Genomic DNA, 228,827 nt, shown 5'->3' on the forward strand with positions numbered 1-228,827 from the left:
CTTATTCTGCATAACTCTTTGTTTACCAAGGAGTTTTGCGTTTCGACTGCGCCGGAAGTGGGGCGAATTATAGACTTCCAGGATCTGCCGTCAACCTTCTTTTTCATCTTTCTGTCATATAAGTCAAAAACGCCCAAAAACGCAAAAGCCGGCCCCAAGGGGCCGGCTTTCTGCTTGCTGAGCCTTATAGGCTAGGGAACGCGAATTGCGACGCTTCATGGCTGGCCCGCTGCGGCCAACGCTGGGTGATCGCCTTGCGGCGGGTGTAGAAACGCACCCCATCCGGCCCATAGGCGTGCAAGTCGCCAAACAACGAACGCTTCCAGCCACCAAAGCTGTGATACGCCACCGGTACTGGCAATGGAACATTCACACCGACCATACCCACTTCAATTTCGTCACAGAACAGACGCGCCGCTTCCCCGTCACGGGTGAAGATACACGTACCGTTGCCATACTCGTGATCGTTGATCAGTTGCATCGCCGCTTCCAGGCTGCTCACCCGGACCACGCACAATACCGGCCCGAAGATCTCTTCCTTATAGATGCGCATCTCAGGCGTCACACGGTCAAACAGACTGCCCCCCAGGAAGAAGCCGTCTTCATTCCCGGCAATACTCAGTCCACGACCATCAACCACCAACTCCGCACCAGACGCAACACCGTCCTCTATATAGCCGCTGACCTTATCCCGCGCCTGGCCCGTCACCAGTGGCCCCATATCCAGCCCACAGGTAGTGCCCGCACCGATCTTCAGCGCCTTGATCTGCGGCACCAGCTTGGCGATCAACGCATCCGCCACCTGGTCACCGACACACACCGCCACCGAGATCGCCATGCAGCGTTCGCCGCAGGAACCATAGGCCGCGCCCATCAAAGCACTGACCGCGTTATCCAGGTCAGCATCCGGCATCAGCACCGCATGGTTCTTCGCCCCACCGAGCGCCTGTACGCGCTTACCGCGCTTGGTCGCTTCGGAATAGATGTACTCGGCAATCGGCGTCGACCCCACAAAACTCAACGCCTTGACTTCCGGCGCTTCGATCAACGCATCCACCGCGCCCTTGTCGCCGTGCACAACACTGAGCACACCTTTAGGAAGGCCGGCTTCCTGCAGCAGTTGCGCGATCAACAGCGTCGAACTCGGATCACGCTCCGAAGGCTTGAGGATGAAGCAGTTACCGCAAACAATCGCCAGCGGATACATCCACAGCGGCACCATCGCCGGGAAGTTGAACGGGGTAATACCCGCCACCACACCCAACGGCTGGAAATCAGACCAGGCATCGATATTCGGCCCAACATTACGGCTGTACTCGCCCTTGAGAATCTCCGGCGCCGAACACGCGTACTCCACGTTCTCGATCCCGCGCTTGAGTTCGCCAGCGGCATCTTCCAGCGTCTTGCCATGCTCCTCACTGATCAGTTGCGAGATGCGCGCTTCGTTCTGCTCCAGCAATTGCTTGAACCGGAACATGACCTGGGCGCGCTTGGCCGCCGGTGTGTTACGCCAAGCCGGAAAGGCCGCCTTGGCCGAGTCGATAGCACGTTGAATGGTTTCGCGGCTGGCCAGTGGCACCTGGTGAATCACCAGGCCGGTGGACGGGTTATACACATCGGCAGTACGGCCGGATTCACTGACCAACTCACCGTTGATCAAATGCTGGATAAGGCTCATGCAGGGCTCCTGAAAAGTTGTTCTATATAGAAGGAGAAATCAGTCGATCTTGCTCAGCACTTCGCCGACCGCATCGAACAGACGATCCAGGTCCTGCGGTTTGCTGTTGAAGGTTGGCCCGAACTGCAGCGTGTCACCACCAAAGCGCACATAGAAGCCGGCTTTCCACAGAGCCATGCCGGCCTCGAATGGACGCACGATGGCATCACCGTCACGCGGCGCAATCTGAATCGCACCGGCCAGGCCGTAGTTACGGATGTCGATCACGTTCTTGCTGCCCTTCAGGCCGTGCAGCGCATTCTCAAAGTGCGGGGCGACTTCGGCCACGCTCTGCACCAGGTTTTCCTTCTGCAGCAGGTCCAACGCCGCCAGGCCGGCCGCGCAGGCAACCGGGTGCGCCGAGTAGGTGTAGCCGTGGGGGAATTCCACAGCGTACTCAGGCGTCGCCTGGTTCATGAAGGTCTGATAGATCTCGCTGCTGGCAATCACCGCGCCCATGGGGATCGCGCCGTTGGTGACTTGCTTGGCGATGCACATCAGGTCCGGGGTCACGCCAAAGCTGTCAGCGCCAAACATCGAACCGGTACGACCAAAGCCCGTGATCACTTCGTCGAATACCAACAGAATGTTGTGCTGGTCGCAGATCTCACGCAGGCGCTTGAGGTAACCCTGTGGCGGCACCAGCACGCCAGCGGAGCCGGCCATTGGCTCGACAAACACCGCGGCAATGTTCGACGCGTCGTGCAGCTCGATCAGTTTGAGCAACTCATCGGCCAAGGCGATACCGCCCTGCTCCGGCATGCCCCGGGAGAACGCATTGCTCGCCAGCAGGGTATGCGGAAGATGATCAACATCCATCATCGCCTGACCAAACATCTTGCGGTTGCCGTTGACGCCGCCCAGGCTGGTACCGGCGATGTTCACACCGTGATAACCACGGGCGCGACCGATCATCTTGGTCTTGGTGGCCTGGCCCTTCAGACGCCAGTAGGCACGCACCATCTTCACCGCGGTATCGGCGCACTCGGAACCGGAGTCGGTGAAGAACACGTGATTCAGGTTGCCTGGGGTCAAATCGGTAATTTTTTCCGCCAGCTGGAAGGACAGTGGATGGCCGTACTGGAAGCCTGGGGAGTAGTCCAGCGTGCCCAGTTGCTTGGCGACCGCCTCCTGGATTTCCTTGCGCGTATGCCCGGCGCCACAGGTCCACAGGCCCGACAACGAGTCGTACACCTTGCGCCCCTTGTCATCGGTCAACCAACTGCCTTCGGCGGCCACGATCAGGCGCGGGTCACGCTGAAAGTTACGGTTGGCGGTGTAAGGCATCCAGTGAGCGTCCAACTTCAATTGGCTGGCCAGGGACGATGGGGCGTTTTCGGGCATGTTCATCAGCAAAACCTCGCAGGGCAAAAGGCAGCGTCGGGATTGAAAAAGCGTTGTTGCAGCTAAATTGCCACGGGGATAAAGTCGGTGAAATCCAACTCTTCTAACCTTCAGTCAGGCCTTCACTAAACTATGAGCAGCCGTCGACCCGATCCCCTGGCCCAAGTCAGCGACTTCGATATTCGTCTGTTGCGCATCTTTCGCAGCGTCGTGGAGTGCGGCGGCTTCTCGGCAGCGGAAACCGTGCTCGGCATCGGCCGTTCCGCCATCAGCCAGCAAATGAGCGACCTTGAGCAGCGGCTCGGATTAAGACTTTGCCAACGCGGCCGTGCCGGTTTCTCGCTGACCGAAGAAGGCCGCGAGGTCTACCAATCGGCCCTGCAACTATTAAGCGCCCTGGAAAGTTTCCGCACCGAGGTCAACGGCCTGCACCAGCACTTGCGCGGCGAGTTGATCATCGGCCTCACCGACAACCTGGTGACCCTGCCCCACATGCGCATCACCCACGCCCTGGCACAGTTGAAGGAGCGTGGACCGGACGTACAGATCCAGATCCGCATGATCGCCCCCAACGAAGTCGAACAAGGCGTACTCGACGGCCGCCTGCATGTCGGTGTGGTGCCCCAGGCCAGCGCCCTGTCCGGCCTGGAGTACCAGGCGCTGTACAGCGAACGCTCACTGCTTTACTGCGCGGTTGGCCACCCCCTGTTTTATGCCGACGACAAGCAACTGGGCGACGAGCGCATCGACGCCCAGGACGCCATCGCCCCCACCTTCCGCCTGCCCGCCGAGATCCAGGCCCACTACCAGGCGCTCAACTGCACCGCCAGCGCCTCGGACCGCGAAGGCATGGCATTCCTGATTCTCACCGGTCGCTACATCGGTTACCTGCCCGACCACTACGCCAGCCTATGGGTACAACAAGGCCGACTGCGCGCGCTGAAACCGGCTACGCGCTTTTACGATTTAAGCCTCGCATCGGTCACGCGCAAAGGCCGTCGCCCTCATTTGGTGCTGGAAAGCTTCCTGGAAAGCCTGGCAGCAACGCGCTAACTCGGGCTTCGCGCAAAAAGCTGAGCACCTGGACAGCTTTTTGCAAGGACACAGGGACCTAGAACCGTCCGCCTCGAGTTTGCTTGCCATGCCACCAGAATCCTCCAGCCCCAGCGACCTGATCTACGGTCTCAATGCCCGCCCCAAACCCGCCCCTGCATTGCTGGCCGCACTGCAACATGTGCTGGCCGCCTTTGTCGGCATCATCACGCCACCGCTGATCATCGGCTCCACATTGGGCCTGACCGCACACTTGCCCTACCTGATCAGCATGGCGTTGATGGTGTCCGGTGTCGGCACATTTATTCAAGCGCGCAGGCCATTCGGGATCGGCGCCGGAATGATCTGCCTGCAAGGCACCAGCTTTGCGTTTCTCGGCGCGGTGCTGTCGGCCGGGTTTCTGGTCAAGCAACGCGGCGGCAGCCCGGAAGACATCATGGCAATGATCTTCGGCGTGTGCTTTTTCGGCGCTGCCGTGCAGATCATTCTCAGCCGCTTTATTGGTCAACTGCGCCGAGTGATCACCCCGCTGGTGACCGGGATTGTCATTACCCTGATCGGCATCAGCCTGATCAAGGTCGGTATCACCGACCTGGGCGGCGGTTTCAACGCACCGGACTTCGGCGCACCGGCCAACCTTGCGTTGGGCCTGTTCGTGGTGCTGACCATCATCTTGCTCAACCGCTCCAACACACCCTGGGTGCGCCTCTCGGCGATCATCATCGGCCTGGCCCTCGGCAGCCTCGCCGCCTGGTTCAGCGGCAAGCTGGTGCCCCAGGCCCTGGGCGACTTGCCTTTGGTCAGCCTGCCGATCCCGTTTCGATTCGGCTTCAACTTCGACTGGAGCGCCTTCCTGCCGATCGCGCTGATTTATCTGATCAGCAGCATCGAAACCGTCGGCGACCTCACCGCCAACTGCATGATCGCGCGCCAGCCCATCAGCGGCCCTTCTTATATAAGCCGGCTCAAAGGCGGCGTCCTCGGCGATGGCGTCAGTTGCATGATCGCCGCCACGTTCAGCGCCTTTCCCAACACCACTTTTGCCCAGAACAACGGCGTGATCCAACTGACCGGCGTGGCCAGCCGCTACGTCGGCCTGTACATCGGCGTGGTGCTGTTCTGCCTGGGTTTGTTCCCGCTGATCGGTGCCGTGCTGCAACAAATCCCCAAGCCCGTATTGGGCGGCGCAACCCTGGTGATGTTCGGCAGTGTGGCCGCCGCCGGCGTACGCATCCTCGCCCAGGCACCACTGGACCGTCGCAGCATGCTGATCATCGCCACCTCGTTCGGCGTCGGCCTGGGCATCGCCGCCCAACCGAACCTGCTGCACCTGATGCCAACCCTGGTGCAGAACCTGTTCGACTCAGCCATCACCAGCGGCGGCCTGACCGCCATCGTGTTGTGCCTGTTACTGCCGGAATCCAAGGTGCCCGCTCCTGACGCAAACCACGCGCAGGAAAGCGACACCCTGGAACCGCTTTGACGGTTTTATTGCATCGGGACTTGTCTGAGGCTTGAGGGTGGGTTATCTGTGCACACGTCGTCTCTATCGATCAGCACGGAAACCTCCATGAGCCTCGAAGTTCCTGCCCACAGCAACCACGCCGGTAAGCCCGCCAGCCGCATTCGGCAAAAGAACGAACAAGCGATTCTCCAGGCTGCTGAAGATGAGTTCGCGCGCCATGGCTACAAGGGCACCAGCATGAACACCATTGCTGCCAGCGCCGGGCTGCCCAAGGCCAACTTGCACTACTACTTCACTAACAAGCTGGGCCTGTATATCGCAGTGCTCAGCAATATCCTCGAACTGTGGGACAGCACCTTCAACACGCTGACCGCCGAGGACGACCCGGCCGTAGCCCTCTCCCGCTACATCCGCACCAAGATGGAGTTTTCGCGGCGCCAGCCCCAGGCCTCGCGGATCTTCGCCATGGAGATCATCAGCGGCGGCGAATGCCTGACCGAATACTTCAGCCAGGACTATCGCGCCTGGTTCAGTGGTCGGGCGGCGGTGTTCCAGGCCTGGATCGACGCCGGCAAGATGGACCCCATCGACCCCGTGCACCTGATCTTCCTGTTGTGGGGCAGCACTCAGCACTATGCCGACTTCGCCACCCAGATCTGCCGCGTCACCGGTCGCACCAAGCTGACCAAGCAGGATATGGAAGACGCCGGCACCAACCTGATCCACATCATTCTCAAGGGCTGCGGCATCAAGCCGGCCCTCTAGACGAAGCCACTTATGTCTTTCACGCTCACCGGCCTTTGCGAGTTCCGCGAAGAAATTCGCAAAAGCCGCTTCATCACCCTGGCCGCACCGATCACCAGCCCGCAAGAAGCCCAGGCATTTTTCGAGCAGCACAGCGACCTTAACGCCACGCACAACTGCTGGGCCTGGAAGCTGGCCGATCAATACCGCAGCAGTGACGACGGCGAACCCGGCGGCACCGCAGGACGGCCCATCCTGGCGGCCATCGAGGCCCAAGGCTTCGATCAGGTCGCGGTGCTGGTGATTCGCTGGTATGGCGGCATACAACTCGGTACCGGCGGCCTGGCCCGCGCCTATGGCGGCGGTGCGAACAAGTGCCTGCAAAATGCCGAGCGCATCGAACTGATCAGCCGCGTGCCGCTGAGTTGCGCCTGCGGATTCTCCGAGCTGAACCTGGTCAAATTGCGCGTCGCCGAGTTGGGCGGGCTGGTGCTGGAAGAAACCTTCACCGCCAATGGCGTGGAGTTACAACTGGCCCTGGGCGAAGCCCACATCGACACCCTGCAAACCCAGCTCGCCGACCTGAGCCGTGGGCGCATCCTGCTGCAACGCTGAAACTGCTAATGTTGTTCGCTGAACACCCTGAACCGCGACTTTTAAAGGAAGCCTTCATGTCTACGCCAAAAACCGCACTGATCATCGGCGCCTCACGCGGGCTGGGCCTCGGCCTGGTCAAGCAATTGCTCCAGGACGGCTGGGACGTGACCGCCACCGTGCGTGACCCGAACAAGGCCGATGCCCTGAAAGCCGTGGGCCCGGTGCAGATCGAGAAACTCGACATGGACGATCAGCAAGCCGTGATCGCCCTGAACCAACGCCTCAAGGACCGCACCTTCGACCTGTTGTTCGTCAACGCAGGCGTCAAGGGCCCCGCCAATCAAGAACCTGGCCATGCCACCCTGGCGGAAGTCGGCCAGCTGTTCTTCACCAACGCCGTGGCGCCGATCAACCTGGCCCAGCGCTTCGTCGGGCAGATCCGCAAGGACAGCGGCGTGCTGGCGTTCATGAGTTCAGTACTGGGCAGCGTGACCATCCCCGACGGCTCGGACCTGGCGCTGTACAAGGCCAGCAAGGCCGCACTCAACTCCATGACCAACAGCTTCATTACCCAACTGGGCGATCACAAACTTACCGTGCTGTCGCTGCACCCGGGCTGGGTGAAGACCGACATGGGCGGCGAAAATGCGCACATCGATGTCGACACCAGCGTGCGCGGCCTGGTAGACCAAGTGAACGCCTACACCGGCAAGGGCGGCCATCACTTCGTGGACTACAAAGGCGACACCATCGCCTGGTAAGCCGCACAGGGTCGTTATCGAGCGATTGCCGTCGATAACGATCCGCGCGTAGACTGCCCACCTCGCCCTCACCGGCGACCCTGGATCAGCAGACAGGGCATCACTGAGCTGGCAAACCTGAACCCATCATTCAGAGGAGCCGGCCAATGCCTGCGACCCGTATCTGGTTAAAAACCCCCCTCGCGATTTTCACCGCCAACGGCCTCGACGCCCGTGGCGGCCTGGTGCTGCAAGACGGTGTGATCGCCGAAGTGCTGGCACAGGGTCAGGAACCCGCACAGCCCTGCGCCCAAGTGTTCGATGCGCGTGAGCATGTGGTCCTGCCCGGGCTGATCAACACCCACCATCACTTCTATCAAACCCTGACCCGCGCCTGGGCGCCGGTGGTCAATCAGCCCTTGTTTCCCTGGTTGAAAACCCTGTACCCGGTCTGGGCACGACTGACTCCGGAAAAACTCGCCCTGGCATCGAAGGTGGCGCTCGCGGAGTTGCTGCTCTCGGGCTGCACCACGGCGGCAGACCACCACTATCTGTTCCCCGATGGCCTGGAAAACGCCATCGATGTACAAGTCGACAGCGTGCGCGAACTGGGTATGCGCGCCATGCTCACCCGCGGTTCCATGAGCCTGGGTGAAGCCGACGGCGGCCTGCCACCGCAACAGACTGTGCAACAGGGCCAGGTCATCCTCGACGACAGCCAGCGCCTGATCCGCGAATATCATCAGCGCGGCGACGGCGCGTACATCCAGATTGCCCTGGCGCCCTGCTCACCGTTTTCCGTCACCCCGCAAATCATGCAAGCCAGCGCCGAACTGGCCAACAGCCTGGATGTGCGCCTGCACACCCACCTGGCCGAAACCCTCGACGAAGAAGATTTCTGCCTGCAGCGCTTCGGACTGCGCACGGTGGATTACCTGGACAGCGTCGGCTGGCTCGGCCCGCGTACCTGGCTGGCCCATGGCATTCACTTCAACCCGGATGAAATTGCGCGCCTGGGCGCCGCCGGTACGGGCATCTGTCATTGCCCAAGCTCAAATATGCGCCTGGCCTCCGGCATCTGCCCAACCCTGGACCTGATCGCTGCCGGCGCGCCCATCGGACTGGGTGTGGACGGTTCTGCCTCCAACGATGCGTCAAATATGATCCTTGAAGCCCGCCAGGCCCTGTACATCCAGCGCCTGCGTTACGGCGCCGAAAAAATCACCCCCGAAGGTGTGCTGGGTTGGGCGACCAAAGGATCGGCGCAGCTACTGGGGCGTACGGATATTGGTGAATTGGCCGTAGGCAAACAGGCCGACCTGGCGCTGTTCAAACTGGATGAGCTGCGTTTCTCCGGCAGCCATGATCCGATCTCCGCACTGCTGCTGTGCGGCGCGGATCGGGCGGACCGGGTGATGATCGGCGGCAAATGGCGGGTTATCGACGGACAGGTGGAAGGCCTGGACCTGAAAGGCTTGATCGCCGATCACAGCCAGGCGGCGCGTAACCTGATCCATCCCCTGTAGGAGCGAGGGGGACGCCTAGTTCTTGCTCGTGAAAAACGTCAACGATAACGCGGGTTTTCTGGTTTAACGCGGCGCTCTCAGGTTCTTCGCGAGCAAGCTCGCTCCTACAGGCCCAACAGCGACAACATGATAAAGGTCGCAAACAACACAAAATGGGTCATCCCTTCGATGGCATTGGTTTCGCCATCGTTGAGGTTGATCGCACTGACGATCAGCGTGATCAACACCATCACCGTTTGCACCGGCGTCATCGCCATCTGGAACGGCTGGCCGGTATAGAGCGCCATGGCTTCCATCACCGGCACCGTCAGGATCACCGTCGACAACGACGCACCCAGCGCGATGTTCACCACCGACTGCATGCGGTTGGCCAGCGCAGCGCGCAAGGCCGTCAGAATCTCCGGTGCCGCCGAAATAGCCGCCACCACAATCGCCGTGATCACCGGCGGTGCACCCGTACCTTCCAGGCCCAGGTCGAGGGTCTTGGACATCACCTCGGCCAGCGCGCCAATCACAATTACGCCAAACACCAGGGTACCGATGGAGAACGCCAGGTTCACCGGCGGCGACTCTTGTTCCTCCGGCAGCTTCTTGCGACGCTTTTCCGGGTAACTGTAGCTGAAGAAATAACTGTGGGGCCCTACCTGCATGCGCAGGAACAAGGTGTAGAGCACCACCATCGCGCCGATGGTGAAGGCCGAGTAAATTTTCCAGTCGGCTTCTGGGATAAATTCCGGCACCACCATCGACACGCCCATGGCGGTCAGGATCATTACGCTGTAGGTCCGCGCCGAATCATCATTGTAGGACTGTTCGCCATGCTTGATGCCGCCCATCAACGCTGCCAAACCGAGGATGCCGTTGATATCGAGCATCACCGCCGAATAGATGGTGTCGCGCACCAGAGTGGGTGACGGCTCATTGCTCATCATGATCGCCAGGATCACCACCTCCACCAGCACCGCGGCAAGGGTCAGGATCATGGTGCCGTAGGGATCGCCGACTTTTTCTGCCAGTTGCTCGGCGTGGTGGGCCACGCGCATCGACGCCACGACGATAAAACCGATCAACACCACGCCGGCCAACAGTGCCACCATTTGCCCGCTGTGCAGCATCCAGTGCTCCAGCGGGTAGGCGGCGATGGCGGCAATCAGCGCCAGCAGCATGAATTTTTCTTGCTTGAGGGATGTGAGCATTCCGGGCCTTTTAGTACGGCAAATCAGTCATTGATGGGGTACAGACTGCGCCAAGCCGCTAACGTTTCGTTACACCTTAGTTCACACAGCCCTTGCGTGAATAAATCGAATACTCTCCTGCTGGTCAGGTTTTGCCGATTATTTAAGCCACGGCCTGTAGAATGCCGCCATTGCACCTGATGAGAATTTAGAAAATGTACGATTGGCTCAACGCCCTGCCCAAGGCTGAATTGCACCTGCACCTGGAGGGCTCGCTGGAGCCTGAGCTGCTGTTCGCCCTGGCCGAGCGCAACAAGATCGCGCTGCCGTGGAACGACGTCGAAACCCTGCGCAAGGCCTATGCCTTCAACAACCTGCAAGAGTTTCTCGACCTGTATTACAAGGGCGCCGATGTGCTGCGCACCTCCCAGGATTTCTACGACCTGACCTGGGCTTACCTGCTGCGCTGCAAAGCCCAGAACGTGATCCACACCGAGCCCTTCTTCGACCCCCAAACCCACACCGACCGTGGCGTACCGTTCGAAGTGGTGCTCAACGGCATCGCCGCTGCGCTCAAAGATGGCGAACAGCAACTGGGCATCACCAGCGGTTTGATCCTCAGTTTCCTGCGCCACCTGAGCGAAGCCGAAGCCGAGAAAACCCTCGACCAGGCACTGCCGTTCCGTGACGCGTTCGTGGCCGTGGGCCTGGACAGTTCAGAAATGGGTCACCCGCCGAGCAAGTTCCAGCGTGTGTTCGACCGTGCCCGTCACGAAGGCTTCCTCACCGTCGCCCACGCCGGCGAAGAAGGCCCGCCCGAGTACATCTGGGAAGCCATCGACCTGCTGAAAATCCAGCGTATCGACCATGGCGTACGTGCCATCGAAGACGAGCGCCTGATGCAGCGCATCATCGATGAGCAGATCCCGTTGACCGTCTGCCCGCTGTCCAACACCAAGCTCTGTGTGTTCGACGACATGGCCCAGCACAACATCCTCGACATGCTCGAGCGTGGCGTGAAGGTCACGGTGAACTCCGATGACCCGGCGTACTTCGGCGGCTATGTCACCGAGAACTTCCACGCGCTGTACACCTCGCTGGGCATGACCCAGGACCAGGCCAAACGCCTGGCGCAGAACAGCCTGGATGCGCGCCTGGTAAAACCCTGACCGGACGCAAAGCCATCATCGCCAGGTCCATGGAATCGAAAAGGCCAGGGCGATGATGGCAAACCCTCAAGGCTAAGGTTGTTCGGACATGGCCAATCGGGCGATTTCTGCCAGCCCGTTGTCGTTGAGCTGCACCGCCTGGGACTCATTGACCAGGCTGATCCAGTTCGATTGCAGGAACAACTGCAACAGCCCCGCACCCAGCGCGCCGCCCAGGTGCGGTTGCCGCTGGCTCCAATCGAAGCAGTCGCACACCAGTGGCGACGCCAGCGCCTGGGTGTAAATACCCAGGCCCGCCAGGTGCTGTGCGCCCTTGATCGTCACCTCAATGCGTTGCTCATGACTCTCGATCCACCCCGCCACCAACATCCGCTCACGCAGCTGCGCCGCCACTTCGCCGCCGAGGTGGCCCTGGCACAGCCGCGCATGTCGCAACAATGGCGGCGCCACCAACACCGGCGGTGAAGCATGCGGCGCACTACGTGCGGCGCTGGCCAGGGTCGTACTGGCCAAGGCATCGATGGCGACGCTGACATCGGCCGCCGCCACGCGGAACAGTCGCTTGCCACGCCGGCCCTCGGTACGCAGCAAGCCACTCCCCGTCAGCCGTGCCAGATGCGCATTCGCCGAGGCCGGTGACAGCCCGGCAAGCAGCGCCAATTCCTCCGAGGACTTGGCCGAGCCGTCCATCAGGGACCAGAGCATGGCGGTGCGTTTGGGTTCGGCGAGCAAGCTGGCGATCTGACTGATGCATGGTGCCTGTTCCATCGATTCACTCCCGGTCGAATTACTTTTCTGCTGCGGTGGGCGCCAAAGTATAGGTGCGTAAACCAGCGGTTCCGCGGCGTCTGACAGCATGAATAGGGACAGGAGCTGAGTGAAATTTCCTTGTGTGATGGAGGCTAATACGTCGTACCCAATCGCTCCGGCAATTGAGCGGTCAATGTCGCACAGCGCGACACGAGCATTTCCCGCAGCAGGTTGATGGGTTTGCTTAACTGGGCCCGATGGGCGCACAACAAATTGAGCGGTGTGCGCTCGCCACGCAATTCAGGCAAGACCAGGCGCAAGCGCCCGGCCAGTACATCGGTGCTCACATCCAGCCAGGATTTGTAGGCAATGCCCACGCCCGCCACCGCCCAGCGGCGCACCACATCGGCATCGTCGCTGAAGCGATCACCACCGACCGTGAGGCTGACTTCGCGTTTGCCATCGTGGAAGCTCCAGTGGTCATGCACTCGGCTGCCAAGCATGTAAAGCAAGCAATTGTGCTGAGCCAATTGCTCCAGCTGTCGCGGCTCGCCATAACGCGCGAGATAGCTGGGGGCTGCGCACAACACGCGAACGTTGTGCGGCGCGACGGGCAGGGCGACCAGGCTGGAGTCTTCGGGCTCGCCATAGCGCAGGGCAATGTCCACCGGCTGGCGGAACAGGTCGGCAATCCGATCGCCCAGCAGCAGGCGCACGGTGAGTTGCGGGTACTCGTGCTGAAATTCGTCCAGCCAGGGCAGTAGTTGGTTGCGGCCGAAATCCGAGGGGGCCGAGAGTTGCAACACCCCACTGACATGGTCCTGGCCACTGGCCAACAATCGCCGTCCTTCGTCCAGGGCGCTCAACGCAGTCCGGGCATATTCCAGGAAGCCTTCACCTTCGGCGGTCAGGCGCAGGCTGCGGGTGGAGCGCGCCAGCAAACGCGTGCCTAGTTGCTGTTCGATACGCTTGAGCGCCGCGCTGGCCACGGCGGGCGAAAGGTCCATCACCCGCGCCGCCGCCGACAAACTGCCCAGGTCCGCGGCGCGTACAAACAACTGCAAATCATCAAAACGCAGCATTCAACCACCCATTATCAAAATATTATTGAAACAGAGTGCTGTTTTAGCCGCTTTTATCTTGCAGGGAAATGGCCAATCATCTGCCCATCCCGTTATCACGTATCTGGAGTTGAATATGTCCACAGCCTTTAACGTCATCGCCACGCTGATCGCCAAACCTGGCCAACAGGCCACCCTGGAGCCGCTGCTGCGCGACCTGCTGGAACCCACCCGTCTTGAAGCCGGCTGCGAGCAATACGACCTGCACCAGGACCTGCAACACCCTGAGACCTTCTACATGCTCGAACGCTGGAGCGATGACGCCGCACTGGCCGACCACGACCAGAGTGCGCATATCCAACATTTTCGCGCCAAAGCCGCTGATGTCATCGAACATTTCGAACTCAAGCGCCTGAAGTTTCTCGCCTGATCACCGCCTTTTTCCGGAGCCCCCATGAAAGCCATTGCCTACTACGCATCACTGCCGATCAACGATGAAAAATCCCTGCAAGACATCCAGCTGCCGGAGCCCGTCGCCGGCCCCCGTGACCTGCTGGTAGAAGTCAAAGCCATCTCGGTCAACCCGGTGGACACCAAGGTGCGCCAGAACGTCGCCCCTGAGAACGGCGCGGCCAAAGTGCTGGGCTGGGACGTGGCCGGTGTGGTCAAGGCCGTCGGCAGTGAAGTGAGCCTGTTCAAAGTCGGCGACAAGGTGTTCTACGCCGGTTCCCTGGTCCGCCCGGGCGCTAACAGCGAACTGCACACCGTCGATGAGCGCATCGTCGGCCATATGCCCAAGAGCCTGGGCTTTGCCGAAGCCGCCGCGCTGCCGCTGACCGCCATCACCGCCTGGGAGCTGCTATTCGAACGCCTGCAAGTGCGTGAAGGTAAAGAGGCGCAAGGCCAGAGCCTGCTCATCGTCGGTGCCGCCGGTGGCGTGGGTTCGATCCTGACCCAACTGGCCAGCCAGCTCACCGCCTTGACGGTGATCGGCACCGCGTCGCGCCCGGAAACCCAGGAATGGACCAAGGCACTCGGCGCCGACCTGGTGATCGACCACAGCCAACCGCTGAGCGAAGCGCTGAAACAAGCCGGCCACCCGCAGGTGACCCACGTCGCCAGCCTGACCCAGACCGAGCATCACCTGGACCAACTGGTCGAAGCGCTGCAACCCCAAGGCAAGCTGGCGCTGATCGACGACCCCAAGGCGCTGGACGTGAGCAAACTCAAGCGCAAGAGCCTGTCGCTGCATTGGGAGTTCATGTACACGCGCTCGATGTTCGAGACCCCGGACATGATCGAGCAGCACAACCTGCTTAATCGCGTGGCCGAACTGATCGACGCCGGCACCTTGAAAACGACGGTGGGCGAGCACTTCGGCGTGATCAATGCGGCGAACCTGCGCCGTGCCCATGCCCTGCTGGAAAGCGGCAAGGCCAAGGGCAAGATCGTGCTGGAAGGGTTCTGAAGATAACGTCTATCAGTGTCGTCCGTTATTCGTGTAAGTGAGGGACGACACCGCTAGTCAGAGAGTTGATCTTTGTCATATTTGTGAGCGTATTCGGGTTTATATTGGCCGCCTTTGCCACGATTCTTTTACGTGAGGAAGTCAGCAATGAAAATCCTGATAAAAGCGTTAGCAAAATCCCCAGGCAATAAATGGCAGGTTCGTCTCGACGGCGACGCGTTCACCTTCCGCAGCGAGGCCGAGGCCCGCGCCTTCGCCGATACCCTGCAAGCCCGCATCCAGGCTCCCCACCGCTTCCCGCTCAGCCAGCAACGCTCCGCCGCTGGCTGACCTGCATTTCAGCCCTGCGCCTGCGCGGCCCTTGCCCGTTGCAGGCGCTGGGTCGACATCGCAATCGTCACCGCCAACACACCGCACAAGCTGATGACCATCGCCATCGGCATCGCCGTGCCGTCGTGCAGCACGCCCACCAACGAAGCCGCCCCTGCCGCCACGCCAAACTGAATGCAACCGAGCAAGGCCGACGCGCTGCCGGCCCGGGCGCCCTGCCCGCTCATGGCACAGGCCGAGGTGTTGGGCAGGATGCAGCCCAGGCTGGCGATACAGATGAACAGCGGTACCAGCAACGGCCATAACGCTTCGGTGCGCAAGGCCGCGATGCCCAACAGTGACAGCGCCGCCAGCAGATAGACCCACACCGTGCGCGACAGCAGAAACGCCGGGCCACGCTTGGCCAGCAGCCGCGCGTTAACCTGTGCAACCAGGATGAACCCCGCGGCGTTGGAACCGAACAGCCAGCCGTAATGCTCGGCGGGCACGCCATAGAGTTTGATAAATACGAACGGGGAGCCGGCGATGTAGGCAAACATCCCGGCAATCGAAATGCCCCCGGTCAGGGCGTAACCGAGGTAGACCCGGTCTGACAACAGCGCGCCATAGCGGCGCAGCGATCCGGACAAGGGTTGACGCGGCTGATGGGCCGGAAAGGTTTCCGGCAAACCGACCGCCACGGCGATCGCCGCCATCACGCTGAAGATCGACAGTGCGAGGAAAATCGACTGCCAGCCCCACAACCCGACCATCACACCACCCGCCAATGGCGCAAGGATCGGCGCCAGGCCGGTCACCAGCATCAGTTGCGAATACACCTTGGCCGAGCCCACCGCATCACATTTGTCACTGACCACGGCGCGGGAAATCACCATGCCCGCGCAACCGCCGAGGGCCTGCACGAAACGTGCGCCAATCAGCCATTCCAGGGACGGCGCGTACGCGCAGGCAAAGGACGCCAGGGTAAACAGGGTTACGCCGCTGAGCAGCGGGCCGCGTCGACCAAAGCGGTCTGCCAGTGGGCCGTAGATCAGTTGGCCGATGGCCAGGCCGGCGAAATACACCGCCAGGGTCAACTGGATATGTTTTTCGTCGGTCCCGAAGGCCGTCGCCATGGCAGGAAAGCCAGGCAGGTAGAAATCGATCGCCAGCGGCGCGAAGGCGCTCAAGGCGCCCAGAATCAGGATTATGCGGAGGTTCATCAGGCACCCAAGTGTGTCGGCAGCCCGACAGTTTAGCCGCGCTTGGGTGCATTGAATACGATAGCTCGCTAACTATTTGAATGGGTCAGGCGAGCTTGGCGCTGTAGCCCTCTTCGCTGATCAGGCTGATCACTTCCTCGGCAGACAGGCGGCTTTCGACGCCCACCTCTTTCGCCGCCAGGTCGACCTTCACGCTGGCCGCCGGATCCTGGCTCTGCACCGCCTGGGTCACGGCCCGAACGCAGTGGCCGCAGGTCATTCCTTCAACGCTGAATATTTGCATGACATGACTCCTTTGATGAGGTTGAACCCAGTCTTGACCTTGCCACGATGGCAAGGTCAAGTTCTGAAACTTTCGGCCGGGCTGGTATTACACCGCGGCGTCGGCCAAGCTTCACCCATCTTCGATTCAAACCACGGAGCATTCGCCATGCGCTGGTCGTTTTTTGGCCTTGTCGGCCTGATGAGCTTGTCTGCCGCTGCGCCCCAGGCCCTCGCCGCAGAAGACTATGCGGTGCTGATCATTTCCCGCGAACGCCTGGAAGTACCGACCAATTGCGAGATCGGCCTGTACATCCAGGACCAGTTGGCCGGGCGCCTGTTCCAGGAACAGTCCACCTCGTTCAACCTGCCCGCCGGCAATGTGTCGCTGCGCCTGAAACTGCTGCCGGGCCAGTCACCGGGTTGCTTGCCGGGCCTGCTCGCGCCGCCGGCGCAGAACATCACGCTCAAGGCCGGTGACGTACGCAAGTTGCGCATTGCCCAGGGCCCGGAAGGCATGTACCTCAAGCCTGCCGCACTGGAATACTGAAGACGCTTGACCTTCCCCACAGGTCAAGGTTGATCCTAGGGGCAACTTCTCTGGAGGACTGCCCCATGAATGGATCCACCACCTTTGACCTGCCCATCGGCGGCATGACCTGCGCCAGTTGCGCCGGGCGTGTCGAGCGCGCGCTGGGCAAAGTCCCGGGGGTGCAAAGCGTCAGCGTCAACCTGGCCAACGAGCGCGCCCACGTCGAAGTGCTGGGCCAGATCGACCCGGCCGTGCTGATCGCCGCCGTCGACAAAGCCGGCTACACCGCCAGCCTGCCGCAAAGCGAAACCAGGACCGAGGCCGATCAGGCCCAACGCCTGCACCGCGAGCGCTGGTCGCTGCTGCTGGCGATTGTGCTGGCATTGCCCCTGGTGCTGCCGATGCTGGTGCAACCCTTCGGCCTGCACTGGATGCTGCCGGCCTGGGTGCAGTTCCTCCTGGCGACCCCGGTGCAATTCATCTTCGGTGCACGCTTCTATATCGCAGCCTGGAAGGCCGTGCGGGCCGGCGCCGGCAATATGGACCTGCTGGTGGCCATCGGCACCAGCGCCGGTTACGGCCTGAGCCTCTATGAATGGCTGACCGCCCCCTCGGGCACCATGCCCCATCTGTACTTCGAAGCGTCGGCCGTGGTGATCGCCCTGGTGCTGCTCGGTAAATACCTGGAGAGCCGCGCCAAACGCCAGACCGCCAGCGCCATCCGCGCCCTGGAAGCCCTGCGCCCTGAACGCGCCATGCGTATACAGGCTGGCCGCGAGGAGGATGTGGCCATCAGCGCGCTCAAGCTTAATGACCTGGTGCTGGTCAAACCCGGCGAGCGCTTCCCGGTGGACGGTGAAGTGGTAGAAGGCCAGAGCCATGCCGATGAGGCACTGATCAGCGGCGAAAGCCTGCCGGTGCCGAAACAGCCCGGCGACGCCGTCACCGGCGGTGCCATCAATGGCGAAGGTCGCCTGCTGGTGCGCACCACCGCGCTCGGTGCCGAAAGCGTACTGGCGCGCATCATCCGCCTGGTGGAAGACGCCCAGGCCGCCAAGGCACCGATCCAGAAGCTGGTGGATAAGGTCAGCCAGGTATTCGTGCCGACCGTGCTGGTGCTGGCGTTGATCACACTGGTGGGGTGGTGGCTGTACGGTGCGCCGCTGGAGACCGCGATCATCAACGCCGTGGCGGTGCTGGTGATCGCCTGCCCGTGCGCACTCGGGCTGGCTACACCGACCGCCATCATGGCCGGCACCGGCGTCGCCGCACGCTATGGCATCCTGATCAAGGACGCCGAAGCGCTGGAGCGCGCCCATGAAGTGAGCACCGTGGTGTTCGACAAAACCGGCACTCTAACTTCCGGCACCCCAAAAATTGCCCATTTGGCGGCAGTGGATGGCGATGAAGCCACATTGCTGCAACAGGCCGGTGCGCTGCAACGCGGCAGCGAACACCCGTTGGCAAAGGCCGTGCTGGATGCGTGCAGCGAGCAAGGCCTGACGGTGGCGGACGTAAGCACCAGCCAATCCCTGACCGGACGTGGCATTGCCGGCACCCTCGGCGGGCGCCAACTGGCCCTGGGAAATCGGCGCCTGCTGGAAGAAAGCGGCCTGGACGCGGGTGGGCTGGCCGACTCTGCCACGGCCTGGGAGGCCGAGGGCCGTACCTTGTCCTGGCTGATCGAGCAAGGCGCACAACCCCGTGTACTCGGGCTGTTTGCCTTTGGTGACACGCTCAAGCCTGGCGCGCTGGAAGCGGTGGCACAACTCAAGGCCCGGCACATCAGCAGCCACTTGCTCACCGGCGACAATCGCGGCAGCGCCCGCGTCGTTGCCCAAGCGCTGGGCATCGATGACGTACACGCCGAAGTCCTGCCCGCCGATAAAGCCGCCACCGTCGCCGAACTGAAAAAAACCGGCGTAGTGGCCATGGTCGGCGACGGCATCAACGACGCCCCGGCCCTGGCCGCCGCCGACATCGGCATCGCCATGGGCGGCGGCACCGACGTGGCCATGCATGCCGCCGGCATCACCTTGATGCGCGGCGACCCACGCCTGGTCCCGGCCGCCCTGGAGATCAGCCGCAAGACCTACGCCAAGATCCGCCAGAACCTGTTCTGGGCCTTTGTGTATAACTTGATCGGCATTCCCCTGGCCGCATTCGGCCTGCTCAACCCGGTGCTCGCGGGCGCGGCCATGGCCTTGTCCAGCGTCAGTGTCGTGAGCAATGCCTTGCTGTTGAAAACTTGGAAACCAAGCACTTGGAAACAGTCGCACTTGGAGGATCAACGCCCATGAACATCGGCCAAGCCGCCCGGCAAAGCGGGCTGAGCGCGAAGATGATTCGCTACTACGAATCCATCGGCCTGCTCAAGGCGGCCCATCGCACCGACAGCGGCTACCGCATCTACGGCACCGACGACCTGCACACCCTGGTGTTTATCAAACGCTCGCGGGACCTGGGGTTTTCATTGGAAGAGGTGGGCAAACTGCTGACCCTTTGGCAGGACCGGCAACGGGCCAGCGCCGATGTGAAAGCCCTGGCGCGCCAACATATCGATGAGTTGAACCAGAAGATCCTGGAGTTGGGGCAATTGCGCGATACGTTGCAGGACCTGGTGGAGCACTGCCAGGGCGATCACCGGCCGGATTGTCCGATTCTCAAGGAACTGGCATCGGGAAGCTGCTGCGCGTGACGGAATCTATCTGAATGCATGCAAAACCAAATGTGGGAGGGGCGGTGCGACGATTCGACTTGCCCCTCCCACATTTTGATCCTCATCCAGCCAGGGATCACTGCATCCAGGGCGGCGGCGGTGGCTCTTCCGACGCTTTGCTCGGCGGCGCATCATCCGCCGCCCGAATGGCCTGGCGCCGTTCTTCGTCCAGCCTTGCCGCTTCGATCTCGCGGATCACACCGCCCACGTCCGCCAGTTCTTCCGGCTCGTCGAACTCGCCGGTCAAGACACTGGCCGGGTGCAAGGTGCCGGCTTCGTAGAGTGCCCACATTTCCTTGGCGTACTTGGTCTTCTTCAACTCCGGGGCAAAACGCCCGAAATAGGAAGCCATGTTGCCCACATCCCGCTCCAGCATGTTGAACGCGTGGTTGTTGCCCGCCGCATCCACCGCCTGGGGCAGGTCGATGATGACCGGACCGGTCGGCGTGAGCAGTACGTTGAACTCGGACAGGTCACCGTGCACCAGGCCGGTACACAGCATCAGCACGATCTGGGAAATCAGGAAGGCGTGGTATTCACGCGCCTGATCCGGCTCCAACGTCACGTCATTCAGACGTGGCGCGGCATCACCGTACTCGTCGGCCACCAGCTCCATCAACAACACGCCTTCGAGGAAGTCGTACGGCTTGGGCACGCGAACGCCCGCACCGGCCAGGCGGAACAACGCCGCTACTTCGGCGTTCTGCCAGGCATCTTCGGTTTCTTTCTTGCCGAATTTCGAGCCCTTGGCCATGGCCCGGGCCTGCCGGCTGTTACGGACCTTACGGCCTTCCTGGTATTCGGACGCTTGACGAAAACTTCGTTTGTTCGCCTCCTTGTAAACCTTGGCGCAACGCAATTCATTGCCGCAGCGCACCACATAAACAGCTGCTTCTTTACCACTCATGAGTGGGCGCAGCACTTCGTCGACCAGACCGTCTTCGATCAGGGGTTCAATGCGTTTAGGAGTCTTCATCAGCTTTTATTGTGGGTCCTTTATTACCAAATACGCGTATGGCACTCGTTATACGGCAATCGGCTCGCCGGTGGGAGGGGCTACCGACCTCTGACCACTCAAGAATGCATCCAATATGCCAATTTCGACGAATTCAACGTTCGATGATCGCCGTCACGCCCTGGCCGCCGGCGGCGCAGATCGAAATCAGCCCGCGCCCCTTGCCCGCCGCGTCGAGCAACTTGGCCAGGTTGGCGACGATGCGCCCACCGGTGGCGGCAAACGGGTGCCCGGCCGCCAGGGAACTGCCCTTGACGTTCAGGCGGCTGCGATCAATGGCCCCTAACGGTGCGTCCAGCCCGAGGCGCGTCTTGCAGTAATCCGCATCCTCCCAGGCCTTGAGCGTGCACAACACCTGGGCCGCGAAGGCTTCGTGGATCTCGTAGTAATCAAAGTCCTGCAGCGTCAGGCCATTCCTCGCCAGCAAGCGCGGCACCGCATACACCGGCGCCATCAGCAGGCCTTCGGCGCCGTTGACGAAATCCACTGCCGCCGCTTCGCCATCGCGCAGGTAGGCCAGGATCGGCAAACCACGCGCCTGGGCCCACGCCTCGCTGCCCAACAACACCAGGGATGCGCCATCGGTGAGCGGTGTGGAATTGCCGGCCGTCAGCGTGCCTTTTTCGCTGCGCTCAAACGCAGGCTTGAGCGCGGCAAGTTTCTCCAGGCTCAGGTCGGGGCGCAGGTTGTTGTCGCGGGTCAGGCCCAAAAACGGCGTGAGCAGATCGTTATGCCAGCCTTCGGCATAGGCAGCGGCCATTTTCTGATGGCTCTCGAGGGCGAGTTGATCCTGCTCGGCACGGGGAATCTGCCAGGTCTGTGCCATCAATTCGCAATGCTGGCCCATGGACAAACCGGTGCGCGGCTCGCCGTTACGCGGCAGCTCAGGCTTGAGGTGCTGGGGACGAAGTTGTAACAGGACTTTTAATTTATCCGCCATGGACTTGCTGCGATTGGCTTGCAGCAGGATCTTTCGCAGCCCTTCATTCACGCCGATAGGTGCGTCGGAGGTGGTATCCACCCCACCGGCAATCCCGCATTCAATCTGGCCCAGGGCGATCTTGTTGGCCACCAGCAACGCCGCCTCGAGCCCCGTGCCGCACGCCTGCTGAATGTCATAGGCCGGGGTTTGCGGCGACAGGCGTGAACCCAGCACGCATTCACGGGTGAGGTTGAAGTCGCGGGAATGCTTGAGCACCGCGCCGGCGGCCACCTCGCCCATGCGCAGACCGTGCAGGTTGTAGCGTTCGATCAGGCCCTCCAGGGCCGCGGTCAGCATCGCCTGGTTGCTCGCCGTGGCGTAGGGGCCATTGGAGCGGGCGAAAGGAATGCGGTTACCGCCAATGATCGCTACACGGCGCAATTGAGTCATGGAAAGCTCCCTGTCGGTTGTGGTCTGGATAACTGAGCCTAGTCGAACGACTGCTACCCTGGGATGGTCAACCCTTTGAACCCCAGCCTTCGGAGAGCGTTCCATGTCTGACCGTTATATCGACTTCGCCAACTCAAGCCTCGGCCATCGCCTGGTCGCCGCCCTTGGCCTGCCGTCACCGGTACGCCTGGAACGCTGGCAAGCCGGGCGCCTGCGCCCGGTGGAAGGTGCGCTGTTACTGGGTGGTGGCGCGCTGGCAACGAACGTGAAAGCGTTTGCCAACCGGCTCACCGACGCCATTTACACCTACGGCGCCGACACTTCGACCTGGATTCCCGGCCACGGCCCCAAGCTCAAGGCCGTGGTATTCGATGCCAGCGACCTGCAACACACCGACCAGCTCAAGCAACTGCGTGAGTTTTTCCAACCGTTGCTGAAAAACCTGGATCACAGTGCACACCTGGTGATCCTCGGCCGCGCGCCGGAAAGCCTCAGCGACCCGTTCGCCGCCAGCGCCCAGCGCGCCCTCGAAGGTTTCAGCCGGTCACTGGCCAAGGAACTGCGCAACGGCGGCGTGCTGCAATTGCTCTACGTCGGCGACGGTGCCGAAGACCAACTGGAAGGCGCGCTGCGCTTCTTCCTCTCACCGAAAAGCGCCTATATCTCCGGCCAGGTGATTCGCCTCAAGGCCTGTGCCACGCCCGTCGAAGACTGGACTCGCCCCCTCGCCGGGCGCAAGGCATTGGTCACCGGCGCAGCCCGTGGCATTGGCGCGTCCATCGCCGAAACCCTGGCCCGCGACGGCGCCGAAGTGATCCTGCTCGACGTGCCCCAGGCCAAGGCCGACCTCGAGGCCCTGGCCGCACGCCTGGGTGCGCGCACCGTGGTGCTGGATATCTGCGCCGAAGACGCCGCCGGCCAGTTGATCGAACACCTGCCCGACGGCCTCGACATCCTGGTGCACAACGCCGGGATTACCCGTGACAAGACCCTGGCCAACATGACCCCGGAATACTGGGACGCGGTGCTGGCGGTCAACCTCAATGCCCCGCAAGTGCTGACCAAGGCACTGCTGGACAGCGGCACCCTGCACGACAACGCCCGCGTGGTGGTGCTGGCCTCCATCAGCGGCATCGCCGGCAACCGTGGGCAGACCAACTATGCCGCGAGCAAGGCCGGCTTGATCGGCCTGGTACAAGCATGGGCGCCGTTATTGGAAGAACGCGGGATCAGTATCAACGCTGTAGCCCCAGGCTTTATCGAAACCCAGATGACTGCGCATATTCCCTTTGCCCTGCGTGAAGCCGGGCGGCGCATGAGTTCCCTGGGCCAGGGCGGTTTGCCGCAGGACGTCGCCGAAGCAGTGGCCTGGCTGAGCCAGCCGGGTTCCGGTGCGGTCAGCGGGCAAGCGCTGCGGGTGTGTGGGCAAAGTCTATTGGGAGCGTAAGCATGGATTGGCAAACCTTAGGCAGTACGCCGTTTCTGCCACCGTTGTATTGGCGGGCAGCGCTCAAGCGCAAGATCACCGGCAACACGCTGCCCGAGCAAGGGTTGCGCTGCCGGGTAAGCATCGACCCCAGGCATGTGGCGGTGTACCGCAAGGTCTGCGGGTTTTCCGAGGGCCCCATGCTGCCGGCGACTTATCCGCACATCCTCGCGTTCGGTCTGCAAATGCAGCTGCTCACCGACAAAAAGTTTCCCTTCCCGCTGCTGGGGCTGATTCACCTGAGCAACCGCATCCGCATCCATCGCCCGCTGGGCGGTGTCAGTGACCTGACCATTGGCGTGCACGCGCAGAACCTCAAACCCCACCCCAAGGGCGCGACTTTTGAAGTGGTCACCACGGTTGAGGATTCCCTTGGCCTGCTGTGGGAAGCCGAGAGCCGGATGCTCTGCCGGGGCGTAAAGCTCGAAGGCGAAGCGACCGAGGATGCCCGGCCTAGCGCCACTCAGGTCAGCGAACTGACTCGCTGGAAGGCCCCGGCCGATATCGGCCGCCGCTACGCGAGGGTGTCCGGCGACTACAACCCGATCCACCTCAGTGCCCTGACCGCCAAACTGTTCGGTTTCCCCCAGGCCATCGCCCATGGGCTGTGGAACAAGGCGCACACCCTCGCCGCCTTGGGCGAACACTTGCCGGCCGCCAATATCGAAATAGACGTCGAATTCAGGAAACCGGTACGCCTGCCCAGTGAAGTCAGGCTACTGGCCAGCGCCGCCGGTTCCAGCGGCGAATTCTTATTGAAAGGCGCGGGTGACATCGAGCATATGCTGGGCAAATGGCAGCCCATTGCATAAAAGCGACTGATAAATTGTATATATACACCCTAAGTGATAGCGGGCCTTTTCAGGCTCGCTTTTTATATGCAGGTTTTTGATTTTAAACATATATACATCCAGAAACATCATGCCCTATACCTTTGGCATTAGTCGCTTAAACGGTACAACCCAGCCGTATATAAATCATTAATACCAAGTTGAGCATTGAGAGAAAGAGCGTCCGGGCCTGTTATAGCCACACGGACAAACGCATCGCTATCCGCAGAAATAGCCAGCGTTTGAGACAACTCAGGTTGTACAGGTGCAAGGAACTCAATCATGAAGACTCAAGTCATGTTCTGGAAAGCAAGTACCACGCTGGCACTGGCAATCGCACTCACACTCGGCGGTTGCAGCAGCGGTGGCGGCGGACATCACAGTGGGGGCTCTGCTTCCTCGGATACTGCTGCTGGCGGTGGCGGCAGCGGTGGCGGCGGTACAGACGGTGGCGGTACCGGCACAACCAGCACCCTGGTAACGGCCAGCGTGGCCGACACCCTCGGCGATACCGTGACCGACCTCGGCGGCACCGTCAGCAGCCTGGGCACTACCCTGGGCAGCCTGCCTATCGTGGGTGCAACTACGCGCAGCCTGGTGCGTGCTACCGGCAACGCCGTCAGCAGCATCGGCGAAGGCCTGTCGGATGGCCTCGGTTCACTGGGTACCGACAGCAATGCACTGGGCAACACCGTCGCGGGCGTGGCCGACGGTGTCTCCGACCTCGGTGCAGGCGTGACCGCCACCGGCCAGAACGTCGCCACCTTGCTGGGGCACGTGCCGGTGGTCAGCGGCGCGGCACCGGTGGCAGGCAACGTCGTCGGCAAGCTCGGCAATGCCGTGACCATGCTCGGCGACACCCTCAGCACCGCCAGTACCACCGGCCCGCTGGGCTCGGCCACCCATACGCTTGGCGCAAAGGTATTGGTCCCGGTGGTGTCGCTGGTGGAAAGCACCACCGCTAAAGTCGGCAGCACGACCGGCCTGGACAGCCCCGTGGGCGGCCTGCTGCAAAAGCTCGGCGATACCGTCGATAGCCTGGGCAATCAAGTCGCCGACACCGGTGGCAGCGGCAACCCGGCGACCGGCGCCGTGGGCGGCGTGCTCAATGGCGTGGGTACCGTGGTCGGCAAGGCCAGCGGCTATGTCGACGCCACGGGTAACAGTGGCGGCAGCAACCGCAGACCGGGCCTGGCGGAACTCATCGGCGGCGTGATAGCGGGCGCCGGCAGCGGCCTCAATGCCGGCAGTAGCAACGGTCTGGTCAGCGCCACCGGCGTCACCGGTGTGAAGGCGGGCACTACCGTGGCATCCCTGGGCACCCTTCTGGGCGGCAGTGGCGTCCCCAACACCGCCGCAGGCACCCCCATTGCCACGTTGACCAGCCAGGTCGGCGGCGCGTTGAACCCCGTCACCAGTGGCGTCACCCGCCTCACTCAAAACGTCGGCAATGCCACCGGCCTGGGCACTCCAATCAACGGCCTGGCCACCAACGCCGGCGGCGCCGTCAGCAGGCTGGGCAGCCAAATCACCAGCACCAACGCCAACCCGGTCATCAACGCCTTGGGGGGTACCGTCAACGCAGTGGGTGGCACCGTGGCCTCGGTCGGAGGATTGGTCAGCGGCGGCCCCAACACCGGTGGTGGTTTGCTCGGCGGCGGCCTGGCCGTGACGACCTCCGCGGGTGCCAGCACCAGTACGAATGGCGGTGCCCTGGGCGGGCTGCTGGGTGGCCTGACCGGCAGGAAATGATTGCACCTGGCCGATTAGACGGCCTCACCTGCAGCGCCTACGCTTGGTTGAGACGAGAGACCAGCTAAGTCTCTCGTCTTTTTTTCATGGGTCAATGATCGACCCCTGAAAACACCCAGACCGCGCTCCCCGAGCCCGACGGGAACCTGCAAAACGCTGCAGCAGTTCTGACCATGGAGTGTCCTATGCGCGCTTTGACACCGTTGTTACTGCTCACCCTCAGTGCTTCCGTCCACGCCGACCCCCTGCCCAGTTTCCTGAATAGCAACGACACCGTCCGCAACCTGCCCGTGCCTAACCTGCCCGCCGACGCGTATCGACCGGCGCCCCAGCAGACCCGACTGCCCGCCCCTGCTGCCAGCGCGGAGCAGCCGTTGCTGATGGACACCAAGGTGACCATTCGAAAGCTGCAGATCGACGGCGGCACGGTCTACCCGCTCAAGGACGTCGCCCAGGCATTCGAACCGCTGATCGGCCATGAAACCAACCTGGCGCAATTGATCGAAGCCACCCGCAGCATCACCCGCCGCTACCAGGAAGATGGCTACCTGCTGTCCTACGCCTTCCTGCCGGAACAGCGCTTCGACGGCGGCCTGGTGCATGTGGTGCTGGTCGAAGGCTATATCCGCGATTACCAGCTGCAAGGCGACATCGGCCCGGTTTCGTCCTACGTCGACAAACTCGGCGAAAAACTCAAGGCCGAACGTCCACTCACCCGTAAGACGTTCGAGCGTTACACGACACTGATGAGCGCCATCCCGGGCGTAACCTTGCAGGCCCAGGTACCGCCGCCCGCCACCACCGACGGCGGCACGCCGATGCACATCACCGCCAGCCGCAAACCCTTCACCACCAGCATGAGCCTCAACGAGGCCAGCCGAGGCGGCACGCAGGCGCTGCTCACCGGCACCGGCAACTCCTGGACCTCCATGGGCGAACAACTGAGCCTCAGCGGCCTGTTCCCGCCCGGCGACGACAAAGAACATTACTACCGCGCAGCCTACAGCCAATTCATCAATGCCGAGGGCACCCAGCTCACGCTGTCGGGTGAACGCTACCGCGCCGATCCACGCACCAGCCTGCAACTGGGCGAAGGCCTGGAGCTCAAGCCACACCAGGAAATCGACCGCTACGCCATCGGCTTCAGCCACCCGCTGATCGCGTCGCCCAACGAGTCATTGAACCTCGGCGCCCGCTACTATGCCGTCGACCAGACTACGCGCTACAAGCTCGAAGGTTTCCCGCAACGCCTGGCGCTGCAAACAGACCTGCGCGCACTGGCGTTCGAAGGCGATTGGCGCAAGGCCGACACGACCCAGTTGCGCATCCTCAGCGCCGGTGTGTACCAAGGCATCAACGGCATGGGCGCCAAGACCCGCACAGACTTCGGCGGGCTCAAGCCGGACCTCGACTTCTTCCGCCTGCGCCTCTCCGGCGTGCAGAGCAACAGGCTCTTCGATAACTGGCAAGGTGTACTCTCCGGCGCACTCTACTGGAGCCACCACGACCTGCCCGACAGCGAGCGTGCCACCTTCGGCGGGCAGAATTTCGGCCGTGGCTACCCCGATGACCAGGGCTCCGGCGACAAAGGCTGGGGCGTGGCGTATGAGATCAACTACAGCTACAACCGTGCTGGCGAGTGGGTGCGGATCCTGCAGCCCTATATGGTGCTCGACCGCGCCAGGGCCTGGTTCAACGACCTGCCGGTCAAGGGCAGCGATATGTCATCGGCGGCCCTGGGCCTGCGTTTTGGCGACGCCAGGTACTACAACATTTCCGTGGAAGCGGCCAAGCCGATGGCAGATGTGGCGCGGGATAACTTCGACCGACGGCCGCGGTATACGCTGAGCTTCACTTATCAGCTGTGAATGAGCGCTTAATACCTGGAGTGAGAGAGAGGAAACAGGTTGTTGAGCGTATCGATCAGGCGCACCAGATAGATCGGCTTGCGGAACAGGTCCAGCACCTGCAGGCGCAGCATGTCGCTGACGTCATCCATCTCGGCATGGCCGGACATCACGATCACCGGCAGGTGCGAGCGCGAGGTGTGTTCGCGCAGGCGCTTGATCAAGGAAATGCCGCTTTCCTCAGGCATGCGCAGGTCGGTAATGACCAGGGCGATATCCGGATGCAGTGTCAATTCTTGCAAGGCGAAGGTCACGGAGGTGGCGGTAAAACAGACAAAGCCCTCGTGTTCGAGGGATTCGGCCAGCTCAACCAGAGCATCCTCTTCGTCGTCCACCAATAGTATTTGTTGGCGAGACAAAGAAGATGTGCTCATGGCCGTACCTGGAAGAATGGGGTAATTGAAGAATAGCTGCTGCAACTTGGCAGTCAGGTCGCCGTTGGCAGCTTGGTAGCGATCGACGTGAAAATTCCACTTATCTTGGTGCCCAGGCCGGTTCCGGCACCCACAATGACGAGGGCCACCAGCGCCACGATAATGGCGTATTCAATACCTGAGGCAGCCTCTTTGCGTTTGAAGAACAGTTGTATCTGAACATATAACTTCAACATCAGGTCAAGGAACATACGACTTCTCCCTAATACGCCACTAAAAGCCAGTACGGCTCTAGCACGATGTTTGCGACGTGCAATTAGAGCATTGCCAACAAACCTCAGCCTCACAACTGTAAGAACTCATTAATCACAAAGTATTAGTCGTCGGTGCATGCCTGACTACCCGGCTGCAAATAGCGTTCAAATAAAATTTTATCCGTGACAAATGGCGTTTCGTCCTGGCTGAGCTACCTTCAAATAGCCAAATCGTTAGATGTTCATCACAGCCAGGTTGCGAATTAGTTCGTTTGGATTGACGAACAGGTAGTGCAACGGGAAAGGGAGAGCCGTCATGAACAGTCGCATCAGCATGGCCCTGGCCGCTGTGCTGCTAATCGGGGCATTGATTGCAGGGTACTGGGGGCTGGTGTTGAGCCGCCAAACGGAGCCCGTCGCAACACCTGTCATTTCTGCCGAAAAGCCCACTGCTGTCGTCGAAGACCAGACCCGCCAACCAGTGGTCGTACTGGCGCATGACGTCCCTGCCTTCGTTGCACTTACCGCTGCCGACCTGGTCGTGGAAAAACTCCGCACGGTGCCCGCCGGCAGCCTGACGCGGCTGGACCAGGCCATCGGCCGCCAACCACTGCGCGCACTGGGAGCAGGTACCTGGCTCAGCGAGGAAAGCTTCAGCGCCGGCGGCCCGCTTGCCCGCATGATTCATCCCGATGAGCGCGCATTGGCCGTGGCCGTCGACGAGGTGATCGGCGCGGCAGGCCAACTGAGCCCCGGCGACTATGTGGATGTGCTGCTGTTCCTGCGCCAGGATGCTGGCAACGCGGAGCAGTCGGCACAAATCGTCCTTCCAGCCCTGCGCCTGCTCAGCGTCGGTGACCAATTGGGCCTGGCCAACGATGGCTTGCCGGCCGTGCCGCCCGCCGCCACGCCCGAGGAGCGCGCCCAGGCTGCCCAGCGTCGCGCTGCTGCACGCACCGTGGTGTTGGCCGTGCCGGAGCCTCTATTGAGCCGCCTGATGCTGGCGTCGCAAGCCGGTACCTTGCGCCTGGCCGTGCGCAGTGCCGAGGAGCAACTGCTCAGCCAGTACTGGGCCGGGGAAAACGACGCTTCGGACAAACTGGCCAATGCCAATCGTGACCTCTACCAATTCACCCAGCTTGCCCTTGTGGGACCGCCCAAAAGCGTCGCGCAAATCAGCGGCGCACCCGCTGTACGCCGGGGCGTCGAGGTGATTCGCGGCGCGCAGGCCACTGAACAAACCCCGTGATTGAGCAAGGATGCCTTGAATGAGCCATCGCTACGCCCTCATGTTCACGCCAATTGCCTGGGCCTTGATGCTGACAAGCCTGCCAGCCGCCATGACCCTGGCGGCACCCGGCAATTGCAGCGCCCTGGGCCAGTTGCCTGCCGTGGTCGAGGTGGGCGAAGGCTTGCAACAGGAACTGCAATCGCCGGTGCCAATCACCCGCCTGGCGATTGGCGACCCGAAGATCGCGGATGTGCGCGTCAATGGTGACCGTCATTTCCTGCTGACCGGCGTCGCCAGCGGCGCTACCAGCCTGATGGTGTGGACTGCCTGTACCAAGGCGCCGCGCCAGAGCATGGTGTTCGTCAAGGGCAAGGCCACGTCGGCACTGACCAGTTTGTCGCGGCCACCCTCCGAAGACCCATTGCTGCCCAGCCAGGTGCAGACGGATATACGCTTTGTAGAAGTCAGCCGCACCAAGCTCAAGGAAGCCAGCACCCAGTTCCTGGGGCTGGGCAACAATTTTTTCCTCGGTAGCCCCAACCTTCTCTCCCCGGCAGAAGGTGTGTTCAAACTGCCGGTGAGTGCCGAGTCTTTCAATGTCGGTTTTGGCGGCGGTCGTGTCAAAGCGATGATCAACGCCCTCGAGAGCAGCGGTTTTGCCTACACCCTGGCGCGTCCCAGCCTGGTAGCGCTGAGCGGCCAGAGCGCAACCTTCCTGGCCGGCGGTGAAGTACCTATACCCGTACCCAGCGCCGGCAGTGACACCATCTCCATCGAATACAAGGAATTCGGCATTCGCCTGACCCTCACGCCGACGGTGATTGATCGCAACCGCATCACCCTCAAGGTAGCGCCGGAGGTCAGCGAGCTGGACTACAGCAACGCCGTACAGATCCAGGGCATCCAGGTGCCGGCCCTGACCGTACGCCGCACCGACACCAGCGTGTCCCTGGCCGATGGCGAAAGCTTTGTGATCAGCGGCCTGATCAGCACCAACAACCGCTCCAGCATCAGCAAGTTTCCGGGGTTGGGCGATATCCCGGTCCTGGGTGCGTTTTTCCGCGACACCAATATCCGCCGCGAAGAAAAGGAGCTGCTGATGATCGTCACGCCGCACCTGGTGCAACCGCTGGCGGCCAACGCTCAGTTGCCTTCCTTGCCCGGCGAAAAACTGCGCAACTATGACCCCAACTGGTACCGCCTGTTTTTCCTCGAAAACGGTAATTTCGACCGCCGCAGTGGACTTTCCCAATGAGCGATAGCTTGAGCCAGACGTTCCTCGCCATCACTCGCAACACCATCGACCTGGAGTGGCTGCAGGGTGCCCTGGCGCCCCTTGGCCAAGTCGTGAGCGCTGGCACCGGCAGCCTGGACGAGCTGCTGGCGCTGGTCGACGTGACCTTTGCCAACCTGGTCTTCATCGGCCTGGACCGTGAAAACCTGGTGGCCCAGAGTGCGCTGATCGAAGGCGCCCTGGAGGCCAAGCCGATGCTCGCCGTGGTCGCCCTGGGCGACGGCATGGACAACCAGTTGGTACTCAACGCCATGCGGGCGGGCGCCCGGGATTTCGTCGCCTACGGCTCACGCTCCAGCGAAGTGGCCGGCCTGGTGCGCCGCTTGAGCAAGCGCCTGCCGACCATCACCCCCAGTGCACACTTGGGCGGCCTGACCGTTCTGTTTGGCACCCAAAGCAACGCGGACGGCGCGATGCTGGCGACTCACCTGGCCCTGGTGGTGCAAAAAAGCGGCCAGCAGACCCTGCTGCTGGATCTGGGCCTGCCACGCAGCGACAGCCTGGCGCTGCTGGGGCTGGAGAGCACCTTCAACTTCGGTGACGCGTTGCGGCATTTGCGCCGCCTCGATACCACGCTGATCAACAGCGCCTTTACCACAACCGTGGATGGCCTGCGCATCCTGGCGTATGCCACCGGCGACGAACCGCTGAAACTGACCAGCGCCGCCGAGCTGTACATGCTGCTCAGCGCACTGCGCCAGCACTTCCAGCACATCGTCGTGAACCTTACCGGGCAACCGGACAGCGACGCACTGCGCACCTTTGTCGGCCACTGCGACAAACTGCTGTGGTGCACCGACCAGAACGTACTGGACTGTCGCCGCAACCTCGCGGTGCTCAATCGCTGGCGCGACAAAGGCATGAAACTCGACCACGCCAGGCTGGTGGTCGACCGTTATATCAAGTCCTGCGTACCAGACACCGACACCCTGGAAAAAAGCTACGGCCTTGAGTGCATCGCCGTGCTGCCGCTGAGCGCCGAACTGCGCCTGAACGTAAAGAACCAGGGCCAGACCCTGTTTGCCCTGGCCCCACGTGAAGCGTTGAGCCAGGCCGTGCGCACCTTGGGCGAACGCCTGGCGAAACGCTCCAAGGGCTTGGAAAAACCATCAATGCGTTGGTTCGAACGCATCCTGGGGACGGTGCGATGAACGGCGAGAAACTCTTCGGCGGCCCGGCCCGCAGCGGCGGCAACACGGATCACGATGGCTTGAAGCTGGTGCTGCATCGCTACATCATCGACGCTATCGAGGAGTCGGGTAAGAACCTGCTTGAAGACACGCGCCAATCCCTGGCGCAATTTGTCGTCGACAAGGTGTCCGAGTACATCACGCGCATGCGCCTGGCGATCTCGCGCTATGAGATGGAACGCCTGGCCGAAGAGATCGTCGACGAACTTACCGGTTTCGGCCCGCTGGAGGTGCTGCTGCGCGACCCTTCAGTCACCGAAATCCTGGTCAATGGGCCGCACCGGGTGTTTATCGAACGTGAGGGCCTGCTGCATCAGAGTGACCTGCGTTTTATCGACGACCACCACGTGGAGCGCGTGATGCAACGCATCCTCGCGCCGTTGGGCCGGCGCCTGGACGAATCCTCGCCGATGGTCGATGCACGCCTGCCTGACGGTAGCCGGGTCAACGCGATCATCCCGCCGATTGCCCTGGATGGGCCATGCCTGTCAATCCGCAAGTTCCGCAAGGACATGCTCAAGAGCAGCGACCTGGTTGCCATGCAGACCATCGACCAGAGCATCTTCGAGTTTTTCCAGGAAGCCGTCGGCAGGCGCTGCAATATCCTCATCAGCGGCGGCACCGGCACCGGCAAGACTACGTTGCTCAATATTCTCAGCCAGTTGATCAATCCCCACGAGCGTCTGGTGACCATCGAAGACGTTGCCGAATTGCAACTGGGGCATCCCCATGTGGTGCGCCTGGAAACCCGCCCGCCCAATGCCGAGGGCCACGGTGAGGTCAGGTCCAGCGACCTGATTCGCAACGCCCTGCGGATGCGCCCGGACCGCATCATCCTGGGGGAAATCCGTGGCGTGGAAGTGCTCGACGTAATGACGGCCATGAACACCGGCCACGACGGTTCCATGAGCACCGTGCACGCCAACAATGCCCAGGATGCGTTGCTGCGCCTGGAAACCCTGGTGGGCCTGACCGGCCGCGTGATCGCGGAAAAAACCCTGCGCCAGATGATCTGCGCCGCGCTGGATGTGGTGATCCAGCTGACGCGCATGCCCGATGGCCGTCGTTGCGTGAGCGAGGTGGTGGAAGTGGTCGGTGTGCGCGATGACGTGTATGTCACCAATACCCTGTTCCGGCTGGACCGGCGCACCGGCGTCGGTTTCCTGCGCGAAGCCATCAACCCGGCCGGCGATAAGTTGCGCCGCGCCACAGCCATGCCGCTGTAGGGAGCGCCTGATGACAGGACCTGTATTGCTGCTGGTTTGCCTATTGCTGATCGGTCTGTCGTTCTGGCTGTTTCAGCATGGCCTGCGCAAGGCCCGGACCAGTCGCGTGCTGGAGCGCCTCGGCGATGGCCAACCCGAGGCACAGGAGCAGCCCGGCACCTGGACCGGCCTTGAGCGCATGTTTCTGCGCGCCGGGCTGGGCAAACCCAAGGAACGCCTCGGCCTGTGGCTGAGCGCGTGGGTGGTCGGCGCCCTGCTGGGCTACTTGGTCGCCGACGGGCTGGGCCTGGTGTTGATGGCCCTGGGCCCGCCCCTGGCATTGCGTGCCTATATCGCCTGGCGTTACCAGCAGCGGGTGCAACGTATGGTCGAGCAACTGCCGCAGTTGTTGGACCATAGCGTACGCAGCCTCAAATCCGGCCGCACCCTGGCCGACGCGGTATTGGGCGGTATCGAGAGCGTGGAAAACCCGCTCAAGCACGCCATGGGGCGCATGCAGCGCAACGTGCGCCTGGGGGTGAGCCTGCCGGATTCGGCCAGCGACTTCGCCGAATTCTACGAACAGGACGAGTTCCGCCTGTTCGCCCTTGGCCTGAAGGTCAACCACCGCTACGGCGGCAACGCCAGCGAACTGCTGGAAAACCTGATCAAGATGATCCGCGAGCGGGACCAGGGCGCCCGGCAACTCAAGGCGATGACGGGCGAGACCCGCATGACGGCCTACGTGCTGGGCGGTTTGCCGATCCTGATCGTGGGCTACTTCATCATGGTCAACCCTGGCTACTTGATGACCATGTGGAACGACGACACGGGGCGCTCCCTGCTGTTCGGCGCACTGGCGATGGACCTGACGGGCACCTTTGCCATGTGGCGCATGCTGAGGAGTGTGTGAGATGGCCCTGATGGTCAGCCTGTTGCTGGCACTCGCCGCCATGGTACTGGTGGGCGGGCAATGGCTCGAACATCGCCGTCGTGATCGCCGGGTCGTTGAGCGCTTGCAAGGGCGCAGCGCCAGCGATGACAAATTTGGCACGTTCATGCGCCAACTGGGCGCAAGCACGCTGGCCCAGCGCTCAGTCAGCCTGGATAACGAGACCCAGGTCCTGCTCAACCGGGTCGGTTGGCGCAAGGCCAGCCAGCGCTCGCTGTTTGCCGCCTTCCAGATCGGCGTGCCTGTCGCGGCGATGGGCCTGACCCTGCTCGGCCAGCAACTACTTTTCCCTCACGCCAGTCCCGCCTGGATTGCCCCGGCGGTCGCCCTGGGCATCGGCTACCTGTTGCCAAAACGCGTGCTCGCCGCTGCCGCCAAATTCCGCCAGCAGCGCATCGCCAAGGAAATCTCAACCTTCATTCCGCTGCTGCGCATCCTGTTCGAGTCGGGCATGGCGATTGAACAATCCCTGCGCGTGATGGCCAACGAAGCCCAGCGCTTGCTTCCAGACCTGACCCACGAATTGCGCCTGATCCTGGCACGCGTCGACTCCGGCCTGGAACTGAGCGAAGAACTGGGCAAGACCGCGCGCATATTGGAGGTGGATGAGTTCACCGACACCTGCATCATCCTCCAGCAATTGATCCAGCAGGGGGGTGGCGCGATGAAATCCCTGCTGACGCTCAAGCAATTGCTCGACGACCGGCGCCTGACCCGCATGCAGGAATACATCTCGAAAATGTCGGCCAAAATGTCGGTGGTGATGATGGTGTTCCTGTTTCCCGCCTTGCTGATCGTGCTCGGCGGCCCCGCCTTTATCGGCATCGCCCGCGCCTTGAGCCAATTCTGAGGACCACCTTGATGAAACCACTGATTGCCGGCCTGACCCTGCTGATGCTCGGCGGATGCGCCACCAACGGCCACACCCCATGGGCCGCGTTGACCGCGCCGGGCAGTTGCGCCAAACCCAGTGCGGAGCAGGAACTGACGCTGAACCTGTCCGATGACCTGGCCAACGAGGGCAAGCTGCACGCCAGCCTGGCCAACCTGCAGAACCTGCCCGACAGCTTGCCCCAGGTGCGCCAGCGCCAGGCCCGTAGCTTCCGTTTGCTGGGCCGCAGTGAGGCCGAACCCTTGTATCGCAGCCTGCTGGGTACTTGCATGACCGCCGAAGGCGAACATGGGCTGGGGCAACTGGCAGCGGCCAAGGGCGACCACCCACAGGCGATGGCTCACCTGCAAAGGGCCGCGCGCCTGGCGCCCACCGATGAAAAAATCCGCAATGATCTGGGCGTGGTGTACCTCAACCAATTGCGCCTGGAAGACGCGCGCTTTGAGTTCATGACGGCTATCGAGCTCAAACAGGGCGACACGCTGGCTGCGGTCAACCTGGTGACCTTGCTGATTTATCAGGATGACTGGGGGCAAGCGGCCAGAGTGGTCAGCCAGCTGGGCTTGAACCCCGGCCAGGTCACCGAGGCACAGGCCCGCGCGGCCCGGCTCAAGCGCTCAGCCAGGACCGCGCGCAACGTCGCAACGGCCGCCGATGCCCTGCCGGTGAGTATCAAGTAAGGAGTCGATGATGAAAGCCCATTACGTTGTGTGTCTGGCGCTGCTGCCATTGAGCGCCTCGGCTATTCCACCGGGGCCTTCGTCCCCGCAGCAGGCCGAAACGGAAAACTGGATGGCGTTGCAGGTCGATGGGCGGGCAGCCTCGCCGACACCGCAGAGCACCACCCCGGCAGAAAAGGAGCAGGCATTGCAGCGTTGGCTGGACAGTCACAAGCACCCGATTCCGGAGTTCTTTGAAACCAAGTCGGAGGCGGGCGTCAAGAGCCAGTGAACCCCGTGCGTCAGTGCGCACTCACCTGCTGGCGCATCGGCGAGTGGCTTGGCGACAACGCCAGCGCCAACTGGGTGCGGTTGTGCATATGGGTCAGGCGCAACACCTGGGACACATACAGTTTGACGGTGTTTTCGGTGATGCCCAATTCGCAGGCGATCTGGTAATTGGTCTGGCCCTTGCCTACCAGCCACGCCACCTCCATCTGACGGGGTGACAGCTGGTTGAAGATGGATGGAACCTGCGCCGCTCCGGCGTCTTGCCGCCCCTCGCCGTCAGCCACCTGCAGCGGGCCGCGCCGTACCTTGTCGAGGTCCTGGTACAAGTCATTGATGGATTCGGAAAGGTACTGCAGTTTCTGGTTCAAGTGCCCCAGTTGCAGCTCCTTTTGCCGCTCTTCCAGCGCCGCTTCCTGGCGCTGCAGGCCCTCGAGCAACTCATCTAGGTTGATCGGCTTCTGGTAGTAATCCGAAATGCCCGCGCGCAGGGCCTTGATCACGTCCTGTTTGTCAGCACGCCCGGTGAGCATGATGGCCTCGAACGCACGCTGCTTGCCGGCGATCTTCTGCATCGACTGCACCAGCTCGATCCCATCCATGTCCGGCATGTGCAGGTCGCACAGCACCAGGCCGACCTCGGCGTCCTCGCTGAAACGCTGCAAGGCCTGGCGGCTGGATTCGCACGGGACGCAGTGGTAGCCACTGCTTTCGAGGAACTCGCAAAGCTCCTCAACGATCAGCGGTTGGTCATCGACCACCAGCACTTTTACAGCCGATTTCAGCTTGTTCACACGCGACTCCATGCCTGGCAAGCCAAAAGACTGACCTATCCGTTTGGACGAAGAATCCTATACATCCGTTCCATAAACGTAGACCTACTTTCCGACTCTGTACATAGCAATAGAGGCATTGTGCGACTAAAGGGTCCATACCCCATACAGCACAAAACCCGCGAATAAAAACGCGGCGAAAGGCTGCTTGGCAGGCGGGCCTTGCACCCGATCAGCAGCGCGCGGACCGAGCTGTTGACGAACGACCAACCAGCCGACCAGGGTGATGGCGGCACCGATCAGCGACCACAACACATGATCCACCGTGGTGGCCAGGCCCAGCGCCGCGAGCAGCTTCACGTCGCCCGCACCGAAGCGGTCCAGCGCATAGCCCGGCAGGGTCAACAGCAGCGCCAGGGCAAACGCCAAGAGACCGGCGCTCGCCGGCGCGCCCAGCCAGGTGGCACCTGTGCACAACAGGTATAACAGCGCCAGCAACGCCACGCCCAGGGTCAAGCCATTGGCGATCTGTCGCCGGCGAATATCCTGCACCGCACAGACTCCCAGCCAGATCACTATCACTACGCCATGAATCACGTAAAAAACGTTCCTTTTCGCTGAATGATTCTATGCTGATATCGAGTCGTAGACGTCAGGGTAGACGCAGTCATGAAAACAGGCCTGCCGGCAAAGCAAAAAGGGGCTGCGGCGATCGAGTTCGCCTTGGTCTTCGGGATCTTTTTTGCGGTGTTCTATGGCTTGATCAGCTTCAGCCTGCCGCTGCTGTTGATGCAGTCGTTCAACCAGGCGGCGGCCGAGGCCGTGCGCCAGGCCATGGCGGTAGACCCGGTAGCGGCAGGATCGGCCTACCCTACCCTTGTCACCCAGCGGGCGAAAGATGCGGTAGCGGCGCAATTGAGCTGGATCCCCGCCAACTTCCAGTTCCAGCCGTCCTTCATCAGCGCCACCTACACCGGCACCACGCTGACTGTCACGATCAAATACCCCTCCTCCAACCTCTACTCCGTATTCCCGGCGCTGGTGGTGCCAGGCATTGGCACTGTACCGAACCTGCCGACCAACCTTTCGGCCAGCTCGAGTCTTCAGTTTTGACTGCGGGGAATAATTTCTTCGAGCGCCTGCGGGGCCGTGTCGGCACCCAGGCCTTCGAGGCGCCCACTGTCCCTGCGGCAGGGCTGCGCGTGTTATTGGATCATCAAGGCCATGTGGTGGACATCAGCGGCACACTGCGTTCGCAACTCGCCATGCCCGTCGCGGGTGAAGCACGGCCGCTGCTGCGGGAGTTGCTGTGCGCCAGCAGCGCCTTGAGTATCGAAGGCAGCCCTGCCGACTGGCAACGCCATACCCTGGACCTGGACTTCCAGGGCTCTGCCGGCCAGGTCCTGCCCACCCGTGGCTGGGTCGAGCCGGAGGGCGACCGCTGGGTGCTGCACCTGCTGGACATCGGCGACTTGCTCGCCGGCCGCCACCTGGCTGAACAGCGCGAGCAGAACCACCAACTCGCCTGCAGGATGAGCGAACAGTTGCGAGTGTGCAGCCTGAGTCGCCTGCCCGAGACGTTCAACGAGCAACTGCGCAGCCTGGCCCAACGCTGGCGTATCCCCTGTGTGGCCCTGGCATTGCTCGATGAAGCCAACCAGGGTTGGCGGATCTACAGCCAATACACCGCTCACGACGCCCCGGGCTTGTGGCAAACCGGCCAACATCTGGGGGCCAGCCTGGACAGTGTCAACGGCAACGCGCTCCTGAGCCTGGCCCACGGGCGCATTGACAACCCCCGCCTGCAGAGCATTTTCGGCGATATCGACGGTTTGCTGGTGCCCTACCGTGACAGCCAGGGCGTGGCAGCCTGGTTGCTCTGCGGTTTCTACGGCGGCGAACCGCACACCCGCGAACGTGACTGGCTGGACCTCACCGCCGCACTCGCCGCCCCGCTGCTGAGCCGCCTGCGCGAACAACGCAGCCATCAGCAACTGGAGCGCATGGAGGCCCTGCAAGAACTGCTCGGCACCGGCTGGTGGGAACTGCTGCCCGCCACCCAGGAGATCCAGCTCGCCCCCCAGTTGTTGCATAGCCTGGGCCAGAAACACGGCGCCACGCGCCAGGCACTGGCCCTCTGGCTGGAGCTGATCCACCCCGCTGATCGCCAGGAACTGCTCAGCCACCTGCAAGACCTGCAGGCACTGGACAAACCCCTGCTGACCAGCGTGCGCCTGCCAGGCAGTGACGCGGACCACACGCCCATCTGGTATCGCGTGCAGGGCCAGGTACTGGGCGTGGGCGACAACCGGCGCTGGGTCGGTTTCATGCTCAACATCAGCGACATCAAGAACCAGCAACTGCAAGCCGCCGCCGCCCATGCACGCCTGGATAACCTGATCGCCAGTTCACCGGCGGTGATCTACGTGCAGCGCTATGTCGGCGGCGCGCTGCACCCGGCGTTTTTCAGCGACAGCCTGTTGCCGCTGCTGGGCTGGAGCCTGGCCGATTGCAGCCACGACGGCCTGGCCTCGTTGATCCATCCCGAAGACCGTGAGTTGTACTTCCAACGCACCCGTCAATTACTACGCGAAGGGAATGTACGCAGCCGCTACCGGGTGCGCGACACCCGCGGCGACTACCATTGGCTGCTCGACGAGGCCAAGCTGCTGCGCGATGACCTGGGCCTGCCGGTGGAGGCCGTGGGGCTATGGCTCGATGTGACCGACGCGACCCTGGCCGCCGAACAGGTCAGGCAGAGCGAAGAGCGCTACCGCATCCTGGTGGAAGACTCGCCGGCAATGATCTGCCGTTATCGCCCGGACCTGACCCTGACGTTTGGCAACACGCCGCTGGCCAACTACCTGGAGTGCTTGCCCGCGCAACTGCCGGGGCGGCAATTGGACGCGTGGTTGTCGGATGAACAGCGCCAGGCATTTATCCAACGCATCCGCCGACTGACCCCCGAGTTTCCGGTGAGCACCGCCGAAATCAGCCTGCAGCTGCCCGGGCGCGAACATGCCTGGTGGGTATGGTCCGACCGTGGTGTGTTTGATGAACAAGGTCAACTGGTGGAAGTGCAGGCCGTGGGCCGCGACAACACCGAAGTGCGTCGCTCCCAGCAGCAACTGACCCAGAGCGCCAAGATGGCGACCCTCGGCGAAATGGCCACGGGCCTGGCCCATGAGATCAACCAGCCGCTGAACGTGATGCGCATGGCGATCGTCAATGTGCTCAAGCGCCTGGCCAACGGCGACGCGCAGATCGACTACCTCACCGAAAAACTCAAGCGCATCGACACCCAAGTGCAACGCGCGGCGAGGGTGGTGGACCATATGCGCGTGTTTGGCCGCCGTTCGGAAATCGAACAGCAACCGTTCGACCCAGCGCAAGCCGTGGAAGGGACCATATCGCTGCTGAGTGAGGGCCTGCGCAGCAAAGGCGTGGACCTGCGCATCACACCTGCAGACTTCAGGGTGCAGGTCAAAGGTCATGTCGACCAGCTTGAGCAGGTGTTGATCAACCTGATGGTCAACGCCCGCGATGCGCTATTGAGCCAGCGCGAAACAGCCGCGCAATTGCGCCCCTGGATTGCACTGCACTGCGAGCACGACAGCCGGAATGTGCGCATCTGGGTCGAGGACAACGGTGGCGGCATCGACCCACGATTATTGGAGAGGATTTTCGAGCCGTTTTTTACCACCAAGCCGATTGGGGTGGGGACCGGCCTGGGGCTGTCGGTAAGCTACGGGATCGTGGAAAACATGGGTGGGCGCTTGAGCGTGATCAATGGCGAGGAAGGCGCACGGTTTTGTGTGGAACTGCCGGTGGTTCAGATCACCAGGTAGGCGCGGCCCATCTGACACGTCAGGTTGGCGCCGACTTCGGCGTTGCCCAGGTTGATGCCCAGGGCCGGGAGCAGCGTGTTGACAATGGGGTCGAGCAGCGGTGACAGGACGTCCTGGACAAGGGTGACCACCGCGCTGGTGATGGTAGCCAGGGCCGTCGTAACAGTGCCGTTCGCGGCACCGGGTGTGCTGCCGCTGGGCGGTACGTAGGTAACCTGCAGGCCGCTCAGGGTTGCTCCCAGGCTATTGACGATATTGGCGGTGCCGGTTGGACTTTTGTAGGTCGGCGCGGCATTCATATCGGCGACCGGTAAAAACAGCAACGAGCTGGTCTGCGCTGCCACGGTAGACAACGCCTTCACATTCAAACCACCGCCTACACCCGCTGTACGCGTGCCGCATATCAGCGACAGCACAATGCAGTAGCGCTGGCCAAAATCGATCAGCCTGACCGGCTGCACGGTGACTGGCGCCGATGATGAAAACGCGGTGGCAGGGTCGACATAGCCCACGCCCAAGGTAGCCATGGCGGTGGTGGCCTGCACCGTTAGCGACTTTGTGGCCGGCGTGGCACAGCTGTAGTCCGTCACTTGGCTCTGCGCACTGGCCGCTTCGATGTAGATGGACAGTGATTGCGTGATATCCACGTCGGTGACGTTACACGCCACCAGGCACAACACGCCGCCCACCACTGCCGGGATGTTCAGGTTCAACAGGCCGCCGACCACCTTCGACACCGGTGTCGCCAACCCGGTCAGGATTGATGAAACCCCCGACACCAGCTTGATGATCGGCGCATCCACCGTAACCAATGTGCGCACTTGCGCGGTTCGGACAACAATCTGATCCGTCTGCGGGTTATTCAGAAGCCCCGCCTTGGCCTTCGCCGGATTACCGATCGCCGACAATTGCGGCGGCTCGATGACTTTGGTCTGGATCGAGACATTGCCCACCAGGGGAATATTCACCTGAGCGGCCGCACTCACCGCACTCTTGCTATTGGACAGCTGTGCAACGGCCTCCAGCAATTGAAACAACTGCACATTGGTATTCAACGCCGCGGCCGGTGTTCCGCTGGCAACCTTCAGCAGGTCTGCGACTTTCAGCAGCTGGGTATTGGGCGCGATGGCTTTCAATGAAATCACATCGTTGATGACCGCCGTCGCCACCGCGCCGTTTTTTTGCAGCACCTTTACCGCGGCATCGATCAACTGGTTGGCGGATACGGCGGTGTTGAGCAGCGCATCGTAGTCACCCGCCGTCACGTTCAGCTCAATCGCCAACTGATCCAGGTAGCCGAGCAGGTTGACGTTCGTCGCCAGCAAGCCATTCCAGCCCGCCGCCGTCAGCGACAGGCTGCCGCCCAACAGGTTGCCAATGACCATGTTCAATAGCGGGGACTTCGCCGAATCCACCGTCGCCAGGTTGCTGCGAATCGTCAGTTGCGCCACTGGCGGCGCGTACGCGGCCACGGCGGTGGCACCCAGGGTCATCTGGGTGGACGCCGGCGTACCGCTGAACATATTCCAGATACCGGTGGCGACGCTGGTTACTACGCTGCGCGTCGCCACTACCCGAATGGCCTCGTTTTTGCTGGCGTCGGCGCTGAATACGCGGATGTTGCCGGCATTGGTCGTCAATGTGCCGCAGGTCACGGCCAGGCCACGACTGCTGTCGCCGGCAACCACGGTGAAGCCATTGCGCGCAGCGTTCTGCACGGCATAGTCGTTGGCGCTGGTGGTCGGGCTGCACAGGCCACCACGCCCGGCGGCCTCCAGGGCGGCGGTGTCGGCAATGGACTGCAGCTTGCGCTTTTCCAGGTAGAGGCGGCCGCTGTCCACCGCCAGCAGCAGGAACACCAGCGCTAACGCCAGGGTGCCCGCTGCCATCAAGCCAATCGCACCACGCTGCCTGCAACCGAGTCGGGGAGACATCAGGCACTCCTTAGCGCTTACTCTCCGTGTTGCCGTGGAGTGTAGACAAGGCTTGGCAGGTGCGCCGGCCGGTCGCTACAAACGGTCAGTGCGGTGGGTAGCTGGAGAGGATGCGGGTCACCGTCGTGCGAATCGCGTTATTACGATCCTGGGGGTTGGGCGTGCTGCTCATCATCTGTTCATCACTGCCGCGCCACACCAGCTTGCCGTCCTTGCCGTCGAGCAGGTCGATCTGGATGGTCGCCACCTTGTAGGTGATGTTGCGTGTTTCGTTGTACATCGGCCCGCCCCAATAGCCGTTCCACGGGCCACCCCAGGCGCCGCCATAGTTGGTGGTGACTTGTTGCTGGCGGTCTTCGACGATCAGGTAGGCCTGCACGTTCAGGTCAGCCCGGGTGCCTGCGGCTGCCGGGCGCAGGCCGCGCTGGTCAAGCTGTTCACCCACGGCCTGGCGGATGCGTTGTTCGGTGAGGTCGCTCTTGATCCGCGGATCATCGGGGCGGTATTGCAGCGCCGGGTCTTTCCAGGCCCAGTTGCGGTAGGCGCCGAAGTCGCGGCTGGCATCAAAATCGTGGTTGACCTGGCTGGTCTGGCAACCGCCCAGCAGCACAACAAAAGCTAGCGTAGCGATACGACGAAACATGGTTGATCTCCAAAGAGCGACCCGGGCTTTAGATGAGAATAGCTGTTAACTCGGAGGATACGCCGTCATCGCCTTTTGCACGGCCTGGCGCAACGCATCCGCACGCTCGCTGAGGCTGCCCTGGCTGCCGGTTTCCGCACTGGCACTCCACACCGGCTGGCCGCTGCGGGCGTCGAACAGGTTGACGCGCACCACCACCACTTGAACCTCATAGGTGCGCACAATCGGCACCGAGTTGTACATGCCGTAGCCCGGGCCGTAGCGGTTATAGCCGCCGTATCCGTAGCCGTAATCGTCCCGGACCTGCTTGAGACGCTTCTCCAGGCGCACATCGGCGCTCACCAGCAGGTCCGCCGGGCGGTTGTCGTGCAAGGGCCGCAGGCCGCGCTGGTCGAGGGCACCGCTGACCGCTTCGGCGACCTGCGCCGAGTCCGCCCAGGCCGTGCCGGCCGGGAGCTGGCCGTTGCGCCAGGCCCAATTACGGTAGGCGCCATAGTCGCGCACCGGTGCCGGGTAGGCGCTGGCGTCGAAGGTAGTGGCCGCCTGCGCGGGCGCCGGTGGCATGGGCGCAGAAGCCGCCACATAAGGGTTAGGGCTGGAGCAGGCGCCCAGCCCGAGGGATAACAGGATCAAACAGAGACGACGCATTTCGACCTCCGCAGACTGGGCCGCTTATACCGGACGGCAGATCCAGTGCAAATAACGCCCAAGTCCGGCAAAGCTTGGGTGACGACGGTGAGCGAGCTCCATCTCTACAAGGTCCTTCAAGTCGGCGCGGGCCTGGAATTCCACCGGCATATAGTCGTGGAATACCCGCACGCCACTTTGGCTTTCGACCTGCCAAAGCCCTTCGAGTTGCGCCGCCAATTCCCGCGGGTCGAGGGGCTGTTGTGGGGTCAGGCTCTGCTTTTCGCCGGCCATGTCGTTCTTGCGCATCTTGCGGAAATGGCCTTTGAGCAGGTTGCGATAAATCAGTGCATCGCGGTTGTAGAAAGCCAGCGACAACCAGCCGCCGGGCAGCGTCAGCTGGTGCAGCACCGGCAGGATACCGTGGGGTTCGGCCAGCCATTCCAGCACGGCATGGCACAGCACCAGGTCGTAGGGCTCGGTGAGCTGGCCGAGCAAGTCTTGCCACGGCGCGTGGATAAAGGTGGCGTCCTGCCCGGCTTCGGCGAAGCGCTGGCGCGCGCCTTCGAGCATCGGCTCGGCGGGTTCGGCCAGGGTCACCTGATGGCCGCGCTCGGCCAGCCACAGCGACATATGCCCCAGGCCCGCGCCGATATCCAGCACGCGCAACGGACGCTCCGGCAGGGCCTCAGCCAGGTCGGCCTGGAGCACAGCCAGGCGAATCGCGCCTTTTGCGCCACCGTAGATTTTCTCGGCGAAGCGCGTGGCCAATTGGTCGAAATGCCGGTCACTCATGGGCAAACCGCCGCTCGCTGTCGGCCAGTTTGGCGCGCACCACCTCGTTCATGTCCAGGCCCAGCTCGCTGCACAGCAACAGCAGGTACAGCACGATATCGCCCACTTCCTGGCCGGCGTGGGCAAGTTTGTCGGCGGGTAACTGGCGGGACTGGTCTTCGGTGAGCCACTGGAAGATTTCCACCAGTTCGGCCATTTCCACGCTGGCGGCCATGGCCAGGTTCTTCGGGCTGTGGAATGGCTTCCAGTCGTTGGTATCGCGGATGCGGTGCAGACGTTCGGTGAGGTGTTCAAGGTTCATGGGGGGCTCCTGAATGGGTATAGCTTCAGGGGGATGGAGAGTGAAGGCAAGTGAATAGCGGCGGTGCGACGATTCGACTTGCCCCCGATGAGGCCCTAATCCACCACGCTGAATTCGAGCCGGGCGGTCTGGCCGGCTTCGTCGAGGACGCTGAGTTGGTAGCGGCCCAAGCGCTCGAAACTGGCATTGATGCTGTCCTGGTTGGCGCTGTCGCCCAGGGGGGCGCCGTTGAGGAACCACCAGCGCCGGCCGCTGCCGCCCAGGGCGGAAAGCTTGAGGCGCAGGGTTTGCTGACTGGCGGCGGGCAGGCGCAGTTGGTCGCCTTCGCGCACGCCGACAATCGACAGCGGCGAAGACGCCGCCAGCGCCGGTGGCGGGCAGTCGGGGTCGGCGGCGGGAATCCGCGCTTCACGGCGCTCGATCCTGGGCAACCATGGCTCCAGGGGCGCGGGCCACAGGGCGATATTTTTAGACACCGCGCCAGGGCAATGGGCATCCACCCTCAAGCCCTTGGCGTTGACCCAGACGCTTTCCATCAAGCCGACGCTCAACGGCTGATCCAGCGCCTGCAAGGTCGGCGGCGTGGTGTTGTCCAGGGTCCAGGCAAAGCGCTGGCGGCGGCAATTCGGATCGCTGCGGTTCATGGGCTGGCCCAGCGGCCAACAGATCGCCGCCACGCCGACATTGGTCGGCACCGCCACCACCTGCGCGCTGATGCCGCGCTGGCTGTCGCGATTGGTCAGCACGTCATGCACCTGCAACATCAGCGGCGCCGCCGAGGCCAAACCGAACTGCCCCGGCACCGGCGTGCCGTCCGGGCGACCGATCCACACACCGATCAAATAGCGCGGCCCCACGCCAATCGCCCAGGCATCGCGAAAACCGTAGCTGGTCCCGGTTTTCCAGGCCAGGACCGGGCGCTGCACCAGCTCGGCACGCGGGTCGCGATCAGGCCGCGCCTGGCCACTGAGGATGCGCCGAATAATCCAGGCGGCCCCTGGCGACAGCAAGGGCCGCTCTCTCAGCGTATCGTCCGGCTGTAATCGAAGGGTGGCGCTCCTGCCGTCGCGGGCAAAGGCGCTGTAGCCGCTGACCAGATCCTCCAGGCGGCTGCCCGCGCCGCCGAGGATCAGCGCCAGGTTGGGCTCGGCCAACGCCGGCAGGGCCAATGGCACGCCGCCGATGCGCATCTGCGCGGCAAACCGCTTGGGCCCGTAGGCTTCCAGCAACTGCACCGCCGGCAGGTTCAGCGAACTGGACAGCGCCGTGCTCGCCGGCACTGCGCCGGTAAAGCCCATGGAAAAGTTGCCCGGCCGATAATCGCCATAACGCCGGGGCACGTCCTGCAACAGCGATTCGGAGTGAATCAGGCCCTCGTCCAGGGCCATGCCATACAGGAACGGCTTCAAGGTAGAGCCCGGCGAACGCAGCGCGCTGATCATGTCCACGTGGCCAAAGCGCTTGGCGTCGTTGATGTCCACTGACCCCAGGTAAGCGCGCACGGCCATGTTTTCTTCTTCCACCACCAGGATCGCGGCCGAGGTGTATTCCGGCAACCGCGCACGCCAGCCCAACAACAGGTCTTCAAGACGGCGTTGCAGGGTGGCATCCAGCGTGGTGCGAATCAGCGGCGGGCTGTCCGGACGGTTAAGGCGGCGGGCAAGCAGCGGTGCCAGGCTCGGCTCCAGGCGCGGGGCGAGCAGCAACGGCTCCTCCAGCGCTTCGTCGACGGCCGCTTGTGGCCACACCTGGAACTCGGCGAGGCGGCGCAGTACTTTGTCGCGGGCCTCCTGGGCGCGCTGCGGGTGGCGATCCGGGCGCAGGCGGCTCGGCGCCTGGGGCAATACCGCGAGCAAAGCGGCTTCGGCGTGGGTCAGTTGCGCCGGGGACTTGCCCAGGTACGCCCAACTGGCGGCCGCCACGCCCTGCAACGTGCCGCCGAACGGTGCGCGGTTCAGGTACAGGTTGAGAATCTGTTCCTTGGACAGGTGCCACTCCAACTGCGCCGTGCGCCACAGTTGGCGCAACTTGCCGTGGAAGGTCCGCGAGTGAGGATCCAGCAGACGCGCCACCTGCATCGACAACGTACTGCCACCCGACACCACCCGCGCGCCCGTCAGGTTCTGCCACGTCGCCCGCACCAGCGCCAACGGGTTAACACCGGGATGCTGATAGAACCAGCGGTCTTCGTAGGTGAGCAGTGCATCGAGGTAATACGGCGACACTTCGCTGGTTTGCACCGGGTAACGCCACACACCGTTGGCATCGGCAAACCGCCACAACGGCGTGCCATCCTCGGCCAGCACTACCCGCGCCAGGTCGTCCCTGGGCAACGGCAACGGCCAGATACGATCGGCCAGCCACAGCAGGGCAATCATCAAGACCAGGCTCGCCAGGGTCCAGCGGACAAGTAAACGCAAATTCAAGCGGGCAAACCTCTATGCTTGTAGGGAACTAGCCTGTTGCAATAACAACCAAAGGCACAGATACGCCCACCTTCTTATCAGGACACACATATGCAGGTAGAAAGCTTTTTCGAATGGTTGGGCCAGGCGCTCGGTTCCGTCATCCGCTTTATCGTCGACGGGCTCAGCGGATTGTTCGGAGCCTTGACCCACGCCGGCGGCAACTTTGTCGAAGGCCTGTCACGCACATTGGGCATGGACACCTCGATCATCAGCATCCTCACCCTGATCGTCGGCCTGCTGTTTCTGTACTCAGCCGTACGCGCCTTCATGCGCGCTTCGATCATCTTCGGGGTGATCTGGCTGATACTTGGCCTGTGGCTGCTCAGCTGGGTCGTCCACTGAACCCAAAAACACCCAGCCACTGTAGGAGCGAGCTTGCTCGCGAAGGACGTCAACGATAACGCTGACATCCGGAATAAACGCGGTGCCCTTGCGTTCTTCGCGGGCAAGCCCGCTCCTACAGTGATCAACCGTCAAATTTCAGCGTCCCTTGATCACCAGATCCGCCGGCGTCTCCCCCACCGCCTGCCAGTTCGGCCGATACATCGACTCCACCTGCGGCGGTGGCACGCGGTAAGTGCCCGGTGTCACGGCACGGGCCAGGTACAGCAAGTGCGTGGTGCCATCGCCGTCAAGGTTGATGGCCGCCACGTAACGGTCATCACGAAACTCCTGATGCTTGAGCGCCGCGTTCTGCATCGACTCACGCCACTCCTTCACCTGGCTGCTGGCGTTTTCCAGGCTGGCGGCACTTTGTGCCAGGTTCTGGTTTTCCAGCTCCAAGCCCGCAGGCAACAGATCGACCACCAAGGCATCCGGCACGCGCTGCCTGGCGCTCACGGCCAGGTGCACCAGCACCAGGTCGCCGCTATTGAGGTTGCGCAGGTTCAGCGGTTGGCCATTCATGCCCAGGTATTCCCGGCGGATGCTCAGGTTGTCGCCACCCGGTGCCGGTGGCACCTGGGGATAACCCGAGATCGTCAATTGCTGGTAGACCGGCACATCGCCCTGATTGGTCAGGTTCAGATCGCCAGAAAGCAGCTTGCCTTCCAGGTCCAGCGTCGACTGTTGATTGTTCAGCTCATGTTCCCCACCGCTGCCATTGAGCAGGACCTTCCAGGCCGACTCGGGCTGGGCGAACCCCAGGCGCCCGGCCAGGAACAGCGAATTGCGCTCCTGGGTCGACAGGTACGGGCTGGCCGCCAACTGATCGGACAGGCTAAACAAGCGCTCCTCACGCTTGCCCTTGGCCAAGTCGTTTTCTTCCAGCAATGCCAGGATCATCGCCTGGTCGCGCAGCGGGCTGCCGTAGTCGGCCAGCCATTCCTTGGCGCTGCGTTGCGCCGCCAGGCCGGCCAGCAAGGCTTGATCCGCACGGGGCTGGTCACCCATCTTCCGTAATGCGATGGACAACTGCACCAACGGCAACCCGGAACGCGCGTCGCTGCGCCGCTCGAAAATACTGCGCAGCGCCCCCAACGGCGCCTGCTGACTGCGCGCCAGTACCATGCCGGCGTAGGCCTGCACGGCAAAGCGCGTGTGGTCAGCGTTGTCGCTGTAGTCGACTTCGATCAGGTTGCGCTCCTGCACATAGCGCAGCAGGCGCTCGCTGGCTTTTTTCAGCGCTTCGGGTGGTACAGCGAAGCCCTGGTCACGGGCACGCAACAGGAAGTCGGTGACATAAGCCGTCAGCCAATATTCCTCTTCGCCATCGGCGCCCCACAAACCGAAGCTGCCGTTGTAGCGCTGCATGCCCAGCAGGCGTTCGATGCCCAGCTCGATCTTGCGTTTGCGCTCGGCATCCGGCTCGCCCTTGATGCTCAAACGCTTGAGCAGCGCGTCGTCGGCGTACAGCGACGGGTACAGACCACTGGCGGTCTGCTCCAGGCACCCATACGGGTAGGCCTTGAGCGCCGAGATCTGCGCACCCAGGTTCAGCGGCGGCCGGCTCGACAGGCTCAGCAGCGCCTCACGCCCAGAGGCATCGAATTGATCCAATGCGCCGGCGGGCAAGCTCCACGGCTCGCCCTTGAGCACCGCGCGGTAATGCTTGAGCAACGCCGGGTAGGCCGGGCGCACGCCCAGGGTCCATTCGCGGCTGAACGGCGGCAGGTTCTCACCGGGCAGGTCCAGGCCATTGACCGTGACCTTCACCTTGCCTTGACCCAAGCCACCCCAGGCTTTCACCGGGATACGCAGGGTGGTGCGCTGGCCTTGCTTGAGCTCGACGCTTTGCGCGCCGCTGTTGACCAGCTCCAATTGCCCTTCGGCACTCAGTTGCAGATCGAGTTTCTGCGCCTTGCCCGACAGGTTGGACAGGTCCAGGGCCAACGTCGTCTGGTCACCGCCGGCGAGGAAGCGCGGTGCCGACAGCTCGGCCACCAGCGGCGCGGCGATCAAGGTCTTGCCTTCGGCCATGCCGTAGCGGTCATCGCTCCAGGCCTGGGCCATCAGGCGCAATTCGCCGTTGAAGTCGGGGATGTTGACGCTGACTTCACCCTCGCCCTGCTCATTCAAGGTCACCGGTGCGCTTTGCAGGGCGACGATGGTCACACTGGTGTCCGGACGCTTGCCGCCCTTGGCCAGCGCGGCGTCGCCCCCAAAGGCCAGGCTGGCCAGGCGGCCCTGCCCGGCTTCGATCAACTGGCCGTAGATATCGAACTGGTCCACGCCATAGGCCTTGCGGCCGAACAGGCTGGAGTACGGGTCCGGCGTCGGATATTCGGTGATATTGAGGATGCCCACGTCCACCGCCGCCACCAGCACGTGCACCTGTTTCGGCACGCTGCCATCGGCGTTTTTGGCGGCGACCTTCACCGTCAGCGGTTGTTTGGGGCGCATTTTTTCCGGCGCGGCCAGGGTCACGCCAAGCTTGCGCTGGGTGCGATCCAGCGGCAGATGCAGCAGGCCTACCGCGCGCTTGGGGGTGATATTGGCTTTGCGCTCGCCGGGACGAACCACCAGGGCGCTGACGTACAGGTCATGGCGCGACCATTTCGGATCAAGCTTCACGGCAAAGCTTTTACCTTCGGCCGGCACGTCGATTTCCTGCCACCACAGCGGCCCTTCGGCGGATTCCACCAGCAGGTAGCCTTTACCGGCAGCCGGCGGCGTGACCGTGACGTTGGCGGTGTCGCCGTCGCCATAGGCGGGTTTATCCAGCGCCAGCTTGACCTGATCGGGCCGCACGGCGCCGCCTTCGGTGTTGTCCTGGGCCTGGTAGCCGGCCCAGAAGCGCAGGCTGCTGACCAGGCCGGTCTGCGGGTCTTCGACCTCGACGCGGTACGGGCCCCACTCCACCTGGAAGCTGACCTTGGCAGTATCGCCGGCCTTGATGCTCAGGGTCTGTTCATCGAGGTTTAGGAATTTCTCGTTGTAGTGATAGCTCCAGCCATCGCTGTCGGAGTAGTTCCAGTAGTAGTCACGGCGCTCGCGTACCAGGCGGACCTTGAGGTTTTGCGCGGCGAGTTTCTGCCCGTCCTGGTTGGCCAGCAGCACTTCGAATTCCGCCGGGCCGTCGCCATTGGTTTCCTTGCCGTCAAACAGGCCACGCAGGCCCGGCAGTTGCTCGGCCGGCCAGATCGGCTGCACCAGGCGCCGGGTGATCGGCCGTCCGCCCGACTCGTGCAGGCTGGCTTGCACGATCAGTTGCAGGGGAGATTTGGCCTCCGCCCATTTGCTTTCCAGGGTCAGTTCTTCCTGGCCCTTGGCGTCGAGCACGCTTTCGTCGAGCTCGAAGTCCTGGCTCAGTTCTTCTTCGGTGACGGAGCCGAATTGATAGCCCGGCAGCGACTTGACCGCTTCGCGCAGGGGGCGCACATAGACTTGCCCGCTGACGCGGTTGCCCGACGCCGGCGCACCGTAGAGGTAGCGACCGTTGACCTTGATCACCGGGTTATCCGCCGGGCTCAATGCCGTGTCGCTGCCCTTGAGTTCCAGCGCCAGGCGCTCGGGCAGGAAGTCTTCGACGAGGAACTCATACAGCTGCGGCTTGCCATCGCCCAGGTCGAACACCAACTGCCAGCGGCCGGTCGGTGCTTCGCCGGCCAGTTGCAGTTGATATTGGTAGAGGCCCGAGGCATCGGCATCCCAGACAAACTTGCGGCTCACCTGTTCGTCCGGGCGACGCACTTCGACGCTCACCGGTTGCGGCTTGACCGCGTTGCCGTCCTTGTCCCGCAGCAGGGCGTTGAGCAGCACGGTTTCGCCGGGGCGATACAGGTCGCGCGGGCCGAACACAAAGAATTGCAACGGATGGGAAGGTTGGCCGCCGATATCGAACTCGGCCAGATCCAGCGCCGCACTGTCCAGGCGCAGCAGACTGGTCTGCTCACCCTGTTTGGCCAGCAGCACCTGGGCCTTTTTCGGCAACGGCAACTCAGCGTGGCCGCCCTTCTCGGTCTTGCCCTGGCCCAGCACACGGCCGTCGGCATCGAGCACTTCAAGGTCGACGCCATCCAACGCCTTGCCACCTTCCAGCGCCTGGGTAAACACATCCAGGCGATTGGCGTAGCGGTGCACCGACAGGCCGATATCGCTCAAGGTAAACAGCGTGGCCGGTTGCGAATAGTTGTAGGTGCCCGAAGCGCGCATCACCGCCAGGTACACGCCCGGTTGCTGCAATTGCTTGAGGCCGGCGATCGGCAGCAGCAGGGTTTCACGGGTATTGCGCGCCGGGTTCAGGTCGAAACGGCCGCCGTAGACCAGGTCGGCCAGCGGCAGCAGTTCGCGGGATTCATAACTTTGCAGGCTGGTATTGCGCCCCCACTGTGCCAGGAACGACGGCAGGGATTCGGGCTTGATCCGGAAGAATTCAACGTCGATCTTGTCGACGTTCAGCGCGATCACTGGCAGGCCTTCGGCCAGGCGCGTCGGCAACAATGTGCCACGGCTGGCGAAGCCGACGGTGGCTTGCAGGTCACGGGTTTCCAGGCGCGCGATGTACTCGGCGGCGAGCGTGTTGGCGTTGACCGCCTTCACCCCGGCATCCACCGTCAGCACCAGTTTGCGCTGGGGCTCCAGGTGGCGCAGGCGCAGTTCCATCAGGTTATCGGACAGCTCCCAGGCGCCATCGACCTTGCCGGACTTGCTGTCGACCAGATGGAGTTTGTCGGCAAACTTCTGCTCCGGATCCAACGGAATGGAAAAACTCACCGACAAGGTGCTGGCCCCGTCCAACTGCACCTCGGACACGTCCACCACACTCAACTCACGCCCGGCATAGCGCTGCTTCAGCGCCGCCACATCCACCGCCGCCTTGGCCGGTTTCGGCGCTGCCGCCACGGTGGGCGCAGGCGGTGCTGCCGGTTTATCGGAAGAATCGCAGGCGCTCAGCAGGGCCAGCGCGCAGGCCAGGAACAATCCTTTGTTAAGCATGGGGCACTCGTAGTCAGAGGGAACCGAGGGGTGAACTATATATCAGCGCCGGCCAAGCCGATGTGGCGCTGGTCACATTGACCGACGGAGGGTGAGTTGGTTCTCAACGGTCTCAAGTCCCAGCCAAATCCCACGGACATTGGGCCCCATGCCACATTGACCCTGTTGCGTTGCCAATGGCCGGTTACAATGCCGCTCCCCCAAGGAGCCTGCATGTCCACCTTACTCACCGACTGGCGCGACCGCCCTACCCATCGCCGCGTATGGGCTTTGGCTGCGCCGATGATCCTGTCGAACATTTCGGTGCCGCTGGTGGCGTTGGTCGACAGCATGGTCATCGGCCACCTGCCCCACGCCCACCAACTGGGCGCCGTGGCCGTCGGTGCCAGCTTGTATACCTTCCTCGCCTGGGCCATGGGTTTTCTGCGCATGGGTTCCACCGGTTTCGCCGCCCAGGCCGCCGGGCGCAAGGATGGTGCGGCACTGCGACAGATCCTGCTGCAAGGCTTGCTGCTGGCGCTGGGGCTGGCGATGTTGCTGGGCACCGTCGGCATCCCCCTTAGCCATCTGGCCCTGGAATGGATGCAACCGTCCCCCGAACTCAACCAATTGACCCGTGAATTCTTCCACACCCGCCTGTTCGGCCTGCCCGCCGCGCTGGCCAGCTACGCACTGGTGGGCTGGTTCCTCGGCACGCAAAACGCCCGGGCGCCATTGGCAATCCTGTTGACCACCAACCTGGTCAACATCGCCCTGAACCTGTGGTTTGTACTGGGCCTGGACTGGGGCGTGGTCGGCTCGGCCCGCGCATCGGTGATCGCCGAATGGACCGGCGCCCTGCTTGGCCTTGCCCTCACGCAAAAAGCCCTGCGCGCCTACCCCGGGCATATCGCCTGGGCCGCGTTGAAACGGTGGCAAAGCTGGCGCCCGTTGCTGGCGGTGAACCGCGACATTTTTATCCGCAGCCTGGCGCTGCAGTCGGTGTTTTTCATGATCACGGTGCAAGGCGCACGCCTGGGCGATGCCACCGTGGCAGCCAATGCTCTATTGCTCAATGGCTTGTTGCTGACCGCTCACGCGCTGGACGGCCTGGCCCACGCGGTCGAAGCCTTGTGCGGACACGCCATCGGCGCCCATGACCGCGCCGCGCTGCGCCGTTCGCTGGTGGTCGCCGGCGGTTGGTCGCTGATCGCCAGTCTGGGGTTTGCCCTGCTGTTCACCTTCGCCGGCCACCTGTTTATTGCCATGCAGACCGATATCCCCAGCGTGCGCGAAACCGCCGATCTCTACCTGCCGTACCTGGCGGTACTGCCGTTGATTGCGGTGTGGAGTTATCTGTTGGATGGGTTGTTTATCGGCGCTACGCGCGCCAAGGAAATGCGCAATGGCATGTTGCTGACGGTGCTGATGGTGCTGCCCTTTGCCTGGGCACTGCAAGGCCTGGGCAACCATGGGCTGTGGATGACGTTCCTGCTGTTCATGGCCTTGCGCAGCCTGACCCTGGGGGTCATTGCCTGGCGGCTCAAGCAGCGGGGGGAGTGGTTCGGTACCCGTACTGACTGAACCTACCTGTTAATTCTGACAGGTTACAGACCGACATTCCGGGCGTTGAATGGCCATGGGTAAAACCCATCCCATAGATTCAAGGAGAGTCGGATATGAACATCACGAAAGCGCTGTGGATCGCTACGGCTTGCACACTGGCAAACATGGCGGGATGCACCAATGGGCAAGGGCCGAACACTATCGAGGACAGACTGCGTGTTACAAACAGTAGCCGGTCCAATCTGACGCTCTTCCAAGGAACCGAGCGACACGCCCTCGCTCCAGGTGCAAATATTGAACTGCCCTTTAATAGCCAAAATGTCACGGTGGCGCCCACCACCACCGGTGCCGACAGACTTGACCGGGTTGTCCTTCAATTCAACCCAGGCCAATGCCCGCTCAAGCTCTGCCTGGTCGCGTACTGAACCGCCCACCGATACGACCCGCGAGAAACCCCGCGCGTCGTTCAACCCAGCATCAGGACGACAGGTATGACGAACGCGTCAGGCCCAGACGCAAGGCGTCGAGGAACTGCGTACGCTCACTGGCACTGATCTTCGCGCTGGCGCACTTGTCACGGTAGTGAGTCATCAACTCCTCCGGCGACAAGTGCACATAGCGCAGCATGTCTTCGATGGTGTCGTGGGTCTCGATACCGGCGCTGTACACCGAACCGTCTTCGCGCTGGTAGATGTTCACCGAGTCGGTGTCACCGAACAGGTTGTGCATGTCGCCAAGGATTTCCTGGTAGGCGCCGACCAGGAAGATGCCCAGCAGGTAGTCTTCGCCTTCGTTCAAGGCGTGCACCGGCAGGCTGGTCTCGATGCTCTGCTCGTCGACGTATTGCTTGATCTTGCCGTCGGAGTCGCAGGTCAGGTCTTGCAGCACGGCGCGGCGCAGCGGCTCTTCGTCGAGGCGGTGCAGCGGCAGGATCGGCAATACCTGGCCGATGGCCCAGGTGTCCGGCAGGCTCTGGAACACCGAGAAGTTGCAGATGTACTTGTCGGCCAGCTTGTCGTTGAGTTCGTCCAGCACCTGGCGGTGCGAGCGCTGGCGGGCTTTCAGCGAGTTGTGCAGGCGGCGGCACACGGCGAAGTAGCACTGTTCGGCCAGGGCTTTTTCGGCCAGGGTCAGTTTGCCGTCGGCGTACTGGGTGGCCACGTCGCTCATGTAGTGGGTGGCGCGCCAGTAGGTTTCGGTGACCATCTCGATGTCGGTCGGGCCCAGCAGGTCTACCAGCCACTGCACGGTTTCCGGCAGGCTTTCCTTGTTTTCGATCAGCGGGATTTCGTCGTTGTGTTTCTCGACGTCGGTCACCTGCACCACCAGCATGGCGTGGTGCGCGGTCAGGGAGCGGCCGCTTTCAGAGAAGATATTCGGGTGCGGCAGGCTCTGCGCGTCGCAGAATTCCTTGAGCATGCCCACGACCACACCGGCGTAGTCGTCCATGTCGTAGTTGATCGAGCTGGCGTTACGCGAGTGAGTACCGTCGTAGTCCACGCCCAGGCCACCGCCGACGTCGATGTGATCCACCGGCAGGCCGAGGTTGCGCAGTTCGCCGTAGTAACGAATGGCTTCCTTGAACCCGTGCTGGTAGTCGGCCAAGTTGGCGATCTGCGAACCCATGTGGAAGTGCAGCAGGCGGATGCCCTGGTCCAGGCCCGCCGCGCGGAAGCGCTCGACCACCGACAGCAGTTGCGCCGCCGACAACCCGAACTTGGACTTCTCGCCACCGGTGTCCGCCCACTTGCTCGACGCCAGGGAAGACAGGCGCACGCGCAGGCCCACCTGTGGCTTGACCTTGAGGCTGGCGGCCTCTTCGATCACCAGTTCAACCTCGGATTCTTTCTCGATCACGATAAATACGTTGTGGCCGAGCTTCTGGCCCATCAGCGCCAGGCGGATGAACTCGCGGTCCTTGTAACCGTTGCAGACGATGGTGCCGCCCTTCGGCGCCAGGGCCAGCACGGCCAGCAGCTCAGGCTTGGAGCCGGCTTCGAGGCCGATGGAAACATTCTGGGTGGCGATGATGTTCTCGATCACCGCTTCCTGCTGGTTCACCTTGATCGGGTACAGTGCGGTGTACTTGCTCTGGTACTCCAGGCGCTCGATGTTGGCATCGAAAGCGCCGGTCAGCTGGCGTACACGGTCTTGCAGGATATCGGGAAAACGCACCAGCAGCGGCAGGGAAAGGCCGCTCTTGCGCAGCTCGTCCACTTGCTCGTAGAGGTCGACGGGTGTGCTGTTCGGGCCGTTCGGACGGACTTCAACGCGACCGGCATCATTGATCGCGAAATACCCGGCCCCCCAATGGCGAATCCCGTAAACACTGCGGCTGTCCGCAACTGTCCATTGGCTGCCATCGTCTTTGCGTGTGCGTCGTACGGACATCGAAGTCCCCTATAAATGAAGGCGAAGGCGCCACCTCTCGTTCGAGGCTGGCGCAGTCTAAAGAATGAAAATGACGATTTGCCTGTAAGCAAGGTAGACCCCACTCGCAGGACAGAGTTTAGACACAGGTTGGGAAGAGGCTTTCAGCCGCCGGACTTCTTGGCCTTGTAACCCAGCCTGATCAGCTCGGCCAACAGCAGTTCGACGTGATCGCCCTGGATCTCGATGACACCGTCTTTCAACGCGCCACCGGTGCCACAGCGCTTTTTCAGCGTGGTGGCCAGTGCCTTGAGCGGCTCTTCGGCCAACGGCACGCCGGTGATGGTGGTCACCGTCTTGCCGCCACGGCCTTTGCTTTCGCGGCGCACGCGGGCAATACCGTCGCCTTCGGGGATCAGGGTCTGTTTGCAGGTACACGAATCCACGGGCTGACGACAGTCCGGGCAGTGTCGACCTGCGTCGGTGGAAAATACCAGGCCGCCGAGGGCGGCGAAGGATGCGGCTTTTTTGGCCACCGGCAATCCTCTCGGGAGGACAAAGACTGATCGGCCTCCGCTAAGGGACGACCGACCGCGAAGCCCCACTCAGGCAGGGGCAGCGCTACCGAGCCGCCAAGGCTAATCCCCACCTGTAGGAGCGAGCTTGCTCGCGAAAATCGTCAACGATGAAGCGTGCATTCCGAATGCACGCGGCGTTCTTGAGTTTTTCGCGAGCAAGCTCGCTCCTACAGTGATCCCAGGGTGAAACAATGGCGGTTCGGGTGAAAAGTCGCGCAGTGTAACGGCAAAAAGCCCACTTGCTAAGAGCCAAATGGCGCCAATTTATGCAGCTTTAGCGACGCGAGGCCAGATAGCGCCGCAAGCCCTCCTGGGCGTCCGGGCAGTAAGGCTTGTGCTCGGCTTCCTGCAGGACCGTTTCTACGGGCAAAAAGCGCGCCTCCATGACTTCTTCAGGCTGCAGGCGCAATGGCCCATCCCAGATCGCCGAGTAGGATTTGCACCAGAGCCGACTCTCGCCATCCTCAAAGTAGAAATGGTCATGCTCGGTCAGTTCCACCCCGCCAACACCCAGTTCCTCTTCCAGCTCGCGGGCCGCAGATAACGCGTAGGACTCTCCCGCCGCGACCATCCCGCCCGCCGCCGTATCCCAGAACCCCGGGTACAGGGCCTTGCTCAGGGTGCGCCGATGCACGCACAGCTCACCCTTGGAATTGAACAGGAAGATAAAGGTGCAACGGCCGATCAGGCCGCGCTGGCGCAAATCGGACCTGATGAGGTGGCCGAGCAGGTTGTCCCGCTCGTCGACCCAGCAGATCAGTTCGGCATCAGAGGCCGCACGGTGCGCGGCCTCGTTTTGAGCTGCGTCCATCATCAACCCTGGTTGAGCAGTTGACGCAAATCGATCACCGCCGCGTTGGCCCGGGAAATGTAATTGGCCATGACCAGCGAATGGTTAGCCAGCACGCCGAAACCGCTGCCGTTGAGGATCATCGGGCTCCAGACCGGCTCTTGCGAAGCCTCCAGCTCACGAATGATCTGACGCACGCTGACGGTGGCGTTTTTCTTGGCCAGCACGTCGGCAAAGTCGACTTCGATGGCACGCAACAGGTGGGACAGCGCCCAGGCCTGGCCACGGGCCTCGTAGAACACGTTATCGATCTGCATCCAAGGGGTTTCCACCACTTCTTCGTCGACCTGCGGCACTTCACCCGGCGCCAGGGCTTCGGTTTTCAGTGCGGTGTTCAATTTAACCCGGCCCACGCTGGCCGACAGGCGTTGCGACAGCGAGCCCAGGCGGGTGGCCACATCGCCCAGCCAGTTGTTCAGGTTGTCGGCGCGGGCATAGAACAAGGCGCCACGCTGATTCGGGTCGGACAGGCGTGCTTCATAGCGGTTCAGGGAGTTGATACCTTCCTGGTACTCCGACTCACTGGACGGCAGCACCCAGCTCTTGTTGTCGAAGTTGAACCGCGGCTCGGCCTTGGCCAGATCGGCGTCTTCGGCCGACTGCGACTGGGAGCGGGCGAAGTCTTTACGCAAGGCGCGGGTCAGGTCGCGCACCTGCACCAGCACGCCGTATTCCCAGCTGGGCATGTTGTCCATCCACAGGCCCGGCGGGAAACGGTCGTTGGAAATATAGCCACCGGGCTTGTTCAACAACGTGCCAACCACAGTCTTGAGGGTTTCGACGGTGGTATAGCCCACCACCATCTGCTTGCCTTCCTTCTCGGCGGCAAGCTGCGCATTCTGCTGGACCGGGAACAGCGCCGGCTCTTCGCTCCAGTACCAGCCCAGGGCGCCGGTGACCAACAGATACAGGCCGAGCACGCTGAGCACGGCTCGGCTCATCAGCAGGGTACGAAAATAGCTGCGGTTGGCCGACTTGGGCTCAGGGGCAGGGCCTTTGGCACTGCCCGCACGGTTTTTCCAGTCCAGCATGGCGATATCCTTTCAATCACTTGAGTTCATGCACTTGAATTGAGGGCGTGCGTTCAAACACTCCGACCACAACCCTACCCCATCGTGCCCGCCCATGCGGGGCTTTTCACCAAACGTGCATACGGCAAGCATTCGACTATAAAGGATGCACGCTTTTTAAGCTGCGCGACCGTCAGGTCACCAACTGAATATCAGGGACACGCAGTTAATTGACATATGACACTCATCCCATTGGAAAGAGGTGCTAGCATAGAGCCATCAGTTCGACCTCAGCATGCACCCTCACTAGTAGTCAGGATATGACCGAGCCAGAAGACCCCAGCCGTGAGCGTCTCAAGCAGCATTTTGCCCAGCGGGTAATTCATCAGGCACGTCAAATTCTTGAGATCTGGCAGCGCCTGCAACGCAGCGAATGGTCAGGCGCCGACCTCTCCGAACTCAGCGAGGCCAACCTGCGCCTGCAACGCTTCGCCGAGCGCTTCGAACAACCCGAACACGGCCAACTGGCCCGGCACATCGGCGAATCGCTCAAGGCCGTCGACGAAAACCGCGGACGCCTGAGCAGCCACCTGATCACCGAACTCAACCGCTTGATGCAGCGCCTGTCCCGCACCGGCCTGCGCCAGGGCGACCAGCTGGAACAAACCTTCCTGCCGCCGATGCGCAAGCCGATCTACGTGATGCTGGCCGATCACGACCGCGCCGAGCGCCTGGCCAAGCAGCTGGAATTCTTTGGCATGAGCGCCCAATCCCTGGACAGCGTCGCGGCGTTTCGCGCGTCCCTGGCCGAGCGCCTGCCGTCGGCGATCGTGATGGACGTGGATTTCTGCGGCGCCGGCCTGGGGCTCAAGCTCGCCGCCGAAGCCCAGGAAGGCCTGGAGCATAAACTGCCGCTGTTGTTTTTCAGCCTGCACGAAACCGACACCCCTACTCGCCTCGCCGCCGTGCGCGCCGGCGGCCAGGAATTCCTCACCGGCACGCTGGAAGCCTCCAGCCTGCTGGAAAAGATCGAAGTACTGACCTGCGTCGCCCAGTACGAACCGTACAAAGTGCTGATCATCGATGACTCGCGGGCCCAGGCGCTGCACACCGAGCGCTTGCTCAACAGTGCCGGCATCGTCACCCGCACCTTGATCGAGCCGATCCAGGCCATGGCCGAGCTGGCAGACTTCCAGCCCGACCTGATCATCCTCGACATGTACATGCCGGCCTGTACCGGCACCGAACTGGCCAAGGTCATTCGCCACAATGACCGTTACGTCAGTGTGCCGATCATCTACCTGTCGGCCGAAGACGACCTGGACAAGCAGCTGGACGCCATGAGCGAAGGCGGCGACGACTTCCTCACCAAACCGATCAAGCCGCGCCACCTGATCACCACGGTGCGCAACCGCGCCGCCCGTGCGCGCAACCTCAAGGCGCGGATGGTGCGCGACAGCCTGACCGGGTTGTACAACCACACCCATATCCTGCAATTGCTTGAAGACTGCAGTTTCCGCGCGCGCCGCGAGAACAAGCCGTTGAGCTTTGCCATGCTCGACATCGATCACTTCAAGCGGGTCAATGACAGCCACGGCCACCCCATGGGCGACCGCGTGATCAAGAGCCTGGCGCTGTTTCTCAAGCAACGCCTGCGCAAGACCGACTACATCGGCCGCTACGGCGGTGAAGAATTCGCCATCGTGATGCCCGACACCGACCTGGAATCGGCCTGCAAGGTACTGGATGAAATTCGTGGGCGCTTTGCCGAGATTCACTACCCGGCGCAGCCGCAGGATTTGTGGTGCACCTTCAGCGCCGGGGTGGTGGAGCTGTGTGACGGCTCCGACAGCCTGATGATGGCCGCCCAGGCCGACGAGGCGCTGTACCGCGCCAAGGATGCCGGGCGTAACCGCGTGCAAGCGGCGCGCACGTCAAAGCAAAGTGCCACCTTTTCACCAGAATCCACTGATTCCGTCATAACCCTGTAATGAAAACGCAATAACTTCAGGCACTTACCTTTTGCTGTCGGTTGATACCCCGCATGCGCCTGAAGCTGCTGACCAATCTCAATACCCTCCTGCTGGTGGCCGTGTGCCTGGCACTTGGAGCGACGCTGTGGTGGTCGCAACGGGCGCTGGAACGGCCTTATTTGCTGATGGAGCGCTACCTCGGCCTGTCACAGACCTTCCAGAACCAGGCCGCACGCAATATCGACGACTATCTGGGCAGCGGTGATGCATTGCGCTTGAGCAGCGCCAGCCAGAGCCTGGAAAGCCTGTTGCAGCACCTGGATGAACTGCCCGCCGACCTCGCGCAGAACCTGCGCCCCAGCCTTGCGGACCTGAATGCCTTCAGCAAGACCGACCTGCTGGCGGCCGGTAAGTTGGCAGGTGACCCACAAGCCCTGTTGCTGCAGGCCGAGCGGGAGCTGGGCGCCAACCTGGAGCAGTTGAGCCAGTACGCCAAGGGCGTCAACAGCGCCGAGGCCGCGCGCTACCTGCCGCCGCTGCTGGCGGCCTCACAGCACCTGGGCAAGCTGTCCCTGGCTCGCGACAAACTGGTGAGCAGCGGCCGCGCGGAACTGGCGGACGATGTGGAACGCGAAGTCAGCAATATGCGCAGCCAGGCCGACCTGCTGGAGCAACTGCCATTACTCGGGGTAAAGGCCAGCGCAGAATCCAACACCGATGACTTTTCGGCCTTGATGGGCCTGGAAAACAGCGCAAAAACCGAAGCCCAGGACACCGGCGTCGACCTCAAGCGCGAACTCAACGGCCTGCTGGCCCGCTACCCCGCCGAACTCCAGCGCACCCGCACGCAGATCCAGCAGCGTGCCGACCTGGCCGCCGCCGCCCACTTGAAAATCGCGGCCGTTCAGCAGGCCATCGCCGGCCTCGAGCCGGCGGTGCGCGCGCAACACGGTAAGATCCAGGGCGAAGTGCGCCTGATGCAAGGGGTGATGATCGGCCTGATTCTGCTGATCGCCCTGTTGATCGACACCCTGCAGCGGCGCCTGGCGCGGGTGCTGACCAACCTGGCCCCCGCCTTGTCGACCTGGGGCGAGGGCAACTTCAGCCAACCGATCACCTTGGGCAAGACCAACCGCGAACTGCGCGACATCGAAGCGTCCCTCAACCGTTTACGCGCCTATCTGGTGGATCTGGTGGGTACCATCCGTGGCAATGCCGAAGAAGTGGCCGGCAGCAGCCGCGCCCTGGCCGAACTGAGCAGTGGCCTGCACGACGGCGCCGAGCGCCAGGCCGGGGATACTGCGCAGATTCGTGACTCCCTGGGCGAACTGGAAGCCACCATCCAGCAAGTCGCCGGTGATGCCAGCCAGGCGGCCGGCGCCAGTCGCAGCGCGGGCCAGGCGGTCGAGCAAGGCCAGCGCGTGATCGGCCTGAGCCTGACCGGCCTGCACGCGCTGGTGGGTGAAGTGCAGCAAAATGCGCAGATGATCGAGAAACTTGCCGAGGAGTCCGCCACCATTGGCGGCGTATTGACCGTGATTCGCTCGATTGCCGACCAGACCAACCTGCTGGCGCTCAACGCCGCCATCGAAGCCGCACGCGCCGGTGAGGCCGGGCGCGGCTTTGCCGTAGTCGCTGACGAAGTGCGCACCCTGGCCCAACGCACCGCTGGCGCCACCGCCGAAATCCAGGGCTTGATCACTGGCCTGCAAACCGCCGCGCACCAATCGGTGCAGGGAATGCGCGCCCAGGTTGAACACGCCGAGGCTACCGCCCAGCAAGCCCAGGCTGCGGATGGCGCGCTGGATGAAATCGTCGGCGCGATCCAGACCATTTCCGACACCGCCGTGCGGATTGCCGATGTAACGGCGCAGCAAAGTGGCGCCGTGAGTGAGATTCGCGACAACAGCGAGCGGATTCATCAGCTCGGCGAGGATAATTTGCTGCGCATCGGCCAGGGCCGCAGCCAGGGTGAGCATTTGCTGGTGCTGGGTGGGCAGCTCAATACGGCTGTGCAGGCGTTCCGTGTCTGACCGGCCCCATGAAGATCCAAAATCAAATGAAGATCAACATGTGGGGGGGCTTGCCCCCGATAGCGGTGGATCAGTTACAGATGCGAGACTGACACACTGCAATCGGGAGCAAGTCGAATCGTCGCACCGCCCCTCCCACATTTGATCTCCACGGGATTCAAGGGCGTATTACCCATGACCGGATCCCGACCCCCAGTCACAAATTTTGCGCAATCCTCGCTAATCGTGCCGCCTACTGCGTAGAACTGGACAGTCACAAAGGCTTTGCGGCATAGTCGCCGGGTTCTGCCTTGCCCACATCAATAACAAGGAACAGCCGATGGCGACCTTACTGGTTCTTCACGGACCCAACCTGAACCTGCTCGGCACCCGTGAACCGGGCGTCTACGGGGCAGTGACCCTCGATCAGATCAACCTTGACCTGGAACGACGGGCACGTGAAGCCGGCCACCATTTGCTCTACCTGCAAAGCAATGCCGAGTATGAATTGATTGATCGCATCCATGCCGCCCGTGGCGAAGGCGTGGACTTTATCCTGATCAATCCCGCCGCTTTTACGCACACAAGCGTTGCATTACGTGACGCGCTGCTGGCGGTGAGCATCCCATTCATCGAAGTGCATTTATCGAACGTGCACAAACGCGAACCTTTCCGCCATCACTCCTACTTCTCCGACGTTGCGGTAGGAGTGATCTGCGGCCTTGGCGCCAGCGGTTACCGACTGGCCCTGGAGGCCGCCCTGGAACAGCTTGAACAACCGGCCAAGCGCCCCTGACCGACCCTTGGGAGTTGATGATTCATGGATATCCGTAAAGTTAAGAAACTGATCGAACTGCTGGAAGAATCCGGTATCGACGAGCTGGAAATCAAGGAAGGCGAAGAGTCCGTACGGATCAGCCGCCACAGCAAGACCCCGGCCCAACAGTTCTACGCACCACAGATGCAAGCACCGGCACCGGCTGCTGCTCCGGCCGCCGCGCCTGCTGCCGCCGCCGCACCTGCCGCACCGGCAGCCCCTGCGCTGAACGGTTTCGTGGTCAAGTCGCCAATGGTCGGTACGTTCTACCGCACCCCGGCACCGACCTCGCCAGCCTTCGTTGAAGTAGGCAAGACCGTGAAAGTGGGCGACACCATCTGCATCGTTGAAGCGATGAAGATGATGAACCACATCACGGCCGAAAAAGCCGGCGTCATCGAATCCATCCTGGTAGAAAACGGTCAGCCGGTTGAGTACGACCAGCCGCTGTTCACCATCGTTTGAACCGCGGAGCGCCTTCGATGTTGAAACCTGCGAAGAAACTGCAAAAAGTCCTGATCGCCAACCGCGGCGAGATCGCGCTGCGTATCCTGCGCGCCTGTAAGGAAGAGGGCATCAAGACCGTCGCTGTTTACTCGACGGCCGATACCGAATTGATGCACGTGAAACTGGCGGACGAGAGCATCTGCATCGGCCCGCCACTGGCCACGAACTCGTACCTGAAAGTCTCGAACATCATCGCCGCCGCTGAAGTGACCGGCGCTGATGGCATCCACCCGGGCTACGGCTTCCTCGCGGAAAACGCCGATTTCGCCGAACAGGTGGAAAAATCCGGGTTTGCCTTCATCGGCCCGAAAGCCGAAACCATTCGCCTGATGGGCGACAAGGTCTCGGCCAAGGACGCCATGATCGCCGCCGGCGTGCCAACCGTTCCTGGCTCCGACGGCCCACTGCCTGAAGACGAGGAAACCGCACTGCGCATTGGTCGCGAAGTCGGCTACCCGGTGATCATCAAGGCCGCCGGTGGCGGTGGTGGTCGCGGCATGCGCGTGGTGCATAAGGAAGAAGAGCTGATCGAAGCGGCCAAGCAGACTCGCTCCGAAGCGGCTGCCTGGTTCGGCAACCCGATGGTCTACCTGGAGAAGTACCTGACCAACCCACGTCACGTGGAAGTGCAGGTACTGTCCGACGGCCAGGGCCACGCCATCCACCTGGGCGATCGCGATTGCTCGCTGCAACGTCGTCACCAGAAGGTGTTGGAAGAAGCCCCGGCACCGGGCCTGGATGAAAAAGCGCGTCAGGAAGTCCTGGCTCGCTGCGTCAAGGCGTGCATCGACATCAACTACCGTGGCGCCGGTACCTTTGAGTTCCTCTACGAGAACGGCCGTTTCTACTTCATCGAGATGAACACTCGCGTGCAGGTAGAGCACCCGGTGTCGGAGATGGTCACCGGTATCGACATCGTCAAGGAGATGCTCAGCATCGCCGCCGGCAACGTGCTGTCCTTCACCCAGGACGACGTGAAGATCCACGGTCACTCCCTGGAGTGCCGGATCAACGCCGAAGACCCGAAGACCTTTATCCCAAGCCCTGGCCTGGTCAAGCATTTCCACGCGCCCGGCGGCAACGGCGTACGTGTGGATTCGCACCTGTACAGCGGCTACAAGGTTCCGTCCAACTACGACTCGCTGATCGGCAAGCTGATCACCTGGGGCGCGACCCGCGACGAGGCCATGGCCCGTATGCGCAATGCCCTGGACGAAATCGTGGTCGACGGCATCAAGACCAACATCCCGCTGCACCGGGACCTGGTTCGTGATGAAGGCTTCTGCGAAGGTGGTGTGAACATTCACTACCTGGAACACAAGCTGGCCAACCAGTAAGTGTTCCACCCAACAAAGCCGCCTTCGGGCGGCTTTGTTGTTTCTGCACACCTGTTTTCCAGGATGCACACCGCCCCTCCCACATTTGGTCCGCATTCACTCAGTAATGTCGTCTTATGCTGTTCGCTCGCGTAAACTTGCGCGCTTTCGCAGCCTACCCCGCTGCACACTCATTTTTTTCAAAGGTGCCCGCCATGCCTTGGCTGCAAGTCCGTCTCGCCATCAGCCCAGAACAAGCCGAAACCTACGAAGACGCGTTCCTCGAAGTGGGCGCCGTCTCGGTGACCTTCATGGACGCCGAAGACCAGCCGATCTTCGAACCCGAGCTGAATACCACCCCGCTGTGGTCCCACACCCATCTGCTGGCCCTGTTCGAAGACGGCACCGATGCCCCCGCCGTACTGGCCCATATGGAATTGCTCACCGGCAGCCCGTTGCCCGAGCATCACAGCGAAATCATCGAAGACCAGGACTGGGAACGCAGCTGGATGGACAACTTCCAGCCGATGCGCTTCGGCCAACGCCTGTGGATCGTGCCGAGCTGGCATGCCGCCCCGGAGCCGAACGCGGTCAACCTGCTGCTGGATCCGGGCCTCGCATTCGGCACTGGCACCCACCCCACCACCGCGCTGTGCCTGGAGTGGCTGGACGGCCAGGACCTGACGGACAGCCACGTGCTGGATTTCGGCTGCGGCTCGGGGATCCTGGCGATTGCCGCCCTGTTGCTGGGCGCCAAGGAAGCCGTGGGCACCGACATCGACGTGCAGGCCCTGGAAGCGTCCCGGGATAACGCCGGGCGCAACAACATTCCTGAAGGCAAATTCCCGCTCTACCTGCCGCAGGATTTGCCCCAGGTGCAGGCCGACGTGCTGGTCGCCAATATCCTCGCCGGCCCGCTGGTGTCCCTGGCGCCACAACTGTCGAGCCTGGTCAAGCCGGGCGGGCGCCTGGCGCTGTCGGGCATCCTCGCCGAGCAGGGCGAAGATGTCGCCGCCGCCTACGCCAAGGATTTCGAGCTGGATCCGATCGCTAACCGTGATGGCTGGGTACGCATCAGCGGGCGTCGGCGCTAGAATGAGCGCTTGCCTGAATCGGATGGCCGCATGACCGACAGTTTCGTCACCCAGTGCCCGCATTGCCAAACCCGCTTTCGCGTCAACCACGCCCAATTGAGCGTGGCTCGCGGCGTGGTTCGCTGCGGCTCGTGCCTGCAAGTCTTCAACGCTGCCCGCCAGCTGCTGGAGCAGCGCGCCCAGGCGCCTGCGCCGGAGCAGCCGGCCACGATCGAGCCCGTGCGCGAAGCCGCGCCTGAGCCACAGCGGGCAATCAGCCAGAAGCAGTGGAGTGCCGAAGAGCTGGACCTGGACAACCTGGACCTGGACCAGGAACTGGCCAAGCTTGAACGCCGCGAGATTCAGCACACGCTGCCCGTGGGCGCGGAACGCCGCCAGCCCGGTGCCGACCGTCGGCAGAAAGAAGACGCTCTCAGCGCCAGCCGCGAAACCGTCAAGGCCGAAGAAGAAAAATGGGCCGCCAGCCTGTTCAGCGAACCGCCTGGAGAACGCGCCAACGCTTCCGAAGACGAACCTGAACCGGCCAAAGCCCCTGCGACCAGGCAGCGCACCGAGCCCTCCATGTCGTTGCACCTCGACGATGAGCCTGCGCTGCGCTCAACCCCGGAAGATGAACACTCCGACCCGCCGTTCACGCCCCTGACAGCGGCAGCGGATGAAGCGGAGCCCGAAGAGCGTGTGCAATCCCATCGCAAGCGCCCACGCCCCGAGGCCGGCGTCCATGACGACCTGCTCCAGGACCTGGAAGACGACCCTCTGCACCTGTACGCGCAAAAACGCCCGCAGGGCCTGGGCCGTCGCCTGATCTGGATACTGCTGGTACTGATCGCCGCCGCCGGCCTGGCTGCGCAGTACATTGCCTATCAGTTCGACGATCTGGCCCGCCAGGACGCTTACCGCCCATGGTTCCAGCAACTGTGCCCCACACTGGGCTGCACGGTGCCGTCGCGGGTCGATATCGCCCATATCAAGAGCAGTAACCTGGTGGTACGCAGCCACCCGGAGTTCGCCGGGGCGCTGGTGGTGGATGCGATCATCTATAACCGCGCGACGTTCTCCCAGCCCTTTCCGCTGCTGGAACTGCGTTTCGCCGACCTCAACGGCAACCTGATTGCCAGTCGTCGCTTCAAGCCCGCCGAATACCTGAGCGGCGAGTTGGCCGGGGTGAGCGAAATGCCATCACAAACCCCGATCCATATCTCCCTGGATATCCTCGATCCGGGCAATAAAGCCGTGAATTACAGCCTGAGCTTCCACTCGCCCGAGTGAATCGGCCTACGCACCGTCGCTTGACGGTGGAGTATTGACTGGGCCCCGCCCATCCAAACCGGCGGCGATAAAGAAATAACTGTTCAGATTTTATCCAATTCAGCCTTTATCCAGTCATCGAGAGCGGGTATCATGCCAACCCTTTTTCGAACTCTAATGATCCGGCCCCACAACAGGGAAGTCCTATGTCGGCGGTACGCATCGGCCCATATACATTGCAGAATGGCTTGATTCTCGCCCCGATGGCGGGCGTCACCGACCAGCCCTTTCGTCAGCTGTGCAAGCGTTTGGGCGCGGGTCTAGTAGTCTCGGAAATGGTCACCAGCGACATGAGCTTGTGGAACACCCGCAAATCGCGGATGCGCATGATCCACGAAGGTGATCCCGAGCCCCGCTCGGTCCAGATCGCCGGGGGTGATGCGCAGATGCTGGCGGATGCGGCCCGGGCCAACGTGGAGTTGGGCGCACAGATCATCGATATCAACATGGGCTGCCCGGCCAAGAAGGTCTGCAACAAGGCCGCCGGTTCCGCGCTGTTGAAAGATGAGCAGTTGGTTGCCGAGATCCTGCAGGCCGTTGTTGCCGCAGTGGATGTGCCGGTGACCCTGAAGATTCGTACCGGTTGGGACCGGGACAACAAGAACGGCCTGACGGTGGCGAAGATCGCCGAACAGGCAGGCATTACAGCGCTGGCGGTGCATGGTCGCACCCGCGCCGACCTTTACACCGGTGAAGCCGAGTACGACACCATCGCCGCGATCAAGCAGGCGGTGTCGATGCCGGTATTTGCCAATGGCGACATCGACTCGGCCGAAAAAGCCCGGCGCGTGCTGCACGCCACCGGTGCCGATGGTGTGTTGATTGGCCGGGCCGCCCAGGGGCGGCCGTGGATTTTTCGTGAGGTCGAGCATTTCCTGCGTACAGGTGAAGTCCTGCCGGCGCCGGAACTGGTCGAGGTGGAACGTATTCTGCTAGAGCATCTGGCTGCACTTCACACCTTCTATGGAGAGGTGATGGGCGTGCGTATTGCTCGCAAGCATGTGGGTTGGTATCTCGCAACCCTGCCGGGCGCCAGGGAGTTTCGCGCCGGCTTCAATCGTTTGGATGAAACGCAAGCACAGGTCACCGCCGTTCGTGAGTTTTTTGCCGAACGAGACAAGAGCCTGAGAGCAGGGGACGGAGAATGGGTGGCCGCATGACGATGATGACCGAGACTTTAGTGAGTGGAACAACACCCGTGAGCGACAACGTCAATTTGAAACAGCACCTCAACACGCCGAGCGAAGAAGGCCAGACCCTTCGCGGGAGTGTCGAGAAGGCGCTGCATAATTATTTCGCCCACCTTGAGGGCGCTTCCGTCACGGACGTGTACAACCTGGTGCTCTCCGAAGTCGAGGCGCCCCTGCTCGAAAGCGTGATGAACTACGTCAAGGGCAACCAGACCAAAGCCAGTGAGCTGCTGGGCCTCAACCGTGGCACCTTGCGCAAAAAGCTCAAGCAATACGATTTGCTGTAAGCATTCAATCAAACCAGAAAGGCGCCCGCGTAAAACCGGTCGCCTTTTTTGCTGACTCCTTTGCTTTTGATGGAAATTGAAATGACCGACCAGACTACCCGCCTGCCGATCCGCCGCGCCTTGATCAGTGTCTCCGACAAGACCGGGATCCTCGAATTTGCCCGGGAGCTGGAAGCCCTGGGCGTGGAAATCCTCTCCACGGGCGGGACCTTCAAACTGCTGCAGGACAACGGCGTGGCCGCAGTGGAAGTGGCGGACTACACCGGCTTCGCAGAAATGATGGACGGTCGCGTCAAGACCCTGCACCCGAAAATCCACGGCGGCATCCTCGGCCGTCGCGGCATCGACGACGCCATCATGACCGAGCACGGCATCAAGCCGATCGACCTGGTGGCCGTCAACCTCTACCCGTTCGAAGCCACCATCAACAAGCCGGGCTGCGACCTGCCGACCGCCATCGAAAACATCGATATCGGCGGCCCGACCATGGTTCGCTCGGCGGCCAAGAACCACAAAGACGTGGCCATCGTGGTCAACGCCGGCGACTACGCCCAGGTGCTGGAAAGCCTGAAAGCCGGCGGCCTGACCTACGCCCAGCGTTTCGACCTGATGCTCAAGGCGTTCGAACACACCGCCGCCTACGACGGCATGATCGCCAACTACATGGGCACCGTGAACCAGGCCGCCGAAACCCTGAGCACAGAAGGCCGCAGCCAGTTCCCGCGCACCTTCAACAGCCAGTTCATCAAGGCCCAGGAAATGCGCTACGGCGAGAACCCGCACCAGAGCGCGGCGTTCTACGTGGAAGCCAAGCCTGCCGAAGTGGGCATCGCCACCGCGACCCAGTTGCAAGGCAAAGAACTGTCCTACAACAACGTGGCCGACACCGACGCCGCGCTGGAATGCGTGAAGAGCTTCGTCAAGCCGGCCTGCGTGATCGTCAAGCACGCCAACCCATGCGGCGTGGCCGTGAGCCCGGACGCTGAAGGCGGCATTCGCCAGGCGTACGAACTGGCCTACGCCACCGACACCGAATCCGCGTTCGGCGGCATCATCGCCTTCAACCGTGAACTGGATGCAGAGACGGCCAAGGCCATCGTCGAGCGTCAGTTCGTCGAAGTGATCATCGCCCCTTCCGTGAGCGAAGAAGCCCGCGCCATCGTGGCGGCCAAAGCCAACGTGCGCCTGCTGGCCTGCGGCGAGTGGTCGGCTGAACGTGCCGCTGCCTGGGACTACAAGCGCGTCAATGGCGGCCTGCTGGTACAGAGCCGCGATATCGGCATGATCGGCAGCGCAGACCTGAAAGTGGTGACCAAGCGCGCCCCGACCGAGCAAGAGATCAACGACCTGATCTTCGCCTGGAAAGTGGCCAAGTACGTTAAATCCAACGCCATCGTCTACGCCAAGAACCGCCAGACCATCGGTGTCGGCGCTGGCCAGATGAGCCGCGTGAACTCAGCGCGTATCGCCGCGATCAAGGCCGAGCATGCCGGTTTGCAGGTGGCCGGCTCGGTGATGGCGTCGGATGCATTCTTCCCGTTCCGTGATGGCCTGGACAACGCCGCGAAAGCCGGCGTGACTGCCGTGATCCAACCGGGTGGCTCGATGCGTGATGCCGAGGTGATCGCCGCTGCTGATGAAGCCGGCATTGCCATGGTCTTCACCGGCATGCGCCACTTCCGTCACTGATCCAAATGTGGGAGGGGCTTTTTGTGGCGAGCGGGCTTGCCCCGCGCTGAGCTGCGCAGCAGCCCCACTGGATCTCCAGTGAACACAGTGGGGGGCAAGCCCCCTCACCACAAAAGCCCTCCCACATTTAAAAGCGCTCCAGCGGCGCCTACAGAATTTGAGGTTTTTGAAATGAATGTTTTGATCATTGGCAGCGGTGGCCGTGAACACGCCCTGGCCTGGAAAGTTGCCCAGGACCCACGGGTCCAGAAAGTCTTCGTCGCCCCCGGCAATGCCGGTACCGCCATCGAAGCCAAGTGCGAAAACGTCGCCATCGACGTACTGGCCCTTGAGCAGCTGGCCGACTTCGCCGAGAAAAACGTCTCCCTGACCATCGTCGGTCCGGAAGTGCCATTGGTTGCCGGTGTCGTAGACCTGTTCCGCAGCCGCGGCCTGGATTGCTTCGGCCCAACCGCCGGCGCCGCCCAGCTGGAAGGCTCGAAAGCCTTCACCAAGGATTTCCTGGCGCGCCACAAGATCCCGACGGCCGACTACCAGAACTTCACCGAGATCGAGCCCGCCCTGGCCTACCTGCGTGAAAAAGGTGCGCCGATCGTGATCAAGGCCGACGGCCTGGCCGCCGGTAAAGGCGTGATCGTCGCCATGACCCTGCAGGAAGCCGAAGACGCCGTGCGTGACATGCTCGCCGGTAACGCCTTTGGTGACGCGGGTTCGCGCGTCGTCATCGAGGAATTCCTCGACGGCGAAGAAGCCAGCTTTATCGTGATGGTCGACGGCAAGAACGTGCTGCCGATGGCCACCAGCCAGGACCACAAACGCGTCGGCGACGCCGACACTGGCCCGAACACGGGCGGCATGGGTGCCTACTCCCCTGCCCCGGTGGTGACCGCCGACGTGCACCAGCGCGTGATGGACCTGGTGATCTGGCCGACCGTGCGCGGCATGGCCGATGAAGGCAATGTGTACACCGGTTTCCTCTACGCCGGACTGATGATCGACAAAGCCGGTAACCCGAAAGTCATCGAGTTCAACTGCCGCTTCGGCGACCCGGAAACCCAGCCGGTGATGCTGCGCCTGCAATCGAGCCTGGTGCTGCTGGTGGAAGCCGCGCTGGCCCAGGCCCTGGACAAGGTTGAAGCGCAGTGGGATCCACGTCCGAGCGTCGGCATTGTGCTGGCCGCCGGTGGCTACCCGGCCGACTACGCCAAGGGCGATGTGATTGAAGGCCTGGACGCGGCGGCCACCTTGGAAGGCAAGGTGTTCCATGCGGGCACCGCGCTCAAGGACGGCAAGGTCGTGACCGCCGGAGGCCGTGTGCTGTGCGCCACCGCCATGGGTGCCAGCGTCGACGCCGCACAGCAACAGGCGTACAAGCTGGCCGCAAAAATCGACTGGCAAGGCTGCTTCTACCGCACGGACATCGGCTACCGCGCCATTGCCCGTGAACGTGGCGAAAGCCAGTAACGCTAGCTATCCGTTCGGTTAGGCAAGGGCTTCTGGCCCTTGCCGTATACAGGCCTCCCCGCGCATAGTTAACCGTGCATCAACCTACGAAGGGATTTCGCCGTGCGCTGGCTCAGGATCGCCATAGGTTTTACTGTCAGTCTGCTGACGCTGCTCTGCCTGTTCCCGGCCCAGGCCGCCGCGCAAGGCAGTGGCTGGGCAGTATTGCTTGATGAACAGGCCGACCTGCAGCTGAGCGACATCCGTTCCTCGCGCTACACCAATCAATTCAGCCCCATCGAACTGGACCGCATTACCGCCGCGGAACCGGACGGTGCGTTGTGGGTACGTTTCAAGCTGCAACCCGGCAAGCACGAGCAGGTGCTGCGGGTATTCGCCCCGGACCTGGCGCACCTGAGCCTCTATGTGCTGGACGGCGACACCCTGATCGAGCAACAAAGCAGCGGTAACCGCCAGCCCCAGGCGGAACGCCCGCTGCCCAGCAACGACTTCATGCTGCCGATGCCCCAGAGCCAACAGACCCTCGACGTCTACCTGCGCCTGGTTTCCGAGCACGAACTGCGCCCCTATATCACCCTGGAACCGGCCGTGCTGGCCGCCGCCGACCAGACCCAGACATTGATCTACGGCCTGCTGTTCGGCTGCCTGCTGATGCTGATCCTGCACAACCTCACGCGCTTCGCTTACCACCGCTCGCGCAGCAGCCTGTGGCTGGCGGCCTGCGAACTGCTGCTGATGCTCAGCCTGGCGCTGCTGCTCAACCTGGTAGGCCCATGGCTGCCGAACTGGCACGCGGTCCAGACCCCGGGCGCCTACCTGGCCCTGCTGCTGACAGCGCCCTGCGGGCTGATGTTTGCCTATCGCTTCTTCATGCCCCTGGGTCCGCACCCGCTGAACAAGCTGTTGATGGCCGACATCCTGTTTATCGTGCTGTGCGGCCTGCTGCTGTTGTTCGTCAGTACCCTGCCGCTGAACATCATCACCTACGCGCTGGTGGCCCTGGCGGGCCTGAGCATGCTGTTTGTCTCGGCGTATCACTGGCAGAAAGGCTATCGCCCGGCGCGCTTGTTCGTGGCGGGCATGGTGGTGTTCAACATCGGCACGCTGATCATTCTCCCGGCGTTGCTGGGGCTGACGATGGTGTCGCCCCAGGGGTTGATCGTCACATTGCTGGCCTTCATCTGCCTGAGCGGCCTGTTGATGAGCCTGGCCCTGGGCGAGCGCCAGCGCGCGATTGTCGAGGCCCGCTTCAGCCTCAGCCGCGACCTGGCCGCCAGCAATGCCGAGATCGCCGCCAAGGCCGAATTCCTGGCCAAGATCAGCCACGAAATCCGCACCCCCATGAACGGCGTGCTGGGCATGACCGAACTGCTGCTGGGCACGCCACTGTCGGTGAAACAGCGCGACTACGTGCAAACCATCCACAGCGCCGGTAACGAGCTGCTGACATTGATCAACGAGATCCTCGACATCTCCAAGCTCGAATCCGGGCAGATCGAGCTGGATGACGTGCAATTCGACCTCAATGCGCTGATCGAAGACTGCCTGAGCATCTTCCGCGCCAAGGCCGAGCAGCAGAACGTCGAGTTGATCAGCTTCATCCAGCCACAGGTGCCCCGCGTCATCAGCGGCGATCCGACCCGCCTGCGCCAGGCGCTGTTGAGCCTGCTGGAAAACGCCCTGCACAAAACCGACGAAGGCGAAGTGCTGATCGTCGTCGCCCTGGATGACCGCAGCACCAAGCCGCGCCTGCGCATTGCCGTGCAGGACAGCGGCCTGCCAATGGAAGCCGCTGAACGCGAGGCCCTGCTGCACAGCGAACTGCACAGCAAGAACTTCCTCTCGGCCACCCGCTTGAGCGGCCACCTGGGCCTGGTGATCGCGCGCCAGCTGATCCTGTTGATGAACGGTGAGTTCGGCATCAAGAGCGGCAGCCATCAGGGCAGCACGTTATGGCTGACCCTGCCGCTGGACCCGGAACGCCTGGAACACCCCACCTCCGACCTCGACGGCCCGCTCAAAGGCGCGCGCGTGCTGGTGGTGGACGACAACGATACGTGCCGCAAAGTGTTGGTGCAGCAATGCTCGGCCTGGGGCCTGAATGTCAGCGCCGTGCCGTCGGGTAAAGAGGCCTTGGCCTTGCTGCGCACCAAGGCGCACCTGCGCGATTACTTCGATGTGGTGCTGCTGGACCAGAACATGCCCGGCATGACCGGCATGCAACTGGCGGCGAAGATCAAGGAAGACCCGAGCCTGAACCACGACATCCTGCTGATCATGCTCACCGGCATCAGCAATGCGCCGAGCAAGATCATCGCGCGTAACTGCGGGATCAAGCGCATCCTCGCCAAGCCGGTTGCCGGTTACACCCTCAAGACCACCCTGGCCGACGAGTTGACCCAACGCAGCAAAGGTGGCGTGCAGCCCCGTCCGCCCCTCAGCGTCCCGGCGGCGGTGACCGTGCCCAGCGACTTCAGGATCCTGGTGGCCGAAGACAACAGCATCTCCACCAAAGTGATTCGCGGCATGCTCGGCAAGCTCAACCTCGACCCGGATACCGCCAGCAACGGTGAGGAAGCCCTCGAGGCGATGAAGGCCCAGCGTTATGACCTGGTGTTGATGGACTGTGAGATGCCGGTTCTCGATGGTTTCTCGGCTACCCAGCAACTGCGGGCGTGGGAAGTCAGCCACCAGCGCATTCGCACACCCGTGGTAGCGCTCACGGCGCATATCCTCTCGGAGCACAAAGAACGCGCACGCCAGGCGGGGATGGACGGGCACATGGCCAAGCCGGTGGAGTTATCACAATTGCGTGAGCTGGTGGAGTTCTGGGTGGCGCAGCGTCAACAACGGCCTGAACACGCCCCGTCCTGACTTTAAATGCAATTCCAATGTGGGTGGGGGCTTGCTTCAGTCAAGAGCGAACACTGTAACTGACTGGCATTAGGGCGAGCCCCCTCCCACATTTGATCTCTGGCGCCTGATAGACTCTCCACACTTTCCCCGCCTGCGAGCCCCCCCATGCTCCACGTGTTATTCAGCGTTTACCTGAAGATGCTGGTGCTCTACAGCCCGTTCTTCGTGCTGTCCTGCTTTATCAGCCTGACCCGTGGTTATTCGAGCAAAGAGCGGCGGCGCCTGGCCTGGAAAGTATCGCTGGCAACCCTGGTGTCGAGCGTGTTGCTCTACCTGTTCGGCCGGGTGATCTTCAGCGTGTTCGGCATCACCGTGGATGCCTTTCGCATCGGCGCCGGCAGTGTGCTGTTTATCTCCGCCCTGGGCATGGCCCAGGGCAAGTCGGCCGTGCAGACCGACAATGTGCAGCAGGACGTGACCATCGTGCCGCTGACCATTCCCCTCACGGTCGGCCCCGGCACCATCGGTGCGCTGTTGGTCATGGGCGTCAGCCAACCGCACTGGGATGACAAGATCACGGCCATCCTCAGCATCGCCCTGGCCAGCCTCACGGTCGGTGTGGTGCTGTACCTGTCCAACCGTATCGAACGGATTCTCGGTGACCAGGGCCTGCAGATTGTCAGTCGGTTGATGGGATTATTCGTGTGTGCCCTCGCCGCGCAAATCATCTTTACCGGGGTGCGCGGCTACCTGGTGCCTTAGATCCGGTATTTGGCAATCGCCGACTGCACCTTGTCGCCCGCGCTCTCGCGCATCAGTTGGAGGTTTTTTTCGTTGACCATCGAGGTATTCAGCACCAGGCAGGTCTGCCCGCTGAAGGCCTCGAACGAGGAACTGTCCCACTCCAGAAACGGCAGCCCCACCTGTTTGTTCACGCCTTGGGTGCTGTACGTCACCAGCACCATCATCAATTCGCCGTCGGTTTCGGCGCAGGATGCCAGGCCGAAATCACCGCCCTGGTGCACCGTACTGTTGCGCTTGAACAGTTCGAAAGAACTCGGTTGCTGCTTCAGTGCCTCCAGCGCATCGGCCGCCAGTTTCGGCAGCGCCGTAACCAGCGGTCCCGAAACCGACACCCCCGCCAGTATCGCGGTGATGATATTCAACGCCGCCAGTTGTACGGTCAGGCCCTTGCCCGACTGTGAGACCCGCTCGAAACTGCTGCGCACCGGTAGCCAGCCCAGGCTGATCATCACCTTGATAAATTCGTCGTACCAGGCCTCGGTACCTCGCTGGATCTTCAATACATCGCTGACGTAGCCGCTGGCCAGCAGATAGCTTTTGCGAATGTATTCCCGGTTCAACCCGGACAGCCCCTCGGCAAACGAAATCACGCTGTTGTTGACTACCGCCGCGTTGCAGTCGTCCTCCGTGTCAAGCGGCAATGAGGGCTGCGCACCTCGCGCCCTCGGCAATGTGTAGCGCGCAATCAACTTGCGCCGTTTTATGTTGTTGATCCTTCTGTGATGTCGCTCCATTTCAGTTCTCCACAAACACCCCGGCTCGGGGCTTGTGTCCACACTAGTCCAGTCAGCGGCGGCTCTTCCATCCCACAAACATCGCTTGCCGGCACGCGGCAAAAAACGCTGCCCAGCAATGACAGGGCGCCCCTCGGGGCCTTCCGGCTTTCGTCACTCAAAAAAGAAAAAGCCCCGAGCAACAGCAGGTGATCACCCATTGTCATTCGGAGCTTTCGTGCAGCCACCCAAGCGTTTTCAGGAGGCAGGCTTTGCACCGTACCAGCGCGGCGTGTACACCCATTCACCGCCATCGGCGCGAGGGAATGTGCAGGTAGTGGATGAGCCGACCAGCACCATGGTGCGCATGTCCACCTGGTCTGGCGTGAGTTGCCCGAGGGTGGTGACGCGCAGGGTCTGGCCGGGGCGACCGATATCGCGACCCAGCACCACCGGGGTCTCAGGCGTGCGGTGTTGCGCGACGATTTCCAGGGCGCGCCCCAGCTGCCAAGGCCGCGAACGCGAAATCGGGTTGTAGAACGCCAGGGCCAGGTCGGCCTGGGACGCGAGGTCCAGGCGCTTTTCGATGATCGACCAGGGCTTGAGGTTGTCCGACAGCGACATCACGCAAAAGTCGTGGCCCAACGGCGCGCCGGCCTGGGCCGCGGTGGCCAGGGAGGCCGAAACCCCCGGCAGGATTTCCAGGTCGACCTGATGCCACGCCGGATCGCCGGACTCGTGCAACGCCTCGATCACCGCCGCCGCCATGGCGAAGACGCCCGGGTCGCCGGACGACACCACCACCACCGAACGCCCCTGGGCGGCCAGCTCGAAGGCGTGGCGGGCGCGCTGCATCTCTTCGCGGTTATCGGTGCAATGCTGTACCTGATCGTCACGGAACGGCCCGGCCATGCGCACATAGGTTTCATAGCCCAGCACATCGGTGCAGCGCGCCAGTTCGGCCTTGACCGCCGGCACCATCAGCTCGGCGGCGCCAGGGCCCAGGCCAATCACGGCAAGGCGGCCACGGCGGCGGCCGACCTGGGCCAGGTCCAGCGGTTGGTCAGCCACCTCGATGACAATATCGGCAGCCTGGGTAACGCCGCCAAAGCACAGCGGCACGCCCAACGCCGACGCGGCTTCGTGCAACGACGGGTCAGCCATCTGCGTATCGCTGGCCAACAGGCACGCCAGGGATTGCACGGCAATGCCCGCCTCGTGCAAGGCCGCGCGCACACGCTCGGCCAACTGCGTACCCGGCTTGCAGGTCACGCACACCGTCTTTGGATAGATCAGCAACTCGTTGGCGGAAGGCACACGCTCGGCACTGCCCACGTGAATGGCTAGATGCGCTTGCTGGTCCTGGGGCAAATTCGCCTGGTCCAACCACGGCGCCGCGCCTTCGATGCGCACGCTTTCGCCGGCCAGCAGGTCGGACACGAAGCGCTTGCCCAGCTCCAGGTCCGCCAGCTCATAACCCGCCGGCGGGTTGAGCAGGCAGGTGCCGAATCGCAACTCGCCACTGGTGGTGATCGCCGCAGCGACACCCAGTGCTGCCGCGATGTCCCGCGCCATGACGTTCACCCCGCCAAGGCCACCGAGCAACGGCACCACGGCGCTGCCATCTTCCGCCACGGCCAGCACGGCGGGTTCTTCGCCTTTCTCCAGCAGCAGCGGCGCCAGGGTGCGGATCACGATGCCGGCCGCACACAGGGCGATCAGCGGCGTGCCCTGCTGGTACAACTGACGCAGGGTCGCGCCGAATTCGCTGTAAGACTGGTCTGCACCCTCAACCCGCCCGGCCAGGCCGTGGATCAGTGCGCCAGGGTAAACCTGCTGGATCCTGCGCGCGGTGGCCAGGCTGCCCTGGCCCAGAATGACAATCGCCGGGTTCATCAACCTTGCCACCGTTCACCCGGCACGATGATCAGCGAGAAGTACGGCGAAGACATCGGCTCCACCTGGTCCAGCGCCACGATTTTCTGGTTGGCCATGGTCGCGCGCTCCACATACAGTGCGCGCTCGGCCAGGCCGAGTTCTTCCAGTACCTGGCGCACCTTGGGGAAGTTGCGCCCCAGCTTCATGATCACCGCCGCGTCGGCATCCGCCAGGCGGCGCTTGAGGTCTTCGTGGGGCAATACGCCCGACAGCACCGACAGGCTCTGGTTGCGATACACCAACGGCGCGCCCAGCACCGAGGCGCCGCCAAGCATCGAGCACACACCGGGGATAACCTGGGCTTCGTAGCGCTCGGCCAAGCGGTCATGCAAATACATATAGGAGCCGTAGAAGAACGGATCGCCTTCACAGATCACCGCCACGTCGCGACCGGCGTCCAGGTGCACGGCCACCTCGACACTGGCGGTGTCGTAGAAGTCGCTGATCACTTGTTCATAGGACAACGGCGCCGGCAGCGCTTCGGTGGTCACCGGGTACACCAGTGGCATCAGGGTTTGCTGTGGCACTAGGTGGTCTTCGATGATGCCGAAGGCGTTACCCTTCTTGCCCTTGGCCACGAAGTACGCCACCACCGGCGATTCGCGCAGCAGGCGCAGGGCCTTGAGGGTAATCAGTTCCGGGTCGCCGGGGCCGACGCCCAGGCCGATCAAACGTCCGCGTGCCGGCATTATTCGACCTCCGTGGCGAGCGCATTCACCGCCGCCGCGGCCATGGCACTGCCGCCCAGGCGGCCCTGCATGATCACGAACGGTACGCCACGGCTGTCCGCCGCCAGCATCGCCTTGGATTCGGCAGCGCCGACAAAGCCGACCGGGAAGCCGAGGATCAACGCCGGTTTCGGTGCCCCCGCGTCAAGCATTTCCAGCAGGTAGAACAACGCGGTCGGCGCGTTGCCGATTACCACCACGCTACCTTCCAGGTGCGGACGCCACAGCTCCAGGGCCGCAGCGGAGCGGGTATTGCCCAGCTCCCGCGCCAACTCCGGCACGCTGTCGTCGCGCAGGGTGCAGATCACCGGGTTGTTGGCGGGCAGGCGCGCACGGGTCACGCCTTCGGAGACCATCCGCGCATCACACAGAATCGGCGCGCCAGCGGCCAGCGCATCGCGCCCGGCCTTACCCGCACCTTCGGAGAACTGCAGGCCGTCGATGGCCTCGACCATGCCGCAGGCATGGATCACCCGCACCGCGAGTTTCTCCAGGTCGGCCGGGATACGCTCCAACTTGGCTTCCGCGCGAATAATGGCGAAGGAGTTGCGATAGATCTCCTGACCGTCGCGGATGTAATCAATCATCGGTGTTGCTCCGTGGGTGAGCGCGCAGCAAGGCGCCCGCCGCTTCAATGGAAAGGGTGCGTGCGCGCAGCCGGCCGAAACCGGGGTGGGCTGCATCGCGAAAATACAGGTCGTAGTGGCCGGGGCTCACCGCCAGCAAGGTGACCGGCGCGATATGTGCGGCGGCGCAGGAACGTGGGCAGCCGGACAGGTGCACGTCATGGCCGGGATGCAGCGCGGCCAAGTGCACGGCGTCGGCCTTGGTGTCGGCGAGGGCTTTGGCGCAGCCGCTGGAACCGGTGCAGGCGATCACGCGGGCCAAGGGTTGGTCGACGGTGCAGAGGAAGCCCAGTTGCGCCAGCCGTTGGGTCACGGCGTGAGGTTTTTCGACGTTGGGCAGTAACACACCTTGCCAGGGGGTGAAGCGCAAGGTGCCGTCGCCATATTCGCTGGCGAGCTGCGCCACGCCTGTGAGCATCGTCGAATCCAGGCGCCCCAAGGGTGCGATGGCCGCGACGTAGAATTGATTGCTTTGAGCCTGTGGATAACTCCCGAGGTGCAGCAAAGCGCCGCTAGGCGGGCGTTTGAAGCCATCGGCCGGCAGCAGCGGCAGGCTGAGGCGGCTCAACAACTTATCCACAGCCAGGTGGCGCATGCGGGTTTGTTCCGGGGTGGCGAGGTCAAGAAACGCCTCCAGCACTGCCACCACCAACCCATGACCCTGTGCCAACGGCACGGCGGCCAACGGTGCATCCAATCCTGGACAACCTGCCAGGCCGAACGCGAGGAGTGTCTCGCCATTGCGTACGAACGCCGACAGCCACAGATCATGATGATGCTCGAGCATCGCCAGGGCCTCACCGCCATCCAGTTGCACGGCGAACTTGGCCGACAGCTCATGGAAACGCGGACGGTTTTGCAGGGTGGCGAGGATCTGCTCGGCCAGCGGCCGGGTGTCGAACAGCATCTGCGGGTCGATACCGGCGCTGGGGCTGAGCATCAGGTTGCGCACGTCATCGCCAGCGGCGTTACTCGGGCCCAGATCGGCGGCCAGCAGCATGGCGATCAAGGCGTCTTGCTCGGCACCGATCCCACGTATCTGCAGGTTGGCGCGGTTGGTCGCCTCGATCACCCCGCCCGCATAGGCCTGGGCCGCGTCCGCCACGGCACGGGCCTGGGCGGCGCTGATCGAGCCACCGGCCAGTTTGATCCGGCAGATGCCGCCATCCAACGCCTGGACGATACGCAGCAACCCCGGACAAGCCGAGGGGCGCAAGGTATTCACAGCGGGCGTTGGGTTCACGGGGCTACCGGTTGACGGGTAAAGGCGCGGTATTATGCCTGCTTTGTCCGGCGGCATGAAAAGCCTGCCCGTCGGATGTCGCTCAAGGAATTGATATGTCGCCCTGGCTGACGGTTGTAGGCATCGGTGAAGACGGCTTCAAGGGGCTGGGCAGGAATGCCCGGCATGCCCTGTTGCGCGCTTCGCGGATTATAGGTGGCCAGCGCCAGTTGGACCTGTTGCCGGTGTGTATTCGCGGTGAGCGCCAGGTGTGGCCGAGCCCGTTCTCCCTGGAACCGGTACTGGCGCGGCGTGACGAGCCTGTGTGCGTGCTGGCCAGTGGTGACCCGATGTTTTATGGCGTGGGGGCCAGCCTGGCGCGACAGGTGGCGGCTGAAGAACTGCTGGTTTTACCGGCGCCGTCGTCGGTGTCGTTGGCGGCGGCGCGGCTGGGCTGGCCGTTGCAGGAGGTGGTGACGCTGTCCGTCGTGGCACGGCCAGTGGCGGCGATCAATGCGCATCTGGCCACCGGTGTGCGTTTATTGGTACTGAGTAATGACGGCGGCAGTCCCGCGTTGATTGCTTCGTTGTTGGCTGAATCCGGGTTCGGGCCCAGCCGATTGACAGTATTTGAACACCTGGGCAGCGCGAATGAGCGGCGCATCGACGGTTTGGCTGAGGATTGGCAGCACGCCTGTGTCGCCGATTTGAACCTGGTCGCCATCGACTGCGTGGCCTCCAGCGACACACCACGTCTGTCGCGCCTCGCAGGCTTGCCCGATTCCGCCTTCCAGCACGACGGCCAACTGACCAAACGCGATGTGCGCGCCATGACCCTCGCCCGCCTCGCCCCGATGCCCGGCGAACTGCTGTGGGACGTGGGTGCGGGCAGCGGCTCCATCGGTATCGAATGGATGCGCGCCCATCCGAGCTGCCGCGCATTGGCGATTGAAGCAGACGAAGGCCGCCAGAGCCTTATTGAACACAATCGCGACGCCCTCGGCGTGCCCGGTTTGCAGTTGATTCGTGGCAAAGCCCCGGAAGCGTTGCACGGCCTTACAGCTCCCGACGCCATCTTCATCGGCGGCGGCGTCACCCGCGACGGTGTGCTCGACACCTGTTGGCAACACCTGCGCCCCGGCGGTCGGTTGGTGGCCAATGCCGTCACCCTGCAAAGTGAAATGACCTTGATGAACTGGCGCGCGGCGCATGGCGGCGAACTGACGCGCATCCACGTCGCTCAGGCCCAGCCACTGGGTGAGTTCGATACGTGGCGGCAGGCGCTTCCAATCACCCTGCTGGAAGTGGTCAAGCCGCGATGAAACGCATCCTGCTGCTGGGCGGTGTGACCGAAGCGCTGGCTATCGCGCGCACCTTGGGGCCGGAGCATATCTACAGCCTGGCGGGTGTGGGGCGTGTGCCTACCGATCTTACCTGCCAAGTGCGTGTCGGCGGTTATGGCGGCGCCGAAGGGTTGGCGCAGTTTGTTCGCGACGAACAGATCAGCCTGATCCTCGACGCGACCCATCCGTATGCGGCGCAGATCAGCCGCAATGCCGCCGAGGCTGCACGGTTGGGCGGTGTGCCGTGTTGGGCATTGCGTCGCCCGGCGTGGCAGCCGCAGGCCGGCGATGACTGGCGGGAGGTCAGTGACTGGGCTGAGTTGATCGACGCCTTGAAACCCTTCAAGCGTCCGCTGTTCACCTTGGGTCGCGAGCCGTTGCAGCATCTCGACGAAATCCCCGCCGAGCAGTTCTGGACGTTGCGCGCGCTGGATGTGTATCCGGGCAATGAGCGGTGTGAAGTGATCGGCGCGCGCGGGCCGTTTCTGATCGAAGACGAACGCGCGCTGTTTGAACGGCGGGGGATTGATGTGCTGATCAGCAAGAACAGTGGCAGCACCGCCACTGAGCCGAAGCTGGAAGTGGCGCGGGAACGGGGGGTGCCGGTGTTGGTGTTGAAGCGGCCGGTGTTGGCGGCGGTGGATCGGGAGTTCGCCACAGTGGCGGCGGTCTTACAGGCAATCCAATCTCCCTGAACAACGCAGTTCAAATGTGGGAGGGGGCTTGCTCCCGATGGCAGTGTGTCAGTCACTGATTTATTGGCTGAACTACTGCAATCGGGAGCAAGCCCCCTCCCACATTTGAACTGCGTTGTTAGCTGCTCGCGGCGGACACCTGCCCAACGCCGCCGTGTACCCGATCAGCCAACAACTGCGCCAGTTCGATCAACTGAGCAACGCCAAGCAATTCCTCGCGTTTCGGACCTTCCAGGTCAAACGCCAGATCGCAACTCAGCGCGTTGGCCGAGGCAAGTGTTTCGCTGAGGTTGACCAGCAGGTCTTCGGTGCTGATGCCATCGGCCACGGTGAAGAGCCGAACGGGGGGATTTGGGGTGGGTTTGATCATTGTGAAGCTCCTTAGAAAGGTGGAGCTGCCACTGATTCGCCGCGACGCGATAGGGTGGCAGCTGTACGCAGGTTCGCGGACCGGTCTAAGGCATCCCGGCATACCCGAAGGTATCCCGCGCACAGCCACCATTTAGCCGCACAGTAGACGATAAAAAAGCATCAACTGAAAGCAGGCGATAGCGCTTTTGCTCTTAGAAAACCCGGGCCGCGACGCCCGTCCGCTGCGTTGGCAGCGGTGCACGGAGACTAGAGATCAAGCGTCCTAGGGACAACCTCAAAGGCTTGTCGGAAATTTCTTTTTAGACGAATAGCCAACCGGACATCCATCTATCAGGCTTGACCGTCGAAAGGCGAATGCCCCTACAAATACTTCCGAACAAGCTGGCTGGCTCAGCCAAAAGCCCCCGCCCTAACCTCCCCCCTCGCGGTTTCGCGTCAGCCATCCGCGAGGGGGACGCCTGCTTTTTGCAGCGCGTCGAAACTTGCCAACATGTATCCCAAGGAATACGATCCGAGATGATTCACTTCAAGAGATCTGATGAGTTTCAGGAATGGCTTTATTCGCTACGCAGTAAACCCGTCCATGGACGTGTGCTTACAAGATTGGACAACGCAAGAATGGGCAATTTTGGAGACTGCGAAAACGTCGGAAATGGCGTATCCGAAATGCGCATCCACTATGGTCCTGGATACCGGGTGTACTTCAAGCGTATAGGTGAGGTGGTTTATCTACTGTTGATAGGTGGCGATAAATCAACGCAAAAACGCGACATCGAGCGAGCTAAAGAAATTGCCGAAGAATTTGAGAAAAAGGAGTGCCCCATGACTCAATTTAAAGATTTCGACATAGCCGAGCATCTGACGACTCCTGAGGACATGGCGGAGTATCTCGAAGCTTCTTTCGAAGAGGATTCTGGTGACGGATTGCTGATTCGTTCAGCGCTCAACAACATCGCCCGCGCCCAAGGCATGACCCAAATTGCTCGCGACGCCGGCCTCGGAAGAGAAAGTCTATACAAAGCCCTCTCCAGCACTGGCAATCCAGAGTTCGCGACTATCATGAAAGTCATGAAGGCGTTGGGCCTCAAGCTTCACGCTACAGCGATCTGATAGCACTGCGACACCAAACCACACCACCACTTTTTACTTATCCCCCCCGATCAGGCTAAATACCCGCCTGATCGTTTAACCCTACGGATTGTCCGCCATGGCCCGTCAACGCGTTGCAATTGCCTGGATCGCCTGCCTTGCAGTGCTGTTCAACGCCTTTGCCATGCCAATGGCCAGCGCGATGCAGCAGTCCAAGGACCCCGTGCAGCAATTACTGTGGGGCAGTTTCTGTTCGTCCAATGGCGCCAGCCTGAAGACCATTGCCCTGGGCAAGCTGGAGATTCCGGCGCCGCAGCCGGACGATCATTCCACCATGCAGCATTGCTGGTGTTGCTCGGGCTCGGCGCCGTTGGTGGCGTTGCCGGGGCATGTGCCGCAGTTGTATCTCACGCGATTCGAGACGGTACAGCGTCAACCACACACCCCATTGCAAACCCCAACCCCGCGCCAGCAATGGCCGAGCCTTAACCCCCGCGCCTCTCCAACGGTCTGATCTTCTTCGCAAGTGAACTGCGTTTAGAACCGTTCTGGAGAACTGCCATGCTTAAATCTTCCCTGCTTCTGGCTGCGTTGCTGCTGCCGGTGTTCAGTGCTGCCAATGCCGAAGACTACAAAGCCGGCGACCTGCTGGTCAGCGATCCCTGGTCCCAGGAATTGCCGCCCAACGCGCCCACCGTCGCCGCGTATTTCGTGATTCATAACACCGGTGCGACACCGGATCGCCTGCTCAGTGTCGACACGCCAGTGGCCGATAAGGCCGAGCTGCATGAGCATGTGATGCAGGGCGACTTGATGAAGATGCAGCAAGTCCCCAGCGTTGCCGTACCGGCCAAGGGTGACTTGACCTTCGCGCCCATGGCGTATCACGTCATGTTGCTGGGCCTCAAGGACCGCAGCCTGCTGGCCGATGGCAAGCAATTCCCGCTGACCCTGACCTTTGAAAAAGCCGGCAAGGTCGAGGTGGAAGTCTCGGTACAGAAAGTACCGCCGATGGTCGGCCACGAGCACAAGCACCCTCAATAGACTGACTCCAGATGGGCGCCCCTCGCGCCAGGCTATCCCCACACCGCCGCGTGAAGCGCGGCAGTTGGATCAGCCTGTTCGCCATGCTGATGATCTTTATCGGTCCGCTGATTTCCCAAGCGATGCCGATGGATCATCACGCCGGTATGTCGATGAACATGTCCATGGACATGCCCGGCGACCACGGCGACGCCCATCACAAGAAAGCCCCTGACGAACACCACGCGCTCTGGTCCAAGTGCGGCTATTGCGACTTGCTCTACAGTTGCCCGGCCCTGCCCGGCAGCGTGTCATTCGTGGCCATCGGCAGCCCGCCGCCGACCAATGCCCTTACCCCCGCACCGCGCCTGGGCCATGCCCGGCAGAGCATCTTCCCCGGCGCCCGCAGCCGCGCCCCGCCCATCGCCTCGTAAGCCCCTGCCACCGTTACTTCACCCCGGCCGACTTTAGACAGACAGCCGCAGGCTGCTGGCCGTGTTGTTTACGATTGATTGATGGAATTTGTCATGTCCAGGTTTACTGCTGACTCCCGTTTGGGAAGCACCTCTGTGCTCGCTGCCCTATGCGGCGCCCTGCTCGTTCCCCACGCCCAGGCCGATGAACACGCCGAGCATGAGCTGACGCCCACCGTGATCACCGCCATTGCGCCCAGCTCGCCGCTGACCGTGGTCACCAACCCCAAAGACCCGCGCCAACCGGTGCCCGCCAGCGACGGCGGCGACTACCTCAAGACCATCCCCGGCTTTGCCCTGGTACGCAACGGCGGCACCAATGGCGACCCGGTGCTGCGCGGCATGTTCGGCTCGCGCCTGAACATTCTCACCAACGGCAGCATGATGCTCGGCGCCTGCCCCGGCAGGATGGATGCGCCGACCTCGTACATTTCGCCGGAAACCTACGACAAGCTCACCGTGATCAAGGGCCCGCAAACCGTACTCTGGGGCCCCGGTGCTTCAGCCGGCACCATCCTGTTCGAGCGCGAACCGGAACACTTCGGTGAACTCGGCACGCGGCTCAACGCGAGTGTGCTGGCAGGCTCCAACGGGCGCTTCGACAAGGTCATCGATGCCGCCGCCGGTGGGCCGCTGGGCTATGTGCGGGTGATCGGCAACCAGGCCCATGCCGATGACTACAAGGACGGCAACAACGACACCGTCGCCTCGCGCTACGACAAATGGAATGGCGACGTCGCCGTCGGCTTCACCCCGGATGCCGACACCCTGCTGGAGCTCACCGCCGGCCGTGGCGACGGCGAAGCGCGTTACGCCGGGCGCGGCATGGACGGTTCGCAGTTCCTGCGCGAAAGCCTGGGCCTGCGCTTCGAGAAATCGAATATCGGCGAAGTGCTGGATAAGGTCGAAGCCCAGGTCTACTACAACTATGCCGACCACGTGATGGACAACTACAGCCTGCGCACGCCCTCGGGCACCGGGATGATGGCCGGGCCCATGGCCTCCAACGTCGACCGCCGCACCCTCGGCGCGCGCATCAAGGCCACCTGGCGCTGGGCCGATGTGCAACTGATCAGCGGCCTGGATGCGCAGACCAACGAACACCGCCAACGCAGCAGCATGGGCATCGACACCTACAAGGATTTGCCCAAGGTCAAGGACGCCAACTTCCACAACTACGGCGTATTCGGCGAGCTGACCTGGTACGCCGCCGACCATGACCGCCTGATCACCGGTGCGCGCCTGGACCGCGCCTCGGCCAAGGACTTCCGGCAAACCACCGGCTCCGGGATGAGTGCACGCGCCAACCCGACCGCCGACGACACCCGCGCCGACACCCTGCCCTCGGGCTTTATGCGCTACGAGCACGACCTGGCCGACAGCCCGACCACGCTCTATGCCGGCCTGGGCCACTCGGAACGCTTCCCGGATTACTGGGAGCTGTTCTCGCCCAACACCGGCGCGGTTGGTTCGGTCAACGCCTTCGATGGCGTGAAACCGGAGAAAACCACCCAACTCGACTTCGGCGCGCAATACAAAGCCGACGACCTGGAAGCCTGGGCGTCGGGCTACGTCGGCCAGGTGCGTGATTTCATCCTGTTCGATTACCGGGCGGGGATGATGGGCACCACCTCCCAGGCGCGCAATGTGGACGCACGCATCATGGGCGGTGAAGTGGGCGCGGCCTACAAGCTAACCCCCAATTGGAAAGCCGACGCCACCCTCGCCTACGCCTGGGGCAAGAACAGCAGCGACGGCAAGGCCCTGCCGCAAATGCCGCCGTTGGACGCACGCTTCGGCCTGACCTACAGCGAGGACGACTGGAGCGTCGGCGCCCTGTGGCGGGTAGTGGCGGCGCAGAACCGCATCGACCAGAACAAGGGCAACGTGGTCGGCAAGGACTACGACAAGAGCGGCGGCTTTGGCGTGTTCTCGGTCAATGGCGCGTATCGCATCAACAAGAATTTCAAGGTCAGCACCGGCGTCGACAACCTGTTCGGCAAGGCCTACGCCGAGCACCTGAACCTGGCCGGCAACGCCGGGTTCGGCTACCCGGCCAACGACCCGCAGGCCATCAAGGAGCCGGGGCGGACCCTTTGGACCAAGGTGGACATGAGCTTCTAAAAGCATCGGGGACAAGCCCCCTCCCACAGTTGGAATGCATTCCACATGTGGGAGGGGGCTTGCCCCCGATGGCGGCCTGACCAACGACAAAAAATTCAAGCTTTGCGGAGCATCCCCGATGACCACTCAAAAAGTTTCTTTCTACAACCTGGCCTGGCGCTGGCACTTCTACGCCGGACTCTTCGTCGCCCCCTTCATGGTGCTGCTGGCCCTGACCGGCATCATCTACCTGTTCAAACCCCAGCTCGACCCGCTGATGTACGGCGACCTGCTCAAGGTGCAAAGCGCCGAGCACGCCTTAAGCGCCGACGAGCAGTTGCAACGCGCCCAGGCGGCCTTTCCCCAGGGCAAGATCAGCAAATACCTGCCACCCATCGACGCCACCAGCAGCGCGCAGTTCGTGATGCACGACGGCGGGCGCGAAGTGACGGTGTTCGTCGACCCCTATCGCGGCACCGTACTCGGCGAGCAGGATGCGAAAAACAACCTGCAAGCCATCGCCCGCGCCCTGCACGGCGAGCTGATGATCGGCACCGTCGGCGACCGCCTGGTAGAGCTCGCCGCCGGTTGGGGCGTGATGCTGGTGGTGTCCGGCCTGTACCTGTGGTGGCCGCGCGGCAAAACGTCGGCCGGCGTGTTGTGGCCGCGCTTCACAACCCGTGGCCGCGTGTTCTGGCGTGACCTGCATGCCGTCGCCGGCTTCTGGGGCGCGGCGTTTCTGCTGGTGATGCTGCTCAGCGGCATGACCTGGACCGGCTTCTGGGGCAAGCAATACGCCGACCTCTGGAACACTTTCCCGGCGGCGATGTGGAACAACGTGCCGCAGTCCGATCAGCAGGCGCGGGTGCTCAATACCGCAACGCAACAGACCGTGCCCTGGGCCATGGAAAACACGCCGATGCCGATGTCCGGCGACCATGCCGAACACATGAACCACGGCGCCATGCACGCTGCTCCCGCCGCGCCCACGGTGCGCCTGCAACAGGTGGTGGACCTGGCCACGGCACGCAAGGTCGAGCCCGGCTACAGCATCACTTTCCCCACCACCGCCGAAGGCGTGTTCACCGTCGCGGTGTTCGCCGACGACCCGCGCAACGACGCCACCCTGCATGTGGACCAGTACACCGGCAAGGTCCTCGCCGATGTGCGCTGGGCGCACTACAACACCGTGGCACGGGCCACCGAGACCGGCGTGATGCTGCACGAAGGCAAGATGTTCGGCTGGGTGAACCAGCTGATCGTGCTGCTGATCTGCCTGATGATCCTGCTCAGCGCGGTGAGTGGCGTGGTGATCTGGTGGAAGCGTCGGCCCCAGGGCGGCCTGGGTGTTCCGCCGTTGCGTCATGACCTGCCGAAGTGGAAAACCGCGATGGTGATCATGCTCGCGCTGGCGCTCCTGTTCCCGCTGGTGGGCGCCTCATTGATCGCGGTCTGGGCGCTGGATCGCCTGGTGTTGTCACGGTTGTTCAGCCAACGTGAATCCACCTCAGGTTCGCTATGAAGTAGGCGAGATGCCCTACATAGAGGCGTTAGGTAGTCTTACGCGGGCTTTCGCCAAAGACGCAGGAAGTGTTAACTTATAACACTTGCTGCATACCTCAGCTCGCCGCGCCCAGCGGCGAGCACCGCCTCGAAGAAGCGATTTTCTGCCCAATGAACAAGTACCTAGTGTCCGGCCTGTGCCTGCTCGCCCTGCATGACAGCGCCCAGGCCCTGACCCTGCCCGCCAGCCCGGTGACCGCAGCGGCCGTGGATGACCAACACGTCGACCTGAACACGCCGACCACCGCAGGCTCGCGCCTGAATCTCAGCGCGCTGCAAACCCCGGGCAGTGTCGAAAGCCAGACCGGTACGCAGATCCGCGAGCGTGGCGACGCCAGCGTGCAGGACGCCATTTCCCGTGCCACCGGCATCAGCCGTACCGGCACACCGGGCGATGGCGGCACCTCGCTGTCGGCCCGTGGTTTTACCGGCCAGGGCTCGGTGATGCAACTGTACGACGGCACCCGCATGTACATGGGCATGGGCACCTCGACCTTCCCGGTGGACACCTGGGCGGTGGAACGCGTAGACGTTTTGCGCGGCCCGGCCTCGGTGCTGTACGGCGAAGGCGCCACCGGTGCGGTGATCAATACCGTGCCGAAAAAACCCTTCGAAGGCGAGATCGAAAACCACCTCCGCCTCGGCTACGGCGCCTACGATCGCCAGCAACAAGCTCTGGACAGCGGCGGCTCGCTGACCGACACCCTGAGCTATCGCCTGAACCTCAACCGCCTGCGCAGCCACGGCTTTATCGACCATGGCGACTCCAGCAGCGACTTCGTCAGCGGCGCCCTGCGCTGGCAGGCGGCGGACAACCTGAGCTTCACCCTGGCCAGCGACTATGGCGACCAGCGCCCGCAGAACTACTTCGGCACGCCGCTGATCAATGGCCAGTTGCACAAGGGCCTGCGCCACAAGAACTACAACGTCAGCAACGACACCCAGCACTACAACGACCAGTGGACGCGCCTGACCAGCGAGTGGCAGATCAATGACAACGTCAGTGCCACCAATGAACTGTTCTACCTGAAGAACCAGCGCCGCTGGCAGAACGCCGAGAACTACAACGTCACCAACGGGCAACTGACCCGCAGCGGCAACTTCGGCATCAAGCACAACCAGGAACAGGTCGGCGATCGCCAGACCTTCACCTTCAAGCACAGCCTGTTCGGCCTCGACAGCCAGACCGTGACGGGCGTGGAATACAACCGCATCCGTTTCCGCCTGGCCAGCAACTCACCGTTCAACGACGTGCTGCCCGGCGGCCAGCCGGTGGATATCAACGATCCGGCGCCCGCTCGGTTCGACAGCCAGAACCCGTTCAAACCGCTGTTCGCCACCACCACCAAAACCGTTGCCGGTTTCGCCGAAAACCGCCTGCAACTCACCGACCAACTGGCGCTGGTCACCGGCATCCGCCGCGACTACGCCCACGTCGAGCGCGATGATTTACGTGACGCCAGCCAAAGCGACAAGACCCTCACCGGCAATAACTGGAAGGCTGGCCTGGTCTACGCAATCACCCCCGACACCTCGGTCTACAGCCAGTACGCCACCAGCACCGACGGGGTCGGCGGCCTGATTTCCCTGAGCCCTGGCCAGCAGCAGTTCGACCTCTCCACCGCCAGGCAAACCGAGATCGGCCTCAAGCAGGCCTTCTGGGATCAACGCGGCGAATGGACAGTGGCGGCCTACCATATCGTCAAGAAGAAACTGCTCACCGACGTCCCTGGCAACCCGGACCTCAAGCAGCAAGTCGGCCAGCAATCCTCCAGCGGCCTGGAAGCCAGCCTCGACCTGCAACTGCCGCACGCCTGGGCGCTGCAAGCCAACGCAGCCATCGTGCGGGCGCAGTACGACGACTTCAAACAGGCTGTCGACGGCGTACAAGTGTCCCGCGACGGCAACCGCCCGGTGGACGTGCCACGCCGCACCGCCAACCTGTGGCTGAGCAAGGCCCTGAGCGACGACATCCGCGCCGGTGCCGGAGTGCGCTATGTCGATGCACGGTATGCCGACATGGCCAACCAGAACGAGCTGCCGAGCTACACCGTGGTCGATGCCACGCTGTCGTGGAAGGCGATGCGCAACACCACCCTGGGCCTGCAACTGAACAACCTGTTCGACCGCACCTACGCGGTCAGCCAGTACAACGACGGCCAGCAATGGATCCTCGGTGAACCGCGCTCGTTCTTCGTCACGGCGGACTACACCTTCTAACTGACCAAAACACCGTTAGATCCCTGCAGGCCTTGAGAGACTTGATGACTTCACTCACCCTCACCCGCATCAACTGGGCCCCGGCGAACCACAGCCAACACCCGTTCCAACTGCGTGACGCCGGCCTTCACGTCGCTGCGGGGGAGTTCGTCGGGCTGATCGGCCCCAACGGCAGCGGCAAGACCAGCCTGTTGCGCTGCGCCTATCGGTTCACCCAGCCGGAACGCGGCGACGTATTGCTCGCCCATCGGAACCTGTGGAAGCAAGGCGCCAAGTGGTGTGCGCAACGTATCGCCGTGGTGTTGCAGGAGTTCCCGGATGCCTTTGGCCTGCGAGTCGATGAAGTGGTCGCCATGGGCCGCACGCCCCACAAGGGCCTGTTCGACAGCGACACCCTGGAGGATCGGCAGCTGGTGCAACAGGCGCTGGTATCGGTGGGCATGCAGGGCTTTGAAGCGCATGCCTTCGCCACCCTCTCGGGCGGTGAAAAACAGCGCGTCATCCTCGCCCGCGCCCTGGCCCAGCAACCGCAATTGCTGATCCTCGACGAGCCGACCAACCACCTCGATCCACGCTACCAGCTTGAGCTGTTGAGGCTGGTCAAGCGCCTGGGTATCGGCACCCTGGCCAGCATCCACGACCTCAACCTGGCCGCCGCTTTTTGTGATCGGCTCTACGTGATCGACCACGGGCGCATCGTCGCCAGCGGCACGCCTCACCAGGTGCTGACCACTGAACTGCTGCGCGATGTGTTCGGCGTCGAGGCGCTGATCGACACTCATCCCCTGGCCGACTATCCCCGCATCACCTGGATAACCCAACCATGATCCTGCGCGCCTTCGCCCTTGTGGCCCTGCTGTTCGGTGCTTCACCAGCCTTCGCTGAAGCCACCCATTACCCGGTCACCGTCAAAAGCTGCAACCGCGACGTGACCTTCCAGGAGGCGCCGAAGCATGCGGTGAGCCATGACATCAATATGACCCAGATGATGCTCGCCCTGGGCCTCAAACCGCGGATGGCCGGCTACAGCGGCATCACCGGCTGGAAGTCGGTCACCCCGGACATGGCCCGGACCCTCGATGGCCTGCCGGAGCTGGCGAGCAAGTACCCGTCGGTGGAAACCCTGCTCAATGCCAATGTGGATTTCTTCTTTGCCGGCTGGGACTACGGCATGCGCGTGGGCGGCGACCTGACGCCGAACACCCTGCAGCCGCTGGGGATCAACGTCTACGAGCTGACCGAGTCGTGCGCCTTCGTGATGAAGCGCCCGGCCGCGACCCTGGACGACACCTATAACGACCTGCGCAACCTGGGCAGGATCTTCGACGTGCAGGACCGCGCCAATGCCTTGATCGCACAGATGCAGGCACAGGTCGATGAGGTGCAAAAAGACCTACCCGCCGATAAGCCACGGGTGTTCCTCTACGACAGTGGCGAAGACCGCGCCATGACGTCCGGCCGCCTGGGCATGCCTCAAGCGCTGATCGAAGCGGCCGGCGGGCGCAACATTCTCGATGACATGCAGGCCAGCTGGACCCGCGTCAACTGGGAGACCGTGGTGGAGCGCAACCCGCAAGTGATCGTGATCGTCGACTACAGCGAAGTCACCGCCGAGCACAAGCAAGCGTTCCTGATGAACAGCCCGGCGCTGCAAGGGGTGGACGCCATCAAGAACCAGCGTTTCATCGTGATCCCCTACGTACAGGCCACGCCCGGCATCGATAACGTGCTGGCGGTGGAAACCCTGGCCAAGGGGTTTCACGGCGAATGAACAGCCGTCGCTATGCCTGGCTGCTCGCTGTCCTTGGGATGCTGCTGCTGATCTCTTGCGTGATTTCCCTGGCCTTCGGCCCAGCGCGGGTGCCGGTGGAGGTGGTGTGGCGCATCCTGCTGTACAAGACGCTGGGACTGGGCGAGGTGGCTTGGACGACCGGGCAGGAACCCATCGTCTGGCTGATCCGCGTGCCGCGCATGTTACTCGCTGCCCTGGTGGGCGCCGGGCTGGCGTTGATCGGCGCAGTATTGCAGGCCGTCACGCGCAACCCGCTGGCCGACCCGCACCTGCTGGGCGTGACCTCGGGCGCCACTTTGGGCGCGGTGATCGTGGTGGTGCACGTGGGCGAGATCATCGGCTTGCTGACCCTGCCCATCGCGGCATTCATCGGCGCCTTGACGAGCATGCTGGTGGTGCTGGCAGTGGCCAGTCGCAATGGCCGGCTGGAGAGTGAACGCCTGTTGTTGTGCGGTGTGGCGGTGTCGTTCGTGATGATGGCGGCCGCCAATCTGCTGCTGTTTATGGGCGACCATCGCGCGGCATCGGCGGTGATGTTCTGGATGCTCGGCGGCCTCGGCCTGGCACGCTGGGAACTGCTGGCGATACCTGCTGTGACCGTGCTGCTGGGGTTACTGGTACTGCTGGGCATGGCGCGGCCGTTGAACGCCTTGATGACCGGTGAACAGACCGCCGTGACCCTGGGCTTGAACGCGCGCGCTGTGCGCTTGAAGGTGTTTCTGGTGGCCTCGCTGATGACCGGCGTGCTGGTGTCCATCAGCGGCTCCATCGGCTTTGTCGGGCTGATGGTGCCGCACATTGCCCGGCGCCTGGTGGGCGCCGAGCATCGCCGCTTACTGCCGGTGTGCGGGCTGCTGGGCAGCCTGTTCCTGGTGTGGGTCGACGTCGCCGCACGAACCTTGATTGCCCCCGAAGACCTGCCCATCGGCGTGGCCACGGCGGCCATCGGCGGGTTGTTTTTTATCGGCCTGATGCGCAAGCGCTAGCGGCGGTTTAGAGCTCATCGCGGTCACGGATCCGCAACGGTTCGTCAATCACGGGCGCATCGGTCTGGACGCCTTCGCGACTGTCCGTTTGCAGGGTCTTGATCACCTCTTCCTGTTGCCAGTAGTCATCTTTTTCGAGCACATACAACTGGCCAACGCCCGTCAAGCGGTTGAAAAACGCAATGGGTTTGACACTCGCCGCCGAGACCATGAGCTGGCTTTCCAACGGCGAGAATCCGGGGATGTATTTCAACAACGCCCCACCGCGCGTGACTACGTAAAGGCTCGGCGAGGTGTGCGGATGCGCCTTGAGGATGCGGATGAAATAGCTCAGGAACGTGGGTTCGATAAAGTGGCTGGTGAGGCGCTCATCCTTGGACACCGACGGCCCGGCGGGCGGGGCATCCTTATAGATCAACTGAGCGCCAACCACACGATAGCCGCTCGGGAAGTCCGGCCAGGGCACAGGTTTATCATCCGGTTGCACGGCCGGTTGCACCGGCCCGGAACGCCCGGTGTAGAACAACCGCAGCAGCCTTGGCATATCCAGGCCCGGCCATAACGGCAACGTCGCGATAAACGAAGCATGCGCCGCATCTGCCAGGATCGCCGCCACATAGTTGTGCCCATGCACCGAGCTAAAACTGCGTTGAACATAACGCGCAGCGTCATCACTGTGGGAAAACAGCGGACCACAGCCCAGCGGGTAGTCGGTAAAGCCTTCACCTGTTCCGGGTATCCAGCCAGGGGTGATTCGATTCGTACCGGCCCAGACCTTGCCCTCGACGAGTACATCCAAGTTGCCGCGACGGGCCAAGTCGTGCACATAGTCCAACACGCTGATTTTGCCCGCGTGCAACTGCTGAAGGATCGCCGGGAAATGCGCCCGTGAATCCAAGGCCTCGTCAGTGTCCCGATACAGGTAGCGGATCAATGCACCCTCCGGGCAAGACAGGTACAACCTCATGGTTTTACCGTTCACGGCACGCCGGGAAAAACGAATCCCATTGTCGATGTCCAACGGCGAATGGAACGTCTGCTGATGGGGGTCTTGCCCCGGCGTCAGGGCCTCAAGCGAGGCACACAAGTAAAGCCCTTCGAGCACATACCCCTGGGGAAACAGGCCATCGGGAAATACCTGCGCGTACTTCCAGTAGCTCTGCCGCGCCAGCGGTAACGTCACCATGTACTGTTCTTTGCGGGTCGATTTGAAGACATAGCCAAACTTCAGCGTGTCACCGTACTGACAGCGCTCATGGGCGTATCGCACGGCAGCCTGCTCCTGCGCGAACACCGGGCTGAAGGCGGGCTCGGCAGACGCATTCTCGATCTGCAGCGCGGGCGGGCGGTCAACGTTGGGTAAGAAATCCACCAGCAACCTGGGGGTTCCCCAGACCTTGCTGCCCTCCACCACGCGCAACGTACCGGCCTTGCTCAAGCGCACGACGAATGCCTGGGGTTTGAGCGTCCCTGAGCGGATCTGATGCTCCAGCGTGTTTTCCAGTCGATCTGCGCGCACCCGATTCAAAGGTTGCAAATCGACCTTCAAGCGCGCCTCCAACTCAGATCCGCTGCGGCTGTAACTCAATACACTGCCATCAGAGCCGAACAGGTACTCGCGGTTCAGATGGGTATCGGTCGCCGACAGCGCAGCACCAATAACCCGTGTCGACAGCATGTTGCGGTAGATGTCGCGTTGCGTGGTGTCCAGGGCGAACGGCAGCTCACGTCCCGAGCTTGAACGGTAACGCGCCACGATGGTGTGGGCGGCGGGAAACCCGCCAAGCGCCACAACCTCATCGGGGAATACCCACTTGGGATCGAAGTCTTCCGTGGGGACGCTCAAAGGTTCGGTGGCCACAAACAACCCGTCGGGTCGCTTGAGAATCAAGCCCCCCGACAGCGGCGCACCGTTCATCCCTTTAAGCAGGGCATGGGCATAGCGGGCGGCGTCGTCCTGATCATGAAAGGCCGGCCCCAGGCGCCGGCGCAGCAAATGCTCGTACGGCCGCCACTGTGAGGGCTGCGCGCTCACCGCGCCTCGACGGTCCCAGCAGGGGCTGGAATACAGCACCGTCAACCCACCGGTTTGGGCCATCAATGTCACAAAGCGGCGAATATCGAGGGTGCCCCGGCTGAGACTCATGCCCCCTACGCTGACCTCAGCGCCATTCACCCCGCCCTCGAACACTGAGATTTCGGGCGGCTGAAAGCGCAGCAACGCGCCTTCCAGCGTCGACAGATAAACCGGCAGCACGCCCGCCGCGCCGACGCGCGGCAGATAACGCGCATCCTTCTCGGCCCGCTGCAGCAGGTGTGGCGTTGCGAAGAACTGGGTCAACCACGCCTCGGTGGTGGGCAGGCCGCTGGGCAACCACTGCTGAGAGTAGAACAACCCAACCACCACGAAACCATGGACAAAGTCGCCGCCTGCCAGGTAGGCCGCGCCCAGGGCAGAGTCACTCAGCCAACTGCCGGGTTCGGCAGGGGCCAGTTCGCTGACCACGTACTCGTTCTTTTGCGGGTGCTTGAGCAGGTAGGCCGTACACCCTTGGGCATTGAGGTTGCGACCATAGCCTCGGACGTGCGCATTGACCGCCGCCGCATCCGCGCTGGCAAACAGCGCACTGAGCGAGGGTGTTTGCGGGGCCGTGTCGGCGTATTGAAAGTGCGGCGTCCAATCCGGGTAGACCCGGATGCGCGGGCCCCAAAGCGGCGTACGTGCAAGCACCCGCAACTCACCGGCATCCGCTAGGCGCGTCACCAGGTTCTGAGGCTTGAGTTCGCCGCTTTGAAGACGGCGATGATAGCCAATGATTCCAGGTTCGCGCGTCGCGTTGGCCAAGACCAGCGCCTCATGCTCCGACCCGCTGGGGAAGTAGCCAATCAGGTTGTTGGGCGAACCACTCAGGTACGCGGGACGCTGGGCCTGAAGCACCGAACGGATTTCCACGTCCGAAAACGTCGTAGCGCTGACCTCAAGGTCGGTGGTCGTCCATCCCGCACGCTGCCACTGCGCCAACTCGTCATGGGACAGCGGCGGATGGGAACTGTAGCGCGCGTAAATCTCATGATCACTCGGGGGCACCAGCAACCCGTCGCCCCTGCTCGGAAGCAAGAGATCACCGGCAAAACCATCGCCTTGAATACGCACCGGTTCGGTGAATACGAAGCGTTGATCCCTGCGCCGCAGGATGTAGCCACCGTAGGCCACATCACGCCGCACACCGATGCGTTCATGCGCATGGCGCGCCGCATCGTCGGCACTCAAGAACGCCGCACCGAGGCTGCCGTTCTTGAGGCCCAGCGGCATGGACTCACTGTCATACAGCTGTCCCAGGGTGCTCCATAACCGCCCCTGTTGCAGCACCGTCAATTGGCCTGCACGGATCACCCGGCGCACGAACGCACGCGGTGTCAGCGTGCCGTCCATCAAGGCCGCCCAGTTGCCGTTGTCGGTGACTGAATGGTCGGCACTCACCCCGAATAACTCGGTGGCGGTCTCGGCGTCGGGGACCTGCCATTGCAGCAGGGCGCCGTCGGACGTGTGCAAAAACAGCTTCAAGCCCATCTCGGCGATCTGCAGGCTCTTGGTGGCGGCCGCTTGGTTCATCGCCGTCACCAACAGGGGCGGGCTGACAAATCGCGTGTACAGCCACGGCTCCTTGGCAGACAGCGATGCACCCGCCTGCAGGGCAGTCGTGTAGTAAAAACCCACCAGCCGATAGTTGGAGGGCAATCGGTATTGGCCGTTGTCCCGGACCGGAAACAGGTCCGCCAACGAAGTGCCCAGGGTCATCGGCTCGGTGGCGATATAGGTTGAGGTGCTCTGGTGCTTGAGCACTGCCCCCTGAAAGCCATTCGACGGCAGCCGCGAAACCAGGTTCAAGGCAATCAGCACGGCGACTTGCGCACTGCCGCCGAGCGAGGTGAAAAACGGTTGTTCCTGCGGCGCGCGCGTTCGGCTCACGGGGCTGCGCAAGGTCCAGCCAGCGCTCACTCGGCCGCGCACGCCGCCCCACACCGGCGAGGGCACTACCACCCGCAGGTCGCCTGCCTTCGCCAACCGCCAGACCGCGCCTTCGAACGCCGTGAATGGCACAACCGGTGCCGTACCTGCCAGTTGCGCATATAGGCTTTTTTCTTCGGCCGAGCCACTGCTGACGTATTTGAGCAACGCGCCCTCGGCGCCCGACAGGTAGTGCACACGGGCAAAGTCGCGGTGCGTGATGACAAACACCTGGTCAGCGTTGGAGTAAAAACTATTGAACAGCTCGACCTGATCAGGCGTGAAACTCGGGTTATGCCGCTTTATCTGACCATCGTCCCCAGGGTGTGAATGGTAGAGCGCGTGGCACTCATACGGGTAGGGCGCGATGAAATTCTGCTGATCGTCCAGGGCCAGGATCGCCCGAAAATCAAACAGCACGTGCGCGCCACTGGTGGGCTCGGTGGCGAAATAACGATTGCCGCGCTTGAGGATCGCGCCACCATATTCCTTATTGCGCCGCGTGCCGATCTGGTTGTGTGCCCAGCGTGCGGCATCGTCGGGGCTCATGAAGGCCGGCCCCGTCGTGACAGGCGCGATGTTGGAAAACGGTCGCCAATGAGCCGTGACGCGCCCGGCCTGATCCCACACACGGTCCGTCCCCAGCACCGTCAACGTCCCCGCTGCCGCGACCTTCAGGACGAACGCCTGGGGCGCCAGTTTTCCCGCCAGCAATTGAGCGTCCAGCCCGTGGTCGCTTATCTGGCCATCATCGGCGATTCGATACAGTTGAGCTTCGGCATCGGCGTAGGAAAACTGGTAGCCAAGCAATGCGCCATCCGGCATGGCTTGGTAAAGGCTCAACGGCCGATCCGGCACCCGCAGGCTGGCAATAAGCCGCGACTGATGAGCCGCCGTCGCCAGCGCCAACGGCGGGAAAAAGCTGCGGTAAAGCCAGGGCTGCTGTGGCGCCACCTGGGTGCGTTCGGCAGGTGGAACGCAGTAGAAACCTTCGATACGGTGCGCGTGCGCTAGTACGTAATTGCCGTCATGGTCCGTCGACAACAGGTCATTCACGGCGAAGCGCGGCTCGGTCATGGCGAGGGCCGGCGTGGCCACATATTCCTCGAGGTTATCGCGCTTGAAAATCAGGCCCAGGCGCCAAGTATCCTTGACTGCCGGGCTGCCTTCTACCCCGGCCTGAATGGCCTGCGCGACCTCGGTGCAGACCCTCGACGAGAGTGGCCGCACCGCTTGCTGGAACGGCGCATAGGGTTGCCAATGGGGCGACACCACCCCACGCGAACCGCCCCACACTGCGCTGGAGATAACCAGGCTCAACTCGCCCAGGGCGGCCAATGTCTTGATATCCCCCTCAACCGTGTTGTCCGCCTCCGTGGGACGCTGCGCCAGCTTCCCCTCCAGCCACTGCACATGACGCGCCTCGATAGACGAGCCACTGGGCTTGTAGCGGATCAGGGAATCGTCCGGCCCCGACAGATACGACAGCGCAAAAAACTGCTGGTCCAATACATCGGCCACCACATCGCCAATGGAGAAGAAGTTCACGAACGCCTTGACCTGTTGGACGGAAAGCTCCGGGTTGTTGCGGGTGACCTCGTCGTGTACGGCAGGATGCGAATGGTAGATGCCTGAAAGCTCATACCCTGCGGGCGCAAGCACCGCGCCGTCATCGCCGATGTTCAATACATCTTTGACATCGAAAACATCACCACTGCCTTTCACCGGTTCCGTGGCAAAAAAATACCCCTGTGGGTTGCGCAGGATCACACCGCCATATTCGTGTTCATAGCGTGTGCCAATGCGCCGGTGGGCCCAAAGCGCCGCATCGTCCGGATGGATAAAGCGCCGGCTCAAGGCCGGCAACGGCACGTCCCTGACGCGCTGGGCGGCGCGCGCTTGCCTCGACAATCGTTTGTTCATTTGCAGCTCCCTGCTTCCGTCTGACAACCAGGTGCACCCGCCTTGCGCGGTACCGCACCGAATCAGGCGATTCTGCTCAGCCAGACACGGGACCAGGCATTACATATAGATGAGCCTCGACAGCCCGGCACCAGAATGACGCACGCACGCGCCCCCTTCTGGCGTTCAGGCCCCGCCTTGGGGCGCGACCCGTGGGATATCCCCGTGGATACGACCTGTGCATGCCGTTTGCCGACTGGGCACAGCCTTTGCAATCACTCCAGCAGCCCACCTAGGCAACCGGTTTACGCCCCATAAAAATCAGTTCACGGAGATTGCACAATGAAGCGTCGCAGCTTGATCAAGGCTTTCACTTTGTCGGCATCCATTGCCGCCATGGGCATGACCTGGACCGTCCAGGCCGCCGAAACCATCAAAGTCGGTATCCTGCATTCGCTGTCCGGGACCATGGCGATCTCCGAAACGTCCCTCAAAGACATGGCGTTGATGACCATCGATGAAATCAACGCCAAGGGCGGCGTGAACGGCAAGATGTTGGAGCCGGTGGTGGTGGACCCGGCCTCGAACTGGCCGTTGTTCGCCGAAAAGGGCCGGCAACTGCTGACCCAGGACAAGGTCGCCGTGGTGTTCGGCTGCTGGACCTCGGTGTCGCGTAAATCCGTGTTGCCGGTGTTCGAAGAACTCAACGGCCTGCTGTTCTACCCGGTGCAATACGAGGGTGAAGAGATGTCGCCGAACGTGTTCTACACCGGTGCGGCGCCGAACCAGCAGGCGATCCCGGCGGTGGAATACCTGATGAGCGAAGAAGGCGGCAGCGCCAAGCGTTTCTTCCTGCTCGGCACCGACTATGTGTACCCGCGCACCACCAACAAGATCCTGCGCTCGTTCCTGCATTCCAAAGGCGTGGCGGACAAGGACATCGAAGAGGTCTACACCCCGTTCGGCCATGCCGATTACCAGACCATCGTTGCCAACATCAAGAAGTTCTCCGCCGGCGGCAAGACAGCGGTGATTTCCACCGTGAACGGCGACTCCAACGTGCCGTTCTACAAGGAGCTGGCCAACCAGGGTTTGAAGGCGACCGACGTACCGGTGGTGGCCTTCTCCGTGGGTGAGGAAGAACTGCGCGGCATCGACACCAAGCCGCTGGTGGGCAACCTCGCGGCCTGGAACTACTTCCAGTCAGTGGAGAACCCGGTGAACAAGAAGTTTGTCGCCGACTGGAAAGCCTACGCGAAGAAACACAACCTGCCGGGCGCGGACAAAGCGGTGACCAACGACCCGATGGAAGCCACCTACGTGGGCATCCACATGTGGGCGCAGGCAGCCGAGAAAGCCAAGTCCACCGACGTCGACAAAGTGCGCGAAGCCCTGGCCGGCCAGACCTTCGCCGCGCCGTCGGGCTTTACCCTGACCATGGACAAGACCAACCACCACCTGCACAAGCCGGTGATGATCGGCGAGATCCAATCCGATGGGCAGTTCTCGGTGGTGTGGCAGACCCAGGAGCCGATCCGGGCGCAGCCGTGGAGCCCGTACATTCCTGGCAATGACAAAAAGCCGGACTACGCGGTGAAGAGCAACTAAAGCCCGACCACAGGTCAACTGTGGGAGGGGGCTTGCCCCCGATAGCGGCGTGTCAGGCAATGCACTTGTCACTGACCCACTGCTATCGGGGGCAAGCCCCCTCCCACACTGTCCGCGCATGACTAGGACATTTGTTTATGCCCGCTGCCCTCAATCGCTATTTCCTGGCATTGCTGCTGTTACTGCCTTTGGCGGTACATGCCGGCGACGCCGAAGACTTCCTGGCCGCCAACCCGACGCAACAAGCCAAGCTCCTCCAGGACTGGGCCGCCCAGCCCGACCCGGCGCGCATCGAGTTGGTGGACGCCCTGCAACAAGGTCAGCTCACGCTCAACGGCGAGACCAAGACCGTGCGCCTGAACAACCGCCTGCGCGGCTTGATCGACAACGTGCAGGCCAGCCAGCAACTGCTCGCCGCCGACCCCAAGGTGCGCCTGGCCGCGGCACGCACCCTGCAAAAAAGCGCGCAACCTGCGCAACTCAAGTTTCTTGACCAGCAGGTCGCCGCCGAGACCAATGAGGACGTGCACACAGCCCTCAGCCTGGCCCTGGCCAACCTGCAACTGGTCGACACCGACCCGGCCGTGCGCCTCGCCGCCGTGCGTTTGCTCGGCAGTACCGGCGACCCGCTGGCCCGCACGCGCCTCGAAGCGCTGCTGGCGCCCGGGGTGGAAACCGACGCCGCCGTGCACACCGCCGCCGAGACCAGCCTGGCACAGGTCAAACGAAAACTGATGATGGGTGAGATCCTCGGCCAGGCCTTCAGCGGCATGTCCCTGGGCTCGATCCTGCTGCTGGCGGCCCTGGGCCTGGCGATCACCTTCGGCCTGCTCGGTGTGATCAACATGGCCCACGGCGAGATGCTGATGCTCGGCGCCTACTCCACCTATGTGGTGCAGCTGCTGATGCAGCGCTACGTGCCGGCGGCCATCGAGTTCTACCCGCTGATCGCGCTGCCGGTGGCGTTCTTCGTCACCGCCGCCATCGGCATGGCCCTGGAACGTACGGTGATTCGTCACCTGTACGGGCGCCCGCTGGAAACCCTGCTCGCCACCTGGGGCATCAGCCTGATGCTGATCCAACTGGTGCGCCTGGTGTTTGGTGCGCAGAACGTCGAGGTGGCCAACCCGCAGTGGCTGTCGGGTGGCATTCAAGTGCTGCCCAACCTGGTGCTGCCGTACAACCGCATCGTGATCATCGCCTTCGCACTGTTTGTGGTGGTGCTGACGTGGCTGCTGCTGAACAAGACCCGCCTGGGCCTCAACGTGCGCGCCGTCACCCAGAACCGCAACATGGCCGCCTGCTGCGGCGTGCCCACCGGGCGTGTGGACATGCTCGCCTTTGGCCTGGGCTCCGGCATCGCCGGGCTTGGCGGGGTGGCGCTGAGCCAGATCGGCAACGTCGGTCCGGACCTGGGCCAGAGCTATATCATCGACTCGTTCCTGGTGGTGGTGCTCGGCGGTGTCGGCCAGTTGGCCGGTAGCGTTATGGCGGCGTTTGGCTTGGGTATCGCCAACAAGATCCTGGAACCACAGATCGGTGCCGTGCTCGGCAAGATCCTGATCCTCGCGCTGATCATTCTGTTTATCCAGAAACGCCCGCAGGGACTCTTCGCACTGAAAGGACGGGTGATCGACTGATGAACCAGCCATTGATGCTTACGGCCACGCAAAAGGCCGGCACCCAGGTGACGATTGCAGTCGGCGCGGTGGTGCTGTTGCTGCTGCTGGCCCTGCCGTTGTGTTCGCTGCTGTCGCCGGAAAACCCGCTGCATGTATCGGCCTACACCCTGACACTCGTGGGCAAGATCCTCTGCTACGCCATTGTCGCCCTGGCCCTGGACCTGGTGTGGGGCTACGCGGGGATGTTGTCCCTGGGTCACGGCCTGTTCTTTGCCCTCGGCGGCTATGCCATGGGCATGTACCTGATGCGCCAGGCTTCCGGCGATGAGCTGCCGGCGTTCATGACGTTTTTGTCGTGGACCGAATTGCCCTGGTATTGGGTCGGCACCGAGCACTTCCTCTGGGCCCTGTGCCTGGTGGTATTGGCGCCGGGCGTGCTGGCGCTGGTGTTCGGTTTCTTCGCGTTCCGCTCGCGGATCAAGGGCGTGTATTTCTCGATCATGACCCAGGCGCTGACCTTTGCCGGCATGCTCTTGTTCTTTCGCAACGAGACCGGGTTCGGTGGCAATAACGGCTTCACCAACTTCCGCAGCATCCTCGGTTTCGGCATCACCGAACCGGGCACGCGGGCGGTGCTGTTCGTGGCCACGGTGGTGCTGCTGGTGGCGAGCCTGTACATCGGCTGGCGCCTGGCCCGGAGCAAGTTCGGCCGGGTGCTGACCGCCCTGCGTGATGCCGAGAACCGCCTGATGTTCTGCGGCTACGACCCGCGCGGCTTCAAGCTGTTCGTGTGGGTGCTGAGCGCGGTGCTGTGCGGCCTGGCAGGCGCCTTGTACGTGCCGCAGGTGGGCATCATCAACCCGAGTGAAATGTCGCCGACCAACTCCATCGAAGCCGCCGTGTGGGTGGCCCTGGGCGGGCGTGGCACGCTGATCGGGCCGTTGCTTGGCGCCGGCGTGGTCAACGGCATGAAGAGCTGGTTCACCGTGGCCTTCCCGGAGTACTGGCTGTTCTTCCTCGGGGCGCTGTTCATCATCGTCACCCTGTACCTGCCCAAGGGCGTTATCGGGCTGTTGAAGAAATGAGGAACGTCATGCTCGAACCTATTTTCGATGCGGGCAGCGGCCGCGATGCTATCGGCATCGGCCAGGCCGCAGGCACCGGCCTGAACACCCGCCACGGCACCATCCTGACCCTGGAAGATATCAGCGTCAGCTTCGATGGGTTCAAGGCGCTCAACGACTTGAACCTGTACATCGGCGTCGGTGAATTGCGCTGCATCATCGGCCCCAACGGCGCGGGCAAGACCACCCTGATGGACGTGATCACCGGCAAGACCCGGCCCAGCCACGGCAAGGCCTGGTTTGGCGAAACCCTCGACTTGACCAGCATGAGCGAAGTGCAGATCGCCCAGGCCGGCATCGGCCGCAAGTTCCAGAAACCCACGGTGTTCGAAGCCCTGAGCGTGTTCGAAAACCTGGAGCTGGCGCAGAAGACCGACAAGTCGGTGTGGGCCAGCCTGCGTGCGCGCCTGAGCGGCGAGCAAAAGGATGGAATCGACGAAGTGCTCGACACCATCCGCCTCACCGCCTCCGTGCATCGGCCCGCCGGACTGCTCTCCCACGGGCAAAAACAGTTCCTGGAAATCGGCATGCTGCTGATGCAAGACCCGCAACTGTTGCTGCTGGACGAACCGGTGGCGGGCATGACCGACGCCGAAACCGAATTCACCGCCGAACTGTTCAAACGCCTGGCGGGCAAGCATTCGTTGATGGTGGTGGAACACGACATGGGGTTTGTCGGCTCGATTGCCGACCACGTGACCGTGTTGCACCAGGGCAGCGTGCTGGCCGAAGGGTCGCTGGAACAGGTGCAGGAAAATGAGCGGGTGATCGAGGTGTACCTCGGTCGCTAAGGAGAACTGAACATGCTGCAAGTCGACAAGCTGCACCAGTACTACGGCGGTAGCCACATCCTGCGCGGGCTGTCCTTCGACGTGAAGATCGGCGAGGTCACCTGCCTGCTCGGGCGTAACGGCGTGGGCAAGACCACCCTGCTCAAATGCCTGATGGGTTTGCTGCCGGCCAAGGAAGGCGCGGTGAACTGGGAGGGCAAGGCCATCACCGGCTTCAAGCCGCACCAGCGCGTGCACGCCGGCATCGCCTACGTGCCCCAGGGTCGGGAGATTTTCGGGCGGCTGACGGTGGAAGAAAACCTGCTGATGGGGCTGTCGCGTTTCCCCGGTGCCGAAGCCAAGGAAGTGCCGGCGTTTATCTATGAACTGTTCCCGGTTTTGCTGCAAATGAAGCACCGGCGCGGCGGCGACCTGTCCGGCGGCCAGCAGCAACAGTTGGCCGTCGGCCGCGCCCTGGCCAGCCGCCCGCGCCTGTTGATCCTCGATGAGCCCACCGAAGGCATCCAGCCCTCGGTGATCAAGGAGATCGGCGCCGTGATCAAGAAGCTCGCGGCGCGCGGCGATATGGCGATCCTGCTGGTGGAGCAGTTCTACGACTTTGCCGCCGAGCTGGCCGACCAGTACCTGGTGATGTCGCGCGGTGAAATCGTGCAGCAGGGCCGTGGTGAAAATATGGAGAGTGAGGGTGTGCGCGGTTTGGTTACCATCTAACCTGTAGCGTCCTGACGATAAGCACAAGAAACCATGAACCTGCCCGTTTCCCCTGCCCTGTTCACCCCCAGCTGGCACGCCGAGCTGGACCTCGGCTACGCGCGTTTCGGCGACACCACGCGCCCGGTGATGCGCCGTCACCTTGGCCCGCTGCGGGTGCAAAAGCACCTGTATGCCGAAGGCCCCGAGGTGTGCCAGCACATCATCGTGCACCCGCCTGGCGGGATTGCCGGCGGTGACCGCCTGGACATCCGCGCCCATGTCGCCGAGGGTGCGTGGGCGCAATTGACCAGCCCTGGCGCGGCGAAGTGGTATCGCGCCAGCGGCCCGGCGTATCAGCAACTTGATCTCACCGTGGAGGCCGGCGCGACCCTGGAATGGCTGCCCCAGGAAACCATTGTGTTCAGCGCCGCCCAGGCCGAACTCAGCACCCGCATCGACCTGCACGGCGATGCCCGGCTGTTCTACTGGGACGTGATCGCCCTGGGGCGTCCGGCCAGTGGCGAGCGCTTCGACCTGGGCCACTTTCAATCGCACCTGGATATCCGCCGCGACGGCCAGTTGCTCTGGCACGAGCGCCAGCGCATTGTGGGCGCCGATGGCCTGCTCGACTCGCCCATCGGCCTGGACGGCCAACCGGTGTTCGCCACCCTGCTGGTGACCGGCGATATCGAGCCCGAATTACTCGAACACTGCCGTGCCCTGCCCCACGCCGTGCGCGGCGACCTGACCCAACTGCCTGGCTTGCTGGTCGCCCGCTGCCTGGCCAGTGAAGCGCTGCTGGCGCGGGGGTGGTTGATTGATTTATGGAAACTGTTACGCCCGGCGGTGCTAGGACGGGAAGCAGTCTCACCACGAATATGGAGCACATGAAGATCAAAATGTGGGAGGGGGCTTGCTCCCGATGGCGGTGGGTCAGTGAAAGATGTATTGCCTGACACCCCCCATCGGGGGCAAGCCCCCTCCCACACTTGATCTCTGTTGTATTTAAGAATGCATTCTTTGAAGGACCTTGAACCATGGACCTGACCCCACGGGAAAAAGACAAACTGCTGATCTTCACCGCCGGCTTAGTCGCCGAACGGCGCCTGGCGCGCGGTGTGAAGCTCAACTACCCGGAAACCATCGCCTATATCTCCGCCGCCTTGATGGAAGGCGCCCGCGATGGCCGCACCGTGGCCGACCTGATGCACTACGGCACCACCCTGCTCAGCCGTGAACAGGTGATGGAAGGCATCCCGGAAATGATCCCGGACATCCAGGTGGAAGCCACCTTCCCCGATGGCACCAAGCTGGTGACCGTCCACCAACCCATCGCGTGAGGCACGGCCATGATTCGTGATGCAACCGAGCAAGACCTGCCGGCGATCCGCGACATCTACAACGACGCGGTACTCAACACCACGGCGATCTGGAACGAACAACTGGTGGATCTCGGCAACCGCCAGGCCTGGCTCAGTGCACGCCAGGCCCAGGGCTATCCGATTCTGGTGGCGACCGAAAATGAACAAGTGATCGGCTATGCCTCGTTTGGCGATTGGCGCGCGTTCGAAGGCTACCGCTACAGCGTCGAACACTCGGTGTATGTACGCAACGACCAGCGCGGCAAGGGCCTTGGCCCACGGCTGATGCAGGCCCTGATCGAACGCGCCAGAACCTGTGGCAAACACGTGATGGTGGCGGCCATCGAAAGCGGCAACCTGGCCTCGATCCGCCTGCATGAGCGCCTGGGTTTCGTCACCACCGGGCAAATGCCTCAGGTGGGCATCAAGTTCGGCCGCTGGCTGGACCTGACCTTTATGCAACTGACATTGAATCCGGGCGCGCAACCGCCCAAGGAGTGAGTTCGATGAACGCCGCGCAACTGCGTCGAGTCAATGCTGAAAGTTTTGCCCACTACCGTCGGGGCCTGATCGAGCTGTTGCTGGATGCGGTCAAGCACGGTGCGTCGGTGGGTTTCATGGCCGACTTCGATGAAGCCCAGGCCCGTGCCTATCTGGACGGGGTACAGGCGAGCATTGAAGACGCCAGCCTGTTGCTGTGGGTGGTGGTGCGCGATGAGCAGGTGATCGCCAGCGTGCAGTTGGCGCTGTGCCAGAAAGCCAACGGCCTGAACCGCGCCGAAGTGCAAAAGCTGCTGGTGCACAGCAACGCGCGGCGCCACGGCCTGGGCCAACAATTGATGAACACCCTGGAACTCGCCGCGCGCCAGCACAAGCGCGGCCTGCTGTACCTGGACACCGAAGCCGGCTCGCCTGCCGAAGCCTTCTACCAGTCGCTGCGCTACACCAAGATCGGTGAACTGCCCGACTACTGCCAAAGCCCGGACGGGCGCTATAGCCCGACCGCCATCTACTTCAAGACCCTGGGGCAACCTGCATGATTCCTGGCGAATATCAGATCCAGCCTGGCGAGATCGAACTCAACGTCGGCCGACGCACCGTCACCCTCAGTGTGGCCAACAGCGGCGACCGGCCGATCCAGGTGGGTTCGCACTACCATTTTTTCGAGACCAATGATGCGCTGACATTTGACCGTGCCTTGAGCCGTGGCATGCGCCTGAATATTCCGGCGGGCACGGCGGTGCGGTTTGAGCCGGGGCAGAGCCGTGAGGTCGAGCTGGTGGATTTGAGCGGCGGGCGGCGGGTGTTCGGGTTTGCCGGGCGGATCATGGGCGACCTTTAGGGCCTCATCGGGGGCAAGCCCCCTCCCACAGGGGAACGCATTCCAAAGGTGGTAGGGGGCTTGCCCCCGATAGCGATTTCACATTCAACACAAATATTTCAGGGCACACACATGAAAATCAGCCGCCAAGCCTACGCCGACATGTACGGCCCCACCGTCGGTGACAAGGTCCGCCTGGCCGACACCGAGCTGTTCGTCGAAGTCGAGCAGGACTTCACCGTCTACGGCGAAGAAGTGAAATTCGGCGGCGGCAAAGTGATCCGCGACGGCCAGGGCCAGAGCCAATTGCTCGCCCATGAAGTCGTCGACACCCTGATCACCAACGCGCTGATCATCGACCACTGGGGCATCGTCAAGGCCGACGTCGGCTTGAAGAACGGCCGCATCCACGCGATCGGCAAGGCCGGTAACCCGGATATCCAGCCCGGCGTGACCATGGCCATCGGCGCCAGCACCGAAGTGATCGCCGGCGAAGGCATGATCCTCACCGCCGGCGGCATCGACTCCCACGTGCATTTCATCTGTCCGCAGCAGATCGAAGAGGCGCTGACCAGCGGTGTCACCACCATGATCGGCGGCGGTACCGGGCCGGCCACCGGCACCAACGCCACCACCTGCACCTCCGGGCCCTGGCACCTGGCGCGCATGCTGCAGGCCAGCGACTCGTTCCCGATGAACATCGGGTTTACCGGCAAGGGCAACGCCAGCTTGCCCGAGCCGTTGATCGAACAGGTCAAGGCCGGCGCCATCGGCTTGAAGCTGCACGAAGACTGGGGCACCACGCCCGCCAGCATCGACAACTGCCTGAGCGTCGCCGACCAGTACGACGTACAGGTGGCGATCCACAGCGACACCCTCAACGAATCCGGCTTTGTCGAAACCACCCTGGCCGCGCTCAAGGGCCGCACCATCCACACCTACCACACCGAAGGTGCCGGCGGCGGCCACGCGCCGGACATCATCAAGGCCTGCGGCTTTCCCAACGTGCTGCCCAGCTCCACCAACCCGACGCGGCCGTTCACGCGCAACACCATCGACGAGCACCTGGACATGCTGATGGTCTGCCATCACCTGGACCCGAGCATTGCCGAAGACGTGGCCTTCGCCGAAAGCCGCATCCGCCGCGAGACCATCGCCGCCGAAGACATCCTGCACGACCTCGGCGCGTTCTCGATGATCAGCTCCGACAGCCAGGCCATGGGCCGCGTCGGTGAAGTGATCACGCGCACCTGGCAGACCGCCGACAAGATGAAGAAACAGCGCGGCGCCCTGCCCGGTGACGGCCCGGGCAACGACAACTTCCGCGCCAAGCGCTACATCGCCAAGTACACCATCAACCCGGCGATTACCCATGGCATCAGCCATATCGTCGGCTCCATCGAAGTGGGCAAGTGGGCTGACCTGGTGCTGTGGCGCCCGGCGTTCTTCGGCATCAAGCCGACCCTGATCCTCAAGGGCGGTGCGATTGCTTCCAGCCTGATGGGCGATGCCAATGCGTCGATCCCCACCCCGCAGCCGGTGCACTACCGCCCGATGTTCGCCAGTTTCGGCAGCTCATTGCATGCCACCAGCCTGACGTTTATCAGCCAGGCGGCGCTGGACGCAGGCTTGCCGCAAGCCCTGGGCCTGAAGAAACAGATTGGGGTGGTGAAGGGCTGTCGCGATCTGCAGAAAACCGACCTGATCCACAACGATTACCTGCCGGACATCGAGGTGGACCCACAGACCTATCAGGTCAAGGCCGACGGGGTGCTGCTGTGGTGTGAACCGGCGGATGTGTTGCCAATGGCGCAGCGGTATTTCCTGTTCTGACTTGAAACCTGTGGTGAGGGAGCTTGTGCCCTCACCACAAATCCCCTTAGAACTGCTCGCGCGGATTGAACGCGGCTTTTTTGGCCAGCTCCTGCCACAACGCTTTCACGCCGTCATCGCCTGCCGGTGGCATCACCGCCTTGAGCTGCACGTACAGGAAGCCGCGCTGCCCGGCCTTGTTCAGCAAACCATGGCCCTTGGCGCGCATGCGCTGGCCGTTCTGGCTGCCGGCCGGCACCTTGAGGTTGATCTTGCCGGTCAGGGTCGGCACGGCCACTTCCGCGCCCAGCGCCAATTCCCATGGTGCCAGCGGCAGGTTGATGATCAGGTTTTCGCCATCCACTTCGAACTTGGGGTGCGGCGCAAACTTGACGATCAGGTACAGGTCACCGTTGGCCCCGCCGCCAACACCCGGTGCGCCCTGGCCTTTGAGGCGAATACGCTCACCGTCGGCGACACCGGCGGGGATCTTCACGTTCAGGCTCTTGGTGGTGTTGCTGACATGCCGGCCCGAGGCGTCGTATTGCGGCACCTGGAAGCTGATCTGCTTGGACTCGGTGGACAGTGTCTCTTCGAGGAACACCGACAGCTGCATCTCCACGTCCTGGCCTTTACGCCCGGTTGGACGACGCTGGCCGCCACCGAACGCGTCGCCACGCCCGCCAAAGATCGAGCTGAAGAAGTCGGAAAAGTCCTCGGTGCCCTGGCCACCGCCAAACCCGCCACGGCTCTGCCAACCTGGCGGGCCCTGGAACGGTTGGCCATGCTGGCCGTATTTGCGCAGCTCGTCATATTCGGCGCGCTTGTCGGCGCTTTTAAGCGCTTCATAGGCTTCGGACGCGTCCTTGAACTTGGCTTCGGCGTCTTTTTCCTTGCTCACGTCCGGGTGGTATTTGCGCGCGAGCTTGCGATAGGCAGCCTTGATTTCCTTGTCATCGGCGCTCGGCTCGACACCCAGAATCTTGTAGTAGTCTTTGAAATCCATCGGCGGTTCACCATCCTTAATCGAGATCGCACAGCCCGGGGCACAACGTGCGCTGGTTTGCACCTGTTGAGTCTTGTGGCCTGGGGGTGCGTCAAAGTGTTATCGGCGCTTGCCGTATGCACCAGATGTGGGGGCGAATGCCGAACTTTCAAGCACGATTTAACGGATGGTCGGCCTACGCATCCGCCCTCGACTGGCATACACTGCGCGGCCGTTTTTCAACCGGAACCCGATAGACATGAAAAACCCATCCCCAGCCCGTGCCTGCGGTATCGACTTCGGCACGTCCAACTCCACCGTCGGCTGGATCCGCCCCGGCATGGAAACGCTTATCGCGCTGGAGGACGACAAGATCACCCTGCCGTCGGTGGTGTTCTTCAACTTCGAGGAGCGCCGCCCGGTCTACGGTCGCCTGGCCCTGCACGAATACCTGGAGAACTACGAAGGCCGGCTGATGCGCTCGCTCAAGAGCCTGCTGGGTTCCAAGTTGATCAAGCACGACACCAGCGTCTTGGGCACGGCGATGCCGTTCACCGACCTGCTGGCGCTGTTTATCGGCCAACTCAAGAGCCGCGCCGAAGCCACCGCCGGCCGCGAGTTCGAAGAAGTGGTGCTGGGCCGCCCGGTGTTTTTCGTCGATGACGACCCGATGGCCGACCAGGAGGCCGAAAACACCCTGGTCGACGTAGCGCGCCAGATCGGTTTCAAGGACATTTCGTTCCAGTACGAACCGATTGCCGCCGCGTTCGACTACGAGTCCACCATCGAGAAGGAAGAGCTGGTACTGATCGTCGACATCGGCGGTGGTACGTCCGACTTCTCGCTGGTGCGCCTGTCCCCGGAGCGCCGCCACAACGACAACCGCCAGGACGACATCCTCGCCACCGGCGGCGTGCACATCGGCGGGACCGACTTCGACAAGCAACTGTCCCTGGCCGGCATCATGCCGCTGTTCGGCTACGGCAGCCGCATGAAAAGCGGCGCCTACATGCCCACCAGCCACCACATGAACCTGGCGACCTGGCACACCATCAACTCGGTGTACTCGCAGAAATCCCAGCTGGCCCTGGGCAGCATGCGCTATGACATCGAAGACACCGGCGGCATCGACCGCCTGTTCAAGCTGATCGAACAGCGCGCCGGGCACTGGCTGGCCATGGAAGTGGAAGAGACCAAGATCCAGCTCACCCACGAAGACAACCGCCACGTGCTGCTGGACCGCGTTGAGCCGGGGTTGAGCGTGGACCTGAGCCGCGCACTGTTCGAGTCGGCCATCGATGGCTTGCTGGAGCGCGTGCGCAACAGCGTGACGCAGTTGCTCACCGATGCTTCGGTGGCGGTGGCCCAGGTGGACACGGTGTTCTTTACCGGCGGTTCCAGCGGCATCCCGGCGCTGCGCCACAGCATCTCGGCCATGCTGCCGAATGCGCGGCATGTGGAGGGGAATATCTTCGGCAGTATCGGCAGTGGTTTGGCAATTGAGGCGAGTAAGCGCTACGGCTGCTGAGTTTCACCTGAAATACCGTGGTGACTTCATCGGGGGCAAGCCCCCGATAGGCATAAGTATCTACACATCTTGAGCCGAGCCCCCTGCGTAGCAGCTGTCGAGCCTAGGCGAGGCTGCGTCGGCGGTGTGTCAGACGCGCCGCAAACGCAGCCTCGCCTAGGCTCGACAGCTGCTACGCGTTATCCTACTGAAGTTGTGTAGATACTTATGCCCCGATAGGGCCCGCCCAGGCAAAACACGCCTTAAACCATCCCGCCGAGCTTCAGCTCACTCTTCAGATACGCATAGTAAATCGGCCCCGCCACCACCCCCGGCAAACCAAACGCCGCTTCAAACACCAGCATCGCCAGGAGCAATTCCCATGATTTTGCACTGATCTGCCCGCCGACGATGCGCGCGTTGAGGAAGTACTCGACCTTGTGGATCACGATCAGATACCCCAGCGCCGCCACCGCCACCCAGATCGACAGCGACAGCGCGACGATGGTGATCAGGGTGTTGGACATCAGGTTGCCGATCACCGGCAACAGGCCGAGCAGGAAGGTCAGCACGATCAGGGTCTTGGTCAGCGGCAGGTGAATGCCGCACAACGGCAGCACCACAGCCAGGAAGATTGCGGTAAAGACGGTGTTGAGCGCGGCGATCTTGATTTGCGCGAAGACGATGTTGCGAAAGGCCTGGACCAGCAGGTGCAGGCGGTCGAACAGTGCGGCGGCCAGGGGCTTGCGTTTGGTCAGGTCAGGCACCCGCTGCAGGGCGATGATCGCGCCGAGCACCATGCCGATCAGCAGGGTGACGAACATGTGGGCGGCGTCTTTGCCGACCAGTTGCAGTTCGCTCAGGTGCTTGCTCAGCCAGTCGCCGATAGCCACGCGAAACTCGGCCGCGCTGGCGGGCAGGTAGGCATCAAGGAACGGCGGCAGTTGACCACGCGCGCGGTCGACCACGCCCATGAATTTATCCAGGGAGGCGCCGGGGTTTTCCGCTTCGTGAAGCAGGAAGCTGATGGCGCCGGCGAAGATCAGGGCGAGCACGCTGACGATCAGGGTGCCGAGCAAGGCCACCGCCAACCAGCGCGCGCGGCGCCCTTCGATCAACCGTTGCAGTTGGGGGGTGAGCATGTTGACCAGTTCATAGACCAACAGGCCGGCCAGCAGGCTGGGCAGCAACTTCAGCGGCAATACCAGCAGCAACCCGCCGAAAATGATGATGTAGCTGGCCAGCAATAACACGTGACGCTGAGAAAACGTTGGCATACAGCCTCAAAACGAACGGCGTTAAAGGATGTGTAGGAGCGAGCTTGCTCGCGAAGGTCGCCAACGATAACGCGTTTATTCTGAATAAACGCGGGGTAATTGCGTTCTTCGCGAGCAAGCTCGCTCCTACAGGGGGGCTGTGTACGAGTGTCGCAGCCTTCTATGGCCCGGGGCTATTATTTCTTCAGACAAGTGCTCATAAAGGTCTTGCGCGCATCGCCGGTCAGCGCCTTGGTTTTGGCGTCGGCATTGCAGTCCTTCATCTTCTGCTGCTGCGGCGTGAGCGTCTTCGCATCATTGGCCGCCGGGGCCGACAGGCAGGTTTTCATGAAAGCCTTGCGCTCGTCGCCTTTGAGCGTCTTGGTGGTGGCTTCGGCATTGCAGGTGGTCATCTTGTTTTGCTGGGCGGTGGCGGCAAAGCCCTGGGAACACAGCAGCAGGCCCATCATCAACAACGGAATACGCAGCATCTTCATGGAGTTTTCTCCCTGTTACCGTGCCGGGAGGCACGGCCTACCCAGCAGTGTAGCCAAACCTTGTTACATCTTCATCGGCTGCGAATATTCGTCCGCCGGTACTGCTCCGGGGTGCAGCCGGCCTGGCGCTGGAACATCGCGATAAACGCCGAGGCGCTGCTGTAGCCGAGGTCAAACGCCACATTTTGCACACTGCGCTCGCTGTCGAGGGCTTCGATGGCGGCAAGGTAGCGCAAGCGTTGGCGCCATTCGCCGAAGCTCATGCCCAGCTCGCGCACAAATTGTCGCGCCAGGGTGCGCTCGCTGACATGCACCTGCTCGGCCCAGTGCGCCAGGGGGCGGTTGTCAGCGGGGTCGGCCTGCATGCCTTCCAACACGCCGAGCAGCCCGGGGTGGCGGGCGTAGGGCAAAAAACCCTCGTGGATCGGCGCCTGCCTGAGCTGATCGACCAGCACCTGGGCCAGGCGAATATCGGCGTCGGAGTGCGGGATGTTGACGTCACGCTGGGCGAAGTCGCTGAGGATGGCCTTGAGGATGTCGCTGATCGCCAGGGTGCAGGGCTGCTGGGGCAATTGCTCGCAGAGCGGCGGCGAAAGGCCCACCGAGCGGTAGACAATCGCCTCGGCGTTGTAGGAACTGTGTTCGGTATCGGGTGGGATCCACACCGCGTACTGCGGTGGCGACATAAAGCGGTTGCCGGCCACTTCCATGCGCATCACGCCACTGGCGGAGTAGTCCAGCGAGCCCCAGACATGCTGATGCGGGGTGCACTCAGTGTCGGGGGCAAAGTCGGAGTAACGGAAGTACACGGGGCTTGGCAGGTGGCCAAAATCCGCGAGGCGTACGGTGTGTCGGGCCATATTGTCTGGATACAGAGGTCGTTTGTCTGGATCGCAGTATAGGCTTCGATCCAGACAAGGGATAATCCTGCCTCATCAACACAGGTGGTTTCTTTCGATGCAATACGCGTATCCCCTGCTGGCCATTTTTATCTGGGCCGGCAATACCGTGGTCAACAAACTGGCCGTGGGTTCGATCTTCCCCGCTGAAATCGGCTTTTACCGCTGGTTACTGGCTGCATTGCTGTTTACACCGTTCATGCTCAAGCCGGTCATCACCCACTGGCCGCTGATTCGCCCGAACCTGGGCAAGATCGGCATCCTCGGCGTGCTGGGCATGGCGGTGTATCAGAGCCTGGCGTACTACGCCGCCTCGCTGACCAGCGCCACCAACATGGGCATCATCCTGTCGTTGATGCCGTTGATGGCATTGACGGCGGCCATCATCAGCCTGGGCCAGCGCCTGACCTTTGGCGCACTGACGGGTGCGGTGCTGTCATTCGCAGGGGTAGTGGTGGTGGTGTCGGCCGGCAGCCTCGGCGCGTTGCTGCAGCACGGCGTGAACCTGGGCGATGCGATGATGCTGGTCGCGACCCTGGCCTACGCGATCTACAGCACCTTGTTGAAAAAATGGCAACTGCGCCTGCCGCCGCTGGTGTTCCTGTATTTGCAGGTGCTGGTGGCGGTGGTGGTGCTGTTTCCGCTGTTTCTGTTCTCGGCAAAAGCCGGCCTGGGCTGGACGAATATTCCGCTGGTGCTCTATGCATGCTTGCTGGCTTCGATGCTGGCGCCACTGGCGTGGATGCACTCGGTGAAGACCCTGGGCCCCAGCCGCACCACGTTGTTTTTCAACCTGCTGCCGTTGATTACCGCATTGATTGCGGCCGTGGTGCTCAGGGAAGAATTGGCGTTGTATCACCTGGTGGGCGGTTTGCTGACCTTGGGCGGGGTGATTTTGTCGGAGCGCTGGACCACGCCGGTGCGCCGCCAGGCTTAAACCCCGGCCGCCTTCAGGCGCTGGGCATGCTCGACGAACAACCGAATCGGCTCGGCGCCCTTGCCGACCAGGCCCATGGATTGGTTGACGATATCGAAGTGGTCCAGGGCGTAGTCATCGCCGATCACCCGCCCCAGGTGCGAGCTGCAGCGCCCGACCATACCATCGCACTGGCCCTTCTCGCGCACGAAGCTGCGGGCAAACAATCGGCAACTGCGATTCGTCCCGTCCAGCAGGTTGCGTCCGCGATCGGTCTTGCCCGGTTGCAAGGTGCCGGACCATGAGTAGTAGCGCACGCCATTGACCACCTCCGCCCCGTGCCCGCCCCAGGTGTGCGGCAACCCTTGGGGATACTTGCGGTTGAACAGCGCCACACCTGCGCTGGTCAGGGAATGGTGGGACGCCTGCAAGTCCGCCTTGAAACGCGGGCCGCGATAGCCGGTTTCCAGCAGGCTCATCACCGTTGCAACCAGATGAAACAGCGCGCTCATCAGCCGGCCCTTCACGCTGTCGGCCGGATAATGGGCGTGGATATGGTCCGCCAGTTCCGAACCGTGGTTGGGCCCGGCCACCGACGTCACCGACGCCACCCACTCCGGGCGCTTGGCCGCCGCATAACGGGCGGTCAGCGCGCCCTGGCTATGGCCGATCAGGTTGACCTTGTCGGCGCCGGTCTCAAGGCGAATCCGCTCGATCTGCGCCAGCAACTGCTCGCCACGCACCTCGCTGGAGTCCAGCGGCGCCACCTGGATGGGAAACACCTGCGCCCCACCCGCCCGCAGTGCCGGGACAATGCCATACCAGTAGGGGAAGAACCCCAGGCGCACGAACCCGAGCATGCCGGGCACCAGCACCAAGGGATAACGCGTGGCTAACGACTGCGACATGAAGCGAACGTCCTTGATCAAGAGAGGATGATGGCAGGCTAGCCCAATTCCGGCGACGCGCTGATGACACGCCTGGCAAATCCAATAAAACTTTTTGCTGCGCCCGTGACTCACAACTGGGAGCGATCACGCCGACAGAGCGTGGCGTAAAACCGGATTAGCCCCAGGAGATTGAGATGACTGAAGCAAACTTGACTGACGTTGCGACCCTGCGCAGCCGCGCCCGCCAGAACGTCGAAAACGGTGCCGTGACCGAGGGCTATGACGCCGACCGCGAAGAGATCATCCGCCTGCTCAACGGCTCCCTGGCCACTGAACTGGTGTGTGTGCTGCGCTACAAGCGCCACTACTTCATGGCCAGCGGCGTTAAAGCTGCCGTCGCCGCGCAGGAATTCCTCGAACACGCCACCCAGGAAGCCGAGCACGCCGACAAACTCGCCGAACGCATCGTGCAGCTGGGCGGCGAGCCCGAGTTCAACCCGGACCTGCTGTCGAAGAACTCCCATGCCCAATACGTGGCCGGTAACAGCTTGAAGGAAATGGTCTACGAAGACCTGGTGGCCGAGCGGATCGCGGTGGACAGCTACCGCGAAATCATCCAGTACATCGGTGACAAAGATCCGACCACGCGCCGTCTGTTTGAAGAGATCCTGGCTCAGGAAGAAGAGCATGCGGACGATATGGCCGACATCCTCGAAAGCCTGTAAATAGCGGCGCAAAAAGGTGGGGAGAGTTGGTTAACCGGCTCTCCCCACTTTTTCTGCCATGACCGTTATCCAGTCAGAAACCAAGACAGGGCCATTCCAGCGAAGGAAGACATAGTTAGCAGGTAGGGAACTACAATCCAAAGCTTGAGACTTCTTGGAATACGTTTCACATCCTCAACGAGTACGAGGTATCTCCATTGAAAAAGCCTCGGCATAAGGATGACAGGGGCAATAGCGAAGAGACGTTTCAACTTCCCACCAAACGGTCCGAATCCAAACTTGTATTTGAACGTCACTAGGAATGAACTGAACTTGAGATAGTCTTCAGCCTCTTCAAGCCTTGTATAGATGACATATAAATTTAAGGGAACGCTCAGCAACATCAACACACCCGACCACATACCGATGGACTCTGGCATCATTCCCCCCCTGAAACTTCATAAAGGCGGGTTCCTATTTGCTCACCCGTGTGGCTTCCTAAAGCACCCACGGCGAGGCCACCAATGGCCCCGCCCACTATGGCGCAGCCTAGCGCACTCGCTCCGGCGGTAGGTATGGCAAAAACTGCTGCACATACGGCAACCCCAAGTCCCACTCCTGCGTACCCCCCGTAAGCGGCGCCACCAACTCCTAACACCAGCTTCCCTCCCTCCACAAACTTCGCCCGAGTACATTCCTGCTCGCGCCCGGTGGAACATGCCTCCGTTATTTCCAAGGCCGTCGCTCCAACATCCAGTGCGATACCGATATAAGTACCCTTTTTCAACATCTGTGATGCTTTGGCGATGCGCTTGACTGTCTCTTCGTACTTACGAATTTCACCGTGATGCCAATAGCTTTTAGTAGAAATGCCCAACATTTTTTTGATCGACCCTTCATTTTTCAAGCCCGTACCCAAACGAGCCATACCCGAGAGCTGCCCCTCCAGCTTTGCAAACAACACCCTGCGTTTTGCCAGAAACTCATCCCTCGCGGCCGTTGTACCCTTGCTCAAGTACTGCTTATGCAAAGCGTCGATTTCGTGGAGTGTCCTCTCGACTGCCGCAAGATGCTTACTCCAGGCACTGCTGGCACTCCCGACACCGATCGAAGCATTGGTCATGATGATCTGTAGTAGATCGTAGTTTTTGATCAAAAACTGATCGGTTGCGGAATGCGCCAGCAAAGCCTGTTTTATGTTCTGCGCTGAGCGCATCAGTTGCGCTTCTTCAGCGGTGCAAGACGCCGTGCGCGCATCAGGAATGATCACCAACTGCCCTGGCAGTACCACGACATTGCGGATGTGCTGGTTGACGATGTCGAACTTTGTTTGTGTATGGGGGGTAAGAGAAAGGCTGAGCTTGAGCAGTGGATAAGGCTGCGGTCGCTCATTGATAAATGCGTAGGCTCCCTGCATGGATTACACCTCCAAGTGACTGTGGCGGCCGACTATAGGAAGGCAACCCAGGAGGCGTAAGGGGAATCAGGGGCGGTTTTAGCGCTTCAGAAATGAGCTACACAAGACTAGGATCATACTTACGGCGCCGTGATAAAAAAGGCGACCCGAGGGTCGCCCTTTCTGACAATTTCGACGATCAGCCTTTAACCGTCTTCGGCGCCTTTCCTTCCTTCATCTGCTGCAACAACGGCGCACACTGGTTCGGCGCATCGGCGCTCGGTGCCACCAGCGCCAACAGACCCGCTGCCGGGCCGGCGATCACACCCAGTGCCACCATGCCCGCGCCCCGCAGGGCCAGGGGAATGGCTTTTACACCCGCATTGGGCTTGATGAACGGGCCATTGACGTACAACGGCGAACGCAGGGAAAACAGGCGGAAGCCCTTCGACTCCGGTGTGACGGTCAAGTCCAACTGCTCGGTGGCCATGTTGGCGGTGCCATCGATATAGATGATCGCGTTCTCGGTATCGAACACAAACAAGCGCGTGGTTGCCAGACCGGTCTTGATCCCGAAATCCGCCGCCGCGCAGTTGATCTTCACTTCCTTGTCGCCGAACAGGCGCCCCACCACATAGTTGCCGACGTTGAGCCCGGCAATTTCCATCAGGCCACGGCTGATGGCGCCGTCGTTGATCAGCATCTTCAGGTCACCGTTGGAGCTGCCCAGCAGCGCCGCAACGGAGTTACCGCGCCCGGAAAGATCGGCATCGCCGTTGAGTTCACCGAAGCTGGTTTTCATCGGTTCGAAGGTCGGGAACAACTGCTTGAGCTTGAAGTTGCGTGCAGTCAGTTTGGCGCGGCCTTCCATCGGTGTGGTGCGGCCATTCAAGCGGATCTGCGCATCCAGCTTGCCGCCGGCGACGCCGAATCGCAGCGGTTCCAGGCTCAGTTCGCCGTCGTTGAGCACCAGGTGGGTGTACAGGTCGTTGAAGGGCAATTCGGCACTGTGCACGATGCGTTTGCCGGTGAATTCCACATCGGCATCCATGTCGCGCCAGCGCTCGGTGCGGAACTCTTCCACCGGCAGCACTTTGGTCGCCGGCTGTTTGCTCTCACCGCCACGCGCTTTTTGCTTGGCGTTGGAGTCGGCACCGATCAGGGGGGCGAGGTCGCTCATCAGCAATTGGTTGGACACCAACGCACCGCTGAGCTTGGGACGTGGCTGGCTGGCGACATAGGCGAGGTTGCCGTGAATATCGCTGTTGCCGATCTTGCCGTTGAAGTTTTCGTAGCTGAATGACGCGCCGCTGGCCTCGTGCAACTTGGCGATCAAGTGGCCGTCAGTGGAGTAGGCCGGCGAATCCGGCAAGGTGACGCCGGTCAGCGGGTAGAGGTTACCCAGGCTGCTGCCGGACAGTTTCAGGCGAAGGTCCAGGGCGCCGAGGTTCAACGGGTCGGTCAAGGTGCCCGCCAATGCGATGCTGGTATCGGCAATCTTGACCTGGGCTTGCATCGGAAACGGCTTGGCCGCGTCCTGCAAGGCCAGCAGGCCGCCGATCTTGCCGCTGCCGTCGAGCCTCTGGCCGTGGTACTGGCCCTTGACCTTGAGGGCGAACGCATAGTCCTGGGGCGCGGAGCCTTTTTCCAGGGCCTTCCTGGCATCGGCGTCGCCGACGATTTCGCCGAACGGGATCGGCTTGCCCAGGGGGTCGATGATCACGTCCAACTGAGTCTTGAGGGTCTGGTCGTCGAGGGTCACGTGGCCCTTGTCGAACCCAATGGCGCCGATGTCCACCACCCAGTTGGAAGGTTCGGCGTCGGGGTCCTTGGGGTCGAACGTGAACGTCCAGTTGGCGCGGCCATCGGCCAGGCGCTGCAACTCGGCACTCGGTTCGGTGAGGTCGATACGGGGGATCACCACGCGCTGCACCAGCAACGCCAGCGGCGAAATACGCAGCTCGACCTTTTTCAGCGTGACCATCTGCGGTTTTTTTGACCAGTCGGGATTGCCCAGGGTCAGGTCCTCGGCAATCACATGGGGCCACGGCACCCAGGCGCGCCAGCCGCCTTCGTCCGGCTCACGTGCCCACACCACCGCCAGGTTGCCGTTGATGGCAAACGGGCGATGCAGTTCTTCGGAGACTTTGGCATTGAGGGGCGGTTTGATGCGGTTCCAGTCAAAGAACACCAGGACCAGTACCACCACAGCGATTAACACAACGAAGCTGGCGCAGCTCCACATGACGATTTTACGAGTGCGCGTCATTGCACAGGACTCCTGAATACGACCGGCTGAACCAACACCTGTAGGACAGCTTATAAAACTACGACTGGCAAACCGCTCGTGGGTTTAACCCAATCTCCGATTTACCCTTGAAAACCTGCTTTCCTGACCGTTTCGACAGATTCGATCATCCACGGCGCACCATTGTTACCCGCGTTCGTGTCGAAAATACCCACCTCGGTGCAAAACCGCGTGCTTGAGAGGCCCGATCTAGAGCCTCCCTGACGAACAATCAATTCTGTTGATTATTACCATTGTGTTTATGAACTTTTATATCGACTTATCGAGAGTAGCATTAGCCCTGTACCCACTTTATCGCCCTCCCAAGGAGCAACCCATCATGAAACGCCAAGTACTCGCTACCGTCCTGTTATCCATCCTGGCTTCCAGCGCCTTTGCCCTGCCAGCCGCCGAACAGGTTACCCCACAAGCCAAGGCTGACGCCGTTCACTTCAACCAGACCCTGGCCCGCAGCGGTTCGCAAGAAGACGAGAACCGTGACTACGCCAAAGGTGCTGTCGCTGAAAACGGTTCGGAACACGCCAACAAGCGTGCCTACACTGAAGGTGTTGCCGAAGGTGGCCGTGATCGCCTGGAACAGAAAGGCCTGGTTGAAGGTGGTGCGGAACAAGCCAACGAACGTGCCTACACCGAAGGTGTTGCCGAAGGTGGTGCTGATCGCCTGCAAGAACTGCATCAAGCTCAGAGCTGACCCTGTGGTGGCCCAGAAAAAAGCCCGATCTGCCGACCGGGCTTTTGACTTTTTGTAGCGCCTGTCACGCAACACTCCCCACCTATTCCCCGCCAAGTTCGACGTCAATGAAGCTGTTTTGCTAGAGTGCGTCGCTGTACTTGCCGACAAAGCCCGCCCGCCCATGCTGCCCCGTGCCGAACAGAAGCAACAGACCCGCCTCGCCCTGATGGACGCTGCCCGCCATCTGATGGAGTGTGGCCGTGGGTTTGGCAGCCTGAGCCTGCGTGAAGTGGCCAAGACCGCAGGCATTGTCCCCACCGGCTTCTATCGCCACTTTGCCGATATGGACCAGCTTGGACTTGTATTGGTGAGTGAGGTGGGCCAGACCTTTCGCGCCACCATTCGCCTGGTGCGCCACAACGAATTCGTGATGGGCGGCATTATCGATGCCTCAGTGCGGATTTTTCTCGATGTGGTCTCGGCCAACCGCTCGCAATTCCTGTTCCTGGCCCGCGAGCAATACGGCGGTTGCCTGGCGGTGCGCCAAGCCATCGGTGCCCTGCGTGAAGACATCACCCGCGACCTGGCGGCCGACCTGACCCTGATGCCCAAGTTGCAGCACCTGGACGCCGATGGCCTGCATGTAATGGCCGACCTGATCGTCAAGAGCGTGTTCGCCACCCTTCCCGACATCATTGACCCACCGGCCCAGGCCTTGCCTGCCCACCTCACGCCCCAGGCGAAAATCACCCAGCAACTGCGCTTTATCTTTATCGGCCTCAAGCATTGGCAAGGCCTGGGCAGTACGGAGTAAGCCGGCTAGCCCGCCGAGTGAAAGCGCTTGGCGGTACTGTAGTTCTTGTTCCAGTAGCGATTGTTCAGCGAGTCGATTCGCACCGTCTTGCCGGCGCGCGGCGAATGAATGAATTTGCCCTCGCCTATATAAAGGCCGACATGGCTGACCTGACTGCGCCCATTACCTTTGAAGAACACCGCATCCCCAGGTTTGAGCGCGTTACGCTTGATCGTCATGGCGTTTGAACGGTGCATCGCCGCCGTGGTGCGGGGTATACGGATATTGGCTTCGGTCCTGAACAGGTAGACCAGCAAGCTGCTGCAGTCGAAGCCCTGCTCCACCGTGTTCCCGCCCCATTTATACGAGGTACCCAGCAATTGATGGGCGCGGTCGATCACATTGTCGATGGCTGGGCGTTTTTGCAGCGACTGCAGGGGCGTCGCGATCTCGAGAGGGGCTACCCCGCGCGGCTTGATATTGGCCGAGGACGAGGGAGTGACCAGGTAAAGACTGAAAATGAATAAACACACAATTGATTTGAACATACTGGAACTCGCCGTGGATGTTTAGCACGGCGCAAATCCTAACGGTCTGGCGCGTAAGCAGATGAACGCCGAATCCTTACATCCAGTAGGACAAATCCGAAAAATCCATATACGAAAAAAACGGAAGGAACTTGATGTGATAAACACCACTCGCCAACAAAAAACGCCCTATTTAAGTGCTCAATATCCGACAGAGCACCAACATTAAGCACTCACAGTACTCAGCCCCGCCCTATTCAGTGGCATCTCCTCACGCACCGACAGAGAATTCCTACATCAATACCTGATTGGCAAGCCCCTTGCTCTAGCACTTCCATCGCTCATAGCTGGAAGCTTCCTGATGCTGGTGATCCACCGCCGAATCGCCCCCCAAGCCCTCTGGGCCGCTGAGCTGCTGCTGAATTTCGAAGCACGCAGCAAGAGCCGCCTGCGCTGTTTCAGTGCCGACGGTGAAGACGTCGGCCTGTTTCTGGAGCGCGGCCAGCCGCCGTTGCACGATGGCGAATTCCTGCAAGCCGAAGACGGACGTGTCGTACGCGTGTGCGCCCGCCCTGAACACCTGTTGCACGTCACCTGCAGCAACGCCTTTGAACTGACCCGCGCCGCCTACCACCTCGGCAACCGCCATGTGGCCTTGCAAGTGGGGGATGGCTGGTTGCGCCTGCTCGACGACTACGTGCTCAAGGCCATGCTTGAGCAACTGGGCGCCCACACCGAAACCATCGAGGCGCCGTTCCAACCGGAACACGGCGCCTATGGCGGCGGCCACCACCACTCCCGGCATGGCGATGAAGATTTCAACTACCCGCCCAAGCTGCATCAGTTCGGCGTACGTCTATGAACCCAGCCTGGGCGCTGTTGCGTCTGGCCAGTCCGCAATTGCCGATTGGCGGCTACAGCTATTCCCAAGGCCTGGAAATGGCCGTGGAGAACGGCCACGTCAACGATGCCGCCAGCGCTCGGCGCTGGATCAGCGACCAATTGCTGCTCAACCTCGCGCGCTTCGAAGCCCCGTTGCTGCTCGCCCATTGCCGTGCCGCCGCAGAGCAGGACTGGTCAGCGTTGGCGCAACTGTGCGAAGCGCATCAAGCCAGCCGCGAAACCCGAGAGCTGTATCAGGAGAGCCGGCAGATGGGTTATTCCCTGCAACAGTTGCTCAATGGCCTGCCGGAACTGGACCGCGACGCCCGCAGCTTTCTTGAGCAACGCCGCGAACCGCACTTGGCCCTGGGCTGGGCACTGGCCGCACGCGCCTGGGCGATCAGCGCCGACGACGCCCTCGCCGCCTGGCTCTGGAGCTGGCTGGAAAACCAATTGGCCGTGCTGATGAAAACCCTGCCCCTGGGCCAACAAGCCGCGCAACGCCTGACCAGCGAGCTGCTGCCACTGCTGCAGCAAGCCCAGCAGGACGCCGCCCGCATCGACCCCCACCATTTCGGCAGCGCCGCCTTTGGCCTGTCCCTGGCGAGCATGGCCCACGAGCGCCAGTACAGCCGCCTGTTCCGTTCCTAGGGCTTTTTTTTGGAGAATCAGATATGAACACACAACCCCTGCGTGTCGGTATCGGCGGCCCGGTCGGCTCCGGCAAGACCGCCCTGACCCTGGCCCTGTGCCTCGCGCTGCGCGATCGCTACAACCTGGCGGTGGTCACCAACGACATCTACACCCGCGAAGACGCCGACTTTCTGGTGCGCAACCAGGCCCTGGCGCCGGAGCGCATCATCGGCGTGGAAACCGGCGGCTGCCCGCACACGGCGATTCGCGAGGACGCCTCGATCAATCTGGAAGCGGTGGACCAACTCAACCGCCGCTTTCCCGGCCTGGACCTGATCCTGGTGGAGTCCGGCGGCGATAATCTGTCGGCCACCTTCAGCCCGGAGCTGTCGGACCTGACCATCTATGTGATCGATGTGTCCGCCGGCGACAAGCTGCCGCGCAAGGGCGGGCCTGGTATTTGCAAATCCGACCTGCTGGTGATCAACAAGATCGACCTGGCGCCGCTGGTGGGCGCGTCGCTGGAGCTGATGAACAGCGACACCCAGCGCATGCGCAACGGCAAACCCTTTGTGTTCAGCAACCAGAAAACCGGGGTAGGCCTGGAAGAAATCGTCGCCTTCATCGAACGCCAAGGCCTGCTGACCGCCGCCTGATCAACCCATAAGGAACCTGTTTATGAACCTCAATAAATTCCTCGCAGCCGCCGCCCTGCTGCTCGCGCCCGCCCTGGCCTTCGCTCACCCTGGCCACGGCGACAACGGCCTGGTGGCCGGTATCAGCCACCCGCTGGGCGGCCTCGACCACCTGCTGGCCATGGTCGCGGTCGGCCTGTGGGCCGCGCAACAAAAGGGTGCCGCGCGCTGGGCCCTGCCGTGCACCTTTGTCGGCACCATGCTGATGGGCGGCGTGCTGGGTTTCGAAGGGCTGCAATTGCCCGCACTGGAAAGCGGGATCGCCGCCTCGGTGCTGGCCCTGGGCCTGGCGGTGGCACTGGCGGTGCGTCCGCCGTTGTTCATGGCCATGGGTGCGACGGCGTTGTTTGCGTTGTTCCATGGTGTGGCCCATGGCTTGGAGCTGCCGGACATGTCGAGCCCTTGGGCGTATGCCGCCGGCTTTGTCGGCGCGACCGCTGCACTGCACGCGGCCGGGTATGCGCTGGTGCGCTGGTTGCCGGCCGCAGCGGCACCGTTGGTGCGGATTGCCGGAGCGGCTTCGGCGGCGACTGGGGTGTGGCTGCTCGCCAGCTAAACGTCGCAAGCTGCAAGCTGCAAGTAAAAGCCGAACCGCTCTTACTTGCAGCTTGCAGCTCACAACTTAAAGCTGCCCCTCTGCTACCATGCGCGCCTACACCCCTGCCGTGACGACGCCAGCCGATGCCCATCGCTCCAAGCTCCGCCCCCCAGCCTTCGTTGAATGCCGTGCTCACGCACTTCCACACCCTGATCGTGCCGCTCTGGCAGGGCCCGGGCTGGAATGCCGAATTGGCGCTGCCCTATGAGGCGCTGGACGCCGATCACCGCCCACTGCCCCCGCAACGCTACCGCGCCATGGCCTGCGCGCGGCAGTTGTACCTGTTCGCCAGCCTGATCGGCGAGCCAGGGGCGGCCTTCGCTGAAGAGCGCGCGGCGGTGCTGTTCCGCTCCCTGCAACGGCATTTCCACGATGCCGAACACGGCGGCTGGTTCTACAGCGTCGACCCCGCCGGCCAGCCGCTGGACAAGCGAAAAGACCTCTACACCCACGCCTTCATCATCTTTGCCTGCGCCCATTACTGGGCCAAGGTGCGTGAACCGCTGGTGGAATCGGTGCTGAACGCCGCCCTCGAAGTCGTGGCCCAGCGCTTCGCCACCGAAGACGGCCTGTACGAGGCGGTGCTGGAGCGCAACTGGTCGTCCCTCCAGTCCGGCCCGCTGCAAAACCCGTTGATGCACCTGGCCGAAGGTTTCCTCGCCACACTTGCGGTGCGCGAGGATGCCCCTGTGCAAGCGGCCCTGCTGGCCTTGGCGACGGCCATGCAGCAGCGGTTCATCGACCGCCGGCACGGCGTGATGATGGAAAAGCCGCTGGGCGCTGTGGATAACTGGTTTGAGCCGGGGCACCAGTTCGAGTGGTTCTTTTTGCTCGAATCGTCGCCCGTGCTGCGCGGCACCCCGCTGCATGCGTCACTGACGCGGGCGTTTGCCTACGCTGAGCACAAGGGTGTGGACGGCGCGACCGGAGCGGTTAGCGGCATGTTGGCGCTCGACGGCAGCGTGCGCGACGGCACCCAGCGTATCTGGGCCCAGGCCGAGTACCTGCGGGCACTGACCTTGCGCCCTGGCAGTGAGGCGGTGCTGCAGCGCCAACTGCTGGCGCTGCAACAGCATTTCCTGCATGAGAAAGGCTGGCATGAATGCCTGGATGCCAACGGCGCGGTGAGCCGACGGGATATGCCATCGACCACACCGTATCATTTGGCAACCTGCTACCAGGGGCTGATCCAGCATCTCGGGTGACCTGCTGGGCCTCATCGGGAGCAACGTGGTCTAGAGCCTTACTTGGCCCCCCGCTCAATCGCAAACCCAGCCCAGGTCTGGCTCACCGGCATCAGTTCCAGGCGGTTGATGTTGACGTGCGCCGGCGTGTTCAGCACCCAGAAGATGGTGTCGGCAATGTCCTGCGGCTGGATCGGCTCGGCACCGGCGTAGGTGGCGTCGTAGCGCGCCTGGTCACCGCCGAAGCGCACCAGGGAGAACTCGCTTTCGCACAGGCCCGGCTCGATGTTGGTCACACGCACGCCGGTGCCCTGCAGGTCACAGCGCAGGTTCAAGGAGAACTGCTTCACGAACGCCTTGGAACCGCCATACACATGGCTGCCCGGGTACGGGTAGCTGCCGGCGATGGAGCCCAGGTTGATGATCCCGGCGCCACGACCATGGGCGATCAGGCGCGGCAGCAGCAGGCTGGTGGTGGTCAGCAGGCCTTTGATGTTGGTATCGACCATGGTTTCCCAGTCGTCGAGGTCGCACTTGGGCGCCGGGTCAGTGCCCACGGCCAGGCCGGCGTTGTTGATCAGCCCGCGCAGGGTGGCGAACGATGGCGGCAGGTTGGCGATCGCGTCTTCCATGCCTTTGCGATCCCGTACATCCACCACCAGGCCGTGCACTTCGGTCTGCTTGGAAAGCTCCTCGACCAGCGCATTCAAACGCTCGGCACGACGACCGGTAAGCACCAGTTTCCAGCCGGCCTCGGCAAACCGACGGGCGCAGGCTTCGCCAAAACCTGAGGTGGCGCCAGTAATAAACAGCGTGTTGGACATGGTGTTCTCCTTGCGGGCATCGGGAAAAAAATCAGCCAGCAGAATGCCCTTACGCCGCGGTTGCGGCAACCGCCATGCACAGAACTTCATGCACGACTGGTCATTTTTTAATCATTCAGACCAAAGCCTTATGAACCGTGGCTTGCAGCCATATGCGCGCAGGTTATCCACAGTTGCGCCCACAGTCTCTGGGGGCAAGTGCAAAACGCTTCAGGCCGCTGTGTACAAGGCTTCCAGGCGATTTTAGAAAGTTTTTTGCTTGACCTGGACGAAGGCGTATGTAGGCCCAGGGGCAGCGGGACAAATCGAGCGATGGCTCCAGGCCAGTCATTCCGGCCTCTGCGGCCGTCTTTCCAGAGTTTAGTCACAGACTTATCCACAGGCTGGCGGGACATATTTCAGTCATATACCTGTGTCTTTAAACAGGTTGACAAACCCCTCGATCGGCCGCGAAAAAGCCACTGATCAAAAAACAACCACACCGCTGAAAGCCACGTTTTTAAAGGCGTCCAGCCAGCTACTCCCACGTTACCCACAGCCGGTTCCACAGTGGATGGGGACAAGTCAAAAGTGTGACAAAACAGGGATTTGCGGCGGCTATATGTCGCGCTTTGGAGGGGGGCTGGATTTGTTTTCCACAATTTGGGATCGGTCTTGCAGGCGACACAAAACAAATGTGAGAGGGGGCTTGCCCCCGATGGCGGTGTGTCAGTTTCAGGTGTGCTGACTGATACAACGCCATCGGGGCAAGCCCCCTCCCACAGGGGTACTGCGTCGTTATTTAGATCAGTGGCCACCGAGGTAAGCGTTGCGCACTTCCTCGTTCACCAGCAGCTCCTTGCCGGTGCCTGTGAGGCGAATCTCACCGTTGACCATCACGTACGCCCGATCCGACAAACGCAGTGCATGGTTGGCGTTCTGCTCCACCAGGAAGATGGTCATCCCGGTGGAGGCCAGCTCGCGCAGGGTGGAAAAGATCTGCTTCACCACAATCGGCGCCAGGCCCAGGCTCGGCTCGTCCAACAGCAACAGTTTGGGCCGGCTCATCAGCGCGCGGGCGATGGCGAGCATTTGCTGCTCGCCACCGGACATGGTCATGGCGCGCTGGTTACGTCGCTCCTTGAGCCGTGGGAACAGCTCGAACATGCGCTGCATGTCCTCGCTGGCGAACTTGTCACCAATCGGGATAGTGCCCATCAGCAGGTTTTCCTCGACGGTCATGTCGGGGAACACCCGCCGCCCTTCCGGCGACTGTGCAATGCCGTTGGAGGCAATGTAGTGGGACGACTTGTGGGTAATGTCGACGCCGTTGTAGAGGATCTGCCCCGACTCGGCCCGTGGCTGGCCGAAGATCGACATCAGCAGCGTGGATTTACCCGCGCCGTTGGAGCCGATCAAGCTGACGGTTTCGCCTTCGTTGATGTGCAGCGAGACTTTTTTCAGGGCCTGGATCGGGCCGTAGAACACGTCCAGGTCCTTCATTTCGAGGATAGGTGCACTCATACCAGCTCCTCTTCGTCGGCGCCCAGGTAGGCGGCAATCACTTTCGGGTCGTTGCGGATCGCTTCCGGCCCGCCTTCGGCAATCACGTTGCCGTGGTCCAGCACCACAATGTGGTCGGAAATACTCATCACCATGCCCATGTCGTGTTCGATCAGCACCACCGTCAGGTCGTGTTCGTCGCGCAACAGGCGAATCATCGCGCTGAGGGCTTCGGTTTCCTGGGGGTTGAGGCCCGCTGCCGGTTCGTCCAGGCAGATGATCTGCGGCCGGGTGCACATGGCGCGGGCGATTTCCAGGCGGCGCTGTTGGCCGTAGGAAAGCTCACCGGCCAGGCGGTTGGCGCAGTCCACCAGGTCCACCACTTCGAGCCAGTAGAACGCATGGTCGAGGGCATCGCTTTCGGCCTTGCGGTAGCCCTTGGTGTTGAGGATGCCCGCCAGCATGTTGCGGTTGACCCACATGTGCTGGGCCACCAGCAGGTTTTCCAGCACCGACATTTCCTTGAACAGGCGAATGTTCTGGAAGGTCCGGGCCAGGCCGGCGCGGTTGACCAGGTGGGTGCCGCCGAACATCTTGTAGTACACCCGGCTCAAGAAGCTTTTCGGCGACACGAAGTCGACCGCCTTGAAACGTTCGCCGAGCAGCTGGATCACATTGGTCTGCTTGCCGCGGATGTTCAGTTCGATCTTGCCGCCGCTGGCTTTGTAGAAGCCGGTGAGGCAGTTGAACACGGTGGTCTTGCCGGCACCGTTGGGGCCGATCAGGGCGAAGATCGAGTTGCGTTCAACCTTGAGGCTCACATCGCTCAAGGCCTTGATGCCACCGAAGTGCATCATCAGGTGTTCCACGGAGAGGACGACTTCCTTGCTCATGGCGCTACCCCCTTGCGTGGTGTCACACCGGTGCGGCTGATCCGGATCAGGCCGCGCGGTCGCCAGATCATCATCACCACCATCAGCACGCCAAACAGCAGCACGCGGTATTCGCTGAAGCTGCGCAGCAGTTCAGGTGCGACGGTCAACACGAACGCGGCAATCACCACGCCGACCGTCGAGCCCATGCCGCCCAGTACCACGATGGCCAGGATCAGCGCCGACTCGAAGAAGGTGAACGACGACGGGTTGACGAAGCCTTGGTAGCTGGCGAAGAACACCCCGGCCAAACCGGCAGTGGACGCGCCAATGGTGAAGGCCGAGAGCTTGACCAGCACGTGGTTCAGGCCCATGGAGCGGCAGGCGATCTCATCTTCGCGCAAGGCTTCCCAGGCGCGGCCGACCGGCATGCGGGTCAGGCGGTGCTTGATGTACAGCACGGCCAGCACCACCAGGAACAGCACGATGTAGATGAACATGAACTTGATGTTGGGGTTGTAATCGATGCCGAAGAACTCGTGGAACGGAACCCCGCCCTCCTTGGCCTTGCGCCCGAACTCCAGGCCCAGGAAGGTCGGCGAAGGCACCGGCATACCGTTGGGGCCGCCGGTGAACGAGAGCCAGTTGTTGAGCACCAGGCGAATGATTTCACCGAAGCCCAGGGTCACGATGGCCAGGTAGTCACCGTGCATTCGCAGCACCGGAAAGCCGAGTATGCACCCCGCTAAAGCCGCTGCGATGGCTGCCAGCGGCAACACGCTCCAGAAGCCCAGGCCGAGGTATTGATAACCCAGCGCCAGGCCGTAGGCGCCGATGGCGTAGAACGCCACGTAACCCAGGTCGAGCAGCCCGGCCAGGCCGACCACGATGTTCAGGCCCAGGCCCAGCAACACGTAGATCAGCCCGAGGATCACCACGGTCAGCAGGTACTTGTTGGCGAAGATCGGGAACACGATGGCGATCACGATCAGCGCCGGGATGATCCAGCGCAGCCGCGACTTGTAGTCCGGTGGCAGTACATGCACGCCGGAGCCGCTGCTTTCGAAGCCCTGCAGAATCTTCAGGCCCTTGGGGGTTTGCAGGAACAGGCTGAGGGCAAAGCGCCCGGCCATCACGATGGCGACCAGGGTAGCCACACGGGCCGGTTCCAGGTTGAAGCTGTAGCCGTCGAGGACCACGCCGACGATCGGACCGAACACGATCAACGAAATCAGCCCGGCAAGGACCGTATCGACCACACTTTTCTTGATATCGATGGGTTTGGCAGCAGACATGTTTACACCTTAGCCACGAGTGGGCGACCAAGCAGGCCCTGGGGACGGAAAATCAGAATCACCACCAGCAGGGAGAAACTGAACACGTCTTTGTAGTCGGAGTTGATCAACCCCGAGAACAACGACTCGGAAATACCCAGGATGATCCCGCCCAGCATCGCCCCAGGCAGGGAACCGATGCCGCCGAGTACCGCTGCGGTAAACGCCTTGATGCCGATGATGAAGCCGGCGTAGAAGTCGAACGTGCCGTAGTTGAGGGTGATCAGCACGCCGGCCAGGGCCGCCATGGCGGCACCGATGACAAACACGTAGGAGATCACGCGGTCGGTGTTGATCCCCAGGATCGAGGCCATCTTGCGGTCTTGCTGGGTGGCGCGGCACATGCGGCCGAGCTTGGTGTACTTGATGATGTAGGTGAGCAACGCCATGCCGGCAAACGCCGCCACGAGGATGAAGACCTTGGTGTACGTGAGTTGGACGAACCCACTGCCGATGTCGACGCGCCAGGCGCCGGCCAGCAGGGTTGGAATGCCTTGTTGTTTCGCGCCCTGGGCGATCTGCGCGTAGTTCTGCAGGATCAGGGAGATGCCGATGGCGCTGATCAGCGGAGCCAGGCGGGTGGAGTTGCGCAGCGGTTTGTAGGCGACCCGTTCGATGACCCAACCGTACACGCCGGTGACGACCACGGTGAAGATCAGGGTGCCGAGAATGAGCAGCGGGAAGGATTCGATGCCGAAGTAAGCCAGCAGTGCCAGACTGATCGCCGCGAGGTAAGCGGAAATCATATAAACCTCGCCGTGGGCGAAGTTGATCATGCCAATGATGCCATAGACCATTGTGTAGCCGATGGCGATCAGGCCATAGACCGACCCGAGGGTCAGGCCGTTGACCAGTTGCTGCAGGAAAATACCATCCATAACGCAATCTCACGCGGTGAGCACCTGCACACCGGTGGGTGTGCGGCGCTTCTGGAGGAAAAGACAGATCTCGATAACAACACGGGTCCCAATGTGGGAGGGGGATTGCCCCCGATGCGGTGGGTCAGCTGAACAACTGTTGACTGACACTCCGCTATCGGGGGCAAGCCCCCTCCCACATGGATTACTTCTGCTTTTCCAACTGGTGGTATTTGCCGTCTTTATCCCACTGGTAAACCACGTAGTCGGAGACTTTCAGGTCGCCCTTCGCGTCCCAGGTCTTCTCGCCCATCACGGTTTTGACCGGGTGCGCTTTCAGCCATTTGGCCGCGTCTTCGCCCTTGTTGGACTTGGCGCCATTGAAGCCGGCGGCCAGGGCCTGCAGTGAGGCGTAGGCGTACAGGGTGTAGCCTTCTGGCTCGTAGCCGGCCTTGCGGAACTCTTCCACCACGGCCTTGCTGTCAGGCAGCAGGCGCGGGTCGGCACCAAAGGTCATGTAGACGCCATCGACGTATTGCGCGCCGCCAGCGGTGGCCACCAGTTCATCGGTCACTACGCCGTCATCGGACATGAACTTGACGTCTTTGAGGCCAGCTTCACGAATCTGGCGAACCAAAGGACCGGCTTCCGGGTGCAGGCCACCGAAGTACACGACGTCGGCGCCCAGGGAGCGGATTTTGGTGACCAGCGCACTGAAGTCCTTCTCGCCACGGGTCAGGCCTTCTTCCAGCACCGGCTTGACGCCGCGCTTGGTCAACTGGGCAGCGGTGGCGTCGGCCAGGCCTTTGCCGTAGGTGTCCTTGTCGTTGATGACCGCGACTTTCTTGCCCTTGAGCACGTCGACGATGTAGTCGCCGGCGACGATGCCTTGCTGGTCGTCACGCCCGCACATACGGAACATGGCGCCCAGGCCGCGCTCGGTCACTTGTGGGTTGGTAGAGCCTGGGGTGATCGCGATGATGCCCGCTTCGTCGTAGACCTCGGAGGCCGGAATGGTGTTCGACGAGCAGAAGTGCCCGACTACGCCAATCACTTTGTCCTGGTCAGCCAGGCGGTTGGCCACGGCAACGGCCTGTTTCGGCTCACAGGCATCGTCGCCTGCCACCAGCACGACTTTCTCGCCATTGATGCCACCGGCCTTGTTGATCACCTCGGCTGCCGCCTGGGCACCCTTCATGTACTGCTCACCGAACGAGGCGTTGGCGCCGGTCATCGGCCCCGCAACGCCAATCTTCACATCAGCTTGAACAAACGTAGAAACACCCAGCGCCGCTGCAACGGCGAGGGCCAGAAAACCTTTCTTGTAAAACGTCTGGGACATGAGTGGTGCTCCGATATTTTTGATTTTTGGCACGACAACTTGCGTTCAAACTTTTCACTGAAAGCCCAGAGCAAGCCTCGTGCCATTACGTTTTTATTCTTCAAAAAGACACGGTGTCATTGTTATTGCAGGCGTTTCGGCTCCGCTCGCCAGGACGTGCAACCCTCTAGCATCGATAGGTGCAACCCATGAGCCGAAAAAGTACAACCCTGACGGGTCGCACCTGCAACCAAAGCAATAAACGACAGTTCCTACAGCTGTAACAGCCTGCGTAACGGAACTGCACATTTACAGTGCGCAACTGCTACGACCTGCACCAATACAGATTAGTAGCCGGCTAAGAAAATGCAGGCTTCTGAGCGGTATTTCGCTGATCAGATCACGATCCTCAGGCATTGCCCGGCGTGATACAGCGAGAATCCGGCTTCATACAGGCAACTGCGCAGCCCAACCCCGGCCAGCGGTTGCATGGGTGCAAACGGAATCGGCAAGGCTTGGGGATTCTGGTGACATAGATAGTCGGCGAACGCCTTGCCGACCACGCTGCCGGTGGTCACGCCGCGCCCGTTATAGCCGGTTACCGCCACCAGGCCGGGAGCTGGCTCGAACAGGCGCATCAGGTGATCGGGGGTGAAGGCGATGCAGCCGGTCCAGGTGAATTCCCATTGCACCGATTTGAGGTACGGGAAGTAATGTTGCTGCACCCGATCAGCCCACGCCTTGAGGAACCAGGCCGGTTTCTGGTTACCGTTGCCCAGGCTGCCGAGCAACAGGCGGCCATCGGCATCGCGGCGGATGCTGCTCAGTACCTGGCGCGTGTCCCATGAGCCTTGGCCGCCGGGCAGAATCTGCTCGGCGGCGGCGTCGGTCAGCGGCGCGGAGGCGACCTGGTAGTAGTAGCCGGGGAAAAAATTGCGTCGCAGCTCGGTCCACTCACCTTCGGTGTAGGCGTTGGAGGCGATGACCACTTGTGCAGCCTGCACCGAACCGCTGGCGGTCTGAACGGACCAACTCGCACCTTGGCGCTCCAACCGGGCGACCGGAGAATGGTCGAACAACTGCCCGCCAAGCCCCACGGCGGCATTCGCCAGGCCACTGGTGTAGGCCATCGGGTTCAAGGTGCCAGCACGCCGATCCAGCAAGGCGGCGGCGATTTTTTTCGTGCCGGTGGCGTGCTCGCAGGCCTGGCCGGTGAGCAATTCCACCGGCGCGCCACGGCGCTTCCATTGTTCCTCACGACTGCGCAAATCCGCCTCGCCACGGGCGTTATGCGCCATGTGCAAGGTGCCCTCGCGGCGCAATTGGCAATCGATGTTGTATTTGTCGATCAGGCTGAACACCAGCGACGGTGCCGCGCCGAGCATGCGGTTGAGCTGGCTGCCCACCGCTTCGCCGAAACCGGCTTCGATCTCGTCCGGAGGGATCCACAGGCCGGCATTCACCAACCCGACGTTGCGCCCCGAACCACCGTGGCCGGTGCGATGAGCCTCCAGCACGGCGACGCTTTTACCCTGCTCCAGCAAGTGAATGGCGGCCGACAAACCGGTGATGCCGGCGCCGATCACGCACACATCCACCTTGACCTCGCCCTTGAGCGCGGCACGATCCGGCCGGCCAGGGGTGAGGTGTTCCCACAAACATGCTTCGCGTAGTGCCATTGCCAGACTCCGGTGAGACCCAACAAGCGTTTTTCTTGTTCAGCACCATCACTGTAGGAGCGAGCTTGCTCGCGAAAAACGCGAGAGCGGCGCGGGCATTCAGGATGCCCGCGTGATCGTTGACGATCTTCGCGAGCAAGCTCGCTCCTACAGAATCAGTCGAAGGTGATGCCCTGGGCCAGCGGCAACTCCAGCGAATAGTTCACGGTGTTGGTCTGGCGGCGCATGTACCCGCGCCATGCATCCGAACCTGACTCGCGACCGCCACCGGTCTCTTTCTCACCGCCAAACGCGCCGCCAATCTCCGCGCCGCTCGGGCCGATGTTGACGTTGGCGATCCCGCAGTCGCTGCCCACTGCCGACATGAATTGCTCGGCCTCGCGCACGTCAGTGGTGAAGATGCACGACGACAGGCCTTGGGGCACGGCGTTGTTCAGGCGCAGGGCTTCGGCGAAGTCCTTGTAGCCGACGACATACAGAATCGGCGCGAAGGTTTCGGTGCACACCACATCGCTCTGCTCAGGCATTTCGACAATGGCCGGCGACACGTAGTAGGCGTTGGGGAACTTGTCTTCCAACTGGCGCTTGCCGCCGAACACCTTGCCGCCTTCACTCAAGGCCTGCTCCAGGGCGTCCTGCATAGCGTCGAAGCCATGCTTGTCGATCAGCGGGCCAATCAGGTTGCCCTCCAGCGGGTGGCCGATGCGCACTTTCGAATAGGCGGCCTTGAGGCGGGTGACGATTTCTTCCTTGACCGACTCGTGGGCGATCAGGCGGCGCAGGGTGGTGCAGCGCTGGCCGGCGGTGCCGACGGCGCTGAACAGGATGGCGCGCACGGCCATGTCCACGTCGGCGCTCGGGCCGAGGATCATGGCGTTGTTGCCGCCCAGCTCGAGGATGCTGCGGGCAAACCGCGCGGCAACTTTCGGCGCCACTTCGCGGCCCATGCGGGTGCTGCCGGTGGCGCTGATCAGGGCCACGCGTGGGTCATCCACCAGTGCAGCGCCGGCATCGCGGCCGCCGATGATGACCTGACTCAGGTATTGCGGCGCGTCCTTGAAATTCTTCAGCACACGTTCGAAGAGCGCCTGGCACGCCAGGGCGGTGAGCGGGGTCTTTTCCGACGGTTTCCAGATCACTGCGTTACCGCACACCAGCGCCAGTGTGGTGTTCCACGCCCACACGGCTACCGGGAAGTTGAAGGCGCTGATCACCCCGACCACGCCCAGCGGGTGCCAGGTTTCACGCATATGGTGGCCTGGGCGCTCGGAGGCGATGGTCAAGCCGTACAACTGGCGGGACAGGCCCACGGCGAAGTCGCAGATGTCGATCATTTCCTGCACTTCACCCAGGCCTTCCTGGGTGATCTTGCCGGCTTCCCAGGACACCAGCTCGCCCAGATCGGCCTTGTATTCGCGCAGTACATCGCCGAACTGGCGCACCAACTCGCCGCGACGGGGGGCCGGGACGTTGCGCCAGGCCTCGAATGCATGCTCGGCGCGACTGACCTGTTGCTCCACCTCGGCGGCACCTTCCCAGTGCACACTGCCGATACGGCTGCCATCAATCGGCGAATGCACGGGTTGTTTACCCGCCTGGTACAGCGCCGGGTTTACCCCGAGACGATCAAGCAATGCGGCAACCATGGGTCACTCCTTTAATCTTCGAACAAAAAATCGCACCGCGGCACGCACGGCGATCCAGGCCTTATTTGTAGCTGGCCCAAGACTTGCCAACAAACGACGATTAGGCGAGATATCATTCCGTTTATTCATGCAAAGAATAAAAAGAGGCATGCCGTGCTGAACAAAAGACATTTGCCCTCGATCACCGCCCTGCAGTGTTTCGAGGCCGCCACCCGCCACCTGAGCTTCACCCGCGCCGCCGAGGAGCTGAACCTCACGCAAAGCGCAGTGAGCAAACAGGTCGCGCAGTTGGAAGAATTGCTCCAGCACCTGCTGTTTCGCCGCGTGCGTCGCCGCTTGCAGATGACTCCGGCAGGCGACCTGTACCTGGTGGAAGTGCGCAAGATCCTCACGCAGGTGGAGATGTCCACCCACTACCTGCGCTCCTATGGCGGCGAGACCGAAGTGTTGCGCGTGTCCACCCCCTACACCTTCGGCGCGCGCTGGCTGGTGCCGCGCCTCAAGGGCTGGCGCCTGCGCCACCCGCAGATCCACCTGGACCTGTGCAACGAACAGGAGCCGGACGAACTGCTGCAAGGCAAGGCCGACATGGCCTTCTACTTCGGCCAGGGCTCGCGCCCCGGCACCGAGAGCCTGAAACTGTTCAGCGAAGAGCTGGTACCGGTGTGCGCCCCGGAAAGCCTGCCGGCGCAGCCCTTCACCGACCCCACGCAACTGAGCGACCTGGTGCTGCTGCAAAACGCCTCGCGCCCCCAGGGCTGGCATGACTGGTTTGCCGATCAGGGGTATCACACCGAGCACAGCTACCACGGGCCGCGTTTCGACACCTTTTATATGTGCATTCGTGCGGCGCAGGTCGGTTGCGGCGTGGCGTTGTTGCCGCGCTTTCTGGTGGAAGAAGAACTGGCCGACGGCAAGCTGGTGATCCCCTGGCAGCATGCAATGCCCAGCCAGGACGCTTATTACCTGGCCTTCCCGGAACACGCGGCGGAGGTGCCCAAGGTGCGGGAGTTTGTGAAGTGGATGATGGAGCAGGTTGTTTAATGCCTGGAATATCGCCATCGGCGGCAAGTGGCCTTGGCAAAAAAAATCACTGGCAAACCTACCCGCGTCTATGCGCCACTAGCCCCCTTCCTTAATTGTGCGTAAAGGTCGGCGCCCATCGCCCGACCTGTCTGGAGATTCCCGTTATGAGCGAGAGTGTGTTTGCCGATCGCATCGTGCAGAACTTGCTCGACACCGACTTCTACAAGCTGACCATGATGCAGGCGGTGCTGCACAACTACCCCAACGTGGAAGTTGAATGGGAGTTTCGTTGCCGCAACAGCGAAGACCTGCGCCCGTACCTGGCGGAGATCCGCTACCAGATCGAGCGCCTCGCCGAGCTGAGCTTGAGCCCCGACCAATTGGGGTTCCTGGAACGCATCAGCTTTATGAAGCCGGATTTTTTGCGTTTTCTCGGGCTGTTTCGCTTCAACCTGCGCTATGTGCAGACCGGCATCGAGAACGGCGAGTTGTTTATCCGCCTGCGCGGGCCGTGGCTGCATGTGATTCTGTTTGAAGTGCCGATGCTGGCGATCGTCAGCGAAGTGCGTAACCGCTACCGCTACCAGACGGTGATCCTCGAACAGGCCCGCGAGCAGCTGTACCGCAAGTTCGACTGGCTGACGGCCAACGCCAGCAGCGACGAGCTGGCCGAGTTGCAAGTGGCCGACTTCGGCACGCGCCGACGCTTCTCATACCGCGTGCAGGAAGAGGTGGTCAGCGTGCTCAAGCATGACTTCCCCGGGCGTTTTGTCGGCACCAGCAACGTACACCTGGCCCGCGAGTTCGATATGAAGCCGTTGGGCACCATGGCCCATGAATGGATCATGGCCCACCAGCAACTCGGCCCGCGCCTGATCGACAGCCAGATCGCCGCCCTCGACTGTTGGGTCCGCGAATACCGGGGCCTGCTGGGTATCGCCCTGACCGATTGCATCACCACCGACGCCTTCCTTGGCGACTTCGACTTGTACTTCGCCAAGCTGTTCGATGGCCTGCGCCATGACTCCGGCGACCCGGTGCAGTGGGCCAAAAAAGCCATTGCCCACTACCACAAGCTGGGCATCGAGCCGATGAGCAAGACCCTGGTGTTCTCCGACAGCCTGTCGTTGCCCAAGGCCCTGGAGATATTCCGCGCGTTGCGTGGTCGCATTAATGTGAGCTTCGGCATCGGCACCAACCTGACCTGCGATATTCCAGGGGTGGAACCGATGAGCATCGTGCTTAAAATGACCGCCTGCAATGGCCAGCCCGTCGCGAAGATCTCCGATGAAGCGGGCAAGACCCACTGCACCGACCCGAATTTTGTCGCCTATTTGCGTCATGTTTTCAAAGTACCTGCCATCTCTAGCAAGGAGTGAATCATGCAAGCCGTACAGCGTGAGATTGCTGAACAGCTCAAGGTCCAAGCGCCGTTCAAGGACCAGGCCGCCCTCGAGGCCGAGGTCGCCCGGCGCGTGGCGTTTATCCAGGATTGCCTGCGCAATTCCGGGCTCAAGACACTGGTGCTGGGCATCAGCGGCGGCGTCGACTCCCTGACTGCCGGCCTCTTGGCCCAACGCGCGATGCAGGAACTGCGCTCCCGCACCGGTGACGAGGCCTACCGCTTTATCGCCGTGCGCCTGCCCTACGAAACCCAGTTCGATGAAATCGATGCCCAGGCCTCGGTGGACTTTATCGACCCGGACGAGCGCCACACCGTGAACATCGGCCCGGCGGTGAAAGCCCTGGCCAATGAAGTAGCGGCGTTTGAAGGCAAGGCGGCGGTGTCCCGCGACTTCGTGCTCGGCAACACCAAGGCGCGCATGCGCATGGTGGCGCAGTACACCATCGCCGGCGCGGCCAGCGGCCTGGTGATCGGTACCGACCATGCGGCGGAAGCGGTGATGGGCTTTTTCACCAAGTTCGGTGATGGCGCCTGCGACCTGGCGCCGTTGAGCGGGCTGGTAAAGAACCAGGTACGCGCGATTGCGCGGTTCTTTGGTGCGCCGGAGTCGTTGGTGGAGAAGGTGCCGACGGCCGACCTTGAAGACCTGTCGCCAGGTAAGCCGGATGAAGCGTCACATGGCGTGACCTATGCCGAGATCGATGCGTTCCTGCACGGTGAGCCGGTGCGGGAGGAAGCGTTCCGAATCATCTGCGAGACGTACCGCAAGACCGAACACAAGCGGGTGATGCCGTTTGCGCCGTGAGGTGAGCCAGATAGTGGTGTGTTGATTGGCAGGCAGTCATCGGGGGCAAGCCCCCGATGAACGATAACGCGGTCTTACTTCAGGACCACAGTGCCTTTCATCATCGAGATGTGGCCCGGGAACGAGCAGAAGAACGCGTAATCCGTACCGGCCGCCAGTTTCGAGACATCGAAGGTCACCGAATCCTTCTCGCCGGCACCAATGATCTTGGTGTGGGCGATGATGCGATCGTCACCCTCTTTCAGGTAGTTCTTGTCGATGCCAGCAGCCATGCCATCAGTGGCAACCGGCTGCATGTTGGCGGCGCTGGTCAGCACCCAGTTATGACCCATGACGTTTTTCGGCAGGCTGCCGGAGTGAGTCAGCTCGACAGTGAACGTCTTGCAGCTCTTGTCGATCGTGATTTCCTTGGTGTTGAAGGACATCTGGTCAGTGGAGTCGACGGTGACCTTGCACTCTGCAGCAAGCAACTGGCCGCTGGCCAGAGTCAGCAGGGAAACAGCAACGAGTTTGGCAAACATGTGAATCTCCAAGGCAGGGTTTAAACAACGCGTAATGCGACAAGGGTGCCTGAGGCAGGCAAAAATTCTTATGACCTGAATCAACAGATTGTATACAACTTTAGGCTATCAGACTTATCGACACAATCAACCAGCCAAAGTGCCGCAGGGTGTCTATGATCGGCCCATCACCCACTGGAGCCCGAGCCATGCACCTCAACCAACTGTTCAATGGCCTCCTGGCCGCGTACGCCTGCGGTAAGTGAAGGCCAAGCGCCCCTTGAAGCTGCTACCATGTCGTCCCAAGGCAGCTGCGCGCCGCCACCCTCACCTTCGACCCTAGAGGATCGCCCATGGCCAAACCTAATTACTCCTTCGCCAAACGTCAGAGAGACTTGGCCAAGGAACAGAAGAAAGAGGAAAAACTGCAACGCAAGAAAGCCGCTGTCGATGAAGAAGCGGGCGCACTGAACCCGGACGCGGAAGGTGAAGTGGCAGCAGACGAGACTGAAACCCCGAAAGACCCGGCTGAATAATTATTTACTGTAGGAGCGAGCTTGCTCGCGAAGAACGTCAACGATAACGCGGGAAGCCAAGATCAACGCGGCGCCCTCAGGTTCTTCGCGAGCAAGCTCGCTCCTACATCAGCGGCATCACCGTCACCCGCACCTCCGGGTCATGGGTCCCTCCCCCCAGAATCACCCCACGCAACGGCGACACATCGGAGAAATCCCGGCCCCAGGCCAGGGTGATGTGCTCCAGCGCCGGCTGCACATTGTTCGTCGGATCGAAATCCACCCAGCCCGATACCGGGCAATACACCGAGACCCACGCGTGGGAGGCATCGGCGCCGATCAGCCGTGGCTGGCCGGGCGGTGGCTGGGTGAGCAGGTAGCCGCTGATATAACGCGCCGCCAGGCCGCGCGAGCGCAGGCAGGCGAGCATCAGGTGGGCGAAGTCCTGGCACACGCCGCGTCGGCGCTCCAGCACCTCCACCAGCGGCGTGGCGACCTGGGTAGCTTCGGCATCGAAGGTGAATTCGCTGAAGATCTTTTCCATCAAGGCCTGCACCCCCAATAGCAAGGGCGCACCAGGAGGGAAGCAGCTCTCGGAGAACTCGACGAAGGTCTTCTTCAGGTGTACGTAGGGCGATTCGAAGCGATAACGGCAGGCTTCGATCAACTCGGGCGACAGTGGCTGGCTGCTGTAGGTCAGGCTGTCGCGGGTCTGGTCCCAGGCGGGCGAGTGCTGGAAATCCAGCACCGGCCGCGCCAGCACTTCCACAGTCAGCCCAGCGTTCACCAGTAATTCATCATGGGGCCGCTCGAACGCCAGGCGGGTGATCGGGTTGCCGAACACGTCCAGCTCATCCCGGCGTGACGACGGCTGCGGGCTGATATCCAGTTGCTGGTCGCTGCAACGCTGCCAGGCGCACGGCCTCGGCCATAAATGCGCGAGCTGCTGGGCCAGGGACACCGGGCTGTCGTAGTGGTAATGGGTATCGTGGAAAATCTGGTAGCGCGCACTCATCACACCGACACCGTTTGCTGACTGACATCATCCACATGGGCAAAGTGGCGCAAAGCCAGACGATCCGACACTTGCCCACTCTCATCGGCGACCGCCTGCAGCAGGTCGGCCAGGCCTTCCAGTGCGGCACGCACGCTGGATTCGCCAAACAACGGGTTCTCCAGGCACGCCAGGTCGAAACGCGCCAGGCGCTCCACCAACGGCGCCAACCCGGTCTCCCGTGGCACACCGAAATCATCATTAAGACGGCGCAGGGTACGGCTCACCAGTTTCAGCTGGAACAGCACCGCGTGGGGGTTCTGTTCATCCAGCAACAACAAATCCAGGACCGGAATCAGCTGCGGCACCGCCAGGTAGCGCGAGCGGTAGGTGATGCTGCTGTTGCCGAGCTCCAGCAACCACTCCAGGCCCGCTTGATCGAACACCGCCACGCCGCGCAGGAATGCCGCCAGGCTGCTGCTGAGAAATTGCAGGCGCTCGATGCGACGGCCCATCATCAGGAAGCGCCAGCCTTCGTCGCGGGTCATGTCGTCGAGGGCAAACCCGGACAGCGCCGCCAGGGACATTACCAGGCGGTTGAGAAAGTCCAGCAACTCACCAAAATCCGGGCTTTCGCTCTCCAGCTCCAGGGCTTCGCGCTGCAACTCCACCAGGGCCTGCCAGTTCTCACGGGACAACTTGCCGCGCACCTGGGACGCCGCCCACTGCAAGCGTTGCAGGTTGGCGCGCAGGCTCGACGGCCAATCATCGCCGAGCAAGGCCGCCTGCAAACGCTCGGGCAGCTCGCCCTCCTCCGGCAGCAGGCGCAGGTTTTCACCCAACTCGACCGCCGCCTGCAAGGCCAAGGGGTCGTCGCCGTCGACATAGCGCGCCAGCACGATGCGCAGCCAGCGTGCGCTGTCGTCGCAGCGCTCGCAGTAACGGCCGAACCAGAACAGGTTTTCCACCACGCGGGACGGCAGATAAGGGTCGCGGCGCACCAGGTCGTGTGCACCAATCGCGCGCTGGGCGCGCCAATGCTCGCCACTGCTGGCGCGTTCGCCCAGCACCCAGGTGTCCTTGCTGGCGCCGCCGCGTTGCATCGACACCACTTCGGCATCGGCGTCCGCCGCCACACGGGTCAGGCCGCCGGGCAGTACGCGGTAGCCCTCCGCGCTGGCCACGGCATACACGCGCATGCCGATGGCGCGGTGTTGCAGGTGATCCTCCACGGTGTGCCACACCGGTGCCTGGGACAGTTGTGCCAGCTCCTGGGCGACGTAGGCGTAAGGCCGCGCGCGCATGCGTTCGGCCAAGGCCTGGCGTTGCTCGTCATTCAAGTCGCGACCGAATACCGGGGCAAAACTTTGCGACGGAAACGCCGGTTTGATCAGCAGTTCCGGCAGTTTCTCCAAGGCCTCGGCGAGCACCGGCGCCTCACCGCACCACCAGGTGGCGATGGAGGGCAAGAGCAATTCTTCGCCGAACAGGAACTGGTTGATCCTGGGCAGAAAGCCGAGCAAACCGGGGGACTCCAGCACGCCGCTGCCCAGGGCATTGGCCACCAGTACATTGCCCTGGCGCGCGGCGTCGAGCAGGCCGGGTACGCCGAGGGCGGAGTCAGTACGCAGCTCCAGCGGGTCGCAGAAGTCATCGTCGAGGCGACGCATGATCGCGTGCACCCGGCGCAGGCCACTGAGGGTTTTCAGGAACACCGTGCTGTCGCGCACCGTGAGGTCGCCGCCTTCCACCAGCGGGTAGCCGAGCTGACGCGCGAGGTACAGGTGTTCAAAATAGCTTTCGTTGAAACGCCCAGGGGTGAGCAACACGATCAGCGGTGGCTGGTCATCGCTCGGCGCCTGGCGGGCCAGGGTTTCCTGGAGCGTGCGGAAGAAACCGGTGAGGTGCTGCACCTGCAGATCACGGTACAGGTCCGGAAAGGCGCGGGACACGATGGTGCGGTTTTCCAACGCATAACCGGCGCCCGAAGGCGCCTGCGTACGGTCGGCGGTGACCCACCAGCGGCCATCCGGGGTACGCGCCAGGTCCACGGCATACAGGTGCAGAAACGCACCGTCAGGCGGTTGGATGCCCTGGCACGGCCAGAGGAAATTGTTATGCCCGAACACCAGTTCGGCCGGCAGCAGGCCTTCCTTGATCAAGCGTTGCGGCCCGTAGAGGTCCGCCAGTACGGCGTTGAGCAGGCGCGCACGCTGGGCGATACCGGCTGACAGCTGCTGCCATTCATCGGCCGCCAGCACATGGGGCAGCAGGTCCAGTTCCCAAGGGCGATCGGCGCCCTTGGGGTCGGCGTAGACGTTATAGGTGACGCCGTTTTCCTGGATCTGCCTTGTCAGCAGCGCCTGGCGCTGGGCCAGTTGCGCGGGTGTGCTGCGTTGCAGGTGATCGAGCAAGCGCTGCCAATGGGCGCGTACTGCGCCACTGTCGTCCAGCAGTTCGTGATAAGTACCCGCGGTCAGCGGGTATTGGTCGAGCAAGTCGGGCATGGAACGCTCGGCAGAGGCAAAGGGGCTCAGTTTAATTCAAATTCACTGCAATCTAATGTGGGAGGGCGCTTGCTCCCTCCCACATTGTGATCGCTTTTAGTCATTTTTATTGGGGTGACGCCGCAGATCCAGGGTCATCGGCAATTCGTCATTGATCACAACACTCGGCACGGTGAGCTTTCCTGGTGTATGGCCGAGACGGAAAAACCGCGCCATGCGCCGGCTCTCCGCCTCATTGGCGTTTACCGGCAGGCTGTCGTAATTACGCCCGCCCGGATGCGCAACATGGTACTGGCAGCCGCCCAGGGAGCGCTGCATCCAGGTGTCCAGCAGGTCGAACACCAGCGGCGCATGCACCGGGATGGTCGGTTGCAGGCAGTTGGCCGGTTGCCAGGCGCGGTAACGCACGCCGGCGACGAACTCACCGATGCGCCCGGTCGGTTGCAGCGGCACCGGGATGCCATTGCAGGTCAGCAGGTAGCGTTGCGGCGGCAGCCCGCTCACCTTCACCTGCAAGCGCTCCAGGGACGAATCCACATAGCGCACCGTGCCGCCCACCGCGCCCTCTTCGCCCAGTACATGCCAAGGCTCCAGGGCCTGGCGCAGTTCCAGTTCGATCCCGCTGACGGCGTAATCGCCCACCTTGGGGAAGCGGAACTCCAGGTGCGCGGCGAACCATTCGGCGCGTAACGGGTAACCGGCGGCGTTCAACTCGACGATGACGTCGGCAAAATCCTGCTCGATAAAGTGCGGCAACAGGAAGCGGTCATGCAACTCGGTGCCCCAGCGCGCCAGTTTCGGCGGCGCATAGGGTTCACGCCAGAAGCGCGCCACCAAGGCCCGCAGCAGCAATTGCTGGGTCAGGCTCATGCGTGCGTGGGGCGGCATTTCAAAGGCCCGCAACTCGAGCAAACCCAGGCGGCCCGTGGCACCGTCGGGCGAGTAGAGTTTGTCGATACAGAATTCGGCGCGGTGGGTATTGCCCGTCACGTCGATCAACAGGTTGCGCAGCAGGCGATCCACCAACCACGGCGGGCATTCTTCACCCGGCTGCGGCATTTGCGCAAAGGCGATTTCCAGTTCATACAGCGCGTCGTTGCGGGCTTCGTCGACCCGCGGTGCCTGGGAGGTCGGGCCGATAAACAGGCCGGAAAACAGGTACGACAGCGAGGGGTGGTTATGCCAATAGCTGATCAGGCTGCGCAGCAGGTCGGGCCGGCGCAGGAACGGCGAGTCCTTGGGCGTCGCGCCCCCCAGCACAAAGTGGTTACCGCCGCCGGTGCCGGTATGGCGGCCGTCGATCATGAACTTCTCGGTGGTCAGCCGGGTCTGCCGCGCCTCCTCGTAGAGGAATTCGGTGCGTTCCACCAACTCGTCCCAGGTCGCGGACGGCTGCACGTTGACCTCGATCACACCCGGATCCGGCGTGACGCGGAAGTTGCTCAGGCGCATATCGAACGGTGGTTCGTAGCCTTCCAGCAGCACCGGGCAGTGCAATTCCTCGGCGGTGGCTTCGATGGCGGCCACCAGTTCCAGGTAATCCTCGACGCGTTCCAGGGGCGGCATAAACAGGTACAGGCGCCCTTCCCGCGCTTCGGCGCACAGGGCGGTGCGGGTCAGCCAGTCGGCGGACTCGTCGACCTCGGGCACTCGCTCGTCGCTCGGCGAGGGTTCGCCATGGCTTTGCAGTTGCGCACTGGTCGGCAGTTCCGGCTGATCCTGGTTAGGGTCGGTGGGGTGCACGAACGGATACTCCGCCGCCGTCACCCACGGCTGCGAGGCCAACGGCAGGCGATAGCCCAGCGGCGAATCCCCCGGCACCAGACGGCAATGGTTATCGCGCAGGTACCAGCGCCCGCTCTGCCAGCGGTCATTGGCCGCCGTACGAGCCAGCGGCAGTACCTGACCGATGACTTTATCCAGGCCCTGGCTGAACACCTTGCGCAAGCGTTCGCGCTCCAGTTCGTCGCTCAAGCGCGGGTCCTGGGCCGTGACGTTTTGCGGCAACGCACCTTCGCGCCACAGGTAGTAGAAGTTGTCTTCGAAGGCCGGGAATACAAAGCGCGCCGGCAACTTCAGGCGCTCGGCGACGCTGGCCAGGAAGCGCCCGGCCATTACGCCATCGGCGCCGTAGTCCTGTTGTTCATCGGCGATCAGCGCGCTGTTGTGCCAGATGGGCACGCCGTCACGGCGCCAGTAGCAGTTAAGCGACCAGCGCGGCAATTGCTCGCCGGGGTACCACTTGCCCTGGCCGAAGTGCACCAGGCCCTTGGGCGCGTAATGCTTGCGCATGCGCTGGAACAGTTCGGCGGACAAGCGCCGCTTATCCGGCCCGAGGGCTGCGGTGTTCCACTCGGCGCCGTCGGGGTCGTCGATGGAGACGAAGGTCGGCTCGCCGCCCATGGTCAGGCGTACATCATCCTTGAGCAGGTCGCCATCGATCTGCCGGCCCAGGGCCTGGATCGCCAGCCATTGCTCTTCGGTGTAGGGCTTGGTGACCCGTGGCGCTTCCCAGATGCGCTCCACCGACATCTCGTGGGTAAATTCGCACTCGCAGGGTTCCACCAGCCCACTGATCGGCGCGGCGGACGATGGATCGGGACTACAGGCCAACGGGATGTGCCCTTCACCGGCGAACAACCCGGAGGTGGCATCCAGGCCGATCCAGCCGGCACCGGGCAAATACACTTCGCACCAGGCGTGCAGGTCGGTGAAGTCGACTTCGGTGCCGGAGGGGCCGTCGAGGGCTTTGACGTCGGCGGTCAGCTGGATCAGATAACCGGACACAAACCGCGCCGCCAACCCGAGGTTGCGCAGCAATTGCACCAGCAGCCAGGCCGAATCACGGCAGGAGCCGGAAGCGTTTTCCAGGGTGAATTCCGGGGTTTGCACCCCCGGTTCCATGCGGATCAGGTAGCCGATGTCGGCGGCCAGGCGCTGGTTGAGGCCCACCAGGAAGTCCACGGCCGGCAACGGCGTGCGGTCGATACCCGCCAGGTAGGCGGCAAACCTCGGCGTCAGCGGCAGGGTTTCCAAGTACGGCGCCAGCTCGCGCTGTTCATCGGCGGCGTAGCTGAAGGGGATTTTTTCGGCGTAGGGCTCAAGGAAAAAATCGAACGGGTTGAACACCGCCATCTCGGCGACCAGGTCAACCTCGATGCACAATTCATCGGTCTTTTCCGGGAACACCAGACGCGCCAGGTAATTGCCCTGGGGGTCCTGCTGCCAATTGATGAAGTGCTGCTCGGGCAGCACTTTGAGTGCGTAGGACAAAATCCGCGTGCGGCTATGGGCCGCCGGGCGCAGACGCACGATCTGTGGGCCAAGTTCGACCGCGCGGTCGTAGCGGTAATGCGTAACATGGTGCAACGCGACATGAATCGACACGGCGGCCTCCTGCGAGCCAGGGCATGGACACAAAGCGCGCAAGACTTATGCCAGAGCGGCGGTCATTGCGCTTTATCGTAAGACCCGGTGCAGTACAGCACCAAAACGGCGCTGTGGCTGCGGTAATGGTGCAAGGGTTGCACATATTTGTGGCGGATGTGGGTGGGGCGGTATCGAATGGGTGGGCGCCGGGGGTGGGGAATCACCTCGGTTTCTTTATTCTGATGATTGCGCGCTCGTGTTTGCGGCGCTTTTCAATGGCCACCATTATCTTGCCCCGCATGTCGCGAAGTTCTACGTAGATGTCACGCATTTCGCGGTGGCGTTTACTACTAAGCAATACGAGGCCGAGCAGCGGCCACACGATGCTTTCTGCGTAAATGAATGGGTGCGGTGAAAACTGAAAAGCTGGTAAAGCGAATAACAAGCAGGCCATGAAAAGACCATACATGCCCCAGACCCATTTCGGCCGCCCGCAGACAATCATGACATTGCAGAGGGTGATAAAGAGGGCCAATATCCCACAGGCATTTACAGCAGCAGACGTCGATAATGCCCAGGGGGCTGCTCGCGGATAGTAGTGTTCCAGCAGTGCCACAACCGCAGTCCCACCCAAAAGTCCCATAAAGATCGCACTGATAAAAACGGGAAAGTAACGCAAAAGAAAAGGGCGTCTCGGTATGAGATATCTCGTTTTGAGTAATCTCATTCTGAAATTTCCTCATACAGCCCAACCGCGATGATCCGTATGTTCCCGGACCGCACGCTGCCAGCAACGCCCGACACCGCGCCAACGGCATCGAGCATCTGCATGATGGTCCCACGCCTCACTTCTGCCGAGGTGTGGCGCCTGGGCATCTCTCCAGCCATTTGTTTGAGTTTGACCATTTTCCGGGTCATATCAGGATGGTTGATACTCAGTAATTCCTTGGTGAGCTTTACCCGTTCCTGCCGATTCAAGCCTTTGAGTACCTGATGCGTATTTTTTCCTGTTGCCTTTTTCAGCATATTGACGAACCGGATCGTAGACATTGCCGTGTTGCCGATACTTAACAATGAAGCCGCATCCAGCCCAATAGTTACGGCTTGGTACCATTCATTGCTGTCCAACTCGTCGTTGCGCGCAGGGTCTACATATTCATATCGCGTTCGCTGAAAACCCATAATGCACTGAACACTGCTGGCTGAGGCGCCTACGACGCTAATCGCAGCCGCTACGCCAGAGCCCCCAAAAGTAAATGGACTCAACCCGAACCCACCCGCTATCACCACCCAACTAATCACCGCCGACGTACACGCCAACGCCGCATTCACCGCCTCAAACGCCACCTGCGACTCGCGCGGCTCATTCGCCAGCCGCCGAGCAAACTCCACCCGTCCGACATAGCTTGGCGCCTCACGCAAAATCACCGTCTTCGGCGCCACGCTGCAAATCGGCTGGAACTCACGCAACACAACCGCACGCAACTGAGCATCGAGATACACCACCCCCGCACCGACGATGGCGGGATCAGCATCAATCGCCGCAAACAACTTTTGCAGATCAATACTGCTTTCTATCCACTGCCGCGTCGTGAGATGCGCACTGGGAAACCCGTCTTTCAACACGTTGGAAGTCATCCCTTTACTCCGATTTTTCACAAGAGCGCAGAGGTTAAAGACTGACTATCCGCAAAAAATGTCAGAAGCTTCGCTTTATCAAGACAGGCACTTCCTGATCACGATGTAGCGTCTTGTAGGCCATATCCCGAATAGGAAAAAGTACGCCGCGCGCCACTACCGGCGAGCAACCAAACAGGGAGCGACCATGGCAACCGATATGTTTTTGAAGCTGGGGGACATCAAGGGTGAGTCCAAGGATCAGGTGCATCGCGATGAAATCGAGATCAGCAAATGGGGCTGGGGCATGTCCCAGACAGGCTCCATGCATACCGGCAGCGGCGGCGGTGCCGGCAAGGTCAATATTGAAAACCTGTCCATCTCCAAGGTCATGGACAAATCTTCACCCAACCTCATGATGGCCTGCTCTACTGGCAAGCATTACCCCGAGGCCAGGCTGGTGGTGCGCAAGGCTGGCGGCAGCAGTGCCGTGGAGTATCTGGTGATCACGATGAAGGAGGTCATGGTCATCTCGTACCAGACCGATGCGGTAACGACAGACGACACATTGACTGAAGTCATCGGCCTGAACTTCGCCACGGTCGAAGTCAGTTACCAGCCGCAGAAAGCCGATGGTGGCAAGGACGGCGGCGCCGTCAAGTACGGCTGGAACATTCGCCAGAACATCAAAACCTGAAAATACGCGCCGGGACCACACTCCAGCCCCGGCGTACTCACGTTTGTCCCAAGGTGCGAAGACACAGGTGACGAATCTACTCAGTCAACGGGCTTTTCGCTGTGCGATGACGGCTTGGCGCAGGCGGCGGACTTCCAGCAGCCGTTGGCGCATTTCGCGGTGGCGCCTGCTGTTGAGCAACAGCAAGCCCAGCAACGGAAACAGCACCGCCGAGCCATAGACCAGGGTGTTGATACCGTATTGAATCATCGGCAACACGAACAACAGGCAGCACACCAGATAGCCCGCCACGAGCCGGGTGGCCCAGCGATACCCGCGAGCGATCATCACGCTGCCAAACACCAGCACCGCCACCAGCACCAGGATCGCAGCCCCCGAATAGCTGGACTTGAGCGCTGGATCAACCCCGCGCAGGTACGTCACACCGGCCATGGATACCGCCGCCGAGCCGGAGAAGATCGCCATGAAAATCGTCCCCATGAAGACCGGGAAATAGCGCGCGAGAAAACCGTTTATCGAAGGCGGCTCCTTCACATGCGACTACTCGATCTGACGGTTGATTTGACCGCCTGCCGAATACGACGGATTCCCACGAGTTTCGTGCGCATCTCTCGTTGAACCTTGCTGTTAAGTGTCAATAATCCGAGCAATGGGAATAACAGCGCCAACCCATAAAGGACTTTGTGGGGCTGGAATTGAACCATCGGAACTACAAACAGTAGACAGGCGACATAGATACCGACCATTACCCACACCCAGGAGGGTCGGCCCCGCAAAATCATAAAGTTGCTATGGACCGTCAACAGAATGAGCAGCGCCCCGGCAGACATGATCTTGAGCCCCACTTGAGCCATCGGCGCATCACGAAAATAGGTGATGAACGCCAGCGCCACAGCCAACGCCAAAGAAAAACACGCAGCAAATACGCCGCCCATAAACGTCAGAAAGTACTGTCTGAAAAAGTCGCGTAGCGTCATCAATTCGCTCATTCGCTTACCTCCTCGTACAGTCCAATCGCGATGGTGTTGACGTTTCCGGAGTAGGCACTCCCGCCAAACCCAACGCTTGCGCCCAGGACGTCTTTGATCTGGGTAGTGGTGCTGTGCTTGAGCTGCGTAGGGGTGAAACGCTTGGTGAGTTCGCCCGACGCCTGCCTCAATTTGATCATCTTCGCGGTCAAGCTGGGATGGTTGATGCTCAGCAGCTCTTTCGTCAGCTTGGCTCTTTCCTGGCGATTCAAACCGCGAAGCACATCACGCAGGCTCTTGCCCGTCGATGCTTTGGCGGCCCTGACCAGCTTGACCGTCGTCAGGGCCGAAGCGCCCACGCCTGCCAGTGATACAGCGTCCAGCACGATGGACGCATTCTGGTACCAGCCTTCACTGTCGAGCGAATCCTTGACCTCAGGTTTGGCGACTTCCAGCGCTGTTCGGGCAATGCCGTTGAAACACTGAAGCGTACTTGCGCCGGCAGCCGCATACCCCACTACAACGATGACGGAACTGGCGCCAGCGCTGAAAGGCACCAGAATTGTTCCACTGGCGATCGCAGCCCAACTGATGACCGCCCCCAAGCAGGAGATTCCGGTATTCACGGCTTCGCCAATCAGTCGCGATTCTCGAGGATTGCTCACGACATGTTGAGCAAACTGTGTTGGCGCAATGTACTTCTGCGCTTCACGCAAAATGATGCGCTTGGGCTTGATGCTGCAGATGGGCTTGAATTCGCGCAGGGTAATGACATTGAAGTCAGCGTCGATATACACCACCCCCGCGCCGACGATGCTGGGGTCGGCGTCGATGGCCGCGAACAGCCGTGGCAGGTTGATCTGGCTTTCGATGCGCTGGCGCGCCATGAACTGGGAGCGGTTGGAGTCCATGCCGATGCCGGCCAGGGGGTTGCCCATGGGGTGTTCTTCCTTGAAGGGGTGGAGACTGGACTGACGCTATCGGGGGCAAGCCCCCGATGGCAATTTAATGGGCGCCACCTTAACAAACAGACTCCCCACCGCCTAGAAAGCAAAACGCCAGCACAAGGCTGGCGTTTGCATTTTCAAGCGACGATCAACGCGGCACGACCGGCTTGCGGGCCGGCTTGCCGCCCTTGCCCTTGGCCGCATCGCTGCGTTCCTTGGCCGCCTGCTTGTTACGCGCCTGGGCCGCCGCCTTGGCTTGCTCACGCTTGTCCCACGGGTTGCTGCCGTCACTGCCACGGGGCGGCAAGCCGGTGTGCTGGGTGAGGATCCTGGTGGTGGTTTCCTTGGCGACCTTGTGGCTGCCGGCCGGCGTCGAGTTCTTGCGACGAGCGCTCTGGTAGCTGTCGGTGCTCGGCTGGTGCAGCGGGATCAGTTGGTCCTTGCCCGGCCCGATCAGGTCGGCACGGCCCATGCGGGTCAACGCTTCACGCAGCATCGGCCAGCCCTTCGGGTCGTGATAGCGCAGGAACGCCTTGTGCAGGCGGCGCTGCTCCTCGCTCTTGACGATGGTCACCGCGTCGCTCTTGTAGGTGACCTTGCGCAGCGGGTTCTTGCCCGAGTGGTACATCGCGGTGGCGGTGGCCATCGGCGACGGGTAGAACGCCTGCACCTGGTCGGCGCGGAAGCCGTTGCCCTTGAGCCACAGGGCCAGGTTCATCATGTCTTCATCGGTGGTGCCCGGGTGAGCCGCGATGAAGTAAGGGATCAGGTACTGCTCCTTGCCCGCTTCCTTGGTGTACTTCTCGAACATGCGCTTGAACTTGTCATAGCTGCCAATGCCCGGCTTCATCATCTGGTTGAGCGGACCTTCCTCGGTGTGTTCCGGGGCGATCTTGAGGTAGCCACCGACGTGGTGGGTGACCAGCTCCTTGACGTATTCCGGCGACTCGACCGCGAGGTCGTAGCGCAGGCCGGAAGCGATCAGGATCTTCTTCACACCCGGCAATGCACGGGCGCTTCGATACAGCTGGATCAACGACGAGTGGTCGGTGTTCAGGTTCGGGCAGATACCGGGGAACACGCACGACGGCTTGCGGCACGCGGATTCGATTTCCGGGCTCTTGCAGGCAATGCGGTACATGTTCGCAGTCGGGCCGCCGAGGTCGGAGATCACACCGGTGAAGCCCGGCACCTTGTCGCGGATCTCTTCGATTTCGCGAATGATCGACTCTTCGGAACGGTTCTGGATGATCCGCCCTTCGTGCTCGGTGATCGAGCAGAAGGTGCAGCCGCCGAAGCAGCCACGCATGATGTTCACCGAGAAACGGATCATGTCGTAGGCCGGGATCTTCTCCTTGCCGTACGCCGGGTGCGGAACACGGGCGTAAGGCATGCCGAACACGTAGTCCATTTCTTCGGTGGTCATCGGAATGGGCGGCGGGTTGAACCACACGTCCACTTCGCCGTGCTTCTGCACCAGGGCGCGGGCGTTGCCTGGGTTGGTTTCCAGGTGCAGCACGCGGTTGGCGTGGGCATAGAGCACGGCGTCGCCACGGACTTTTTCCACCGAGGGCAGGCGGATCACGGTCTTGTCGCGGGTCATGCGCGGGCTGGCCAGGATCTGCACGACCTTGGCTTCTTCCGGATCATCGACCGGCCCCTTTTCCTGCTCGATGGCGCAGGCCTGGGTGTCCTGGGTGTTGACGTACGGGTTGATGATCTTGTCGACCTTGCCCGGGCGATCGATACGCGTGGAATCCACTTCGTACCAGCCGGCTGGGGTATCGCGACGGATGAACGCGGTGCCGCGCACATCGGTAATGTCTTCGATCTTGTGGCCCCACGACAGGCGCTGGGCGACTTCGACGATAGCCCGCTCGGCGTTGCCGTACAGCAGGATATCGGCGGTGGCGTCGATCAGGATCGAGTTGCGCACGCGGTCCTGCCAGTAGTCGTAGTGGGCGATGCGGCGCAGGGATGCTTCGATGCCGCCGAGTACGATCGGCACGTTCTTGTAGGCTTCCTTGCAACGCTGGCTGTACACCAGGCTGGCGCGGTCCGGGCGTTTGCCGGCCATGCCGCCTGGGGTGTAGGCGTCGTCGGAACGGATTTTCTTGTCGGCGGTGTAGCGGTTGATCATCGAGTCCATGTTGCCGGCCGCGACGCCGAAGAACAGGTTCGGCTCGCCCAGTTTCATGAAGTCGTCTTTGGACTGCCAGTTCGGCTGCGCAATGATCCCGACGCGGAAGCCCTGGGACTCCAGCAGCCGGCCGATGATGGCCATGCCGAACGACGGGTGGTCCACGTAGGCATCACCGGTGACGATGATGATGTCGCACGAATCCCAGCCAAGCTGATCCATCTCCTCCCTGCTCATCGGCAGGAATGGCGCAGGGCCGAAACATTCGGCCCAGTACTTGGGATAGTCAAATAACGGCTTGGCTGTTTGCATGACGGTGACCGGTGTTGAGATGAAAAATCGCGGGCGCGGAATATAGCACAAATTTTGACCAATTCCGACGGTAATGGTCGGAATTGAGCAGACGGGTTATTCGTCGTCGTCGAAGTTGTAGCTGCCCGGCGCCAGGTTCTCGAAGCGCGTGTATTTACCGATGAACGCCAGGCGGATAAAGCCGATCGGGCCGTTACGCTGCTTGCCGATAATGATCTCGGCAATGCCTTTGTGCTCGGTCTCGGGGTGATACACCTCGTCGCGGTACACGAACATGATCACGTCGGCATCCTGCTCGATCGCTCCGGATTCCCGCAAGTCGGAGTTCACCGGGCGCTTGTTGGGGCGTTGTTCCAGGGAACGGTTGAGCTGGGACAGTGCCACCACCGGGCAGTTGAATTCCTTGGCCAGGGCCTTGAGTGACCGGGAGATTTCGGAAATTTCGTTGGTCCGGTTATCGCCGCTAGAACCCGGGATCTGCATCAACTGCAGGTAGTCGATCATGATCAGGGCGATGTCGCCGTGCTCACGCACCAGGCGGCGGGTACGTGCACGCATCTCGGACGGGCTGATACCGGCGGTGTCATCGATAAACAGCTTGCGGTCGTTGAGCAGGTTGACCGCCGAGGTCAGGCGCGGCCAGTCGTCGTCTTCCAGGCGACCGGCACGCACCTTGGTCTGGTCGATACGGCCGAGGGACGACAGCATACGCATGATCAGCGATTCGCCTGGCATCTCGAGAGAGTACACCAGTACGGTCTTGTCGCTGCGCAACACGGCGTTTTCCACCAGGTTCATCGCAAAGGTGGTCTTACCCATGGATGGACGACCGGCGACGATGATCAGGTCGGACGGCTGCAGGCCGCTGGTCTTCTCGTCGAGGTCGGTGTAGCCGGTGGAAATACCGGTGATGGCGTTGTCGGTGTTGAACAAGGTGTCGATGCGGTCGATGGCCTTGGTCAACAGGTCATTGACGCTGACCGGGCCGCCGGTTTTCGGGCGCGCTTCGGCGATCTGGAAGATCTGGCGCTCGGCTTCGTCAAGGATTTCGGCGGCGGTGCGACCTTCGGGGTTGAAGGCGCTGTCGGCGATTTCGGTGCTGATGCCGATCAACTGGCGCAGGGTGGCGCGCTCGCGAACGATCTGGGCATAGGCCTTGATGTTGGCGACGGACGGCGTGTTTTTTGCCAGTTCACCCAGGTAGCCCAGGCCACCGACCTGGGAGGTCTGGCCTTCCTTGTCCAACTGCTCGGCCAGGGTCACCACGTCGATTGGGGAGTTCTGGTCGGCCAGCTTGGCGATGGCACGGAAGATCAGGCGGTGGTCATGACGATAGAAATCGCCGTCCGAGACTTGATCCAGCACGCGTTCCCAGGCGTTATTGTCCAGCATCAGGCCACCGAGCACGGCCTGTTCGGCCTCGATGGAATGCGGCGGCACCTTCAGGGCAGCGGTTTGCAGATCGTATTGCTCAGGAGCTGAAATATCGTTCATGGCCACTTGGAATTAGGGGATTGTAGAAAAACAAAAGGCACGACCTGTAAACAGGATCGTGCCCGATGTTAACTGCCCGACACACGAGGTGCCAGTCAGTTAGGTGCGACTTAAGCTGCTACCACGACAACGCGTACGGTGGCTTCAACTTCGGCGTGCAGGTGCACGGCTACGTCGAATTCGCCTACGTTGCGGATGGTGCCGTTCGGCAGACGAACTTCGCTCTTCTGCACTTCAACGCCGGAGGCGGTCAGTGCATCAGCGATGTCGTGGGTGCCGATCGAACCGAACAGCTTGCCTTCGTCACCGGCGGTGGCAGTGATAGTCACTTCCAGCTCAGCCAGTTGGGCAGCGCGAGTTTCAGCCGAAGCTTTCTTGTCTGCCGCTGCTTTTTCCAGCTCGGCACGACGCTCTTCAAACGCAGCCAGGTTGGCAGCGGTTGCAGCGGTGGCTTTGCCGTATGGCAGCAGGTAGTTACGACCGTAGCCGGCCTTAACGTTCACTTTGTCGCCCAGGTTGCCCAGGTTGGCGACTTTTTCCAGAAGGATCAGTTGCATGTGAAAATCCTCTAACTTTTAACCTTCACCGTTCGCGTTATCGGCGTCTTTCGGCGCAGAACGTCCGCGAAAATCAATCAGGCTGTCGACAATGGCCAAGACCACGAGTAACGGACCGATCAAGTGCATGAGCGGCAGGACGGTGACGTAGATCCCCACCAGCCAGAAACTGGCCAGTCTTTTCTGCGCGACAAGCCCGTGAATCAGGGACAAGCCAGCGAAGAACAGCGGCACACCGCACAACGGCAACAGGATCAAGGTGTGCCACCCGATAAACGGGGCAACGCACATGACGGCCAGCAGTGACAGCGCAACGCGCTTGGGGATCCGGATTGCGCGAAACTCGCTTCCGAAACCGCCGGGGTTATACAACAACGCCTGCCAATAGCGCCCAAGAATCAGGCACAACACACTAAAGACCTGCACCGAAACCGCTGTCGAAATGATCAACATCGGAACTGCCAGTGAAGCGAGTGCTGCTTTCTGGTCTGCCGAGAACTTCTCGTAAGACTCACCCATCACCAGCGGCAAGACGTGTTGAAACGTCTGCGCCAACGACTCGATGAAGGAACCGAAGACGGTCCCCAGGCTCACCGCACACAACAACCCCACGGCCGTGCTGACCAGCAGCACGCGATTCCAGGAATGCCCGGCGCGCAAAACCAACGCCAGACTGCAACTCCCCAACAGCACCAGAAGCGCTGTCGGGTCTTGCAGGAAATGCCAGCTCACCAACACTGACAACAACCCCAGACCCAGGACGCTCAAGGCGTCCGAACCGCGCCGCAGGAGCACAAGGCAACCCGCGGCGGCACCCAACCAGAACAACAACGGCAACACTGCACATCCAGCCACTACCAGAGTGGCCTGCACACGACCGCGCATGATGAACTCAGCTAAGGCGCGCATGCATTCAATCCCTTACTACTTGTCGACTGCCCGGTCTCAGCGGCCGTGGCTGTCGGTGTAGGCCAGCAGGGCCAGGAAGCGGGCGCGCTTGATAGCGGTAGCCAGCTGACGCTGATAACGTGCTTTGGTACCGGTGATACGGCTTGGAACGATTTTGCCGGTCTCGGATACGTAGGCTTTCAGAGTGTTGAGATCTTTGTAGTCGATCTCCTTCACTTCTTCAGCGGTGAAGCGGCAAAACTTACGACGACGGAAGAAACGTGCCATTTGATAGGCTCCTTAATAAGGTCCGTGGATTACTCGTCAGCGTTATCGCTGCTGTCGCTGTCATCACTATCAGCGCTATCAGCGCCTTCGTGCTCAGGACGGTCGCGACGCTCACGGCGCTCACTGCGGTTTTCTTCAGCCTTGAGCATCTCGGATTGGCCGGTAACGGCTTCTTCGCGACGGATGACCAGGTTACGGATCACTGCATCGTTGTAGCGGAAGTTGTCTTCCAGCTCGGCCAGGGCCTTGCCGGTGCACTCAACGTTCAGCATCACGTAGTGAGCCTTGTGAACATTGTTGATTGCGTAGGCCAGTTGACGACGACCCCAATCTTCCAGACGGTGGATTTTGCCGCCGTCTTCTTCGATCAGCTTGGTGTAACGCTCAACCATGCCGCCGACTTGCTCGCTTTGATCCGGGTGGACCAAAAAGATGATTTCGTAATGACGCATGAATGCTCCTTACGGGTTGTAGCCTGCCGCTCAAAAACGGTCAGACAAGGAGTGAATGACACTTATGGATCTTGCCGCAGGGAGGCACATCGGTGCCTGCCAGGAAGGCAAGGGGCGCAATTGTAGAGAAGGGGAAGAACGGGCGCAAGGTGATTGGTGATTATTTGAACAATCTCCCAGACACCACAAAAGCACATGTGGGAGGGGCAAGCCCCCTCCCACATGTTGGTTCTACGCCAGGCTTGGAATTACTTCTTCGCCTTGGCCTTGGCACCACGCTGACGCTGGGCCTCAAACAGGCACACGCCGGTCGCAACCGACACGTTCAGGCTGCTGACGCTACCGGCCATCGGCAGGTGCACCAGGTAATCGCAATGTTCACGGGTCAGGCGACGCATGCCCTTGCCTTCGGCTCCCATGATCAGGATGGTCGGGCCGGTGAGGTCCTGGTCATAAATGCTGACCTCGGCCTCTCCCGCCGTGCCCACGACCCACAGGCCGCGCTGCTGGAGTTTCTCCAGGGTGCGCGCCAGGTTGGTCACGGCCACCAGCGGAATCACTTCCGCCGCGCCACAGGCGACTTTACGCACCACCGGCGTCAAGGTAGCCGACTTGTCCTTAGGCACAATCACCGCCAGCGCACCCGCAGCATCGGCCGAGCGCAGGCACGCGCCGAGGTTGTGCGGGTCGGTCACGCCGTCCAGCACCAGCAGCAGCGGTGCACCTTCGGTACGGTCGAGCAGCTCATCGAGCATCGCTTCGCCCCAGACCTGGCTCGGACTGACGTCCGCCACCACACCCTGGTGGACGCCTTCGACCCACACGTCCATTTCACGCCGTTCGGCCTGGCCGATGGCGACTTTGTTTTGGGTGGCCAACTCGACCAACGCCTGTACGCGCGGCTCGCTGCGACCTTCGGCCAGCCAGACTTGCTTGACGCGCTTAGGGTGGTGACGCAGCAGTGCTTCTACGGCGTGGACGCCGTAGATTTTTTCCAGACTCATGACTTGGCCTTAGGTTTGCGCGACCCGCCGCTTTTCGCGGGGGCCGAACCCGCTTTTGGCGGGCCTTTACGGTGTTTACTTGGCTTGCTCGACGGCTTTTCCGCCCCCTGGGACTTTCCCCCAGACGCCGCTTTACCACCGCTTTTGGCTTCGTTGAGCAACTGCTGCTTCAACTCACGGCTCTTGCGCAGTTCGGCGTTTTTCGCCGCCGCGTCGCTTGGGCGGTAGGCCTCGGGTGCTTTGTCCTTGGCTGCTGGACGGCGCCCGGCCTTGGCCGGAGCAGGCTCTGCAACTGCCGCTTTGGCGGGAGCGCCTTTGCCTTTGCTTGCAGGCGCGGTCGTCTCGCTGCCACGCTTTTTACGGCCCGGCGCTTCGGCGGGCTTGTCAGGCATGCCAAAGTCGATCTTGCGCTCGTCGAGATCGACGCGCATGACCTGCACTTCCACGGTATCGCCCAAACGGAAACTGCGACCGGTACGCTCACCCGCCAGGCGGTGGTGCACAGGGTCGAAGTGGTAGTAGTCACCCGGCAAGGCGGTGACGTGCACCAGGCCTTCGACGTAGATGTCGGTCAGCTCGACGAACAGGCCAAAGCCGGTCACGGCGGTGATCACACCTGGGAACGACTCGCCCACGCGGTCCTTCATGAACTCGCACTTGAGCCAGTTCACCACATCGCGGGTGGCTTCGTCGGCGCGGCGCTCGCTCATGGAGCACTGCTCGCCCAACTGTTCCAGGGCCGCTTCGTCGTACGGATAGATCCGCGCCTTCGGAATGGTCATGGCACCGGCGCGCTTGACGTGCGGGGTGTTCTGCTTGGAATGGATCACGCTGCGGATTGCGCGGTGCGTGAGCAAGTCCGGATAACGGCGAATCGGCGAGGTGAAGTGGGTATACGCCTCGTAATTCAGGCCGAAGTGGCCCTGGTTATCGGCGCTGTACACCGCCTGGCTCAGGGAGCGCAGCATCACGGTCTGGATCACGTGGTAATCCGGACGGTCCTTGATGCTGGCCAGCAGTGCCTGGTAGTCCTTCGGCGTCGGGCCGTCCTTGCCTTTGTGCAGGGACAGGCCCAGCTCGCCGAGGAACGCGCGCAGTTTTTCCAGGCGCTCCGGTGGCGGGCCATCGTGTACACGGTAGAGCGCAGGGATTTCGTGCTTTTTCAGGAATTCAGCGGTGGCCACGTTGGCCGCCAGCATGCATTCCTCGATCAGCTTGTGCGCATCGTTACGGGTGGTCGGGGTGATCGCGGCGATCTTGCGCTCGGAACCGAAGACAATCCGGGTTTCCTGGGTTTCAAAATCGATCGCGCCACGCACATGACGGGCACCCAGCAACACTTTGTACAACGCGTACAGCTGCTTGAGGTGCGGCACCACATGCCCGTACTCACCACGCAACGCCTTGGCTTCGCTGGTTTTCGGCTGTTCCAGGATGGTGCTGACCTTGTTGTAGGTCAGGCGCGCCTGGGAGTGGATCACCGCTTCATAGAACTGGTAATCGGTCATTTCGCCGGTTTTCGAGATAGTCATCTCGCAAACCATGGCCAAACGGTCGACTTTCGGGTTCAGGGAGCACAGGCCGTTGGACAGCTGCTCAGGCAGCATCGGGATCACGCGCTCAGGGAAATACACGGAGTTGCCGCGTACCTGGGCCTCGTTATCCAGGGCCGAACCGATCTTCACATAGCTGGAAACGTCGGCAATCGCGACGAACAACTTCCAGCCGCCGGAGAACAGGCGCAGCTTGCCGGGCTTGGCTTCGCAGTAGACCGCATCGTCGAAGTCGCGGGCATCTTCACCGTCAATGGTGACGAACGGCAGATGGCGCAGGTCGATGCGTTTTTCCTTGTCCTTTTCTTCGACTTCCGGCTTGAGCTTGGCGGCTTCCTTGAGCACAGCCTCAGGCCAGACGTGAGGAATATCGTAGGTACGCAGCGCGACGTCGATTTCCATGCCCGGCGCCATGTAGTTGCCGACCACTTCTACAATATCGCCCTGGGGCTGGAAGCGCGCAGTCGGCCAGTGGGTGATTTTCACCTCGACGAACTGGCCGACCTTGGCAGCGCCATTGCGGCCCGGGGTGATCAGCACTTCCTGCTGGACCTTCGGGTTATCCGGCACAACAAAGCCGATACCGCCTTCTTCGAAGTAGCGGCCGACGATGGACTCGTGGGCACGGGACACCACTTCGACGATCACGCCTTCACGGCGACCACGACGGTCCAGTCCGGAAACCCGCGCCAGGGCACGGTCGCCATCGAACACCAGGCGCATTTGCGCCGGGCTCATGAACAGGTCATCACTGCCGTCATCCGGGATCAGGAAGCCGAAACCGTCACGGTGGCCGGCAATGCGGCCGAGGATCAGGTCGAGCTTATCCACGGGTGCATAGGTGCCACGGCGGGTGTAGATCAGTTGAGCATCGCGCTCCATGGCACGCAGGCGGCGGCGCAGGGCTTCGAGCTGGTCTTCGGTGGTCAGACCGAACTCTTCGACCAACTGCTCACGGCTAGCAGGCGAACCCCGATCGGCGAGGTGCGCCAGGATCAGTTCGCGGCTAGGAATAGGGTTTTCATATTTTTCCGCTTCACGAGCGGCCTCGGGATCGAGGGACTGCCAATCGGCCATTAGAGATTTTTCACCTTGTCTATATGCGGGTTAGTTTGGCATACGCGTATTGAAACGGGAAATTTCAGGCATCAACAAGCGTTTAAAAGCCTTTTACAGCCCTCGCCGCGCACCTTGCACGACCATTGGCGAAATTTTCCAGGTTTTTTTCATAGCAGGGGTTTACAGCTAAAAAACCGCTCCGTATAGTGCGCGCCATCGACGACGGCAACGTTGTTGATGCTGCCCAGGTGGTGAAATTGGTAGACACGCCAGCTTCAGGTGCTGGTGATCGCAAGGTCGTGGAAGTTCGAGTCTTCTCCTGGGCACCAAATTCAGATCAAACCCGCGAAAGCGGGTTTTTTCGTTTCAGGCTTCTGATTTTTAACGAGAAAATCGATTTATATTTTTCGAATCAGGGGTTTACAGATTAAAAAGCCCGCCGTATAGTTCGCCCCATCAACAGCGGCAACGTTGCTTGATAATGCCCAGGTGGTGAAATTGGTAGACACGCCAGCTTCAGGTGCTGGTGATCGCAAGGTCGTGGAAGTTCGAGTCTTCTCCTGGGCACCAAATTCAGATCAAACCCGCGAAAGCGGGTTTTTTCGTTTCCGGGGTTTGAAAACCTCCACCAGCAATTTCCCCCCTTCGGCGCACTTGAGAAGTTTTATCGTTTATCCTTGCAATGATTTGTTGCACTCAAGTGAGGAAAACCCCGGATGATGATCCGCGATACCCGTCTCAAGACATCCCTTCTGCGTGGCCTGACCATCACTCTGCTCGGCCTGACCCTACTCTCCCCCGCCGCCTATTCCGCCGACAAGGTCTCCCTGACCCTGTACAACGGCCAACACAAAGAAGTCGGCGATGAACTCGCCAAGGCCTTCGAAGCCAGGACCGGTATTCACGTCAACGTACGCAAGGGCAGCAGCAACCAACTGGCCAGCCAAGTCGTGGAGGAAGGCGACCGCTCCCCTGCCGACGTGATCTACACCGAGGAATCGCCGCCACTGAACAAACTTGGCGAGCAAGGCCTGCTGGCCAAGATCGATGCTGGCACGCTCGACGTGCTCCCCAAGGATTACGTCGGCCGTAACGGCGACTGGATGGGCGTGACCGCACGCACCCGCGTCGTAGCCTTCAACCCCAAACTGATTGCCGAGAAAGACCTGCCCAAGTCGGTATTGGATTTCGCCGGCCCCGAGTGGCAAGGCAAGGTCGGTTTCGTACCTACCAGCGGCGCCTTCCAGGAACAGGCCGTGGCGATCATCAAGCTGCACGGCCGTGAAGCCGCCGAAGAATGGCTGACCGGCCTGCGTGCCTTCGGCAAGGTGTACAGCAACAACATGGTCGCCCTGAAGGCCGTGGAAAACGGCGAAGTAGCCACCGTTCTGGTGAACAACTACTACTGGTTTGCCCTGAAGAAAGAAAAAACCAACCTCGATTCCCAACTGCACTACTTCACCGATGGCGATGCCGGCGGCCTGATCACCGTGTCTTCGGCGGCCGCGCTGAAATCCAGCAAGCATCCCAAAGAAGCCCAGCAACTGCTGGCGTTCATGGCCAGCGAAGAAGGCCAGCGCGTGATTACCACTACCTCGGCCGAGTACCCGCTGCGCAAAGGCATGGAATCCAACCGCGGCCTCAAGCCTTTCAGCGAACTGCAGCCGCCGAAAGTCACGCCTGCCGACCTCGGCAACGCAGAAGAGGCCTTGGACCTGGAACGTGAGGTTGGCTTGAACTGATGAACCCATCGCTACCCACCCCCGCCCTGCGCGGGGGGTTCAGCCCACGCCGCAAGCGCCCTTCGATCTGGCTACTGCTCCCCGTCCTGCTACTGGTTGGCCTGAGCCTGCTGCCACTGGTGTACGTCGGGCTGAAGGCCTGGCAGGCGGGCTGGGAGCAGGCGGTGCATCTGCTCTGGCGCCCCTATGTGTTCGGGCTGCTGCGCAATACCCTGGCGCTGATGGTCGGCGTGACGGTGGCGTGCGGCGTGATCGGCCTGTCCCTGGCCTGGCTGCTGGAACGCAGCAATCTGCCGGGACGCCGCCTCTGGGGCGTAGTCCTGTGCCTGCCGTTCGCGGTGCCGGCGTTTGTCAGCAGCTTCACCTGGGTATCCCTGAGCGCCCACTTCGAAGGGCTCGGCGGCGCGATCCTGGTGATGACCCTGTCCAAATACCCGCTGGTGTTTTTGCCAGTGGCCGCAACCTTGCGCAACCTGGACCCTTCCCTTGAAGAATCGGCCCGCACCCTGGGGCAGAATCGCTGGGGCGTATTCCTGCGCATCACCCTGCCCTTGCTGTGGCCGTCGCTGCTGGCTGGGGCACTGCTGATTGCCCTGCATATGCTGGTCGAGTTCGGCGCGCTGTCGATCATCGGCCTGCAAACCTTCACCACCGCGATCTACCAGCAATTCGAACTGGAGTTCAGCAATGCCAATGCCGCGATGCTTTCGGCGGTATTGCTGGTGATGTGCCTGACCCTGCTGTGGCTGGAACTGCGCGTGCGCGGCAAGGGCCGGCACGTGCGCATCGGCCAGGGCGCGGCGCGGCATGGGGAGCAGGTGCGACTGGGCAAGTGGGCGCCACTGGGCCAGGTGTATTGCCTGACGCTGGCGATCATCGGCAGCGGCATCCCCTTGGGCATGCTCGGCTATTGGCTGGCGGTAGGTTCATCGGCGGCATTTCCAATGGCCGAGATTGGTGAGGCATTGCTGTCCTCCCTGATGCTATCGCTGGGTGGCGCGGCGCTGTGCCTGGCGCTGGCGGTACCGCTGGGGCTGCTGGTGGTGCGCTACAAGGGCCGACTGGCAATCTGGGCCGAGCGCCTGCCGTACCTGCTGCACGCCCTGCCCGGCCTGGTGATTGCGTTGACACTGGTGTATTTCGCCCTGCATTACGTGCCGGCGCTGTACCAGACCTCTGCGTTGCTGCTGATCGCCTATGCCTTGTTGTTTCTTCCATTGGCCCAGGCGCCGATCCGCACGGCCTTGAACAAAGCAGCACCGCAGCTGGAAGAGGCTGCACGCACGCTGGGGGCATCGTCGTTCAGTGCGTTTTGCCGAGTGACGCTGCCGATTATTTTTCCGGCATTGGGTGCGGCATTTGCGCTGGTGTTCCTGGACGCCATGAAGGAATTGACGGCGACGCTGCTGCTCAGCCCCACCGGGCTGAATACCTTGGCGACTGCCGTGTGGGCGCACACCTCGAATGTGGAGTTTGCGGCGGCGGCGCCTTATGCAGCGTTGTTGATAGTGGTGTCGGGGTTGCCGGTCTATCTGCTGACAACTCGGATGTACTTGAGCCGCTGAGATCGCTATCGGGGGCAAGCCCCCGATGAGGCCAGAACGGACGACGCTAAGCCCGGAACTGCCCCAGACTCGCCTTCAACTGCGCCGCCAACCCATCCAGCACCTTGCCACTGGCGGTAGTCTCCACCACCGCCTGTGCCGCACGCTCGGCCTGGGCATGGATCACCTCGACCCGGCCTCGTACCGCATGGGCACCCTGGGCCTGGTGCTCGGCGGCGCGGGTAGCCAGGCCAATCGCTGCATGCACCTGCTCCACCGAGGCCTGCACCGTCTGCTGCAAGCGCACGCTGTCGCGCAGCACCAGCAAACCTTCGTTGGCCTGGCGCCCGGCCTTGCCGATGGTTTCCACCGCCTCCCGCGCGCCCTGCTGCAACGCGACGATATGGGCCTGGATATCGCCGGTAGAGCTTTGGGTCTTGCTGGCCAACGCACGCACTTCGTCCGCCACCACCGCAAAGCCCCGCCCGGTCTCGCCCGCACGCGCGGCTTCAATGGCCGCGTTGAGCGCCAGCAGGTTGGTCTGCTCGGCGATACCATGGATGACCGTCAGCACCACTTCGATCTGCTCGCTTTGCTGGGCCAGGCGCTCGATGACCTGGGACCCGGCCTGGACTTGCCCCGCCAGTGCCTCGATCAAACTGCCGACTTCGGCCGACGTGCGCGAGTTCTCGTCTGTCGCCTGACGAATATCCACCACCTGCTGCAACGCCGCCTGCATGGCGTGGCTTTCGGCCTGGGCCTCGTCGGCCATTTGCGACAGTGCGCGCAAACTCTCCGCCACCTCATCACGCTGCAAGCCAGCGGCCGCATCGGCGCCGGCATTGCGCAAGGTCATGGCGCCGATTTCCACGCCGGTACGCTGGGCCACATCGCCCGCCTCGCGCACGATGGGTTGCAACTTATCCACAAAGCGATTGACCGCCGAGGCCATGTCGCCGATTTCGTCCTTGCTGTTGATCTGCACGCGCTTGGTGAGGTCGCCCTCGCCTGCTGCCAGGTCATCCATGGCCGCGATAAGCAGTTTCAGGCGATTGACCACACGGCGGCCGAGAACCACGGCGATCAGCAGCAATACGCCGAAACCGACCACCGCCAGCCCCATGCCGATGCGCCAACGCAAGGTGCCGGCAGCCTCCTGCACGGCGTCGGTGGTGTTGACGGTCATCTGGGTCGCAGTGGCTTGTGCCGACTGCAGACGAGCGCCCATGGCCGCCGCGCTATCCGCCGCGGCACCTTTGAGGCTGTCGCCGACCAACTGATCACCGCTGGCTATCAGTGCGGCAAAACGCTTGTCCAGCGCTTGCAGATCGGCCTCGACCGACGCGGTCGACACCCCCATGAGCACCTTGCCAATCTCCACGCCGTTAGGGCTGATGGACGCCTCGACATAGAACACCGAAGGATCGTTCTTCGCGGCGTTCAGGACTTTGTCCAGGGCGCGATCGCCCTGGCCTTTTTCCAGCAACGCCTTGTTGATCGGATTTTCGCGATTCAGATAACGAGTCAGGTGCTCACCCGCCGCGTCGTCATAAACCACGAACAGCACGTTGGGATTGCGCTGGGCGCGTCGGGCAAACTCGGACAGCGTTGGCACATCGCTGTCCCACATGGCGCGGGGCGCCACCGAGGCCAGCAGTTGCGCCATATCGTTGGCGGAGTCTTGCAGGTCTTTTTCCAGGGTCGCACGCAACTGTTTCTGCTCTGCCTGCAGGCGCTCGGAAAGCCCGGCGGTCAGGCGCTGACGGGTACTGGTGGACAAGCTGTCCAGGCTCGACGTGACTTCCTTGCCGGCCTGGGCCAGTTCACCGGACAGCTTCTGGCTGTCGACGCCCAGGCGACTGCCCAAATCGGCCTCCAGCGCCGTGACCGTGCTCCGGGTGAGAGCGACCGCCACCAGCACTTGCACCAAAAGAGCGATACCTAGGGTAACGAACACCGGCCGCAACAGACGGCTTTGTAACAATGAGAGAACGGCAGACATCGGGAATCCCTCCACCACGGGTGCCAGTAATTTGATAGCACCGCGAAAGAGAGAAACACAGCAAGGGTCGTGCCGCTTGGCATGCAGATACGACAAAGGGCTCCCGAAGGAGCCCTTTGCTTTTTACATCAATAGCTTATTAAGCGAACGGGTGACGCAGAACGATGGTCTCGTTGCGATCCGGGCCCGTCGAAATAATGTCAATCGGCGCACCGATCAGCTCTTCAACGCGCTTGATGTAGGCACGGGCATTGGCTGGCAACTCTTCCAGGGTCTTGGCACCCACGGTCGACTCGCTCCAGCCCGGCACTTCTTCGTACACAGGCTGCAGGCCCACGTAGCTGTCGGCGTCAACCGGGGCAACGTCCTTGCCTTCGGCATCTTTGTAGCCGACGCAGATGTTGATGGTTTCCAGACCGTCGAGTACATCCAGCTTGGTGAAGCAGATGCCCGAGATGCTGTTCACATCGATCGCGCGACGCAGGATAACGGCGTCGAACCAGCCACAGCGACGAGCACGGCCGGTGGTCGCGCCGAATTCGTGACCTTGCTTGGCCAGGTGCGCACCGACTTCGTCGAACAGTTCAGTCGGGAACGGGCCCGAACCTACACGGGTGGTGTAGGCCTTGGTGATGCCGAGGATGTAGTCCAGGAACATAGGACCAACGCCCGAACCGGTAGCGACACCGCCAGCAGTGGTGTTGGAGCTGGTCACGTACGGGTAGGTACCGTGGTCGATGTCCAGCAACGAACCCTGGGCGCCTTCGAACATGATGTCCTTGCCGGCGCGACGCAGGTCGTGCAGCTCGGCGGTCACATCCAGCATCAGCGGCTTGAGCAGCTCAGCGTATTCCTTGCACTCGGCCAGGGTCTTGTCGAATTCGATGGCTGGCTCTTTGTAGTAACCCACCAGCATGAAGTTGTGGTAATCCACCAGTTCACGCAGCTTGTCTTCAAAGCGCGGCATGTTGAGCAGGTCGCCCACACGCAGGCCACGACGCGCGACCTTGTCTTCGTAGGCCGGGCCGATGCCGCGACCGGTGGTGCCGATCTTCAGCTCGCCACGGGCCTTTTCACGGGCCTGGTCCAGCGCAACGTGGAAGGACAGGATCAGCGGGCAGGACGGGCTGATACGCAGGCGCTCGCGCACCGGTACGCCTTTCTCTTCCAGCTTGGTGATCTCGCGCAGCAGGGCATCCGGTGCAACCACGACGCCGTTACCGATCAGGCACTGCACGCCTTCGCGCAGGACGCCCGACGGGATCAGGTGCAAGACGGTTTTTTCGCCGTCGATGACCAGGGTGTGGCCAGCGTTGTGACCGCCTTGGTAGCGCACTACGGCGGCAGCATGTTCGGTCAGCAGATCAACGATCTTGCCTTTGCCCTCATCACCCCATTGGGTGCCCAGGACTACGACATTCTTACCCATAACACTTGTCCTCATTCGCGCAAACTTGGTGCCGGCGATGGCCGGCAGGAAAACTCAAGAAGTCAGTGGCGATACTTGCCAAAGCCCGTTCTGCAGAATCAATTGCCGGTCGCAGTCCGCTTCACGGGCGGCGGCCAATGGCTGCCCAGGCAATGCCTGGACAACACGCTGACCCTCACTGCGCAACTGGCAAACCTGCTGCCAGAGTGCTGCGTCCGTACTGTCGGGCATCCAGATGCCACCAGACGGCAGCTCGACCTCAGCACGCCCCAGGGTCACCAGGGTTTTCAAATCGGTGGAAAAGCCGGTGGCCGGACGCGCACGACCGAAGTCGGCGCCGATGTCGTCGTAACGTCCACCTTGGGCGATGGCCTGGCCAACACCCGGTACAAACACCGCGAACACCACACCGGTGTGGTAGTGGTAACCGCGCAACTCGCCCAGATCAAAATACAGCGGCAACTGCGGGAACCGCGCCGACAACCGCTCAGCAATCGCCAGCACGTCATCCAGTGCAGCCAATACCGGCGCCGGCGCCTTGGCCAGGCGTTCACGTGCAGCCACCAGTACTTCACGGCCACCACACAGGTTGACCAGTGCACGCAGCATCTCGGCCAGATCCGCAGGCACGCCAGCGGTCAAGGCGATGACTTCATCGATCGCCTTGCGCTGCAGGGCATCGAACAGCTGTTGCTCGGCCTCACCGGACAAACCGGCCGCACGGGCCAGGCCACGGTAGATACCCACGTGACCGAGGTCCATGTGGACATCTGGTACATCAGCCAGTTGCAGCATGGCCAGCATCAGGCTGATCACTTCAACGTCGCTGCTCGGGCTGGCATCACCGTACAACTCCGCGCCCAATTGGATAGGGCTGCGGGAAGACGACAAGGCACGCGGTTGAGCATGCAGCACGCTGCCGGCGTAGCACAGGCGGCTCGGGCCTTCGCGGCGCAGGGTGTGCGCATCGATGCGCGCCACTTGCGGCGTGATGTCGGCACGGAACCCCATTTGCCGGCCCGATTGCGGGTCGATGACCTTGAAGGTGCGCAGATCCAGGTCCTGGCCCGCGCCGGTCAGCAGGGATTCCAGGTACTCGATATGGGGGGTCACGACAAACTCGTAACCCCAGCTCTGGAACAGATCCAACACCTGGCGACGCGCTACTTCAATGCGCGCAGCTTCTGGTGGCAGTACTTCTTCGATGCCATCTGGCAGCAGCCAGCGGTCTACCGTTGCCATTACGCCATTCCCCTATGATCCGGGCGGCCAGCCCTCGGCCGAGCCTTGAGTGAAGCAGAAAATACCCGCCCCCTGCATAAACCACGCGCAAGAGCGACGTGACGAACGACCTGTTAACGGCCTCGTCGGGCACTTTCCTCGAAAAACCTGTCACGCCTGCCGAATCAAACATGCAGACGCAAAAAAGCCGGGAATTTCCCGGCTGCCGCATCATACACCCGTTTTCTGAAAGGATCACCCCGCCAGGCGTTTTAGCCGCCCGACGGAGTGCGCCCTACAAAATCACGGGCTGGTTACTTGGACTTTTCCAGGTAGCGGAAGAAGTCGCTGCTTGGGTCCAGCACCATGACGTCGGTTTTGTTCGCGAAGCTTTCACGGTAGGCACGCAGGCTACGGTAGAACGCGTAGAACTCCTGATCCTGGCCGTAAGCCTTGGCGTAGATCGCCGCGGCTTGAGCATCACCATCACCACGGGCCTCTTCAGACTCGCGATAGGCTTCTGCCAGCAGTACACGGCGCTGACGGTCGGCATCCGCACGGATACCTTCAGCCAGCTCGTTACCCTTGGCACGGTGCTCACGGGCCTCACGCTCACGCTCGGTGCTCATGCGCTCGAACACGCTGCGGTTCACTTCCTTCGGCAAATCGATGGCCTTGACCCGAACATCGACAACTTCGATGCCCAGCTCTTTTTCCGCCATCGTGTTCAACGAACGGGTGATATCCGCCATCAGCGCATCACGTTCACCGGACACCACCTCGTGCAGGGTGCGCTTACCAAACTGGTCACGCAGGCCCGATTCCAGACGACGCGACAAACGCTCGTCGGCAATCTGCTTGAGGCCGGAGGTCGCAGTGTAGAAGCGCTCGGCGTCCTTGACGCGCCACTTGGCGTAGGCGTCAACCATCACGGCTTTCTTTTCCAGGGTCAGGAAGCGCTGTGTCGGTGCATCCAGGGTCATCAGGCGGGCGTCGAACTTGCGCACCTGGTTGACGTAAGGGACTTTCACATGCAGGCCCGGCTGGACATCCGCCTGGACCACGCGACCGAATTGCAGCAGCACCGCTCGCTCGGTCTGAGCCACGATGTAGAAGCAGTTCCAGGCAGCGATGACCACGACGACGCCCACAATCAGGGCGGTCAGCGATTTATTGCTCATCAACGACTCTCCCTGGTACGTGTTTGCTGTTGCAGCAAGTCAGCGGCCGCACGGGCGCTCGCTTCATTGGCAGCGGCATTGGAACCGGTGGACGGTGCACTGGAGCTGCTGCGACCACCTTCGATCATCTTGTCCAGCGGCAGGTACAGCAGGTTGTTCTGCCCACCCTTGCTGCCGGTCACGAGGACCTTGCTGGTATTGCTGAAGACTTCCTGCATGGTGTCCAGGTACAGACGCTCACGCGTCACTTCAGGCGCCTTGCGATACTCGGCGACCAGCTTGGTAAAGCGATCCGCTTCACCCTTGGCACGGGAGACCACTTCGTCACGGTAACCATTGGCATCCTCAAGGATACGCTGGGCCTGGCCACGGGCTTCCGGCACGACGCCGTTGGCGTAGGTTTCAGCCTGGTTGCGCGAACGCTGTTCGTCTTCACGGGCGCGGATCACGTCGTCGAACGCTTCCTGCACTTCACGCGGTGCCGCTGCGCTCTGTACGTTCACCTGGGTGACGGTGATACCGGTGCGATAGGTATCGAGGAACCGTTGCAGGCGCTCCTTGATTTCGCTGGCCATCAGTTCACGGCCTTCGGTCAGCACCTGGTCCATGGCGGTGGAACCCACCACGTGGCGCAGGGCGCTTTCGGTTGCGTGTTGCAGGCTGATTTCCGGCTGATCGACATTCAGCACGAAGTCCTGCAGGTTGCTGATCTTGTACTGCACGGTCAGCGGCACTTCGACGATATTCTCGTCTTCGGTCAGCATCTGGCCCTGCTTGGTGTAGGCACGCTCACGCGTGACGTTCTCCATGTACTTCTTGTCGATCGGCGGGAAATAGATATTCAGGCCAGGACCGACAGTCTCGTAGTACTTGCCGAAGCGCAGCACCACGGCTTGCTCCTGCTCGTCCACGACGTATACGGCGCTGTACAGCCATACGGCCGCCAGCACGACAAGACCCAGGCCCAGCAGGCCGTAGCCGCCGCCCTTGCTGGTGCGACCACCTTCATCACCACCCCGTTTTTTTCCACCACCGAACAACCCATTCAGGCTTTCCTGCAGCTTTCGGAAGGCCTCGTCGAGATCTGGTGGCCCCTTGCGGTCGCCATTATTGCGGCGCTTACCACCCCAAGGATCCTGATTATTCGAGTTGCCACCCGGCTCATTCCAAGCCATAGCGCTCTCCATCTGATAAAGCAAAGACGCACCCACGGCGCGCCGACCAATGCTACAGAATGCCTGCTACTGCGGCACAACCGCTTTCTGAGGCTTTTATTGCAAAGTGTGTTGTTCGATGAACTCTGTCGGTACTACGCCTTCACGGCTGACCAGCCGATTGAGCTCCGAGCGCGGCAATCGAACGGCCAGCAAGCTGACACCTTCTTCGTCGTGTTCTTCTTTCTGTACCGCGCCCAGCTCGAAAAACTGTGCACGCAGTCGAGCAAAACGCTGAGGCAAGCGCAAGGTGCCGACGAACAAATCGCTGCCGAGCAATTCGGCAATGGCTTGTTCAAGCAGCTCCAAACCACTGCCATCGCGCGCCGACAGCCAGACCCGCTGGGGCTTGCCGTTCTCGTCGCGCTGGATTTGTGGCTCAACGCCTTCAAGCAAATCGAGTTTGTTATAGACCTCGAGGATCGGCAAGTCCTGGGCACCAATCTCACCCAGCACGACCATCACCTGTTCAATCTGCAACATGCGATCCGGTTCGGCCGCATCGATCACGTGCAACAACAGGTCGGAATTGCTCGACTCTTCGAGCGTAGACCGAAATGCCTCGACCAGCTTGTGGGGCAGGTGCCGAATGAAACCCACGGTGTCGGCCAGGACAATCGGCCCCAGGTCGTCAATATCCAGACGGCGCAAGGTCGGGTCGAGGGTAGCGAACAGTTGGTCAGCCGCGTACACGTCCGATTTGGTCACGTTGTTGAACAGCGTGGACTTGCCGGCGTTGGTGTAGCCCACCAGCGATACGGTAGGGATATCGGCACGCGAACGGCCACGTCGCGATTGCTCGCGCTGGCTGCGCACCTTCTCCAGTCGGCCCTTGATCTGACGCAGGCGAACCCGCAGCAGGCGTCGGTCGGTTTCCAGCTGGGTTTCACCCGGGCCCCGCATGCCGATACCGCCACCCTGACGCTCAAGGTGAGTCCAACCGCGAACCAGCCGGGTGCTCATGTGGTCAAGCTGGGCCAGTTCTACCTGGAGCTTGCCCTCATGGGTACGGGCGCGCTGGGCGAAAATATCGAGAATCAGGCCGGTGCGGTCGATCACGCGACACTCGAATACACGTTCGAGGTTACGTTCCTGACTGGGCGTGAGGGTGTGATTGAAGATCACCAGATCGGCTTCTTCGGCATGGACCAGGTCGCGCAATTCCTCGACCTTGCCGCTGCCAATCAGGAATTTGGCGGTTGGCCGATGACGCGGCACGTTAAAAAACGCAACGGTCTCGGCGCCGGCCGAATTTGCCAACTCCTGAAACTCCTGCGGATCTTCGCGCGCCTCAGGGTCCTGTCCATCCAAGTGAACGAGGATGACTCGCTCACCACCACCGTGGCGCTCAAAGAACAAAGGAGACTCCTATCAGGCGTTACCTGGCTCAGCGTCAGCTGCATCATCACCGGCGGCGCTAGGCAGACGGATTGGACGAACTGGAACCACTGTCGAGATAGCGTGCTTGTAGACCATCTGGCTGACGGTGTTTTTCAGCAGGATCACGAACTGGTCGAACGACTCGATCGTGCCTTGCAGCTTGATACCGTTGACCAGATAGATGGAAACCCCCACTTTCTCTTTACGTAAAGTATTCAAGTAAGGGTCTTGTAGCGAATGCCCTTTTGACATGTGCCGCACTCCTTTAAGGATCAATAATAAAAAATCGGAAAATAGATAGCTTATGGCCGTCACACCCCCAAGGATAGACGGCAATTGCAAGGACTCAGCTCAATATGGAGACCGTTCCCAAGTATTTCAAGGCGCGTGACAGATTGTCGCTGTCCAGGCTGTCCAACCAGTGCAAATCGCTCCAGCTGCGCAGCCAGGTGAACTGGCGCTTCGCTAATTGGCGCGTGGCAATGATGCCGCGCTCCTGCATTTCGGCTGACGTCAGCTTGCCATCCAGATGATCCCAGACTTGGCGGTAGCCTACAGCACGTATCGAAGGTAACCCTGGATGCAGGTCACCTCTTGACCGCAGTGCTACGACCTCGTCCACAAACCCCTGTTCCAACATAATTGTGAATCTTTGTGCAATTCGTTCATGCAGCACCTGGCGATTTGCCGGAGCGATGGCCAGATTCGCCACAGTATAGGGCAATTGTGACTGTCCAGATGCGCCTGCATCAGCACTTTGCGCAGTTTGTTTCAGCCGCAGTTCAGTCATGGTCTGCCCGCTGACCCGCCAGACTTCCAGAGCGCGGCTGAGGCGCTGGGGATCATTGGGGTGAATACGCGCGGCAGATACCGGATCAACCACTGCCAACTGGTCGTGCAGGGCTTGCCAGCCAAGGCGTGCAGCCTCTTCTTCGAGTTCAGCGCGCACCTGGGCATCGGCGGGCGGCATGTCGGCCAGCCCTTCCTGCAAAGCCTTGTAGTAGAGCATCGTGCCGCCCACCAGCAAGGGGATGTTGCCCCGCGCGGTGATTTCCGCCATGGCGGCCAGGGCGTCAGTGCGGAAATCCGCTGCGGAATAGCTCTCGGCCGGGTCGATGATGTCGATCAACCGGTGCGGATGCTGCGCCAGCAGCGCTTTGGAAGGCTTGGCGGTGCCGATGTCCATGTCCCGGTAAACCAGGGCTGAGTCGACACTGATGAGCTCGCACGGCAGCACCTTGGTGAGCTCGATGGCCAGGTCGGTCTTGCCGGCGGCCGTGGGGCCCATCAGGAAGATTGCGGGGGGCAAGGCACTCATCAACGGCCGCGCAAGAACAGTTTGTCCAGATCGTCCAGGCCCATCTGGGTCCAGGTCGGACGGCCATGGTTGCACTGGCCGCTGCGTTCGGTGTTTTCCATGTCGCGCAGCAGGCCGTTCATTTCCGGCAAGGCCAGGCGGCGATTGGCGCGGATGGCGCCGTGGCAGGCCATGGTGCCGAGCAGTTCGTTGATGTGTGCCTGGATACGGTCACTGGTGCCGTACTCCATCAGGTCAGCCAATACATCGGCCACCAGCCGGTTGGCTTCGGCCTGCTTGAGCAGCGCGGGAATCTGGCGAATCGCCAGGGTCTCAGGGCCCAGGCGCTGCAACTCGAAGCCCAGTTTCTGGAACACACCATGATGTTCTTCAGCGCAATCGGCCTCACGCTGGCTGACGGCCAGGGATTCCGGCACCAGCAACGGCTGGCCACTCAGGCCTTCGCTGGCCATGGCGATCTTCAGGCGCTCGTACATGATCCGCTCGTGAGCGGCATGCATGTCCACCAGCACCAGGCCATGGGCATTTTCCGCGAGGATGTAGATGCCCTTGAGCTGCGCCAACGCGTAGCCCAGGGGTGGGATATCACCGCCACCTTCCGGCAAGGCCACGGCGCCCGGCTCGGCACCTGGCAGCGGCGCAAAGAACTCACGATAGGCAGCCTGCGCTTCGGCGACCGGCACGGCCGATTGCGGACGCGGTGTGTATTGGTACTGATAACCCGCTCCCGAGCCAGAGCCCGGCGCCGTATAGCTCGGCTGGGGTTGCGGCGATTGCAGCAGGTTTGCCGCCAGGCTCATTTCGCCCTGAGGGCCAAACTCGCCCGCTTCGGGGCCGCTCGGCCGCACCACCGCCGTCACGATGGGCGCAGACAACTGGTCATCCGGGCGCACATCGCCCAGGGCACGGTGCAAGGTGCCATAGAGGAAGTCATGCACCATGCGCCCGTCACGGAAGCGCACTTCGTGCTTGGTCGGGTGCACGTTGACGTCGACTACCGAAGGGTCGACCTCGAAAAACAGCACAAAGGTCGGATGCCGACCGTTGAACAACACATCGCGATAAGCCTGGCGCACCGCGTGGGCCACCAGTTTGTCGCGTACCGCCCGGCCATTCACAAAGAAATACTGCAAGTCCGCCTGGCTACGGGAAAACGTCGGCAAACCGACCCAACCCCACAGCCGCAGGCCATTGCGTTCGACTTCAATCGGCAGCGCCTGCTCCAGGAACCCCGCACCGCACACTGCCGCGACACGGCGAGCACGCGCGGCGTCGTCGTTGGCTTCGTGCAGGCTGAGGATGGTCTTGCCGTTGTGGCGCAGGTGAAACGCCACATCGAAACGCGCCAGGGCCAGGCGCTTGATGACTTCTTGCAGGTGATCGAATTCGGTTTTTTCGGCCTTGAGGAATTTGCGCCGCGCCGGGGTGTTGAAGAACAAGTCGCGCACTTCCACAGAGGTGCCCACCGGGTGGGCAGCCGGCTGGACCCGAGGCGCCATGTCGCGGCCTTCGGTCTCCACCTGCCACGCTTGCTCGGCATCACGGGTGCGCGACGTCAGGGTCAGACGGGCCACGGAACTGATGGAAGCCAATGCCTCACCGCGAAAGCCCAGGCTCATCACCCGCTCCAGGTCTTCCAGGTCGCGGATCTTGCTGGTGGCGTGACGGGCCAGGGCCAGCGGCAGGTCATCGGAGGAGATCCCGCTGCCATCGTCGCGGACACGCAGCAGCTTGACGCCGCCCTGCTCCACATCGACATCGATGCGTCGGGCGCCGGAGTCGATGCTGTTCTCCAGCAATTCCTTGATCACCGATGCCGGCCGCTCAACGACCTCGCCCGCCGCAATCTGGTTGGCGAGGCGCGGGCTGAGCAATTCAATGCGCGACCCGCTGTTCAAGACTGATTCGCTCATTACTGTGCCGCCAATTCAGTGCCGGGGATGGTCAATACCTGGCCGATTTTCAACTCATCGCTCTTCAGGTTGTTGGCGCTGCGCAGGGACGCGGCCGAGACCTGGAAACGCACGGCCAGCATGGCCACGGTGTCGCCGGGCTGCACGCGATGGTCGCGCGGGCCCTGGGCGATTTTGCCGGAGTCGCGCAGCCAGGCAATGTAGGTGCCCGGCGGCGGGTTCTGCTGGAAGAACTGGCGCACGCCAGCACTGATGGAGCGCGCCAAGGCCTGCTGGTGGCTGGCACTGGCCAACTTCGAGGCTTCGTTGGCGTTGGAGATAAACCCGGTTTCCACCAGGATCGAAGGGATGTCCGGCGATTTCAACACCATGAACCCGGCCTGCTCCACGCGCTGCTTATGCAACGAGGTCACCCGGCCGATGTTGCTCAACACCTTCTGGCCGACGTTCAAGCTGGAGGTCAGCGAGGCCGTCATCGACAGGTCAAGCAGTACCCCGGCGAGCATCTTGTCCTTGTCATCGAGGGACACGTTGCCGGCCCCGCCGATCAAGTCGGAACGGTTTTCACTGTCGGCCAGCCAGCGCGCGGTCTCGGACGTGGCGCCGCGATCCGACAGGGCAAACACCGAGGCACCGAAGGCCGCCGTCGAAGGCGCGGCGTCCGCATGGATCGAGACGAACAGGTCGGCGCCCTTCTTGCGAGCGATTTCGGTACGGCCGCGCAACGGAATGAAGTAGTCGCCGGTACGGGTCAGTTCGGCGCGGTAGCCTTTCATGCCGTTGACCTGGCGCTGCAGCTCACGGGCGATGGCCAGCACCACGTCTTTCTCATGCTGGCCGCGCGAACCGGAGGCGCCCGGGTCTTCACCGCCGTGGCCGGCATCGATCACCACGATAATGTCGCGCTTGCCGGCCGGCGCTGGCGGCGGCGGTGGCAGCTTGACCTGGGGTTGGGACGGGTTGACCGGTACGGCCGGCACTGTCGCCACGGCCGGGGTTGGCGCCGGCGGCGGCGCGGCATCGGCGGCGTTGTCGAACAGATCGACCACCAGCCGGTTGCCGTATTGGGCGTTTGGCGCCAGGGAGAAGCTTTTCGGGGTCACGACCTTTTTCAGGTCGATTACCACCCGCAGGTCGGTCGGCGTGCGCTGCGCCGAGCGCATGGCGGTAATCGGCGTGTTGGCGGTGGACACGTTCAACGGCGCGGCCAGGGTCGCACCATTGATGTCGATCACCAGGCGATCGGGCGCCGTGAGGGTAAAGACACTGTGCTGGACCGGGCCAGACAGGTCGAACACCAGTCGCGTGTTATCCGGCGCTCGCCACAGGCGAACACTCTTCACCTGTGAAGCAGCCAGAGCATTGACAGTCATTGCCGCAAGCAACACCCCTACGACAGCAACCAACGCGCGAAAGCGCATACCTAACCCCACCAATTATTTGAATTCCAAAGCCAGAGCGGCGCACCACGACTCACCGCGCGCGCCCTGGGGCAACAACTTCAGCTGACGTCCGTGATCATGCGGCGTAATGGTAATGGTCAGGTCCGGCTTTGGCAAAAAGCCTGTGCCTTTATCTGGCCACTCAATCAGGCACAGCGCGGCTTCATCGAAGTAATCACGGATGCCCATGAATTCGAGTTCTTCGGGATCCACCAGGCGGTAGAGGTCGAAATGGAAAGCCCGCACTGCGCCGATCTCGTAGGGTTCAACCAGGGTGAACGTGGGACTCTTGACCGCCCCGGTGTGGCCCAACCCGCGAATGATCCCCCGGGACAGCGTGGTCTTGCCCGCCCCCAGGTCGCCTTCAAGAAAGATCAGGCCTGACCCGGCCGTGACCTGGGCAATACGCTGACCTAACGCCACCATGGCCTCTTCATCGGCCAGGAAAAGAATTACTTCAGACACGGCGACTGTTCCTCCAGCAATTGACGAATGGCGGGTATCAGGTCGCTGGCGGCCAGCCCGCGACCAAAGCTGCCCTGGCGATCCCCTGCCGTGGCGTGCAACCAGACGGCCAGGCAGCTGGCTTCATAAGCCGGCATGCCTTGGGCCAGCAGCGCACCTACCAGGCCGGCCAAAACGTCACCGAGGCCCGCCGTCGCCATCGCCGGATGGCCTTGATCACAGCGTGAAACGCGCCCGTCCGGGCTGGCAATCAAACTGCCAGCACCCTTGAGGATAGCCACTGCATTGAATTTCTGGCTCAACGCGCGCGCCACCTTAAGACGGTCGGCCTGAACCTCGGCTGTCGAAATACCCAACAAGCGCGCCGCCTCCCCAGGATGCGGAGTGATCACGCAATGGGCCGGCAGGCTCACACTGCCAGTCGCCAGTTGATTGAGCGCATCGGCATCCCAGACCTGCGGCTGCCGTGCATTGGCTGCGACAGACAACAGGCTTTTACCCCAGGCGGCTTCGCCCAGGCCGGGGCCAATGACGATTACCGAGATTTTTTCCAGCAAGCCCATCAACTGGTTGGCCGAGCTCACACCGACGCTCATGACTTCCGGCAAACGGGCCAGCGCGGCCGGCACATGCTCAAGGCGAGTGGCCAGGGACACCATGCCCGCGCCACTGCGCAGGGCGCTTTCGGCACTCAACAGCGCGGCACCGCCAAAGCCCCGGTCGCCGCCAATCATCAGCAGGTGACCGAACTGGCCTTTATGGGCGTCCGGGGAACGCGCAGCCAGTTGCGGCAAATGGCCGTGCAACAAAGGCTGAACGTCGGTTATTTCGTGTTTTGTCTGCGGCATGCGTCTTCAAGCTCCGATGTCTGGCAGAATTATACGCATCTAACCTGTGGTTTCCCGTGTCTCATGCCCGCTATTACCTCCGATCTGCCCGCCCTCGCCCAATCGATCAAAGACTGGGGCCGCGAGCTGGGCTTTCAACAAGTCGGCATCAGCGGCCTGGACCTGGCCGAGCATGAACAACATCTGCAACGCTGGCTCGACGCGGGCTACCACGGCGAGATGGACTACATGGGCGCCCATGGCAGCAAACGCTCGCACCCGGACGAACTGGTGCCGGGTACCCTGCGCGTGGTGTCGCTGCGCATGGATTACCTGCCCGGCGATACGCAGATGGCGCAACTGCTGGCAAAACCGGAAAAAGCCTACATCTCCCGTTATGCCCTGGGCCGCGACTACCACAAGCTGATCCGCAAGCGCGTGCAGCAGTTGGCCGACCGCATCCAGGCGCAGATCGGCCCTTTCGGCTTTCGCGCCTTTGTCGACAGCGCGCCCGTGCTGGAAAAGGCCATTGCCGAACAAGCGGGCCTTGGCTGGATCGGTAAAAACACCCTGGTGCTCAATCGCAAGGCCGGCAGTTATTTCTTCCTCAGCGAACTGTTTGTCGATTTGCCGCTGCCCGTGGATCCACCCCACGCCACGGAGCACTGCGGCCGCTGCACCGCCTGCCTGGATATCTGCCCCACCAACGCGTTTGTCGGCCCCTATGTGCTGGACGCCCGGCGCTGCATTTCCTACCTGACCATCGAACTCAAGAGCGCCATCCCTGAAGACCTGCGCCCGCTGATCGGCAATCGGGTATTCGGCTGCGATGACTGTCAGATCGTTTGTCCGTGGAATCGTTTCGCGCGCCCCACTGCCGAAAGCGATTTCAAGCCACGGCACAACCTGGATAACGCAGAACTGGCGGAGCTGTTCATGTGGGATGAGGATAAATTCCTCAGCAGTACCGAAGGCTCACCGTTGCGCCGTGCCGGTTACGAGCGGTGGCTGCGCAACCTGGCGGTGGGCCTGGGCAATGCGCCGTCGAGCATTCCGGTGCTGGAAGCCTTGAAGGCACGCCGGGATTACCCGTCGGAGCTGGTGCGCGAGCATGTGGAATGGGCGCTGAACCAGCACGCGGCGCGTTAGTGCACGTCGTCGTTGTAGACGAATTTGGGCATTTCCCAGTGAAAACGGATCGCCAGCAGGCGCAATAGAAAGCCGCTGAACAGCGTCAGCAGGATCGATTGCTCGCTGGGCAGTTCCAGATAGAGGCACAGCAGGTAGAACCAGGCGGCGAGGAATGACACGCTGGCATACAGTTCACGGCGGAAGATCAGAGGAATGTCGTTGCAGAAGATATCCCGCAAAATGCCGCCGAAGACGCCGGTGATCACCCCGCTGACCGAGGCCACCAGCATGCCGTGGCCCATTTCCAGGGCGGTCATGCAGCCGATCAAGGTGAAAGCAACCAGGCCCACGGCATCCAGCGCGAGGAACAGCGAGCGCAGGCGACGCATCAAGGGTGCGATAAAGATCGTCACCAGCGCCGCGATGGAGGTCAGCACCAGGTATTCCGGATGCTTGACCCACGTCAGCGGGTAGTGGCCGAGCAATACGTCACGTACCGAGCCGCCGCCCAACGCCGTCACGCAGGCGATCAGCACCACACCAAACCAGTCCATGCCGCGCCGGCCGGCGGACAAGGCGCCGGTCATGGCTTCGGCGGTGATGGCGATGAGGTAGAGCATCAGCAGCATGATGGCGATCCTTGTAGTGAGCGGGCTTGCCCCGCGCTGGGCTGCGCAGCAGCCCCAAATACTTGGCGATGATATCTATAGGGAGAAATGCGGCAACGGCAGTGGGGCCGCTACGCAGCCCAGCGCGGGGCAAGCCCGCTCACCACAGGAAGCCCGGACACGATAAGAAACCGTTTCAAGCCTTGATGAAATGCTTGCGGTAGTGCTGCAACTCGGCGATCGACTCGCGAATATCATCCAGCGCCAGGTGGGTGCTGCCTTTATGGAAGCTGTCCTTGACCTCCGGCGCCCAGCGCGCGGCCAGTTCCTTGAGCGTGGACACATCCAGGTTGCGGTAGTGGAAGTAGCTTTCCAGCGCTTTCATATGGGTATAAAGGAAGCGACGGTCCTGGCAGATGCTGTTGCCGCAGATCGGCGACTTGCCCTTGGGCACCCACTTCTCCAGGAAGGCAATGGTTTCGGCTTCGGCTTCGGCCATGCTGATGCGGCTGTCACGCACACGCTGGGTCAGGCCCGAGTTGCCGTGGGTGCGGGTGTTCCACTCGTCCATGGTGGCGAGCACGGCGTCGCTGTGGTGGATGGCGATCACCGGACCTTCGGCCAAGGTGTTGAGGTTGCTGTCGGTGACAATGGTCGCCATCTCGATGATGACGTCGGTGTCAGGGTTCAGACCGGTCATTTCCAGATCGATCCAAATCAGGTTCTGTGGGTTTTGCATGGCTTGATTCTCTTGGCACCTTGGCGTAGCTGCGCAGTTTAGCAGGCGGGGCCGTGCTAGACTCGCGACCGTTTTACCCAACCTTTGCATTATCGACACGGAACACCAATGGCCAAACGCCAGCTCAATCGTCGCCAAAACTGGCGCATCGAAAAGATTCAAGGTGAACGCGCCGCCCGCGCCGCCAAACGTGAATCCTCCGCCGTGGAAGCGCTCGAGGGCGGCGACCTGGGCCCCGAACAGACGGGCCTGGTAATTGCGCACTTCGGTGTGCAGGTCGAAGTCGAGGCGCTGGAAGGCGAACTCGCGGGCCTGGTGTTCCGCTGCCACTTGCGCGCCAACCTGCCTGCGCTGGTCACCGGCGACAAGGTGGTCTGGCGCGCCGGCAACCAGGGCATCGGCGTGATCGTCGCCCAACTGCCGCGCAGCACCGAACTGCGCCGCCCCGACAGCCGTGGCCAGCTCAAGCCGGTAGCGGCCAACGTCGACATGATCGTGATCGTGTTTGCACCACTGCCCGAGCCCCATGCCAACCTGATCGACCGCTACCTGGTGGCAGCCGAGCATGCCGGCATTCGCCCGTTGTTGCTGCTGAACAAATTCGACCTGATCGACGAGCAGAATGCCCCCGCACTCAACGCGCTGCTGGCGGTCTACCGCACCCTGGGCTACCCGGTGCTGGAAGTCTCGGCCCATCACGGCAATGGCATGGAACAGCTGCAACAGCAGTTGGACGGACGTATCAGCGTCTTTGTCGGCCAGTCGGGCGTGGGCAAATCCTCGCTGGTCAATAGCCTGCTGCCGGAAGTCGATACCCGCGTGGGCCCGCTGTCGGAGCTGTCCGGCCAGGGCACCCACACCACTACCACGGCGCGGCTGTTCCACTTCCCGGGCGGCGGTGAGTTGATCGACTCCCCGGGCATCCGTGAATTCGGCCTCGGCCACGTCAGCCGCAGCGACGTGGAAGCTGGCTTTATCGAATTCAACGACCTGATCGGCACCTGCCGCTTCCGCGATTGCAAACACGATCGCGAGCCGGGCTGCGCCCTGCTCAAGGCCCTGGAAGACGGCCGCGTGCAGCAGCAGCGGATGAACAGCTATCGGTCGATTATTGCGAGCTTGCCGGAAAGCAGTTATTGAGCAGGCATTTCCTGATACATATAAATGGAGACGTAAAGCACCCTGCTCCATTGATTTAGCGGGAGCTGGCATCAAGAATTCGGCACAACTGGGTGGCTCACCGACGCAAGCCAGCTTGAATTCGACATTCCTGATGCCCATAATCGCTCCGTCACCAGCGCAGGCTGGCAGGAGTCTGGATCCTTTTCGGGGTTGATCCAGCGGCGCAGAAGGGGCGATGCAAGCTCCACTGCGTGTCGAATGAAGCCGCCTTCGGGCGGCTTTGCTTTTTGTGGGGAATTGACGATTGACTCTCTACTATCATCCCAAACAAGGCGATGTGCTGCTTTGTGACTTCACCCGCGGCTTTGTGGCCCCGGAGATGCTCAAGATCCGCAAGGTGGTGGTGATATCCCCTACAGCCACCCACAAGCGCAAACTCTGTACCGTTGTACCGATCTCCTCTACCGCGCCGGAGATCCAGTACGACTGGCATCACCTGCTTCGTACAAATCCACTTCAATCCGATGGCTACAAAGAGCTGTGGGTGAAGTGCGACATGATTTATACCGTCAGCTTCGAGCGCCTCGACAAGCTGCATAGAAAGACCCGATCCAAAGGACGAGAATACTTCGTGCCACGCTTGGGCACCGACGACATGCAAGGCGTGATCAGCGGGGTCAAGGCCTATCTACCACTCTGAGTAGAAATGAAAACGCCCCGATCAGTCGGGGCGTTTTCATTGGTAGACACGCTGTATATGGCTTAGGACCCCGTCGCCGGCGCCGTAGGGTCTTTCACGCCGCCATCATCAAACAGGTTCAGCTTCTGCCGCAGCTCATGGGCCGGCAATGGCTCCTGGCCGGGCGGGATGGCATGTGGGTCGGCCGGCACTTCACCCGGCGCACCTGCTCCCGGGGTCGGTTGTGGTGGCGGCTGATCGCCTTCAATCGCACGCTGGGCCTTTTTGGTCAGCACCACGATATCGATGCGGCGGTTGATCGGGTTGAACGGATCCTTCGCATCAAACAGTTGCGAGGACGCAAACCCCACCACCCGCGCCACTTGCGGGTCGGGATAGCTGCCGGCCACCAGCGCACGACGCGCGGCGTTGGCACGGTTGGCGGAAAGCTCCCAGTTGCCGAAGTCACCCTGGCCCGCGTAAGGCTTGGCGTCGGTGTGGCCGCTGATGCTGATCTTGTTCGGCACCGCCTTGATAGTGTCGGCCATGGCCAGCAGGATGTCTTCAAAGTACGGTTTCAAGCGTGCGCTGCCAGAGTCGAACATCGGCCGGTTGGCGGCGTCGGTGATCTGGATACGCAAGCCATCCGGGGTGATCTCGAACGAAATCTGATCCTTGAACTTCAGCAGTTGCGGGTTTTCCTCCACCTTGTTCTGCAACTCTTGCAGCAACAGCTCAAGACGTTCCTGCTCGACCTGCTCGGCCATGGCTTCGACGGTATCGCGCTCGATCGGGATTTTTTCCTGCGGTGCTTCGGTCTTGACTTCCGGGTTGATGGTGCGCTCAGGCGCCAATTGCGGCGAACCGCCCAGGTCGATCACAAAGGGCGTGCCGCTTTCCGAGAAGCCAATCGGGTCTTTGAAGTAGCCGGCAATGGCGATCTTCTGTTCGGGCGTGGCGGTGGACATCAGCCACAGCACCAGGAAGAACGCCATCATCGCCGTGGCAAAGTCGGCGAAAGCGATTTTCCAGGCGCCGCCATGGTGCCCCGCAGCGAAGCGCTTGACGCGCTTGATGATTATCGGCTGGTTGTTTTCCATGGCTTAGCGACCGCGAACCGCTTGTTCCAGCTCGGCGAAGCTTGGGCGATGCTTCGGGTACAGCACCTTGCGACCGAACTCCACCGCCAACGAAGGCGGCATGCCGGAAGCGGACGCCACCAGGCTGGCCTTGATCGATTCGTACAGGTTGATTTCTTCCTTGGCATCGTGGGCCAGGGAGGTCGCCAGCGGGCCGAAGAAGCCGTAGGCCGCGAGAATACCGAAGAAGGTACCCACCAGCGCCGCACCTACGTGCATGCCGATAGCCGCCTGGTCACCTTCACCCAGGGAGGCCATGGTCACCACGATACCCAGTACCGCCGCGACGATACCGAAGCCGGGCATGCCGTCGGCCACACCGGTTACGGCATGGGAAGGATGCTCCAATTCTTCCTTGAGGCTGAACAATTCCATGTCGAACAGGCCCTCAAGCTCATGGGGAGCCATGTTGCCGGAGGACATGATGCGCAGGTAGTCACAGATGTAGGCGGTCATGCGCTCATCTTTGAGCACGGCCGGGTACTTGGCGAAAATCGGGCTGGCCGCGGCGTCCTCGATGTCGGCCTCGATGGCCATCATGCCTTCGCGGCGGCTCTTGTTGAGGATCTCGTAAACCAGGCCCAACACTTCCAGATAGAACGTGTGGGTGAAACGCGAACCGAACATGCCCAGCGACTTCTTGATCACGTGCATGGTCATGTAGCCGGGGTTCGCCTGCAGGAAGGCACCCAGTGCCGCACCACCGATAATCATCACCTCGAAAGGCTGGATCAGTGCCGCAATTTTACCGTGGGACAGGACGTAGCCGCCGAGCACGCTCGCGAAGACGACGATAATGCCGATAATTTTAGCCATAGGAGATGAGTACTTGCGCCGTCGGGTTCATGGACATATTTGGGGGAACTGGAAAACTCTTGTTCTACTTATCGGCAAAACTGCGCCAGACTATAGCCCGTTAAGGCGAAAAGCCAGTTCGGCCCGCTCCGGGTGTGTTGACCGCAAGTGATGATCGCGCCCCAATCATGGCTAATGAAACGACAGTCCCAACTGCAAAACCTGCTTCTCTAGCCGCTTGGATCAAGCGCCTGGACGAAGTGCTGCTGCCTGTTCCACAGGCCAGCCATGACCGCGTGTGCAAAGCCATCCGCGATAGCCGCAGTTCGTTGCGAGATATTGCCGAGCTGATGCAAAACAGCCCGGCCCTCGTACTCAGCGTCATGCGCGAGGCCAACAGCCACACCCATGGCAGCCTCGCGGCACCGGCGGAAAACCTCGAAGTGGCGCTTAACCGCCTGGGCCTCAAACGCGCCGAGGAGCTGCTGGCACGCCTGCCGTCTGTGCCGGCCCATGAAATTCCCGTAGCGCTGCGCCAGTTGCTGCTGGTCAGCCAGCACGCCTCGCAACAAGCCAGTGGATTGTTCGGCAGCCGCCTGGCGCGGCTGTGGCAGGACATTCACTGGGGCAGCCTGCTGTTTCTTTCACCGCTGTGGCCGATGGCCGTTGCCTACCCCAAGCTCCTGGAAGAATGGGAACTGCGGGTCATCCACAAGGGCGAGTCGGCAAGCAAGGTCGAACAGGCGTTGTTCGGTGTGCGCCTGCTGGACCTGTGCCTCGGCCTGACCGAAACCTGGCACCTGCCGATCTGGGTGTCCCAGGGTTATACCCTGTTGCGGACCGAGCAGCGCTTGCTGGTCAAGGCCCTGCACATCGCCCGAGAAGATGACCCTCTTCGTCACCAGCAATTGCTCGACGCCGATCCCAACCTGCGCCGCTGGTTGAATCAGCCGGCCAATACGGTGCTGCTGGCCAACGGCCTGGCGATGTCGGCCCAGGAATCCTGGACCTGCCCGCACACCCAGCGCTGGCAATACCTCACCGCGCTGTACCTGCAACAGCCCCTGAGCGAAGTGCAGCAACAGGTGCACCAGCAAGCCGTCACCAGTGCCCGCGACACCTTGATGCCCGATCTCTGGCACCCGGCGCTGTCGCTGATCTGGCCGTGGCATGTGCACAAGATTCATCGCGGCCTGCTGCCCGCACCACCGCCCACCGCCGAAGCCCTGGCTGTCTGGCGCAAGCGTTGTACCGAACTGCTGGTAGAGCCGAGCCGCTTTGCCAACGCCATGCATTTGACCACGTGCGCCAAGGAAGCCCTGGTGGCCAGCGGCATGCAGCGCGTCATGCTGTTCATGGCCGATCGTGCCCTGAGCACCTTGCGCGTACATCAGGCCGACGGCCTGCCGAAGGACGCCGCCAACCTGAGCCTGGACGTGGTCAACAGCACGCTGCTGCAGCGCCTGCTGGAAAAGTCCGCCCAGGTGCGCCTCACACCGGAAAACCACGCCCAGTTCTCGGCACTGCTGCCGCCGATCCTGCGCCGCCTGTTCACCGGCGAGCACCTGTTGTTGCGGTCCATGAGCTGCAACGGTCGCGTGGTGATGGTGATGATCGCCGACCAGGGCGGCGGGCCGTTCTCGGAAACCACCGTGCAGGCCTTCGGTAAAACCGCCCAATGCATCGAGAAAGCCCTGCACAGCTTTACCAACCGCAGCGCTTGATGCTTGCGCTACAATCGCCGTCCTTTAATCGCCAACATTCGTGCCCAGGAGACCTCACATGCCTGACTTCTCTGGCTTGCCGCTGGTGATCGAATCCAGTGACCTGCTCGCTCAACTGGATGCCGAACACCTGATTCTGGTGGACCTCACCAGTGCCGCCCGCTACGCCGAAGGGCACATCCCCGGCGCGCATTTCGTTGACCCCAAGCGCACCCAGCTGGGCCAGGCGCCGGCACCCGGCCTGCTGCCCGGCAAGGCCGAGCTTGAGAAACTGTTCGGCGAACTGGGCCACACGCCCGACGCCACCTACGTGGTCTATGACGACGAAGGCGGTGGCTGGGCCGGGCGTTTCATCTGGATGCTCGATGTGATCGGCCACCAGAAATACCACTACCTGGATGGCGGCCTGCTGGCGTGGCTGGAGGGCAAGCACCCGCTCTCCACCGACGTGCCCGCCCCGGCCGGCGGCCCGGTCAGCCTTACACTGCACGATGGCCCCACCGCCACCCGCGAATACCTGCAAAGCCGTCTCGGCGCTGCCGACCTGGGCATCTGGGATGCCCGTGGCCCGCTGGAATACTCCGGCGAGAAAGTCCTTGCGGCCAAAGGCGGCCACATCCCCGGCGCGGTGAATTTCGAGTGGACCGCCGGCATGGACAAGGCGCGCAACCTGCGCATTCGCCGCGACATGCCGCAGATCCTCGAAGACCTCGGGCTGACCAAAGACAAAGAAATCATCACCCACTGCCAGACTCATCATCGCTCTGGCTTCACCTACCTGGTGGCCAAGGCGCTCGGTTATCCGCGAGTCAAAGGTTATGCCGGTTCCTGGGGCGAATGGGGCAACCACCCCGACACCCCCGTCGAGATTTAAGGTTTAAGGACAGTTAATGAAAAAGCAGTTGTTTATCCTCAGCCAGTACCTGCTGCCGCACCACCTGCTGTCGCGGTTGGCCGGCTGCATCGCCGAGTGCCGCGTGCGCTGGTTCAAGAATGCCTTCACCACGTGGTTCGCCAAGCGCTATCAAGTGGACATGTCCCAAGCCCTGGTAGAAGACGTGACCGCTTACGAGCACTTCAACGCCTTCTTCACCCGCGCCCTGAAAGACGGTGCTCGCCCACTGGACCAGACCCCTGGCGCAGTATTGAGCCCAGCCGATGGCGCAGTCAGCCAGCTTGGCCCCATCGAGCACGGTCGTGTGTTCCAGGCCAAAGGCCACAGCTTCAGCGTGCTGGAACTGTTGGGCGGCGATGCAGCGGTCGCTGCGCCGTTCATGGGCGGCGATTTCGCCACCATCTACCTGTCGCCGAAGGACTACCACCGGGTGCATATGCCACTGGCCGGCACCCTGCGTGAAATGGTCTACGTACCTGGGCGGATTTTCTCGGTGAACCAGACCACCGCCGAAAACGTGCCGGAGTTGTTCGCGCGTAACGAGCGTGTTGTCTGCCTGTTCGACACCGAACGCGGCCCGATGGCCGTGGTATTGGTCGGTGCGATGATTGTGGCGTCGATTGAAACCGTATGGGCCGGCCTGGTGACTCCGCCGAAGCGCGAGCTGAAAACCTTCCGCTATGACGAAGCTGCCCGCGCGCCGATTCACCTGGAGAAGGGTGCGGAACTGGGTCGCTTCAAGTTGGGCTCCACTGCGATCGTGCTGTTCGGGCCGGATCAGGTGAAGTGGGCCGAAGAACTGGTGGCGGGTTCGCCGGTGCAGATGGGCCAAGGCATCGCTTTACCTAAAGCCTGACGCCGAACCCAATGTGGGAGGGGGTTTGCCCCCTCCCACATTTAGTCATTTACAACTGACCGTCGCGGTCGCGAAAACCCAGCAGATACAGCACGCCATCCAACCCCAGGGTAGAAATCGCCTGCTTGGCCGATTGCTTGACCAATGGCTTGGCGCGGAATGCCACACCCAAACCGGCAATTGCCAGCATCGGCAGGTCGTTGGCGCCGTCACCGACCGCAATGGTCTGCTCCAGACGCAAACCTTCCTTGTGGGCCAATTCCTTCAGCAGGTCCGCCTTGCGCTGCGCATCGACAATCGGCTCGACCGCGACGCCGGTCACTTTGCCATCCACCACTTCCAATTCGTTGGCGAAAACATAGTCGATGCCCAGCTTGGCCTGCAATTGCTTGGCGAAGTAGGTGAAGCCACCCGACAGGATTGCCGTCTTGTAGCCCAGGCGCTTGAGTTCGGCAAACAGGGTTTCGGCGCCTTCGGTCAGGCGCAGCGACGCGCCGATGGAGTCCAGCACGTTCACGTCCAGGCCCTTGAGCAAAGCCAGGCGCTCCTTGAAGCTGGCGCGGAAATCCAATTCCCCGGCCATGGCGCGCTCGGTGATTTCGGAAACCTGCTCACCCACGCCGGCCGCCTTGGCCAACTCGTCGATAACTTCGGCTTCGATCAGCGTGGAGTCCATGTCGAACACCGCCAGGCGGCGATTGCGACGGAAGAGAGAGTCTTCCTGGAAGGCGATATCGACATTCAGCTCCTGGGCCACGCTGAGGAATTCGGCGCGCAGGGCTTGCGGGTCGGCAGGCTCACCGCGCACGGAGAACTCGATGCAGCCCTTGCCCTTGTCGGCCGGGGTGTCCAATGGCATGCGCCCCGACAGACGGTCGATATGGTCGATGTTCAAACCATACTGCGCGGTAATAGAGCTGACGCGCTGCAGCTGTTCGGCGGTGACCTTGCGGGTCAGCAGCGTCACGATATGGCGCTTCTTGCCCTGGCCGGCCACCCACTGCTGGTAATCCGCTTCGGACACCGGGGTGAAACGCACCTGCTGATCGAGCTTATACGCCGTAAACAGGATGTCCTTGAGCACCGATGAGGCCTGCTCGGTGCTGGGGATTTCCACCAGGATGCCGAACGACAGCGTGTCGTGGATCACCGCCTGGCCGATGTCGAGAATGTTCACACCACCCTGGGCCAGAACGCCGGTAATGGCTGCGGTAAGACCTGGGCGGTCTTCACCAGTGATGTTAATCAGGACAATTTCGCGCAAGGCGCACCCCCAGGCTGGAAAAAAACCGCATTCTACCCACTTTCAGTGACCATCGGGCACAGCCAGCGCTTTGCCGGTCTTGGGCCTGTCGCTATACTGCGCGTCAACTTCACGGACCAAGAGCCGAGCTCAAGTGAACCGGCCCACGCCAGTAAAAACCGACAACTTCTTCCTGCTGATCTTCCGGGCACTGCGCCACCGCCGTGTACCGATCGCATTACGCATCGCCAGCCATAACGTGATCCTGGTCGCATTGGCCCTGGTGATCTACGCCTGCGTGATGGGTTTGCAATTCAAGCAGGCCATGCACGAGCAGGCCGACGCCCTGGGCGAGAGCCTGACCACGCAGACCGCCACTTCGGCGACTGAGCTGCTGGTGTCCAACGACATCCTCAGCCTCAACGTGCTGCTCAACAACCTGACCAAGAACCCGCTGGTGGCCCATGCTGCCATCTACAGCGTGGACAACCGCATCATGGCCGAAGCCGGGCAGCGCCCGAAAAACGGCCTGTTGGGCGAAGCCGAAGGCCTGTACCAGAGCAATATCACGTTTCAGGATGTGAAGGCCGGCCAACTGCGTATCAGCCTCGACATGCAGCAGTTCCAGCAGCCGATGACCATCAGCCTGCAAAGCATGGGCATCCTCAGCGCCATCCTGCTGGCATTGGCCCTGGCCCTGAGCCTGCGCCTGGGGCGGCATATCTCCACGCCGCTCATGCAACTGCGCATCTGGCTGCGGGACATCGACGAGCACACCCCGGCAACCGACCGCCAGGATGAAATCGGCGACCTTGCCCGCCAGCTGCACGCCAGCTTCGCCCCGGAACCGGTGGTGCCCGAGGTCGAGCCAGAGCCTGAATACGACGACACCGATTACGACGAAGAGCCCGAGTTCGAAGTGCGCAACCTGCGTGACCCGGGCTTCGACGAGCGTCCGCCGGTGGCGGGCCTCAAGCCGGCACCGCGCCATGCCTTCAAGGCCGAAGAAGACGAGCTGGACGATGAAGACCCCTTCGCCGACCTGCGCGATACGTCAGCCGACAGCCCCGCAATCGCCCCCAAGGCGGCGCCGGTACGCAGCAGCGAGCCGCAGTACAGCGCTGTGCTCGCCGTGCAATTGGGTGCCCAGGACCAATTGCGTCGCCTGCCCCGCGCACGCCTGACCGAACTGCTGGAGCGCTACCGCGACTGCCTCGACCAGGCCGCCTCGCTGTACCAGAGCGAACTGCACACCCTGAACGACGGCAGCACGCTGATGCTGTTCCACAGCGAAGACAGCGGCGAAGATTACCTGACCAATGCGATTTGCTGCGGTGAGTTGCTGCGCGCCCTGGGCCATGAATTGCAGATCGAAGTCGCCGACAGCGGGATCACCCTGCAACTGCAACTGGGCCTCACCGTGGGCGACGACCTGTTCGGCATGAGCCAGATCGACCTGCTGCTGACTGAAAACGCCCAGGACGCACTGGCCTTGTCCCAACACAGCCGCAACCTGCTGCTGGTCGAGCGCAAGATCAGTGAAGACACGCTGATCCGCCAGCGCGCGCGTATCCGCCCGATTGCCAGCCCTGAGGGGGCAAGCTGCGTGGAGCGGTTGATGGAGCCGTATCCATCGATGCTGGAGCGGCAGTTGGCACGGATGCATGAGACCCGCGCAAAGCCCTGAAGCACACCGCCGGACTAATGTCTCCTGTAGGAGCGAGCTTGCTCGCGAAAAACGTCAACGATAACGCGTTGTTCCTGAATGAACGCGGCGCCTGTGAGTTTTTCGCGAGCAAGCTCGCTCCTACAAAAAGCATTAGGGCTTGCCCCCTCCCACATTTGGATCTCAACAAGCCTCAAGTCAATCGCAGATAAGCAAAAAGGCCCGCTGAATCAGCGGGCCTTTTTGCTTATCTGCGATTCAGATCAGAACCTGAACACTTCCATATCCGTACGGATCGGCGTAGCCATCGGCATCTTCGGCTTTTGCGGCTCTGCCGGCTTGGCCTGTACCGGGGCCGACTTACGGGGCGCCTCGGCGATGGGGGGCTGGTTGGCCAAGGGCTTGAGGGCCACCGACAACTGCTGCGCCAATTGCTGCAGCAGCACGCCCTGGGCCTGAACCTGGGACGCGGTGGTGCCGGCATGTTCTTCCTGCAGGTGCACGATGCGGTTATCACGCACCTGGCCGCGACGGTCGATCAAGCGCCATTGCGCATCGAGGATCGCCGGTTGCGATTTACCGGAGTCGAGCCGGGTAATGGTCAGCAAGACCTGCACATCCGGGCTGAAGCCGGTTGGTGCGGGCGCCAGGACCACACGCTGGCTGTCCAACTGACCGGCCACCTGACGCAACATCAACTGGTTGATGTCAGACGATAAACTGCCTGCCCAACGACCATCGGTGGAACCTTGCAGGCTTCCATCGTTCTGACGTTGCAGCAGGGTTTCGCGTTGCAGGTAGTCGGCGACGACCACCGGCCCGAGCAAAACGGCCATGCCAGCGGTCTGGGCTGGCTGAGCTGGACTTCCGCTGTCCAGCTGGTACAGCGACACAGGCTGGTGTGTGCTGCAACCCGCCAACCCCAAAAGGCCAGCGAGCATCAAAAATAGAGGAACGCGTGGAGCAGTCATCATCCCATCCAGGTGGCTGCCACAAGGCGAACCACAATGTAATACTAAAAATAACCTAAACACGCTCGGCCACGCCGGCGCTGGAAAGGCCATATCATCCGTGAATATGCGCCATGACTCCAGCGCCAAAGCGTCGATCTACGCTTTAAATCGTAGATCGAGGGCTCTAATACGCCTTAAACCGGCGTTTCCACCAGCAAAGCATCCACACGCTGGAAGCCGCGAGGCAGTTTATTACCGCGACGACCACGCTCGCCCTTGTAGTGTTCAAGGTCGTCGGGGCGCAATGACAACGTGCGCTTGCCGGCCTGGAGCACCAGGGTGGCACCTTCCGGGATCACCGCGATGTCGGTCACGTACTCTTCGCGACTGGCCACCCGCTCGCCGGGAATACCAATAATCTTGTTGCCCTTGCCTTTACCCAACTGCGGCAGATCGCTGATCTTGAACACCAGCAAGCGCCCTTCGGTGGTCACCGACGCCAGCCAGTTGCCTTCGCGGTCTTCCACCGGACGCGGCAGGATGACCTTGGCGTTGTTCGGCAGGCTCAACAATGCCTTGCCCGCCTTGTTCTTGGCCTGCAGGTCTTCACCCTTGACCACGAACCCGTAACCCGCGTCGGAGGCGATCACATACAGCGACTCGTCATCCGGCAGCAGCACACATTCAAAATTCGCCCCAGGTGGCGGCGTCAGGCGGCCGGTCAACGGCTCGCCCTGCCCCCGCGCCGATGGCAAGGTATGGGCCGGCACCGAATAACTGCGCCCGGTGGAGTCAATAAACACCGCAAACTGGTTGGAACGCCCGGCTGCAGCAGTTTTGAAGCCATCACCGGCCTTGTACGACAGGCCAGTGGCGTCAATATCATGCCCTTTGGCTGAACGAACCCAACCCTTTTCCGACAGAACGACGGTAATTTTCTCGTTCGGCAGCAGTTCGGTCTCTGTCAGCGCCTTGGCTTCGGCACGCTGAACGATTGGCGAACGGCGGTCGTCGCCATAGGTTTCGGCGTCCTTGATCAACTCGCTGCGCACCAGCTTCTTCAGCTTGGCTTCGCTGCCCAGCAGGGCTTGCAGCTTGGCTTGCTCCTTGAGCAACGCGTCCTGTTCGTCGCGCAACTTCATCTCTTCCAGGCGTGCCAACTGACGCAAGCGGGTGTCGAGGATGTAGTCGGCCTGGATCTCGCTCAGCTCGAAACGCGCGATCAGCTCGGCTTTCGGGTGCTCGGCGGTACGGATGATGTGGATCACTTCATCCAGGTTGAGGTAGGCAATCAGCAAGCCGTCCAACAGGTGCAGGCGGCGTTCGACCTTGTCGAGGCGGAACTGCAGGCGGCGGCGTACGGTTTGTATCCGGAACTCCAGCCACTCGACCAACAGGTTGCGCAGGTTTTTCAACTGCGGCTTGCCGTCCAGACCGATGATGTTGACGTTGACCCGGTAGCTGGACTCCAGGTCCGTGCTGGCAAACAGATGTTGCATCAGCACTTCGTGGTCGACCCGGCTGTTCGTCGGGATGATCACGATGCGGCATGGGTTTTCGTGGTCGGACTCGTCACGCAGGTCAGCGACCTGGGGCAGTTTCGACGGTTTGGCCTGCATCAGCGCGGCAATCTGCTCCAGCACCTTGGCACCGGACACCTGGTGCGGCAGGGCGGTGACGATAATGTCGCCGTCTTCGATGTGATACACGGCACGCATGCGCACCGAGCCCTTGCCGGTTTCGTACATCTTCAGCAGGTCGGCGCGCGGCGTGATGATTTCCGCTTCGGTCGGGTAATCCGGGCCCTGGATATGCTCGCACAGCTGCTCGACCGTGGCCTTGGGCTCATCCAGCAAGCGTACGCAGGCGGTGGCGACTTCGCGCAGGTTATGCGGCGGTACGTCGGTGGCCATGCCGACCGCGATGCCGGTGGTGCCATTGAGCAGGATATTCGGCAAACGTGCGGGCAACACCAGGGGCTCGTCGAGAGTACCGTCAAAGTTCGGCCCCCAGTTCGCGGTACCCTGGCCCAGTTCGCTGAGCAGCACTTCCGAATAGCGCGACAGGCGCGCCTCGGTGTAACGCATGGCCGCGAAGGACTTGGGATCATCCGGCGCACCCCAGTTGCCCTGGCCGTCGACGAGGGTGTAGCGGTAGCTGAACGGCTGGGCCATCAGCACCATGGCTTCGTAGCACGCCGAATCGCCGTGGGGGTGGAACTTACCGAGCACGTCACCGACGGTACGCGCCGACTTCTTGTGCTTGGAGTCGGCGTCCAGGCCCAACTCACTCATGGCGTAGATGATGCGCCGCTGTACGGGCTTGAGGCCGTCGCCGATATGCGGCAAGGCACGGTCCATGATCACGTACATGGAGTAGTTGAGGTAGGCATTTTCGGTGAAGTCAGCCAGCGACCGGCGTTCTACGCCATCTAAGCTGTCTGCGAGGATGTCACTCATGCGGGCCTCATCATTGTTTGGTAAGGCGCAGCGGAAATGCCGCCGCGCCGGATCGATTCAAAAAAGTAGCGGCTCATGGCTGGGCGCTCCAGCCGCCAGCGGGGGCGGCAAAACGATAGACCATGGGGCGTTTTTCACCATCGGCGCGGGGGCCGAAATTATTGTCGATGCCCAGCCAGGCACCGTCTGCGTCCAGCACCAGGGCTTCGGCCAGGCCATAGGGCTGGGCGTAACGCCGCTCGGGCGTCAGGGTTTCGTCGGCGAACGACCAGCACAGCTCGACCTTGGCCGTGACCGTATCGCGCCGGCAGATCTGGAACGCATTGCGCTCCAGGGTAAACAGCTTGCCGTTGAACAGTGACAGATCGGCGAAATCCTTGGACACCGCCTTGGCACCGACGAACTTGGCCGGCTGCATCTCCTGGCCGGCCTCGCTCAGCAACACGCAAGGGCCGTCGCAATCCCACAGGCTTTGCGGGCGCTTGATGGAGATGAGGCCGCGCCGCTCACGCTCCGCAGCCAGCCAGATCTGATTGCCCTCGGGGTTGATTGCCAGGCCTTCGAACAACGCATTGAAGTGCAGCAACATGCCACTGGCCCGGGCTTCACGCACCATGCCCGGGGCGATCTTCAACCATTCAGGCGCACCGCTCACCGGTACTTGCAGCACCGCCGCATGGGCTTCGCTGACAATGTAGCGATTGCCGGCGGCATCGCAGGTGATGCCTTCGAAATCCAGGTCGCCGCCGCGAATGAACGACGCAGCCTTGGTGCGCGAACGCAGCCCCCAGGGCAGCCCGGATTCCGGCACCGGCGGCACATCGATGCTTACCGCTTCGGCTTGCCAGGTCGGCGCACGGGTATCGAGACGGTAGATCTGGTCGTCATCACGATCGGAAACCGTCCACAGCTCCTTGCCACACAGCGCCAGGCCCGACAGGTTCCCGCCGCGCATGCCGTCCACCGGGTGTTCGGACACCAGCTTGAGCTCAGCCACGGGCGCGGCAACTACCGAAGTGGCCACCAGCCCGCTCAACATCAGGATCGCCAGGGCGACACCTGTGCGCATCAGCCCAGGACCTCAGCCAGGTTGCCCTTGGATTCCAGCCAGGACTTGCGGTCCGGCGCGCGTTTCTTCGCCAGCAGCATGTCCATCATTTCCGAGGTGGCGGCGAAGTCTTCCAGGGTCAACTGCACCAGGCGCCGGGTGTTGGGGTCCATGGTGGTCTCACGCAGTTGCGGCGGGTTCATTTCACCCAGGCCCTTGAATCGGGTGACCTGCGGCTTGCCACGCTTCTTCTCGGCCACCAGGCGGTCGAGAATGCCATCGCGCTCGGCTTCGTCCAGGGCGTAGAAAATCTCCTTTCCCAGGTCGATCCGGTACAGCGGCGGCATGGCGACGTAGACGTGACCGGCATCCACCAACGGACGGAAGTGCTGCACGAACAACGCGCACAGCAGGGTCGCGATGTGCAGGCCGTCGGAGTCGGCGTCGGCGAGGATGCAGATCTTGCCGTAGCGCAGCTGGCTCATGTCGGCTGCGCCTGGGTCGACGCCGATGGCCACGGCAATGTTGTGCACTTCCTGGCTGGCAAGGACTTCGCTGCCATCGACTTCCCAGGTATTGAGGATCTTGCCGCGCAACGGCAGGATCGCCTGGAATTCCTTGTCCCGCGCTTGTTTGGCGGAACCACCGGCGGAGTCACCTTCGACCAGGAACAGCTCGGAGCGCATCGGGTCCTGCCCGGCGCAATCGGCCAACTTGCCCGGCAATGCCGGGCCCTGGGTAATGCGCTTGCGCTCGACCTTCTTGCTGGCCTTGAGGCGACGGCCGGCGTTGTTGATCGCCAGTTCCGCCAGGGCCAGGCCCAGCTCCGGGTGCTCGTTGAGCCACAGGCTGAAAGCATCCTTGACCACACCGGAGACAAACGCCGCCGCTTCGCGGGACGACAGGCGTTCCTTGGTCTGGCCGGAGAACTGCGGCTCTTGCATTTTCATCGACAGCACGAACGCAATGCGCTCCCACACGTCTTCCGGCGCCAGCTTCACGCCACGCGGCAGCAGGCTGCGGTATTCGCAGAATTCGCGCATGGCATCCAGCAGGCCCTGGCGCAGGCCGTTGACGTGGGTGCCGCCCTGGGCGGTGGGGATCAGGTTGACATAGCTTTCCTGAACGCTGTCGCCGCCTTCGGGCAGCCACAGCAGCGCCCAGTCGACGGCTTCCTTGTTGCCGGCCAGGCTGCCGCAGAACGGCTCGTTGGGCAGGCGTTCGAAATCACTGACGGAGTCTTCCAGGTAGGAACGCAGGCCGTCTTCGTAGTGCCACTCGACCTTCTCGCCAGTGCCTTTGTCTTCAAAGGTCACCAGCAGGCCCGGGCACAGTACGGCCTTGGCCTTGAGCACGTGCTTGAGACGGCTGATGGAGAATTTCGGCGAGTCGAAGTACTTAGGGTCCGGCGCAAAGTACACGCTGGTGCCGGTATTGCGCTTGCCAACGGTACCGATCACCTGCAGGTCGGTGGCTTTGTAGCCATCGGCGAAGGTCATCTCGTACTCGTTGCCGTCGCGCTTGACCTTGACCCGCACCAGCGTGGACAGGGCATTGACCACGGAAATACCCACACCGTGCAAGCCACCGGAGAACTGGTAGTTCTTGTTGGAGAACTTGCCGCCGGCGTGCAGCTTGGTGAGGATCAGCTCGACGCCCGACACACCCTCTTCCGGGTGAATGTCCACCGGCATGCCGCGACCATCGTCGGACACTTCCAGGGAGTGGTCGGCGTGAAGAATGACGTGCACCGACTTGGCGTGCCCGGCCAAGGCTTCGTCGACGCTGTTGTCGATGACTTCCTGGGCAAGGTGGTTCGGCCGACTGGTGTCGGTGTACATGCCGGGGCGTTTGCGCACCGGGTCGAGGCCCGAGAGGACTTCGATGGCGTCGGCGTTATAAGAGCTAGCGCTGGGAGTGGCCATGGGGTCTCGTCGTGAGTCGTTCGATTAAAAAGTAACCTGCAATTTCCAAGGCAATTACAGTGCCGAGAAATCGAAGGATTGATACTGATCTGCGCCAATGCCGGCAAAACTCAACAATGCCGGTAATTGCTGGGCAAACCCCTGGTAACCATGGTCGCCACCGGCCTGGATGCGCAAGGCACAGGCCCGGTAATACTGCTGGGCGAGGCGATAATCCAGTGTTTCATCGCCGGTCTGCAACCACACCTGGTAACGCGCGGCGTCCTGGGGCGCCGGTACTTCCAGCTCGGCCAGCGCCGTGACATGGTCGTGGGTCAGTTCCCAGGTTTCATCGGTGTAGAGGTTCTTCTGGGTGCCCAGGTAACCGTCGAACATCCGATGGGGGCTGACCGCCGGGTTGACCAGGAGTGCCTTGAGGCCATGGCGCTCGGCAAGATGGGTTGCATAGTAGCCGCCGAGCGAGCTGCCGACCAGCAGCGGCCGCCCCAGCTGGGCAATGGCTTCCTCCAATTGAGGAATTGCCTGACGGGGATGGTGATGCAGGGCCGGCACGCGCAATTGATCAGCCAGGCCCAGGGTGTCCATCACGGTAACCAGCTGGCAGGCCTTGTTGGACGCGGGCGCACTGTTGAAACCGTGGATATACAGGATCGAAGCGGACATGCCGGGGCCTCGCTGGGGCTGCCAAAGAGGCGCAGTTTACAGGGAACAGGGGGCTTGTGGGTGCAGCCGATCGCCGCTGACGGTACTATCTGCGGCCCGGGAACCCGGATATATGGCCGGAGGCCAGTGGCCCGACTTCAAGCGGGGAAACACCATGCAACTTGAATGGCTTGAGGATTTTGTCGAACTGGCGCGCACTCGCAGCCTGTCGCGTGCCGCCGAAAATCGCTGTGTCACGCATCCAGCGTTCGGTCGACGTATCCGGGCGCTGGAAGAATGGGTCGGCACGCCATTGATCGAGCGCAAGCAACCCCTGTCACTGACACCCTGCGGCCTGCTGTTCCTTGATGCCGCCACTCAATCGCTGGAATTGCTGGGCACTGTCAGAGCGCAGTTCAAAAATGACACCCTCAGCCGCGACGAACCGGTGCGCATCGCCACCGGCCGGACCCTGGCCTGTGACTTTTTCCCCGATTGGTACGAGTCATTGCACCCGAAACTGGGCAGCTTTGCGGTGTCATTGCTCACCAGCGGTGCGCAAGAAGCGATCAGCCGGTTGTCCGCCGGCGAGGTTGATCTGCTGCTGAGTTTTTCCAGCCCGCTGACCCAGACGCTGTTGGACCCGGAGCATTTCGACTCCCGAGTACTGGCCAAGGAGGAACTGCTACCGGTCAGCGCCCCGAGCGCCCCTGGACAGCCGCAACTGCAGATACTCGCCGACAGCAACGCCCTGCCCATCCCTTGGCTGGCCTTCTCACCCACTCTGACACTGCGCAGCGTACTGGCCCGGCATTTGGATCGACTGCCGCAGCGCCTGGCGCTGCGAATGGTTTACCAAGCGGACTCCTATGACGCCATTCTGGAAATGGCCAAGCGTGGCCGGGGGCTGGCGTGGTTGCCGCGCATGGTCGTCAACGACGCGCTGGCATCGGGCGAGCTGCTGATGGCGGGGGGCGCCGAATTTTGCGTCAGTTTCGACGTTTCGCTGCATCGCCTGCGCGCCAACCGGAGCGAGATGGTGATGAGGATATGGACAGCCTTGACCCCCTCCACCACCCAGTAGCCGGATTTACGCGCTCTATCACCGCTGCCGGCAACAACCTGCCGGGTCGTGCCGAAACAGCTCAAATCTGTGCCGAAAGAGCAATTGCCGTTCTGCCGCCTTTGGTTCACTTTCATCCGGGCTTTCACCCATAACAATTAACGCCTTCGATGTCGCCAGGCCGCGCTGCGGTTCGGAGAGTCCGTAGGCCAACAGTGAAACAAACCCGGTGCACACTCATGACAACTCAATCATCCGCCTTATCATCGGCCCAAGCTCCCACCCGGCGCGGCCCATGGAAAGAGATCATCGCTGCCAGCGTCGGCAACGCGCTGGAGTTCTATGACTTACTGATCTATGGCTATTTTGCAGTCGTCATCGGCAAACAGTTTTTTCCGTCCGATAACGAAACCACCTCATTGCTGCTGGCCGTAGGCTCGTTCGGCATTTCCTTTTTGATGCGCCCGCTGGGCGCCATTGTGCTCGGTTCATACACCGACAGAGCCGGACGAAAGGCGTCATTGACGCTGTCGATCATGATCATGCTGGTCGGCACCGCAATGATTACGTTCGCCCCGACCTACGAGCAGATCGGCCTGGCGGCGCCGCTGCTGATCATCGTTGCCCGCATGCTCCAGGGGTTTTCCACGGGCGGCGAATTTGGCGCGGCGACCGCGTTCATGGTCGAACACGCCGACGCCGGGCGACGGGGTTTCTTTGCCAGCTGGCAATTGTCTACCCAGGGGCTGGCAACTGTGCTGGCGGCGGGTGTCAGTGCGATCCTCAGCTATGCGCTGTCGGATGTGCAGTTGAACGATTGGGGCTGGCGTGTAGCCTTCGGCTTCGGCCTGCTGATCGGGCCGGTAGGCTTTTACATTCGCAGACAAATCGATGAAACGCCGGACTTCAAGAAAAACGTAGCCAACGTAGCGGTCAAGACCCCACTGCGGGATGTCCTGATCAAAGGGCACGTCAGCCTGTTGCTGGCTATCGGCGTGGTGGCGGGCGCGACCGCATTCAATTACGTGCATAAGCTGTACATGCCGATCTACGCCTTTAAACAACTGAGCATCACCGCCACGTCGTCCTACCTGGGGGCCCTGATGACCGGCATTACGTTGATGCTCATGGCCCCGATTTTCGGTGGGCTTTCCGATCGCCACGGGCGATTCCGAGTGTTGACCATCGCCTTGTCGATTACCGGACTGTCGTCTTATCCGATGTTCCTGCTGCTCAATATCTTCCCCAGTTTCTCCACGCTGCTGGTCGTGCAAGCGCTTGTCGGCGTATTGATTGCGGCCTGCCTGGGGCCAATCCCGGCAATGCTTGCCGACATCTTCCCAACCAGCATTCGCGGTACTGGGCTGGCGCTGAGCTACAACTTTTCCGTGACCCTGTTTGGTGGTTTCGCCCCGTTGATCGTGACCTGGATGATCGAGGCAAGCGGCAGCAAACTGGCGCCGAGCTTTTATGTGATGGCAACCATTTTGATCAGCGTACTGGCGATCGCCTGCCTGGGCCGGCGCATGCGCAGCGCCCATCCCTGCGCCAGTTAAGGGCCGCGAGTCCCCCCTGCTTGTCGCGGCTCGCCCCCGCGACAAGGTACCCACCTTGAGCCCTCGGAGGCAGACATGAAAACCCTTGAGCAGGTTCGTGCATCACTGACACCGTACCCTGTGGAAGTCGAGTTCCCCGATCTCAGCCAATGGAAAGCCGGCAACTGCGGGATCGACTATGTCCACAGTTTTGACAGCGGCACGCCTGGGCCACATGTGCTGGTCATGGCACTGACCCATGGCAATGAAGTCAGCGGAGCAATCGCAGTAGACGCCTTGCTGCGCAGCGGCGTGCGCCCTCGCAAAGGCCGTTTGTCACTGGCGTTCGGCAATATCGAGGCCTATCACCGCTTCGACCCACACGACATTGACGCCACCCGTTTTGTCGACGAGGACATGAACCGTGTCTGGCTACCATCAACACTGGACGGCGACCGAGACTCCGTGGAACTGCGTCGCGCACGTGAGCTGCGACCGCTGATCGACAGTGTCGACTTGCTGCTCGATATCCATTCGATGCACGAAGAATCCCCACCACTGATGATGTGTGGGGCCTGCGCCAAAGGCCTGAAATTCGCAAAATCGTTAGGCGTACCGGCAACCGTGGTGGTCGACGCCGGCCACGCCAATGGCCGGCGTATGCGTGACTATGGTGGGTTTGGCGATCCCGCCAGCCAAAAAAACGCACTGCTGATCGAGACCGGCCAACATTTTTCTAAAAAAAGCCAACACGTCGCCCTCGATATTGCCGCACGCTTCCTGATGGCGACTGATGCAGTCGCCGAGGCCGACGTCTTGAAGCTCCTGAGCCAGGAAAAGCCGGGGCCCCAGCAATGCCTGCAAGTCACTGAACCGGTGATCGCCCACAGCATGGACTTCCGTTTTACCGATGACTTCCGCGGCCTTGAGCGCATAGCCCAGGCTGGAACAGTGATCGCTCGGGACGACCGGCGCGAGATCGTCACACCCCATGACGACTGCGTGTTGATCCAGCCCTCGCTGCGGCAGTTGGGTCCAGGGCTTACGGTAGTGAGGCTGGCGAAGGTTCTGGATATTTAGCCGCCGAGACGTCAATAGCCGTCACTGCCGTAGTCCACCTGGAAGGCGAAGCCTTCGACCCGCTCCACCCCGGTCTCCAACCGTCCGTCGGCATACAGGCGCAACCAACGATAACCCGGCGCTTGCTCGCTGACCTTGAAATCCTCGCTGCCCGGCGCGAACTGGATGCAGGTGGACGGCGAAGCCAGCAGGCGCACGCCGTTGCGCTCGCGGTCGATCTCCTGGTGCACGTGGCCCCAGAGCACTGCCCTCACCTGCGGAAAACGGTCCAGCACGGCAAACAACGCATCGGGGTTGCGCAAGCCGATAGGTTCCATCCACGCACAGCCGATGGGCACCGGGTGATGGTGGAAACACACCAGATGATGGCGGTTCGGGGCTTCGCTCAAGGCTTGAGCCAGCAATTGCAGCTGCGAATCCTGCAGGTAGCCCGGCACCGAGCCCGGCACGGCGGAGTCGAGCAGGGTGATACGCCAGTTGCCGACGTCCACTACGGGCTCCAGCAGGTCACTGTGCGCGGCGGCGTGCACCATAATCTGCGGTTCGTCGTGATTACCGGGAATCCAGCGCGCCGGGGCCTTGATCTGCTGAGTCAGGTCACGAAATGCCTGGTAAGACGCCAGCGTACCGTCCTGGGACAAGTCCCCCGTGGCCACTACCAGGTCGATGTGCGGCTGTTGCTGGCGCACCAATCCAATCACCCGCTGCAGGCTCTCACGGGTGTTCATGCCCAACAGCAGGCTGTCGGCCTCGGCAAACAGGTGGCTGTCGGACAGCTGCACCAGCAGCGCAGCATCGGGGTTCAAGGTGGATACGCTCGGCAAGGCGCTCTCCCAAGGCAATCACAGGAATATAGAGTTGGAGCGATTATGCTGGGGCAGGACGCAAAGAGGAAACCCAGGAAGCAGACGCAGTTCACATCTACCGCACGACTTCGAACTCGTGGCCCAGGGCCAGGCAGTGGCTCAACCATTCACCGAGGAACACATTGAGCTGTGCTTTCTCATCGGGCTGGTGCATGAACACATTCGGGTAAGGATAAATGCTGCGAAAGCGCCGCGCATGTTCGGCGCTGATCACTTCGGCCATCCGCGCATCGTGGTACACCTGCACTTCCATCTGCGGCACCGGCAGCCACGGCAGGCTGTGTTCCTGGCGCACCCGCAGGGTGGTGGTGTACGGGCAATTGACGATGACTTCCAGGGCCAGCACGCCCAGCATCTGGTCGCCATGGGTCACGCCGATGCGGCGCGCCTCCGGGGTGTGGCGCATGTCGGGCAACAGACGCATCAGCCGCGCATAGTTCGCCTCGCAGGCGGCTTGCAGCCCGATCAGGTCGACTCGATAACGTTCCCGTGCCTTTACTGCCATAACCCCCTCACTTCCGCGCGATTAAGCGCAAGCCATTGCAGGGCGATAATGCTGGCTGCGTTGGAAATCCTGCCGTCGCGCACGGCTTGCAGGGCGTCTTCAAAAGCCCAGACCGTGACGCGGATGTCTTCTGCCTCTTCTTCCAGTCCATGGACACCACCGGCCCCCGAGCTGTCGCAGCGACCCAGGTACAAGTGGACAAATTCGGTACTGCCACCGGGCGACGGGAAATACTTGGTGATCGGCCACAGTGCGGAGAACGTCAGCCCAGCTTCCTCCTCGGCCTCGCGGTGTGCAACCTCCTCCGGCTGCTCATCCCTGTCGATCAGGCCGGCGACCATCTCGATCAACCATGGATTGTCGGTACGGCCCATGGCCCCCACGCGAAACTGCTCGTTGAGCACCACTTCATCACGCTGCGGATCGTAGGGCAGAACACACACGGCGTCGTGACGGACGAAGACTTCGCGATTGATCACTCGGCTCATGCCGCCAGCGAATTTTTCGTGGCGCAATTGCACGCGATCGAGCTGGTAGAAGCCCTTGTAGGCATTGTCGCGCTGAACAATCTCGATCGTGCTCGGCGTCGATTTCGCAATGTCTGTCATACCCTTCCTCATCATGTCCGGTGCAATTCGCGCCATCCTAACGCGCTCGTGCCCCTTGGTGCAGCCCCTTTGCGGTTGCCGGGCCAGACGGAGGAGGTCAAACTCACGCTCAATCAGCTTAGTGGCGAACTGACTGCCTTGCTGGTAGTCGAAGCTGCACAATTTCGCTCTTATCGATAGACGAAGGACATCCATGTCGCTTTTAAAAATCGCCTCCGTGGCCTGCATCGCCCTGACCCTCGGCGCCTGCCAAAGCCTGTTCCAACCCAGCTATCGCACACCGCTGGAAGCCACCCGCGACGCCAGCGAGCAGAGCAAGCCGGGCTGCGCCGCCAGCGATTGCCCGCTGGTGAATATCGACACCGTGCACTTTGCCAAGGAACCCAAGCTGGATGCCTTGATCGAGCAACGCCTGCTGGAAATGACCCGTACCAACGCGGGCGACCCGCTGCCGTCGAGCCTGGAGTCCTATCGCGAGCAATTCCTCGGCACCGCCGCCCCACGCAACAGCATGTACTTGCAGGCCAAGGTACGGGAGCAGCATGACGGTTTGGTAATCATCGAGCTGTCCAGCTACCTGGACCAGGGCGCCACCCACGGCGAGCCTGGCCGCGCGTTCATCAACTATTCGCGCCAGCAGCAAAAGGCCCTGTGGCTGAGCGATATGCTGCTGCCAGGCAAGGAAGACGCGTTCTGGAAAGCCGCCCAGGTGGCGCACAACAGCTGGCTGATCAGCACCCGCCTGAGCCTGGAACCGGAGTTCGTGAAAACCTACCCGTTCCAGAAAACCCCGAACGTGGCGCTGACCTACGGGGGTGTGATCCTCAAGTACCCCACCAGCACCATCGCGCCGTACGCCCTGGGCCATGTCGAGTTGCAGATCCCCTACTCGCGCCTGGAAGGCATCCTCAAGCCTGAGCTGGTGCCCGCGCGCCGCTGAAGGCCCGCCCCAGGATGAACTGCAACAACCCTGCCAGCACCAGCGCCGGCAGGGTTGCGCCGATGTCCGGGTACAGGTTGGCCAACAGGTGATAAGTGCCGATGCCACCCAACCAGGCCAATAGAGCCGGCCAACGCAGGCTGGCGACATTGCCATTAGCACGACGGCGCAGGATGAAATGATCCACCAGCACCACGCCGAACAACGGCGCAAACACTGAGCCGATCAGCAACAGGAAGTTCTGGTATTGCGCCAACGGGGCAAAACAGGCGATCAGGGTGCAGATCACACCAATGGCCAGGGCCAGGTGCTCGACCTTCACGCGCAACAGCATCCCACTGGACACCGCCGCCGAGTGAATATCGGCAAAGGCGTTTTCCGACTCGTCCAACAGGATCAGCAGCAGCGGAATCCCCAGGCCGGCCCCGGCCAGCGCCAGCAACAGCGCATTCACTTCACCGCTGGGCGCAAACGCCAGGGTGTAGGCCACGCCCAGGCTCATCAGCCAGAAATTGCCGATAAAGAAGCCCAGCGCCGTGCCGCCAAACACACTCTTGGCGCGCTTGCCGAAGCGGGAGTAATCGGCAATCAGCGGCAACCACGACAGCGGCATGGCGATGGCGATATCAAAGCCCACCGCAAAGGGCATCGAACCGTCACCGGCCCGAGCCCAGAGTGCGCCGAGGTCAGCCTTGGCGAACAGGTTCCAGGTCAGCCACAGGCAGGCCGCCAGCAGCAGCCAGATCCCCCATTTGCGCAGGATCTTGCGTACGAACGTCAATGGCCCGCTGACCGCCAGCAAGGTCGCCAAACCACCGAAGAACAGTGTCCACAGCAACGGGCTGGCCAACAGGCTGCCGTCGCTGAACGTGCGTGCGCCCAACAGGCTGGCGGCATCGCGCATCACGATGATTTCGAACGAGCCCCAGCCAATCAGTTGCAGCAGGTTCAACAACGCCGGCAGGCTCGCACCTTTGGCCCCGAGGCTGAGCTTGAGGGCGGCCATGGCGGACAGGCCGGTGTCGCTGCCGATCACACCGACGGCGGCCAGCAACAGCACGCCGACCAGGGTGCCGAGGAAAATCGCCAGCAAGGAGCCAGACAAGCCCAGGCCCGGCGCGAGCAAGGCACCGGTCTGCAGGACCATCAGGCCGATGCCAAGGGAAAACCACAGGGAGAACAGGTCGCGGGCGCCGAAGACGCGCTTGTCGGAGGTGACCGCGATGTCAGGGGAATAAGTGTTCAAATCAGAAGTCTCAAGAGAACATGGTTACGAGCCGCAAGCCGCAAGAAAAAGCAGATTCAGCTTTTAACTTGTAGCTTGCCGCTTGCCGCTTAAACTTTCTTGTACAACTGACTGCCTTCCTGCTTGAACCGCTCCGCCTGCTCCGCCAAGCCCTTGGCCACGTCCACATCCACCGCGTCAATGCGCTGGTTGGCCGCGTACTCGCGCACTTCCTGGGTGATTTTCATCGAGCAGAACTTCGGCCCGCACATGGAGCAGAAGTGCGCGACCTTGGCCGAGTCCTTCGGCAGGGTTTCGTCGTGGTACGAACGCGCGGTGTCCGGGTCCAGGCCGAGGTTGAACTGGTCTTCCCAGCGGAACTCGAAGCGTGCCTTGCTCAAGGCGTTATCGCGGATCTGCGCGCCCGGATGCCCCTTGGCCAAGTCCGCCGCATGGGCGGCGATCTTGTAGGTGATGATCCCGGTCTTCACGTCATCCTTGTTCGGCAGGCCCAGGTGTTCCTTGGGCGTGACGTAGCAGAGCATGGCGCAACCGAACCAGCCGATCATCGCCGCACCGATGCCGGAGGTGATGTGGTCATAGCCCGGCGCGATGTCGGTGGTCAGTGGGCCCAGGGTGTAGAACGGCGCTTCGTCGCAGCATTCGAGCTGCTTGTCCATGTTCTCCTTGATCAACTGCATCGGCACGTGGCCGGGGCCTTCGATCATGGTTTGCACGTCGTGCTTCCAGGCGATCTTGGTCAGCTCGCCAAGGGTTTCCAGTTCGCCGAACTGCGCGGCGTCGTTGGCGTCGGCAATCGAGCCTGGGCGCAGGCCGTCGCCGAGGGAGAAGCTGACGTCATAGGCCTTCATGATTTCGCAGATTTCGTCGAAATGCGTGTAGGTGAAGTTCTCTTTGTGGTGCGCCAGGCACCACTTGGCCATGATCGAACCGCCACGGGACACGATGCCGGTGACGCGCTTGGCGGTCAGCGGCACGTAGCGCAGCAGCACGCCCGCATGGATGGTGAAGTAATCGACGCCCTGCTCGGCCTGTTCGATCAGGGTGTCGCGGAACAGCTCCCAGGTCAGGTCTTCGGCCGCGCCGCCGACTTTTTCCAGGGCCTGGTAGATCGGCACGGTACCGATCGGCACCGGCGAGTTGCGGATGATCCACTCACGGGTTTCGTGGATGTGCTTGCCGGTGGACAGGTCCATCACGGTGTCCGAGCCCCAGCGAATGCCCCAGGTGAGTTTCGCCACTTCTTCTTCGATGGACGAACCCAGGGCGCTGTTGCCGATGTTGCCGTTGATCTTCACCAGGAAGTTACGGCCGATGATCATCGGTTCCAGTTCGGTGTGGTTGATGTTGGCCGGGATGATCGCGCGGCCACGGGCGATTTCTTCACGCACGAATTCGGGGGTGATGATTTTCGGCACGCTGGCACCGAAGCTGTGGCCGGCGTGTTGCTGGTCGAGCAGGCCACTGGCGCGGGCTTCTTCCAGCTTCATGTTTTCGCGGATGGCAACGTATTCCATCTCGGCGGTGATGATGCCTTTGCGCGCGTAGTGCATCTGGGTGACGTTGGCCCCGGCCTTGGCGCGGCGTGGGTTCTTCACATGGGCGAAGCGCAGGGCGGTCAGCTCGGCATCGCTCAGGCGCTGTTGGCCAAAGTGCGAACTCAAGCCCGACAGGCGCTCGGTGTCGCCACGCGCTTCGATCCACGGCGAGCGCACATCGCCCAGGCCTTTGCGCACGTCGATGATCACATTCGGGTCGGTGTACGGGCCGGAGGTGTCGTAGACCACCACGGGCGCATTGATTTCGCCGCCGAAGTCGGTGGGGGTCACGTCCAGGCTGATTTCACGCATGGGTACGCGAATGTCCGGGCGAGTGCCCTGCACGTAGATTTTTTGCGAGCGGGTAAACGGCTGCACGGAGCCGGAGTCGACCTTGGCCGATTCACTCAAATGCACGGTGTTTTTCAGTTTTGTACTTTTTATTTCTGTGCTCATCACGGGCTCTCCAACTATCCAGGCGGTGGATTTTTTGTCGGAGCGAACCTGTGACGGACGGATGCACTGAAACCAGTGCTGTGCTTGGTGCACGAGGGTTGTTCGAAGGTCGAACAACATCCCGGACGAAGCACAAGAGGACTCGCCGGGGGACGAGAAATCTTGTTCCCTACGCAGGCGTTAACCTGATCAGGTTCAACGGGATCCGGTATTTACCGATCTCAGCCTTCCAACAAGGCACCCCGACAAGAACTCGGCCAGTCTAGACCATGCCGTGGGCAAATTGCCAATAGCGGTGCATTCAGCGTGATGAATGGCGTGATTGCGGGATTGTTGCGCCGAGTCAGCGCCACTACACTCGATTGCCGCCACAATGCTTGACGCCAGGAATGGCCCGTCTTAGCCTTGGGCGTTAAATTATCGCCGTAATATTCACACTAGGGATCGCCTCATGCTGCGCAAACTCTCACTGGCTCTCGCCGTGTCTTGTGCGACCAACGGAATGGTCTGGGCAGCTGAAGCGCCCTTGTCCGCCAAAACTGACCTGGTCAGCGTCTATCAGGAAGCGGTGGATAACAACGCCGACCTCGCTGCCGCCCGCGCCCAATACGGCGCGCAGAAAGAAGTCGTGCCCCAGGCCCGCGCGGGGTTGCTGCCGAACCTGTCGGGCGGTGCCGACATCAATAACGTGCGCACCCAGATCGACACACCCGCCGCCACGGCCAACCGCGACGCCCACTCCTGGCGCGCGACCCTGAGCCAGCCGCTGTTCCGCGCCGATCGCTGGTTCCAACTGCAAGCCGCCGAAGCCACCAACGAACAGGCGGCGCTGCAACTCTCGGCCACCGAACAGAACCTGATCCTGCAAAGCGCCGAGAGCTACTTCGCCGTGCTGCGCGCCCAGGACAACCTGGCCTCGACCAAGGCCGAGGAAAATGCCTTCAAGCGCCAGCTGGATCAATCCAACGAGCGCTTCGACGTGGGCCTGTCGGACAAGACCGATGTGCTGCAATCCCAGGCCAGCTATGACACTGCACGGGCCAACCGGATCCTGGCCCAGCGCCAGGTGGACGATGCCTTTGAAGCGCTGATTACCCTGACCAACCACCAGTACAACTCGATCCAGGGCATTGTCCACACGCTGCCGGTGTTGCCACCGCTGCCCAACGACGCCAAGGCCTGGGTCGAGACCGCCGGTCGCCAGAACCTGAACCTGCTGGCCAGCAACTACGCCGTCACGGCCGCCGAAGAAACCCTCAAGCAGCGCAAGGCCGGCCATGCGCCGACCCTGGACGCCGTCGCACAGTATGAAAAAGGTGACAACGACGCCCTTGGCTTCAGCAACCCGAATGCCTTCGGCACGCCGTACCGTGGCGATGTGGAGCAGCGCACCATCGGCCTGCGCCTGAACATCCCGATCTACAGCGGCGGCCTGACCAGCTCGCAGGTGCGGGAGTCGTATTCGCGCCTGGGCCAGACCGAGCAGCAACGCGAAGGCCTGCGTCGCCAGGTGGTGGAAAACACGCGCAACCTGCACCGCGCGGTAAACACCGATGTGGAACAGGTCCAGGCGCGCCGCCAGTCGATCATCTCCAACCAGAGCGCCGTGGAAGCCACGGAAATCGGTTACCAGGTGGGTACGCGCAATATCGTCGACGTGCTGGACTCACAGCGCCAGCTCTACGCGTCGGTGCGCAACTACAACAACAGCCGCTACGACTACATCCTCGACAACCTGCGCTTGAAACAGGCGGCGGGCACCTTGAACCCAGGGGACCTGCAGGACCTGACGCGCTACCTCAAGGCCGACTACAACCCGGATCGCGACTTCCTGCCGCCGGACCTGGCCAAGGCCGCCGCCGAGCAGCTCAAGGCCCGCCCGGGCTACTGAGCACACCACAAAACCAATGTGGGAGGGTTCTACACCCTCCCACATTGGTAACGGTGTTAAGTCAGTGAGCTATCAGTCTATCCAAACCATCCAGCAAGCGCTTAAGCGCCCCCTGATTAGCCTGCATCACCTTGAGCCCCGCCTGCGCCATGCGGCGTGCATCCTGCGGCAGTTCGAACAGCTGGCGTACGGCCTCGGCCAGCCCTTCTGCGTCCTCCACCTCTCGCAACGCCCCCGCTTCGCGCATCATCGCGGTGATTTCGAGGAAGTTGAACACATGGGGGCCCATGATCACCGGCTTGGCCAGCGCCGCCGGTTCCAGCGGGTTGTGCCCGCCGGTCGCGACCAGGCTGCCGCCGACAAAGGCGCTGTCGGCCAGGGCATAGAGAAACAACAGCTCGCCCATGGTATCGCCGAGCAGTACCGAGGTTTGCGCGGTCACCGGCTCGCCGCTGGAGCGACGCACCGTGACAAACCCTTGTTGCGCGCACAACTCGAACATCGGGCCGAAGCGCTCCTGATGACGCGGCACCAGGATCAGCAGCGCGTTGGGATAGCTCTCGAGCAGTTGCCGGTGGGCCGCCAGCACCACGTCATCTTCGCCTTCGTGGGTACTGGCAGCGATCCACACCGGGCGCTCAGCGGCGCCCCATTGCTCGCGCAGGGCGGCGGCACGCAGCGGCAGCTCGGGGTCGATGGTCAGGTCGAACTTGATCGAGCCGGTGACTTCGACGGTTTCCGGGCGTGCGCCCAGGCTCAGGAAACGCTGGGCCTCAGTCTCGGTCTGTACCGCGAACAGGCTCATTTCCGATAGCATCGGCGCCGTCAGCCTGGCAAAACGCGCATAGCCCTTGGCCGAACGCGCCGACAGCCGCGCATTGGCCAAGGCCACCGGAATACCGCGCCGGGCGCAGGCGTGGATATGGTTGGGCCACAACTCGGTCTCCATGATCACCGCCAGCCGGGGCTGTACACGATCGAGAAAACGCTTGGCTGCACAGGGCAAATCGTAAGGCAGGTAGCAATGCTGGATGCGCGGCTCGTTGGCGAACAACGCCTGGATGCGCTCGGAACCGGTGGGTGTCATGCAGGTGACGGTGACCGGCAGCTGTGGATAACGCGCCAACAAGCCGCGGATCATCGGCGCCGCGGCAATGCTTTCGCCCACCGACACCGCATGTACCCAGATCCCGCCCGGCTGCATCGCCGGCAAGCCATAGGAAAACCGCTCGCCGACGCGCCGGGCATAGGCCGGCGCCTTGCGTGCACGCAACCAGAGACGTAAGGCCACCAACGGCAGCGCCAGGTAAAACAGACAGCTGTAGAGAGTTCTATTCATGGCGGTGGAGTTTATCGGCTTTTTCAGTCGATCGCCTGCAAGCACTCGGCAAAACGTTTGGCGAGAAAGCGCGCGGCGGGGCCCAGGTGCTCGTCGCGCCGCCAGACCAGCTCCACCACCAGGGCCGGTGGCGTCCATTCGCTGTCCAATTCCACCATCTGCTGCTGATAGGTCGGGTATTGCACGATATGCCGTGGCAGCCACGCCCAGCCCAGGCCGCTCATCAGCCATTCGGCCAGTACGTAGAAACTGTCGGCACGCCACACCAGCGGGCTGGCCGCTTCGCTGCCGGGGTAGACACTGGTCTGGGTCGACATCAACAACTGGCGAAACTGGGCCAGGTGCTGGCACGTCACGTAGGGCTCCTTGGCCAACGGGTGGTTCACGCCGCACACCGTGACCATCTCCACGCTGCCTACCACCCGCCGCTCCAAGGCTTCGGGGATCTGGTCGTGATAGAACAGCAGGCCCAGGTCGGCCTGGCGCTCCACCAACTTGCGCGCCACATCGCCCTGGGCGGCGCTGGACAGTTGTACTTCCAGCAACGGGTATCGCCCCGCCAATGCCTCAAGGCTGTCGAGTACCGGCTGGAACAACATCGCTTCATCCTGGGCCAGGCGCAGGCAGGCTTCTTCACCGCGGGTCAGTGACAGTGCCCGGCCATTGAGGCGCTCACATTGGCGCAGCACTTCGCGGGCCTCCTCCAGCAACACACTGCCGGCTTCGGTGAGGCTGGGCTGGCGGCCGCTGCTACGCTCGAACAGGCTCACGCCAAGGTCGGTCTCCAGCATCGCAATCGCGTTGCTGACTGCCGATTGCGCTTTGCGCTGCCCGCGCGCCACCGCTGAAAACGAACGCTGCTCGGCGACGCTGACAAACAAACGCATCTGTTCCAGGTTCCATTGCATGCTCATCCCACAACCCATCTTAATTTCGGATAGGTAATGACTTTACCCCATCTGATAAAACTCTAGAATGCCGGCCTTATCAGATTGCTTTACACCGAGGACTCACCCATGAACGCCGCCTACTGCTACCTGGCTATTGCCATCTGCTCGGAAGTGATCGCTACCGTTTCCATGAAAGCCATCAAGGGCTGGAGTACTCCCATCCCGCTGTTGCTGGTGATCGTCGGCTACGGCGTGGCGTTCTGGATGCTGACCCTGGTGGTGCGTACCGTGCCCGTCGGCGTGGCCTATGCGGTATGGGCCGGGATGGGCATCGTGATGGTGAGCATTGCCGCGCTGTTTATCTATGGGCAGAAGCTCGATGTGCCGGCGATGCTGGGGATGGGCCTGATTGTGCTGGGCGTGGTGGTCATCCAGCTGTTCTCGAAAACTGCAGGGCATTAAAAGCAGCAGTAAGTTGCGAGCGACAAGCGGCAAGAAAGAGCGCCGCGAATCGCTTCTAACTTGCCGCTTGCAGCCGATAACTTGTCGCTGCGCGCTATACTGCACGCCCTTTTCTATCCACGAGGTCTCGCGCGCATGCCTATTTCCACCGACGTCCTGATTGTCGGCGCCGGAGTTGCCGGCCTCTGGCTGAATGCGCGCCTACGCCGCCAGGGGTTTTCCACGGTGCTGGTGGAAAACGCCACATTAGGTGGCGGGCAGAGCGTGAAGTCCCAGGGGATCATTCATGGCGGTGCGAAATACGCGCTGCACGGCGCCCTCACCGGCGCCTCCGAAGCGATTGCCGATATGCCGCGTCGCTGGCGTGAAGCCCTGGCCGGTGACGGCGAGCTGGACCTGTCCGGCGTGCGCGTGCTCTCGCAAGCCCATTACCTGTGGTCCCCAGGCACGATCGCCGGCAACCTCACCAGCTTTTTTGCCAGCAAGGCCGTGCGCGGCCGTGTCGATCAGGTCAAGGGCGACGACCTGCCGCCAGCCCTGCAAGACCGTGGCTTCAAGGGCAAGGTCTATCGCCTGGCCGAACTGGTGGTGGACGTACCCAGCGTGATCGAACGCCTGGCGCAACTGGCCGGTGACGGCTTGCTCGCCGGGCAGCATATCGCCCCCCTTTACGAAGGCGACACCTTGGTGGGCTTGAACGTCGATGGCCGCGAAATCCGCGCCCAGCGCATCGTCCTGAGCGCCGGTGGCGGTACCGCCGAACTGCTCGCCGCCCTGGGCCTGAGCCAGCCGGCCATGCAGAAACGCCCGTTGCATATGATCATCGCCAAGGGCCCAGGCCTGAAGCCGCTGTACGCCCACTGCCTGGGCGGCGGTACCAAGCCGCGCATCACTGTCACCACGCACCCGGCTGCCGATGGCAATTGGGTGTGGTACATGGGCGGCGACATTGCCGAGGCCGACGGCGTGGCACGCACACCCGAAGAACAGATCGCCACCGCCCGGAAAGAGTTGGCGCACCTGCTGCCCTGGATCGATATGAGCCAGACCCACTGGGCCACGCTACGGGTCGATCGCGCAGAACCCCTGCAATCGGGCCTGAGCCGGCCTGACAACGCCTTCGTCGCCGAAGAGGGCCGCCTGCTGGTGGGCTGGCCGACCAAGCTGGCGCTGGCGCCGGATTTCGCCGATCGCGTGATCAACAGCCTCGAACGCGACGGCATCCGCCCAAGCGCATCGGAGCCTTTGCCCGACCTGCCAAAACCCGCCATCGGCGTACCAGCCTGGGAGCAACTGTTGCCATGAGCCTGCCGACCCTGCACGACCTGCACCGCCCCTTGGGCAGCACCGGCCTGCTGGTGTCGCCGCTCGGCCTCGGCACCGTCAAGCTGGGCCGCGACCAGGGTGTGAAGTACCCCAGCGGCTTCACCATTCCCGATGACGACGAAGCACGGATGTTGCTGCGCCAGGCCCGCCAGCTGGGCATCAACCTGATCGATACCGCACCCGCCTACGGGCGTAGCGAAGAACGCCTGGGGCCACTGCTGCGCGGCCAGCGCCAGGACTGGGTGATTGTCAGCAAGGTCGGCGAAGAGTTCGAAGAAGGCCTGTCCCGCCATGATTTCAGCGCTGCCCATACACGGATGTCGATCGAACGCAGCTTGAAACGACTTGAAACGGATTTTATCGATCTGGTGCTGGTGCACTCCGATGGCAACGACCTGCACATCCTCAACGACTGTGAGGTGTACCAGACCCTCGCGCAGCTGAAACAAGAGGGCAAGATTCGCGGTTTCGGTTTCTCCGGCAAAACCGTCGAAGGTGGCGTGAAGGCTCTGGAACAAGGTGATTGCGCGATGGTCACCTACAATCTGAACGAACAGGCGGAAAAAGCCGTCATTGAGTATGCGGCGGCCCATGGCAAGGGCATCCTGGTCAAAAAGGCGCTGGCCAGCGGCCACGTCTGCCTGGAACCGGGAATGGATCCAATACACGCCAGTTTCATGCTGTTGTTTGCGCAAACGGGCGTCGCCAGTGCTATTGTCGGGACCATCAATCCGCTGCACCTGGCCCATAACGTGGCGACCGCTGCCAAGGTCATTCGTCAACTCTGATGCCGCCGACGCGGCCGACCCCGTCGCAAGAAGGAGCCGACATGCCGCGAACGCTCATAAGAAAAAACCCCAGCAACTTCAAGACACTGCCCCTGCACGTCGAAGCCACCCCCGAAGGCCTGATCTACCAGGGCGTGGGTATGCCGCTCAACTTCGCCCAGACCCTGCAACGGCGCAAGCCGGTAGAGGTGCCGGATGCCGAACGCTTCGCCCTGGAACTGGCCAACCTCGGCGTATCGGTGCGCCTGACCCTGCACTGGCAAAACAAGGATTACTGGGTGTTGGTGCGCCAGCGTCGCCAGGACCGTGGCGATGTGGTGCTCAAGCTGATCTCCGGCTACGTGCCCGCCCATGAACTGAACCTGCCGCTGCACACCGCCATCCAGGAGATTGCCGAGGAATGCCTGTTGGAGACCCCGGAAGGCTGGCTCGGCGGGCGCTTCAACGACACCTGGTTGCCGGCCCCCTACTCCGCCGCACTGCATTACCGCGAAGCCTTGCCGTTTCGCCTGAGCCCTTTGTCAGGCGCCGCACGCCCGGTACGTTGCGCAACCACCCAACTGATCGAGCGCCCACGGGCCTATGTGCATGTGCCGACCGCGTCGCTGCAACTGATTTATGACTTGCGCCTGGAAGTGCCGAAGGAAGCCAAATCCCTGAGCCTGTTCCATGTGGATGAGCGGCTTGAAGGCGACCAGCTGGTGGCACGCCTGGACCGCCAGCGCCCGGACCTGTACCTGATGCCACTGAAAGACGGCCAACCGCTCGCTGAGCTCTACACCGTCAAGAAAGACCAGCTCTACCCCGCCAGCACCCGCGGTCTATACCTGGCGGAAAGCTTCGCCCAGCAGGAAGGTTGGCTGGTGCGCGACGAGCGCATTCGCTGGAAGGATTGGCTTCGCCAGCAAGGCCTGGCAGAGCCTGAGAAAGAATCGAAATTGAAGCGCCTGACCGGCAAGGCACGCCAGATGCTGCGCAAGATCGTGCCAAATAAAAAAACCAGCCGCTGAGGGCTGGCTTCGATAACTGTAGGAGCGAGCTTGCTCGCGAAAAACTCAAGGGCGCCGCTTTTAATCAGGATACCCGCGTTATCGTTGACGAGCTTCGCGAGCAAGCTCGCTCCTACAGGTGAACAGTCAGCCTCTGAGCAACCGCGCCAGGCCAACCGTCAGCGGGGTCGGCTCAGGTAGCTTGAAGCTGGCCAGCAAACGCTGGTTATTCGCCCGCGAATGCCGAATGTCTCCCGAGCGTGCCGGGCCGTAAGTCACGGCAGGCAACGTACCAATGGCCTCTTCCAGTGCCTGCAGCACCTGCTTGAGGGTAGTCGTGCGGTTCCAGCCGACGTTGATCGCCCCCAACGGCGCGTCCGGGGCTTCGATGGCCTGCACCAGCACGTCCACCAGGTCTTCCACGTACATGAAGTCGCGGGTCTGCTCGCCATCGCCGAACACGGCAATCGGCAGGCCTTGCTGAGCCCGTTCGCTGAAGATGCTGATCACGCCGGAGTACGGCGATGACGGATCCTGGCGCGGGCCGAAGATATTGAAGAAGCGGAAAATCACCGGCTCCAGGCCATGCTGGCGCCGGTAGAAGTCGAAGTAATGCTCGCCGGCCAACTTGTCCGAGGCATAGGGCGTCAACGGCGCCTTGGTGGTCTCTTCGTCAATGGAAGCGCCTTCGCCGTTGTTGCCATACACCGCCGCGCTGGAAGCGAATACCACCCGCTTCACACCGGCTTTGCGCATGGCTTCGCAGACATTCAGGGTACCGACGAAATTGCTCTGGTGCGTGCTGACCGGGTCATCCACCGAAGCCTGCACCGAAGCGACCGCCGCCAGGTGCACCACCGCCGTCGCGCCGACAGCGGCACGCGCCACCAGCCCGGCATCGGCGACATCCCCCTCGAGCAGCTCGACGCGCGGGTTGTCCAGCGGCAGGTTGCTGCGTTTGCCCGTGGACAGGTTATCCAGCACACGCACTGCGTAGCCCTTGGCAAGCAGCGCGTCGACCAGGTGCGAGCCAATGAAGCCGGCGCCACCGGTGATCAGGACCAACGGATCAGCCTTACTCATTGTTGCGAATCTTCTCGACAATGGCGGTGGTCGAGCTGTTCTCAACCAGGCCCAGCACTTTGACCTTGCCGCCGTAGGCACTGACGATGTCGGCACCGACCACCTGGTCGACGGAGTAGTCGCCGCCCTTGACCAGCACGTCCGGCTTGACCTGGGCCAGCAGGTTTTCCGGGGTGGCTTCAGGGAAGCTGATCACCCAATCCACCGCGCCCAGCCCGGCCAATACCGCCATGCGTCGGTCGACGCTGTTGATCGGACGGCCAGGGCCTTTCAGGCGGCTGACCGACGCGTCATCGTTGACCGCGACGATCAGCCGATCACCTTGGGCGCGAGCCTGCTCCAGGTAGGTCACATGGCCGGCGTGCAGGATGTCGAAACAGCCATTGGTGAACACAATGCTTTCGTTGTGGGCACGGGCATCGTCAATCGCCAGCAGCAATTGCTCGATGCTCAGCACACCACGTTCCGAACCTTCGGAGCGCTGGATCGCACGGCGCAGTTCAGGCGCGCTGATCGCGGCCGTCCCCAGCTTGCCGACTACAATGCCCGCCGCCAGGTTGGCCAGGGCCACGGCGTGGGGCAACTCTTCGCCGGCCGCAATGGAGGCCGCCAGGGTGGAAATCACGGTGTCACCGGCACCGGTGACGTCAAACACTTCACGGGCACGCGCCGGCAGGTGCATCGCCGGGTGACCGGGACGCAGCAGGGTCATGCCGTGCTCGCCACGGGTCACCAGCAAGGCGCCGAGGTCAAGGTCGGCCATGAGTGCCGCGCCTTTGCTCACCAGGTCGTGCTCATCGGCGCAACCGCCGACGATGGCTTCGAACTCGCTGAGGTTCGGTGTGATCAGGCTGGCACCTCGATAAATCGAGAAGTCCTTGCCCTTGGGATCGGCCAGTACCGGAATGTTCCGCGCCTTGGCGGCCTGGATCAGTTCCTGGTGGTTCTTCAGGGCGCCTTTGCCGTAGTCGGACAACACCAGCACCTTGATACCTTCGAGCAACGCGTCGACCTGGCCACTGAGAGCCAGGGCGTCGGTGGCGAAGGGTTCTTCGAAATCGATACGCAGCAATTGCTGGTGACGGCTCATCACCCTCAGCTTGACGATGGTCGGCTGATGGGCAATGCGCTGGAACAGCGCGCGTACGCCGGCGCCGCGCAGGCTGTTGGCCAGGCTGTCGGCGGCTTCGTCGTCGCCGGTCACACCGACCAGGGAGGCCGGGGCGCCGAGGGCGGCAATATTGAGGGCAACGTTGGCAGCGCCACCTGGACGGTCTTCGATTTGCTCGACCTTGACTACCGGTACCGGCGCCTCAGGGGAAATCCGTGAGGTACCGCCATGCCAGTAACGGTCGAGCATGACATCGCCGACCACCAAGACAGGGGCTTGATCGAATCGCGGCATGGACAACTTCATGGAGCAACCCACATACAAAATGAACAGGGGCGCGATATTAGCACAGGGTGAGCGCCGCCTAGTTCGAGAGCTTTATCCGCGATGCATCAGGCACTGAAACTGATCACTTTTTAAACAGTGCCGCCAGGATCTGCTCCACGGCTTCGGCCAACTCAACCTCATCGGTATTGATTTCGCAGTCGGCCGCAAGCGGTGCCTCATAGGGGCTGTCCAACCCGGTGAAGGCCTTGATGCGCCCCTCCAGTGCGGCGCGGTACAAGCCCTTGGGATCGCGCCGGGCACATACGTCAAAGGGCGTGCTGACATAAATCTCAAAGAACTGCTCCGGCCCGAACAGCGCCCTGGCGCGCGCCCGATCGACGCTGAACGGCGAGATCGCCGACACAATGACAATCAAGCCGGCGTCCACCATCAGACGCGCCACTTCGCCGATACGCCGGATATTTTCCTTGCGCGCCGCGTCGCTCATGCCCAGGTCATTGCACAGCCCCGCGCGCAAGTTATCGCCATCAAGCACGAAGGTGTGCCGCCCCTGCTCGTTGAGTTGCACCTCCAGGGCATTGGCCAGGGTCGACTTGCCGGACCCGGACAGCCCCGTCAGCCATACGCAGCAGGGCTGCTGATGCTTGAGCGCCGCCCGTGCGGCCACGGACAGCGATAGGGAAAAGGGACGGATGGCAGCGCCACCGCCGGTCAGCAACTGGCTATTCATAACCCAACACCTCGTAGTCACGTTGATAGGCACGCCTGACCAATCGGCGCGTGCGCGAGGAGCAAAAGTCCCTGACCGCCTCGTGGCGACGCCCCAGGGAAACATTCAGATGTGGCAGGGATGAGTCCACGCCGAGGCGTTCGCACAGGTGCAGGAAGTCTTGCTGCAAAGACTCCTGGCGCCCGAGGAAGTCCATGGCCATCTGGCCCATGTGATCGACCAGGAAGTCGGTCTGGGGAGCAAAGTGCAATTGACGTCGCAGGTTATCCGGGTGCAGCCAGCCGGCAATGAAATGGTCGAAGTCGCGGTAGCTGGAAACGAGCGACTGGGCTTGCAGGTCGCGAGCGCCCATAGGGTTGCCGCGCAAGTAGGTATAGGCCGAGTAAGCGCGCTCCAGCGGGTCGCGTACGAAAGCGAATTTGAAGCTGCGCTCGCAGTGTTGGGGAAATTGCTGCTCATACCAGTAATACGGCAGATGCCCCGGCCAGCGCCCCTCGAGAAGTGCCGAGCACAGGCTGCTGCCGGCGCATTTGGGCACATGGATAAACACGCACTGGTGTCGTTCGAAAGCCGGGTTAAGCGTTGCTACCCCAGACAGGGATTTGTTCACCGCCTGGCGATCCACCACCGACAAACGCCCCAGCAGAAACACCCTCTGGTGTTTGGGAAGCAGCTTCCACAGTAGACGTTGCAACATTCCAATACCCACGCAAGAAGGTTAGCCCTCTCGTTCGTCATTCGAATCGAGAAGGCCAACATAACAAACGACAAGCGCTGGATTATTTGGCTTTGGTCAAGCCCTGTAACGGGCCTGATACAAACACCGGGGCGCATTGCGCGCCCCGGCTGGTCAGGTGATGTTTGCCGTGGCCGGCTCGTCCAGCCCCATGGCGTGCAGGCGCGAGTAATAGCCGCCCATGGCCAGCAGTTCGAGATGTGTCCCGCGCTCGACAATTTCGCCGTGGTCCATCACCAGAATCAGGTCGGCTTTCTCGATGGTGGACAAACGGTGCGCAATCACCAGGGTGGTGCGACCTTTCATGACCTTGTCCAGTGCAGCCTGGATATGCCGCTCGGACTCGGTATCCAGGGCCGAAGTGGCCTCATCGAGGATCAGCAGCGGGGCATTTTTCAGCAGGGCCCGGGCGATCGCCAGGCGCTGACGTTGACCACCGGAAAGCAGCACGCCATTTTCACCGACTTCGGTGTCCAGGCCTTTTGGCAGCTCGGAGATGAAGTCCATGGCGTAGGCGTCGGCGGCGGCTTTCTCGATGTCGGCACGGGGTGCATCGGCCAGGTCGCCGTAGGCGATGTTGTTGGCCACGGTGTCGTTGAACAAGGTCACATGCTGGGTCACCTGGGCCACGTGACGACGCAGGTTACGCAGGCGGTAGTCTTCGATCTCGACCTCGTCCAGCAGGATTTCCCCGGTTTCATGATGGTAGAAACGCGGGATCAGGCTGGCCAGGGTCGACTTGCCGCTGCCCGAGCGGCCGACCAGGGCGATCATCTGCCCAGGGGCTGCGCTGAAGCTGATGTTCTTGAGCACCTCACGCTCCGTACCCGGGTAGGTGAAACTCAGGTTGCGCACGTCCAGGCGACCGCTGACGCGATCACGCTCCACAGTGCCGCTGTCGACTTCGGGTTCTTCATCCAGTTGTTCGAAGATGCTCTCGGCACCGGCCACGCCTTTCTGGATCGTCGAGCTGACTTCCGACAGCTGGCGAATCGGCTTGGGCAGCAGGCCCGCCGCAGTAATGTAGGCCACCAGGTCACCCGCCGTGGCTTCACCGCGCAACAGCAGCACCAGGAACATCAACGCGGCCATGGCCGTGTAGATCACCAGTTGCAGCATCGGCGTATAGACCGCACCGGTCTTGTTCATGCGCAGCTGCTTGTCGGTATTGCCCTGGCTGGCGGCGGCAAAGCGACGCTCCTCGTAGCTTTCGCCACCGAAGCTGCGCACCACGCGGTAACCCTGGATGGTTTCCGAAGCGACGTGCGTCACATCGCCCATTGCCACCTGGATCTTCTTGCTCTGCTTGCGGAATTTCTTGCTGGTGCTGCCGACCATGATCGCGATCAGCGGCAGGATCGCCAGCATCACGAGGGTCAGCTTCCAGTTCATCCACAGCAGGTAGCCGAACAGGAACACCACCGTCAAGCCTTCGCGGATCACCACCTTGATTGCATCGGTGGCCGCACCGGTGACCATGGTCACGTTGAAGGTGATACGGGAAATCAGGTGCCCGGAGTTGTGGGTATCGAAATAGCGGTTAGGCAACACCAGCAGCTTGTTGAACAACTGGACCCGCAGGTCATGCACCAGCCCCAGGGAAACCTTGGCCAGGTAGTAGTTGCCCAGGAACGACCCCAGCCCCTGCCACGCGGCGATCAGGATGATCAGCAGCGGCACGGCCATCAGCAACTTCAGGTCCTTGAACAACGGGATATTGGGCAGGAACACCACATCGGGGTTGCTCAAGCCATCGACGAAGTACTTGAGAATCCCGGCGAGCATTGGCTGGGTCGAAGCGAAGATCACGAAGCCCACGATACTCAGCAGGAACATGCCGAGGTACGGTTTCACATAGCCCAGCAGCCGGAAATAGATTTTCAGGCTGGATTCCTGGTCCGCTTTGGGCGGTGCGTCACTCATGTGTCGAGCTCACTGATTGGGTAGGACGCGAACTTTATCACACGCGTCGGGTTTGGCCCGAGCCCAGACCAAAACACTGGCCAGGGCAATCGGCAGCCAGGAGATAAACCACTCGGCCCGCGGCGTGCCGGTCAGGCTGGCGGCATCGAATTGCATGGCCAGGAACGAAAACACCCACATGCCGATGATGCCCTTGCCATAGAGCGTGTCTCGGGCCTTCCAGGCCTGCCACAGCACACCGAACCACAGGCCGCACCACAGCAGCAGGCCGGGCAGGCCCAACTCGATGCTCACGTGGGTGAACAGGTTGTGGGAGTGATCGAAAAAGAGGTTATCGGCAAATACCTTGTAGTCCCCGCCCAGCCCCAGGCCGGTCCACGGGCGCTCGCTGATCATCTGCACGGCGGCCATGAAGATCTGCGGACGGTAAGACACACCCCGGGCCAGCACCAGGGACTGCATGGCGAAGAACACCGCCAGCGCCGCGATGACCGCACCAATGGCAATCACCGTGCTACGGCGGTCACGGCACCAGGCCGGCATTGCCACGACAGTCAGCAACAACGCCAGTGCGGCGCCGCGGCTTTGACTCAGCACCACGAACAACCCAAGCAACGCGATGGACACTGCCCATGCCACCTGCATCCAGCGACCGCGCGGCAGCCAGTGCAGCAACCACACGGCGGCCAGGCCGATCACATAGGCACCCAGGATCGGATGGCTCAACTGGCCCAGGCCTTCGAGGCGCGCATACCAGTCGTTATGCTCAAAGCCATAGAATTTGATGATCGCCAGGAGCGACGACAGGGCCAGGCCGAAACCACCCCATTGCATCACGCGGATCACCTGCTCGGTCCGGCCACAGGCGAGTACCGGGAAAAACAGCAGGAACACGCCGATGTACAGCAGACGCTTGGCTTCGCGCGAAGGGTCCTCGGCATTGGTCCACGTCAGGCTGATCGCCCCCCAAGCTGCCAGCAACCCGACCATCACGCAGAGCCAGCGCTGTTCGCGCCAGACCTCCATGAGACGCTCACGGGCCGACCAGGCAAACACCATCGCCGGCAACCACAGGAACAGCGTCAAACCCTGTTGATAAATCTTATTGGTCGGGGCAAAAGCAATCGCCAGCAAAAACCAAAGTAACCCGAAAATCATCCATACCTGCGCCCAACGACTTGCTTGCATCACCCGCTCCTGAATACGTTCAACCCGCCAACCCGGCATGGTTAAAACCCAAAACTTTCGGCATTATTACCGATCACTGTGCCCGCGACTCCCACAAGGCTTTCCGACGATGCAATGTTCAAGGCTTTCCCAAGCCGATTTAACCGCGATGATTGAAGGTGCCAGAATCCTGGAACAGGACAGCTACGGCCCCAAAGTCTACCTGCTGACCGACGGGAACATCCTCAAGCTGTTTCGCCGCAAGCGCCTGCTGTCGTCCGCGCTGTTCCGCCCGTACTCCAAGCGTTTCATCGACAACGTGGCGCAGTTGCAACAACGGGGCATCCCGACCCTGACCGTGCTCGCGTTCTTTCAACTGACGGCGCCCGGCATGACCGCCGTACTCTACCGCCCCTTGCCGGGCGAAACGCTGCGCCAGATTTCCAACCGTGAAGGCTTTGACTGGCACACCAACCTCGACCCGCTGGTGGCCCTTATTCGCCGCCTGCATGGCGCGGGCATCTACTTCCGTTCGTTGCACCTGGGCAATATTGTCGTGACACCGGACAATGAAATGGGCCTGATCGACGTGGCCGACATGCGTTTCCTGCGCGCGCCCCTGAACCCGGAACTGGCGAGGCGCAACCTGCAACACTTCGCCCGCTATATTGCGCGCGAGAAGCTGAACGAACACTTTCCAATGCAAGCACTGGAGCAAGCGCTGCTAGCGGCATGAGAACAGCCGCCGGGTGGTTTCAGTGAAATCGTTCCAGGCCTGCTCCGGCGCCAACGCCCGCGATTGAGCCTCGACAACCTGCACGCCGGAACTCACGAACGCGCGTGCCAGGAGTTGCCCCCAGGACGTGGCGCTGTCTACGGGCGCGTACCAGCCGGCATCACCCAGTTGTTCGCGGAACACTGCCAGCTCGCTGGTCAGTACAGGCACGCCGGCCATCACCGCCTCTTGCAGGATCAACCCCAGGCCCTCTTCCGTCGACGGAATGGCGACCCAGTCAAACGCCCGATAAAGGGTCGCCGCCTCAGGAAGATGCCCCGGCAGGTACACCTTGTCGCGCAAGCCAAGCGCCTCGATACGCGCCTCAAGCCTGGGCCTCGCCGGCCCCTCGCCGATGATCACCAGGCGCGCATCCGGCCGATCGGCCGTCGCACTGGCAAAGGCCTCCAGCAAACAGCCAAACCCCTTGCCGTCGACCAGTCGACCTACCGCCCCCACTGCCGGCGAGCCATCCAACGGCAGCCCCAGGCGGGATCGAGCCGGCTCACGGGCAAGCGCGGCGGCACGAAACACCGCAGGATCGAAGGCACTGCGCAGCACCGCCACGGGCCGTTGCAGGTAACGCTCAAGGGAGCCGGCGAGGGTTTGCGACACGGCCGCCAGCGTCAGTTGCGACGCAGGGAGTTGCTCGAAGAGCTTACGATCAGCTTTGCGCAAGCGCGTGACGCCATGAAAAATCACCACGGCCCGCACCTGCGGCAAGTGCTTGAGCACCGGTAAAAGCACCCGCGCGACACCGATGCCATCAAGCAATACAACCTGCACATCCTCAGGCAGGGCCTTCTGGAAGCGCGCACGCATCCAGGGCATCAGCCACTTCCACAGGTGCCGCCCCTTGAGCCTGGCGGATGAGAGGTTCCACTCGACGGCCTGCTCGACCAGGCCATCGCTGCCAGCGGCGCTGCCCTGAAGCAACCAGGTGTGCACCGGTACATCGCTGTCGGCCTGGGCCAGTATTTGCTGATGAACCTTCTGCACCGAAGCGAATGCAGAGCCACCAGCCCACATGATGTTGAGAATACTCATCGAAAAAACCTTATGCGGCGTTGGTGTGGCTCGTCGTATTTACTGGCGGATCAACCAACCGATGCCGACCCCCAGGATCAGCATGAGCACCAACTTGACCCGCTCTCGCCGCTTGCGCCGCGCCTTGGTCAAGCGCTCTTCCGCCGTCGCCACATGCAAACCGAAACCGGTGTGCAAGACCGCATCGCCCTCCAGGGTGACGGCGCCCAGGTTCAGCTGCGCGTAACGCCTGGAAAGCCCTTTCTCACCCTCGAACCCGGCATAGGGCGCACATAACCGGTATTCCTTGATACGTCGCAGCCCCGGGTTCAGCGAGAACCCTTGCCACTCAGGCTTGTCGGACAGCAAGGAATAACAAGGTACCCCGCCAATCACCTCGCGCGGCCCCAGATGAATATAGGGGCTGTGCACCTGCAAGTCGTAAACGTAATTGCGCAACCAGACTTGGAGAATATCGGGACGCTGCTCCAGCACGGTCTTCGAATCCTCGACAAAACCGGGTCGATAAAACGCCCAGTCATCTTCGCAATGGAATATGTACGGGGTCTTGACCGACCCGTAGGCCAAGTC

General features: G+C 62.0%; 204 protein-coding genes, 2 tRNA genes, 1 pseudogene and 1 riboswitch (1 of these 208 running past the window's edge). Of the genes and pseudogenes, 104 read left to right on the top strand and 103 right to left on the bottom strand.

Annotated features, from left to right (window positions below):
* A partial coding sequence (locus V3W40_RS17450) for a hypothetical protein (protein WP_330215396.1) occupies window positions 1-195 on the top strand: 195 nt, incomplete at its 5' end.
* Here the strand turns inward: V3W40_RS17450 and V3W40_RS17455 are convergent.
* Both V3W40_RS17455 and V3W40_RS17460 read right to left on the bottom strand, forming a co-directional pair.
* A complete protein-coding gene (locus V3W40_RS17455) occupies window positions 185-1,678 on the bottom strand; it encodes a CoA-acylating methylmalonate-semialdehyde dehydrogenase (protein WP_065925519.1) in 1,494 nt (497 codons plus the stop codon). The two genes, V3W40_RS17450 and V3W40_RS17455, sit on opposite strands and share 11 nt — an antisense overlap.
* A 39-nt stretch (window positions 1,679-1,717) precedes the next feature.
* Complete coding sequence (locus tag V3W40_RS17460; RefSeq protein ID WP_065925520.1) at window positions 1,718-3,067, bottom strand: aspartate aminotransferase family protein; 1,350 nt, start codon at window positions 3,065-3,067, stop codon at window positions 1,718-1,720.
* A 126-nt stretch (window positions 3,068-3,193) separates the two neighbouring features.
* On the opposite strand from V3W40_RS17460, the gene V3W40_RS17465 reads away from it, so the two are divergent.
* The 6 genes from V3W40_RS17465 to V3W40_RS17490 all read left to right on the top strand — a co-directional run bounded on the left by V3W40_RS17465 (window position 3,194) and on the right by V3W40_RS17490 (window position 9,186).
* Window positions 3,194-4,114, top strand: a complete 921-nt coding sequence (locus tag V3W40_RS17465) for a LysR family transcriptional regulator (RefSeq protein WP_027607943.1) — start codon at window positions 3,194-3,196, stop codon at window positions 4,112-4,114.
* 88 nt (window positions 4,115-4,202) lie between these two features.
* Window positions 4,203-5,597, top strand: a complete 1,395-nt coding sequence (locus V3W40_RS17470) for a uracil-xanthine permease family protein (RefSeq protein WP_330215397.1) — start codon at window positions 4,203-4,205, stop codon at window positions 5,595-5,597.
* Window positions 5,598-5,684: 87 nt separating this feature from the next.
* Window positions 5,685-6,344, top strand: a complete 660-nt coding sequence (locus V3W40_RS17475; RefSeq protein WP_027607945.1) for a TetR/AcrR family transcriptional regulator — start codon at window positions 5,685-5,687, stop codon at window positions 6,342-6,344.
* Window positions 6,345-6,356: 12 nt separating this feature from the next.
* Window positions 6,357-6,938: an IMPACT family protein gene (locus V3W40_RS17480; protein ID WP_027607946.1), complete on the top strand. Its 582-nt coding sequence runs from the start codon at window positions 6,357-6,359 to the stop codon at window positions 6,936-6,938.
* 56 nt (window positions 6,939-6,994) lie between these two features.
* Window positions 6,995-7,681 (top strand): SDR family oxidoreductase, encoded by a 687-nt coding sequence (locus tag V3W40_RS17485; RefSeq protein ID WP_065940974.1) that lies wholly within the window; start codon window positions 6,995-6,997, stop codon window positions 7,679-7,681.
* 146 nt (window positions 7,682-7,827) lie between these two features.
* Window positions 7,828-9,186: an 8-oxoguanine deaminase gene (locus V3W40_RS17490; protein WP_330215398.1), complete on the top strand. Its 1,359-nt coding sequence runs from the start codon at window positions 7,828-7,830 to the stop codon at window positions 9,184-9,186.
* A gap of 104 nt (window positions 9,187-9,290) precedes the next feature.
* On the opposite strand, the gene V3W40_RS17495 is transcribed toward V3W40_RS17490, so the two are convergent.
* Window positions 9,291-10,382 carry a calcium:proton antiporter gene (locus V3W40_RS17495; protein ID WP_065925525.1) on the bottom strand — a complete coding sequence of 364 codons (1,092 nt, stop codon included), beginning with the start codon at window positions 10,380-10,382 and terminating at the stop codon, window positions 9,291-9,293.
* A gap of 194 nt (window positions 10,383-10,576) precedes the next feature.
* On the opposite strand from V3W40_RS17495, the gene V3W40_RS17500 reads away from it, so the two are divergent.
* On the top strand, window positions 10,577-11,530 hold the full coding sequence (locus V3W40_RS17500) for an adenosine deaminase (RefSeq protein WP_043051475.1): 954 nt from the start codon (window positions 10,577-10,579) through the stop codon (window positions 11,528-11,530).
* A gap of 72 nt (window positions 11,531-11,602) precedes the next feature.
* On the opposite strand, the gene V3W40_RS17505 is transcribed toward V3W40_RS17500, so the two are convergent.
* Window positions 11,603-12,298 carry an ArsR/SmtB family transcription factor gene (locus V3W40_RS17505; RefSeq protein WP_330215399.1) on the bottom strand — a complete coding sequence of 232 codons (696 nt, stop codon included), beginning with the start codon at window positions 12,296-12,298 and terminating at the stop codon, window positions 11,603-11,605.
* Window positions 12,299-12,432: 134 nt separating this feature from the next.
* Window positions 12,433-13,362: a LysR family transcriptional regulator gene (locus tag V3W40_RS17510; RefSeq protein ID WP_065925528.1), complete on the bottom strand. Its 930-nt coding sequence runs from the start codon at window positions 13,360-13,362 to the stop codon at window positions 12,433-12,435.
* A gap of 115 nt (window positions 13,363-13,477) precedes the next feature.
* Here V3W40_RS17510 and V3W40_RS17515 point away from each other — a divergent pair, with 115 nt between their 5' ends.
* The 3 genes from V3W40_RS17515 to V3W40_RS17525 all read left to right on the top strand — a co-directional run bounded on the left by V3W40_RS17515 (window position 13,478) and on the right by V3W40_RS17525 (window position 15,139).
* Window positions 13,478-13,771, top strand: a complete 294-nt coding sequence (locus V3W40_RS17515) for a putative quinol monooxygenase (protein WP_065925529.1) — start codon at window positions 13,478-13,480, stop codon at window positions 13,769-13,771.
* A gap of 24 nt (window positions 13,772-13,795) precedes the next feature.
* A complete protein-coding gene (locus tag V3W40_RS17520; protein ID WP_065947186.1) occupies window positions 13,796-14,809 on the top strand; it encodes a zinc-binding alcohol dehydrogenase family protein in 1,014 nt (337 codons plus the stop codon).
* Window positions 14,810-14,956: 147 nt separating this feature from the next.
* Window positions 14,957-15,139, top strand: a complete 183-nt coding sequence (locus V3W40_RS17525) for a hypothetical protein (RefSeq protein WP_027607955.1) — start codon at window positions 14,957-14,959, stop codon at window positions 15,137-15,139.
* An 8-nt stretch (window positions 15,140-15,147) separates the two neighbouring features.
* Here the strand turns inward: V3W40_RS17525 and V3W40_RS17530 are convergent, their stop codons facing one another.
* A complete protein-coding gene (locus V3W40_RS17530) occupies window positions 15,148-16,341 on the bottom strand; it encodes a multidrug effflux MFS transporter (RefSeq protein WP_065925531.1) in 1,194 nt (397 codons plus the stop codon).
* A gap of 85 nt (window positions 16,342-16,426) precedes the next feature.
* On the bottom strand, window positions 16,427-16,624 hold the full coding sequence (locus V3W40_RS17535) for a heavy-metal-associated domain-containing protein (protein WP_027607957.1): 198 nt from the start codon (window positions 16,622-16,624) through the stop codon (window positions 16,427-16,429).
* A gap of 147 nt (window positions 16,625-16,771) precedes the next feature.
* On the opposite strand from V3W40_RS17535, the gene V3W40_RS17540 reads away from it, so the two are divergent.
* From V3W40_RS17540 to cueR, 3 genes are all read left to right on the top strand, one after another.
* Complete coding sequence (locus V3W40_RS17540; RefSeq protein ID WP_027607958.1) at window positions 16,772-17,152, top strand: hypothetical protein; 381 nt, start codon at window positions 16,772-16,774, stop codon at window positions 17,150-17,152.
* Between the two features lie 65 nt (window positions 17,153-17,217).
* Window positions 17,218-19,434: a heavy metal translocating P-type ATPase gene (locus V3W40_RS17545; RefSeq protein WP_065925532.1), complete on the top strand. Its 2,217-nt coding sequence runs from the start codon at window positions 17,218-17,220 to the stop codon at window positions 19,432-19,434.
* Window positions 19,431-19,832 (top strand): Cu(I)-responsive transcriptional regulator, encoded by a 402-nt coding sequence (gene cueR / locus V3W40_RS17550; protein WP_330215400.1) that lies wholly within the window; start codon window positions 19,431-19,433, stop codon window positions 19,830-19,832. Before V3W40_RS17545 ends, cueR begins: the two co-directional genes overlap by 4 nt.
* 97 nt (window positions 19,833-19,929) lie before the next feature.
* On the opposite strand, the gene V3W40_RS17555 is transcribed toward cueR, so the two are convergent.
* Window positions 19,930-20,829: a PA4780 family RIO1-like protein kinase gene (locus V3W40_RS17555; protein ID WP_027607961.1), complete on the bottom strand. Its 900-nt coding sequence runs from the start codon at window positions 20,827-20,829 to the stop codon at window positions 19,930-19,932.
* Between the two features lie 133 nt (window positions 20,830-20,962).
* The gene (locus V3W40_RS17560) at window positions 20,963-22,240 is read right to left on the bottom strand and encodes an acetyl-CoA C-acetyltransferase (RefSeq protein WP_074848679.1); all 1,278 of its coding nucleotides are present in this window, start codon (window positions 22,238-22,240) and stop codon (window positions 20,963-20,965) included.
* Between the two features lie 103 nt (window positions 22,241-22,343).
* On the opposite strand from V3W40_RS17560, the gene V3W40_RS17565 reads away from it, so the two are divergent.
* Window positions 22,344-23,687, top strand: a complete 1,344-nt coding sequence (locus V3W40_RS17565; protein ID WP_098480435.1) for a 3-oxoacyl-ACP reductase — start codon at window positions 22,344-22,346, stop codon at window positions 23,685-23,687.
* A 2-nt stretch (window positions 23,688-23,689) separates the two neighbouring features.
* Entirely contained in the window at window positions 23,690-24,538 is an 849-nt protein-coding gene (locus tag V3W40_RS17570) for a MaoC family dehydratase (RefSeq protein ID WP_330215401.1), read from the top strand.
* A 128-nt stretch (window positions 24,539-24,666) separates the two neighbouring features.
* On the opposite strand, the gene V3W40_RS17575 is transcribed toward V3W40_RS17570, so the two are convergent.
* Window positions 24,667-24,840 (bottom strand): hypothetical protein, encoded by a 174-nt coding sequence (locus V3W40_RS17575; RefSeq protein WP_330215402.1) that lies wholly within the window; start codon window positions 24,838-24,840, stop codon window positions 24,667-24,669.
* Here V3W40_RS17575 and V3W40_RS17580 point away from each other — a divergent pair.
* On the top strand, window positions 24,839-26,308 hold the full coding sequence (locus tag V3W40_RS17580) for a collagen-like triple helix repeat-containing protein (RefSeq protein ID WP_330215403.1): 1,470 nt from the start codon (window positions 24,839-24,841) through the stop codon (window positions 26,306-26,308). The genes V3W40_RS17575 and V3W40_RS17580 overlap by 2 nt on opposite strands.
* A 185-nt stretch (window positions 26,309-26,493) precedes the next feature.
* Window positions 26,494-28,176, top strand: a complete 1,683-nt coding sequence (locus V3W40_RS17585; RefSeq protein ID WP_330215404.1) for a ShlB/FhaC/HecB family hemolysin secretion/activation protein — start codon at window positions 26,494-26,496, stop codon at window positions 28,174-28,176.
* Between the two features lie 8 nt (window positions 28,177-28,184).
* Here the strand turns inward: V3W40_RS17585 and V3W40_RS17590 are convergent, their stop codons facing one another.
* The gene (locus tag V3W40_RS17590; protein WP_027607967.1) at window positions 28,185-28,589 is read right to left on the bottom strand and encodes a response regulator; all 405 of its coding nucleotides are present in this window, start codon (window positions 28,587-28,589) and stop codon (window positions 28,185-28,187) included.
* Between the two features lie 53 nt (window positions 28,590-28,642).
* A complete protein-coding gene (locus V3W40_RS17595; RefSeq protein ID WP_065947179.1) occupies window positions 28,643-28,840 on the bottom strand; it encodes a Flp family type IVb pilin in 198 nt (65 codons plus the stop codon).
* A 319-nt stretch (window positions 28,841-29,159) separates the two neighbouring features.
* Here V3W40_RS17595 and cpaB point away from each other — a divergent pair, with 319 nt between their 5' ends.
* The 8 genes from cpaB to V3W40_RS17635 are packed head-to-tail and all read left to right on the top strand — an operon-like array spanning window position 29,160 to window position 36,558.
* Window positions 29,160-30,092 carry a Flp pilus assembly protein CpaB gene (gene cpaB, locus V3W40_RS17600; protein ID WP_065947178.1) on the top strand — a complete coding sequence of 311 codons (933 nt, stop codon included), beginning with the start codon at window positions 29,160-29,162 and terminating at the stop codon, window positions 30,090-30,092.
* A 19-nt stretch (window positions 30,093-30,111) separates the two neighbouring features.
* Window positions 30,112-31,329, top strand: coding sequence for a type II and III secretion system protein family protein (locus V3W40_RS17605; protein WP_065947177.1), 1,218 nt, complete (start codon window positions 30,112-30,114; stop codon window positions 31,327-31,329).
* Window positions 31,326-32,519, top strand: a complete 1,194-nt coding sequence (locus V3W40_RS17610; RefSeq protein ID WP_330215405.1) for a pilus assembly protein — start codon at window positions 31,326-31,328, stop codon at window positions 32,517-32,519. The genes V3W40_RS17605 and V3W40_RS17610 overlap by 4 nt, the downstream gene beginning before the upstream one ends.
* On the top strand, window positions 32,516-33,784 hold the full coding sequence (locus tag V3W40_RS17615; RefSeq protein ID WP_065925542.1) for a CpaF family protein: 1,269 nt from the start codon (window positions 32,516-32,518) through the stop codon (window positions 33,782-33,784). Before V3W40_RS17610 ends, V3W40_RS17615 begins: the two co-directional genes overlap by 4 nt.
* 10 nt (window positions 33,785-33,794) lie before the next feature.
* Entirely contained in the window at window positions 33,795-34,676 is an 882-nt protein-coding gene (locus V3W40_RS17620) for a type II secretion system F family protein (protein WP_092489526.1), read from the top strand.
* Between the two features lies 1 nt (window position 34,677).
* The gene (locus V3W40_RS17625; RefSeq protein WP_330215406.1) at window positions 34,678-35,565 is read left to right on the top strand and encodes a type II secretion system F family protein; all 888 of its coding nucleotides are present in this window, start codon (window positions 34,678-34,680) and stop codon (window positions 35,563-35,565) included.
* A gap of 11 nt (window positions 35,566-35,576) precedes the next feature.
* A complete protein-coding gene (locus tag V3W40_RS17630; protein WP_330215407.1) occupies window positions 35,577-36,287 on the top strand; it encodes a tetratricopeptide repeat protein in 711 nt (236 codons plus the stop codon).
* Between the two features lie 10 nt (window positions 36,288-36,297).
* Window positions 36,298-36,558, top strand: a complete 261-nt coding sequence (locus V3W40_RS17635) for a DUF3613 domain-containing protein (RefSeq protein ID WP_330215408.1) — start codon at window positions 36,298-36,300, stop codon at window positions 36,556-36,558.
* Between the two features lie 10 nt (window positions 36,559-36,568).
* Here V3W40_RS17635 and V3W40_RS17640 read toward each other — a convergent pair whose 3' ends face one another.
* Together V3W40_RS17640 and V3W40_RS17645 are read right to left on the bottom strand one after the other, a co-directional pair.
* Entirely contained in the window at window positions 36,569-37,348 is a 780-nt protein-coding gene (locus tag V3W40_RS17640) for a response regulator transcription factor (RefSeq protein ID WP_330215409.1), read from the bottom strand.
* Window positions 37,349-37,474: 126 nt separating this feature from the next.
* Complete coding sequence (locus V3W40_RS17645) at window positions 37,475-37,924, bottom strand: prepilin peptidase (protein WP_027607978.1); 450 nt, start codon at window positions 37,922-37,924, stop codon at window positions 37,475-37,477.
* A 72-nt stretch (window positions 37,925-37,996) separates the two neighbouring features.
* Between V3W40_RS17645 and V3W40_RS17650 the strand changes: the two genes are divergently transcribed.
* Both V3W40_RS17650 and V3W40_RS17655 read left to right on the top strand, forming a co-directional pair.
* Window positions 37,997-38,440, top strand: a complete 444-nt coding sequence (locus V3W40_RS17650) for a TadE/TadG family type IV pilus assembly protein (protein ID WP_065925547.1) — start codon at window positions 37,997-37,999, stop codon at window positions 38,438-38,440.
* Window positions 38,437-41,175 (top strand): PAS domain-containing sensor histidine kinase, encoded by a 2,739-nt coding sequence (locus V3W40_RS17655; RefSeq protein WP_330215410.1) that lies wholly within the window; start codon window positions 38,437-38,439, stop codon window positions 41,173-41,175. Before V3W40_RS17650 ends, V3W40_RS17655 begins: the two co-directional genes overlap by 4 nt.
* Here the strand turns inward: V3W40_RS17655 and V3W40_RS17660 are convergent.
* The 6 genes from V3W40_RS17660 to pbpC form a co-directional block, all read right to left on the bottom strand.
* Entirely contained in the window at window positions 41,160-43,109 is a 1,950-nt protein-coding gene (locus V3W40_RS17660) for a pilus assembly protein TadG-related protein (protein ID WP_330215411.1), read from the bottom strand. The genes V3W40_RS17655 and V3W40_RS17660 overlap by 16 nt on opposite strands.
* 85 nt (window positions 43,110-43,194) lie before the next feature.
* Window positions 43,195-43,752, bottom strand: coding sequence for a DUF4136 domain-containing protein (locus tag V3W40_RS17665; protein WP_027607982.1), 558 nt, complete (start codon window positions 43,750-43,752; stop codon window positions 43,195-43,197).
* Window positions 43,753-43,797: 45 nt separating this feature from the next.
* Entirely contained in the window at window positions 43,798-44,400 is a 603-nt protein-coding gene (locus tag V3W40_RS17670) for a DUF4136 domain-containing protein (RefSeq protein ID WP_065947169.1), read from the bottom strand.
* 24 nt (window positions 44,401-44,424) lie between these two features.
* Entirely contained in the window at window positions 44,425-45,174 is a 750-nt protein-coding gene (locus tag V3W40_RS17675) for a methyltransferase (RefSeq protein WP_027607984.1), read from the bottom strand.
* On the bottom strand, window positions 45,167-45,475 hold the full coding sequence (locus tag V3W40_RS17680) for a MazG-like family protein (RefSeq protein WP_058423592.1): 309 nt from the start codon (window positions 45,473-45,475) through the stop codon (window positions 45,167-45,169). Before V3W40_RS17680 ends, V3W40_RS17675 begins: the two co-directional genes overlap by 8 nt.
* 95 nt (window positions 45,476-45,570) lie before the next feature.
* Window positions 45,571-47,901 (bottom strand): peptidoglycan glycosyltransferase PbpC, encoded by a 2,331-nt coding sequence (pbpC, locus tag V3W40_RS17685; RefSeq protein WP_330215412.1) that lies wholly within the window; start codon window positions 47,899-47,901, stop codon window positions 45,571-45,573.
* Window positions 47,902-47,991: 90 nt separating this feature from the next.
* On the opposite strand from pbpC, the gene V3W40_RS17690 reads away from it, so the two are divergent.
* Window positions 47,992-48,285 carry a hypothetical protein gene (locus V3W40_RS17690; protein WP_027607987.1) on the top strand — a complete coding sequence of 98 codons (294 nt, stop codon included), beginning with the start codon at window positions 47,992-47,994 and terminating at the stop codon, window positions 48,283-48,285.
* 138 nt (window positions 48,286-48,423) lie between these two features.
* Here the strand turns inward: V3W40_RS17690 and V3W40_RS17695 are convergent, their stop codons facing one another.
* The gene (locus V3W40_RS17695) at window positions 48,424-53,319 is read right to left on the bottom strand and encodes an alpha-2-macroglobulin (protein ID WP_330215413.1); all 4,896 of its coding nucleotides are present in this window, start codon (window positions 53,317-53,319) and stop codon (window positions 48,424-48,426) included.
* 213 nt (window positions 53,320-53,532) lie between these two features.
* On the opposite strand from V3W40_RS17695, the gene V3W40_RS17700 reads away from it, so the two are divergent.
* Window positions 53,533-54,882, top strand: coding sequence for an MATE family efflux transporter (locus V3W40_RS17700; protein WP_330215414.1), 1,350 nt, complete (start codon window positions 53,533-53,535; stop codon window positions 54,880-54,882).
* Window positions 54,883-54,977: 95 nt separating this feature from the next.
* Window positions 54,978-55,289 (top strand): hypothetical protein, encoded by a 312-nt coding sequence (locus V3W40_RS17705; RefSeq protein ID WP_330215415.1) that lies wholly within the window; start codon window positions 54,978-54,980, stop codon window positions 55,287-55,289.
* Window positions 55,290-55,341: 52 nt separating this feature from the next.
* Here V3W40_RS17705 and speA read toward each other — a convergent pair whose 3' ends face one another.
* The 4 genes from speA to V3W40_RS17725 all read right to left on the bottom strand — a co-directional run bounded on the left by speA (window position 55,342) and on the right by V3W40_RS17725 (window position 59,603).
* Entirely contained in the window at window positions 55,342-57,255 is a 1,914-nt protein-coding gene (gene speA, locus V3W40_RS17710) for an arginine decarboxylase (protein WP_330215416.1), read from the bottom strand.
* 143 nt (window positions 57,256-57,398) lie between these two features.
* Window positions 57,399-57,770, bottom strand: coding sequence for a translation initiation factor Sui1 (locus tag V3W40_RS17715; protein WP_027607992.1), 372 nt, complete (start codon window positions 57,768-57,770; stop codon window positions 57,399-57,401).
* A gap of 316 nt (window positions 57,771-58,086) precedes the next feature.
* A complete protein-coding gene (locus V3W40_RS17720) occupies window positions 58,087-58,623 on the bottom strand; it encodes an NUDIX hydrolase (RefSeq protein WP_330215417.1) in 537 nt (178 codons plus the stop codon).
* A 2-nt stretch (window positions 58,624-58,625) separates the two neighbouring features.
* Window positions 58,626-59,603 carry a DUF2333 family protein gene (locus tag V3W40_RS17725; protein WP_370671257.1) on the bottom strand — a complete coding sequence of 326 codons (978 nt, stop codon included), beginning with the start codon at window positions 59,601-59,603 and terminating at the stop codon, window positions 58,626-58,628.
* Window positions 59,604-59,992: 389 nt separating this feature from the next.
* On the opposite strand from V3W40_RS17725, the gene V3W40_RS17730 reads away from it, so the two are divergent.
* The 13 genes from V3W40_RS17730 to V3W40_RS17790 all read left to right on the top strand — a co-directional run bounded on the left by V3W40_RS17730 (window position 59,993) and on the right by V3W40_RS17790 (window position 76,947).
* Window positions 59,993-61,663: a response regulator gene (locus V3W40_RS17730; RefSeq protein WP_074848656.1), complete on the top strand. Its 1,671-nt coding sequence runs from the start codon at window positions 59,993-59,995 to the stop codon at window positions 61,661-61,663.
* Window positions 61,664-61,716: 53 nt separating this feature from the next.
* Complete coding sequence (locus V3W40_RS17735) at window positions 61,717-63,678, top strand: methyl-accepting chemotaxis protein (RefSeq protein ID WP_330215418.1); 1,962 nt, start codon at window positions 61,717-61,719, stop codon at window positions 63,676-63,678.
* Between the two features lie 319 nt (window positions 63,679-63,997).
* Window positions 63,998-64,453 carry a type II 3-dehydroquinate dehydratase gene (aroQ, locus tag V3W40_RS17740; protein ID WP_012721999.1) on the top strand — a complete coding sequence of 152 codons (456 nt, stop codon included), beginning with the start codon at window positions 63,998-64,000 and terminating at the stop codon, window positions 64,451-64,453.
* 24 nt (window positions 64,454-64,477) lie between these two features.
* Complete coding sequence (accB, locus tag V3W40_RS17745) at window positions 64,478-64,939, top strand: acetyl-CoA carboxylase biotin carboxyl carrier protein (protein WP_027607997.1); 462 nt, start codon at window positions 64,478-64,480, stop codon at window positions 64,937-64,939.
* Between the two features lie 17 nt (window positions 64,940-64,956).
* Entirely contained in the window at window positions 64,957-66,318 is a 1,362-nt protein-coding gene (gene accC / locus V3W40_RS17750; protein WP_027607998.1) for an acetyl-CoA carboxylase biotin carboxylase subunit, read from the top strand.
* 194 nt (window positions 66,319-66,512) lie between these two features.
* Entirely contained in the window at window positions 66,513-67,391 is an 879-nt protein-coding gene (gene prmA / locus V3W40_RS17755; RefSeq protein WP_137211581.1) for a 50S ribosomal protein L11 methyltransferase, read from the top strand.
* A 30-nt stretch (window positions 67,392-67,421) separates the two neighbouring features.
* A complete protein-coding gene (locus V3W40_RS17760; protein ID WP_137211582.1) occupies window positions 67,422-68,660 on the top strand; it encodes a DUF3426 domain-containing protein in 1,239 nt (412 codons plus the stop codon).
* 185 nt (window positions 68,661-68,845) lie between these two features.
* Window positions 68,846-69,859 carry a tRNA dihydrouridine synthase DusB gene (gene dusB, locus V3W40_RS17765; RefSeq protein WP_027607756.1) on the top strand — a complete coding sequence of 338 codons (1,014 nt, stop codon included), beginning with the start codon at window positions 68,846-68,848 and terminating at the stop codon, window positions 69,857-69,859.
* Window positions 69,856-70,176: a DNA-binding transcriptional regulator Fis gene (gene fis, locus V3W40_RS17770; protein WP_002555375.1), complete on the top strand. Its 321-nt coding sequence runs from the start codon at window positions 69,856-69,858 to the stop codon at window positions 70,174-70,176. The genes dusB and fis overlap by 4 nt, the downstream gene beginning before the upstream one ends.
* An 81-nt stretch (window positions 70,177-70,257) precedes the next feature.
* Complete coding sequence (gene purH, locus V3W40_RS17775) at window positions 70,258-71,865, top strand: bifunctional phosphoribosylaminoimidazolecarboxamide formyltransferase/IMP cyclohydrolase (protein WP_131696714.1); 1,608 nt, start codon at window positions 70,258-70,260, stop codon at window positions 71,863-71,865.
* Between the two features lie 171 nt (window positions 71,866-72,036).
* Window positions 72,037-73,329, top strand: coding sequence for a phosphoribosylamine--glycine ligase (gene purD, locus V3W40_RS17780; protein ID WP_065925564.1), 1,293 nt, complete (start codon window positions 72,037-72,039; stop codon window positions 73,327-73,329).
* Window positions 73,330-73,431: 102 nt separating this feature from the next.
* Complete coding sequence (locus V3W40_RS17785) at window positions 73,432-76,203, top strand: hybrid sensor histidine kinase/response regulator (protein WP_027607753.1); 2,772 nt, start codon at window positions 73,432-73,434, stop codon at window positions 76,201-76,203.
* A gap of 147 nt (window positions 76,204-76,350) precedes the next feature.
* Entirely contained in the window at window positions 76,351-76,947 is a 597-nt protein-coding gene (locus tag V3W40_RS17790; protein ID WP_330215419.1) for a MarC family protein, read from the top strand.
* Here V3W40_RS17790 and V3W40_RS17795 read toward each other — a convergent pair.
* The 5 genes from V3W40_RS17795 to cobG form a co-directional block, all read right to left on the bottom strand.
* A complete protein-coding gene (locus V3W40_RS17795; protein WP_330215420.1) occupies window positions 76,944-77,723 on the bottom strand; it encodes a hypothetical protein in 780 nt (259 codons plus the stop codon). The genes V3W40_RS17790 and V3W40_RS17795 overlap by 4 nt on opposite strands.
* A 237-nt stretch (window positions 77,724-77,960) precedes the next feature.
* Window positions 77,961-79,598: a precorrin-3B C(17)-methyltransferase gene (gene cobJ / locus V3W40_RS17800; protein ID WP_330215421.1), complete on the bottom strand. Its 1,638-nt coding sequence runs from the start codon at window positions 79,596-79,598 to the stop codon at window positions 77,961-77,963.
* The gene (locus V3W40_RS17805; RefSeq protein ID WP_065925568.1) at window positions 79,598-80,329 is read right to left on the bottom strand and encodes a precorrin-2 C(20)-methyltransferase; all 732 of its coding nucleotides are present in this window, start codon (window positions 80,327-80,329) and stop codon (window positions 79,598-79,600) included. Before V3W40_RS17805 ends, cobJ begins: the two co-directional genes overlap by 1 nt.
* Window positions 80,329-80,955 (bottom strand): precorrin-8X methylmutase, encoded by a 627-nt coding sequence (locus V3W40_RS17810; protein WP_065925569.1) that lies wholly within the window; start codon window positions 80,953-80,955, stop codon window positions 80,329-80,331. The genes V3W40_RS17805 and V3W40_RS17810 overlap by 1 nt, the downstream gene beginning before the upstream one ends.
* Window positions 80,948-82,294, bottom strand: coding sequence for a precorrin-3B synthase (gene cobG / locus V3W40_RS17815; RefSeq protein ID WP_330215422.1), 1,347 nt, complete (start codon window positions 82,292-82,294; stop codon window positions 80,948-80,950). Before cobG ends, V3W40_RS17810 begins: the two co-directional genes overlap by 8 nt.
* Before the next feature lie 38 nt (window positions 82,295-82,332).
* Here cobG and cbiE point away from each other — a divergent pair, with 38 nt between their 5' ends.
* Together cbiE and V3W40_RS17825 are read left to right on the top strand one after the other, a co-directional pair.
* Window positions 82,333-83,538: a precorrin-6y C5,15-methyltransferase (decarboxylating) subunit CbiE gene (cbiE, locus tag V3W40_RS17820; RefSeq protein WP_330215423.1), complete on the top strand. Its 1,206-nt coding sequence runs from the start codon at window positions 82,333-82,335 to the stop codon at window positions 83,536-83,538.
* Complete coding sequence (locus tag V3W40_RS17825; protein ID WP_330215424.1) at window positions 83,535-84,254, top strand: cobalt-precorrin-6A reductase; 720 nt, start codon at window positions 83,535-83,537, stop codon at window positions 84,252-84,254. Before cbiE ends, V3W40_RS17825 begins: the two co-directional genes overlap by 4 nt.
* A 118-nt stretch (window positions 84,255-84,372) precedes the next feature.
* Here the strand turns inward: V3W40_RS17825 and V3W40_RS17830 are convergent, their stop codons facing one another.
* Entirely contained in the window at window positions 84,373-84,624 is a 252-nt protein-coding gene (locus V3W40_RS17830) for a DUF6124 family protein (protein WP_115486364.1), read from the bottom strand.
* Between the two features lie 518 nt (window positions 84,625-85,142).
* Between V3W40_RS17830 and V3W40_RS17835 the strand changes: the two are divergent.
* The 11 genes and pseudogenes from V3W40_RS17835 to V3W40_RS17885 all read left to right on the top strand — a co-directional run.
* Window positions 85,143-85,442, top strand: a pseudogene (locus V3W40_RS17835) (type II toxin-antitoxin system RelE/ParE family toxin); the annotation flags it as partial.
* A 6-nt stretch (window positions 85,443-85,448) separates the two neighbouring features.
* Window positions 85,449-85,736, top strand: a complete 288-nt coding sequence (locus V3W40_RS17840; RefSeq protein ID WP_074848640.1) for an addiction module antidote protein — start codon at window positions 85,449-85,451, stop codon at window positions 85,734-85,736.
* Between the two features lie 97 nt (window positions 85,737-85,833).
* Window positions 85,834-86,229, top strand: coding sequence for a DUF2946 domain-containing protein (locus V3W40_RS17845; protein ID WP_330215425.1), 396 nt, complete (start codon window positions 85,834-85,836; stop codon window positions 86,227-86,229).
* 47 nt (window positions 86,230-86,276) lie between these two features.
* Window positions 86,277-86,759 carry a copper chaperone PCu(A)C gene (locus tag V3W40_RS17850; protein ID WP_074848636.1) on the top strand — a complete coding sequence of 161 codons (483 nt, stop codon included), beginning with the start codon at window positions 86,277-86,279 and terminating at the stop codon, window positions 86,757-86,759.
* A gap of 11 nt (window positions 86,760-86,770) precedes the next feature.
* The gene (locus V3W40_RS17855) at window positions 86,771-87,172 is read left to right on the top strand and encodes a DUF2946 domain-containing protein (protein ID WP_065925578.1); all 402 of its coding nucleotides are present in this window, start codon (window positions 86,771-86,773) and stop codon (window positions 87,170-87,172) included.
* A gap of 93 nt (window positions 87,173-87,265) precedes the next feature.
* Window positions 87,266-89,335, top strand: a complete 2,070-nt coding sequence (locus V3W40_RS17860) for a TonB-dependent copper receptor (RefSeq protein ID WP_330215426.1) — start codon at window positions 87,266-87,268, stop codon at window positions 89,333-89,335.
* A 118-nt stretch (window positions 89,336-89,453) separates the two neighbouring features.
* Entirely contained in the window at window positions 89,454-90,836 is a 1,383-nt protein-coding gene (locus tag V3W40_RS17865; protein WP_330215427.1) for a PepSY-associated TM helix domain-containing protein, read from the top strand.
* Window positions 90,837-90,988: 152 nt separating this feature from the next.
* Entirely contained in the window at window positions 90,989-93,097 is a 2,109-nt protein-coding gene (locus tag V3W40_RS17870) for a TonB-dependent receptor (RefSeq protein ID WP_330215428.1), read from the top strand.
* A gap of 44 nt (window positions 93,098-93,141) precedes the next feature.
* Window positions 93,142-93,924, top strand: coding sequence for an ABC transporter ATP-binding protein (locus V3W40_RS17875; protein ID WP_137211594.1), 783 nt, complete (start codon window positions 93,142-93,144; stop codon window positions 93,922-93,924).
* The gene (locus tag V3W40_RS17880; protein WP_330215429.1) at window positions 93,921-94,868 is read left to right on the top strand and encodes an ABC transporter substrate-binding protein; all 948 of its coding nucleotides are present in this window, start codon (window positions 93,921-93,923) and stop codon (window positions 94,866-94,868) included. The genes V3W40_RS17875 and V3W40_RS17880 overlap by 4 nt, the downstream gene beginning before the upstream one ends.
* Window positions 94,865-95,875: a FecCD family ABC transporter permease gene (locus V3W40_RS17885; protein ID WP_330215430.1), complete on the top strand. Its 1,011-nt coding sequence runs from the start codon at window positions 94,865-94,867 to the stop codon at window positions 95,873-95,875. Before V3W40_RS17880 ends, V3W40_RS17885 begins: the two co-directional genes overlap by 4 nt.
* Before the next feature lie 7 nt (window positions 95,876-95,882).
* On the opposite strand, the gene V3W40_RS17890 is transcribed toward V3W40_RS17885, so the two are convergent.
* On the bottom strand, window positions 95,883-101,807 hold the full coding sequence (locus V3W40_RS17890; protein ID WP_330215431.1) for a DUF4329 domain-containing protein: 5,925 nt from the start codon (window positions 101,805-101,807) through the stop codon (window positions 95,883-95,885).
* Between the two features lie 321 nt (window positions 101,808-102,128).
* On the opposite strand from V3W40_RS17890, the gene urtA reads away from it, so the two are divergent.
* The 11 genes from urtA to ureC all read left to right on the top strand — a co-directional run bounded on the left by urtA (window position 102,129) and on the right by ureC (window position 112,139).
* A complete protein-coding gene (gene urtA / locus V3W40_RS17895; RefSeq protein ID WP_330215432.1) occupies window positions 102,129-103,394 on the top strand; it encodes an urea ABC transporter substrate-binding protein in 1,266 nt (421 codons plus the stop codon).
* Between the two features lie 137 nt (window positions 103,395-103,531).
* Window positions 103,532-105,034, top strand: a complete 1,503-nt coding sequence (gene urtB / locus V3W40_RS17900) for an urea ABC transporter permease subunit UrtB (protein ID WP_330215433.1) — start codon at window positions 103,532-103,534, stop codon at window positions 105,032-105,034.
* Window positions 105,034-106,101 carry an urea ABC transporter permease subunit UrtC gene (urtC, locus tag V3W40_RS17905; RefSeq protein ID WP_065947150.1) on the top strand — a complete coding sequence of 356 codons (1,068 nt, stop codon included), beginning with the start codon at window positions 105,034-105,036 and terminating at the stop codon, window positions 106,099-106,101. The genes urtB and urtC overlap by 1 nt, the downstream gene beginning before the upstream one ends.
* Window positions 106,098-106,931, top strand: a complete 834-nt coding sequence (gene urtD, locus V3W40_RS17910; RefSeq protein ID WP_174562753.1) for an urea ABC transporter ATP-binding protein UrtD — start codon at window positions 106,098-106,100, stop codon at window positions 106,929-106,931. The genes urtC and urtD overlap by 4 nt, the downstream gene beginning before the upstream one ends.
* Before the next feature lie 12 nt (window positions 106,932-106,943).
* On the top strand, window positions 106,944-107,642 hold the full coding sequence (gene urtE, locus V3W40_RS17915; RefSeq protein ID WP_330215434.1) for an urea ABC transporter ATP-binding subunit UrtE: 699 nt from the start codon (window positions 106,944-106,946) through the stop codon (window positions 107,640-107,642).
* Between the two features lie 33 nt (window positions 107,643-107,675).
* Entirely contained in the window at window positions 107,676-108,515 is an 840-nt protein-coding gene (locus tag V3W40_RS17920) for an urease accessory protein UreD (protein WP_027607727.1), read from the top strand.
* Between the two features lie 146 nt (window positions 108,516-108,661).
* Entirely contained in the window at window positions 108,662-108,964 is a 303-nt protein-coding gene (gene ureA, locus V3W40_RS17925) for an urease subunit gamma (RefSeq protein ID WP_003171437.1), read from the top strand.
* A 9-nt stretch (window positions 108,965-108,973) separates the two neighbouring features.
* Window positions 108,974-109,486 (top strand): GNAT family N-acetyltransferase, encoded by a 513-nt coding sequence (locus V3W40_RS17930; protein WP_065925589.1) that lies wholly within the window; start codon window positions 108,974-108,976, stop codon window positions 109,484-109,486.
* Between the two features lie 5 nt (window positions 109,487-109,491).
* Complete coding sequence (locus tag V3W40_RS17935) at window positions 109,492-110,025, top strand: GNAT family N-acetyltransferase (RefSeq protein WP_027607725.1); 534 nt, start codon at window positions 109,492-109,494, stop codon at window positions 110,023-110,025.
* Window positions 110,022-110,327, top strand: coding sequence for an urease subunit beta (locus tag V3W40_RS17940; protein ID WP_065947146.1), 306 nt, complete (start codon window positions 110,022-110,024; stop codon window positions 110,325-110,327). Before V3W40_RS17935 ends, V3W40_RS17940 begins: the two co-directional genes overlap by 4 nt.
* Window positions 110,328-110,438: 111 nt before the next feature.
* A complete protein-coding gene (ureC, locus tag V3W40_RS17945) occupies window positions 110,439-112,139 on the top strand; it encodes an urease subunit alpha (RefSeq protein WP_330215435.1) in 1,701 nt (566 codons plus the stop codon).
* A 46-nt stretch (window positions 112,140-112,185) separates the two neighbouring features.
* Here the strand turns inward: ureC and V3W40_RS17950 are convergent, their stop codons facing one another.
* Complete coding sequence (locus V3W40_RS17950; protein WP_065925591.1) at window positions 112,186-113,124, bottom strand: DnaJ C-terminal domain-containing protein; 939 nt, start codon at window positions 113,122-113,124, stop codon at window positions 112,186-112,188.
* Between the two features lie 238 nt (window positions 113,125-113,362).
* Between V3W40_RS17950 and V3W40_RS17955 the strand changes: the two genes are divergently transcribed.
* The gene (locus tag V3W40_RS17955) at window positions 113,363-114,631 is read left to right on the top strand and encodes an Hsp70 family protein (protein WP_330215436.1); all 1,269 of its coding nucleotides are present in this window, start codon (window positions 113,363-113,365) and stop codon (window positions 114,629-114,631) included.
* Between the two features lie 242 nt (window positions 114,632-114,873).
* On the opposite strand, the gene V3W40_RS17960 is transcribed toward V3W40_RS17955, so the two are convergent.
* From V3W40_RS17960 to V3W40_RS17970, 3 genes are all read right to left on the bottom strand, one after another.
* Window positions 114,874-115,887, bottom strand: a complete 1,014-nt coding sequence (locus V3W40_RS17960; protein ID WP_065925593.1) for an AI-2E family transporter — start codon at window positions 115,885-115,887, stop codon at window positions 114,874-114,876.
* A gap of 176 nt (window positions 115,888-116,063) precedes the next feature.
* The gene (locus V3W40_RS17965; protein WP_024073127.1) at window positions 116,064-116,363 is read right to left on the bottom strand and encodes a PsiF family protein; all 300 of its coding nucleotides are present in this window, start codon (window positions 116,361-116,363) and stop codon (window positions 116,064-116,066) included.
* Between the two features lie 71 nt (window positions 116,364-116,434).
* Complete coding sequence (locus tag V3W40_RS17970) at window positions 116,435-117,223, bottom strand: AraC family transcriptional regulator (RefSeq protein WP_330215437.1); 789 nt, start codon at window positions 117,221-117,223, stop codon at window positions 116,435-116,437.
* Between the two features lie 97 nt (window positions 117,224-117,320).
* On the opposite strand from V3W40_RS17970, the gene V3W40_RS17975 reads away from it, so the two are divergent.
* Window positions 117,321-118,199: a DMT family transporter gene (locus tag V3W40_RS17975; protein ID WP_330215438.1), complete on the top strand. Its 879-nt coding sequence runs from the start codon at window positions 117,321-117,323 to the stop codon at window positions 118,197-118,199.
* Here V3W40_RS17975 and V3W40_RS17980 read toward each other — a convergent pair.
* A complete protein-coding gene (locus V3W40_RS17980) occupies window positions 118,196-119,086 on the bottom strand; it encodes an esterase/lipase family protein (protein WP_330215439.1) in 891 nt (296 codons plus the stop codon). The two genes, V3W40_RS17975 and V3W40_RS17980, sit on opposite strands and share 4 nt — an antisense overlap.
* Before the next feature lie 176 nt (window positions 119,087-119,262).
* Here V3W40_RS17980 and V3W40_RS17985 point away from each other — a divergent pair, with 176 nt between their 5' ends.
* Entirely contained in the window at window positions 119,263-119,793 is a 531-nt protein-coding gene (locus V3W40_RS17985; protein ID WP_027607715.1) for a ferritin-like domain-containing protein, read from the top strand.
* 65 nt (window positions 119,794-119,858) lie between these two features.
* On the opposite strand, the gene V3W40_RS17990 is transcribed toward V3W40_RS17985, so the two are convergent.
* From V3W40_RS17990 to V3W40_RS18000, 3 genes are all read right to left on the bottom strand, one after another.
* A complete protein-coding gene (locus V3W40_RS17990) occupies window positions 119,859-120,212 on the bottom strand; it encodes a hypothetical protein (protein ID WP_330215440.1) in 354 nt (117 codons plus the stop codon).
* The gene (locus V3W40_RS17995) at window positions 120,212-121,189 is read right to left on the bottom strand and encodes a hypothetical protein (protein ID WP_330215441.1); all 978 of its coding nucleotides are present in this window, start codon (window positions 121,187-121,189) and stop codon (window positions 120,212-120,214) included. Before V3W40_RS17995 ends, V3W40_RS17990 begins: the two co-directional genes overlap by 1 nt.
* A gap of 178 nt (window positions 121,190-121,367) precedes the next feature.
* Complete coding sequence (locus tag V3W40_RS18000; protein ID WP_330215442.1) at window positions 121,368-123,437, bottom strand: AsmA family protein; 2,070 nt, start codon at window positions 123,435-123,437, stop codon at window positions 121,368-121,370.
* A 358-nt stretch (window positions 123,438-123,795) separates the two neighbouring features.
* On the opposite strand from V3W40_RS18000, the gene V3W40_RS18005 reads away from it, so the two are divergent.
* Together V3W40_RS18005 and V3W40_RS18010 are read left to right on the top strand one after the other, a co-directional pair.
* The gene (locus V3W40_RS18005; RefSeq protein ID WP_065925601.1) at window positions 123,796-124,167 is read left to right on the top strand and encodes a hypothetical protein; all 372 of its coding nucleotides are present in this window, start codon (window positions 123,796-123,798) and stop codon (window positions 124,165-124,167) included.
* Between the two features lie 163 nt (window positions 124,168-124,330).
* Window positions 124,331-124,963: a TetR family transcriptional regulator gene (locus tag V3W40_RS18010; protein WP_017526383.1), complete on the top strand. Its 633-nt coding sequence runs from the start codon at window positions 124,331-124,333 to the stop codon at window positions 124,961-124,963.
* Window positions 124,964-124,968: 5 nt separating this feature from the next.
* On the opposite strand, the gene V3W40_RS18015 is transcribed toward V3W40_RS18010, so the two are convergent.
* Complete coding sequence (locus tag V3W40_RS18015; protein ID WP_065925603.1) at window positions 124,969-125,490, bottom strand: C40 family peptidase; 522 nt, start codon at window positions 125,488-125,490, stop codon at window positions 124,969-124,971.
* Between the two features lie 340 nt (window positions 125,491-125,830).
* Between V3W40_RS18015 and ureE the strand changes: the two genes are divergently transcribed.
* From ureE to V3W40_RS18040, 5 genes are all read left to right on the top strand, one after another.
* Entirely contained in the window at window positions 125,831-126,331 is a 501-nt protein-coding gene (gene ureE / locus V3W40_RS18020; RefSeq protein ID WP_065947138.1) for an urease accessory protein UreE, read from the top strand.
* Window positions 126,328-127,002, top strand: a complete 675-nt coding sequence (locus tag V3W40_RS18025) for an urease accessory protein UreF (RefSeq protein WP_330215443.1) — start codon at window positions 126,328-126,330, stop codon at window positions 127,000-127,002. Before ureE ends, V3W40_RS18025 begins: the two co-directional genes overlap by 4 nt.
* A 23-nt stretch (window positions 127,003-127,025) precedes the next feature.
* The gene (ureG, locus tag V3W40_RS18030) at window positions 127,026-127,640 is read left to right on the top strand and encodes an urease accessory protein UreG (RefSeq protein ID WP_012721947.1); all 615 of its coding nucleotides are present in this window, start codon (window positions 127,026-127,028) and stop codon (window positions 127,638-127,640) included.
* Window positions 127,641-127,662: 22 nt separating this feature from the next.
* The gene (locus V3W40_RS18035; RefSeq protein WP_065947136.1) at window positions 127,663-128,235 is read left to right on the top strand and encodes a HupE/UreJ family protein; all 573 of its coding nucleotides are present in this window, start codon (window positions 127,663-127,665) and stop codon (window positions 128,233-128,235) included.
* A gap of 125 nt (window positions 128,236-128,360) precedes the next feature.
* Complete coding sequence (locus V3W40_RS18040) at window positions 128,361-129,482, top strand: AGE family epimerase/isomerase (protein WP_065925607.1); 1,122 nt, start codon at window positions 128,361-128,363, stop codon at window positions 129,480-129,482.
* Window positions 129,483-129,520: 38 nt separating this feature from the next.
* Here V3W40_RS18040 and V3W40_RS18045 read toward each other — a convergent pair whose 3' ends face one another.
* The 8 genes from V3W40_RS18045 to amaB form a co-directional block, all read right to left on the bottom strand.
* On the bottom strand, window positions 129,521-130,285 hold the full coding sequence (locus V3W40_RS18045; protein WP_053134501.1) for an SDR family oxidoreductase: 765 nt from the start codon (window positions 130,283-130,285) through the stop codon (window positions 129,521-129,523).
* Between the two features lie 786 nt (window positions 130,286-131,071).
* A complete protein-coding gene (locus tag V3W40_RS18050) occupies window positions 131,072-131,788 on the bottom strand; it encodes an ABC transporter ATP-binding protein (RefSeq protein ID WP_005784287.1) in 717 nt (238 codons plus the stop codon).
* Window positions 131,785-132,660, bottom strand: coding sequence for an ABC transporter ATP-binding protein (locus V3W40_RS18055; RefSeq protein ID WP_027607703.1), 876 nt, complete (start codon window positions 132,658-132,660; stop codon window positions 131,785-131,787). The genes V3W40_RS18050 and V3W40_RS18055 overlap by 4 nt, the downstream gene beginning before the upstream one ends.
* Window positions 132,657-133,934, bottom strand: a complete 1,278-nt coding sequence (gene livM / locus V3W40_RS18060) for a high-affinity branched-chain amino acid ABC transporter permease LivM (RefSeq protein ID WP_027607702.1) — start codon at window positions 133,932-133,934, stop codon at window positions 132,657-132,659. The genes V3W40_RS18055 and livM overlap by 4 nt, the downstream gene beginning before the upstream one ends.
* A gap of 2 nt (window positions 133,935-133,936) precedes the next feature.
* Entirely contained in the window at window positions 133,937-134,851 is a 915-nt protein-coding gene (locus tag V3W40_RS18065; RefSeq protein WP_003236186.1) for an ABC transporter permease subunit, read from the bottom strand.
* Window positions 134,852-135,035: 184 nt separating this feature from the next.
* Complete coding sequence (locus V3W40_RS18070) at window positions 135,036-136,172, bottom strand: branched-chain amino acid ABC transporter substrate-binding protein (RefSeq protein WP_027607701.1); 1,137 nt, start codon at window positions 136,170-136,172, stop codon at window positions 135,036-135,038.
* A 374-nt stretch (window positions 136,173-136,546) separates the two neighbouring features.
* On the bottom strand, window positions 136,547-137,830 hold the full coding sequence (gene amaA, locus V3W40_RS18075; RefSeq protein WP_065925609.1) for an L-pipecolate oxidase: 1,284 nt from the start codon (window positions 137,828-137,830) through the stop codon (window positions 136,547-136,549).
* Between the two features lie 155 nt (window positions 137,831-137,985).
* Window positions 137,986-139,476, bottom strand: a complete 1,491-nt coding sequence (amaB, locus tag V3W40_RS18080) for an L-piperidine-6-carboxylate dehydrogenase (protein WP_330215444.1) — start codon at window positions 139,474-139,476, stop codon at window positions 137,986-137,988.
* 153 nt (window positions 139,477-139,629) lie between these two features.
* Between amaB and V3W40_RS18085 the strand changes: the two genes are divergently transcribed.
* The 3 genes from V3W40_RS18085 to nadE all read left to right on the top strand — a co-directional run bounded on the left by V3W40_RS18085 (window position 139,630) and on the right by nadE (window position 142,712).
* The gene (locus V3W40_RS18085; RefSeq protein WP_065925611.1) at window positions 139,630-140,520 is read left to right on the top strand and encodes a LysR family transcriptional regulator; all 891 of its coding nucleotides are present in this window, start codon (window positions 139,630-139,632) and stop codon (window positions 140,518-140,520) included.
* Between the two features lie 146 nt (window positions 140,521-140,666).
* Entirely contained in the window at window positions 140,667-141,881 is a 1,215-nt protein-coding gene (gene pncB, locus V3W40_RS18090) for a nicotinate phosphoribosyltransferase (protein ID WP_330215445.1), read from the top strand.
* Window positions 141,882-141,884: 3 nt separating this feature from the next.
* On the top strand, window positions 141,885-142,712 hold the full coding sequence (gene nadE / locus V3W40_RS18095) for an ammonia-dependent NAD(+) synthetase (protein ID WP_027607697.1): 828 nt from the start codon (window positions 141,885-141,887) through the stop codon (window positions 142,710-142,712).
* 74 nt (window positions 142,713-142,786) lie between these two features.
* Here the strand turns inward: nadE and azu are convergent, their stop codons facing one another.
* Window positions 142,787-143,233: an azurin gene (azu, locus tag V3W40_RS18100; RefSeq protein ID WP_027607696.1), complete on the bottom strand. Its 447-nt coding sequence runs from the start codon at window positions 143,231-143,233 to the stop codon at window positions 142,787-142,789.
* A 332-nt stretch (window positions 143,234-143,565) separates the two neighbouring features.
* Here azu and V3W40_RS18105 point away from each other — a divergent pair, with 332 nt between their 5' ends.
* Window positions 143,566-143,748 carry a hypothetical protein gene (locus V3W40_RS18105; protein ID WP_032890516.1) on the top strand — a complete coding sequence of 61 codons (183 nt, stop codon included), beginning with the start codon at window positions 143,566-143,568 and terminating at the stop codon, window positions 143,746-143,748.
* A 103-nt stretch (window positions 143,749-143,851) separates the two neighbouring features.
* Here the strand turns inward: V3W40_RS18105 and V3W40_RS18110 are convergent, their stop codons facing one another.
* From V3W40_RS18110 to V3W40_RS18130, 5 genes are all read right to left on the bottom strand, one after another.
* Window positions 143,852-144,742, bottom strand: a complete 891-nt coding sequence (locus tag V3W40_RS18110) for a transglutaminase family protein (protein ID WP_065925613.1) — start codon at window positions 144,740-144,742, stop codon at window positions 143,852-143,854.
* Window positions 144,742-147,228 (bottom strand): circularly permuted type 2 ATP-grasp protein, encoded by a 2,487-nt coding sequence (locus tag V3W40_RS18115; protein ID WP_065925614.1) that lies wholly within the window; start codon window positions 147,226-147,228, stop codon window positions 144,742-144,744. The genes V3W40_RS18110 and V3W40_RS18115 overlap by 1 nt, the downstream gene beginning before the upstream one ends.
* A 96-nt stretch (window positions 147,229-147,324) precedes the next feature.
* Window positions 147,325-150,615 (bottom strand): transglutaminase family protein, encoded by a 3,291-nt coding sequence (locus V3W40_RS18120; protein ID WP_330215446.1) that lies wholly within the window; start codon window positions 150,613-150,615, stop codon window positions 147,325-147,327.
* 202 nt (window positions 150,616-150,817) lie between these two features.
* A complete protein-coding gene (locus tag V3W40_RS18125; protein ID WP_074848596.1) occupies window positions 150,818-151,324 on the bottom strand; it encodes a hypothetical protein in 507 nt (168 codons plus the stop codon).
* Window positions 151,321-152,235, bottom strand: a complete 915-nt coding sequence (locus tag V3W40_RS18130) for an NAD synthetase (protein ID WP_074848593.1) — start codon at window positions 152,233-152,235, stop codon at window positions 151,321-151,323. Before V3W40_RS18130 ends, V3W40_RS18125 begins: the two co-directional genes overlap by 4 nt.
* 187 nt (window positions 152,236-152,422) lie before the next feature.
* On the opposite strand from V3W40_RS18130, the gene V3W40_RS18135 reads away from it, so the two are divergent.
* Window positions 152,423-152,911 (top strand): Hcp family type VI secretion system effector, encoded by a 489-nt coding sequence (locus V3W40_RS18135; protein ID WP_053134453.1) that lies wholly within the window; start codon window positions 152,423-152,425, stop codon window positions 152,909-152,911.
* A gap of 84 nt (window positions 152,912-152,995) precedes the next feature.
* On the opposite strand, the gene V3W40_RS18140 is transcribed toward V3W40_RS18135, so the two are convergent.
* From V3W40_RS18140 to rnr, 11 genes are all read right to left on the bottom strand, one after another.
* Window positions 152,996-153,391, bottom strand: coding sequence for a hypothetical protein (locus tag V3W40_RS18140; protein ID WP_330215500.1), 396 nt, complete (start codon window positions 153,389-153,391; stop codon window positions 152,996-152,998).
* Window positions 153,392-153,441: 50 nt separating this feature from the next.
* Entirely contained in the window at window positions 153,442-153,900 is a 459-nt protein-coding gene (locus V3W40_RS18145) for a hypothetical protein (RefSeq protein ID WP_024073094.1), read from the bottom strand.
* Complete coding sequence (locus V3W40_RS18150; protein WP_027607691.1) at window positions 153,897-154,817, bottom strand: hypothetical protein; 921 nt, start codon at window positions 154,815-154,817, stop codon at window positions 153,897-153,899. Before V3W40_RS18150 ends, V3W40_RS18145 begins: the two co-directional genes overlap by 4 nt.
* Before the next feature lie 157 nt (window positions 154,818-154,974).
* The gene (locus tag V3W40_RS18155; RefSeq protein WP_027607690.1) at window positions 154,975-157,278 is read right to left on the bottom strand and encodes a YgiQ family radical SAM protein; all 2,304 of its coding nucleotides are present in this window, start codon (window positions 157,276-157,278) and stop codon (window positions 154,975-154,977) included.
* Between the two features lie 96 nt (window positions 157,279-157,374).
* Window positions 157,375-158,772, bottom strand: coding sequence for a replicative DNA helicase (gene dnaB, locus V3W40_RS18160; RefSeq protein WP_017526410.1), 1,398 nt, complete (start codon window positions 158,770-158,772; stop codon window positions 157,375-157,377).
* A 110-nt stretch (window positions 158,773-158,882) separates the two neighbouring features.
* Window positions 158,883-159,329: a 50S ribosomal protein L9 gene (gene rplI, locus V3W40_RS18165; RefSeq protein WP_003171376.1), complete on the bottom strand. Its 447-nt coding sequence runs from the start codon at window positions 159,327-159,329 to the stop codon at window positions 158,883-158,885.
* Window positions 159,330-159,347: 18 nt separating this feature from the next.
* Window positions 159,348-160,238: a hypothetical protein gene (locus tag V3W40_RS18170; protein ID WP_065925619.1), complete on the bottom strand. Its 891-nt coding sequence runs from the start codon at window positions 160,236-160,238 to the stop codon at window positions 159,348-159,350.
* Window positions 160,239-160,274: 36 nt separating this feature from the next.
* The gene (gene rpsR, locus V3W40_RS18175) at window positions 160,275-160,505 is read right to left on the bottom strand and encodes a 30S ribosomal protein S18 (protein ID WP_003171373.1); all 231 of its coding nucleotides are present in this window, start codon (window positions 160,503-160,505) and stop codon (window positions 160,275-160,277) included.
* 29 nt (window positions 160,506-160,534) lie between these two features.
* Window positions 160,535-160,957: a 30S ribosomal protein S6 gene (rpsF, locus tag V3W40_RS18180; RefSeq protein ID WP_003171371.1), complete on the bottom strand. Its 423-nt coding sequence runs from the start codon at window positions 160,955-160,957 to the stop codon at window positions 160,535-160,537.
* Between the two features lie 248 nt (window positions 160,958-161,205).
* The gene (rlmB, locus tag V3W40_RS18185; protein ID WP_010213600.1) at window positions 161,206-161,961 is read right to left on the bottom strand and encodes a 23S rRNA (guanosine(2251)-2'-O)-methyltransferase RlmB; all 756 of its coding nucleotides are present in this window, start codon (window positions 161,959-161,961) and stop codon (window positions 161,206-161,208) included.
* Window positions 161,958-164,591, bottom strand: coding sequence for a ribonuclease R (gene rnr / locus V3W40_RS18190; protein ID WP_065947127.1), 2,634 nt, complete (start codon window positions 164,589-164,591; stop codon window positions 161,958-161,960). Before rnr ends, rlmB begins: the two co-directional genes overlap by 4 nt.
* Window positions 164,592-164,815: 224 nt before the next feature.
* Between rnr and V3W40_RS18195 the strand changes: the two genes are divergently transcribed.
* The 4 genes from V3W40_RS18195 to V3W40_RS18210 all read left to right on the top strand — a co-directional run bounded on the left by V3W40_RS18195 (window position 164,816) and on the right by V3W40_RS18210 (window position 167,880).
* Window positions 164,816-164,902, top strand: a tRNA-Leu gene (locus V3W40_RS18195).
* A gap of 154 nt (window positions 164,903-165,056) precedes the next feature.
* Window positions 165,057-165,143 (top strand) — tRNA-Leu (locus V3W40_RS18200).
* Window positions 165,144-165,289: 146 nt separating this feature from the next.
* A complete protein-coding gene (locus V3W40_RS18205; RefSeq protein WP_065925621.1) occupies window positions 165,290-166,315 on the top strand; it encodes an iron ABC transporter substrate-binding protein in 1,026 nt (341 codons plus the stop codon).
* Window positions 166,315-167,880 (top strand): ABC transporter permease, encoded by a 1,566-nt coding sequence (locus V3W40_RS18210; protein ID WP_330215447.1) that lies wholly within the window; start codon window positions 166,315-166,317, stop codon window positions 167,878-167,880. The genes V3W40_RS18205 and V3W40_RS18210 overlap by 1 nt, the downstream gene beginning before the upstream one ends.
* 46 nt (window positions 167,881-167,926) lie before the next feature.
* On the opposite strand, the gene V3W40_RS18215 is transcribed toward V3W40_RS18210, so the two are convergent.
* From V3W40_RS18215 to V3W40_RS18270, 12 genes are all read right to left on the bottom strand, one after another.
* Window positions 167,927-169,861 carry a methyl-accepting chemotaxis protein gene (locus V3W40_RS18215; RefSeq protein ID WP_065925623.1) on the bottom strand — a complete coding sequence of 645 codons (1,935 nt, stop codon included), beginning with the start codon at window positions 169,859-169,861 and terminating at the stop codon, window positions 167,927-167,929.
* Between the two features lie 139 nt (window positions 169,862-170,000).
* A complete protein-coding gene (locus V3W40_RS18220; protein ID WP_027604896.1) occupies window positions 170,001-171,290 on the bottom strand; it encodes an adenylosuccinate synthase in 1,290 nt (429 codons plus the stop codon).
* A 54-nt stretch (window positions 171,291-171,344) separates the two neighbouring features.
* Window positions 171,345-172,532 (bottom strand): ATP phosphoribosyltransferase regulatory subunit, encoded by a 1,188-nt coding sequence (locus V3W40_RS18225; protein WP_330215448.1) that lies wholly within the window; start codon window positions 172,530-172,532, stop codon window positions 171,345-171,347.
* A gap of 293 nt (window positions 172,533-172,825) precedes the next feature.
* The gene (gene hflC / locus V3W40_RS18230; RefSeq protein ID WP_010213607.1) at window positions 172,826-173,692 is read right to left on the bottom strand and encodes a protease modulator HflC; all 867 of its coding nucleotides are present in this window, start codon (window positions 173,690-173,692) and stop codon (window positions 172,826-172,828) included.
* Window positions 173,692-174,867 carry an FtsH protease activity modulator HflK gene (gene hflK, locus V3W40_RS18235; RefSeq protein ID WP_065925625.1) on the bottom strand — a complete coding sequence of 392 codons (1,176 nt, stop codon included), beginning with the start codon at window positions 174,865-174,867 and terminating at the stop codon, window positions 173,692-173,694. The genes hflC and hflK overlap by 1 nt, the downstream gene beginning before the upstream one ends.
* 96 nt (window positions 174,868-174,963) lie before the next feature.
* Window positions 174,964-176,265, bottom strand: a complete 1,302-nt coding sequence (gene hflX / locus V3W40_RS18240) for a ribosome rescue GTPase HflX (RefSeq protein ID WP_027604899.1) — start codon at window positions 176,263-176,265, stop codon at window positions 174,964-174,966.
* 12 nt (window positions 176,266-176,277) lie between these two features.
* Window positions 176,278-176,538, bottom strand: a complete 261-nt coding sequence (gene hfq, locus V3W40_RS18245; RefSeq protein ID WP_003171355.1) for an RNA chaperone Hfq — start codon at window positions 176,536-176,538, stop codon at window positions 176,278-176,280.
* Between the two features lie 94 nt (window positions 176,539-176,632).
* A complete protein-coding gene (gene miaA / locus V3W40_RS18250; RefSeq protein WP_065925626.1) occupies window positions 176,633-177,604 on the bottom strand; it encodes a tRNA (adenosine(37)-N6)-dimethylallyltransferase MiaA in 972 nt (323 codons plus the stop codon).
* Complete coding sequence (gene mutL / locus V3W40_RS18255; RefSeq protein WP_065925627.1) at window positions 177,604-179,517, bottom strand: DNA mismatch repair endonuclease MutL; 1,914 nt, start codon at window positions 179,515-179,517, stop codon at window positions 177,604-177,606. The genes miaA and mutL overlap by 1 nt, the downstream gene beginning before the upstream one ends.
* Window positions 179,517-180,938 carry an N-acetylmuramoyl-L-alanine amidase gene (locus tag V3W40_RS18260; protein WP_027604902.1) on the bottom strand — a complete coding sequence of 474 codons (1,422 nt, stop codon included), beginning with the start codon at window positions 180,936-180,938 and terminating at the stop codon, window positions 179,517-179,519. Before V3W40_RS18260 ends, mutL begins: the two co-directional genes overlap by 1 nt.
* Before the next feature lie 15 nt (window positions 180,939-180,953).
* Entirely contained in the window at window positions 180,954-181,424 is a 471-nt protein-coding gene (tsaE, locus tag V3W40_RS18265; RefSeq protein ID WP_065925628.1) for a tRNA (adenosine(37)-N6)-threonylcarbamoyltransferase complex ATPase subunit type 1 TsaE, read from the bottom strand.
* Window positions 181,412-182,272, bottom strand: a complete 861-nt coding sequence (locus V3W40_RS18270) for an NAD(P)H-hydrate dehydratase (protein ID WP_065925629.1) — start codon at window positions 182,270-182,272, stop codon at window positions 181,412-181,414. Before V3W40_RS18270 ends, tsaE begins: the two co-directional genes overlap by 13 nt.
* A gap of 63 nt (window positions 182,273-182,335) precedes the next feature.
* On the opposite strand from V3W40_RS18270, the gene queG reads away from it, so the two are divergent.
* Window positions 182,336-183,400 carry a tRNA epoxyqueuosine(34) reductase QueG gene (gene queG / locus V3W40_RS18275; protein ID WP_057010731.1) on the top strand — a complete coding sequence of 355 codons (1,065 nt, stop codon included), beginning with the start codon at window positions 182,336-182,338 and terminating at the stop codon, window positions 183,398-183,400.
* Here the strand turns inward: queG and V3W40_RS18280 are convergent.
* Window positions 183,397-184,014: a trimeric intracellular cation channel family protein gene (locus V3W40_RS18280; RefSeq protein WP_330215501.1), complete on the bottom strand. Its 618-nt coding sequence runs from the start codon at window positions 184,012-184,014 to the stop codon at window positions 183,397-183,399. The two genes, queG and V3W40_RS18280, sit on opposite strands and share 4 nt — an antisense overlap.
* Before the next feature lie 172 nt (window positions 184,015-184,186).
* Window positions 184,187-184,729, bottom strand: coding sequence for an oligoribonuclease (gene orn, locus V3W40_RS18285; RefSeq protein WP_010213620.1), 543 nt, complete (start codon window positions 184,727-184,729; stop codon window positions 184,187-184,189).
* 108 nt (window positions 184,730-184,837) lie between these two features.
* Here orn and rsgA point away from each other — a divergent pair, with 108 nt between their 5' ends.
* Window positions 184,838-185,869: a small ribosomal subunit biogenesis GTPase RsgA gene (gene rsgA / locus V3W40_RS18290; RefSeq protein ID WP_065925631.1), complete on the top strand. Its 1,032-nt coding sequence runs from the start codon at window positions 184,838-184,840 to the stop codon at window positions 185,867-185,869.
* Between the two features lie 286 nt (window positions 185,870-186,155).
* Entirely contained in the window at window positions 186,156-186,551 is a 396-nt protein-coding gene (locus V3W40_RS18295; protein ID WP_065925632.1) for a type II toxin-antitoxin system PemK/MazF family toxin, read from the top strand.
* A 62-nt stretch (window positions 186,552-186,613) separates the two neighbouring features.
* On the opposite strand, the gene motB is transcribed toward V3W40_RS18295, so the two are convergent.
* Together motB and motA are read right to left on the bottom strand one after the other, a co-directional pair.
* On the bottom strand, window positions 186,614-187,630 hold the full coding sequence (gene motB / locus V3W40_RS18300) for a flagellar motor protein MotB (RefSeq protein WP_065925633.1): 1,017 nt from the start codon (window positions 187,628-187,630) through the stop codon (window positions 186,614-186,616).
* Between the two features lie 3 nt (window positions 187,631-187,633).
* A complete protein-coding gene (gene motA / locus V3W40_RS18305; RefSeq protein WP_053139364.1) occupies window positions 187,634-188,485 on the bottom strand; it encodes a flagellar motor stator protein MotA in 852 nt (283 codons plus the stop codon).
* Between the two features lie 167 nt (window positions 188,486-188,652).
* Between motA and V3W40_RS18310 the strand changes: the two genes are divergently transcribed.
* From V3W40_RS18310 to asd, 3 genes are read left to right on the top strand one after another with little or no spacing between them, the layout of a single operon-like run.
* Window positions 188,653-190,188: an HDOD domain-containing protein gene (locus V3W40_RS18310; RefSeq protein ID WP_330215449.1), complete on the top strand. Its 1,536-nt coding sequence runs from the start codon at window positions 188,653-188,655 to the stop codon at window positions 190,186-190,188.
* Window positions 190,189-190,246: 58 nt separating this feature from the next.
* A complete protein-coding gene (locus V3W40_RS18315; protein ID WP_027604911.1) occupies window positions 190,247-191,062 on the top strand; it encodes a rhodanese-like domain-containing protein in 816 nt (271 codons plus the stop codon).
* Window positions 191,063-191,078: 16 nt separating this feature from the next.
* Window positions 191,079-191,939 carry an archaetidylserine decarboxylase gene (asd, locus tag V3W40_RS18320; RefSeq protein WP_003171334.1) on the top strand — a complete coding sequence of 287 codons (861 nt, stop codon included), beginning with the start codon at window positions 191,079-191,081 and terminating at the stop codon, window positions 191,937-191,939.
* 49 nt (window positions 191,940-191,988) lie between these two features.
* Here asd and serB read toward each other — a convergent pair whose 3' ends face one another.
* A complete protein-coding gene (gene serB / locus V3W40_RS18325; RefSeq protein ID WP_065925636.1) occupies window positions 191,989-193,203 on the bottom strand; it encodes a phosphoserine phosphatase SerB in 1,215 nt (404 codons plus the stop codon).
* A gap of 133 nt (window positions 193,204-193,336) precedes the next feature.
* On the opposite strand from serB, the gene V3W40_RS18330 reads away from it, so the two are divergent.
* Window positions 193,337-194,869, top strand: coding sequence for an AhpA/YtjB family protein (locus V3W40_RS18330; protein WP_065946611.1), 1,533 nt, complete (start codon window positions 193,337-193,339; stop codon window positions 194,867-194,869).
* A 242-nt stretch (window positions 194,870-195,111) separates the two neighbouring features.
* Here V3W40_RS18330 and V3W40_RS18335 read toward each other — a convergent pair whose 3' ends face one another.
* From V3W40_RS18335 to V3W40_RS18355, 5 genes are all read right to left on the bottom strand, one after another.
* On the bottom strand, window positions 195,112-195,822 hold the full coding sequence (locus V3W40_RS18335; RefSeq protein WP_027604914.1) for a PqiC family protein: 711 nt from the start codon (window positions 195,820-195,822) through the stop codon (window positions 195,112-195,114).
* 173 nt (window positions 195,823-195,995) lie between these two features.
* Entirely contained in the window at window positions 195,996-198,260 is a 2,265-nt protein-coding gene (gene parC, locus V3W40_RS18340) for a DNA topoisomerase IV subunit A (RefSeq protein WP_330215450.1), read from the bottom strand.
* Between the two features lie 73 nt (window positions 198,261-198,333).
* Complete coding sequence (locus tag V3W40_RS18345) at window positions 198,334-199,329, bottom strand: esterase-like activity of phytase family protein (protein ID WP_065925638.1); 996 nt, start codon at window positions 199,327-199,329, stop codon at window positions 198,334-198,336.
* A complete protein-coding gene (parE, locus tag V3W40_RS18350) occupies window positions 199,329-201,233 on the bottom strand; it encodes a DNA topoisomerase IV subunit B (RefSeq protein ID WP_027604917.1) in 1,905 nt (634 codons plus the stop codon). Before parE ends, V3W40_RS18345 begins: the two co-directional genes overlap by 1 nt.
* 54 nt (window positions 201,234-201,287) lie before the next feature.
* Window positions 201,288-201,896 carry a YqiA/YcfP family alpha/beta fold hydrolase gene (locus tag V3W40_RS18355; protein WP_137211609.1) on the bottom strand — a complete coding sequence of 203 codons (609 nt, stop codon included), beginning with the start codon at window positions 201,894-201,896 and terminating at the stop codon, window positions 201,288-201,290.
* A gap of 154 nt (window positions 201,897-202,050) precedes the next feature.
* Between V3W40_RS18355 and V3W40_RS18360 the strand changes: the two genes are divergently transcribed.
* From V3W40_RS18360 to V3W40_RS18370, 3 genes are all read left to right on the top strand, one after another.
* Entirely contained in the window at window positions 202,051-202,959 is a 909-nt protein-coding gene (locus V3W40_RS18360; protein ID WP_065925844.1) for a LysR family transcriptional regulator, read from the top strand.
* Between the two features lie 218 nt (window positions 202,960-203,177).
* Complete coding sequence (locus V3W40_RS18365) at window positions 203,178-204,494, top strand: MFS transporter (RefSeq protein ID WP_065946613.1); 1,317 nt, start codon at window positions 203,178-203,180, stop codon at window positions 204,492-204,494.
* Between the two features lie 75 nt (window positions 204,495-204,569).
* Window positions 204,570-205,553 carry a M14 family metallopeptidase gene (locus tag V3W40_RS18370; protein WP_330215451.1) on the top strand — a complete coding sequence of 328 codons (984 nt, stop codon included), beginning with the start codon at window positions 204,570-204,572 and terminating at the stop codon, window positions 205,551-205,553.
* Window positions 205,554-205,564: 11 nt separating this feature from the next.
* Here V3W40_RS18370 and cpdA read toward each other — a convergent pair whose 3' ends face one another.
* The 3 genes from cpdA to V3W40_RS18385 form a co-directional block, all read right to left on the bottom strand.
* Window positions 205,565-206,377: a 3',5'-cyclic-AMP phosphodiesterase gene (gene cpdA, locus V3W40_RS18375; protein WP_065925642.1), complete on the bottom strand. Its 813-nt coding sequence runs from the start codon at window positions 206,375-206,377 to the stop codon at window positions 205,565-205,567.
* Between the two features lie 97 nt (window positions 206,378-206,474).
* The gene (locus V3W40_RS18380; RefSeq protein WP_330215452.1) at window positions 206,475-206,924 is read right to left on the bottom strand and encodes a DUF1249 domain-containing protein; all 450 of its coding nucleotides are present in this window, start codon (window positions 206,922-206,924) and stop codon (window positions 206,475-206,477) included.
* Window positions 206,915-207,532, bottom strand: a complete 618-nt coding sequence (locus V3W40_RS18385) for an NUDIX domain-containing protein (RefSeq protein ID WP_027604920.1) — start codon at window positions 207,530-207,532, stop codon at window positions 206,915-206,917. Before V3W40_RS18385 ends, V3W40_RS18380 begins: the two co-directional genes overlap by 10 nt.
* Window positions 207,533-207,725: 193 nt before the next feature.
* Between V3W40_RS18385 and V3W40_RS18390 the strand changes: the two genes are divergently transcribed.
* A complete protein-coding gene (locus tag V3W40_RS18390; protein WP_027604921.1) occupies window positions 207,726-208,472 on the top strand; it encodes an RsiV family protein in 747 nt (248 codons plus the stop codon).
* Here V3W40_RS18390 and cytX read toward each other — a convergent pair.
* On the bottom strand, window positions 208,441-209,718 hold the full coding sequence (gene cytX / locus V3W40_RS18395; RefSeq protein WP_330215453.1) for a putative hydroxymethylpyrimidine transporter CytX: 1,278 nt from the start codon (window positions 209,716-209,718) through the stop codon (window positions 208,441-208,443). The genes V3W40_RS18390 and cytX overlap by 32 nt on opposite strands.
* A gap of 89 nt (window positions 209,719-209,807) precedes the next feature.
* Complete coding sequence (thiC, locus tag V3W40_RS18400; protein ID WP_027604923.1) at window positions 209,808-211,712, bottom strand: phosphomethylpyrimidine synthase ThiC; 1,905 nt, start codon at window positions 211,710-211,712, stop codon at window positions 209,808-209,810.
* A gap of 149 nt (window positions 211,713-211,861) precedes the next feature.
* Window positions 211,862-211,967: riboswitch (TPP riboswitch) on the bottom strand.
* A 196-nt stretch (window positions 211,968-212,163) separates the two neighbouring features.
* Here thiC and V3W40_RS18405 point away from each other — a divergent pair.
* Window positions 212,164-213,603 (top strand): TolC family outer membrane protein, encoded by a 1,440-nt coding sequence (locus V3W40_RS18405; protein ID WP_330215454.1) that lies wholly within the window; start codon window positions 212,164-212,166, stop codon window positions 213,601-213,603.
* A gap of 61 nt (window positions 213,604-213,664) precedes the next feature.
* On the opposite strand, the gene waaA is transcribed toward V3W40_RS18405, so the two are convergent.
* Together waaA and V3W40_RS18415 are read right to left on the bottom strand one after the other, a co-directional pair.
* Window positions 213,665-214,942, bottom strand: a complete 1,278-nt coding sequence (gene waaA, locus V3W40_RS18410; protein WP_330215455.1) for a lipid IV(A) 3-deoxy-D-manno-octulosonic acid transferase — start codon at window positions 214,940-214,942, stop codon at window positions 213,665-213,667.
* Window positions 214,943-214,965: 23 nt separating this feature from the next.
* Window positions 214,966-215,856 (bottom strand): LysR family transcriptional regulator, encoded by an 891-nt coding sequence (locus V3W40_RS18415; RefSeq protein WP_065925646.1) that lies wholly within the window; start codon window positions 215,854-215,856, stop codon window positions 214,966-214,968.
* Window positions 215,857-215,958: 102 nt separating this feature from the next.
* Between V3W40_RS18415 and V3W40_RS18420 the strand changes: the two genes are divergently transcribed.
* The 4 genes from V3W40_RS18420 to V3W40_RS18435 all read left to right on the top strand — a co-directional run bounded on the left by V3W40_RS18420 (window position 215,959) and on the right by V3W40_RS18435 (window position 219,418).
* Window positions 215,959-216,294 carry a DMT family transporter gene (locus tag V3W40_RS18420; protein WP_027604927.1) on the top strand — a complete coding sequence of 112 codons (336 nt, stop codon included), beginning with the start codon at window positions 215,959-215,961 and terminating at the stop codon, window positions 216,292-216,294.
* Between the two features lie 135 nt (window positions 216,295-216,429).
* Window positions 216,430-217,599, top strand: coding sequence for an NAD(P)/FAD-dependent oxidoreductase (locus tag V3W40_RS18425; RefSeq protein WP_065925647.1), 1,170 nt, complete (start codon window positions 216,430-216,432; stop codon window positions 217,597-217,599).
* Window positions 217,596-218,408, top strand: coding sequence for an aldo/keto reductase (locus tag V3W40_RS18430; RefSeq protein WP_065946617.1), 813 nt, complete (start codon window positions 217,596-217,598; stop codon window positions 218,406-218,408). The genes V3W40_RS18425 and V3W40_RS18430 overlap by 4 nt, the downstream gene beginning before the upstream one ends.
* Before the next feature lie 41 nt (window positions 218,409-218,449).
* Window positions 218,450-219,418 (top strand): metal ABC transporter ATPase, encoded by a 969-nt coding sequence (locus tag V3W40_RS18435; RefSeq protein WP_065925649.1) that lies wholly within the window; start codon window positions 218,450-218,452, stop codon window positions 219,416-219,418.
* 126 nt (window positions 219,419-219,544) lie between these two features.
* Here the strand turns inward: V3W40_RS18435 and V3W40_RS18445 are convergent, their stop codons facing one another.
* The 6 genes from V3W40_RS18445 to V3W40_RS18470 form a co-directional block, all read right to left on the bottom strand.
* Complete coding sequence (locus V3W40_RS18445; RefSeq protein ID WP_065946618.1) at window positions 219,545-220,480, bottom strand: NAD-dependent epimerase/dehydratase family protein; 936 nt, start codon at window positions 220,478-220,480, stop codon at window positions 219,545-219,547.
* A complete protein-coding gene (gene hldE, locus V3W40_RS18450; protein WP_065925651.1) occupies window positions 220,473-221,897 on the bottom strand; it encodes a bifunctional D-glycero-beta-D-manno-heptose-7-phosphate kinase/D-glycero-beta-D-manno-heptose 1-phosphate adenylyltransferase HldE in 1,425 nt (474 codons plus the stop codon). Before hldE ends, V3W40_RS18445 begins: the two co-directional genes overlap by 8 nt.
* A 103-nt stretch (window positions 221,898-222,000) precedes the next feature.
* Window positions 222,001-222,609: an adenylyl-sulfate kinase gene (cysC, locus tag V3W40_RS18455; RefSeq protein ID WP_074848563.1), complete on the bottom strand. Its 609-nt coding sequence runs from the start codon at window positions 222,607-222,609 to the stop codon at window positions 222,001-222,003.
* Entirely contained in the window at window positions 222,602-223,306 is a 705-nt protein-coding gene (locus V3W40_RS18460) for a sulfotransferase family 2 domain-containing protein (RefSeq protein ID WP_330215456.1), read from the bottom strand. Before V3W40_RS18460 ends, cysC begins: the two co-directional genes overlap by 8 nt.
* Window positions 223,307-223,459: 153 nt before the next feature.
* Complete coding sequence (msbA, locus tag V3W40_RS18465) at window positions 223,460-225,268, bottom strand: lipid A export permease/ATP-binding protein MsbA (protein WP_065925654.1); 1,809 nt, start codon at window positions 225,266-225,268, stop codon at window positions 223,460-223,462.
* A 9-nt stretch (window positions 225,269-225,277) separates the two neighbouring features.
* Window positions 225,278-226,456, bottom strand: coding sequence for an O-antigen ligase family protein (locus tag V3W40_RS18470; protein ID WP_027604936.1), 1,179 nt, complete (start codon window positions 226,454-226,456; stop codon window positions 225,278-225,280).
* A gap of 148 nt (window positions 226,457-226,604) precedes the next feature.
* Here V3W40_RS18470 and V3W40_RS18475 point away from each other — a divergent pair, with 148 nt between their 5' ends.
* Complete coding sequence (locus V3W40_RS18475) at window positions 226,605-227,171, top strand: hypothetical protein (RefSeq protein WP_027604937.1); 567 nt, start codon at window positions 226,605-226,607, stop codon at window positions 227,169-227,171.
* Here the strand turns inward: V3W40_RS18475 and V3W40_RS18480 are convergent.
* Both V3W40_RS18480 and V3W40_RS18485 read right to left on the bottom strand, forming a co-directional pair.
* Window positions 227,160-228,257, bottom strand: a complete 1,098-nt coding sequence (locus V3W40_RS18480) for a glycosyltransferase (protein ID WP_065925655.1) — start codon at window positions 228,255-228,257, stop codon at window positions 227,160-227,162. The genes V3W40_RS18475 and V3W40_RS18480 overlap by 12 nt on opposite strands.
* A gap of 39 nt (window positions 228,258-228,296) precedes the next feature.
* On the bottom strand, window positions 228,297-228,827 hold the 3' portion of the coding sequence (locus V3W40_RS18485; RefSeq protein ID WP_027604939.1) for a hypothetical protein. The gene runs 234 nt beyond the window's last position; the window shows 531 of its 765 coding nt (coding positions 235-765); its start codon lies beyond the right edge, outside the window; it ends in the stop codon at window positions 228,297-228,299.

It is taken from the genome of Pseudomonas sp. AM8 (assembly GCF_036346475.1).
GTDB classification, from domain to species: domain Bacteria; phylum Pseudomonadota; class Gammaproteobacteria; order Pseudomonadales; family Pseudomonadaceae; genus Aquipseudomonas; species Aquipseudomonas marginalis.

What these genes read in the sequence shown, in the direction of transcription:
- V3W40_RS17455 (WP_065925519.1), bottom strand. Translation starts at nt 1,678, where the DNA reads ATGAGCCTTATCCAGCATTTGATCAACGGTGAGTTGGTCAGTGAATCC.
- V3W40_RS17460 (WP_065925520.1), bottom strand. Translation starts at nt 3,067, where the DNA reads ATGAACATGCCCGAAAACGCCCCATCGTCCCTGGCCAGCCAATTGAAG.
- V3W40_RS17465 (WP_027607943.1), top strand. Translation starts at nt 3,194, where the DNA reads ATGAGCAGCCGTCGACCCGATCCCCTGGCCCAAGTCAGCGACTTCGAT.
- V3W40_RS17470 (WP_330215397.1), top strand. Translation starts at nt 4,203, where the DNA reads ATGCCACCAGAATCCTCCAGCCCCAGCGACCTGATCTACGGTCTCAAT.
- V3W40_RS17475 (WP_027607945.1), top strand. Translation starts at nt 5,685, where the DNA reads ATGAGCCTCGAAGTTCCTGCCCACAGCAACCACGCCGGTAAGCCCGCC.
- V3W40_RS17480 (WP_027607946.1), top strand. Translation starts at nt 6,357, where the DNA reads ATGTCTTTCACGCTCACCGGCCTTTGCGAGTTCCGCGAAGAAATTCGC.
- V3W40_RS17485 (WP_065940974.1), top strand. Translation starts at nt 6,995, where the DNA reads ATGTCTACGCCAAAAACCGCACTGATCATCGGCGCCTCACGCGGGCTG.
- V3W40_RS17490 (WP_330215398.1), top strand. Translation starts at nt 7,828, where the DNA reads ATGCCTGCGACCCGTATCTGGTTAAAAACCCCCCTCGCGATTTTCACC.
- V3W40_RS17495 (WP_065925525.1), bottom strand. Translation starts at nt 10,382, where the DNA reads ATGCTCACATCCCTCAAGCAAGAAAAATTCATGCTGCTGGCGCTGATT.
- V3W40_RS17500 (WP_043051475.1), top strand. Translation starts at nt 10,577, where the DNA reads ATGTACGATTGGCTCAACGCCCTGCCCAAGGCTGAATTGCACCTGCAC.
- V3W40_RS17505 (WP_330215399.1), bottom strand. Translation starts at nt 12,298, where the DNA reads ATGGAACAGGCACCATGCATCAGTCAGATCGCCAGCTTGCTCGCCGAA.
- V3W40_RS17510 (WP_065925528.1), bottom strand. Translation starts at nt 13,362, where the DNA reads ATGCTGCGTTTTGATGATTTGCAGTTGTTTGTACGCGCCGCGGACCTG.
- V3W40_RS17515 (WP_065925529.1), top strand. Translation starts at nt 13,478, where the DNA reads ATGTCCACAGCCTTTAACGTCATCGCCACGCTGATCGCCAAACCTGGC.
- V3W40_RS17520 (WP_065947186.1), top strand. Translation starts at nt 13,796, where the DNA reads ATGAAAGCCATTGCCTACTACGCATCACTGCCGATCAACGATGAAAAA.
- V3W40_RS17525 (WP_027607955.1), top strand. Translation starts at nt 14,957, where the DNA reads ATGAAAATCCTGATAAAAGCGTTAGCAAAATCCCCAGGCAATAAATGG.
- V3W40_RS17530 (WP_065925531.1), bottom strand. Translation starts at nt 16,341, where the DNA reads ATGAACCTCCGCATAATCCTGATTCTGGGCGCCTTGAGCGCCTTCGCG.
- V3W40_RS17535 (WP_027607957.1), bottom strand. Translation starts at nt 16,624, where the DNA reads ATGCAAATATTCAGCGTTGAAGGAATGACCTGCGGCCACTGCGTTCGG.
- V3W40_RS17540 (WP_027607958.1), top strand. Translation starts at nt 16,772, where the DNA reads ATGCGCTGGTCGTTTTTTGGCCTTGTCGGCCTGATGAGCTTGTCTGCC.
- V3W40_RS17545 (WP_065925532.1), top strand. Translation starts at nt 17,218, where the DNA reads ATGAATGGATCCACCACCTTTGACCTGCCCATCGGCGGCATGACCTGC.
- cueR (WP_330215400.1), top strand. Translation starts at nt 19,431, where the DNA reads ATGAACATCGGCCAAGCCGCCCGGCAAAGCGGGCTGAGCGCGAAGATG.
- V3W40_RS17555 (WP_027607961.1), bottom strand. Translation starts at nt 20,829, where the DNA reads ATGAAGACTCCTAAACGCATTGAACCCCTGATCGAAGACGGTCTGGTC.
- V3W40_RS17560 (WP_074848679.1), bottom strand. Translation starts at nt 22,240, where the DNA reads ATGACTCAATTGCGCCGTGTAGCGATCATTGGCGGTAACCGCATTCCT.
- V3W40_RS17565 (WP_098480435.1), top strand. Translation starts at nt 22,344, where the DNA reads ATGTCTGACCGTTATATCGACTTCGCCAACTCAAGCCTCGGCCATCGC.
- V3W40_RS17570 (WP_330215401.1), top strand. Translation starts at nt 23,690, where the DNA reads ATGGATTGGCAAACCTTAGGCAGTACGCCGTTTCTGCCACCGTTGTAT.
- V3W40_RS17580 (WP_330215403.1), top strand. Translation starts at nt 24,839, where the DNA reads ATGAAGACTCAAGTCATGTTCTGGAAAGCAAGTACCACGCTGGCACTG.
- V3W40_RS17575 (WP_330215402.1), bottom strand. Translation starts at nt 24,840, where the DNA reads ATGATTGAGTTCCTTGCACCTGTACAACCTGAGTTGTCTCAAACGCTG.
- V3W40_RS17585 (WP_330215404.1), top strand. Translation starts at nt 26,494, where the DNA reads ATGCGCGCTTTGACACCGTTGTTACTGCTCACCCTCAGTGCTTCCGTC.
- V3W40_RS17590 (WP_027607967.1), bottom strand. Translation starts at nt 28,589, where the DNA reads ATGAGCACATCTTCTTTGTCTCGCCAACAAATACTATTGGTGGACGAC.
- V3W40_RS17595 (WP_065947179.1), bottom strand. Translation starts at nt 28,840, where the DNA reads ATGTTCCTTGACCTGATGTTGAAGTTATATGTTCAGATACAACTGTTC.
- cpaB (WP_065947178.1), top strand. Translation starts at nt 29,160, where the DNA reads ATGAACAGTCGCATCAGCATGGCCCTGGCCGCTGTGCTGCTAATCGGG.
- V3W40_RS17605 (WP_065947177.1), top strand. Translation starts at nt 30,112, where the DNA reads ATGAGCCATCGCTACGCCCTCATGTTCACGCCAATTGCCTGGGCCTTG.
- V3W40_RS17610 (WP_330215405.1), top strand. Translation starts at nt 31,326, where the DNA reads ATGAGCGATAGCTTGAGCCAGACGTTCCTCGCCATCACTCGCAACACC.
- V3W40_RS17615 (WP_065925542.1), top strand. Translation starts at nt 32,516, where the DNA reads ATGAACGGCGAGAAACTCTTCGGCGGCCCGGCCCGCAGCGGCGGCAAC.
- V3W40_RS17620 (WP_092489526.1), top strand. Translation starts at nt 33,795, where the DNA reads ATGACAGGACCTGTATTGCTGCTGGTTTGCCTATTGCTGATCGGTCTG.
- V3W40_RS17625 (WP_330215406.1), top strand. Translation starts at nt 34,678, where the DNA reads ATGGCCCTGATGGTCAGCCTGTTGCTGGCACTCGCCGCCATGGTACTG.
- V3W40_RS17630 (WP_330215407.1), top strand. Translation starts at nt 35,577, where the DNA reads ATGAAACCACTGATTGCCGGCCTGACCCTGCTGATGCTCGGCGGATGC.
- V3W40_RS17635 (WP_330215408.1), top strand. Translation starts at nt 36,298, where the DNA reads ATGAAAGCCCATTACGTTGTGTGTCTGGCGCTGCTGCCATTGAGCGCC.
- V3W40_RS17650 (WP_065925547.1), top strand. Translation starts at nt 37,997, where the DNA reads ATGAAAACAGGCCTGCCGGCAAAGCAAAAAGGGGCTGCGGCGATCGAG.
- V3W40_RS17660 (WP_330215411.1), bottom strand. Translation starts at nt 43,109, where the DNA reads ATGTCTCCCCGACTCGGTTGCAGGCAGCGTGGTGCGATTGGCTTGATG.
- V3W40_RS17665 (WP_027607982.1), bottom strand. Translation starts at nt 43,752, where the DNA reads ATGTTTCGTCGTATCGCTACGCTAGCTTTTGTTGTGCTGCTGGGCGGT.
- V3W40_RS17670 (WP_065947169.1), bottom strand. Translation starts at nt 44,400, where the DNA reads ATGCGTCGTCTCTGTTTGATCCTGTTATCCCTCGGGCTGGGCGCCTGC.
- V3W40_RS17675 (WP_027607984.1), bottom strand. Translation starts at nt 45,174, where the DNA reads ATGAGTGACCGGCATTTCGACCAATTGGCCACGCGCTTCGCCGAGAAA.
- V3W40_RS17680 (WP_058423592.1), bottom strand. Translation starts at nt 45,475, where the DNA reads ATGAACCTTGAACACCTCACCGAACGTCTGCACCGCATCCGCGATACC.
- V3W40_RS17690 (WP_027607987.1), top strand. Translation starts at nt 47,992, where the DNA reads ATGCAGGTAGAAAGCTTTTTCGAATGGTTGGGCCAGGCGCTCGGTTCC.
- V3W40_RS17695 (WP_330215413.1), bottom strand. Translation starts at nt 53,319, where the DNA reads ATGCTTAACAAAGGATTGTTCCTGGCCTGCGCGCTGGCCCTGCTGAGC.
- V3W40_RS17700 (WP_330215414.1), top strand. Translation starts at nt 53,533, where the DNA reads ATGTCCACCTTACTCACCGACTGGCGCGACCGCCCTACCCATCGCCGC.
- V3W40_RS17705 (WP_330215415.1), top strand. Translation starts at nt 54,978, where the DNA reads ATGAACATCACGAAAGCGCTGTGGATCGCTACGGCTTGCACACTGGCA.
- speA (WP_330215416.1), bottom strand. Translation starts at nt 57,255, where the DNA reads ATGTCCGTACGACGCACACGCAAAGACGATGGCAGCCAATGGACAGTT.
- V3W40_RS17720 (WP_330215417.1), bottom strand. Translation starts at nt 58,623, where the DNA reads ATGGACGCAGCTCAAAACGAGGCCGCGCACCGTGCGGCCTCTGATGCC.
- V3W40_RS17725 (WP_370671257.1), bottom strand. Translation starts at nt 59,603, where the DNA reads ATGAGCCGAGCCGTGCTCAGCGTGCTCGGCCTGTATCTGTTGGTCACC.
- V3W40_RS17730 (WP_074848656.1), top strand. Translation starts at nt 59,993, where the DNA reads ATGACCGAGCCAGAAGACCCCAGCCGTGAGCGTCTCAAGCAGCATTTT.
- V3W40_RS17735 (WP_330215418.1), top strand. Translation starts at nt 61,717, where the DNA reads ATGCGCCTGAAGCTGCTGACCAATCTCAATACCCTCCTGCTGGTGGCC.
- aroQ (WP_012721999.1), top strand. Translation starts at nt 63,998, where the DNA reads ATGGCGACCTTACTGGTTCTTCACGGACCCAACCTGAACCTGCTCGGC.
- accB (WP_027607997.1), top strand. Translation starts at nt 64,478, where the DNA reads ATGGATATCCGTAAAGTTAAGAAACTGATCGAACTGCTGGAAGAATCC.
- accC (WP_027607998.1), top strand. Translation starts at nt 64,957, where the DNA reads ATGTTGAAACCTGCGAAGAAACTGCAAAAAGTCCTGATCGCCAACCGC.
- prmA (WP_137211581.1), top strand. Translation starts at nt 66,513, where the DNA reads ATGCCTTGGCTGCAAGTCCGTCTCGCCATCAGCCCAGAACAAGCCGAA.
- V3W40_RS17760 (WP_137211582.1), top strand. Translation starts at nt 67,422, where the DNA reads ATGACCGACAGTTTCGTCACCCAGTGCCCGCATTGCCAAACCCGCTTT.
- dusB (WP_027607756.1), top strand. Translation starts at nt 68,846, where the DNA reads ATGTCGGCGGTACGCATCGGCCCATATACATTGCAGAATGGCTTGATT.
- fis (WP_002555375.1), top strand. Translation starts at nt 69,856, where the DNA reads ATGACGATGATGACCGAGACTTTAGTGAGTGGAACAACACCCGTGAGC.
- purH (WP_131696714.1), top strand. Translation starts at nt 70,258, where the DNA reads ATGACCGACCAGACTACCCGCCTGCCGATCCGCCGCGCCTTGATCAGT.
- purD (WP_065925564.1), top strand. Translation starts at nt 72,037, where the DNA reads ATGAATGTTTTGATCATTGGCAGCGGTGGCCGTGAACACGCCCTGGCC.
- V3W40_RS17790 (WP_330215419.1), top strand. Translation starts at nt 76,351, where the DNA reads ATGCTCCACGTGTTATTCAGCGTTTACCTGAAGATGCTGGTGCTCTAC.
- V3W40_RS17795 (WP_330215420.1), bottom strand. Translation starts at nt 77,723, where the DNA reads ATGGAGCGACATCACAGAAGGATCAACAACATAAAACGGCGCAAGTTG.
- cobJ (WP_330215421.1), bottom strand. Translation starts at nt 79,598, where the DNA reads ATGAACCCGGCGATTGTCATTCTGGGCCAGGGCAGCCTGGCCACCGCG.
- V3W40_RS17805 (WP_065925568.1), bottom strand. Translation starts at nt 80,329, where the DNA reads ATGCCGGCACGCGGACGTTTGATCGGCCTGGGCGTCGGCCCCGGCGAC.
- V3W40_RS17810 (WP_065925569.1), bottom strand. Translation starts at nt 80,955, where the DNA reads ATGATTGATTACATCCGCGACGGTCAGGAGATCTATCGCAACTCCTTC.
- cobG (WP_330215422.1), bottom strand. Translation starts at nt 82,294, where the DNA reads ATGCCGCCGGACAAAGCAGGCATAATACCGCGCCTTTACCCGTCAACC.
- cbiE (WP_330215423.1), top strand. Translation starts at nt 82,333, where the DNA reads ATGTCGCCCTGGCTGACGGTTGTAGGCATCGGTGAAGACGGCTTCAAG.
- V3W40_RS17825 (WP_330215424.1), top strand. Translation starts at nt 83,535, where the DNA reads ATGAAACGCATCCTGCTGCTGGGCGGTGTGACCGAAGCGCTGGCTATC.
- V3W40_RS17830 (WP_115486364.1), bottom strand. Translation starts at nt 84,624, where the DNA reads ATGATCAAACCCACCCCAAATCCCCCCGTTCGGCTCTTCACCGTGGCC.
- V3W40_RS17840 (WP_074848640.1), top strand. Translation starts at nt 85,449, where the DNA reads ATGACTCAATTTAAAGATTTCGACATAGCCGAGCATCTGACGACTCCT.
- V3W40_RS17845 (WP_330215425.1), top strand. Translation starts at nt 85,834, where the DNA reads ATGGCCCGTCAACGCGTTGCAATTGCCTGGATCGCCTGCCTTGCAGTG.
- V3W40_RS17850 (WP_074848636.1), top strand. Translation starts at nt 86,277, where the DNA reads ATGCTTAAATCTTCCCTGCTTCTGGCTGCGTTGCTGCTGCCGGTGTTC.
- V3W40_RS17855 (WP_065925578.1), top strand. Translation starts at nt 86,771, where the DNA reads ATGGGCGCCCCTCGCGCCAGGCTATCCCCACACCGCCGCGTGAAGCGC.
- V3W40_RS17860 (WP_330215426.1), top strand. Translation starts at nt 87,266, where the DNA reads ATGTCCAGGTTTACTGCTGACTCCCGTTTGGGAAGCACCTCTGTGCTC.
- V3W40_RS17865 (WP_330215427.1), top strand. Translation starts at nt 89,454, where the DNA reads ATGACCACTCAAAAAGTTTCTTTCTACAACCTGGCCTGGCGCTGGCAC.
- V3W40_RS17870 (WP_330215428.1), top strand. Translation starts at nt 90,989, where the DNA reads ATGAACAAGTACCTAGTGTCCGGCCTGTGCCTGCTCGCCCTGCATGAC.
- V3W40_RS17875 (WP_137211594.1), top strand. Translation starts at nt 93,142, where the DNA reads ATGACTTCACTCACCCTCACCCGCATCAACTGGGCCCCGGCGAACCAC.
- V3W40_RS17880 (WP_330215429.1), top strand. Translation starts at nt 93,921, where the DNA reads ATGATCCTGCGCGCCTTCGCCCTTGTGGCCCTGCTGTTCGGTGCTTCA.
- V3W40_RS17885 (WP_330215430.1), top strand. Translation starts at nt 94,865, where the DNA reads ATGAACAGCCGTCGCTATGCCTGGCTGCTCGCTGTCCTTGGGATGCTG.
- V3W40_RS17890 (WP_330215431.1), bottom strand. Translation starts at nt 101,807, where the DNA reads ATGAACAAACGATTGTCGAGGCAAGCGCGCGCCGCCCAGCGCGTCAGG.
- urtA (WP_330215432.1), top strand. Translation starts at nt 102,129, where the DNA reads ATGAAGCGTCGCAGCTTGATCAAGGCTTTCACTTTGTCGGCATCCATT.
- urtB (WP_330215433.1), top strand. Translation starts at nt 103,532, where the DNA reads ATGCCCGCTGCCCTCAATCGCTATTTCCTGGCATTGCTGCTGTTACTG.
- urtC (WP_065947150.1), top strand. Translation starts at nt 105,034, where the DNA reads ATGAACCAGCCATTGATGCTTACGGCCACGCAAAAGGCCGGCACCCAG.
- urtD (WP_174562753.1), top strand. Translation starts at nt 106,098, where the DNA reads ATGAGGAACGTCATGCTCGAACCTATTTTCGATGCGGGCAGCGGCCGC.
- urtE (WP_330215434.1), top strand. Translation starts at nt 106,944, where the DNA reads ATGCTGCAAGTCGACAAGCTGCACCAGTACTACGGCGGTAGCCACATC.
- V3W40_RS17920 (WP_027607727.1), top strand. Translation starts at nt 107,676, where the DNA reads ATGAACCTGCCCGTTTCCCCTGCCCTGTTCACCCCCAGCTGGCACGCC.
- ureA (WP_003171437.1), top strand. Translation starts at nt 108,662, where the DNA reads ATGGACCTGACCCCACGGGAAAAAGACAAACTGCTGATCTTCACCGCC.
- V3W40_RS17930 (WP_065925589.1), top strand. Translation starts at nt 108,974, where the DNA reads ATGATTCGTGATGCAACCGAGCAAGACCTGCCGGCGATCCGCGACATC.
- V3W40_RS17935 (WP_027607725.1), top strand. Translation starts at nt 109,492, where the DNA reads ATGAACGCCGCGCAACTGCGTCGAGTCAATGCTGAAAGTTTTGCCCAC.
- V3W40_RS17940 (WP_065947146.1), top strand. Translation starts at nt 110,022, where the DNA reads ATGATTCCTGGCGAATATCAGATCCAGCCTGGCGAGATCGAACTCAAC.
- ureC (WP_330215435.1), top strand. Translation starts at nt 110,439, where the DNA reads ATGAAAATCAGCCGCCAAGCCTACGCCGACATGTACGGCCCCACCGTC.
- V3W40_RS17950 (WP_065925591.1), bottom strand. Translation starts at nt 113,124, where the DNA reads ATGGATTTCAAAGACTACTACAAGATTCTGGGTGTCGAGCCGAGCGCC.
- V3W40_RS17955 (WP_330215436.1), top strand. Translation starts at nt 113,363, where the DNA reads ATGAAAAACCCATCCCCAGCCCGTGCCTGCGGTATCGACTTCGGCACG.
- V3W40_RS17960 (WP_065925593.1), bottom strand. Translation starts at nt 115,887, where the DNA reads ATGCCAACGTTTTCTCAGCGTCACGTGTTATTGCTGGCCAGCTACATC.
- V3W40_RS17965 (WP_024073127.1), bottom strand. Translation starts at nt 116,363, where the DNA reads ATGAAGATGCTGCGTATTCCGTTGTTGATGATGGGCCTGCTGCTGTGT.
- V3W40_RS17970 (WP_330215437.1), bottom strand. Translation starts at nt 117,223, where the DNA reads ATGGCCCGACACACCGTACGCCTCGCGGATTTTGGCCACCTGCCAAGC.
- V3W40_RS17975 (WP_330215438.1), top strand. Translation starts at nt 117,321, where the DNA reads ATGCAATACGCGTATCCCCTGCTGGCCATTTTTATCTGGGCCGGCAAT.
- V3W40_RS17980 (WP_330215439.1), bottom strand. Translation starts at nt 119,086, where the DNA reads ATGTCGCAGTCGTTAGCCACGCGTTATCCCTTGGTGCTGGTGCCCGGC.
- V3W40_RS17985 (WP_027607715.1), top strand. Translation starts at nt 119,263, where the DNA reads ATGACTGAAGCAAACTTGACTGACGTTGCGACCCTGCGCAGCCGCGCC.
- V3W40_RS17990 (WP_330215440.1), bottom strand. Translation starts at nt 120,212, where the DNA reads ATGCCAGAGTCCATCGGTATGTGGTCGGGTGTGTTGATGTTGCTGAGC.
- V3W40_RS17995 (WP_330215441.1), bottom strand. Translation starts at nt 121,189, where the DNA reads ATGCAGGGAGCCTACGCATTTATCAATGAGCGACCGCAGCCTTATCCA.
- V3W40_RS18000 (WP_330215442.1), bottom strand. Translation starts at nt 123,437, where the DNA reads ATGACGCGCACTCGTAAAATCGTCATGTGGAGCTGCGCCAGCTTCGTT.
- V3W40_RS18005 (WP_065925601.1), top strand. Translation starts at nt 123,796, where the DNA reads ATGAAACGCCAAGTACTCGCTACCGTCCTGTTATCCATCCTGGCTTCC.
- V3W40_RS18010 (WP_017526383.1), top strand. Translation starts at nt 124,331, where the DNA reads ATGCTGCCCCGTGCCGAACAGAAGCAACAGACCCGCCTCGCCCTGATG.
- V3W40_RS18015 (WP_065925603.1), bottom strand. Translation starts at nt 125,490, where the DNA reads ATGTTCAAATCAATTGTGTGTTTATTCATTTTCAGTCTTTACCTGGTC.
- ureE (WP_065947138.1), top strand. Translation starts at nt 125,831, where the DNA reads ATGCTGGTGATCCACCGCCGAATCGCCCCCCAAGCCCTCTGGGCCGCT.
- V3W40_RS18025 (WP_330215443.1), top strand. Translation starts at nt 126,328, where the DNA reads ATGAACCCAGCCTGGGCGCTGTTGCGTCTGGCCAGTCCGCAATTGCCG.
- ureG (WP_012721947.1), top strand. Translation starts at nt 127,026, where the DNA reads ATGAACACACAACCCCTGCGTGTCGGTATCGGCGGCCCGGTCGGCTCC.
- V3W40_RS18035 (WP_065947136.1), top strand. Translation starts at nt 127,663, where the DNA reads ATGAACCTCAATAAATTCCTCGCAGCCGCCGCCCTGCTGCTCGCGCCC.
- V3W40_RS18040 (WP_065925607.1), top strand. Translation starts at nt 128,361, where the DNA reads ATGCCCATCGCTCCAAGCTCCGCCCCCCAGCCTTCGTTGAATGCCGTG.
- V3W40_RS18045 (WP_053134501.1), bottom strand. Translation starts at nt 130,285, where the DNA reads ATGTCCAACACGCTGTTTATTACTGGCGCCACCTCAGGTTTTGGCGAA.
- V3W40_RS18050 (WP_005784287.1), bottom strand. Translation starts at nt 131,788, where the DNA reads ATGAGTGCACCTATCCTCGAAATGAAGGACCTGGACGTGTTCTACGGC.
- V3W40_RS18055 (WP_027607703.1), bottom strand. Translation starts at nt 132,660, where the DNA reads ATGAGCAAGGAAGTCGTCCTCTCCGTGGAACACCTGATGATGCACTTC.
- livM (WP_027607702.1), bottom strand. Translation starts at nt 133,934, where the DNA reads ATGTCTGCTGCCAAACCCATCGATATCAAGAAAAGTGTGGTCGATACG.
- V3W40_RS18065 (WP_003236186.1), bottom strand. Translation starts at nt 134,851, where the DNA reads ATGGATGGTATTTTCCTGCAGCAACTGGTCAACGGCCTGACCCTCGGG.
- V3W40_RS18070 (WP_027607701.1), bottom strand. Translation starts at nt 136,172, where the DNA reads ATGTCCCAGACGTTTTACAAGAAAGGTTTTCTGGCCCTCGCCGTTGCA.
- amaA (WP_065925609.1), bottom strand. Translation starts at nt 137,830, where the DNA reads ATGGCACTACGCGAAGCATGTTTGTGGGAACACCTCACCCCTGGCCGG.
- amaB (WP_330215444.1), bottom strand. Translation starts at nt 139,476, where the DNA reads ATGGTTGCCGCATTGCTTGATCGTCTCGGGGTAAACCCGGCGCTGTAC.
- pncB (WP_330215445.1), top strand. Translation starts at nt 140,667, where the DNA reads ATGAGCGAGAGTGTGTTTGCCGATCGCATCGTGCAGAACTTGCTCGAC.
- nadE (WP_027607697.1), top strand. Translation starts at nt 141,885, where the DNA reads ATGCAAGCCGTACAGCGTGAGATTGCTGAACAGCTCAAGGTCCAAGCG.
- azu (WP_027607696.1), bottom strand. Translation starts at nt 143,233, where the DNA reads ATGTTTGCCAAACTCGTTGCTGTTTCCCTGCTGACTCTGGCCAGCGGC.
- V3W40_RS18105 (WP_032890516.1), top strand. Translation starts at nt 143,566, where the DNA reads ATGGCCAAACCTAATTACTCCTTCGCCAAACGTCAGAGAGACTTGGCC.
- V3W40_RS18110 (WP_065925613.1), bottom strand. Translation starts at nt 144,742, where the DNA reads ATGAGTGCGCGCTACCAGATTTTCCACGATACCCATTACCACTACGAC.
- V3W40_RS18115 (WP_065925614.1), bottom strand. Translation starts at nt 147,228, where the DNA reads ATGCCCGACTTGCTCGACCAATACCCGCTGACCGCGGGTACTTATCAC.
- V3W40_RS18125 (WP_074848596.1), bottom strand. Translation starts at nt 151,324, where the DNA reads ATGAGATTACTCAAAACGAGATATCTCATACCGAGACGCCCTTTTCTT.
- V3W40_RS18130 (WP_074848593.1), bottom strand. Translation starts at nt 152,235, where the DNA reads ATGACTTCCAACGTGTTGAAAGACGGGTTTCCCAGTGCGCATCTCACG.
- V3W40_RS18135 (WP_053134453.1), top strand. Translation starts at nt 152,423, where the DNA reads ATGGCAACCGATATGTTTTTGAAGCTGGGGGACATCAAGGGTGAGTCC.
- V3W40_RS18140 (WP_330215500.1), bottom strand. Translation starts at nt 153,391, where the DNA reads ATGGGGACGATTTTCATGGCGATCTTCTCCGGCTCGGCGGCGGTATCC.
- V3W40_RS18145 (WP_024073094.1), bottom strand. Translation starts at nt 153,900, where the DNA reads ATGAGCGAATTGATGACGCTACGCGACTTTTTCAGACAGTACTTTCTG.
- V3W40_RS18150 (WP_027607691.1), bottom strand. Translation starts at nt 154,817, where the DNA reads ATGGGCAACCCCCTGGCCGGCATCGGCATGGACTCCAACCGCTCCCAG.
- V3W40_RS18155 (WP_027607690.1), bottom strand. Translation starts at nt 157,278, where the DNA reads ATGCAAACAGCCAAGCCGTTATTTGACTATCCCAAGTACTGGGCCGAA.
- dnaB (WP_017526410.1), bottom strand. Translation starts at nt 158,772, where the DNA reads ATGAACGATATTTCAGCTCCTGAGCAATACGATCTGCAAACCGCTGCC.
- rplI (WP_003171376.1), bottom strand. Translation starts at nt 159,329, where the DNA reads ATGCAACTGATCCTTCTGGAAAAAGTCGCCAACCTGGGCAACCTGGGC.
- V3W40_RS18170 (WP_065925619.1), bottom strand. Translation starts at nt 160,238, where the DNA reads ATGCGCGCCTTAGCTGAGTTCATCATGCGCGGTCGTGTGCAGGCCACT.
- rpsR (WP_003171373.1), bottom strand. Translation starts at nt 160,505, where the DNA reads ATGGCACGTTTCTTCCGTCGTCGTAAGTTTTGCCGCTTCACCGCTGAA.
- rpsF (WP_003171371.1), bottom strand. Translation starts at nt 160,957, where the DNA reads ATGCGTCATTACGAAATCATCTTTTTGGTCCACCCGGATCAAAGCGAG.
- rlmB (WP_010213600.1), bottom strand. Translation starts at nt 161,961, where the DNA reads ATGAGTCTGGAAAAAATCTACGGCGTCCACGCCGTAGAAGCACTGCTG.
- rnr (WP_065947127.1), bottom strand. Translation starts at nt 164,591, where the DNA reads ATGGCCGATTGGCAGTCCCTCGATCCCGAGGCCGCTCGTGAAGCGGAA.
- V3W40_RS18205 (WP_065925621.1), top strand. Translation starts at nt 165,290, where the DNA reads ATGATGATCCGCGATACCCGTCTCAAGACATCCCTTCTGCGTGGCCTG.
- V3W40_RS18210 (WP_330215447.1), top strand. Translation starts at nt 166,315, where the DNA reads ATGAACCCATCGCTACCCACCCCCGCCCTGCGCGGGGGGTTCAGCCCA.
- V3W40_RS18215 (WP_065925623.1), bottom strand. Translation starts at nt 169,861, where the DNA reads ATGTCTGCCGTTCTCTCATTGTTACAAAGCCGTCTGTTGCGGCCGGTG.
- V3W40_RS18220 (WP_027604896.1), bottom strand. Translation starts at nt 171,290, where the DNA reads ATGGGTAAGAATGTCGTAGTCCTGGGCACCCAATGGGGTGATGAGGGC.
- V3W40_RS18225 (WP_330215448.1), bottom strand. Translation starts at nt 172,532, where the DNA reads ATGGCAACGGTAGACCGCTGGCTGCTGCCAGATGGCATCGAAGAAGTA.
- hflC (WP_010213607.1), bottom strand. Translation starts at nt 173,692, where the DNA reads ATGAGCAATAAATCGCTGACCGCCCTGATTGTGGGCGTCGTCGTGGTC.
- hflK (WP_065925625.1), bottom strand. Translation starts at nt 174,867, where the DNA reads ATGGCTTGGAATGAGCCGGGTGGCAACTCGAATAATCAGGATCCTTGG.
- hfq (WP_003171355.1), bottom strand. Translation starts at nt 176,538, where the DNA reads ATGTCAAAAGGGCATTCGCTACAAGACCCTTACTTGAATACTTTACGT.
- miaA (WP_065925626.1), bottom strand. Translation starts at nt 177,604, where the DNA reads ATGAGTGCCTTGCCCCCCGCAATCTTCCTGATGGGCCCCACGGCCGCC.
- mutL (WP_065925627.1), bottom strand. Translation starts at nt 179,517, where the DNA reads ATGAGCGAATCAGTCTTGAACAGCGGGTCGCGCATTGAATTGCTCAGC.
- V3W40_RS18260 (WP_027604902.1), bottom strand. Translation starts at nt 180,938, where the DNA reads ATGCGCTTTCGCGCGTTGGTTGCTGTCGTAGGGGTGTTGCTTGCGGCA.
- V3W40_RS18270 (WP_065925629.1), bottom strand. Translation starts at nt 182,272, where the DNA reads ATGCCGCAGACAAAACACGAAATAACCGACGTTCAGCCTTTGTTGCAC.
- queG (WP_057010731.1), top strand. Translation starts at nt 182,336, where the DNA reads ATGCCCGCTATTACCTCCGATCTGCCCGCCCTCGCCCAATCGATCAAA.
- orn (WP_010213620.1), bottom strand. Translation starts at nt 184,729, where the DNA reads ATGCAAAACCCACAGAACCTGATTTGGATCGATCTGGAAATGACCGGT.
- rsgA (WP_065925631.1), top strand. Translation starts at nt 184,838, where the DNA reads ATGGCCAAACGCCAGCTCAATCGTCGCCAAAACTGGCGCATCGAAAAG.
- motB (WP_065925633.1), bottom strand. Translation starts at nt 187,630, where the DNA reads ATGGAAAACAACCAGCCGATAATCATCAAGCGCGTCAAGCGCTTCGCT.
- motA (WP_053139364.1), bottom strand. Translation starts at nt 188,485, where the DNA reads ATGGCTAAAATTATCGGCATTATCGTCGTCTTCGCGAGCGTGCTCGGC.
- V3W40_RS18310 (WP_330215449.1), top strand. Translation starts at nt 188,653, where the DNA reads ATGGCTAATGAAACGACAGTCCCAACTGCAAAACCTGCTTCTCTAGCC.
- V3W40_RS18315 (WP_027604911.1), top strand. Translation starts at nt 190,247, where the DNA reads ATGCCTGACTTCTCTGGCTTGCCGCTGGTGATCGAATCCAGTGACCTG.
- asd (WP_003171334.1), top strand. Translation starts at nt 191,079, where the DNA reads ATGAAAAAGCAGTTGTTTATCCTCAGCCAGTACCTGCTGCCGCACCAC.
- V3W40_RS18335 (WP_027604914.1), bottom strand. Translation starts at nt 195,822, where the DNA reads ATGATGACTGCTCCACGCGTTCCTCTATTTTTGATGCTCGCTGGCCTT.
- parC (WP_330215450.1), bottom strand. Translation starts at nt 198,260, where the DNA reads ATGAGTGACATCCTCGCAGACAGCTTAGATGGCGTAGAACGCCGGTCG.
- V3W40_RS18345 (WP_065925638.1), bottom strand. Translation starts at nt 199,329, where the DNA reads ATGCGCACAGGTGTCGCCCTGGCGATCCTGATGTTGAGCGGGCTGGTG.
- parE (WP_027604917.1), bottom strand. Translation starts at nt 201,233, where the DNA reads ATGGCCACTCCCAGCGCTAGCTCTTATAACGCCGACGCCATCGAAGTC.
- V3W40_RS18355 (WP_137211609.1), bottom strand. Translation starts at nt 201,896, where the DNA reads ATGTCCGCTTCGATCCTGTATATCCACGGTTTCAACAGTGCGCCCGCG.
- V3W40_RS18360 (WP_065925844.1), top strand. Translation starts at nt 202,051, where the DNA reads ATGCAACTTGAATGGCTTGAGGATTTTGTCGAACTGGCGCGCACTCGC.
- V3W40_RS18365 (WP_065946613.1), top strand. Translation starts at nt 203,178, where the DNA reads ATGACAACTCAATCATCCGCCTTATCATCGGCCCAAGCTCCCACCCGG.
- V3W40_RS18370 (WP_330215451.1), top strand. Translation starts at nt 204,570, where the DNA reads ATGAAAACCCTTGAGCAGGTTCGTGCATCACTGACACCGTACCCTGTG.
- V3W40_RS18380 (WP_330215452.1), bottom strand. Translation starts at nt 206,924, where the DNA reads ATGGCAGTAAAGGCACGGGAACGTTATCGAGTCGACCTGATCGGGCTG.
- V3W40_RS18385 (WP_027604920.1), bottom strand. Translation starts at nt 207,532, where the DNA reads ATGACAGACATTGCGAAATCGACGCCGAGCACGATCGAGATTGTTCAG.
- V3W40_RS18390 (WP_027604921.1), top strand. Translation starts at nt 207,726, where the DNA reads ATGTCGCTTTTAAAAATCGCCTCCGTGGCCTGCATCGCCCTGACCCTC.
- thiC (WP_027604923.1), bottom strand. Translation starts at nt 211,712, where the DNA reads ATGAGCACAGAAATAAAAAGTACAAAACTGAAAAACACCGTGCATTTG.
- V3W40_RS18405 (WP_330215454.1), top strand. Translation starts at nt 212,164, where the DNA reads ATGCTGCGCAAACTCTCACTGGCTCTCGCCGTGTCTTGTGCGACCAAC.
- waaA (WP_330215455.1), bottom strand. Translation starts at nt 214,942, where the DNA reads ATGAATAGAACTCTCTACAGCTGTCTGTTTTACCTGGCGCTGCCGTTG.
- V3W40_RS18415 (WP_065925646.1), bottom strand. Translation starts at nt 215,856, where the DNA reads ATGAGCATGCAATGGAACCTGGAACAGATGCGTTTGTTTGTCAGCGTC.
- V3W40_RS18420 (WP_027604927.1), top strand. Translation starts at nt 215,959, where the DNA reads ATGAACGCCGCCTACTGCTACCTGGCTATTGCCATCTGCTCGGAAGTG.
- V3W40_RS18425 (WP_065925647.1), top strand. Translation starts at nt 216,430, where the DNA reads ATGCCTATTTCCACCGACGTCCTGATTGTCGGCGCCGGAGTTGCCGGC.
- V3W40_RS18430 (WP_065946617.1), top strand. Translation starts at nt 217,596, where the DNA reads ATGAGCCTGCCGACCCTGCACGACCTGCACCGCCCCTTGGGCAGCACC.
- V3W40_RS18435 (WP_065925649.1), top strand. Translation starts at nt 218,450, where the DNA reads ATGCCGCGAACGCTCATAAGAAAAAACCCCAGCAACTTCAAGACACTG.
- V3W40_RS18445 (WP_065946618.1), bottom strand. Translation starts at nt 220,480, where the DNA reads ATGAGTAAGGCTGATCCGTTGGTCCTGATCACCGGTGGCGCCGGCTTC.
- hldE (WP_065925651.1), bottom strand. Translation starts at nt 221,897, where the DNA reads ATGAAGTTGTCCATGCCGCGATTCGATCAAGCCCCTGTCTTGGTGGTC.
- cysC (WP_074848563.1), bottom strand. Translation starts at nt 222,609, where the DNA reads ATGAATAGCCAGTTGCTGACCGGCGGTGGCGCTGCCATCCGTCCCTTT.
- V3W40_RS18460 (WP_330215456.1), bottom strand. Translation starts at nt 223,306, where the DNA reads ATGTTGCAACGTCTACTGTGGAAGCTGCTTCCCAAACACCAGAGGGTG.
- msbA (WP_065925654.1), bottom strand. Translation starts at nt 225,268, where the DNA reads ATGAGTGACGCACCGCCCAAAGCGGACCAGGAATCCAGCCTGAAAATC.
- V3W40_RS18470 (WP_027604936.1), bottom strand. Translation starts at nt 226,456, where the DNA reads ATGCAAGCAAGTCGTTGGGCGCAGGTATGGATGATTTTCGGGTTACTT.
- V3W40_RS18475 (WP_027604937.1), top strand. Translation starts at nt 226,605, where the DNA reads ATGATTGAAGGTGCCAGAATCCTGGAACAGGACAGCTACGGCCCCAAA.
- V3W40_RS18480 (WP_065925655.1), bottom strand. Translation starts at nt 228,257, where the DNA reads ATGAGTATTCTCAACATCATGTGGGCTGGTGGCTCTGCATTCGCTTCG.